The following is a 230,686-nucleotide window of genomic DNA, read 5'->3' on the forward strand; positions in this document are numbered from 1 at the left end:
AACCTTTAAAATTATTTCTGCAGTTTTAAAACAAAAAATCCGAAGATAAACTCCGGATTTTTTTTACTGATATCTTTTATGTTCTTTATCTTTTATAAAAAGTTTAGTAATCGGTTTAAAGAATACTTTATATTTTTCAGAATCAAATAACTGAGAATCTGTCAATGCTTTATAGGTCATCAAAACTCCGAAAGGAAACAAAATCATGTTGGGAAGCCAGGCTGCCAAATAAGGACTCATCTTTCCTGACCATGCAACGTTTTCAAAACCGACATTGATGACATAAAATATAATAAAAATAACGATTGCAACAATCACAGGAACACCCATTCCACCTTTTCTAATAATAGATCCCAAACTTGCACCAATCATAAAGAAGATAATACAGGTAAATGAATACGTAATCATTCTCTGCTGATAAATCACCACTTTATTGAAATATTTGATGCTGGGATTAAGTTCCTGGTTTTTACTATCCAGTGTAGTTTTCAAATTATCCAATCTGCTGTGAGCATTGTAAATCATTTCAAGCTTTTTATCAATCTTGATGGTATCTAATTTATACTGGGCTTTTACAGGAGCTTTTGATTTATTTTTATCCATGTAACTAACGACGGAACTTGTTTGAGATAAAACTTCATTTCCAATATTGGTGGTTAATTTTACATTATCTTTTTTTGTTCTATCGATGTCCGTAAACAATTCATTAAAATTCTGAAAGCGGTAATCTTCAGTGATTTTTTCTTGTTCGATGGCTTTATTAATGATTTCACTAATATCGAAATGGGTAACAAGTGTATCGAATTTTATGGCTTGATCTGGTTGTTTTAATCTTACATTTTCAGATTTTCCGGCATAACTGTCTTCAAAAATATAACCGTTATAAAGGATAAGCTGTTGATAATTTTTATTTTTAGCCAACGCAAATCTTCCTTTTTGCGCGGTTATCGTTTGTTGGTTTTCGAAGGTGCTTGCTTTTTTATGAATAAAAACTCCCTCCAGATCACGGCCTTCTTCACCTTCAATCTTATCAAATTTTACCATATATCCAGGTAATTGATCAATAAATTGTCCGGGTGTAAAATTCAGAGCAGGTTTTGTCTGTGCAATATTGAAAAGCATATTTTTTGCCTTCCTCTGAAAATCAGGAATAATGTTACTCGAAAAGAAATAGAGGAGAATTGCCATTACGGTAACGACTCCCAAAAGCGGGATCATTACTCTCGTTAATGAAATACCGGCAGCTTTCATGGCAGCTAATTCATAGCGTTCCCCAAATTCCCCGAAAGACATAATACTTGCTAGAAGTATCGTCAAAGGTAAAACCATACTCACTACATTCACTCCCAAATAAAAGAGAAGCTTCATGATCTGCATTGTAGTAAGACCTTTTCCCATAAACTGCCCAAGCTGAATCCAGACAATGTTTACAATAAAAATGAAAAACAATACACTGAATATAAAAAAGAACTGGACCAAAAAAGGTCTTAATGATATATCGGTCTAATATTTTAAACATTTGCCAAAATTAATGAAAAAGCCACAAAGTTTCCTTTGTGACTTTAAATTTTAATATATATTTAGAATTATAATTCTGTAACTAAATAATTTTTGAATTTATTCTTATCAAATACAAACATATTGGGGTCTAGTTGCTGGTTTTCTTTATATTCTTTTATCGAAATCACCGCAATATCTTTGTTGTTTCCGTGTTGCTCTAGTTTTAGCATCTGCTTTTTTGCACCATCAATATAAATATAGATAGATTTTAATCCGTTTGCTTTCACAGGAGTTAATGTGATGAAATCTGCGCTCACACCTTCAATAGTTTTTTTACCACTGTATGTAACGTTGTAATCATTTCTGTACGACGTCAGATAATTGATAGGAGAGAACATCGTAGAACTTCCGTTTGGTTTTGCTACAGTTACTTCCTTATCTTCAGTATTGATATTATAAATCTTACTGCCATCGAAAATCTGTTCTGTTTCCATGATTTTCAGTTTGTATTTGTCTCCGGCTGTGTAATAAATTCCGGGTTCGTTTTTACTAACTGTACCGTTTACACCAGTTCCAAAAGCAAATTTAAAATAAGAGTTCTTTTTAGATTTGTAATTAGCAGTTACATCGTCTAAAATTTTCTTCGCTTTGGCGTCAATTTTTTGAGCCTGAACAAAAGAAAGACTTCCTATTACAAAACTTCCGAAAACTATTTTTGAAATTATTTTTTTCATGTTTTTATTTCTAACATTTCTACTACTTAGACACTTTCAATGATCAAAAGTTAAAATTTAAAGTGTACTTGATTTTTAACTTCGTAAATCTTCCAAAAATTGTTCCAAAGAATGAAGATCACTGATCAGAACTTCTCTTGCCTTTGCTCCGTTAAATCCGCCAACGATACCGCTTGCTTCAAGCTGATCCATAATTCTTCCGGCTCTGTTATATCCCAATTTCAACTGTCTCTGAAGCATTGAAGTAGAACCTTGCTGAGTCGAAACGATTATTCTGGCAGCATCATCAAATAAAGCATCTTTTTCATTGGGATCAAAAGCTCCGACTGTACTTGTTGCCTCTTCATTCACATATTCAGGAAGCATAAATGCAGAAGCATATCCTTTTTGCTCGCCAATAAATTCTGCAAGTCTTTCAACTTCGGGCGTATCAATGAATGCACATTGCAATCTCAAAATTTCGTTCCCGTTAAAATACAACATATCTCCTTTTCCAATCAACTGATCCGCTCCCGGAGAATCAAGAATGGTTCTGGAATCGACACTTGAAATTACTCTGAATGCTGCTCTTGCAGGGAAATTGGCTTTAATCATACCCGTAATTACATTTACAGAAGGTCTTTGTGTGGCAACAATCAGGTGAATTCCCACCGCTCTTGCCAATTGTGCCAATCTTGCGATAGGAAGTTCAACTTCTTTTCCTGCGGTCATAATCAAATCTGCGAATTCATCGACTACTAAAACGATATAAGGCAAATAGCGGTGCCCGTTATCAGGATTTAATTTTCTTTCGCTGAATTTTTTATTATATTCTTTTAAATTTTTACAGAAAGCATTTTTCAGCAAATCATAACGCTGATCCATCTCTACACAAAGAGAGTTTAAAGTGTTGATTACTTTATGAGTATCGGTGATGATTGCATCATCAGAATCCGGAAGTTTCGCCAGATAATGTCTCTCGATTTTTGAATATAACGAAAGTTCTACTTTTTTAGGATCAACCATCACAAATTTCAATTCGCTCGGATGCTTCTTGTAGAGTAGGGAAGTTAAGATGGCATTAATACCAACCGATTTTCCCTGACCGGTAGAACCAGCCATCAAAAGGTGAGGCATTTTCGATAAATCTGCCATGAAGACTTCATTAGAAATTGTTTTCCCAAATACAACAGGAAGATCCATATCGGTAGTCTGGAATTTTTGTGAAGCAATCACCGAACGCATCGATACCATGGTAGGATTTTTTCTCGGAACTTCAATTCCAATCGTTCCTTTTCCCGGCATTGGCGCAATAATCCTGATTCCTAAAGCAGAAAGATTCAAAGCAATATCATCCTGCAGCTTTTTGATTGCAGAAACCCTGATTCCTGCTTCGGGTACAATTTCATACAAAGTAACTGTCGGTCCGATGGTCGCTTTGATCTCAGCAATACCAACGTTGAAGTTCTTCAGTAATCCAACAATCTTATTTTTATTTTCTTCTAACTCTTCTTTATTAACTGAAATTTCTTCATTTCCATAATCTTTCAGCAGATCTAACGTAGGCATCTGGAATTTTGCCAAATCCAAACGGTGATCATACAGACCATGCTTTTCGACCAAATCATTTGACTGCATTTCAGAATCCGTTAAAATCTCTACAGCCGGAGCTACTTCTACATTAAATTTAATTCCGTCAGTTGGCGTTGATGCAGGTTTTAGATCGAATGCATCTTCAGGTTTTGCAACAGGAATTACAGGTTTTTTATTTAAATCTAAATTCAAAGATTGAGAAAAATCCTTTTTTTCATCAAATGAAGTCTGATTAGGCGTTACAATAGTTTCCAGATTTAATGAAGTCTGGTTTTCATTGGAAACTTTTACAGCCTTTACTGTTTCTTTACTGTTTCCAGAAAGATCGGTTACTGTAACATTTGAAGCAGGATCTTTAACTTCTTTTTCCAGTTCTTCATCAGCTTCAAAATTTTCACTGGAATTTGGCATCATCGATTTTACTCTGCCAATTGTGTTTTCATTGATCTCCTCAAATTTTGCTTTGATCGAACTTGGTCTTAGATTAAATTCCAGAATAAAATACAACGCAATACTTACTACCAAAACTAACCAAAGACCCACACTTCCGATGATTGCGTTCAAAGAATCCATAATTTGGTAACCGTAAACTCCGCTTAAAACTCCGGCTTTTCCCTGGCCTTTAGTAATAGCTCCAAAAAGAACAGGAAGCCAACAGATAAAGAAAAGAGAATGCCCAAAAGTCATCCAGGGTTTAAAGATTTTTTTCTTCAGAATCATCGTCCCAAAAACCAGAAAAAGAAATGCTACAATGAATGATGCAACACCAATGCTTTCAAATATAAAAATATTGCCCAGCCAGTCACCCAGTTTTCCGAAAATATTGGAAGACTGTATGCTTTTATCGAGCATGGTTCCTGCCTGGCTTTGGTCTGATTTCCAATTCATTAAATATGAAATGAAAGATAAAGCCAGAACCCCGGAAAAAACGATGAACGTCAATCCGAAGAATATGCGTGGTTTTGATAAAAGATTGCCTTTTTCAGGCGAATTGGTTTGTGGTTTTTGTGTTTTCTTTTCCATAATGTCAATCTCGGCAAATTTAGTGTTTTTTTGATATTGTGGCTTTTTTTTTTCATCAAAACAGAGTCTTTACTTCTACACTGATTCACAGATATTTTAGATTTTCAACAATGAATTAAAAACTATTAAGAATCATTCAAAATAACAGTATTACGACGCTCAAATGACAAAAAACAGCTTTTTTTATCTGCCTTTCGTTTTATCATCCTTATTTTTGCATGTCAAGTAAAAAAAATCATGAAGAAGATCCAGGATATTCTTATTTCAACCAGAACAACGGCAGTTCTATTGCTGGTTTACGCATTTTCTATGGCGTATGCAACATTCTTAGAAAACGACTATGGAACGCCCACAGCGAAAGCATTAATCTATGAAGCTAAATGGTTTGAGCTAATTATGGTTCTTCTTATTTTAAACTTCATCGGAAACATTGCACGATATCGTCTTTGGAAAAGAGAAAAATGGCCGGTTTTGGTTTTCCACCTTTCTTTTATTTTAATTTTTATCGGTGGTGCCATTACAAGATATATCAGTTTTGAAGGTCAAATGGTCATAAGAGAAGGAGAAACTTCCAATGAAATTGTAACTGACAAACATTTCTTTAAAATCCAGATTGAAAATAAAGGTGATGTACTGAATTACCAGGATGTTCCTTATCTAATGTCTCCTTTGCACAAAAACTTTAATGCGACCTATGATTTCCATGGAAAAGACATTAAAGTGAAGACATTAGACTATGTTCAGAGAAAAAAAGACAGCTTAATTGCCGATCCAAACGGAGCAGAATATCTTCATTTAGTTTCTACGGCTGAGACGGGAAGACAAAATATTTATATCAAACCAGGCGAAACAAAATCTATCAACGGAACTTTGGTAACGTTCAACAGAGCTATTGACGGTGCAGTTGAATTTAAAAAAGAAAACGGACAGATTTTAATTAAAACTCCTGTTGATGCCAATTTTATGACGATGGCAACTCAGGCTACCGGAACCACTGTAAAAGATCAGTTCCAGCCTTTGGTTTTGAGAAGTTTATATACCATTAACGAATTAAAACTGGTGGTACCTGAAGGACTCAGAAAAGGTAAATTAATGGCTTTCGAAGGTGACAGAAAAAAAGACCAAAATGTTCCTGATGTAATGACCATCGAACTTCAGGGCCCAAAAACAAAACAAATCGTTGATTTATCGGTAGAAAGAGGAAATCCAAACGCTTACAAGCAAGTAACGATAGATGGTCTGAATATTATGGTAGGCTTTGGTCCGAAAATTTACAACACACCTTTTGCTATAAAACTAGATGATTTCGTGATGGAAACGTATCCTGGAAGTTCATCTCCGAGTGCTTACGAAAGTCATGTAAAAATCATAGATGAAGGAAAGCAGACTCCTTATAAAATTTATATGAATAACGTTCTAAATTACAAAGGTTACCGTTTTTTCCAGTCTAGTTTTTCACCGGACAGAATGGGAACTGTTTTATCTGTGAACCATGATTTCTGGGGAACTTTGATCTCTTATATAGGATACGCATTTTTATTCGGAGGAATGTTCGTCATGTTCTTCTGGAAAGGAACGCACTTCTGGAAATTAAATAAGATGCTGAAAGACGTCAACAAAAAAAGAGCAGCAGCTGTTTTATTGTTATTTTTAAGTTTTGGATTCAATGCTCAAAAAATAGAAACCCACGGAACTTCAGACGGAAGCAGAGAGCATGTACATGTAGAAGGCGATGGTCACACACATGACGCAGCTCCACAAGCAAGTCAGCCAGAAAAAAGTATACAGCAGAATTCAGTGGCTGCACCTTTGACGAAAATGAAAATGATTTCTCCAGACGAGATCATTGCAAGAAATAAAATCAGTAAAGAACACGCAGACAAATTTGGATACCTTTTGGTTCAGAATTATGAAGGTAGAATTGTTCCTATTAATACGCAGGCTTTAGACGTTTTAAGAAAGCTTTATAAAAAAGATGCTTTCCGAGGAACTGATGGGAAATATCTTACCGCTAATCAGTGGTTTTTATCAGTTAATACAGACACACCAAGCTGGACAATGGTTCCGTTGATTAAAATTGATTCAAAAGGAGGAAAAGATCTTTTGAAAAAAACAAAAGCTGACGAGGATGGTTATACTTCTTTAATGAATCTTTTCCCGGCAGATGCTAACGGTAACCTGACGTATATTTTAGATGAAGATTACAATACGGCTTTCCGAAAAAAACCGGCAGAACAGTCTGAATACGATAAACAAGTTATCAAAATAAACGAAAGAGTACAGATTTTTAATGAGTTTTTCAGCGGACAGTTTATGAGAATTGTTCCGGTAAAAAATGATCCAAACCATACTTGGCATTCTTGGCTTGACCAAAAAATGGAACCGGATATGGAATCTCAGCAAGTAATGGGGCCATATTTCGCAGAAGCGCTTCAGGCTGAGAAAACAGGAAACTGGTCTAAAGCAGATACAGAATTAGCAAAACTATCAGAATACCAGCAGAAATGGGGGAAAAGTGTTGTTCCTTCAGAAAGCAAAGTCAATCTTGAGGTTTTCATGAATGAAGTGAATCTTAATTTTAAGCTTTTAATTTTCTACACAATTGTAGGAAGTTTATTACTGATCTTGGGTTTTGTGGATTTATTTAAGCCTAGAAAAATGCTGAGTAAAATCATCAAAGCGATCATTATTATTGGTTCAATTGGTTATTTCTTTCACTTTTTGGGATTGGTTGCAAGATGGTATATTTCCGGTCACGCACCTTGGAGTAACGGTTATGAAGCAATTATCTTCATTTCCTGGGTCGGAATTTCAGCAGGTTTAGCTTTATACAGAAATTCGAATGCACTTATTCCTGCAGCAGGATTTATGGTTGCTGTAATTATGATGGGCTTTGCTCACGGTGGTTCGTCTCTTGATCCACAGATCACCCCATTGGTTCCTGTTTTAAAATCATATTGGCTGATTGTACACGTTGCCATTATTACCTCGAGTTATGGCTTCTTTGGTTTATCGATGATTATTGCGGTAATTTCACTGGTGTTTTATATCATTTCAGATAAAAATATTTTTAAAATTCATAACGATACAACGTTAAAAGAATTGGCAATTGTTTCTGAAATGTCTTTAACGATAGGTCTTTTTGCTCTTACCGTAGGAAACTTCTTAGGAGGAATATGGGCCAATGAATCTTGGGGAAGATACTGGAGCTGGGATCCAAAAGAAACCTGGGCATTCATCTCGATTATGGTGTACGCTTTTGTTTTACACATGAGATTGGTTCCTGGTTTGAGAAGCAGATGGGCATTCCACGTTGCAACAATGTTTGCGTTTTGCTCAATGGTGATGACGTATTTTGGAGTCAATTATTACTTAAGCGGACTGCATTCTTACGCAGCAGGTGATCCGGTTCCTGTTCCGGCCTGGGTTTATATCGGCCTGGCTTCAATGCTTATTCTATCTGTGGTTTCTTATATCAGATTTTCAGCTTTAAAGAAAAAATAGATATTAATATATAAATTACAAACTCCTGAAAATTAATTTTTCGGGAGTTTTTTTATTGTCAAATTTAATAACTCAGAGAAAAACATTATGAAAACTTATCATTCATAATTCAAAACTTATAAATATCTTTATGATATCAAATTAATATCACTTTAAAAATTAAAAAATCATGGAAAAAACTTTAAAACCTATGTCTGGTTATCTTGCTTTAGTGATCTGCCTTCTTTTGATGGGAGTTTCTGTTTACCTTTTTATCATTGGTGTGAATGACAGGATAGATAACAATATTACATTTCTTGTTATCTCGATTATCTGTTTTGTTCTTACGTGTTTCTTTATGAAAGGTCTAATGATTATTCAGCCAAATCATTCCAGGGTTTTGAATTTCTTTGGAAAATATGTTGGTTCGGTAAAAGATAACGGACTGTTTTTTATCAATCCTTTGTACTCTTCGCAGAAAATGTCACTTCGCTCAGAAAATCTTCAGGGACAAACTTTGAAAGTAAACGACAAAATGGGAAATCCCATTGAAATTGCTGTCGTAATGGTTTGGAAAGTAGGAGATACTTATAAAGCAGCATTTGATGTTGAAAGATATTCAGATTTTGTAAAAATGCAGAGTGAAGCGGCAGTCCGTCATTTGGCGATGAGTTTTCCTTATGATAATTTAGAGGATGATCATGCTCCGATTACGTTAAGAGAAGGAGGAGAAAAGATCAATTCTATCCTTGAGCAGGAATTGACAGACCGACTTTCAAAAGCCGGAATCATTATTCAGGAAGCAAGAATTTCCCATTTAGCATATGCATCAGAAATTGCGGGAGCAATGCTCCAAAGACAACAGGCAACAGCAATTGTAGCAGCAAGAACTAAAATCGTGGAAGGAGCTGTGGGAATGGTAGATTTAGCGTTGAAAAAACTTTCAGAAGAAAATATTGTAGAATTGGATGATGAAAGAAAAGCTGCAATGGTTAGCAATTTAATGGTCGTTCTTTGTGGTGAAAAAGCAGCACAACCAATTCTTAACGCAGGAACTTTGTATAATTAAGATATGAGATTGATAATTAGGGGGATTTTTTTAAATTTAATTATTGTTAATCTTTATACTTGAAAAATCCTTTGTTCTTCGCTAAGTGAAATGCCTTTTTGAACCTTAAAACAGTTAGAAGTTAAAAATAATCTTTGCGAACTTTGCGTTTAAATTAATTTCTACATTAAATCTGTAAAATCAGTTGGAAATAAAAAAATCAATAGAATAAGTTAAAAAAATGAAATCTCAGAACCCAAAAAATTCATCAGAAACTCCTGCAAAAGGCAAAAAATCTTTTGTCATCAGAATTGATGAGTCTACTTATAAATTACTGGAAAAATGGGCAAATGATGAGTTCAGAAGTGTAAACGGACAAATAGAATATTTGCTCAGTCAAAGCTTGGTCAGTTCGGGAAGGAAAAAGAAAGAATAAAATAATTTTAAATGAAAAGCAGAGATCGTTTCTTTGCTTTTTTTATTGAAAAATTCCGGAAAAATAGTTACTGATAATCGTCCAGAAATTTTTCCCAAGAAAATAAATCAGTGTAGAAGTGATAATTCCTTTCACTGTAAAAAAGATAATTCCGCCAATTCCAAATTTCTTCAGCATCTTTTTCCATTTTGATGTTTTCTCTTCTTCAGGTTCTTGCACAGATTTATTGATTTCCATTTCTGAAAGTTTGCAAATTATATCACAAAGGTAAATATATTTAGATTCATTCCAAATAAAAACAAGTTTAAATCATAAAAATTTCACCAGTACCATAATTATTTTTATCTTAGGCAAAACGAAAAGTAACATTTATGTCAAAAAAAATCAAAGATTTTGGAATTGAAAAATCTTTAAAAAATCTCGGAATAAAAGCTGAAAATAAAGGAACTTCTATGGGAGGTAAATTTTTCGCTTCCGGGAAAACTATTGAAAGTTATTCGCCGTCAGACGGAAGATTAATCGGAAAAATAAAGACTGCAGCAGAAAAAGATTACGACAAAGTAATAGAAACTGCACAGCAGGCTTTCAAAGAATTCAGAATGATTCCGGCTCCCAAAAGAGGAGAATTTGTAAGACAATTGGGTCAGAAATTAAGAGAATATAAAGATGATTTGGGTAAACTCGTTTCTTATGAAATGGGAAAATCTTTGCAGGAAGGTCTTGGTGAAGTTCAGGAAATGATCGACATCTGTGATTTTGCAGTCGGACTTTCAAGACAGCTTCACGGTTACACCATGCATTCAGAAAGACCGGGTCACAGAATGTACGAGCAATATCATCCGTTGGGAATTGTGGGTGTGATTACTGCTTTCAACTTTCCGGTTGCCGTTTGGGCCTGGAATACTGCTTTGGCTTGGATTTGCGGAAACGTTACGATCTGGAAACCGTCAGAAAAAACTCCTTTCTGCGCAATCGCCTGTCAGAATATCATGATGGAAGTTTTAAAAGAAAATAATCTTCCAGAAGGTATTTCAAGTGTTTTGGTAGCAGATCACGAGATCGGACAGTTATTGGTTGATGATAAAAGAGTATCATTAATATCATTTACAGGTTCAACCAAAGTGGGAAGAATGGTTTCTTCTAAAGTGGCGGAAAGATTCGGAAAATCTATTCTTGAATTGGGCGGAAACAATGCGATCATCATTTCTAAAGATGCAGATCTGGATATGTCTATCATCGGAGCGGTCTTCGGAGCGGTAGGAACTGCCGGACAAAGATGTACTTCCACCAGAAGACTGATTATTCATGAAGATGTATATGATGAAGTGAAAAACCGTTTGGTAAAAGCTTACGGACAATTAAAAATAGGAAATCCTTTAGACGAAAATATGCATGTAGGACCGCTTATCGACGTTCACGCTGTAAATCAATACGAATTGGCCATTGAAAACTGCATTCAGGAAGGCGGGAAATTTGTTGTAGAAGGCGGAGTTTTGAAAGGGAAAGACTATGAATCAGGATGCTACGTAAAACCTTGTATCGCTGAAGTTGAAAATTCTTTTGAAATCGTACAGCACGAGACTTTTGCTCCGATTTTATATTTAATTAAATACAAAACTTTAGAGGAAGCAATTGCAATTCAGAATGATGTTCCTCAGGGATTGTCATCAGCAATTATGACGCAGAACTTGAGAGAAGCAGAATTATTCCTTTCTCAGGCCGGATCAGATTGTGGAATTGCCAACGTCAATATCGGGACTTCGGGTGCTGAAATTGGCGGAGCTTTTGGTGGTGAAAAAGAAACCGGTGGTGGTAGAGAATCTGGCTCTGATGTTTGGAAATATTATATGAGAAGACAAACTAACACCATTAATTATACAGCAAGTCTTCCTTTAGCTCAGGGAATTAAATTTGATTTATAAACAAATCTAAGTAAAGTTTGATATTAAAATTAATCATTGCTTATTACCAATTACTCATTTAAAAATATGGAACACACACTAACAAAAATAAATAAAGTAAAGGAAATCGTAGGAAAACACGTTCTTGCAGACGGATTTGACTTTGTAATGGATATTGAAAATTCTCACGGCTCGTGGATTCATGATTCAATTACGGGTAAGAATTATCTTGATATGTTTTCGATGTTCGGTTCTGCTTCTATCGGTTACAATCATCCTTATCTTGTTGAAAGATCCGGATGGTTAGGTAAAATGGCTATCAATAAGCCTACTTTGGCAGACGTATATTCTAAAGAATATGCTCAGTTTTTAGAGACTTTTGAAAGAGTTGTAATGCCGGAAGAATTGCAGTATGCTTTTTTTATTGAAGGAGGAACAATGGGTGTTGAAAATGCAATGAAAGCCTGTTTCGATTGGAAAACAAGAAAGAATTTTGATAAAGGTCTTGATATTGAAGCAGGGATCTGCATCCATTTCAGACAGGCATTTCATGGTAGAAGTGGTTATACTTTGAGTTTGACCAACACTTCAGATCCGAGAAAGTATCAATATTTTCCGATGTTTGAATGGCCGAGAATTCTAAATCCGAAACTCACGTTCCCGATTACTGAAGAAAACCTTGAGGAAACGATTAACAATGAAAGATTAGCATTACTCAACATCGGCGAAGCCATTATATCACATCCTGATAAAGTTGCCTGCATTATCATTGAGCCAATTCAGGCTGAAGGTGGAGACAATCATTTCAGAGACGAATTTTTTGTAGAGTTAAGAAACCTTTGCGACGAACATGAGATTTTATTAATTTTCGACGAAGTACAAACCGGGATCGGAATTACAGGAAAAATGTGGTCTTTTGAACATTTCAGCGTAAGACCGGATATTATTGCATTCGGTAAAAAAACTCAGGTTTGCGGAGTATTGGCAAACAGAGAAAAGTTTGATGAAGTTCCTAATAATGTTTTCAGAGAAAGCTCAAGAATCAATTCTACTTTTGGCGGTAATTTTATTGATATGCTGCGTTTCCAATTGGTAATGGAAGTTATTGAAAATGAGAATTTAGTTGAAAATGCTAAAATCGTTGGTGAGTATTTATTAGAAGGTTTACAAAATTTAGCTCAAAAATATCCTGAAAAAATTTCTAATGCAAGAGGAAGAGGATTGATGTGTGCGATTGATTTGCCTACTCAGGAACAGAGAAATCAACTGAGAGAAATCTTATTTGATGACGGATTAATCATTTTATCATGTGGCGACCAGTCCATCCGATTCAGACCTCATTTGAATGTAACAAAAGAAGAAATACAGATTGCAATAGATAAAATCGAAAACAATATTAATAAAATTTAAAACTCCAAAATTTGGAATTCTTGAAAAAACGTCCTATATTTAGTTACTCAAAATGTATATTATATGGAACGCAACACAAGAGTATCAGTTTTTGAAAGCGATAAACCTTCAGAAATTCAATTGATCAAGTCTAAGTTAGAAGAAGCGCAGATTACCAATGATGTAGAGAATAGTTATCTTACTTTCACTACAACACCCACAGCAACTTCGTTGAAGGTGATGGTAAATTTAGAAGATGAGAAGAAAGCATTTGATGTGATTGATGCGTATCTTCAGCAAAACCAGAATCAATAAAAACAATTTCATAATTTTAAATTTTACTACTTCGAAACCGAAAATTAATACAATTAGTTTTCGGTTTTTTATGTCAAGTTTAAAAGCCATTTGACAGAATTTGAAATAAAAAATCATTTCAAATAAAATCATAAAATAGTTAAACTTCAAAATATCATAAAAATCAAACTTATGATTCAGGAAAATAAAACAGAATTCCGAAAGGCTGAAATTTCAGACAAGGAAAAAATCTGGGAAATCATACAGCAGTCAATCGAAAGAAGAAGAATAGACGGCAGTACACAATGGCAAAACGGTTATCCAAATGAGCAGACGATTGAACATGATATTTCAAAAAACTTTGGATATGTATTAACCGTCGATAATAAAATTGCGGTATATGTTGCATTGATTTTCAATGATGAACCTGCATACAGTACGATTGACGGAGCATGGTTAACCAATGGTGAATTTGTTGTAATTCATAGAGTTGCGGTATCAGAAAGCTTTGCAGGACAAGGTTTAGTAAAAAAACTTTTTGACAGTATTGAAGATTTTGTAAAGTCAGAAAATGTTTCAAGTATTAAAGTTGATACAAATTATGATAACCTGGCAATGCTAAAGATTCTTGAGACGAAAGGCTATATTTATTGTGGTGAAGTATTTCTTGCTGGTGGTATGAGAAAAGCTTTTGAGAAAATATTGATTGAGAAAGACAAAAAGGTTAAATCGGTTCCAATTGATTCTTTATGAAACTATATATTCATAAACTCTATTGAGTTTGTTCGTTTAGTTCCGAACTAAGTTCTATATTTGCCTAAAATTTTATATGATGAAAAAAAGTATAGAAATTGATGAGAAGATTTTTCAGAATTCTGTAAAGTTTTGCAGCACGATGTTTAATCTTCCTCCATTGGCTTCTAAAATCTATTCCTACCTTATTTTCGATTTTGAAAAGGTGGGAATTACTTTTGATGAATTTGTTGACGTTTTTGCGGCGAGTAAAAGTTCAGTTTCTACCAATATCAAATTGTTGCTTAATGCTCAACTCATTATTGATGTAAACAAAATTGATGAAAGAAAACGATATTTTTACACAAATAGCGAATACAAGAAGATTAGGTTTGAAAAAATTGTTCAAAAAATGCAGGATGAGCTCAACTTGATAGAAGATCTGCGAAAATTCAGAAAATTAAGGAAAGTAAATGACAAAGATTTTGAAGATAAAATGGCAGTCTACAAATCTCTTTTAAACAAAAATATCGTAAATATTCAGGAATCTCTTAATAAACTATAAAAATGACAAACAAGCTTATACTACTTTCTGTAGCTGCATTTTCTTTGACAGCCTGCAAAAAAGAAGCTCCCGTACAGGATGGTCCAAAAACATATCCCGTAATTTCGGTAGAAAATAAAAATATAGTAGGGTACGATACCTTCCCTGCGAGCATTGAAGGTAGAGTAAACAATGATGTGAGAGCAAAAATATCAGGTTATATCACACAGGTTTTAGTAGACGAAGGACAATACGTAACAAAAGGTCAGCCTTTATTTCGTCTGGAAACCAATACTTTAAATGAAACTGCAGCGGCAGCTAAAGCAGGAGTTGGTGCGGCACAATCAAATATTGCGGCAGCTCAGGCAGCAGTAAATGCAGCTCAGGTTGAAGTCAACAAGCTGAAACCTTTGGTTGCAAAAAATATCATCAGTAACATTCAGCTTCAGACAGCCCAGGCGAATCTTTCACAGGCTCAGGCTCAGGTGCAGCAGGCGATCGCAGCAAGACAACAGGCAAATGCCAATTACAAAGGAGCAGCTGCAAACGTTGATTATTCGATTATTCGTGCACCGATTTCTGGTGTAATCGGTAAATTACCTTTAAAAGTAGGAAGTTTAGTCGGTCCAACAGATCAGACGGCTTTAACTACAATTTCAGATACTTCAGAAGTTTTCGCCTATTTTTCAATGAATGAAAAGGAATATTTTGATTTTCTTGAAAAATCTGTCGGATCAACTCTTCCAGAAAAAATCAAAAATCTTCCGATGGTAGAGTTGCAATTGGCCAATGGAAGCTTATATCCTGAAAAAGGAAGAATAGAAACCATTACAGGTTCGATAGATGCTACAACAGGAACTATTCAGTTCAGAGTGGCTTTCAAAAATGCACAGAAACTGTTAAGCAACGGAAACAGCGGAACTATAAGATTTCCTAAGGCTTATGATAATGTTTTAGTCGTTCCTGAAAGCGCAACTTACGAACAACAAGGTATTGTTTATGTTTATAAGGTTGAAAAAGACACTGCCAGAAATACAGTTGTGGAAGTAATCGAAAGAATAGACAATTTAGCTTTGATAAAATCTGGCATCAAAAAAGGTGAAGTAATTATTGCCGCCGGAACCGGAAATATAAAACCAGGTACAGCCGTAAAGCCTAAAAAAATCAGCATGGATAGTTTAGTACAATCAGTAAAACCGAAATTCTAATGATAAAGAACTTTATTAACAGACCGGTTTTATCGACCGTAATCTCCATAATGATCCTTATTCTTGGGGTTTTGGGGCTTACAGCACTTCCGGTTACGCAATATCCGGACATTGCACCTGCAACGGTGAGTGTAAGAGCGAATTACTCTGGAGCCAACGCTGAAACCGTAATGAAGAGTGTCGTTATTCCTCTGGAAGAACAGATCAACGGGGTAGAAGGTATGGATTATATTACCTCCTCCGCTGGTAATGATGGTTCGGCTCAGATTCAGGTTTTCTTTAAACAGGGCGTTGATGCAGATATTGCAGCGGTAAACGTTCAGAATAGAGTTTCAAGAGCAAGTCCGTTGCTTCCGAGTGAAGTTACCCGTGCAGGAGTTGTAACGCAAAAACAGCAGACCAGTGCGTTGATGTATTTATCTTTTTATTCTGAAAACAAAAATATTGATGACGTTTATCTTCAGAACTTTTTGAATATCAATGTTATCCCAAATCTTCAGCGAATTAATGGAGTAGGTGAAGCTAATGTTTTTGGAGGTAAAAACTATTCCATGAGAGTTTGGCTGGATCCTGCTAAACTTGCAGCTTATGGAATTACTCCAACTGAAGTTACAGCCGCCATTAATGATCAGAGTAGAGAAGCTGCTGCTGGTTCTTTAGGACAGAACAGCGGAAGTTCGTTTGAATATATTATTAAATATGTCGGGAAATTCAGTGAGAAAGAGCAGTATGATGATATCATTATTAAATCTCTTCCTGACGGACAGAATTTAATGCTGAAAGATGTCGCAAAAGTTGAGTTAGGAGGTCTTTCTTATTCAGGAGTTGGTGAAAACGGAGATAATCCGTCAATCAGTATGGGGGTTTTTCAAACTCCGGGATCGAATGCTCAGGAGATTATTGAAAACATAAAGACACAGCTTAAAGAAAATGAAAGCTCATATCCTGAAGGTGTAAAATATACATTTAACTTTGATACCAACGAATTTTTGGATGCATCCATCGAAAAAGTAATTCATACTTTGATTGAAGCGTTTATACTGGTTTTTATTGTAGTGTATATTTTCTTACAGGATTTCAGATCAACCTTGATTCCTGCAATTGCGGTTCCTGTTTCTATTGTGGGTACTTTCTTTTTCCTCAATTTATTTGGATATTCATTAAACCTTTTAACACTTTTTGCATTGGTACTGGCAATTGGTATTGTGGTAGATGATGCAATCGTCGTCGTTGAAGCTGTACATGCCAAGATGGAAAACGGAATTTCAGATGCTAAAAAAGCAACTGTTGAAGCAATGGATGAGATCACGGGCGCAATTATCTCTATTACTTTGGTAATGGCAGCGGTATTTATTCCCGTAACTTTTATTACAGGTCCGACAGGAGTATTTTATCAGCAGTTTGGGATTACATTAATTATTGCGATCATCATTTCTGCGGTGAATGCATTAACGTTGAGTCCGGTTTTATGTTCATTATTCCTAAAACCACATGAAGATCATCACCAAGATTATAAGAACAAAAATTTCATTCAGAAATTCTTTTATAAATTCAATATCGGCTTCAAAACAGCAACAGACAGATATGGTAGAGGGTTTAATTTCTTGATTAAACATAAATGGGTGACTTTAGTAATTCTGATTGTCACGGGAGGAATCATCTATTGGGCAAACGGAAGTATGAAGAAAGGTTTTGTACCTACAGAAGATAGAGGTATCATCTTTACCGATGTACAGCTTCCGCCGGGAGCGTCAATGGAAAGAACGTACAATGTTCTTAAAACTTTGCAGAAAGACGCATTGAAAATCCCTGGAATTCAGAATGTGACCATTTCTACAGGCAGAGGATTATTGTCTGGTAATGGAAGTAATAACGGACTTGCTTTTGTTAAATTAAAACCTTTTGACGATAGAAAAGGGGACGGCTTATCGTCAGAAGAAATTACCAAAAGATTATTTGGTCTTGCAGGAAAAGTTCCGGATGCCAAAGTTGTATTCTTCCAGCCGCCAAGTGTACCGGGATTTGGTAACAGTGCAGGTTTTGAGATGGTACTTTTGGATAAATCGGGAGGAGATTTTGCTCAGCTTGATGCAAAAACCAATGAATTTATTGGGAACCTCATGCAGCGACCGGAAATTGAATTTGCTCAGACTTCATTCAATACAAAATATCCGCAATATATGATGGAAATCAATGTTCCGTTGGCAAAACAAAAAGGTGTCTCTGTGAACGACATTTTGGCAACGATGCAGGGATATATCGGTGGAATTTATGGTGCTGATTTTACAAAGTACGGAAAACAGTTCAGAGTAATGATTCAGTCACTCCCGGAAGACAGAGCGAGTGCAGAAAATCTAAATCAATACTACGTTAAAACAAGTTCTGGAGAAATGTCACCCATTTCACAGTTTGTGACCTTAACGAAAACATATGGTCCTCAATCTGTAGGTCGTTACAACTTATTTACTTCAGTGAAAATTACCGGAGCCAACAAAGCAGGTTTCAGTTCGGGTGATGCCATCACTGCTGTACAGCAAGTCGCAAAAGAAACACTGGATCAGAATTATGATGTTGAATTTACAGGTCTTACCAGAGAAGAATTAAGTTCAGGATCTCAGACTTTAATGATTTTCGCTTTGAGTTTGGTATTCGTTTATTTCATTCTTTCTGCCCAGTACGAAAGTTACATTCTGCCTTTAGTGGTAGTTATTTCACTTCCTTTGGGGGTGATGGGAGCTTATTTCGGACAGAAAATAATGGGACTGGAGAATAATATCTACTTCCAGATTGCATTAATTATGTTGGTAGGTTTATTAGCTAAAAATGCGATTTTAATTATCGAATTTGCTGTCCAGAGAAGACATCACGGCGAAACCATTGTAGAATCTGCCATTAACGCAGCCAAGGCCAGATTACGACCGATTTTGATGACTTCACTAGCCTTTATTTTCGGTTTATTACCTTTAGTGTTAGCCAGCGGAATTGGTGCAGTAGGTAACAGATCAATTGCGACAGGTGCTTCGATCGGATTATTGATAGGTACCATCTTAGGAGTATTTGTAATTCCTGTTTTGTATGTGGTTTTCCAGACTTTACAAGAGAAAATAAAACCGATCAAACCAAAAGACATCAATTTAGCTGAATAAGAAATTAAATAATGAAAAAATTATCAATAATAAAAGGAACGGCTTTTTCAGTACTTACCGCAGTTGTGATCTCATCGTGCCACGTAAGAAAAGAGTACGAAAGACCCACAACAGTTGTAGATGAAAAATTGTTCCGAACCGATATGCTTCCTCAAGATAGCATCAGCACGGCAAATGTTTCCTGGAAAGAAATATTTACCGATCCTATTCTTCAGAAACATATTTCTAAAGCTTTAGAAAATAATTTAGACATAAGAATTGCATTGCAGAACATTAATTCGGCAGAAGCCTATTTAAGACAGAGTAAAGCTGCCTATCAACCGACTTTAACGGTGGGTTCGGGTTACACTTTTCAGACTCAGTCATTAAATACGCAATTCGGACAGATCATTGGAGAAAGGAGATATGTCAATCAGTTTGATATTACCGGGAGTATAGTCTGGGAAGCCGATTTGTGGGGTAAATTAAAATCTCAGGAAAAAGCTCAGCTGGCAAATTACCTGGGAAATGTAGCTGCTCATCAGGCGGTAAAAAGTGATTTGGTATCTTCTATTGCTTCAAGTTATTATCAGTTATTAACTTTAGATGATCAAAAAAAGATCATTCAGGAAACGATAAAAATCCGTGAAAATAATCTTGAAACCACAAAGGCTTTAAAGGTTGCCGGAATTCTGACAGAAGTTGCAGTACAACAAAGTGAGGCGTTGGTTTACAATGCACAGTCTTTACTCATTGATATCGATACACAGATTCAGCAGTTAGAAAATACAATGAGTCTTCTAATGGGTGAGCCATCTCAAGCAATTGAGAGATCAACTTTAGACAGTCAAAAACTTCCTGAAAACTTTGCTTTAGGGTATCCTGCAAACTTACTGGCCAACCGACCGGACGTAATGCAGGCCGAATTTAATCTGATGAATGCTTTTGAACTGACAAATTCAGCGAAAGCACAATTCTATCCAACTCTAAGGCTTACTGGCAGCAGCGGAGTACAATCTGTCGATATCGACCACCTTTTCAGTGTTAATTCCCTATTTGCGAGTATCGTTGGAGGATTGGCTCAACCTATCTTAAACAGGAGACAGATCAAAACCAATTATGAGGTAAGTTTGGCGAATAAAGAAACGGCTTATTTAAACTTTAGAAAAACGGTTCTTACTGCAGGAAAAGAAGTTTCCGACGCAATCAGAGTATTTTCTGTTCAGGATTCTTTTATTGATTTAAAAACAAAAGAATTGAACGCCTACAAAAACTCGGTAGAATACTCTCAGGAATTGGTGAATTACGGTATGGCAAACTATCTTGAGGTGTTGAATGCCAATGTAAATTCATTGAATGCCGAACTGAATATTTCTAATGCACAATACAGTAAAATGAAAGCGGCAGTAGATTTATACAGAGCTTTAGGTGGGGGTTGGAAATAATTCAACTATCATAAATTATTAAGCGTATGCCATAACAGGATACGCTTTTTGTGTTTTTCTGAGCAATTTTCACCAATGGATGATAATTCTTCATATAATAATTATTCTTTAAATAAAATTTAACAAAATATTTGCAATTATCGTTTAATTACTTACTTTTGTACCGCTTCGTATGAAAAGTACAAAGATTAAGGGGAATTAGCTCATCTGGCTAGAGCGTTAGACTGGCAGTCTAAAGGTGGTGGGTTCGATCCCCATATTCTCCACAAAACAAAACTTTATCAAACCATATAAAAAGCTATGAAGAAACTTTTTTTACTTTTAGTGACAACTTTTTTATTAATTGGATGTACTGCTGATGACGAAACAATTTACGATTACATCGGAACTTGGTCAGGAACTTACAGCGGAAATGATAAAGGATCATGGAATTTTGTAGTAGCAAGCGATGGTAAGGTAACAGGAACAATGCATTCTGACGATAATAATGAAAATTATAATATCTCAGGGCGTTTAGATGCTTCTGGACAGCTTACTGCAGACTTGGGCTTGCCTGCTGACGGTCAATTTTTAGGAACCTTAGCTCGTGATAAAAAAGGAAGCGGAAACTGGACCAACGCAGTACCGACTCCACCAAGAAGTGGTGTTTGGATCGGAGAAAAAAATAAATAATATTTTAAATTATAAAATCTAAAAACCTGTAAGCTTTTGTTTACAGGTTTTTTTGTTTTCTAGACAAATCCCATTTGGATAATTTTACGGTCTTTCTTTAAAACTACAAAATGAATTTGCACTTCCTCAATAAATTGTTTTTGAAATACATATTCGTTTAGTGTTTTTTCTACGGATATAGTTTCACTTAAATGATTTGACTGATATTCCTCAAAATCAATATATAAAGTCTCTAATGTTATCTCATCAACATTGATGCTTTTATCCAAAACCAAACTGTAATCCCACAAACCAGTAAAAATAGACAAAGCATTTTCAAGATTTTGAATAGTTCCAAATTGAAAATTCTTCAGCATCTGTTTTCCTGGTTCAGAAATTATCCCATTTTTTACAGTTCTTTTTCCTTTTTCTGAAACCAGGTCCAAATCTTTAATTTCAGTCATCAGCTTGGCAAACTTCTGATAGAGTAGGGCATCGTCACATTCTCTAATGTAAATCTCGAGACATTGCCTGATAATTTTTCCGATTTTTGAGCAATGACCAAATTCTGAACTGTTTTGACGAACTTTTTCATAAGACGGACTTTTCTTAAAAGCATTTTTATTAAATCCGCTCTTTTTACGAACGACATTTTTGCCATTCAGATTATAAAAAACTAAATCTCCTACAGTTCCGTTAAGTTTTATGAAGCTTTCGTATGTTGCCATTCCCAAAAATAATTTTCAAATATACTAATAATTTTATAGACTTATAATTTTAACATATAATTATAGTATAGTTGTAGTATAGTTATTATATAATTAAAATTTATTATTTATATTTGTACTATTAATTACAGGGTTAATAAAATCTACAGGAATGAGTCCCAAATCAGTAAAATACAGATCGGTTTTAAAGCAAACTGCAATTTTGATAATTTTGACTTTTGTTATATCATGTGGAAGTTCAAAAAATGTAACAAATTCAAAGAATTCATCGGCGAAAGCAGTTTCAAAATCAGAAAATCTGAGGAAATTAGACTCTAAGTTTGACGGTAAAATTTCCGGCTCAATGAAAAGTATTTTAAAAGATGCTGAAAATTATCTGGGATCACCTTATAAATTCGGAGGAAATACGTCTTCCGGTTTTGACTGTTCAGGATTAACAACAAAAGTATTTGATGAAAATGGTTTAAAACTGCCAAGACGATCAGCTGATCAAGCCAATGCAGGTAATAATATTGATATAAAAGATGCTAAGCCGGGTGATCTTTTATTTTTTGCAACAGCTGGTGGAAGCAAAGTTTCTCATGTAGGAATTGTTCATACCATTGAAAACGATGGTGAAGTAAAATTCATTCACGCTTCCACATCAAAAGGTGTTATCATTTCATCACTCAACGAAAAATACTGGAACAAAGCTTACCTTCATGCCCAAAGAGTTTTGTAATAAAAATTCATCCTATTTTAAAATAAATTTGCTTTCAGAATCGCAACTTTCAAAGGCTTTTGCTCAACTTTTTGTATATTTGAAAACATATTTATTAAACTGATTTAAACTAAAAACATGTCGTTACAACAAACTATTGAAAATATCTGGGATCATAGAGAATTATTACAAAACGAAGACAGCAAAGCAACTATCAGAGAAGTTATTTCTCTTTTAGATTCAGGCAAGCTTCGTGTTGCTGAACCTACAGAAAACGGATGGCAGGTAAATGAATGGGTAAAAAAAGCAGTAGTAATGTACTTCCCGATTCAGAAAATGGAAACTATTGAAGTAGGTCACTTTTGAGTTTCATGATAAAATGCCGTTGAAGAGAAATTATGCTGAAAAAGGGGTAAGAGTTGTTCCTCATGCTGTTGCTAGAGAAGGTTCTTTCATCGCATCTGGCGTTATTTTGATGCCTTCTTATGTAAACATTGGTGCTTATGTAGATTCAGGAACGATGGTTGACACTTGGGCAACTGTTGGAAGTTGTGCACAGATTGGTAAAAACGTTCACTTAAGCGGTGGTGTAGGAATTGGTGGTGTTTTAGAACCCCTTCAGGCAGCCCCGGTTATCATTGAAGACGATTGTTTTATTGGTTCAAGATGTATCGTTGTAGAAGGCGTTCACGTTGAAAAAGAAGCAGTTTTGGGAGCAAATGTCGTATTAACGGCTTCAACTAAAATTATTGACGTTACCGGCGAAACTCCTATCGAAATAAAAGGTAGAGTTCCTGCACGTTCTGTTGTAATTCCTGGAAGTTATACAAAACAATATCCGGCAGGAGAATTTCAGGTTCCTTGTGCTTTGATCATTGGTCAGAGAAAAGAATCTACAGATAAAAAGACATCATTGAATGATGCTTTGAGAGAGAATAATGTTGCGGTTTAAATTGTAATAATGGCAATTCCAAAAAATATATTTCAAACATTTAAAACCTCTGATCTTCCTTGGATCACGAGGTTTTATATTGGGAGAATGAAAAAGAAAAACCCCGAGTGGATTTATCATTTTTATGATGATGAAAAAATCCTGGAGTTTTTTGAAAAAGAATACAGTCCAGAATATTTAAGAGCCTATAAAAGCTTGACCATTGGTGCTGCCAAAGCAGATTTTTTCCGATATGCTGTTTTATATAAATACGGGGGAATATATATAGATATAGATTCCTATGTAAAAACTCCGTTTAATAATTTCTTACGACATGATGATACCGCTGTGATAAGCCATGAAGGTAATCCTGGATTATATTGTCAATGGGCGCTTATATCAGATAAAAATCATCCTTTTTTAAAATTAACATTAGAGAAAGTTGTTGATAATATTAACACACACAGGTATCCAAACGATGTGCACAGTACTACGGGACCACGAGTTTTTACAGAAGCCATAAATGAGGTTTTAAAACAGGATCCCAATACACCTTACCGTCTTTTGGGAACAGATTTTAAAGGGCATCTTAAATTTAAGTATAAACTGGGACGAATTTTTCTTTATGGAAAAAAATCTGAACACTGGAAGAAAAAACAGCATTCTCAGGATATCATTAAGCCCAGTGAAGAGTCATGAAGATAGCATTTGATGCAAAGCGTTTCTTTCACAATACTTCGGGTTTAGGAAATTACTCGAGAGATTTGGTGAGAATTTTATCACAATATTTTCCGGAAAACGAATATCTTCTTCTCAATAAAAATAAATCTGATCGAGGAAAAGAAATTCTAGAAAAAAATAATGTTCATTTTATAGAATCTTCAAAAGGAAAATTCTCACGTCAGTTTAAAATGGGGAAAGATGCGCAATCGCAAAATGCCGATATTTTTCACGGATTATCTGGCGAATTACCTCTAAAATGGGACAAAACTCCCATCAAAAAAGTGGTGACCATTCATGATTTGATTTTCATGCGTTATCCACAATATTATTCTTTCTTTGACCGAAAAATTCACTTTTGGAAGTTTAAAAAAGCAGCTGAAACGGCTGATAAAATTATTGCCATTTCAGAACAGACCAAGCAGGATATCATTCATTATTTAAAAGTTCCTGAAACCAAGATTGAAGTTATTTTTCAAGGTTGTCATCATACATTTAAAGATAAACAATCACAGGAATTCATTCAAAAAACCAAAAAAAAATTCAATTTACCAGAAAGATTTATCCTGAATGTAGGAACAATTGAAGAGCGTAAAAACCTTTTAAACATTGTAAAAGCAATTGATAAAACTGAGATTCCTTTAGTTGTAGTTGGAAGAAAAACAAAATATTTCAAGAAAATTCAGGATTTCATCCAAAAAAATAAAATGGAAAAACAAGTTCATTTTTTAGAAGGGGTTTCTATGGATGAATTGGCGGCGATTTACAAGCTTGCCGATATTTTTGTCTACCCAAGTTTTTTTGAAGGCTTTGGAATTCCGGTAATTGAGGCATTATTTTCAAAAACTGTAACGATTACAAGTAACACAAGTTGTCTTTCTGAAGCAGGTGGAGCTGATTCTGTTTACATCGATCCTAAAAATTATTTAGATTTACAGTCAAAAATAAAATTTCTCTGGGAAAGCGAATCAGAAAGAAAACGGCGTTCTGATAAGGGTTTTGAGTTCGTTCAGAAGTTCAATGATGAACCAATTGCTCATAAACTGATGAATTTTTATCAAAAATTATTCTGAATTATTCTGAAATTATTTGGCAGTTTAAAAATTAGCCCTACATTTGTCACACAATATTTCAAAAATGAAACCGAATTTTTTAACACTTCATCATTATCATCATCTCTGCTAAGACGGAATTGATTGATATTTGTGTTAAAATAATATTATAAAAATTAAACCGTCTGAGTATACAGACGGTTTTTTTGTTTCCAGATTTCTCTTCAGAAATTTTACAATGATTCCAGTTAATACTCAGACACAACAAAAAGTGAAATGAGTACAATAAAAATTGCAATTCAAAAAAGCGGAAGACTGTATGAAGAATCTCTGCAGCTTATGAAAGATTGCGGGATTTCTATCAACAACGGAAAAGACCAGCTGAAAATATCGGTAGACAATTTTCCCATGGAAATTATGTTTCTCAGAAATTCAGATATCCCTCAGTATCTGGAAGATGGAGTGGTAGATATTGCCATCGTTGGTGAAAATCTTTTGGCAGAAAAGAAAAAAAACATTTCAGTAATCCACAAACTTGGTTTTTCCAAATGCCGGGTTTCTCTGGCTGTTCCAAAAGATGTCAGTACAGATCAGCTAGAATATTTTCAAGGTAAAAAAATAGCAACTTCTTATCCGAATACTTTAAAAGATTTTTTAGATAAAAATAAAGTCTCTGCAGAAATTCATGTGATTTCGGGTTCAGTAGAAATTGCTCCCAATATCGGATTGGCAGATGGAATTTGTGATATTGTGAGTTCAGGAAGCACGCTGTTTAAAAATGGTTTAAGAGAAACATTAACGATTCTTAAATCAGAAGCTGTTCTTGCCAAAAATCCTAAGCTGAATAATGAAAAGGAAATCATTCTCGAAAAATTTCTATTCAGAATTAAAGCTGTTTTGAAAGCTAAAAACTCCAAATATATTTTGATGAATGTTCCTAATGAAAAGATTAAAGCTGTTGCAAATGTACTTCCGGTTTTAAAAAGCCCGACGGTCATTCCTTTAGCTGAAGAAGGTTGGAGCAGCCTTCATTCCGTGATTGATGAAGAACGTTTTTGGGAAGTCATTGATGAATTGAGAGAAAACGGTGCACAGGATATACTCATAATTCCAATTGATAAAATGGTTATTTAATATGAATACTTACAAAAATCCAGAAAAAACAACTTGGTCTGAACTTACAAAAAGACCGGGTTTCAAAAAGCAGGAAATTTCAGAAATAATCAAAGAAATTTTCGAAGAAGTTGAAAGATTTGGAGATCAGGCTTTAATAAAATATGCAGAAAAGTTTGATTCGGCAAAGATTAATGAACTGTCGGTAAGTTTAAATGAAATAGACAAAGCTGCAGATTGTATTTCGGAAGATTTAAAACTAGCTATTCAGACTGCCAAAGAAAATATCACAAAATTTCACGCTTCTCAGGTAACTGAAATTCAGAAAATAGAAATTACAAAAGGCGTCATCTGCTGGAGAGAAAACCGTGCTATAGAAAAAGTAGGAATTTACATTCCCGGAGGAACTGCTCCTTTATTTTCAACAGTTTTAATGTTGGGAATTCCTGCAAAACTGGCTGGCTGCAAAGAAATAATTTTGTGTACACCACCGGATAAAAATGGAAACATTAATCCTTCGATTTTGTACACAGCAAAGCTTTGCGGAATTTCAAAAATATTTAAAATTGGTGGAGCTCAAGCTGTTGCAGCCATGACTTTGGGAACAGAGTCTGTTCCGAATGTATATAAAATTTTCGGTCCGGGAAATCAGTTTGTGGTTGCGGCAAAAGATTTTGCTCAAAGTTTTGGCGTTGCCATAGATATGCCTGCAGGACCGAGTGAAGTTCTGGTTATCGCTGATAAAAATGCAATTTCGGAATTTTGTGCAGCAGATCTTTTGTCTCAGGCTGAACATGGAAGTGACAGTCAGGTGATTTTTATTGCAACAGATTTGAAAGTTTTAAAGTATACCATTGAGGAAGTCAAAAAGCAAATCAAAGAACTTCCGAGAAATGAATTTGCTCAGGAATCTTTGAATAACAGCCACTTTATTTTGTTGAATTCAATTGATGAAGCGTTAGAATTCAGCAATTTGTATGCTCCGGAACATTTGATTTTAGCTATTAAAAATTTTGAAAACTATATTGATAAAATTCAAAATGCAGGTTCGGTTTTTCTCGGAAATTATTCTTGCGAAAGTGCAGGAGATTACGCTAGTGGAACCAATCATACACTGCCAACAAATGGTTTTGCCAAAAATTACAGTGGAGTGTCTTTAGACAGTTTTGTGAAGAAAATTACATTTCAGAATTTATCGAGAGAAGGATTACAGAATTTAGGAAAAACCATAGAACTCATGGCGGAAGCAGAAGGTCTTTTAGCACACAAGAATGCAGTATCCATTAGATTAAAACAATCAGTATGACCACAGAAGATATACAGAATTTAGTCCGAAAAAATATATTGGAGTTGAAACCTTACGTCAGTTTCAGAGATCAAAATCAGTTTGAAAATCCTTTATTAATGGATGCTAACGAAAGTCCGTTTGGTGAATTTAATCGATATCCGGATTCTACACACAAGAGCTTAAGAGAAAAAGTTGCGAATGTTAAAAAGATTTCAGCCAATCAGATTGCAGTGGGAAACGGCAGTGATGAATTGATTGATTTAATTATAAAAATTTTTTGTGAACCAAAGCGGGATTCTATTTTGGTGATGAATCCATCTTTTGCGATGTATGGATTTTATGCTTCGATTAATGAAAATAGAATTGTACAACTCTCTCTTAATGAAAATTTTGAAATCATGAAGGAAGAGTTTTTAAGCAGTATAAAAGAAAACCAACCTAAGATTTTATTTCTTTGTTCGCCCAATAATCCCACTGGAAATTCTATTGAAGATATTGAATTTTACATCAAAAATTTTAAAGGAATTGTAGTTGTCGATGAAGCCTACATTGAATTTTCACAGCAGAAATCTTGTTTAGAATTGATTAAGAATTATCCAAAGTTAATTGTATTGCAGACTTTTTCCAAAGCTTGGGGATTGGCAGGAGCAAGAGTTGGAATTGCATTTTCTTCAGAAGAAATTACCAATCTTATTTATACAGTAAAATCACCTTATAATGTGAATTTTCTGAGCCAGAATTTGGTTTTGCAAAAGCTGGAACAAATTGAAGATTTTCAAACCCGGTTAAATGAAATTTTAAAAGAAAGAGAATGGCTTAAATATCAGTTTGGAAATGTAGAATGCATCGCAAAAGTTTTTCCGACGGACGCCAATTTTTTTCTTATTGAATTTAAAGATGCTGAAAAAGTTTATAAAAAATTATTAGATCATGAAATTCTGACAAGCAAAAGATTTCCGCAAATTCCAAATTGTATCAGAATAAATGTCGGAAAACGAGATGAAAATGAACTGCTAATATATGCTCTAAAAAATATTTAAAAATGAAAAAAGTATTATTCATAGATCGCGACGGAACATTGATTATTGAGCCACCATTTGATTTTCAGGTTGATTCACTGGAAAAACTTGAATTTTATCCTGGGGTTTTTCAAAATTTATCCAAAATTGCGAAAGAATTTGACTACGAATTGGTCATGATTACCAATCAGGACGGTTTAGGAACTGAAAGTTTTCCTTTTGAAGATTTTAATAAGCCTCAAGAAAAAATGTTGAAAGCTTTTAAAAATGAAGGAATTATTTTCGATGATATTCTGATTGATCAAAGTTTTGAACATGAAAATTCACCGAACAGAAAGCCTGGAGTTGGAATGCTTGGAAAATATATTTATGGAAATTATGATCTGGAAAATTCTTACGTGATTGGAGACCGATTGACAGATATTCAATTAGCCCAAAATTTAGGTTCAAAAGCTATTTTTATCAATGAATTCAAAAATAAAAATGCTGAACTCACAACAAAAGATTGGAGCGAAATTTATCAATATTTAAAACAAATTCCAAGGAAAGCCAAAGTCTTCAGAAAAACAAATGAAACAGAAATTGAGGTCGAAATAAATCTTGATGGAAGCGGAAATTCTACAATTTCAACAGGTCTGCATTTTTTTGATCATATGCTGGAACAGATTTCAAAGCATGGAAATTTAGATCTGAACGTTATGGTAAATGGTGATTTGCAGGTTGACGAGCACCATACGATTGAAGATACAGGAATTGTTTTTGGAGAAGCGGTTTTACAGGCTTTAGGAAAGAAAAAAGGGATTGAAAGATATGGTTTTTTACTTCCGATGGACGATTGTCTTTCCCAAGTTGCCATTGACTTTGGAGGCAGGTCCTGGTTGGTTTGGGATACTGATTTTAAAAGAGAAAAAATTGGCGATGTGCCGACGGAAATGTTTCAGCATTTTTTCAAATCGTTTACAGATTCTGCGAAATGCAATTTGAATATAAAATCGGAAGGAGAAAATGAGCATCACAAGATAGAATCTATCTTCAAGGCATTTGCTAAAGCGATAAAAATGGCAGTCAATCAGAGCGATCAAAACTACAATTTACCATCTACAAAAGGAAGCTTATAAAATGATAGCCATTATAAAATACAACGGAGGAAACGTGAATTCTGTTCAGAATGCATTAGAAAGATTAGAAGCAAATTCTATTATTACCGATAATTTTGATGTGATAAAAAATGCTGAAAAAGTTATTTTTCCGGGAGTTGGTGAAGCTTCATCTACCATGAAACTCTTGCAGGAAAAAGGTTTAGATCAATTAATTCCAAGTTTGAAACAGCCTGTTTTGGGTATTTGTCTGGGAATGCAGCTGATGTGTAAAAATAATGAAGAAGGAAATACGGTCGGTATGGGAATTTTCGATATTGATGTAAAGAAATTTCCTGCAAAAAATATTGTTCCACATATGGGTTGGAATACAGTTTCAGATTTAAAATCACCATTATTTTTGGAAATTTCTGAAGAAAATGATTTGTATTTTGTTCACAGTTTTTATTGCGAATTATCAGAAAATACAACTTCTGTTTGTGATTATATTTTACCTTTCAGTGCATCATTACAGAAAGATAATTTCTTTGCAACTCAATTTCATCCAGAAAAATCAGGTAAAACAGGAAATAAAATACTTGAAAATTTTTTAAAAATTTAAAATAAACAATTAAAAATGAAAATAATTCCTGCCATAGATATCATCGACGGAAAATGTGTGAGACTTTCAAAAGGCGATTACAGTACAAAGAAAATTTACAATGAAAATCCTCTTGAAGTTGCCAAAGAATTTGAAGATAACGGAATTCAGTTTCTGCATTTGGTTGATTTGGATGGTGCAAAATCGAGACATATAGTGAATCAAAAAGTATTGGAAAGTATTGCAAAAGAAACTTCATTACACATTGATTTTGGTGGCGGTCTGAAAACTGAAGAAGATATTGAAACCGCTTTTAATTCTGGTGCACAACAGATTACAATCGGAAGTATCGCCGTTCAGAATCCTGAATTTTGTTATCAACTGATTGAAAAATATGGAGCTGATAAAATAATTCTCGGAGCAGATTGTGAAAATATGAAAATAAAAACTGCTGGCTGGCTGGAAGAAAGTGATAAAAATGTAATCGATTTTATTCTTGATTTTCAACAAAAAGGAATTCATAATGTGATTTGTACTGACATTTCAAAAGATGGAATGTTGCAAGGTGCATCAAAAGAATTATATCTGGAAATTCTAAATAAAACATCTATTCAATTAGTTGCAAGCGGCGGAATTTCCTGCATTGAAGATGTGTATCTGATGAAAGAAATTGGCTGTGCCGGAACAATCATCGGGAAAGCAATATACGAAGGAAAAATATCGTTGAATCAACTTGAAAATTTTATTCAGAATGCTTAAAAAAAGAATTATACCTTGCCTGGATATTAAGGACGGACAAACTGTAAAAGGAATCAACTTTGAAGATTTGATCAATGCCGGAAACCCTATTGAATTAGCAAAAAAATACGAAAATGAAGGTGCTGACGAATTGGTTTTTCTAGATATTACCGCTACGATTGAAGAACGCAAAACTTTTGCAGAACTGGTCAAAAATATTGCAAAAGAATTGAGTATTCCATTTACCGTTGGCGGCGGAATTTCTTCTGTTGATGATGTCAGAAAATTGCTGGAAGCGGGAGCAGATAAAATAAGTATCAATTCTTCTGCGGTAAAAAATCCGAATCTGATTTCTCAGTTGGCAAAAGAATTTGGCAGTCAGTGTATCGTTGTGGCAATTGACACAAAATTCATCGATGATTCTGATTGGGTTTTTGTGAAAGGCGGTAGAGAATTGACTCATTTACAAACTTTGGATTGGGCAAAAAAAACAGAAGAATTTGGTGCCGGAGAGATTCTTCTAACGTCAATGAACGGAGACGGAACTAAAAATGGTTTTGATTTGAGATTGACAAAACTCATTTCTGAAAATGTAAATATTCCGGTTATTGCTTCCGGTGGTGCAGGAAAAATTGAAGACTTTGAAGATGTTTTTAATCTCACTAAAGCCACCGGAGCTTTGGCAGCAAGCATTTTTCATTTTGGTGAAATAAGAATTGATGATTTAAAAAACGAATTAAAGAATAGAAATATAAACGTACGATGAAAATAGATTTTTATAAAACAGACGGATTGGTTCCTGTAATTATTCAGGATGACAGAACTTTACAGGTTTTAATGTTGGGTTATATGAATGAAGAAGCATTCAATAAAACAAAAAATGACGGAGTCGTTACTTTTTTCAGCCGTTCAAAAAACAGATTGTGGACAAAAGGTGAGGAGTCGGGAAATTTTCTTACCGTAAAAAATATTCAGATAGATTGTGATCAGGATACCATTTTAATTAAGGTGATTCCAAAAGAGACGGTTTGCCATACTGGAAGTTTCAGCTGCTTTGGTGAAAAGGATTTTAAAGGATTTCTGTATGAGCTCGAAGAAAAAATTTCACAGAGAATTGATGACAAAGTAGAAGAATCTTATACGTATTCTTTATTTGAAAAAGGCATCAATAAAATCGCCCAAAAAGTAGGAGAGGAAGCTGTAGAATTGGTGATAGAAGCTAAAGATAACAATGATGATTTGTTTAAAAATGAAGCTGCAGATTTGCTCTACCATTATTTAATCTTACTGAAAGCTAAAAACTTTTCACTCACTGAAATTGAGAAAATACTTCTTGAAAGAAATCAATAAAAAAAACCTGCAATTTGCAGGTTTTTAATCTTAAGATATTATTTGATCATCACTTTTCTTACAACGGTATGATGATCTGTTTTTATATGTCCCAAATAAACTCCTTTTACAATTCCGGAGATATTTATTTTAGTCTGATTATCCGTTTTCAAAACAGTATGACCGACTAAGTCTGTTAATTCGAAAGTAAAATCTTTTACACTCTTTGGTAATTCAAGGTGAATGAAATCTTTTGCAGGATTGGGATAAATCGTAAGATTTTCTAATTCATTTACAGAATTTTCATTTGTCGCTAAAATTGAGGTTGTGGCTACAGCGAAATGCTGAAGAGCTCCTACAGATGCTTTTCCGACATTATAAATATATACAGGATCTGTATTGGCAAAAGTATCGCTGGATGTGTGAGGATGATTGCTTCTTATTTTCTCAAAGTAACCTGTAATCACTTCACCTTTCAGTTCAAACGGAATATAATCTGTATTTTCTGCTTCGTCAATATCTGTCAATAAAGGTGAATAAAGACCTGTAAGTGTAACCAGCTCTTGAGTTACGGCAGCTGAAGCTAAAGTATTATTGGGGTTTCCGCCCATGTCTTCGTCACAAAAAATGGTGTTATTATTATTACCTACTTTACCACCTACCTGATCTAGATTGAAAACCAATTTTATATCCAGAATACGATTTGTTCCCTGATAAGCAACGGTATTTGCATAATGGCTGCTTCCTCTCAAACCTTGTTCCTCTCCTGAAAAATGAATAAATTTAATAGAATATTCTGTGGGTACATCTTTTAATATTCTTGCCGCTTCTAAAATTATAGATGTTCCGCTGCCGTTATCATTTACTCCATGGACCATTGATACTATCGAAATGCCCGCAGATAATCACAAATGTATTGGGATAAACTGTACCTGTTTTTGTAATTACTAAATTTTTTGAATTAATTGTATTACCTCCAGATGTATAAGAAAAAGGGTCTTCAACTATTTGGCTTGCAGAATATCCGTATGACAGATATTTATTTTTAAGCCAGTTTAAAGCGTTTGCATTATTTGCAGAACCTGTAGTTTTAACACCAAAATTAGAAAACTCCTGCAAATTTGTAGTGATATTGGTCTGCGTAACCAGATTCGCTCTGTTTTGATAAGCCTGAATAAAGCTTTGAGCGTAAGAAAAGTTTAATCCGAAAGATAAAATTAAAAAACCAAATATTTTTTTCATCAAAATTTTTTGCAAATATATCAATAAAATAATTCCAAACAAAAGCCTGGAATTATTATTTTAAATTTATTAAAAATAAATGTTTTATAAATAGTCTGTAATTAAAAAACAGAATTTTAGAAAATTTACTTTTTGACAACTATTTTTCTTGTTGTACTCTCTTTATCTGTTTTTACTACGCAAAAATAGGCTCCATTTTCTAACCCTGAAATATTTATTTCTGAACTGTTTTCTGATTTTAAAACTAATTTTCCACTTACATCTGTAATTTCAACCTTGAAATCTTTGATGGATGTCGGTACATCAATATTCAAAATATTTTTAGCAGGATTTGGATAAATTTTTACAGATTCTAGCTGATCGGTTTGAGTTTCATTTGTTCCTAAAATTGTAGTTGATGCGATGGCAAAATGCTGTAATGCACCCACTGCAGCTTTTCCTACATTGAAAACATAGGTAGGATCTACGTTTGCAAAGGTATCATTGACCGTGTGTTCGTTGAAGCTTCTTTGTGTTTCGTAAAAACCGGTGATGATATCACCTTTTGATTCGAAAGGAACATAATCTGAAGCAAAGGCATTTGCCATTGTCGTTTGCAGTGGAGAATATAATGTAGTGCAAGTTGCAAGCTGTTGGGTAAAAGCTAAAGATTGTGCATTATTAGCAGACTGTCCGGCTTGGTCACTCTCACATTTAACATTATTGTTGATATTTCCCAGCAGTCCGCCAACCTGGTCAATATTGAACACCACCCTAAGATTAAGTTGACGAACATTATTTTGAAAAACTACATTATTAACATAATGAGTGCTTCCTACAAGACCTTGCTCTTCGCCTGAAAAATGGATAAATTTCACCGAATATTCTGTTGGTACATCTTTTAAAATTCTTGCCGCTTCTAAAAGAATAGATGTTCCGCTTCCATTATCACTTACTCCGGCGCCTGCAATAGTATCGTAATGCCCGCAGATGATAACGTAAGTATTTGGATATAGGGTTCCTGTTTTTGTAATGATCAGGTTTTTTGAAGTAACGCTTCCAAATGTAAAAGTGTCTTCTGTTATTTGAGCGGCAGTGTAGCCATATGATTGATATTTGGCTTTGAGCCAGTTTAATGTATTGGTATTGGCGACTGATCCTGTAGTTTTCACACCAAGGTTTGCAAAATCCTGCAAAGCACCTGTAATATTTGTTTGAGAAACCTGATTAGCTCTTGTCTGATAAGCCTGAATAAAACTTTGTGCCTGAATTTGACAAACTGCTAAAGCAAGAAGAAGTAGAGTAGTTATTTTTTTCACTTTTAACGGGAATTTAAACTTTTAAAATTATTTAAGCAAATGTATATAATAAAAAAATCCCGAGCAAAAAACTCAGGATTTATATTGATAACAAAAAATTTTACATTATTTTACTTGATCTACAACTGCTTTGAATGCTTCAGGATAGTTCATTGCTAAATCAGCTAAAACTTTTCTGTTCAATTCAATGTTGTTCTTTTTAAGAGCTCCCATAAATTGAGAGTAAGACATTCCGTGTTCTCTAGCTCCTGCATTGATACGCATGATCCAAAGTGATCTGAAGTTTCTCTTTTTCTCTTTCTACCACGGTAAGCATATTGCATTGCTTTTTGTACCGCGTTTTTAGCAACAGTCCAAACGTTCTTTCTTCTACCGAAAAAACCTTTAGCTTGTTTCATTAATTTTTTTCTGCGAGCTCTAGAAGCTACGGCATTTACTGATCTTGGCATAATTTAAATTGTTTTTTTGAAAAGGGCGGAACTAAAAATAATTGATAAATGATAATTGAAAGATTTTCTCTACAATTCTCAAACTCGCAGACTTTATTTCTCTTTGGTGCACCGTTTCAGGGTTAAAATGTTGAATTGTTATTCTTATAAACCGAATAAAGGATTTATAAAAACTACTTAATTGCTAATTGACGTTTAACGCTTTTTTCGTCCACTTTTGCAACATAAGAAGTTTGCGTAAGATTTCTCTTCTGCTTAGTTTCCTTTTTTGTCAAGATGTGGCTTTTGAAAGCACCTTTTCTTTTAATCTTACCAGTTCCGGTAAGCTTAAAACGCTTCTTAGCACCTGATTTCGTTTTTAATTTTGGCATTGTTTGCTTTTTTATGTTTTGTTATCAATATTTTAGCTATCCCTAAAAGCTTTTGGCTATTGGCTTTCAGTTAATATCTATACAGATATTTGGTTTGCAAAATTACGAAAAATTATCATACAAAAAGAGACTTTCATTAGAAAATCTCTTTTATATGTTTATGAATAATAATGAGTATGAAAACCCATTATTACACTGTAATTATTTAGCCGGTTTTTTAGGACTCATCATCATAATCATTCTTTTTCCTTCAAGTTTAGGAAGCTGATCAACTTTCCCTACATGCTCAAGTTCCTGGGCAAGTTTAAGAAGTAAAATTTCACCCTGATCTTTAAAGATAATAGAACGTCCTTTGAAAAATACGTAGGTCTTTAATTTTGAACCTTCTTCCAAAAACTTTTCAGCATGTTTTTTCTTGAAATCATAATCATGCTCGTCAGTCTGATGGTCCAAAACGGATCTCCTTCACAACTACTTTGATTTGTTTTGCTTTAAGTTCTTTTGTTTTTTTCTTTTGCTCGTATAAGAACTTTTTATAGTCTAATATTCTCGCAATGAAAGGTTCAGCTTTGTCTGAAATCACGACCAAATCAAGTTCCTGTTCTTTGGCAATTTGTCTCGCTTTATCAATCGGGAAAATTCCCGCTTCTACGTTATCGCCCACTAAACGAAGTTCCCGTACACGGATCTTATCGTTTATCATGTGTAAGTCCTCCTGTGGTGGACGTCTCTGTGGGCCTCTGTTGTTAAATCGTTGTGCTATCGCTTTATAATTTTATTGGTTAATAACTATTTAATAATATAAAAGATTTTATAAGAACTTTTATACTGTTGCTTCTTTTTTGAAGTACGCTGCAAATTCATCCATGCTCATTACTCCAAGATCGCCTTCTCCACGTCTTCGTACAGAAATTGTGCCATCTCTTTCTTCATTTTCTCCTACTACAAGCATGAAAGGAATCTTTTTTAATTCTGCATCACGGATTTTTTTACCCGTTTTTTCATTTCGCTCGTCAATCAATCCGCTAATATCGTGATTTTCTAAAAATTGTGAAACTTTTTTAGCATAATCTACATATTTTTCACTGATTGGCAATATGGTAAACTGATCCGGACTCAACCATAATGGGAAATCTCCGGCAGTATTTTCTAATAATATAGCAATAAAACGTTCCATAGAACCGAATGGCGCTCTGTGGATCATGATCGGTCTGTGCTTTTCATTATCGCTTCCAATATAAGTAAGATCAAATCTTTCCGGTAAATTGTAATCTACCTGGATGGTTCCCAACTGCCATTTTCTTCCTAAAGCATCTTTCACCATGAAATCTAATTTAGGTCCGTAAAATGCCGCTTCACCATATTCTGTGACAGTGTTTAGCCCTTTTTCTTTTGCTGCAGTCACGATAGCATTTTCTGCCTTCTCCCAGTTTTCATCAGAACCGATATATTTTTCTTTATTGTCGGGATCTCTTAACGAAATCTGAGCAGTGAAGTCTGCAAATCCAAGTGAACCAAAAACATAAAGAACCAAATCAATTGTTTTTTTAAACTCATCCATCAACTGATCGGGAGTACAAAAAAGGTGAGCATCATCCTGAGTAAAACCACGAACTCTTGTCAAGCCGTGAAGTTCACCACTTTGCTCATACCGGTAAACCGTTCCGAATTCTGCATATCTTTTGGGCAAATCTCTGTAGCTCCATTGTGAAGTTTTGTAGATTTCACAGTGATGAGGACAGTTCATTGGTTTCAGCATAAATTCTTCTCCTTCATTTGGAGTTTTGATCGGCTGGAAACTGTCTGCACCATATTTATCCCAGTGACCGGAAGTCACATACAATTCTTTTGCACCGATATGGGGTGTCATTACGAATTCGTATCCTCCTTTTTTCTGAGCATCAGAAAGGAAATTTTCTAATTTTTTTCTTAAAGCAGTACCTTTTGGCAACCAAAGTGGTAAACCGGCACCTACTTTTTCTGAAAAAGCAAAAATCCCTAATTCTTTACCTAATTTTCTGTGATCTCTTCTTTTCGCTTCTTCTAATAACTCTAGATATTCAGTCAGTTCTTTCTGTTTTGGGAAAGAAATACCGTACACTCTTGTCAACTGAGGATTTTTCTCATTTCCTCTCCAATAAGCTCCTGCAGCATTCAAAATCTTTACTGCTTTTACAATTCCGGTATTTGGAATGTGACCGCCACGACAAAGATCTGTGAAATTATCATGTGTTACAAAAGTGATTTCACCATCATTAAGATTAGAGATCAATTCTACTTTATAAGGATTGTCTGCATATGTTTTTAAAGCTTCTTCTTTAGAAACAGGGTATAGTGAGAAGGTAGAAGCTTTTTTAGCATTTTCTAAAACTTTCTTTTCAATTTTCTCAAAATCTTTTTCAGACAAAACTTCGTCACCGAAATCTACGTCGTAATAAAATCCGCTTTCTATTGCGGGACCGATCGTTAATTGAGCATTCGGATAAAAATCAAGGATTGCCTGCGCCAAAAGGTGAGCAGAAGAATGCCAGAAGGCTTTCTTGCCAAGATCATCATTCCATGTCAAAAGCTGTACGGTAGAATCTGTAGTAATAGGCGTGGTAACTTCGACTTGTGTGCCGTTTACAACTGCGGAAATGGTATTTCTAGCCAATCCTTCGCTTATCGATTTTGCCACATCCAACGGAGTGACTTCTCCCTCAAATTCTCTGACGCTATTGTCTGGAAGTGTAATTTTTATCATTGTTTACTAAGAAATTTTAAGTTGCAAAAATACGCATTTTTTACATCTTTGAGAAATCGTAGCACGATAATTCACAAAAAATACAATTTATTTTAAATTTTGACGTTAGCGAAATTTTCAATTAATGATTTTCATTATTAATGAAACAAAAAAATACTAAGCTTTCACTTAGTATTATCTGTTTTTCCGGATTTGTTTTCTGAAGATTTTTTGATATCTTCTTTATCTACATCCGGTGGATTTTGTTTTTTTGAAGATGCCGGTAAATCACGGAAATCCTCATTTTGCTTTTTAGTTTCTGCAGAGTTTGCAGGCTCTTTCTTTTTATCTTCGTTTGAGTCCATTGTTTTGAATTTTAGAGTCCAAGAACACCGAGTTTTCCGGTTTTATCTTCTATGGTATAGTTCAAAGCCTTTGCCAAAACGAAAATATTATTCAAATTTTCCAATAATTGCTGTTTGCCTTCATTTCTCAGCTTATTTTGATCTACAGAATTAATAGCAGTTTGTTTTGCCTTTTGCTGCACATTTTTAATATCCTTTTCTGAAATCCTATTGATAAAAGAATCGTCTAACGATTGAATTTCTACACTTGGGGTAATTCTGATATCAGCGTTCGGGAGATCTGTAATAATCAGTTTTTTATTAACAGAATCTACCTCAATTTTCATTTTATTTAAATCATAGGAAACCTGCGCATTGGTTTTGGTGTAGGTAATAACGCTATTGCTTGTCATTTCTTTTCCTAGAAATTCATAACCGAATTTAGTTTTCTGCATTGCAGAAAAATCCTGTTCTAAGACGACCATTTTGTTCATCTTTGAGATTTGGTTGGTCAAAATATAGTAATCAGATTTTTCGGTTTTTTCAGTAATGCTTAAGCATGATCTGAAACTGAAAAACAGAATCAGCATCAGAAGAATTCCTGCAACAAATGGAATAACAAGTTTTAAATTTCTCAATTTTCTTTTTTAAATATTTCTTTAATTACCGATTTGTCATCTTTCTTTAAGATTTCCACAAGATCTCTTTCGATATATCCTGTAGTCGGCATTTCGATAATTCTTCCAATTTCCTTGCCATATTTTTCAACGATAATGGTCGGAACTTTTTGAATGTTATACTTAGATTCGTCGCCGGTAGGAGATTCTTTTTTACGGTTTACCGCAATGATTGTTAGTTTGCCTTCCGGATATTTTACTTCTTCTAAAATCTTCATTAATCGTGGAAAATCTCTGTGGCTGTCTTCACACCAGGTTCCCATGAAAACAATGAGATTATAAGAATTGATTTTGTTTTTCTTTAATTCTCCGACAGCTTTTTGATCCAAAGCATATTCATTGAATTCTTTTGTGTACCACTCAGCATAAGGTTCTTTTACAAACTGATCTTTAAGCTGATGTCCTAAAAGCATCTTGCCGTCATTGGTGGTTTCAACCTCACGATTGACAACAACTTTCTGTGCACTATATTCCTGAATTCCCAATACAATGATTGAAACCGCAAGTGTTTTGGTAATAAATTTTTTACAAATCATATTTCTACTATTTTTCATTGTATTTGTGAATCTTTGATCTCATCTTAATTTTCAATAATTGTTTTTAGGTCGGCAGGAGAGTAGTATTTGTTTTTTAAAACTTTATGATCTGCCTTTCTGTATACATTAAATTTTTCTCCGGATTTTTCGTAAAAAGATTCAACCTCTTTTTCTTTGTAAAATTCGACTGTTTCGTTTGCCTGAATTTCATTATCACAAGCTTTAGACATATTAGAACGCTGAACTTCATTGAATAATTCTACAAATTTATCACCCAACCCGAATTCTAAAACAGCTCCGCTTAAAACATACTGCAAATCACATAATGCATCAGCAATTTCTACCAAGTTTTTATCTTCAATTGCCTGTTTCAATTCATTTAATTCTTCCTGCAAAAGCTCAACTCTCAGATTACATCTTTCCTGAGAAGGAATTTGTGGAGTTTCCAAAATAGGAGCTTTGAAAGTGGTGTGGAATTCTGCTACTTGATTCAGACTGTCAATTTTGTCCATGAAATTTTAAATTTAAAGCAAATATAGTGATTTTGGGAAATTGTTGTTCGTTGTCGGTTTTTAGTTTTTAGTTTCAAAATTACTTATTACAGATTATTCATTACTCATAAAAAAAGACCGCCATTTCTGGCAGCCTTTTCAAGTTTAATTTTTCAATGGTTAATTTTTGATAAATCTTTTTGAGATTTCTCCAATCTGGATCGTGTAAGCTCCTGTTGTAAGTTCGCTTACATTCACTGTGCCTCTTTCGAGTTTTCCTGAGCTGATTAGTTTTCCACCCATATCGAAGATTCTATAATCTTCTGACTTCGTGTTTGATATATTTAAAATATCTCGTACAGGATTTGGATATAATTTAATGTCAGTCACTAAATTTTCGACATTAAAATCTTCACCTCTTCCTGATGACAGAATATTCAAAGTATAATCTTCAACCTGCCCGTAAGTATAAGATCCGCAAGATGATGAAGGAACAGAATTGTATTGCATCATTACTCTCATTCTTGTACTTCCAAGTGCTGCTGTTGCAGGAATTATGATTGACCCTGTAACCGGAGTTGTTTGCGAACCTGTTTTTGTCCAGGCTAATTCTCCGCTATCTGTAAAATCACCGTCTTTATTATAATCAATGTAGACTGCATAAGCTTCATTGTATTTAGTAGATGTCCAAACCGGTGTGATGGAGATTGCATTTGCTGTTCCTCTAGTTACATTGGTGGAAACAGAAGTGAAATTTTCGTACCCTGCAGTTCCTATTGAAGTATTGTTGATGCTACCAAATGTCACGTTTCCAATTCTTTCATCCGCAGTATTTGTTGCAGTTGCTGTACAATAAGTAACTGTACTTCCTGCAAGTGTTGTTACGCTTACCGAGTTACTTGAAGTAGAAATATTTCCGGCAGCATCTTTTGCTCTTACTGAAAAACTGTAGGTCGTAGATGGGCTTAAACTTGCAACTGTGTAATTTGTAGAAGCTGTATTCCCAATCAATGATGAACCCTGATAAACATCGTAACCTGTTACACCTACAGCATCTGTTGCACCAGACCAAGAAAGATTGGTGCTTGTAGAAGTAGTTCCTGATGCGGAAAGAGTAGGCGCTGTTGGAGCAACTGTATCTGTACTTCCAGAACCTGCATTCACAGAAATATTAGCATTATTCACATCAAAGAAGATATGATTGCTCCCTTTCACCATAATTCTTCCTGTTGTTGTTGTCACATTAGGAATAACCACAGCTTGAGATCCGTCATTAGGAGTTCCTGCTAACAAAGTAGTCCATGTGGTGCCGGAATTTGTTGACCAAAGAATATCAACATTGGCAGTATTGACACCATTTGCAGTTGTTCCGGCAACGTTCCATGTTACGTTTTGAGAACTTCCGCCTGTATATGTTGTTGAAGTACCTTGAGAAGTAATGATGAATGGTCCATGCAGTTGAGTTTACAGTTACTTTTGTATCATCAGAATTGTTTCCGGAACCTCCGGCTCTGTTATCACGTACTGTAAATCTGAAATTCAAAGATCTGGCAACAGAAGAAAGTGCTTCCACATTGATCTCAGCACCTGCTGTTGTTGTTGCGCCTGCTAAAAGAGAAGCCATTCTCGGAAAATATCTTACAGGAGTTGTGGTCGGCGTAAAAGATCTGAATGTAGGACCTGTAGCTTTCGTAGCAGTTGCAGCAGAACTTGCACCTGTTTGGGAAGATGAAGCGTTATCAACCTGTTCCCAGATGTAAGTTAAAGAATCTCCGTTAGCATCTGTTCCTGTACCAGTAAGCATAAAGGGTGTACTTTTCGGAATCGTGTAATCTAAACCGGCATCTGCAGTAGGAATTGAATTGCCAGTTGAAGTACTTACGGGACAGGTTTTAGCTTTGATATTATTTGTAATCTGCTGAATGCTTATTGCATGAAAGAAAGAATCTGAGTGAGCCTGGATGTCTTGTCCGGTAATCCCTGCATAACCCATGATTGTTGATCCTGAACCGGGCTCCATATTGACACCTGTGCCTTCATTGGCATGAGAGAATGTGTGATTTCCTCCAAACTGATGTCCTAGTTCATGAGCTACATAATCTATATCAAAATTGTCACCTGATGGAATTCCGTCTGATGGAGATGTGTAACCGCTGCCTTTGGAACCATTTACACAAACGCATCCGATACAACCGGCATTTCCGCCACCACCGGAAGCTCCAAATAAATGCCCGACATCATAATTGGCTTCACCGATTACTGAGGTTAAGGTAGATTGAAGCTGAGAATTCCAATTGTTCATCTGCGCAGCTGCAGAATAAGGATCTGATGAAGCACTTGTATAAATTACCGCATCATTATTGGCAATCAAAACCATTCTTGCTGCAAAATCTTTTTCAAAAACACCGTTTACACGAGTCATTGTGTTATTCATTGCTGCTAAAGCTAGAGCTTTTGTACCTCCGAAATAGGTTGTATATTCTCCAGTTGAAGAAAGCGCCAAACGGAACGTTCTTAATTTGGCATCATCTGCATTTGGTCTTGCAGCGAGAGTTGATGTAGTGATTCCTTTTTGAGCAACATCGATAACGGTACATTCAAAAGCACTTAGGTTATCTTTTTTGTCTGATTTTTTATACACAACATACGACGAAAGATCTTTTGCATAAGGCTCGATAAAAACAGCAGATTTATCTCCGTAAATTTCCATTGAAGATAATCCTAATGGTGAAATACTGAAATAAACTGTAGAATTGGGATCATCAAGACCTTCACCTACATAAGATTGAATATCAGGATATTTTGCTGCTAACTGAGGATCGAAGTTTGAATTTTCTCTTACCTTAAAGTTTTCTAATCTCCCTTCAGAATTAGGAAATGAAATGATGATCTCTGATTTTTCTCCTACAGACAATCTTTTAGGAGCTTTAGCAAGAACGCTTTTTAATCCGTTAAGATCTAGCTGATAGATTTTCGGATTGAGAATATTTGTTTTGTTTTCAAAAATTTCAGAATTGGTTTTTTTAGAACCTTCAGACCAAAGTCTATCAGTCTGAGCGAAAGAAATGCCTGATACCAGCATTCCAATCACCAATAGTTGTTTTTTCATATAAATAACATTTTGATTGTGGAATACCAAAGCTAATAAAAATTATATTATGAAAAACAAAATTTATTAAGAAATTTTTAGACAATTAATTTAAAATATTATGCAACACATTAAATAAATGATAAAACGTTCATTAATAAAACAAAAATAGCACTCACAAAAATGCAAGTGCTATCATATATTTGGATGTTAAAAAAAATTATTGAGTAATATCTCTTCCAATAACCAATCTCTGAATTTCAGAAGTTCCTTCTCCAATGGTACATAATTTTGAATCTCTGTAAAATTTCTCAGCAGGGAAGTCTTTTGTATAACCATAACCTCCAAAGATCTGTACTGCGTTGTTAGAAATTCTTACACAAGCTTCAGAAGCGTATAATTTTGCCATTGCACCTTCTTTGGTCATTTTTTGCTTGGCATTTTTCAATGTTGAAGCTCTTTGAATCAACAATTCTGCAGCATCAATTTCAGTTGCCATATCAGCTAACATAAAGTTGATCGCCTGGAAAGTAGCAATAGATTTTCCGAACTGGTGTCTTTCTTTAGCATATTTTAGAGCAGCTTTGTATGCACCTCTTGCAGTTCCTAAACTTAGAGCAGCAATAGAAATTCTACCACCATCTAATATTTTCATTGCCTGCTTGAAACCTTCACCTACTTCTCCTAAACGGTGAGAATCTGGTACACGAACATTATCAAAAATAAGCTCAGCAGTTTCTGAAGCACGCATTCCTAATTTATTTTCTTTTTTACCTGAAGTAAAACCAGCCATTCCTTTTTCAAGAACGAAAGCTGTAGAATTATTTTTAGCACCAATTTCTCCGGTTCTTGTCATTACCACAGCAATGTCTCCGGAAATTGCATGAGTAATAAAGTTTTTAGCTCCATTGATAACCCACTCATCACCATCTTTTACTGCAGTTGTAGACATTCCTCCAGAATCAGATCCTGTATTATGCTCTGTTAAACCCCAAGCTCCGATTACTTTTCCGGTTGCTAACTGAGGAAGCCACTTATTTCTCTGCTCTTCATTTCCGAATTCATAAATATGATTGGTACATAATGAATTGTGAGCTGCTACAGAAAGCCCGATTGAAGGATCAACCTGAGAAATCTCGTCCAAAATAGTCACATACTCATGATAACCCAAACCAGAACCACCATATTGCTCAGGAATAACAATTCCCATAAAACCCATATCACCTAATTGATGAAATAATTCTTTCGGAAAAGTCTGACTTTCGTCCCACTCCATAATATTGGGTCTGATATTTTTCTCAGCAAATTCTTTTGCTGTTTCAGCTATCATTTTGATGTTGTTGATCGTTTCTGTATTCATATTAGATAATAGTTAATGCCCAAAGATACTTAAATTGCGGAAATACTAAGAAAAATTAACATTTGCTTTATTTTTTTTTCTAATCTTTTATTTATCAGAATTTTACAATGCTAAACTTAATATATTATTAATAAAGTTATTCTCCTAAAATTACAAATAAATATTAATTTAGCAACCAATTTTAAAGTATGAAAAAACTCTTACTTCCTCTTTTACTGATTTCATCGTTTGCATTTTCTCAGATTCCTGTGGGATATTATAATGGAACGTCAGGACTTTCGGGTTATGCATTGAAATCTAAAGTACATGATATCATTGCTGAAAAAAATATCAATTGGAATTACGGTGATCTTACCAACTACTATAACCAGACAGATCTGGATAAATATTACGATCATGGTGCTTCAAACACTACGATTTTACTGGATATGTATTCTGAAATTCCTACAGGAGCGGATTCTTATGAATATACTTCAGCAAACATTATAGGCAGCGCTTCGGCAGAAGGACAGGGCTGGAACAGAGAACACATGATGCCGCAAAGTACATTTTACAGCAATTATCCGATGTACTCTGATTTGTTTTTCGTATTGCCTACTGATGCAAGAATCAATCAGTTGAGAAGTAACTATCCTTATGGAATCGTGGGTTCTACAATATTTCACACCTTCACAAATTCTTCAAAAATCGGGAATTGCGCAATTCCTGGGGTTACTTATACAGGACGTGTTTATGAACCCATCAATGAATTTAAAGGTGATGTAGCCAGAAGTATCCTTTATTTCGCAGTAAGATATGAAGGGAAACTGGGAACTTTTAATTTTAATAACAATATAAATCCTGCGTCTGACACGAATCCTTTAGACGGAACAGAGGAAAGAGGTTTTGATCCTGCTTATCTTACCATGCTTCTACAGTGGCACGCACAGGATCCTGTTTCTCAGAAAGAAATTGACAGGAACAATGCAGTTTATACCATTCAGAAAAACAGAAATCCTTTCGTTGATAATCCTTCCTGGGTTAATGCAATCTGGTCACAAATTTCTGATGCTGTTGGCCCGCAAACTCCGACAAACTTAACGGTGACTCAAAACAGTGCATATTTTGTGAACTTAAGCTGGTCTCCGAGTACAAGCACTGATGTCATAGGTTATAAAATTTATCAGAACGGAACTTTAGTTGCTTCCACAAAAGGAACTTCAATAAGTATTGATCATTTAACGCCATCAACTGCCTATCAGTTTACGGTTAAAGCTTATGATAACGGATATTTATTTTCTCCCGACAGTAATATAGTTACTACAACAACTTTAGCAAATGATATTTATGCAAAAGATTTATTTGTTTCAAAATATCTGGAAGGAACTGCAAATAATAAAGCCTTAGAAATTACCAATAAAACAGGACATCCGGTTAATTTGAGTGATTACAGACTGTCGATTCAGTTTTTCAGCGGATCAAATTATTATTTTGTAGATCCTTATGAATTGGAAGGAACAATTCAGAATAATGAAGTTTTTGCTGTTTTGAATCCTTCTGCCAATTTTTCATGTTACACAATCAATCAGGCAAAATTTGTAACGGCTGCTCCGCAAATGACTTTTACAGGAAGCAATTACATCGAATTGAGATATAAATTTGCAACTGTAGACGGAATCGGATTACCGGGACAATCAAATACTTCCACATTGTCAAACGTATCTTTATATAGAAAAGGTACAATCAACAATCCAACAACGATATTTAATATTTCAGAATGGGATTCTTATGCAAGCGATTATTGTCAGAATCTGGGAACACTTTCCACTTCGGATATTATTTTAGCCAATAAAGAATTTAAAATTTATCCAAATCCTGTCAATGAAAATATTTATGTAACCGGAAATACAGATCCAATTAAATCTGCAGAAATTTTAGATAGGTCCGGTAAACTAATTTATTCTGAGAAAAATCCTTTTAAAAACAAAAAAAATATATTTGTTCAGTATCTACAGACAGGAAATTATTTACTGAAATTAGATGACAAAATCTATCAATTTATAAAAAGATAATTTTGATATTCAATCAATATTGACATGAGCAGATTCATTAATAATTAATATCTATAAGTGGGTCTGCTTATAATTTTTACATATAAGTATTTATGCTTATATTTGCAGAATGATAGCGGTCATCACCGGTGATATTATTAATTCGCAACATGCAGACACTGAAGTTTGGATCACCAGACTAAAAAATCTTCTTGAAAAGTGGGGAAGTGCTCCACAAACATGGGAAATCTACAGAGGAGACGAATTTCAGTTCAAATGTAATATTGATGACGTTTTCTGGCGTTTTTTAGCCATCAAATCTCTTATCAGAAGTCAGGAAAATTTAGACGTAAGAATTGCAATTGGCATCGGAGAAGAAAATTTCTCATCGGAGAAAATCACAGAATCCAACGGTACAGCTTATGTGAATTCCGGGAGACTACTGAATGATCTTAAAAGTGATGGACATACTGTTTCTATCAAAACCTCAAACGATTCTTTAGATCGTGATCTCAACATTCTGCTTAAATGGTCTTCAAAAGATTTTGATAACTGGACGATGGCAACTGCCGAAATCATCCACGAAATGATCATGAATAACGACATAACTCAGGAAGATCTTGCCAAAAAATTTGCAATCTCACAGTCATCCATCAGCCAAAGACTGAAACGTGCCAACTACGAGCTTATTGTAGAAACCAACCAATACTTTAGAAAGAAAATCTCAGAACTGTAACATGATATTTACTCAACTCATATTGGCGCATCTACTCGGAGATTTTATTCTTCAGCCAAATTCTTGGGTTTCAGATAAAGAAAACAGAAAACTGAGGAGCAAATATTTGTACCTTCACATTCTGATTCACACCATTTTAAGTTTTATTTTTCTATGGAATCTTGAGTTGTGGTGGGTAGCCGTTTCTGTAGGAGTTTCACATTTTATCATTGATGCAGCAAAGCTTCAGTTTCAAAATATCAAAACAAAAAGAAGATGGTTTTTTATTGATCAGCTTTTGCATATTGCAGTGATTGCAGGCATTTCTTTTTATTTTAATGAATTTAATTTTGAGTTTTTAAAAGACCAGAACTTTTTAAAAATATTAATTGCAGTTTTATTTTTAACGGCTCCAGCGTCGATTATCATTAAAACTTTATTGTCCTCATGGACGCCGGTTGCAGAAGCTCAAAGTAAAATACAAACCGAATCTTTATCGAGTGCCGGAAAATATATCGGAATATTAGAACGCCTTTTAGTTTTTACTTTTATCATAGTCAATCACTGGGAAGGCGTAGGATTTATGGTTGCTGCAAAATCTGTTTTCAGATTCAGTGATCTAGCACAGGCAAAACAGAGAAAGCTGACAGAATATGTACTCATTGGCACATTGCTCAGCTTTGGAATAGCTGTTTTAACAGGAATTTTAATTAAATAATATAAATCTAATACAAAAACGGAAGCCGTAGATTCGCGATTTCCTTTTAAAAAAGTAAAAATTATGAGTCAAAAGAAAGAAATGTTGTATGAAGGTAAAGCAAAACAGGTATTTGCTACCGATAATCCTGATGAGGTAGTAGTACGTTTTAAGGACGATGCTACAGCATTTAATGCTCAAAAAAGAGGATCAGTTGATCTGAAAGGTGAGATGAATAACGCCATCACCACTTTGATTTTTGAATATTTAAATGAAAAAGGAATCAAAACTCATTTCATTAAGCAATTGGACGAAAGAGAGCAATTGGTAAAAAAAGTATCTATTATTCCTTTGGAAATGGTGGTAAGAAACTATTCTGCAGGAAGTATGGCACAAAGATTAGGAGTTGAAGAAGGAATCAAATCTCCGGTTACCATTTTTGATATCTGCTACAAAAAAGACGAATTAGGAGATCCGCTAATCAATGATCACCACGCAGTTTTCTTAGGAGCAGCGACTTACGAAGAATTGAAAGAAATGTATGCATTAACAGCAGATATCAACGAAATTCTGATCGATCTTTTTGATAAAATGAATATCATCCTGGTAGATTTCAAAATCGAATTGGGTAAAACTTCAACTGGTGAAATCATCCTAGCTGACGAAATTTCTCCTGATACTTGCAGACTTTGGGACAAAGACACGATGAAGAAACTGGATAAAGACAGATTCAGAAGAGATCTTGGCGAAGTGACAGAAGCTTACGTTGAGATCTACAACAGACTGAAAACTTTACTTAATAAGTAAGATTGAGAAGTTAGAAGTTAGATATTAGAGGTTAGTATGAAATCGCACAGAACAGAAGATCTTAAAGTTTGGAGTAAATCAATGGCTTTGGTTAAAGAAGTTTATATGGTTACTGCAGAATTAAAGAATAAAGAAAAATTTGGTTTGCTTTCTCAAATCAGAAGATGTGCAGTTTCAATACCTTAAAATATTGCAGAAGGAGCGAGAAGAAATAATAAAAATGAATTTTATCAATTTCTTGTAATTGTTTTTGGCTCACATATGAGCTACAAACTCAATTACAATTATTAATAGATTTAAATTTTATTTCTGAACTAAAATATTCCTTTAAAACAACTTTTAGCTGAGATACAGAAAATGATTTATTCATTGACAAGTTTAAAATTATAATTGAAGTTAACTTAGACTAATTTCTAACATCTAATATCTAACTTCTAATTTAGAAAAAATAAAAATGAAAAGTTTAGACATTCATAAAAGTGAATATTTAAAACAGTTTGAGACTCAAACCTACGGAAGAAATCTTTTCAGAACGAAGGAAGAAGAAAGACTGGATGCTCCCAATGAGGAGTGTGGTATCTTCGGAATGTATTCTGATAATGATCTTGATACGTTCTCACTTTCACAGTTCGGGCTTTTTGCTTTGCAGCACAGAGGTCAGGAAGCTTGTGGTATTTCTGTTCTTAAAGAAGGGAAAATCACCAACATGAAAGATGAAGGTTTGGTTTTGGATGTTTATAAAGAGATCAATGATCCTGAAACTTTTATGGGAAATTCTGCAATCGGGCACACTCGTTATACGACTGCAGGAGACAAAAAGAAATATAATTTTCAGCCATTTTTCGCCAAAAACGAATACGATCAGATTATTCTTTCTATCGCTCACAATGGTAATTTGACCAATGCGAGAGAACTAAAAAATGAATTGGAAGCTGAAGGTGTAGTTTTCAGAGCCACTTCAGATTCTGAAGTTATTTTAAGATTGATTCAAAAAAATCTTGATCTGGGGTTACGTGGTGCTATCAAAGCAACCATGGAAAAAATTGAAGGTGCATATTCTGTGGTCGGAATGACGAGAAATAAATTTTTCGCTTTCAGAGATTTCAACGGAATCAGACCTTTGGTTTTAGGAGCAGTAGATGAAAAAACATATGTTGTTGCTTCAGAATCTGTAGCATTAGACGCTGTTGGAGCACAATATGTACGTGATATTCTTCCGGGAGAAATCATTTATACCAATGAAAATGAGCCTGGAAAACTGAATTCTTACATGGTGAATGAAGAAAAAGGAAAACAAAGAATATGTTCGTTTGAATATATTTACTTTGCAAGACCCGATTCTACATTAGAAAATATTAATGTTTACGAAATCAGAGAAAAATCTGGGGAGAAAATCTGGGAACAGGCTCCTGTAGATGCAGATATCGTGATTGGTGTACCAGATTCCGGAGTTCCGGCTGCGATTGGTTTTTCTAAAGCTTCGGGAATACCTTTCCGTCCGGTTTTGATTAAAAACAGATACATCGGAAGAAGTTTCATTGTACCGACTCAGGAAATGAGAGAAAGGGTAGTGAACTTGAAACTCAACCCCATTATATCTGAAATTAAAGGTAAAAGAGTAGTAATTATCGACGATTCAATCGTTCGTGGAACGACTTCAAAAAGACTGGTTAAAATCTTGAAAGAAGCAGGAGTGAAGGAAATTCATTTCAGAAGTGTATCTCCACCAATTATTGCACCGTGTTATTTAGGAATTGACACACCATCAAAAGACGATTTGATCTCTGCCAATATGACCACTGAAGAATTGAGAGTTTATCTGGGAGTAGATTCTTTAGAATTTTTGAGTACAGATAATCTGAAAGCAATTTTAGGATCTTCAAATCATTGTTTCGGATGTTTTACAGAAGAATATCCTGTAGCGAAAGGAGAAGAAATAGAATTGTTTAATTAAAACAATAATTTAATATAAAAAGGTCAGACTTAAAATTAAGTCTGACCTTTTTTATTGAATAAGATTTATTTAAATTCTTAGAATTTGTAAGCTAAACCAACTTGGAAAGTATTGTTTCTTACAGCATCAGAACCGTTTGGTCTGTCTTTAACAACATCTGTTACACCAGCAACATATCTTGCAGTGATACCGATATTATCTGTGAAATAATAACCAGCACCTAAACCGATACCTAAGTTTACAGTATTCAGATTATCTTTGTTGATATCATCTGTATAACTAGCTGTACTTGTTGAAGTATTAGATCCACTTGTAACTGTAGTAGTTCTGTCACCTTTATTTTTAGCTGAAATCATAAATCCAAGTTCTGGACCTGTCTTCAACATAGAAATTTGGTACAAAGTTATATTGGAACATTACCGGTACAGTAATGTAATCAAAATTTGTTGAGTAAGATTCAACATTTCTAGTTGTTACACCAGCAACAGTAAATTCGTCTCTGCTTTCGATTTTAGCTCCATACTGGCTGTATAAAATCTCTGGTTGAATACTAAAAGATGCAGCAATTGGAATATTTGCAAAAACACCTGCGTTAAAACCGATTTTTGATTTTTGATCTTCAAGACCTGCATCTTCTGATAATGAAGATACGTTCATTCCTGCCTTAGCACCAAATCTAATGTCTGATGAAGATGTTTTTGTTGTCGTTGTCTGAGCGAATGCTAATGAACTTGCTGTAACAGCTAGTCCTAAAATTAACTTTTTCATAACTTTAAATTTTAATATTTATTATTTTTATTTCTAAATCTCTGTCAAAACTATTTTTCGAGTTTGACGAGTGGTATCTTTCAAATTGTTTGCCAAAACTACATTTTGCACCCTAAACCAGACATGATAGAAATCAGTAAAATAACAATAAAAAATTAAAACATTGATTTTCAGTAATTTAAAGAACAACAATAAACACTATGTATTAAATAGTATTTCTTTAAATTTCACTAAAATCCACTCCTTTTTTTATAAAAATTAATGGATGTCAGTATATTTTCTGTTGTACATTCATAGTCAAAAACGCAATGACCAATTTCAGAAAGTAACGAAAAATTGATTTTTGTATCTGTATTCTTTTTGTCATTAAGTAATACATTGAACAGATCATCATCTTTAAACTCATCCAAATTGATAAATGGAAAATATCTCTGAATGTTCTCAATAATTTTTTCAGAATCTTGTTCAGAAATTAAACTTTCAAGAAATGAAAGATAAGTTTCACAAATCATTCCTAAAGCTACAGCCTCACCATGAAGAATAGGATTTCCTTTCTCCAAGCATAAACTTTCTACCGCATGACCGATAGTATGACCGAAGTTCAGCGTTTTTCTTATATTTTTCTCGTGAAAATCTTTCTCTACAACTTCCTGTTTAATATCCATCGAAGTTTGAATATGTGGAAATAAACTTTCAGCATCTATTTTTTGAATGGTGACCAAATTATCCCAATGTATTTTGTCTGCAATCAATCCGTGTTTCAGCATTTCTGCAAAGCCACTTCGTAACTCTTTATAAGGAAGAGTTTCTAAAAATTGAGGAAAAACAAAAATCTGTTCCGGAAAACTGAAAGTTCCCACCATATTTTTATAATGCATTAAATCTATTCCTGTTTTTCCGCCAATGGATGCGTCACACATTGATAAAAGTGTCGTAGGAATATTAATGAACTTAATACCTCTCTTATAAGTAGAAGCCACGAAACCACCCATATCTGTAATAACACCACCACCAAGATTAATCATCAGTGCTTTCCGATCAGATTTCATTTCCGTTAAAATTTCCCACAAATGATTGGCTGTCTGAATGTTCTTCATTTCTTCACCCGCCTCAATTTCCAGAATTTCAAAGCTGATATCGGTTTCCAGATTGCCTAAAAGTTTAGGAAGACAATATTCATGAGTGTTTTCGTCTACGAGAATAAATATTTTCGTGAATGTATTTTCGGTAAGAAAATGGTTTAACTGAGAAAAATTATCGTCTAAAAAAGTAATCATTTTTTTAATTTTAATGACATTAATAAGCATACAATCGTACAAAGTTATGATTCTTAATTTCTAACTCGTAACTAAATTACTATCTTTGCAAAAATATTTAGAATGAGCAGAGACAATAATAATTCAGGAAGACCAAAAAAACCGAGATCTTCAACAAGAAATTCGGATAGTCCTCGCTCTCCTAAATCTGGAAATTCTTCAGATTCAAAATCTTTCAAAAAGCCATTTTCAAAAACGGGTGAGAAAAGTTTTGAATCAAAAGATAGAAATGAGAACGGCTCATCAAACTTTGAGAAAAAGCCCTTCAGCAGAAGTGACAGAGCGACAGACAGCTCTAGACCTTTTAAAAAACCTGATTCTAGGAGATCTGATACAAGCTATGAGAGTCGAATGGAAAAAAAATACTCAAAAACTGAAAAAGAACCATTTGTATCCAATAAAAGCGAAGAGAGAAAGTCTTTTGGCCAAACCAACTTCAAGAGAGGTGGTGAAGGAAGAAGCAGCTCAGATGTAAGAGGAAAATACGAAAGAGGAAGCTTAAAATACGGAAGAAAACCTGGCAGTGAAAATGACAGAGATGACGACAGAGCAAGATCTTTTGTACAGAAAAGAAGATTTAAGAAGGTTGAAAAGGACGTTCACAAAGATACAATCCGTCTTAACAAATATATCGCAAACTCGGGAATCTGCAGCAGAAGAGAAGCTGATGAGTTGATTACTCAAGGTTTGGTAGAAGTGAATGGAAAGGTAGTGAATGAAATGGGATACCAAGTCGAAAAAACTGATAAAGTGGTTTTTGACGGACAAAATATCACACCTGAAAAACCGGTTTATGTACTTCTTAACAAGCCAAAAGGTTATATTTCTACAACAAAAGATGACAAGGCAAGAAAAACAGTGATGGACCTTGTTGCTAACGCATCTCCCTATAGAGTTTTCCCGGTTGGAAGACTGGATCGTTCTACCACAGGAGTTATTCTTTTAACCAATGACGGACACATGACCAAGAAACTTACGCATCCATCTTTTGATGCTAAAAAAATCTATCATGTGACTTTGGATAAAAAACTGACCAATGAAGATATGAAGCTTATTGTGGAAGGTATTCGTTTGGAAGAAGGAATTGCAATGGTAGATCAAATTTCATTCATCGAAGGCAAGCCCAGAAATGAAATCGGAATGGAAATTCATATTGGCTGGAACCGTGTGATCAGAAGAATTTTCCAAAGATTAGGATACGAAGTGGAAGCTTTAGACAGAGTAATGTTTGCAGGATTAACCAAGAAAAACATCAAAAGAGGGCACTGGAGAATCCTTACGGATTTGGAAGTGAATACTCTGAAAATGCTTTAAAACCGATGAGTTTTGAATGATGAATTATAAGTTTAATTCATTCATGAAATCTAAAAATAAAAAGTCGCAGAATTGATTTCTGCGTCTTTTTGTGTTTTATAGTTTTAAAGTGAACAGACTCTTAACTTCATGAATTATCCTAAAACCGTCACCCCTTTCTGAATCATTTCAAAAATAGCATCTTTTCCATTATCCGGTTTTACGTTGACAGCTTTTGTTCCGTTAAAGTGCAGACAGGTTACATAACCATTGGCAACGGCATCCGTAGCTGTGAATTTCACACAGTAATCCATCGCTAAACCAACAATTTCTACCAACTGAATATCATGATACTTTAAGAAATCATCCAAACCGGTTTTCATAAAATGATTGTTATCCTGAAAACCACTGTAAGCATCTATCTCAGTATTTTTCCCTTTCTGTATGATATGAGTTACCTTTTCTCTGTTTAAATCTTTATGAAATTCTGCTCCGAAAGTTCCTTCCACACAATGATCCGGCCACATAAACTGCGGAACTCCGTTTAAAATAATGCTTTCACCAACCTTTTTCCCGTTGTTGCTGGCAAAACTTTTATGATTTGCAGGATGCCAGTCTTGAGTAAGTACAATTTGATCATATTCATTCTCTTCCATCAGAAGATTGATATAAGGAATTATTTCATTTGCTTCAGGTACAGCCAGAGCCCCACCTTCACAGAAATCATTTTGTACGTCAACTATTATTAATGCTTTTTTCATATTTAGCTATTTAGTTTTCTAAATTTAAACTATTCCACTCAAATAATTGTCCAAGTTCAGAATATCGGACAAAACGGCATTCGTCATCATAAAAATGAGTGAAAAACAATTTGATGACTATAACCCAATGGCAATAGCTTATCTTTGCATTAAATCAATATTTATGTCATTTGAATCTTTAGGATTATCCCACAATATCATTCATTCTGTTAACAAACTCGGCTATTTAAAGCCATTTCCCATTCAGGAGCAGGCGATTCCTGTTATTTTAAAAGGAAAAGATCTGATAGGAATTGCACAAACCGGTTCAGGAAAAACAGCTTCCTTTGTAATGCCGATTTTAGAAAAATTGCAGAATGCAGAAGTAAAAAAAGATCGGAATATTCAGGTTTTGATATTGGTTCCTACACGAGAATTAGCCATTCAGATTGATGAAGTTTTCAGAGCTTTTACAGAAAATCTAAAGCGTGAGATACGTACAATGGCAGTTTACGGCGGTGTTTCTATCAATCCACAAATGAAAGGAATGTTTGGAGTAGAAGTTCTTATTGCAACGCCTGGTCGTTTATTAGATTTGATTGATCACAATGCATTGAGTATTTCAGGAATTCAGCATTTGGTGATTGATGAAGCAGACAAAATGTTTCAGCTTGGTTTTGGTGAAGAGATGAATAAGCTTTTCGGGATGATGCCTGTTATGAAACAGACCACTTTATTTTCTGCAACTCTTGATGACAAAGTTTCTGAAATGAGACAGCGTTTATCAATGAATCCTGTATTGATTGAAATTAAAAAAGACGAGGTTGAAATCGAAAATATCGAGCAAGTCGCTTACCACGTTTCTCCTGAAAACAAAGGTCCTTTTTTGCGTTATTTAATTAAGGAAAAAAAAGTTGAAAAAGCTTTAATATTTGTTTCATCTACTAAATCAGCAGATAATCTGGTCGAAAAGCTGAAGAAAAACAAAATAAAAGCTGTTGCTATTCACAGTCAGAAATCACAGGGTGCCCGTAGAAATAATCTTGAAGAATTTAAAGTAAACGGAGCTCAGATTTTGGTGGCAACCGACTTAATTGGTCGTGGTATTCACATTGAATCTTTGCCTTGTGTGATTAATTACGAATTGCCACGTTCGCCTTTAGATTACATCCACCGTATCGGCAGAACAGGTAGAGCAGGGGAAAAAGGAATCGCAATCAATATTCTGACGGATGATGAATTGCAGCATTTCAGAGTGATTCAAAAGAAAATGGGTAAAAAAATCACCTTACAAAGAACAGAAGATATTGATTTACATGGTTATTAATAGTTTAACTTAAATAGAGCTGGAGCTTTTTTGCTCCTAAATTCTATGAGTAATATCTCTAAAAATTATACTTTTTACTCTATTAAATTCTTGAATTTTTGATAAATTTACAACAAACAAAACTGCAAGAATCATTGATAATTGCTGATTTAAATTAAATTTAAAAATGAATAATTTAGATATAAAGAAATTTCCAATCGGTGATTTTCAGCAAGGCGATACCAGTTGTGACATAGAACTGGAAAATCACATCAAAGTCATCAAAAATTTTCCTGAAAAATTAAAAAAACTTATTGAAGATTTTTCCGACGAACAACTGGACACACCATATCGAGAAGGCGGATGGACAGTAAGACAACTTGTCAATCATTTAGCAGACAGTCATGCAAACAGTTTTATCCGTTTTAAACTGGCTTTAACTGAAGATAATCCTATCATAAAACCGTATGAGGAAGCCAAATGGGCCGAACTACAGGACAGCATGAATATCCCGGTAAAACCAGCAATGAGAATGTTGAAAGGTATTCATCAAAGATGGTATGTTTTATTGAAAACATTGACCAATAGACAGTTTGAAAGAACTTTCCGTCATCCCGAAAAAGATCATGATTACAATTTAAGATATTATTTAGCACTTTATGCATGGCATTGCAACCACCACTATGCCCATATAGAAAATTTAAGGACAGAAAAAGGGTGGTAAAAAAAAGCCTGCACAATAGAAAAGATTTTGACGAAATTATAGAAAGAATTTCTCAGCTTTCAGAAAATTCTCAAAAAAAATGGGGGAGTATGAGCGCAGCGCAGATGCTGACGCATTGCGAGCTTATTTTAAAAATTCCTTTAAAAAAAATAGATATTCCCAAACCTAATTTTGTTATCCGGGCAATCGGAATTTTAACGAAAAAAGAAATTCAGATTTTCAATAACGGAATTCCTCCAAATATGCCGACTTTTCAAAAACTAATCGTTAATTTTGAATGTGAATTTGTGGTAGCAAAAAATAGCCTTCTGAAAATACTTCATGAATATAGTAAGGCTTACGAAAGTCACACTTTACCAGACGATCACGTACTATTCGGTAAGATGAAAGAAAAAGATTGGGGATTTTTGGAATATAAACATCTCAATCATCATTTAAAACAATTTAATGTATGAGCTTTTTAAATAAAATATTTGGCGGAAAACAGGAAGAGAATCAATCCAAATCTTTTTGGAATTTAATTGAATCTGAAAAAGATTTAGAAGAAGCAATAAAAAAATCTCATTCAGGAAAAATTGCAATTTTCAAACATTCTACAAGCTGTTTTATCAGTAAAACTGTTTTGAGAAACTTTGAAAAAGAAATTGAGGAAGCCGAAGAACATGGAGCAACTCTCTATTTTTTAGATCTTTTGGCTCACAGAAATATTTCAAATAAAATCGCTGAAGATTTTGGTATCAGACATGAAAGTCCACAATTGATTGTCATAGAAAACGGTAACGAAATCAACAACGAATCTCATCAGGATATCACTTTAAGCCAGATTGTCTCATGAGTAATATGACTACCTACTTAGCAAAAGTGCTTGAAGTGCCTGCGGAAAGGCTAAGTCTTTGCAGCATTCATTACGAAATCAAAAAATTTTCTAAAGGAGATCTTTTGTTACAGTACGGAGAAGTCTGCCGCAATACTTTTTTTGTAGAAAAAGGACTTTTAAGAATGTATTCGATTGATAAGAACGGCAAAGAACACATTATACAGTTTGCTCCGGAAAATTGGTTAATTGGTGACCGAAGCAGTCTTTACTTTAGTGAAAAATCAAATTACTATATTGAGGCAGTAGAAGATTCTGAAGTTTCGATTTTACCTCGTGATTTTTTTAATAAACTTCTGGAAGAATTTCCGAACAGCATCGAAAAAAATGATCTCGTACTTCAGAAACACGTAAAGAGTTTGCAGGACAGAATCAATTCTTTACTGGGAGAAACTGCTGAAGAAAGATACTTAAAATTCATCAAAATGTATCCTGATTTATTGCTCAGAGTTCCACAATGGATGGTGGCGTCTTACCTGGGAATTACTCCTGAAAGCCTGAGCAGAGTGAGAAAAGAACTGGCAAGAAAAAATTTTATGCCAGATTGATCATCACGTCAGTCATTCAGGATTAAGAATATTCACGAGTCTGTTCAGGTATTCCTGTTCTCGCATTACTTTTTCAAAAGACTTTTTTGCAGCTAATGGGCAGAGTCTTACGCTTTCATTTTGATGAGAATAGATATCATTTTCTACAAAACCATCAAAGTTCAATGCATATTCCTGTATAAAGTTGTTAATAGTATTCTTCTTTATCTCACACAGCGTACTGCTTTGAATTTTTTGCAAAGAGGTGAGAATAAAAGATTTATCACCAGTAAAATTGATGATATTGGTAATAAACTTTAAGTTTTCGTGTGGCATGCTGCCCAATTCCTGGTGAACAGCATGCGGTTGATCTTCAAAAATCATGGTTTATATTACTTTTTGACTTTAAACAGTTGCATTACCTTCCACACCATCAGAATTATCCGTCTTATTTCCGGTAACTGCTGCTGCAACAAAACTTAGCATACTCACCAGTTTTCCTGCTTTTGTATCCCAATAATAGCTTTCTTTTGGCTCAACTCTTATGATGGATACATTAGGATCATCTTTACCATCGAACCAGGCATTTGCCATTGCAGACCATTTTTCTTCGATTGTAGATTTATCTTTATAAATGGTAGCTTCACCATAGATTGAGAGATATTCAGAATTACTGTTGTTCATAAAGAATAGCTGAACTCTGCGGTCGTCTTTGATTTCAAAATTTTTGTTGCTTGCATCACTGCTTATGAACCAAAGATTTCCGGCTTCATCAGTTTCCTGTAGTGACATTGGTCTTGAAGTAATGGGTAAGGTTTCTAGATCAGTTGCGAACATACAAATTCTGGCTTTTTCTGAAAGCTCCTTAATTTTCTTGATAGCATCTGAATGCATAAGATTTTCTGTCGACATAATTAATATTTTAAGTGTTGGTTTAAATAAAAAAGAGAAAGTTGTAATTTCTCTGCGTTACAGAATTTGATCCTGTAAAGATTCAGCTTCAAAAATCTAACCAAATTATTCAAAAAAATCAAAATAATTACAATTATCTCAAAATAAGGTTTAAAACCAATATAATTTATCTGAAAAATCTTGCTTTATGATTCTAATCATAATCAATAATGTCTTAAATTTGATGAAATCAAAATCAGTTTAACTTTTTTTACTGATAGAACACAAATACGAAAAGGATATTATCAATGCATATCAATATAGAAATTTGGCATACATTTGTCTAGAAATACAACAAAAAAACTATTCTTAAAACAATGAAAACAATCAGCTGCACAAAGTTGGATGAAGACCTGTTAAAATCTTTTGGAGGCGAAATAAAATTTTACGAGGAAGGAGAGAAAATTTTTAATCAGGGAGATATTCCGATGAATTATTTCCAGATTGTGGAAGGTAAAGTGAAAGAAAATAATCAGGATGATGAAGGGAGAGAATTTATTCACAATATTTTAGGTGAAGGTCAGAGTTTCGGTGATTCTATGCTGTTCATCGATAAAAAATATCCGATAAATGCAGAAGCAATTACCGGATGTAAAGTAATTAAAGTTTCAAAACCAAATTTTTTGCATCTTATAGAAAAGCATCCCGAAGTTTCTGTTCAGATAAATTCTTGCATGTCTCAACGGATGTATTATCAATCTATTATGATGCAGAATTTAGCAGCAAATGATCCTGTGATAAGACTGACGGGACTATTGGAATATTTGAAAAGTTTTCACAGTGATGATATTCCTCTTTCTTTTCAGATACAATTAACACGACAACAAATTGCAAATCTTACAGGATTGCGTGTAGAAACAGTCATCAGAACTATCAAAAGAATGGAAAAAGATAGTTTTTTAAAAATAGACAAAAGGAAAATTTTCTTTTAGATCATAAAAAAAAATATAATTTATAAAGTTGAAATCATGCAGTTAGAAAACAAATCGGTACTGATCACAGGAGCAGGTTTTACATCCAAACGGAGAAATCATTGTGAATGGATAAATAATTCTAAATAAAACACCTTCTAAACATTCATGGTTTCTGTGATTTCGATCATAAAAAAATGGCATAAAATTCTAATATATTTGATTATTAATTTGATATAGCTCAGATAATTCTCATTTAAAAAAACTGAATCATTCAGTCAGAAAGAAATATTTAGTGTAATGATTATCAGATTAATGAAAATTTAATGTAATTATTATGAAGAATTTAGCAGAAGATGAAATTTTAAGATTAGCAAAAGAAAACTCTCCCCGTCTTTTAAGTAAATTTAAAGTTTTATATCCTGATTTTTTTGATAAACTAGCTTTGATACAGCCCAATCTTCAAAATTCGGAATTGAGTTTCTGCATTTATCTGAAACTTAACCTAAGTACAAAAGAAATTGCAAAGTACACGTATGTTACTCCTAAAGCAATTCAAAACAGAAAAAACAGAATCAGAAAAAAATTAAATATCGAATCATCTGTAGATATTTACAAATGGTTTGATGAACTTTAATATTATCTAAATTTCATAAATTTCAGAATCAGTAAAAACAAAATACATTCCTTTTTTAGGGATGTTTTTTGTATCTAATCCTGTAAATTCACTGAAGGCAGGCAATAATAATTGATTGGAAGTCTGAGCAAAACAAGGCAACTTAATCTTTTTCACCGGAGAATTAATCACAAATCCAGGATGAATATGTCCCGTAATCTGAAACTTCGGGTTTGAACGGTCGAAATCGTGAACAAAGGCAATGTCATCAATTTCCAGAGATTTACTTCTTACATCCAGACACAATTTCTTTTCCAGAGTTTTTGAAATTCTGTCGTGATTTCCTTCCACCAGACAAAATTTGATGTGTGAGTATTGATTTTTCCAGGTGCAAAATTCATCCACTTCAGAATTGTTTCCGGCATGAAGCAAATCGCCAACGATGATAAATTGTTCCGGCTGAAAAAATTCAATCAGTAAAGATAATCGGTCGAGATCATTTTTCATCATATGATTCGCCAAAGCAATTCCGTTCTTCCGAAAGTGAGCTGTTTTACCGATGTGAAGATCTGAAAAAATCAATGCTTTTTCTTTTTCCCAGTAGAGAGCACGTTGATTGGTAATTGTAAAAGTTTCGTTTAAGATGGATATATTTTTTGTCGCTATGTTCATAAATAAGTCGTCGGAAAAGGTTAAGTTTTTTACTCATCCTTAATGTTTCTTCCGGATTGTTTAATTAATTTTTGAATTCTCGCATCCAGATTTTCGCTGGTCAAAGTCTGTCGCAAACTATCCACTTTAATCGGAAAACTTAAAGGCGTAAATTTATTGGAATATTTTAGAATTATTTTAGATTTTTCAATTCTTTTAAAAGCTTCTACCAGACGTTGTTCCTGCAGCTGCATATTGAAAACCTCTGTGTAAGCCTGTCTCACAAGGAAATGATTCGGATCGTAATCTTCCAACACTTTGAAAATTAATCCGGCAGAACTTTGCAACGCTTTATTAGAACGCTGTTGCCCTGGAAAATTCTGTACGACCATTCCGGAAATTACGGCAATGTCTCTGAATTTTCGTCTTGCCATTTCCGCCGAGTTGATACTCGAAATTACATCGACCATCAGATTTTCTCTTGTTAAAATTTTCTCCAAATTATCTTCATTCAGCAGAATTTCTTTGTCGCTAAATAACTCAAAACCATAATCGTTCATCGCCATAGAAAAGGAAATCGGAGCCAGTTTTGAAATTCGGTAAGCAATCAGTGCAGCCATCACTTCGTGTACCAAACGCCCTTCAAAAGGATACATAAACAAATGATAGCCTTCACGGTTTTTAATCAATTCAACCAGAAACTCATCTTCTTTTGGAATGTGGGAACGTTCTTCTTGCCTGGATAAAAGTGGATGCAGAAATTTCAGTTCTTTCTCAGAAGCTTTTGGATTTAATGCGCCAGATAATTTTTCTCTTAAAAAACGCCCGAGATTTGAACTCAAAGGCAATCTTCCGCCCAGATAACTCGGAGCCTGCGCTTTTCCTTTGGAAGCACGCACAAAAACAGTCATATCTTTGATCATTGCAACCTCCAGCACCCTCCCGGCCAGAATAAATTTTTCTTCTTTTTTCAATCTTGAAATGAAATATTCTTCCACCATTCCGATGTAGCCGCCGGAAATAAATTTTACTTTCAGCATCGCATCGCTTACAATCGCGCCCATATTCATTCTATGGAGCATTGCTATTTTTCTGGAAGTTACTTTGTGCAAGCCGTCTTCCATCACGACAACCTTATGATATTCTTCGTAGTTTTTCAATGCGCTTCCGCCAATGGTGAGAAAATCAATCATTCCTTTCCATTCTTCATCTCTGATCTCCTGAAAAGTGTACACTTTTTTAATTCTTTCATACACTTCATCAGGAATAAAACCATCACCGACCGCCAAAGTCATCAGAAACTGAACCAAAACATCAAAGCATAAAACCAGCGGTTCACGAGGTTCAATCACTTTTTGTTTTACGGCTTCCTTCAGCGCAGCAACTTCAATTAATTCTAATGAATGGGTAGGAACACAGAAGATTTTTGAGGTTTCAAAAGGGGAGTGACCGCTTCGTCCGGCACGCTGCAGAAATCTTGCAACGCCTTTCGCAGAACCAATTTGAATTACCGTATCGACAGGTTTAAAGTCGATTCCCAAATCTAAAGACGATGTAGAAACTACGGCTTTTAGTTTTCCGTTGCTTAAATTTTCTTCTATCCAAATTCTCAAATGCGCATCAATCGAACTGTGATGGATGGCGATTTGTCCTGCAAAATCAGGATAAGCATTGAGCAAAAGCTGATACCACATTTCGCTTTGACTTCTAGTATTTGTAAAAACAATTGTCGATTTTGATTCCAGAATAATCGGCACTACTTTATCTGCTAATTTTTGTCCAAGATGTCCTGCCCAAGGTAAAAGTTCAACTTCATCCGGAAAAACCGATAATATTTCTATTTTTTTCTGCTCTTTAGCGGTAATTTTTGTTTTTTTAATATCGAAAGGAATCAGAACATGCATTGCTTCTTCCAAGTTTCCGATGGTTGCCGTAATTCCCCAAATCTTTATTTTTGGAACATAATGAACGAGTTGCGAAATGCCTAATTCGAGCATCACACCACGTTTTGAACCTAACAATTCGTGCCATTCGTCCACTGCAACACAATGCATATTGGTAAAGAACCGCTGATTACTTTTCTGTGCTAAAAGCAAATGTAAACTTTCAGGAGTAACGACTAAAATTTCAGGCATATTTTTGACCTGTTGCTGACGGACTTTCGGGTCTGTGTCACCATTTCTCACACCCACCGTCCAATCCAAACCAATCTCGTCAATCGCTTCCTGCATTGCTTTTGCGATATCTTTTGAAAGTGAACGGAGTGGTGTAATCCAGATCATTTTCAGACCTTTTTTATACTTGTCGGGATACGTAAGGAAATCTGAAATTAAAGCTAAAAATACCGAGAATGTTTTCCCGAAACCTGTCGGAGCAATGACCATACCGCTGTAGCCACTGCCAAATTTTTTCCAGGTATCTAACTGGAATTTGAATGGGGAATTGCCTTTTTCCATCATCCAGTTTTGAATGATTTTAAAGCCTTCGGTATTTTCGTAGTTGCTCAAATTGTTTCTTATTAAAAAAGTCTTCGACTCCGCTCAGACTGACATCTCTCAAAACAATTAGTATTTAGGATTGTCACGCTGAGCGGAGTCGAAGCGTTACTGTATCAGTTTCTTAATCTCTTCAATATCATCAATATCATTCACGGTTTTGTCTCTTCGCCATCTTAGAATTCTCGGGAAACGCAGTGCAACACCGCTTTTGTGGCGATTGCTGAAACCAATTCCTTCAAATGCAATTTCGAAAACCAACTCAGCTTTCACGGTACGAACCGGCCCAAATTTCTCGATCGCATTTTTATTGACAAACTTGCTGACTTCCATAATTTCTTTGTCGGTCAATCCGGAATACGCTTTGGCAATCGTAACCAGTTTATCACCACTTTTCACGGCAAAACTGTAATCGGTGTAATAGGCGCTTCGTCTTCCGCTTCCTTTTTGGGCATAGATTAAAACGGCATCAATCGTCAACGGACTGATTTTCCATTTCCACCAATCGCCCTTTTTTCTTCCGGAATGATAATGAGAATTTTTCTGTTTCAGCATCAGGCCTTCACTGTTGATTTCTCTTGAATTTTCTCTGATTAAATCTAATTTATTCCAGTCATCGAATTCAATTGCCTGAGAAATTTTAATATTTTCCGGAGCTTCATTCAGCAGTAACTCTTCCAGCATTGCTCTTCTGGCTGAAATGGGTTTTTCTCTTAAATCAGTTCCTTCCAATTCTAAAATATCATACGCAAAAACTTCAATCGGAATTTCACCCAACATTTTTTTGGTTAAAGTTTTACGGTTGAGACGTTTTTGCAATTCATTAAAATTTAAAACATCTCCATCTTTTACAGCTAATATTTCTCCGTCGATAACAAAATTCCCTTTCATATTTTGAACGGTTTCGGCAATTTCAGGAAACTGTTCGGTAACCAATTCTTCACCACGGGACCAAATAAAAACTTCATCATTTCGTCTGATGATTTGTCCACGGATTCCGTCCCATTTATATTCGATCAGCCATTCTTCAGGCTTGCCCAAATCCTCCAAATCTTTTTCCAAAGGGTAAGCCAGGCAAAAAGGGTAGGGTTTTGAATTGTCCGGGTTGATATTTTCTGCTGAAATAAGTTCATTAAAAGAAACTTCATCCGGCTGCCATTTTCCCATCAGACTGTGCATCAATGTACTTGCTTCCTGTCCGGAAAATTTGGTTAAAGAATTAATCAGTGTCTTTGATGAAACACCAATTCTGAAGCTTCCGCCTAATAATTTATTGAAAATCAAACGTTCTGTATAATCCAAACCATTCCAGGAATTGAGAACGAATTCTTTTTTCTCAGCTTCAGTTTTGGCTTTAAGTCCGATGATTTCCGTCATCCATTCTGACAATGTTTTTTCGATTTTTTCTGTTGGTGGAGGGAGAATCAAAGAAATCGTTTCCCCTAAATCTCCTACAGAAGAATAGCTTTCCTGAAACAACCAAAACGGCAATTGAATAATTTCCAATGCCCATTCTTTCATATAGTTGGTGTTGACATTTCGCTTAGGTCTTTTTCCCGTAAACAGGGCAATAAACCACAGTTTATCATCATCCGGCGCACGTTCAAGATAATCGACGATGGCATCTATTTTAGCATTCGTTTTATTGGTGCTTTCCAAAGCGTTGATGAGTTCTGCAAAATGTCTCATTTATTTAATTTTCAATTATATTGGCTGTTTTTTCGCCTACAGTTTTCAATTTTTGCCAGACGTTTCAGATTTAAATGGCTTTTAGTTTGCTAAAAATTCCGCTCAAAAGTAATTCGATGAATGAAAATAAGTGCCGCTCCTACGGAGCTCAAAGATATTATTACCTCATTGTTACAAACATTTCGCTCCTATGGAGCCCCAAACATATTATTACCTTATTGCTACAAATATTTCGCTCCTACGGAGCTCAAACTTATTGTTAACGTATTCCTACAAACATTTTGCTCCTACGGAACTCTCCAATCTAAAAGCTTTCAAAAACCTCGAAGATTTAATTTAGTAATCACTATTCCTCTTTTTTATCTGATATAACTTCCTTTTCAATGACTTCATCGTCATCATCTCCGTACAACGTTTCCACAACATCAGATTTAATACCAATTTCATTTAAATATTTTGAAAAAACTTCGGTTTGCCCGTGTGTGACGTGAACTATTTCTGCTTCGGTCGCTTTTATGGCTTGTAAAAGACCTTTCCAGTCGGCGTGGTCGCTCATGGGAAAACCTGCATCCATACTTCGCCATCTTCTTGCACCACGTACCTGCATCCAACCGGAACAAATCGCAGTTGCCGCATCCGGAATTTTTTTAATTACATTACTGTCTACCAAAGCAGGGGGAACAATAACGATATCGCCCGCAACGTGTTTGATGTTTTCTCTAAAATCCGGAACTTCATAATCTGGAAGGATGATACCTACTTCTTCAAAGGCTTTATTTAATTTTCCAATAGAGTAGTGAACGTGGATTTTTCCCATTCCTTCAACTGCCTTCATAATTCGTTGTGCTTTGCCCAAAGAATAGCCGATGAAAACGGAAGTTTTTTGATTTTCCTGATTTCTTAAAACCCAATTCTGAAGTCTTTTATTTAAATCCGGAACTTCGAGCCAATTGTAAATAGGAAGTCCAAAAGTACTTTCTGTAACAAATTCATTACATTTCACCAATTCAAATGGGGTACTCAAACCGTCATCCCGTACTTTATAATCACCGGAAACAACACTCACATAGCCTTTATATTCTAAACGAATTTGAGCCGAGCCAATGATATGTCCGGCGGGATGCATTGATAGTTTAACACCGTTAATATCTAAAACTTCGCCATATTGCAAAGTCTGACATTCGATATCCGGAGAAATTCTTTGATGTAAAATGGGTTTTGTAAAATGATGACAAAGATATTTTTTCATTCCCCAACGGGCGTGATCGGCGTGACCGTGCGTGATAACCGCAAAATCAACAGGTCGCCACGGGTCAATATAAAATTTCCCCTGCGGACAGTAAATACCTTTGTTTGTGAATGTGATGAGTTTCAAGAGTGCGATGATTAGTGTGTTTCTGAATATTCAAAAACCTAACCAAATTACTTTAAATCCAGACTTTTCTGCAAATCGCTCCAAGCACCGCCGTTGTAAACTCTTTTAAAGCCTTTTTCCTTTAAAATATGCTCAACCTTTACACTTCTCAAACCGTGGGAACAAACTGTAATGTAAGTTTTGTCAGGATCAAGTTCAATATATCTTTCACGAATTGTTCCTAAAGAAATATTCTGTGAACCAGCGATATGTCCGGTTTCAAATTCTTTTTCGGTTCTTACATCTAAAATTATTGCTCCGTTTTTAATCAATTTTCCTAAACCATCGTCTAAACTTTGATATTTATAAACTCTGTACACAATGTAAATCAACAAGATTACTCCGCAGAAAATCAAAATATTCTTCATAATTTGTTTAGTATTTTTTTATCAATATAAAATGTTCCGAACGGAATGATGCATGCCAAAAGTACTTTCCAGGTTGTTTCTTTGAATTTCCAGTTTTGTTCGACACCCACACTTAAGGTCATCAATAAAAACAGCAGAAATAACGAGCCGTGAATTGGCCCCAATATTTTTACAAAAGCAGGGTTATCAAATCCATATTTTAAAGGAACTGCGATGAATATTAATGTTAATAATGAAATTCCTTCGAGTATCCCAATGATTCTTAAGCGTCCGATTTTAGTTTTAAATAAATTAATCATAATTATCTGAAATAAGGTCTGTTAGCAAGAGGTGAAAATGGCCACGGAATGGCGATGAAAATAATCAGCAGAGCAATCGAAAAGTAAATCAGCATTGTTTTAAACTTCTCCTGATCCTCTGTTTTTCTTTTGGAAATTGCTGAACCAATTGTTATTAAAATAATTGAAATCAACATCAGAAAAATGTGAATCAACCCAAAAAAAAGTAAATCAAACGACTCTTTAGCATCATCAAAATTCTTCCAAAAGTATTTGATAATAGGACTTTGAGAATATAATGTAATTCCTAAAACCAATTGAATATGAGCAATTGTCGCCGTCCAGTGTCTTAAGGAATTATCTGTTTTTGAAAAAACTTTATTCGAAAAAGATCCTTTGTAAGCTCTGAAAATTGAGTACAATAAACTCAATAAAACCAACCATCGAAAAGTAGAATGCAGAAAAGTAAGCGTCTGATACATTGTTAAAAAATTCTATGAAGCAAAGATAAATCAAAAACATACTAATTAGTATGTTTTTAGTCAAAAAATTATTTTAATGCATCAAAATAATTCTTAAGTCCTTTTAAATAAATAAGATAAACTGATTTTGAATTCTCTAGTTTTCCTAAATTACGGACTCCCCAATAACCTGACATTAAGAAAACGGCGACTTCTTTGGCATTGACATCAACTTTAATTTTACCATTGAGTTTTCCTTTTTCTACAGCATCCATCATTGCCTTTTCCCATTCGAGAGAAAGTCTGTTTAAAACTTTTGTAAATTCACTATTCCATGGAGCCATTTCCTGAGTAAAATTGGAGGCAGGACAACCATATTCAACTTTTAAATCTTCATTTTCCATTAATAAATAATGGATGATCTTAAAAATGGTATCCAAAGGATTTTGATCACTTTGAAAAGGCTCAATAAAAGTACTTTTGAAACTCGGAATCATCAATTCATTGAGAATCGCCAAACCCATTTCGTCTTTCGTTTTGAAATGATAATAAAATGCACCTTTTGTCACCTGAGTGGTCGCAATGATTTCATCTACACTCGTTGTCTGATAACCATGACTGTAGATTAGTTCAAATGCTTTCTTAAGGATATTCTGACGGGTAAGTTCAGATTTTTTCATAAAATACTAATTGGTTTGTTTTCACAAAGGAACAAATTTTATCAATCAAAAAAAAGAGCTGCCTAAAACAACTCTTTTTAAGTTAAATATTTAAGGAATGATTTTTTCTTCTTTTAATTTTTCAAATAAATCAATAAAGGATTTTTCTGTGTTTTGATATTCCAAAAACCCTGCTTGTCTGCTGTTCGACATGTCTGTCATTACTTCGAGCGGTCTTCCCAAATCCAGATCTGTATGCCAAGCTGATGATAATCGGTTTAATTTCTCTTCTTTCAGCCCATACTTCTGAACAATTTTTTTCCAGATTTCTTCATCGTTCTGCATTTCTTTTTCGAGAGGTTTTATTTCTTTGTCAAAGCCTATAGCCTCAATACCAAACCAATCTGCCAATCTGTACCAGAGCCATTGCCATCGAAAAATATCTCCATTTGTGATATTAAATGCTTTGTTTTTTGCAGATTCAGTTGTTGCTGCCCAAATCAATTGTTTTGCTAAAACTCTAGCATCTGTGACATCAGAAATACCGTTCCACTGTGCAGCAGATCCCGGCCAGATAAATTTTCTGCCTGTTTCTTTACAAATACTTGCGTAAACTGCCAAAGTGGTTCCCATATTCATTGCGTTACCAACTGCATAACCAATCACGGTGTGCGGACGGTGAATACTCCATGTAAAATCATCTCTTTCTGAAGCACTATAAACCTCATCTTCCTGAGCATAATAAAAATTGGGCAATGGAAGTCTGGGCTGCTCTTCTCGTAAAGGAGTTTCGGGAAGTTTTCCTTCTTTTGCATACGTTTCGAATGGTCCCAAATAGTGTTTTAATCCGGTTACCAAAGCAACATGCTGAACTGATTTTTTCGGAGATAAAACATTTAGCAAATTTCTTACTAGTGCACTGTTAACCCGAATATTTTCTTCTTCTGTATCATTTCTCATCCAGGTTGTAAAAAAAACATGAGTCGGAGATATTTTTTCTAATGCAGCTTTCAAGCTTTCTATATCTAAAAGATCAGCTTTAATTGAAATTAATCCGTGAATGTTATCGTTTGTATTTCTGGATATTCCGTAAGTTATCCAGCCCTGAGCTATTAATTCGTTCACCAGATTGCTTCCTGTAATTCCGGTAGCTCCAACGACCAATGCTATATTTTGATTATTTTCCATATTGTAAAATTTCTCTTACAAAATTAGGAAGGAGAAAATCTAAAACGCTTGATCTATATCATGAGTTTAAATGATTCAGGGCAATCCAAAATCAGACACATGAGTTTTGAACTTTTTAATTAATCACTTTTTAATTCAGCCTTTCAACAAGATTTTCTTACGAATTCTACTCACTGTTTCAGGGGCTAAACCTAAATAAGAAGCGATGAGATTATGGGGAACCCTTTTTACAATTTCAGGATTGCTCTGCGCCAGCTGCAGATATTTTTCTTCGGCTGAATAACTGTTTGAAACTAATAATCTGTAATCTTTCGTTACAAGACTATTCTGATATAAAATTCTGAAATAACGATTCATTACAGGAATTTTCATCATTAAATTTTCATAATCTTCGTAGGTAATCATCAGCAATTCTGTGTCCTCAACAGCCTCAATATGCAATACTGCAGGTTCCTGATTGATAAAACTTTTAAAATCTGAGATCCACCATCCTTCCAATGCAAACATGTTGATATTCTCACCTCCTTTTTTATCTGCAAAATAAGATTTCAACAAACCTTTGGAGACAAAAGAGAGATATTGGCAAACATCTCCTTCTTCTAATAAAAACTGTTTTTTTCTAAGTTTTTTTATAGTGAAAAAAGACTGGAGACCAAATTTTTCCTCTTCAGTAAGATTTATTTTATTCTGAATATGGAGAAATAAGATATCAAACATGATAAAAATATTTTACAAAACTAAGGTAATACAAAAAATGAGAAATATATTCAAATTTATGATCTGAATAAGTATCCATCAAATTTAAACCGGAATTAAAAAAGCAGTTTCAAAACGAAACTGCTTTTACTAACTATTAAAATCAAAATTAATACAAAACGCCCAGACTTTCTGCTGAAAAATCAGAAATTTTCTCTGTACTTCCGTCTTTTATTTTTCTTACCCATTGGTGATCTGCCAGTAATGCTCGTCCTACAGCCACCAAATCAAAATCCTGACGCTCAAATCTGCGCATTAATTCTGTAAGATCAGATTTTTCACTTCCTTCACCGGCAAATGCACCCATAAAATCACCTTTTAAACCAACTGAACCAACTGTAATCGTTGGCTGACCTGTAATTTTTTTTGCCCAACCAGCAAAATTTAAGTCAGAACCTTCAAATTCTGGTTCCCAGAAACGACGCTGCGAACAATGAAATATATCCACACCTGCTTCCTTCAAAGGTAACAGCCATTCTTCCATTTCAGAGGGTGTATTCGCAAGTCTGCTTTTGTAATCCTGCTGCTTCCATTGAGAAAGACGGATAATAATAGTGAAATCTTCACCTACGGCGGCTCTGATTGCCTTAATTACATCTACAGCAAAACGGCTTCTTTCCTGAATATTTTTTCCGCCGTATTCATCTGTTCTCGTATTGGTAACTTCCCAGAAAAACTGATCAATCAGATATCCGTGAGCTCCATGAATTTCAAGACAATCAAATCCTAAATCTTTGGCAGACTTTGCAGAGGCAGCAAATTGAGCAATGGTATCCTGAATATCTTCTAAAGTCATTGTAGAAGCTTTTTCCATCGGGATTTCAGGATAAGACTCTGAACTTCTTGTGTCACCTACATGCCAAATCTGAGGTCCCATTTTACCTCCGTTATGATGTACGGCATCAATTACATTTTTCCATCCACCCAAAGCTTCAGTTCCATAAAAATCCGGAATGTTTTGAATGTTTTTTGAAGCAGGACGATTGATGACGGTACCTTCAGACAAAATCAAACCCACATCTGATGCTGCTCTTCTTGCATAATAATCTACTATATTCTCTGTAGGAACTCCATTATCAGATTGTGCTCTGGTCATGGGTGCCATTACCAATCTGTTTTTAAGGTTCAGATTTTTATAAGTAAACGGAGTGAATAATGTGTCTATATTCATTTTTTTAAATTATTTTAATGTTTAAATTCTTAATTGTTACACAAAGTAACTAATAATAGTTTACTTTTGTATCACCGGATTAAAAAACATATCAGCAAGTCAAAAAATACTGGTAACTTAGCAGTAACTAATGCCAGTAACCTAAAAGTAACCAATTATGAGACAACAGAAGATTAAGCACTGCAGTTGCCCGCTTGGTAAGGCAATGTCGACATTGGGTAGTAAATGGAAGCCCATTATTATTTTGGTCATTAAAAACAGGACATTAAGATTCGGGGAGATTGCTGCAAGAATTTCTGTAATATCGCGAAAAGTTCTTACAGATCAATTGAGAGAAATGGAAGAAGATAGTTTATTAACCCGTGAAGAATTCAAAGAATTGCCACCGAGAGTGGAGTACAGACTTACAGAAAAAGGACTTGCATTATTGCCTATCCTCGGCTTACTAGAAGAATGGGAAAATGATTTTGAATTGAAAGAAAAAAAATTAGAAGTAACCGTTTAACTTACTCTATACAAATTTTAATAAAATCATTCACTAGATTCTGAATTAAGTTTTGAACTTATTTGAATTAATTAAACAATAAAATATTATAATCAAAAAGAATCACAAAAGTTTTTCATTTGTGATTCTTTTTTCTGACTCAATGGAATCGGAATATCTCTTTTCTTTTCTAAATTCAGACTTACCAGTTATTCAATCCGTTTTCAAGAGCTTTTTTATAATTTTCTTCGTTGAAAGTGTATAAGTCTGGAGATTTGTGAGCTCCACCGCGACGCTGTTCATCAAGTTTTGTAAGAATTTCCAGATTTTTAATTTTTCTGTAAAAATTTCCCCTGTTCAGTTCTTTTCCTAAAATTGTTTCGTAAAGTTTTTGTAATTCTGAAAGAGTGAATTTTTCAGGTAAAAGATTATAACCAATAGGTTTATAAGCAATTCTTTCTCTCAAAGTCATCAAAGCTTTTTCAATAATCTCTCGATGATCCATTGCCAGTTCTATCTCCGGAAGCTGACTTAGATAAATCCATTCAGATTTATCACTGAACTCATCAACAATAAGATTGGCGTTATCCGGATTGTACAAAGCGTAGTATCCGATAGATACAAAACGCTGCTTGTGCCAAAGTGTATCATCAAAATCTTCAAAGTAAAACTCGCTTCTTTGATTTTTGCCGAAAACAGCAAACTCTTCAAGATAAACATCTGAAATTCCCACTCTTTCTTTCAAAACTCTTTTTGCTGCATCATCTACATCTTCATCTTTCTGCACATAACCACCAGGCAAAAGCCATTGTTTCCGATAAGTCATTTGTACAAGAAGAACTTTCAGCTCATTTTTATCAAAACCAAAAATTACCGTGTCAGTGGAAATGTGAGGAAGAAATAAATGTTTAAGTTCTTCAGATTTTTGTAAAAATTGTTGTTGTGAATCCATAAATGTTTGTGAATACCTGAGATCACAAATTTAATATTAAAAATTAAGAAATTATTAAAAATCAGTTTACAATCGAGTTTTGTAAAAAAAAGATCAGGAAAACTACTTGATTAAAATTTTTCAGATCTCTCTATTTTCAGATTTTCTGGAAGTGAAAAACATATACGCTAATCCTAATGTAACTCCTGCCACCATTGCCAATTTTGTTTTTTTGCTTGGAACAGGAAGAATCGTTTCACCATAAATCTGGTGAGGTTCAGATGAGGGATTCAGAATATTTCCTGAAGTTGGTTCGCCATTTTTCAGTTTCATCATCAGTCGCATTCCTGCGGAAGCTGTATTGATGACAGCTTTTGGGAATACACCATATACTGTTTTGAATGCTCTTGATGTAAAGTCGGGGAAAAGATCTTTTTTCGGATCCTTGGCAAGCTGTACAATTTTTGCAGCTGTATCACGAGGATCGGCTGCAAATGGAGGAACTTTAAAATCAAGACCAGAATACTTTGCAGAATGTGCATTTCCTGTTGAACGTTGAATTTGCGGGTAAATATTGGCAATGTGAATGTCTGTAAAATCTGAAATTTCACCCTGAAGACATTCCATCATTCCACGAATCCCAAATTTGGTAGATGAGTACACTGCGCTGTATGGTGCAGGCATAAATCCTCCGATGGACACGTTATTGATAAGAATTCCCGCATTTTGTTCCTTGAAAACCGGAAGCACGCTGTATGCACCATGCATATATCCGAAAAGATTGGTTTTGATAACCTGCTCGTGAAGTGACATCGGGATTTCTTCAAATTTTCCGCTTGCCATAACGCCTGCATTGTTTACCCAGATGTCGATTCTTCCAAATTCTAATATTGATTTTTTAACAAGATTGTCTACATCTTCAGCGATCGATACATCAGTAGGAACAGCAATAGCTTTCACTTCAAGTTCGTTGCAAAGATGTAAAGTTTCGTCTAAAGCTTGTTGTCCTCGTGCTGCAATTACGATATTACAGCCTTCCAGAGCAAATGCTTCTACAGTTGCTTTTCCTACTCCGCTACTTCCGCCGGTTACCACAACAGTTTTACCGCGAAGGCTTCTTTTTTCTAAAATGTTTTCTGATTTCATATCGTGATGATTTTGATTGAATGGGGTTGATGCCTGTAACCTATCTATTTTTACACCAAAGGGATATGAATGAGAATTTATTTTGAGAAATTATTTCACAGAATGATATAATCTTTAGTTCTAAAAAGAAAATTCCGCAAAGTTTTTAGCATTGCGGAATTATTTTTCCATTGATAAAGAATTCAATTAATTCATCTTAAATCCAAGCGGAGCCTGTAATTTTGCTTTGTCATACATATTCAGATAAATAATTACCGTATCTTTTTTGCCTTCATACGTTACCGCATACTTATCGAGAAGGCCCATTCCGAAAGGGCTGTTTTTAGATTTAAATTCGCAGCAGCTTCCACGTCTGTCAAAAGAAACTTTTTCGCCATTGGGACCTGTGAGAGAATTCAGATATTCTCTTTCATTGATAGGGCCATTTCCAACACCTCCAACCTTAACAGGATTTTTTTCTGTGAATCCATAGGTAGAATCTGTAGAAACCTCGGTAGTATTTTCAGTCATAGTTTTTGCTGTTCCGCATGATATTGCGATCATTAGCAGTGAGCTTAAAATTAGTTTTTTCATGGTTTTAAATGTTAATTTTTATGGTATTTTATTTATTTGTTTCAATATTCCATTCATGCTCGATATTGTTCATCAGTAAAGCATTATCAAATTTCACTGATCCTTTTGGAAATATGTTCTCATCTTCAAAAAAACTGGATTGTACATTGGAAACATAAAGCGGTTTAACTTCCCAATCATACACAGTAAGCCGAAGTCCTTCGAATTGTTCCTTGTTTGGAGAATATCCCAAATCACCTTTTTCAAAAAAATCAGATGCTTTTTCTAAAGTTTCAAAAATTGATTTTTTATTAAACAATTCCGTTTTGCGAGCATCAATCGAAATCTCCGTATTATCCGAACTTCTAAAATTGATATGATGATTTCCGTCCTGTTCATCTACATTAAATGTAGCCAGATAATGTTTTCCCGGGAAAATTTTCCCACCTACAAAAGCATTCAAATGGGAAGAAGTATCTCTTCTGGGAATATAAACTCCTGATTTTATTTTACCGTTCTCGTCCCATTCAACAGCAATTCTGTGTGCTCCGTTTTCAGAACTAATACCGATGAAATCAGGAAAACCTTTAGGTTTGATATTTTTTAGCCGAATTAGACAAATGCCTACAATTGCTTTACCCTTGTAAATCTTAGGACGAAAAGGGTAGGGTAGAATTTTTTCAACATCTTTGGGCTCAGCCGTAAAATTGATCAAAATTCTACGGTCGATATATCCGTGGATAACAGGAATTTTCATAGTCAAAACGTTTAACTATAAAGACGAATAAGCAGGCCTATTACTTTACATCAACAAAAACAATTATAAAAAAAAATGATTTTCTAGACAACCAAAGTGTTTTCTTTGTAATTGTATGTAATAAAATCGCTTTCTTTTTTTACAGTTTTGTGACAGTCTTTACATCAATTATTTTAAAATTTTTGCTATTGTAAATCTTCATTGTAATCGTAGTTCATCTAGAACTATTCTTTCTGCACTTTCAAAGAAATAAACTTTTATCTGATTTTTTTAAGAATAAAAATAATAAATAAATCACGATGAATTGATAAATAGATGTTAATATTTTAATAATTTTTAAGTAAGCCGGAATTGATAATTAAACATTTAGAATAAACCTTTGTTTTGGCTACAACAATCTTTGATTCGGTCACAATTTCTATTTCTACATTTCCCAACTTTGCATTGTAATCATTAATCAATCAAAACAATTAAAATGGAAACAAAAAAAGTATGGTTCGTGACAGGAGCGTCAAAAGGTTTAGGTTTAACTTTAGTAAAAAGATTATTGGCAGAAGGACATTCTGTGGCGGCAACATCCAGAAAAATTTCAGATCTTCAAAAAGCCATCAGTGAAGAAAACAGTCAGTTTCTTCCGCTTGAAGTTGATTTAGTGAATGAAAACTCTGTAGAAACTGCAGTTTCTGCAACGATACAAAAATTCGGAAAATTAGATGTAATAGTGAATAATGCAGGGTATGGGCAATTAGGAACTCTTGAGGAATTGACTGACCAAGAAAGCCGTCAGAATTTTGACGCAAATGTTTTCGGTTCACTGAATGTGATCAGAAAATCGATGCCTTATTTAAGAAAACAAAATAGCGGATTTATCATTAACATCGCTTCTATTGGCGGATTGACGGGAGATTTTGCAGGATGGGGTGTTTATTGTGCAACCAAGTTTGCTGTTGTAGGTTTTACAGAAGCTTTGGCAGCAGAAATCAAAGAATTCGGAATCAATGCAACGGTAGTCTATCCCGGATATTTCAGAACAGACTTTCTTACCGGCGGATCACTTCGCACACCAAAAAATGAAATTGATTCTTATACGGTAGCAAGACAACTTCAGGCTGCTCACGAAGACGATATCAACGGAAATCAGCCGGGTGATCCTGAAAAAGCAGCTTTGGCATTGATAGAACTTGCAGCAATGGAAAACCCACCGGTACATTTAGTTTTAGGCTCTGATGCGTTTCAAATTGCAGGGAATAAATTGAATGCCCTACAAAATGAAATTTCTGACTTTAAAACGCTAAGTACATCTACAGATTATTAAATTTGTAAAGGCAACAGTTTCTTGCTGTTGCCTTTAATTTTTAAAGTTATGAATAACAGAAAATTATACACCATCAATACAATCTCTGAATTACATAAAATTTCAGGATTGCCAAAACCACAGCATCCGTTAATCAGCCTTGTAGATTACGGTTTGGTAGAATACCAGATTGATGAGCCTGAAATCAGCTGGATTCAGGATCTCTATTTCATGGGTTTTAAAAGAAATATTCAGGGGAAACTTCACTATGGGCAGAGTCAGTACGATTTTGATGAAGGCTTAATGTGCTTTATTGCACCAAGGCAGGTAGTAAAAATGGTGATCAGTAAATATGATGTAAAACCATCCGGATTTTTGCTCGCTTTTCACCCTGATTTTATCTGGAATACACCCTTGGCAAAAACCATTCACAAGTACAAATTTTTCGGATATGATGTGAATGAAGCTTTATTTTTATCTGAAAAAGAAGAGGAAACTTTGATCTCACTTTTTAAAGGCATTGAAAAGGAATATCAATCAGGAATTGATCAGTTTACTCAGAATATCATCATCTCACAAATCGAAGTTATACTCAATTACTGCGAGCGTTTTTATCAAAGACAGTTTATTACAAGAAAAAAAGGGAATCACCAGATTTTAGAGAAAGTAGAAGTTATTTTGGAAGAATATTTCTCCAATCTCGTTGTAAGTAAAGGTCTTCCAACCGCTCAGTTTATTGCTGAAAAATTAAATATTTCTACCAATTATTTAGGAAGTTTATTAAAATCCTTAACCGGACAAACCACGCAGCAGCACATCCACGGAAAACTGATTGAAAAAGCAAAAGAAAAACTGTCAACAACTGCTCTTTCTGTGAGTGAGATTGCTTACGAACTCGGTTTTGAACATTCTCAGTCTTTCAGCAAATTATTTAAATCAAAAACTGAAATTTCTCCATTAGAATTTCGAAAGTCATTTAATTAATCTGCAATTTCAACACAAATAGAAGTTTGAATTTCTTAACTTTGCAAAATGAAAGAAAAGGTCGTAAGAGTTTTATCTGAGTTTAATAGTCAATTGAAACTTCAGGGTTTTAAGGCATTTCAAATTGAAGATGACAGCAAAGAAACACGTACCTACAGCAGAAAGGAGTTTTATAAAATCTGTCTTACAACAGGGAAAAGTAAAATTCATTATTCTGATAAAACGTACGAACAGGAAGGGACAATTCTATTTTTCGGAAATCCTCATATTCCTTATTCCTGGGAAACTATTTCGACAACTTATGTAGGTTATACCATTCTTTTCTCTGCAGAATTTTTTAAAAACTCTGAGCGTTCTGAGAGTCTGCAACAATCGTCATTTTTTAAGATTGGCGGAACTCCTGTTTTGAAAATTACTGAGAAGCAACGTGATTTTCTCAATACTATTTTTCAGAAAATGATTGCGGAACAGGAAAGCGATTATCTGTATAAAGATGAGCTGATTAGAAACTACATCAGTCTCATTATTCATGAATCTCTAAAGATGGAGCCTTCTGAAAATTTTGAGCAAAGTAAAAATGCATCTTCCAGATTATCATCCGTTTTTCTGGAATTACTGGAAAGACAATTTCCGATTGAAACCACACAAAATCCGCTTCAACTGAGAACTGCACAACATTATGCCCAACATTTGAATGTACATATCAATTATCTGAATCGAGCTGTAAAAGAAGTGACTGGAAAATCTACAACTTCACATATTACAGAGCGAATAATTACAGAGGCGAAAGCATTGTTGCAGCATACAGACTGGAGTATTTCGGAAATTGCTTATGCACTCGGGTTTGATTATCCTACTTATTTCAATAACTTTTTTAAAAAAATTACGGGTACCAATCCAAAATCATTTCGCTTGACAGAAGTTTGAATTTCTTAACCTTTGGTTTGATATTCGTTACTGCCTAGTCTTGAGGTCATACTATCTTTGTAATTGATTATAAAATCAATTCAAGATGTCAAATTCAAATTATATTTCCATACCTGATCAACCTCAAAAAGACATTTTTGAGCGATTGCTGAATGGCGAAACGGTACTTCCTGACGATGCACAAATCAGTCGATTACAAGAAGAAGCGGTCGCAATCAAAGAATTACTTATAAAGATGAATCATTCTTCAGATCCTGACGAGGTTTCGAAATTGCTGAGCATCATTTTAGACAAGGAAATTCACAATGTTTCCGTTTTCACACCGCTTTATATCAACTGCGGAAAGCACATCAACATCGGCAAAAATGTCTTTATCAACTTCGACTGTACATTTCTGGCATTGGGTGGAATTACCATCGAAGATGATGTTTTGATTGGTCCGAAAGTGAGTCTCATCACTGAAAATCATCCATTAAATCCGCACCAAAGAAAAGGAATAACCGGCAAATCAATTCACATTAAAAAAAATGCATGGATCGGAGCCAATGCCACCATTTTGCCAGGAGTTACCATAGGCGAAAATGCACTGGTTGCCGCTGGAGCGGTCGTTTCAAAAGACGTTCCGGACAATACGGTTGTAGGTGGAATTCCGGCAAAAATTATCAAAGAGATTGAATTTTAAAACATCATCATTATGAAAATTATCTGTGTTTTTTTCTTGAGTTTAATGTGTTTCCATCTTTGTGCCTGTAGTAAAAACGACGAAATGGAACACCCCGAAAATCAAACAACTATGAGCTTTTCAAAAATGAAAATAACAATCGGAACGGCTGTTTTTACAGCAACACTTTACGATAATTCAACAGCCAAGGTATTCAAAGCAATGCTTCCACTCACCATCAATATGAGTGACCTGAACGCCAATGAAAAATTCTACTATTTCCCGACAACATTCCCTACGAATTCTTCAAGTTTGGGAAATATTCAGTCGGGAGATCTGATGCTGTATGGTAACAATTGTCTGGTTCTGTTTTATGAAAGTTTCGATACTTCTTACACCTATTCCAAAATAGGAAAAATTGATAATGTTTCGGGACTGGCAACAGCTTTGGGAACGGGAAATGTAACGGTAAAATTTGAAAATAATTAAATGAATATACAATGAAAAATAATTTTAAAAAAACACTGCTGTTTGCATTTGTATTAACAGCAATCACATCGTGTAACAATAAAAATCAAGAAAATATGAAAACAGATCAAAACGAGTTAAATGCTATTTTTCCAAAAGGTGAAAAAGGCTCAAACGACTTATTTACAGGAAATGTTTATAATATTGGTTTGGTGGATAGCGATTCGGTTTTTACCACGGCGGTTGGAAATGTGTATTTTGAACCTGGAGCAAGAAGCAATTGGCACAGTCATCCTGCAGGACAGATTCTGATTATCACTGACGGTATTGGTTATCATCAGATCGAAGGAAAACCCATTGAAATCCTTAAAAAAGGAAGCATTGTAAAATGTCCGCCAAATATTCGTCATTGGCACGGAGCAAGTGCTGATGTAGGTTTACAACAATTATATATCGTTCCCAACACCGAAAAGGGAATTGTGAATTGGGACGAAGCGCTGACAGATCAGGAATATTCATTTGATAAAAAATAATCGAAAACATCATGAAAAAATTATTGGCAACTGCAATGTTGTTTCTAGTGATAGGACAATCATTTGCACAAAATGTAAAATCAAATTCAAAAACAATGAACACCTCAGAAAATTATAAATTTAAATTAAGCGATAAAGTTTTCCGACAAAAAGTAAGCTTTAAAAACCGCTACGGCATTACACTTTCTGGTGATTTATATCTTCCGAAAAATGCAGGAACTGAAAAATTATCGGCATTGGCAATCAGCGAACCTTTCGGAGCTGTGAAAGAGCAGTCTTCCGGATTGTATGCCAATCAAATGGCAGAACGAGGTTTTGCAGTAATTGCATTCGACCCATCTTATACAGGTGAAAGTGGAGGAGAACCGAGAAATTTGGCTTCACCGGAAATCAATACCGAAGATTTTAGTGCAGCAGTAGATTTTTTAGGGCTTCAAAAAAATGTGGATCGAAATAAAATTGGGATCATCGGAATTTGTGGATTTGGAGGTTTTGCATTGAACGCAACTGCCATTGATAAACGTGTAAAAGCTGTTGCCACAACAAGCTTATACGATATGACGAGAGTGATGTCAAAAGGTTATAATGATGCAACAACTTTGGAACAACGTACAAAAACATTGGAAGCTTTAGGACAACAACGCTGGAAAGATGCCGAGAACGGAAAACCTGAAAATGGTTCAAGAAACTTACCCGAAAAACTGAGTGGCGATGAACCTCAGTTTGTAAAAGAATATTTCGATTATTACAGAACGCCTCGTGGTTTTCATCCGAATTCTGTGAATTCTAACGGAGCCTGGTTGATGACCAATCCTTTATCATTCATGAATATGCCAATTTTGACATACGTAAAAGAAATTTCTCCAAGACCAATGCTTTTGATTGCAGGTGAAAATGCACATTCAAGATATTTTAGTGAAGATATTATTAAAGTCGCCAATGAGCCGAAAGAATTAGTGATTATTCCAAATGCTGTTCATGTGGATTTGTATGATAAAATTGATGTAATTCCTTTTAATAAATTAGAAGAATTTTTTAAAAAGAATTTGCATCAATAATTTTATTGTCAAATTATTTATAGTAAAAAAATATGAATTGAAAATGTTAATATGCATCTCAGGTACAGTGAACCCATGATTTTTAGAAAAAATCTCAAATGCAGAAAAAAACACTATTTAACATAATATAAATTATAGGACTTTTTGAAAACTTATTAATCTAGGTTTTGTAAGCTCTGATTTTTGTATAAACTCTTATTTAACATTATTAATTTTTTGATCAGCAGTAAATCTGTTCAGATAAATATCATCCATCAAAAGCTCAGCGAATAGAAAATGAAAATTATATAATTAAGAAGCAATAAAATTTAATATAAAGTAAAATTTGAAAAGCAAAATAATTTGTACATTCACGTTATTCTATTAAACTAGAATTGCTAAACATAACAGAGAATATTTATATTATGAAAAAATACATTTTATTAGGTTCGCTATCACTTATTTTGATGAACTGTAACAAAAAAGTTGAAACCCAAACGCCTGTGACCGATTCGGATACGACTGCAGATACCACAAAAACTGTGATCGACACTTTAGGACCAAAATCTTACTGTTATTTGGGAGTAACCGGAAAAGACAGTGTTTTCGTAAGTGTAGATGACAATCTGGGTACGGTAACCGGAAAAATGATGTATAAAAACAGTGAAAAAGACAGCTCTAAAGGCGATTTAACCGGCTTTAAATCTGGTGATACCCTGAAATTAACCTATGAGTTTGCTTCAGAAGGAACAACCAGTAAGAGAGATATTTTCTTTATTCAGAAAAACGGAAATTTAATTGAAGGTATTGGTAATCAAAAAGATGATAATGGTCAAATGAAATATGCTGATGAATCTAAAATTACTTATAAAGATGACCAAAAGCTAGAAACTGCAGACTGCAATGTCATCGCAAAAGCTTTGAAATAATATTTTTTAAACATAAAATGCAACTTGAAAGAGTTGCATTTTTTTTATTTATAAATGTTTATTAATAATTTTTATAAAATCATCTACAGCTTCGTCACTGGTATTCCAGGATGTGATTAATCTGATTGCCGAATAATTTTCATTAACATTTTTCCAGATATAAAACTCAAATTTTTCAGATAGAAGTTCAATCAACTTATGGTTTAGAATTGGGAAAATCTGATTGGTAAATGTTTGGGATAGAAATTCTATACCTTTATCTGACAAAGCTTTTTTAATTTTCATTGCCTGTTGATTTGCATGATTGGCCAAATTAAAATACAGATCGTTTTGCATCAACTCCATAAATTGAATTCCTAACAGTCGTCCTTTTGCCAGCAACGCACCTTTTTGCTTAATATTAAATGCAAAATCTTCCTGTAAAATTCGGTTATTAATGACAATCGCCTCTCCTATCAATGCACCGTTTTTTGTTCCTCCAAGATAAAAAACATCGGTAAGTTTTCCTAAATCATTAAAGTATAAATCATTAACCTCAGATGTCAAAGCATGTCCCAATCTTGCGCCATCCATAAAAAGATACAGATTATTTTTTTTGCAGAATTGAGAAAGTTCTTCAATTTCTCCTTTAGAATAAATGGTTCCAAGCTCTGTAGAATTTGAGATATAAACCAATTTCGGCATCACCTGGTGAGGAATATTTCTGTGATTGTCTAGAACAGGCTGAATATCTGATGGTTTTAATTTTCCGTCTTGCGTTTCAACATTTAAAATTTTATGTCCGGTTGCTTCAATAGCTCCTGTTTCATTATTTAGAATATGACCTGTAGATGCAGAAACTACACACTGATAAGGTTTTAAAATTGAAGAAATTACAATAAGATTTGCCTGTGTTCCTCCAGAAACAAAATAAACCACAGCATCAGGATTTTCTAATTTTTTTCTGATTAAATCTTTAGCCTTTAAAGAATATTCATCTTCTCCGTAACCGGCTTGCTGATCAAGATTATAGCGCATCAGAGATTCCAGAATTTTAGGATGGCAACCTTCAGAATAATCGTTTTTAAATGAAAATTTCATTCTGTAAAATTAAAAAAACTTAAAATAACAAGACTCAACTTTACATAATATTTTGTTAGATTTGTCATGAAAATCATCTAACATTTTGAAAACGACATTAACAGAAGAAAATTATCTGAAAGCATTATTTCATTTAGTTGACGATGAAGGCAAAGTAACCATCAATGAATTAAGCAAATTTCTGAATGTAAAAATGCCGAGTGTGAACAACATGATGAAAAAATTTTCAGAGAAAAACTGGGTTGTATACGAAAGCTATAAACCGTTGAAAGTTACTGAGAAAGGCAGAAGAGAAGCCGCTTTGGTTGTAAGAAAACACAGGCTGACCGAAATGTTTCTGGTTAAGAAAATGAATTTTGGCTGGGAAAATGTACACGAAATTGCAGAGCAGCTGGAACACGTGCATTCAAAAATATTTTTCGATAAAATGGACGAAATTCTGGATCATCCGAAATTTGATCCTCATGGGGAACCTATTCCCGATAAAGACGGAAATATTATTTCTCAGGATCTGCAGAAACTGAGCGACTGCAAAGTTGGAGAAAATGTAGTTTTTGCTTCTGTAACATTATCTGACGATGCTTTTCTAAACTATTTGACAGAAAGAAAACTTCTTCTGAACACAAAAATTAAAATCATCAAAATTGAAGATTTTGACAGATCTGTGACGATTGAGGTTGATGGGAAACGTGAAGTGCTCAGCAGAAAAGCTACCGATAAAATTCTAGTAAAAAAACAAGCTTAATACAACAAAAAATCCCGAAAACATTGAGTTTTCGGGATTTTTTATTTAGTTATTATCATTAATCTAAAACGCTCCAGCCTCTTTTCGGATTGGTATTGGAAGAAACTTCCTGCTCGTTGACGATGATATTTTCTTTTCGCTGACCGATATAATCCAGTTCGCTCAATTTAGAGAAAATAATTTCCAGACTTTTCAGCATCTGCTGAATATTAAGAAGCGGTTCGCCACAATTGTGATGATCGTAATTGATTTCTGCTACAGTAGATAACTGGTTGAGTAATGTATGAGGTGCAATTTCGCTCCATTCTAAGCTGTAATTCAACATTTCCTCCAGTTCTGCAGGTACAAGAACTTGTGTTGCGTTGTACATTCTTAAAGCCAGTTTCGCAAAAGATTCAATCAGAAAAACAGGCGGTTGATAAGGAATAACATTTCTGAACTGGAAATACATATCACCAAAAGTATTCACCAAAACCGTACACAGTGATTTGACGTTCAATGCCAACGCAGTATTCTGATTTTTATGAGAAGCTTTCTGAATAATTTTAAAAGCATACTGTTGAAGATTTCCAATTGATTTTGCATATCCGTTGTAATAATCTATCAAAGACGGATGACTTTGTACAGAGGTACATGGAGGAATAAAATGGGTGTTAACCTGAGTAATATTTCCTTTAAAATCAACTTTTCCTACCACCAGATAATTTCCACCGGAATAATTGCTGTTCAGTGAAGAGACAGGTAACAATTCGATATGATAATTGGCGTGGGCGTTCGGATGTCTTGGCGGAATTTCTTCCGGGTCAATATCCCCGAAAGGTACTTTGTCAAAAGGATTTACCGAAATCAAAATATAATATTCACCGTCTATGTTATCTTCCTCAAGGTTCATAGATTTGGCAAGAGATTTCACACTCACTCTCCTGTCTCTCAACTCAATTCTGTATCCGGCAAGAGTAACGGCACTGCAATGTTTGATAACCAGCTGTACATCGTTGGTTGCTGTATTATGAACATCAAAAACCGTTTTATCCGTAAATTCGTTCGGAATAGGCAGTAAACCGTAATTATATGATGTAATGGCCAAAGAATTGGCATCTCTGATGGTGTCTATTAAAAAATTATCCTGATCGTTAAGGTGTCTCTGAGAAACTTTCATCCCATCAACCCAGTTGATTGCAAAATGTTTGATTGGCTGTATCATAGTAATACTTTTTTAAAATTTGGTGTTATGATGATCTTCTTCCTTCTTCTTCATGCTGAATCACCCTTTTACAGATGACCACTTCGTTTTCTGAAATACTGTTGGTGCTAATATCCTGATCGAAATCAATATATTTTCTGAAGCTGAAAAAAGATTTCTTTGTATAAAATATCCAGTAATAAGATTCTCTTTCTGCATTCGATAAATGAATGACAGACTTTGGATTTTTATGGTTATAATCGTCTACCACGCGGAAAAACCAGTCACCGAAAGTAACTCCTGTCGGCAGAGTTTTAGCTTTAATTCTGAATCGGTTAGCATCTTCAAGATTTTTGCTCAGTTCAACATTTAAAACCATTAATCGGTCAAAATCAGCGCCTTCAAAATCAGGCGGCTTCTGATCCGGAGAATATCTCCATGTTTTGTAAATATCAACAGGAATACTGATAAACTGAATATAACAGTAGTGAAATACCATGGGAACAAAAAAGGTTAAAGCACTTGTAGCGGACATCACAGGATAACCCTGCCCTTTGCTGATCCAATCAAAAATCAAAACAAATAAATAGGATCCTAAAAGAACACAAGTGATTGAAAGAATAGATTCAAACAAAACACTCAAACCAAATGATTGAATATGTTTTCTGAAAAAACGATGCATCAGATTGACATGAATAATACCAAAACCTAAATAAACAGCCTGAGAAATCAAATACCAGTACGGATTAAAAAGATTTCCCGAAAAACCGAAAAATCCGGGAATTGCAAGACATAAGCTGCACAGCAATATATAAATGATGATTACTCTAATCTTAATTGCCGGCTGATTTCTTCTGAGAGCACCTAAAATACCCATCATAATCACTGCCAGCAATGGCACTAAAATATATCTTAAAAATACACCTTTTACTGATGAAAATTCCATTGAGTTCTATTAATATTGATTGTGATTGATGACTGTAAATATAATAAAATATTTTACAGAAAAGTTGAGAAACCAAGCCTGTTAGAATTTCTTTCGTCATCTTCAAGCATAAATGAGTATTCTTTCTTTTCGGTTACAAAATTTTCTTCAATATCTGCATTCACCGGCAGGCAATAATCATACAAAGCCTGAAGCACTTTTCTGAAAGGACTACCGGGAATATATTTTTTCATTTCGTCATAAGGAATGGGACCAATATTGACCACCCAATTTCTTTCGCCATCCATGTGCTTTCCGCTTGGAATATAGGTAACTCCCAATCTTGAATTCCCCAATAAAATAGAATCATCCTCCTCTTCTATTCTGTCTATGATATTTGGCGTAAAGGTGATTTCTACCGGAACCTTTAAAAATGAGGTCATACAACGTTCAAACCATTTTTTGTCTCCCTTTATCTGATGAAAAAATGGTAAAATATGAATGAAAATATATGCATTTTTTTTATCGAGCATCTTCACAACTGGGCCAAAGCTCTGAGAAAACTTTCAGGAGAGAATCTGTTTCGCTTGCCAGATCAAAATCAAATTCTTTCAGCAAAGCACCAATTTCTGTAAAGAAAATCTCAAGCTCAAAAGGTCTGAAAAATTTTCTAGCATCTTTCTTCTACCCTTTTTTGCTTTCTGATTTCATTAACTACACTTTCAACATTTTTTCTTGAAGCATTGAGTGAAGGAGGATGAAAAATTCCTTCAGGTAAATAGTCGTAAATCCCTTCCCTGTAAGTCTTTATGCTGAGAACTTCTTCGTCAAAACCAAGATACTGACTGGAAATACTTTTAATATCTTTCAGATAAGCACGGTCGTTGATGCCGATTCGGTCGATAAAAATATTGCTTACTGCTCTATGGTATTTCAGAAGATTCACTGCAACAGCTTCAGCTTTAAAATCGGTCTGAAGCTTATTATAATGCATATCTACAATGCTATTGTCGTACATATTCGTTTTCTGTGATGTGGTGATTAGTATAAAACAATAAATCTCTTAAAACTTGAAAAATAATTTTTTCTCAAATATTAAAATTTTATTAGTCCAATTTAGTAATAAAATTAAGATTTTATCGGTAAAAATTAAAATTTTTTTAATTTAAAATTGAAGATTAAATTTATTTAACAAACCGTGCATTTTATAATAAAAGATCCTGATTTTAATCAGATTTTGAAAAGTCTACTTATCTTTGCGCATCTAAAATTATTCATAAAAATGAAAAGTATTTATTCTAAAATGCTGCTATTATTAACGGTTGCAAGTTCTGTATACTCGTATGCATGGGGATTAACAGGTCACCGGGTAATTGCAGAAATTGCAGAAAACCATTTATCTGGTAAAGCAAAAAGAGAAATAAGAAAAATGATGGGTCAGGAGCGTCTTGCCTATTGGGCTAACTGGCCGGATTTTATTAAATCAGATACCACAGGAGTCTGGAAACAGACATCATCTTGGCATTATGTAAACATTGATCCGCAGACAGATTTAAAGGCATTTGAGCAAAATTTGAAAGCGCAGTCGGGAGCAAGTCTTTACAGCCAGATAAAAACATTATCTGCACAGATAAAAGACGAAAAAACTTCTGAAAAAGACAGAAAAATAGCTTTAATTTTTCTTATTCATATGATGGGAGATCTTTCTCAGCCTATGCACACCGGAAGATCTGAAGATCTAGGAGGAAACAAAATAAACGTTACGTATTTTGGAGAGAAAACAAATCTACACTCAGTCTGGGACGGAAAACTGGTTGATTCTCAAAAATACAGCTACACAGAGTATGCTAAACTTTTAGATATTAAAACGAAAGATGAAGTAAGTAAAATTCAATCAGGAACATTAGAAAACTGGTTATTTGATTCTCATCAGATTGCCAATAAAATTTATGCGCAGACACCAGACGGATCGAAACTGGGTTACGATTATCAGTATAAGTTCAACGATACGATGGAAAGACAACTTCTTTATGGAGGTTTGAGACTGGCAAAAATGCTGAATGACCTTTTTTAAAAGTCAATTTTTAATTCTAAATAGATAAAGTGAAACTTCGGTTTCACTTTTTTCATGCCTTTCTTTTGGAGTTTTTTCGCAGCAAAGTGGAGAAAAATGTATTGAGAGCCCATGAATTTCACACAGGCTTTAAATCACAAAATTCTCAGTATAAGTTTTTGTAAACTTTACCCAAACTGATGAGCGCTGTATTATCTGATAAAAATAAGAGCGATAATTTACAACTAAAAATCCGATCTGGTTTTAACGCAATAAAAAATATTTAAAACGAGTGTAACCTTTTTATAGTTTCAAACGTATAATATATAGTAACTCTATTTCTGAGATAAAATAAATGAGACAATTAAAAATAACCAAGCAGGTAACCAACAGGGAAACTGCTTCACTAGACAAGTATTTGCAGGAAATTGGTAAAGTAGAATTGATTACCGCAGACGAAGAGGTAGATTTGGCACAAAAAATCCGCGCCGGCGATAGAGTCGCATTGGAAAAATTGATCAAGGCCAACCTTCGTTTCGTAGTTTCAGTTTCTAAACAATACCAAAACCAAGGTCTTTCTCTTCCCGATTTGATCAACGAAGGGAATTTAGGATTGATGAAGGCTGCAAAAAGATATGATGAAACAAGAGGTTTTAAATTTATCTCTTACGCCGTATGGTGGATTCGTCAGTCGATTTTACAGGCTTTGGCTGAACAGTCGAGAATTGTAAGATTACCTTTGAACAAAATTGGTTCTATCAACAAAATCAATAAAGCATACGCTCACCTTGAGCAGGAAAACGAAAGACCACCTTCTCCGGAAGAATTGGCTGAAGTTCTTGACATGAGTGAAGAAGACATCAAAGAATCAATGAAGAACTCCGGAAGACACCTGTCGATGGATGCACCGTTGGTAGAAGGTGAAGATTCTAACTTGTATGACGTATTGCGTTCAGGTGAGTCTCCAAGTCCTGATAAAGACTTGATGCTTGAATCTCTTCAGATCGAAATTGAAAGAGCATTGAACACGTTGACACCGAGAGAGGCAGATTTGGTAAGATTATATTTCGGACTGAACGGTAAACATCCAATGACGTTGGAAGAAATCGGTGAAACTTTTGACCTTACGAGAGAAAGAGTTCGTCAGATTAAAGAAAAAGCGATCAAAAGACTAAAACACAATACCAGAAGTAAGATTTTGAAGTCTTATTTAGGTAAATAATTTTAGTTTAAATAATTATTATGCGGAGTTTGATTTTTCAGGCTCTGCTTTTTTATATTTGTATTATGGAAGAAAATAAATTTTATGAAATTATAAATAGTGATTCATTCACTTCAGTTTCAGATATAGCAGAAATATCATTAGATAGTTTTACAAATAATGATATTATAAAAGATATTCCTGTAGTTGGAACAATTTTAAGAGTACTCAATATTGGGAATACTATAAATGATAGAATTTTTACTGAAAAATTAATTCATTTTTTAAAAGAATTAGATGATTTAGACCAAGAATTTATTCTTAAAGAAATTAGATATATTGATGATTCTGGAGAATATAATCATAAAGTAGGTGAAAAAATATTAGAAATAATAAATAGAATTGATTCAGATGGAAAACCTAAAATCATAGGGCAATTATTTAGAAATTTTATTGCTAAAAAAATAAATTATTCAATGTTTTTAAAGTTGTGTCATATTGTGGAAAAAGTGTTCTATTATGATTTAATGTTGTTGAAAAATTGTATAAATGGTAAATTTTATATTCCGTTAGAGGAAGAATTATATAATTTAGGATTGCTCCAAGAGAAAGGAGTTGGTTTATTTAATCCGACAGACGAAGAAAAATTTGAATATAAGAAAATAACATATTTAATATCAAGTAGAGGAAAAATATTGTTAGAAAATGGGCTAATGTAAAATGATCACAATCTCATAATAAAAAACATAATTATGGACTTACGCATAAATAATCTAATTTATATTATCAGAAATCTTTTAGAGTAAATCAGAATAATTGAGAGATTACTTATTCCGGCAAAACTTTGTAGGTTGGATCTTCGTGAATATTCACTTCTATAAATCCACTTGCATTTTGCAGTAATATAATACAGTCTGCACTTAGATGTCTTAAAACGACCATTTTATTGTTACTTTCATATTTCTCAATGACTTTTTTCAAAGCTTCGATAGCAGACATATCTACAATTCTGGATTCTTTAAAATCAATAATAATTTTTTCCGGATCATTGATACTGTCAAATTTCTCAGTAAACACAGCTGTACTTCCGAAGAATAGCGGTCCGTAAATTTCGTAAATTTTATGACCATCAACGTCAATAGATTTTCTCGCTCTAATTCTTTTGGCACTATCCCAGGCAAAAACCAGAGCTGAAATAATGACTCCAATCAAAACTGCCAAAGCTAAGTTATGAAGTAAAACAGTAATCACAGCGACCGTTATTCCTACAAAAATATCAGACTTTGGCATTTTTGTAATAATCCTGAATGATGCCCATTGAAATGTTCCGATTGCCACCATCATCATAACGCCGACAAGTGCCGCCATGGGAATCTGCTCAATCACAGAACCTCCTACCAAAATGATGATAAGTATCGTGGATGCTCCCACAATTGCAGAAATTTTGGTTCTGGCTCCGGCATCAATATTGACTAAAGTCTGTGCTACCATTGCGCAGCCACCCATTCCACCAAAAAATCCGTTGGTAATATTAGCAACTCCCTGTGCCACAGCTTCTTTATTTGATTTTCCTTTCGTATTGGTAATTTCATCAACCATATTTAAAGTTAAAAGAGATTCTATCAAACCTACACCCGCCATAATTGCAGCATAAGGAAAAATAATTTGTAAGGTTTCTATCGAAAAAGGAATATTAGGAATATGGAATTTAGGTAAAGATCCGCTTACGGAAGCAATATCAATCACTTTTTTAGTCTCAATATTTAAAAAGTAAACCAAGGCAAACACAACAATGATCGCAACCAAAGAAGCGGGTACAGCCTTTGTGATTTTTGGAAATAAAACTACAATACCAATCGTTAAACCCGTCAAACCAAGCATTGTGTAAAGTGAAACGCCTTGCATTAAGGAAATTACTCCATTTTCTACTACTTCAAACTGGGCAACCTGCGCCATAAAAATAATAACTGCAAGACCATTTAGAAAACCGTACATTACAGGCTGAGGAATTAATCTAACGAATTTTCCTAGTTTTAATACACCAACCAGAATTTGAATCATTCCTGCCAAAACTACTGCAGCAAACAGATATTCTACACCATGAGTGGCTGCTAATGCAATCAAAACGACCACAGTTGCACCTGCTCCACCTGAAACCATTCCGGGACGGCCTCCTAAAAAAGCTGTTACAATTCCCATTAAAAAAGCTGCGTAAAGCCCTGTTAATGGTGGCAAACCTGCCAATATTGCAAAGGATAATGACTCAGGAATCATAGTCATTGCAACGGTGAGTCCTGCTAATATTTCATTTTTGAAGTTTATATTTTTTAATGATTGAAAACTCATTGTCATGTTTTCCATAAAGTAAAAGATATATAATATTCCACACTAAAGTGTTGTGAACAGATGATTAAAAGTTTTTTTAAAAGAAGATTATCCAAAAAAATGGATATGGGGAAATTATTAAACTAAAATCAAGGTGGTGTAATGTGCGATGCAGGATTAGATTTTTTCATAAGAATTAACAAAGGTATAAAAATTCTTATCAACCTTTAATTTTATATATCTCGCAGTAAATTTACGCTCATCTGAAACCAAAAAAAAAGAAACCCAATGAGTTTCTTTTCTAATGTATTTATCTTGATAAAATTATTTAATTTCAGACTTCACAGAACCGCAATCAAGCATCGATTTTCCGTAATAAGGATTGACAATCTGTTTTTCATTGCTTAGCCAACTACCTTTTGCCATCGGACAATACTGAACAAAAATGGTTTTGTCAGACAATTTATTTTCTTTTGCCAAAGCAATCATTACATCAGATAGATTATAAAATGATTTTCGTTGGGCATCAATACTTTTTGCCTGTGCGATTATTTTTGCATTTGATTGTAATACAATCAAATTCTTTTCTGCAATCATTTTTGAATTTACAGTTTTCGATGTTTTCAAAAATTCTCCAGCTGCAATGGATGTTTTTTTGATATCATCAGAAGCCAGGGCAGATTTTACTGAAATATAATTTTGGTATAGTTTTGTCAGTTGCGGACTTGATTTTGTTTGTGCATTTGCTGAAACAAAAGATACTAATGTCAACAGAAATACGATGATATGTTTTTTCATTATTTTTAATTCTAAATTTATTCTTATTTAATTTTGAATTCAAGCTTCACATTAAAGAATCTACCCGTTAAACGTACAGGAACAGGATACATCACACTGCTATTGGCATCTGTAATCCACTGATTGGCAACCGTATTATTGATATTAAAGGCATTGAAAACCTGAACTCCCAAGATAAGTTCTTCAAAATTACCCCAGAATCCGTATGTTTTTTTATTGTCTTTTCTGTCGATGAAAACTTTAGACAAACCAATATCTACTCTTTTGTATGAAGGTAAGGTTTTTTGATATTGATAAGGATCTGTAAAAACAGGCGCTCCGTTTGGTAATCCCATTGCATATGTCAATGTTAAATTCACACGCATGGATGGAAATTTAGGCATATAATCCTGATAAAACATGGCAAATCTGAATCTCTGATCGGTAGGTCTTGGAATATCTCCTCTCCCATCGATATTCTCATAAATTCTGGCATAACTTGCAGACAACCAAGAATCTACCCCAGGAACAAATTCACCAAACAATCTCGTATCAATTCCATACGCATATCCTGTAGCATTATTTTTTCCCGAATAGCGGATTCTCACATTATCCATGTAATAAGGAATGAGGTTATCCATTTTTTTGTAATATGCTTCTGTAGTCAATTTAAACGGACGATTATCGAATTCAAATTCAAAATCATTCGCAACAATTGCCTGAATTGAGCGCTGAGATTTTATATTAGAGTTAAAATTTCCATTTAAATCTTTAATTTCTTTGTAAAAAGGAGCCTGATAATAAATTCCCCCGGAAATTCTGAATAACATATCGGTATCCCAGTCGGGTTTTATCGCAAACTGAGCTCTTGGTGAGAATATAGTTTCATCATTAAAACTCCAGTGTGCAACTCTTGCTCCGGCATTAACAAACACTTTGCTTGCTCCCCAATAAAATTTCTGAGAATATTGTGCGTATGCAGATAATCTGGTTGGTTCTATCTGATTATTGCCCTGGATGCTGTAAAATAAATCTAATTCTGAAGCATCTGGAAATCTTGGGTCATCAATCGGCCTTGGAATGCTGTATCCTGAAGAATCTACTAATTTATACTCATTAGTAAGGTCGCTCAGGTTTTCTTTTTCAAATTTAAAACCCACTTCAATATCTGTATTCACATTTGGTGAAAAACGGGTTCTGAACTGCGTTCCGTAGGTTCTTACAAAAAGATCATTTCGTGCATGCTCAATCTGTCCTCCAATATCGTAAGAAGTAATCGGATTTCCGGTAATCGGATCAAAAGTTTGCAGAATATAACTTGATGCTATCGTGTAATACTCTCTTTCTCTATTCTGATAGGCAAAACTGTCTAAGGTAAATCTCCACTTATCAGATGGTTTGTAGTTCATAGAGAACGTTCCCATCATGTTTTTATACTGATCGTTTTCTTTACCATTATAAAAAACTGAAAGATTAATAGGTCTCTGCAAAGATCCAAAGTCTACACTTCGCTCTTTAGGAACCATATCGTAATCATTCTTTGAATAATATCCGATAAACGACATCGTAAATTTATCACTCACATGATAATTCAGATACGTCTGAAAGTCATAATAAGTCGGGTTAAAATCGGTATCTTCATTTAACGTATTCAATACGAGATTTGTATTTCTATATCTTCCGGAAAATAAAGCTGTCAGTTTTTGATTTTTTGAAGCTAAACCTGTGGTTAATCTCCCTCCGATTAAACTTGCCTCACCAGAAAGTTCAAATTTCTCAGGCTCACGGTAATAAATATTCAATGCTGAAGACATTTTATCACCATATCTCGGTTCAAAACCTCCGGCAGAAAAATTGACCGTAGAAACCATATCGGGATTAATGATACTTAAACCTTCCTGTTGAGAATTCCTAATCAAAAACGGTCTGTAAATCTCAATATCATTAATGTAAATAAGATTTTCATCATAGTTTCCACCACGTACCATATACTGCGAAGACAGCTCTGTATTTGAGTTTACAGAGGGAAGAGTTTTAATAATTCCTTCGATACCTCCGGAAATGCTTGCCACATTCTGAGCATCTTTTGCAGATATTTTTACAGTGGTAAGGTCATTCGTACTTCCCACTACCTTTTTCTGGAAAACGACTTCCTCAATATCTGTTGTTCTCGTTGTATCTCGCTTCTTGTTTTGAGAGAATACTAACATGGGAACCATGAGGCTCAGTGGTAAAACTATTTTTTTCAAAAGAAATTATTTAGAATTCTAAAATTAAGTATTTTTTAACAACTACAAAATGGATTCTCTCACTCTTGTTAATTTTTGTAACAAATCTTCCAATAAATCCAGTCGAAGCATGTTGGCACCATCAGATAAAGCAGTTTCCGGTGTAGGATGAGTTTCGATGAAGATTCCGTCTGCACCTACCGCAATTCCTGCTTTGGCAACGGTTTCTATTAAATCTGGTCTTCCTCCGGTAACACCTGAACTCTGATTCGGCTGTTGAAGAGAATGCGTCACATCTAAAATAACGGGAGCATATTCTCTCATCGTAGGAATTCCTCTGTAGTCAACGATCAGATCTGTATATCCGAAAGAATTTCCTCTTTCAATGATAGCAACTTTTTGATTGTCTGAATCTGTAACTTTCTGAACAGCAAATTTCATCGATTCCGGTGAAAGAAACTGTCCTTTTTTTAATGAAACACATTTTCCTGTTTTTGCTGCTGCAATCAATAAATCTGTCTGACGAACCAAAAATGCAGGAATCTGTAAAACATCCACGTACTGAGCCGCCAAAGCTGCATGGTCATTTTCGTGAATATCCGTCGTAGTTGGAATATTAAAGTTTTCGCCAACTTTTTTAAGAATTTCCAAAGATTTTTCTTCACCAATTGTTGTAAAAGAATCTACTCTGCTTCTGTTGGCTTTTTTAAAACTTCCTTTAAAAATATATGGAATATTATATTTATTGGTCAGTTCAATTACTTTTTCAGCAATTCTCAAAGCCATATCTTCACCTTCGATGATGCATGAACCTGCAATTAAAAAAAAGTTTTTTGAATCTTTGTGTTGTATGTTATCTAAGTACTGAATCATTTTTATTGTATTGTTTATTTTTTAACCTTTCAGGTTTGTTTTATCTCAGAAGATTTTGCAAATATATATATTTCAAAAGTCAATATTCTTTAAATTAAATTTTCACTTAAACTTAGCAATAATTTTCTCAAATGTATTGATATTTCTGCTTGTAAACTGATCTTTCATACTTTTCTTCCCTAAAATTTTCCCGAATGTTGAATCTAATGTATTTCCTTTCAATACTTGCCAATAGAAATTTCCGTTGATTATTTTTGTGTCTTCATTTTCAGACTTTACAGCGTTTTCAAATTCTTTCATCAAAACATTTTCAACATCTTTACTTCCTATAAAAGTATAAACGTGCACGTCTTCATTTTTATTAAACGGATTTGAATTCCAAAAATTTTCAATTTCTGCCTGAGATTTTACAAACAAAAAAGCTTCATAATTAAAATGTTCAGACATTGCTTTTTCGAGAATAACCTTCAAATCTTCAACCTTTTTATCAGATGAGAAAATAATGTTACCAGAGGCTAAAACAGACAGAACATCTTTCATTCCTGCGTTTTTAAAAACTTCGCAGACTTCCGCCATTTTCATGTTGGTTCCTTTTACATTGACGCCGCGGAGGAAAGCACAGTATTTCATGGTTTAGAGTTTTAGAGTTTTAGAGTAAAATTTAATCTTTAATCTTTAATCTTTAATCTTTAATCTTTAATCTTTAATCTTTAATCTTTAATCTTTAATCTTTAATCTTTTCATATAAATTATAATCAGTACCCGAAGGTTTCAGTTTATAGATTTTCTCCAGAATTTTATGATCACTTTGCAAGTGATTTTTTATTCTGAATTCATTCAACAATTTGTAATGAGTTTTGTAGTAAAGACCGTCTTTTCCTTCAAATAAACTTTTATAGGATAAAAGATATTTTGGTTTTCTTTTTTTAGCGGTATTCAGCCAATAATTCTGTTTGTCTTTTTTGATTTCTTCCTGAATTTGTTTGTCAACCAACCCAACTTCATCAATGGTTTTTAACCCTGAAAAATAAGGAACATAGCCCGCTGGTTCAAGAAGAATCCATTGTTTTTTGTCTTTTTCATAGTTGTTTAAAAATATTCCTATCGATCTTCTGTAATTCCATTCACCGTTTCCGGTTGCGACAGAATGTATCGTTTGGAAAGCCAGCATGGGTAAAATATAGAATACAATCAATGCTGAAAGCCACCAGTTTCTTTTTAGTTTTTGTTCTAAAACAAATATTAAAATCGGAACGAAAAGCAGAATCTGCGGAACCCAGTAATACCAGTCGAAAAGACTTTTTTGTGAAAGAAAAATAATTTGTTTAGCCCAAGCAAACAGGAAAATAATCCACAAAAAATAATTTCTTTTTTCTCTTTGTCTGATTAAGTAAATGAAACACAATAATTCAAAAATCACCATCACAATAGTCACCGGATTGAAGTCACCGGGAAGTTTCAGCATTCCCCAAAAGTTTCCGTAATTTAATCTGAAATATTCGAAATCCTGTTGTAAAGTGTACACCCTATCGTACGCTAACTTTTTAGCAACAATCGTATTATTTACAATTTCACCAAAGTAAAACCAGTTGAAAGCTAATGCAGCAGAAACTCCTAACATTCCACCTAAAACATAATTCCATTTTATTTTTTTATTCCAAAAAGTATCGACTAAAAAAACAATGCCCAGAAAAATTACGGTGTCAATTCTCGTGAATAAAATTAAGACAGGAAATACAATCAGTGCCCATTTTTTCTCTTTTTTAAAACCATAGTACAGTAAAGACATTTCGAGGAAAAATAGAATTCCGTACTCCATTCCGAGAATTGAAATTTTGATGGAAGGGGGTAAAAGTGCGAACAGAAAGATAAAAATTGCTTTATGCCAAGGAGTTTTCAATAATAAATGAGAAAGAAATAAACTTCCTATTGTAAAAAGAATCGTATTGAGAATCAAAAGCGGTTCTATGAAGTTTTCTTTTCCGAAAATCAAATTAAAAAAATAAGAAACAAAAACGTACAAATGCGTTGTAGAAGCTGAAATTTTTGTTTCACCATTGAAACCAATCACACCATAATCCAATAAATTTTGGGCAACCCGCCATGTGATAAATGCGTCTTCTTGAATGTGGTGCGTCAAGAGAAAATAAAGTTTTGCAATTACTGTAAAAATTACAGCATACAGGGGAAGATTCTTACTGGTATTTCCGGACATCGCGTTTTTTTGATGCACAAATATAATCCTATTATTCTTGAATATCAACAATAAAAAAAACGGAACCGAAGTTCCGTTTTAAAGTATAAAAAAATGATTTTTTACTGTGTTGCCTTTATGATTGCTGAAGTTATCTGATCTTCTTTTTCTTTCGAATAGGTAGAATCAAATGGTTCCATAACATCAAATAAATACTGATAGAAAGGCGTAATGTTCTGTACTTTTTCAGATTCTTTCATCGCTTTCTCTTTGCCCATTTGCTGAAGATCTTTCACAAAAGCATTGAACTTCTTATCAATTGGCTCAATAGATTTCACCAGATATGCGTAAGCTTTTTCGTTTTGCCCTATTTTTTTGTAAGCATCTGTAACGGCAGTTACCACAAGAGAATATTCCATAGGTTTTGATCTCATCTGTCTTCCTGCAAATGCTTGTTCAGACTTGGTCAGGCTTAAATAATAATCATATTCTTCGAAGATACCTTTCTTTAATATTTCGGCTAACTGTAAAGCTTTTTGCTCCTGTCCGGCAACGATGTAACCGTAAACCATCGAACTTAAAGAACGTGGATCATTGTACTTTTCTGCAGGGATTTCTTTAGCCGCTAAATCTAATATTTCTAAAGCTTTTGCTTTCTGTCCGGATAAAGCTAGTGCTGCTGCCGCTCTGCTAGCCGAACCTCTGTAACTGATAATATTTGAAGTAGCCGTTTCATCAAAATGAACATTCAGGTCTTTAAAATTACCCCATTTGAAATTTTTAACCACATTATATAAAGAGTTTGCATCTACTCTGCCCATTTCTCCGTCACTGCTTCTTGGCGTACGAATCGGAACCAATCTGTAACTGAATCCGTCAAACTGAAGATACTCATCTAAAAAGAAAATATTTTCACTGTCATAAACGCCGCCTGAGGAGAAGTTTATCGGACGTTTCCAGTCGAAATTTGCCAAAATATCAAACATCATCAGGTTATTTTTGTATAAAGTTCCCGATTTATAATTGATCGTAATTTGATCAACTGTATTTGAAATATCTGAAGCGTTAATGATTCCTGATTTTAAAGCGTTTTGCTTATTGACCGGCAAAATAAATTTGTTTACTGGAAGGAAATTGTATTTCTCAAAACGTTCTTCACCGAAGATCATTTTCAAAACTTCATCTTTTGCAGGAGATTTTATTTTAAGAAAATTCATCGCTTCCTTTAAAGTCATTGAATCCTGAACTACATATTTTTCAAAAGGTTTCAATAAATTATCAGGCATTCCTGATTCTTTAAGATTGGATAAAACATTTTTCCAGTCATCTTTTTTCATCAGATAAATCTGATCGTTCACACCGTCTCTGTAATCCTCGTGCGTCAACTGACTTGGAATTGCATTGGCATTGTAGGTTTTTCTTTTTACCTGATCGATATTCCAAGGTGTTGAAAGAAGGGTAAAGTTCACAACTTTCACATCATCACGGAATCTTTCGGTCTCCTGCATTGCCCAAACCGGATACGTGTCATTATCACCATACACAAAAAGAATATCATTTTTTGGTAAAGATTTCAGCATTGAATATGAATAATCATAAGCCGTATATCTTCCGCTTCTGTCATGAACATTATAATTCTGGAAGCCCATCATCAAAGGGATAGCCATTAAAATAACTCCAAAGCCAATATTGGCAGCGTTTGATTTTACTTTAGACTGCAAATACCAAAGAATTGCTCCGGCTCCGAGACCTATCCAAATGGCAAAAGCATAGAAAGATCCCACCAATGCATAATCTCTTTCTCGTGGCTCATAAGGTTTCATTCCGGTGTAGAAAACAATTCCGACACTCGTGAGTACAAACAAAGATAAAATGGCGTAAAACCTTCCAAAATCTCTCATAAACTGGAAGTAACATCCTGCAATTCCTAATAATAAAGGCAGGAAGAAAAATGCTACCGTACTTTCATTGTTAAATTTCGCAGGTAGCGCATCTTGGCTTCCTAAGATCATATTATCAATAAATGAAATCCCAGAAATCCAGTTTCCGTTGGTGTTTTCATTATGTCCTTCAAGATCATTCTGTCTTCCTACAAAATTCCACATCAAATATCTAAGGAAATAATACCCATTCTGGAATGTGATAAAATAATCCATATTCTGAGCCAATGAGGGTCTCTGAACGGTAATTAATTCATAAGGTTTTACCTTTAAATAGTCAGCTGCGGTAATGCTTCCGTCTTCATATTTACCTCTCAGTTCGTCAAAAATTTCTTTAGCCTGAGGATCATCTGCAATCTCTTCGTTTGCATAATTAAACTGAAAATCCGGAGCTCCGTACATTGAGACATAATTTGCCATTACGTCTTTGTCTTCGCTAAACATTCTCGGCATCAAACTTACATGATCCTTGCTGAAAACATAATTAAAACGGTCACTTGTCTTTAAATACGTACCTGTTTTCTCATCTTTTTCGTAAACTTCTCCAGTTTTATCTGTTTTAAAACTTCCGTCCTCATTTTTCTGAATTCCACTGTTATCCAGGAAAGCAGTATAGTTTTGACCATAGATTGTAGGCCAGTCACCGTACTGTTCTCTGTTGTAATAATCAAGCATACCAATCGCAGTATCAGGATCATTTAAGTTCATTGGTGGATTGGCATTCGCTCTTATCGGAATTACCATCCAGCAAGAGAAACCGATCATCATATACACAACCGACAAAGCAATCGTCTGATAAATATTTTTCTTCGCCTGTCTCGCATATTTTAAAATGAAATAGCAAATCGCAATCAAAATAACGAAACCAGCAATTGTTCCTGAATGGAATGGAAGACCTACTCCATTCACAAAGAATATTTCAAGTTTTCCGAATAATGACATGATTACCGGGAAAATAATTTTGAAAACAAGAATTAAAATTCCTAATGTGATGGCATTTGCCCACAGGAAATTCTTCCACGTAAATTCATAGTTTCTTGAATAATATACTAAGCAAACTGCCGGAATTGCCAACATACACATCATGTGAACACCCACAGAAAGACCGACAATAAAGAAGATTAAAATAATCCATCGTTCATTATCAGATTCTTTATATTCGTTTTCCCATTTGGTAATCAGCCAAACCAAAATTGCAATAAACAAAGACGCCATAGAATAAACCTCTCCTTCTACCGCTGAAAACCAAAAAGTATCTGACCAGGTAAAACATAGAGATCCTATTACTCCGGCAAACAGAATGGCAATTTCCTGATGTTTTGTAACTTCTTCAAAATCTTTGTTCAGAAGTCTTCTCACAAAATGAGTAATCGTCCAGAATAAAAACAGAATCGTCAATGCACTGAATAATGCAGACATTCCGTTAATTACCACAGAATAATTTTCACCATTTCCAAAAGCAAACATTGCAGCAACAGCACCCACAATCTGAAAAAGAGCTGCTCCCGGTGCGTGTGTTACTTCTAATTTTACTGCTGAAGAAATGTACTCACCACAATCCCAGAAACTAAAGTTGGGTTCTATCGTTGATAAGTACGTGAAAAATGCAATGACGAAAACCACCCATCCGATAAGAGTGTTCCATTGCCTAAAAGTCCAGTTTTTCATAGTATAAAATCAATTGGTGCGAAAATAAGGTTTTTACTTCATTTTATTTTGATTTTAACAAAATTTAAAAGATTGGCTTGCTTTTTGTGAACGTTTTGCGGCTGTTTATGAAACGCTTAAAACAGATAATTCTACTTTCAGGACTTATAATTTCTTAAAAGTTTAAAAATTATTTATTTTTTTGTATTTTTGCGGTCAGATTTTTATTTGAAAAATAACAAATAATGAGTAATGTTTACGATAATATTCTTGGCTTGATTGGGAACACCCCTTTAGTAAAACTAAATACAGTAACTAAAGAAATTCCTGCAAAAGTTTATGCCAAGTTAGAATCATATAATCCTGGACATTCCACAAAAGATAGAATCGCACTTCATATTATTGAAAGCGCTGAGAAAAAAGGTTTATTAAAGGAAGATTCTGTAATAGTAGAAACTACTTCCGGAAATACAGGTTTTTCACTTGCCATGGTTTGCATCATTAAAGGATACAAATGTATTCTTGCGGTAAGTGACAAAACAAAAGCTGAAAAAATTGCTTATCTGAAAGCTCTTGGTGCAACAGTATATATATGTCCTGCGAATGTACCTGCGAATGACCCGAGATCATATTATGAAGTAGCAAAAAGAGTTGCTGCCGAAACCCCCAATTCTGTATATATCAATCAATATTTTAACGAATTGAATATTGATGCTCATTACCAGACAACTGGTCCCGAAATATGGGAACAGACAGAAGGTAAAATTACTCATCTTTTTGCATGTACAGGAACTGGCGGAACATTATCCGGTTCTGCAAAATTTCTAAAAGAGAAAAATCCAAATATTAAAATCATTGGTGTAGATGCTGACGGATCTATTTTGAAAAGTTACCACGAAACCGGAGAAATTCATAAAGAAGATGTACATCCTTACCAAATTGAAGGAATGGGAAAAAATTTAATTCCTTCTGCCCTTCTTTTTGATAAAGTGGATGAATTTGTGAGAGTAAACGACGAAATGTCTGCATACAGAACCCGTGAGATTGCTTTAAAAGAAGCCATCATGGGTGGTTATACAACCGGAGCTGTTACTCAGGGATTAATTCAATATGCACAATCTCATGACTTAACAGAAAATGATTTCGTTGTGATGATCTATCCGGATCACGGATCACGTTATATCACTAAGGTTTACAGTGATCAGTGGATGGCTGAACAAGGTTTCATCAACAATTGTGTACACAACTATGATGAAGTATTCAAAACGGAATACATCAAATAAAAAAAATATATCAAACAGATCAAGCCTTTTTGTACAATACAAAAGGCTTTTTTACATAAAACTTACTCAATACAATGGTAGATATTTTTGAAAGAATAAAACAAAATCCTGGACCATTAGGTCAGTTTGCTGATTATGCAGAGGGATATTTTGTATTTCCAAAATTGGAAGGTCCGAATCGGTCCTAGAATGAAATTTCAAGGTAAAGATGTCATTTTCTGGAGCGCAAACGACTATTTGGGATTGTGTAATCATCCTGAAGTTTTGGAAGCTGATGCAAAAGCTGCTGCAGAATTCGGAATGTTCTATCCGATGGGTGCAAGAGCAATGTCCGGAGAAACTCAGCAACACCAGCAATTGGAAAAAGAATTGGCAGAATTTACACAAAAAGATGCTGCTTATCTTCTAAATTTCGGTTATCAGGGAATGGTTTCTTGTATCGATGCGTTGGTTACAAGACACGATGTTATTGTTTATGATGCAGATTCTCACGCCTGTATCGTAGATGGTGTTCGTCTTCATATGGGGAAAAGTTTTACCTTCAAGCATAATGACATTGAGAGTTTAGAAAAAAACCTTGCCAGAGCAACTAAAGTTGCTGAAGAAAACGGCGGCGGAATCTTAGTGATTACCGAAGGTGTTTTCGGAATGAGAGGAATGCAGGGTAAACTAAAAGAAATTTGTGATTTAAAATCTAAATTCAATTTCAGACTTTTAGTGGATGACGCACATGGTTTCGGAACTTTGGGTAAAACCGGAGCTGGAGCTGGAGAAGAACAAGGATGTCAGGATCAGATTGATGTTTATTTCTCAACTTTTGCTAAATCAATGGCTGGTTTCGGAGCTTTTCTTTCGGGAGATGCAACGATCATCAGATTTTTAAAATACAATCTTCGTTCTCAGATTTTCGCTAAATCTCTAACGATGCCAATGGTAATCGGAGGTCTGAAAAGATTGGAATTGCTAAGAACACGTCCCGAAATTAAAGATAAATTATGGGAAAATGTGTACAAACTTCAAAACGGATTGAAAGAAAGAGGTTTTAATCTTGGTAACACGAATACTTGTGTGACACCGGTTTTCATACAGGGAACAACAATTGAAGCAACACTTTTAGCTAAAGATTTAAGAGAAAATTATGGTGTATTTACATCAGTGGTGGTATATCCTGTAATTCCAAAAGGAATGATTTTGCTGAGATTAATTCCTACCGCTTCGCACACAGATTCAGAAATTAATGAAACTTTAGCTGCTTTTGATGGCATCAAAGAAAAATTAAAATCTGGAGCTTATACAGAAATGGAAAAACAAATGAATATCGAGTACAAACAAATGTAATTTGATTTTTATTTAAATATAATTATAACCGTTAGAATTATCTAGCGGTTTTTTTAGTTTTTTATCAGAAGAATAAGAGTAGAAACTTATTTTCTATTTGCACAATCTTCTCAACGATATATTTGTCATTCCGTAGGAATCTAAGTTTTGATTTTCATTGTTGAGATTCCTGCGGAATGACAAACTAGTTTAGAATATTATTATTCAAAAAAATATATTTTATTAAATCATATAAAAACTTTTCTTGCTTTTGGGCTTAAACTCTTAAATTTGCAAAAAATATCTTTTGAAAGATCTTCTTCTTATCACTCCGCCTTTTACGCAACTCAACACGCCATATCCTGCAACAGCTTATATTAAAGGTTTTTTAAATACCAAAAACATATCAAGCTATCAAATCGATTTGGGGATTGAAGTGATATTGCAGTTATTTTCAAAAGAAGGAATCCAAAGTATTTTTGCTAAAAATATAGATTTAAAAAGCACGTCTGAAAACTCTCAAAGAATTTTCGCTTTACGAGATGAATATATTAAAACCGTCGATCAGGTTATTCTTTTTTTACAAAATAAAAATCCAACTTTAGCAAGACAGATTTGTTCGATGAATTTTCTTCCTGAAGCTTCCCGTTTCAATCAACTTGATGATATGGAATTTGCATTCGGAAACATGGGTTTACAGGACAAAGCTAAACACTTGGCTACATTATATTTAGAAGATTTATCTGATTATATGGTTGAACAAACTGATTCTGATTTTGGTTTCAGTAGATATGCAGAAAGATTAGGAAAAAGTGCCAATTCTTTTGATGAATTATATGCTAAACTCAATGATCAGCCAACTTACATAGATCATATTACTTTAAAAATTCTGCACGAAAAACTCGAATTTGTTCAACCGAAACTGGTTTGTTTTTCTGTCCCATTTCCGGGAAATTTATATTCTGCTTTTAGATCAGCAAAATATATTAAAGAAAATTACCCGAACATTAAAATAGCCATGGGTGGCGGTTTTCCAAATACAGAACTTCGTGAAGTAAAAGACAAAAGGGTTTTTGAGTTTTTTGATTTTATTACTTTAGATGACGGAGAAGTTCCGCTTGAATTGGTTTACGAAAATGTCTGTCGTCCTCAATCAAGCGACAACTCTCAATTCAAACGTACTTTTTTAATTGAAAATGGAGAAGTTACCTATAAAAATAATACTGCTAAACACGATTATAAGCAGGCACAAGTAGGAACTCCGGATTATTCTGATTTACAACTAGATCAATACATTTCGGTCATTGAAATTGCCAACCCGATGCACAGTTTGTGGAGCGACGGAAGATGGAATAAACTGACAATGGCACACGGTTGCTATTGGGGGAAATGTACGTTCTGTGATATTTCTTTAGATTATATTAAAATTTATGAACCTATTTCAGCCAAAATATTGGTTGACCGAATGGAAGAACTCATCAAGACAACCGGAGAAACAGGATTTCACTTTGTGGATGAAGCTGCACCTCCTGCTTTGATGCGTGAAGTTGCATTGGAAATTTTGCGAAGAAATCTTGTGGTAACCTGGTGGACAAATATCAGATTCGAAAAAAGTTTCACCAAAGATTTGTGCTTTCTCTTAAAACTTTCAGGTTGTATTGCTGTTTCGGGCGGACTTGAAGTAGCGAGTGACCGATTATTAAAATTAATTGATAAAGGAATTTCTGTAGAACAGGTTGCGCAGGTGACAAGAAATTTCACAGAAGCCGGAGTCATGATTCATGCGTATCTGATGTATGGTTATCCTACTCAGACGATTCAGGAAACGGTAGATTCTTTAGAAATGGTTCGTCAGCTTTTTGAAATGGGAATTTTGCAAAGTGCATTTTGGCATCAGTTTGCAATGACCGCTCATTCACCCGTGGGATTGAATCCTGAAGAATTTGGAGTTACCCCTATCAAGCAGGAAATTTTATTTGCCAACAATGATATTGATTTTACAGACAAAACCGGAATTGATCACAATAAATTTAGTTTCGGTTTAAAAAAATCTTTATTCAACTATATGCACGGAATTAATTTTGAATTGTCGTTACAGGATTGGTTTGATTTTAAAATTCCTAAAACTACAATTCATCCATATTATATTCATGATTCGCTTCTGGAAGAAGAAAATTTCATATTTAAGCCTAATTCTAAAATTATTTTTCTGGAGAAAAACGTAATCGCTGAGAATTACATAAAAACAAAAAAACAAAACTCTTGGGCGTACACAAGAATGACATTCCATTTAAAAACCAATATTATCAAAGTAGATTTTGAACAGGATAAAGCAGAATGGTTGATTAAAGTTTTACAGGAAAACACTTTAGAAAATTCTAAACGCATTACATTGCAGCAATTGAAAACAGATTTTGAAAATAGTTTTGAAGATTTTGAATTATTTTGGTTTTCGAAACCAATGCAACAGTTGAAAGATAATGGGGTTATTTTAAGTCTGTAACCTGAACTCGATTAAAGCTTTATGCTTAAAATTCGGCAAAGGCAAAAGTTAATATATTTAATAACTTAACTAAATTATAGCTTATGATTTGTATTGATAAAAAAATTAGCATATGGTCTATTAATTGAAATCAGTTGATGAAAAATTTACAAACATATCTTTAAGAATCCTTCAGATATAAAAGTTTATCTTACCAAATAATAAAATGAGCGTAAAATAAAAAAACCCCGAAAAAATTGATTTCGGGATTTTTTTATTATTTAACAAACTAACTTATACTTCCAATTTCAGGATTAGATTGTGCATTCATTATATGTTATATTTGAGTTTTTTGTAAGCTTAGTTGGCAGCACGTATCTGCTCAATCTTCAGAAAAGCCTTTGTGTTAGTACAACTGCCTCCTGGACAGTTTGTTGCATTTGCAGGTCCAAAATTTGAAGCTCCCAGCATAAATGTTAATGAATACATGGTTTTATCTGTTGGGTCAGTATTGGTCCAAGTATATCTTCTGAATTCAGGAGAATTAAAATAAACATCAGGATCTCCCCATGCATTAGTAATACCTCCGGTCATAGCTGTACCATTTCCCCCGCTGTTTCCATACCAAACTCCTTGTGCCGGAAACGTCATTCCGTTATTACCATATACAATTTGACCGTTCGTTACATATTCAGACGCACCATTCCACATAATAGTTGGTGTACCCGAATTACTTCTTATCTGTAAATCTGATAAATCATAGCCACTTCCTGAGCCAATCACTACTCTCACTGAAAACTTCCCATCAGGTGAAGTCAGAGTTCTATCATAGCCAGCTGATGGATCGCTTGTTAATTTTAACGGACCTATAGTTGCTGCAACTTTAATTTCTGCAATATCCTCTCCTCCAACTGCAGCACTGCAGCTTCCCGTATAAAATGGTACTGTGGTACTATTGATAGGTACTGTAGTAGTTGTAGGAGAAGTAACGGTAGGTGTTCCTGATACATTAAATATGAGTTCTCCAGTTCCGGCAGATAATTTCCCTGCTTGTAATTGAAAACTTAATCCATTCACTGTAACAGAACTACCTCCGGGATAGTTTCCTTCATTTCCTCCAGCATATGAAATCTTCAGAATACCATTAAAAGGCACTCCAGTGGTATACACCGATGGACTTAATATTGCTGTCGTACAATCTATACTGGAAACAGCGGGAGCTACAGAAGTAGAATTATCTATATTTCTCCATTCCAATCCATTCCAGAAATAATATCCTTGAGGAAGAGTCGTCCCACTATTGTAAATCAATAAACCGGCAGCCTGTCCTGCTGCACCATCCAGATCCATTGTTGATGATGTAAGATTAATTCTTGGTGCTAAAAAGCCTTTTGTAGATGAAACTACATCCAATACAGAGGAGTTGTCCGGAGTTACAGTATTGATTCCTATTTGTGCAAAGATTGTATTAATTGTAAAAAATGTAGTTAAAATGTAAAATGCTTTTTTCATTATTTATGTTTTTATTTATGCTTATATTTAATTATAAAATCACCACAAAAACTTATAATAAAAAATGAATATCATAATTATCAAGAATAAAAAATTATTTAGTAGCGGATCTAACAATGAATATCAAACTATTATATTCTCCAACTTTTTTATTTTTTGAAATGATAACGAAAACATCAAATATTATATAATTACGAAAGTGATATTTATTAAAAAAACAACTAATTATCACCAAATATATAAAATATATGCCAAATAATATGAATAATTATTAATAAAATAGATAATTTACATATGAATACATAATAAAATATAAAACTTATTTTTTATTAATAAATTAATTATGTAAAAATTTCTTCAATTAATTTACATTATTTTAATTAATACTTTAAGATAATATTAAATTTTTTGATTTGAATATAGTCATACTATAGGCGAATATTCTTTAATAATTTAACCAAAAGTTAAATTTCAAAGAATAATAATTACTATTTGAAAGAAATAAAATTAAATGAATATTGCAAAAAAATTCAGAATTAAATGATTTGAAGTTTATTTTTTAATAAAATTAGGATCTAATATTGCCATTCTTTCTGCAATGGCTTTGTAGGTTGGAAATTTCAGAATGGAAGCTCTGCCGGACATTTCTCTGTATAATGTAAAAGATTTTCCGCCAGCAGTTTTTATCTGTTTTGTGGTAGTGATATACTTTCCGATATACTTACTTTTAGCATCATAAATCTCAATGTCGATAAAAGTTTTGTCGGTTATTCGATCATCTGAGCCAAAGCTTACAGGCAAATTAGTAAAATATCCCACCGGAATACCATTACTCAAAATTTCTCCAACGCTATTGACTTCTATATTTAATTTATCAATTTTTGTGCGGGTAGTATAAGCTTCTTTAGTTTTATTATCAAGTTTCCGTTTAGGCATATTTTTGAAAAGCTCGTCTAAATTTTTGATATTGATTCCTCTTTCATCAATAATTTTCAAACTTTTTATACAAGTGTACACTGCAGATTTTTCATCACCCGAAAATGCAGACGGTGATATGTAATCTGCATCTAATGTCTTCTCCCGATTGTATATCCTATTGATTTTCACATAACTGTCACGTACAGAATCTACAACGCTTTTATCAACAAATTCAACAGTGAAGATGGGTGTTTCCTTTAAATCCATAAAAGTGTATTCATTAGATTTATTAGAAATTTTTGCTACGTGAGTTCCGTCTAGAGTTACAATTCCTCTTTTTGTTTTGATAATCTGGGCATTGAATATACAGCTCAGAACTACAAAGAATATGATTAAACTTTTTTGCATAAATCAGATTTTCCAAGGCATAAAAAAAGTGTAACAAAGTTACACTTTCTTGAAAATATATTTAGCTTCTCATTTAATTATTCGCAAAGGATAATTCCTTTATCGTGATTAAATTCTATCACACCACTTTTGATAGCATAAGAAAAAACAGAGTCTTTTTCATTTTCTTTAGTAAAGTTCTTTGCGTACGATTCATTAATAGAATTCGCATACAATTTTACCTTACCTCCAACCAATGAAGAAACAATTCCTGCGTGATTTTTCATGATGTGGAATTCACCATTTTTACCAGGCAACAATACAGAGTTTACCTCTCCTTCAAAAACTACATATTCTGGTGTTAAAATTTTTATATTCATTTTTCTCAGATTAAAGAGTAAAGAGAAAAGAAAAAAGAGTAAGAATTTTCTTTTCTCTTTTTTCTTTATTCTATATTTCTAATTAAGCGTTATCAGCTAACATTTTTTGTCCGGCTTCGATCGCTTCTTCGATAGTTCCTTTCAGGTTGAAAGCAGCTTCCGGTAAGTGATCTAATTCTCCATCCATAATCATATTGAATCCTTTGATGGTATCTTTGATATCTACCAACGATCCTTTAAGACCTGTAAACTGTTCTGCAACGTGGAAAGGCTGAGACAAGAATCTCTGAACTTTTCTAGCACGGTACACTACAGATTTATCTTCTTCAGAAAGTTCTTCCATACCAAGAATTGCAATGATATCCTGAAGAGCTTTGTATCTCTGAAGAATTTCTTTTACTCTCTGAGCACAGTTATAATGTTCTTCACCGATAATTTCCGGAGCCAAGATTCTTGACGTAGAAGCCAATGGATCTACAGCAGGATAAATACCTAATGAAGCAATTTTTCTATCTAGTACAGTTGTTGCATCTAAGTGAGCAAACGTTGTAGCAGGAGCCGGGTCAGTTAAATCATCCGCAGGTACGTAAACCGCCTGTACTGAAGTAATTGAACCATTTTTAGTTGAAGTAATTCTTTCCTGCATCGCACCCATTTCTGATGCCAATGTTGGTTGGTAACCTACCGCAGATGGCATACGACCAAGAAGTGCAGATACCTCAGAACCAGCTTGTGTAAAACGGAAGATATTGTCTACGAAGAACAATACGTCTCTACCTTGTCCGCTTTCTCCACCGTCTCTGTAGTACTCAGCTAATGTAAGACCAGATAGTGCTACTCTAGCTCTTGCTCCTGGCGGCTCATTCATTTGTCCGAAAACGAAAGCAGCTTTAGATTCTTTCATTACCTCAAGGTCAACTTTTGAAAGATCCCAACCACCGTTTTCCATAGAGTGCATAAAATCATCACCGTATTTAATAATACCTGATTCTAGCATCTCTCTCAAAAGGTCATTTCCTTCTCTCGTTCTTTCACCTACTCCGGCAAAAACAGAAAGACCACCGTGTCCTTTTGCAATATTGTTAATCAACTCCTGAATCAGTACCGTTTTACCAACACCTGCACCACCGAACAAACCAATTTTACCTCCTTTTGCGTAAGGCTCAACTAAGTCGATTACTTTAATACCTGTAAATAAAACTTCTGCAGAAGTTGAAAGTTGATCAAATTTTGGAGCTGGTCTGTGAATTGGAAGACCACCTTCTTTAGAAATATTTTGAAGCCCGTCGATAGCATCCCCAACAACGTTGAATAGTCTTCCGTTTACAGCTTCACCAATTGGCATCATGATAGGATTTCCGTATCCGATTACTTCCTGCCCTCTTTGAAGACCGTCTGTAGCATCCATTGCGATACATCTTACGGTATCTTCACCAATATGTTGTTCTACCTCTAAGACTACTTTTTCACCGTTCCCTTTGATAATCTCTAACGCATCATAAATACTGGGAATTGCTTCCACATTATTAAAAACTACGTCGATTACAGGACCAATAATTTGAGAAATTTTTCCTTTAATTTGGTTTGCCATTGCTAAATTTTTTCTTGGTGCAAATATAATGAATCTTAACAAACCTGCAATTCCTAAAAAAAAGATTTTTATCATGCTTTTTCAATAATTTACCAATGTAACAGTTTACCAATCTACCAATCATTTTGCGGCTAAAAACATTGGTAGATTGTTATATCGATACATTGTTACATTATACTTATATTTGCTGTCAAAATTTTTCCGTTTTGAATATCTTCAAGAATTTTAAAGATTACTACTCCACAAAGCCTTTAGCATTGTCTTTGGGTATGTTTGACGGTGTACATCTTGGTCACAAATACATCATCAACGAGTTAAAAAAAGTGGGTTCTGAGAATGATTTAGAAACAGCAATACTTACTTTTTGGCCGCATCCGAGATTTGTTTTTAATCCCAATGAAGATTTAAAACTTCTTAATACCATTGAGGAAAAGAAAGTTTTAATGGAAAGATACGGCATCAATAATTTATTTGTAAAAGAATTTGATGACGAATTCAGAAATCTTACCGGAGAAGAATTTGTACGTCAGATCTTGATTGGTCAATTAAATGTAAAATATTTAATCATTGGCTACGATCATTCTTTCGGAAAAAATAAAAGCGGAAATTTTGAATTGCTTCAAAAATTATCTAAAGAATTAGATTTTGAGGTTGAGCAAATGGAAGCCATCAATATTCACGAGAATAATATCAGTTCTACCAAAGTTCGAAATGCTCTTTTAGCAGGAAAGATTACTGAAGCTAACGAAATGTTGGGTTACACTTACTCCATTTCGGGAACGGTTGTGCATGGGAAAAAATTAGGCCGAACAATCGGTTATCCTACTGCCAATATTGAAACCGATACTATTAAACTTTTACCTAAAAAAGGTGCTTACATTGTTGAAGTTTTTGTGAACGAAAAACAATACAAAGGGATGTTGAGCATCGGAACCAACCCAACTGTTAATGGTGAAAAATTAACCGTTGAAGTGTATATTCTTGATTTTGAAGGAGATATTTATGATGAAAATATCACGGTAAAATTCAGAAATTTCCTGCATGAGGAAATTAAATTTGAAGGTCTTGAAAAACTGATTGAAAGACTGGATGAGGATAAGAGACTCACCGAAGAATTTCAGTTTTAAGAATTCTCAACTTCCTCCTTAGCTTTTTTTGTTAATGATTTAAATACCAAATCATAAGAATGGTCTATCATTTTTAGAACTAATTCTTTTTTCAGACCATCTAAAGAAACAGAATTCCAGTGGATTTTATTCATATGAAATGCCCCTGTAATCTGCGGATATTGCTCACGAAGTTCTGCGCTCCATTCCGGATCTGTTTTTACTGCGATTGTTAAAGGCTGTTTTTCTAATGACATTAATAAAAACATTTTTGTTCCAACTTTCATCACAAGCGTTTCATTATCAAAAGGAAAAGTTTCCGTTACGCCTTTTTTGGACAAACAGTAATCTAAAATCTCGTTCGCATCCATTTTATGAGTAATATTTATTGTAGTAAAATAATTAATTTTAAACTTTGGTCTAAATTTAGTAAATTTAAGAAAGAAATCTCATGATTTTTTAACAACCATAAATCAAGATTTTTATGAAAGCTTTGGTCATTGGTGCGTCGGGCGCTACAGGAAAAGATTTGGTAAAACAATTACTGAATGATAATGATTTTGAGCAAGTAGATGTTTTTGTAAGAAAGCCTTTAAATATTCAGAACGAAAAACTAAAAACTCATGTTGTGAATTTTGAAAAACCTGAAGAATGGAAAAATGACGTGAAAGGTGATGTCGCATTTTCATGTTTGGGAACAACACTAAAAGATGCCGGAAGTAAAGAAGCCCAAAGAAAAGTCGATTACGATTATCAATTTCAGTTTGCCAAAGCCGCAAAAGAAAATAATGTAGAAGATTATATTTTAGTTTCTGCTTATGGAGCCAATCCATATTCTAAAATTTTTTATTCTAAAATGAAAGGAGAATTGGAAGTGGCAGTCAAAAATTTGCATTTCAATAAAATCACCATTTTTAAACCGGGAATGCTTGAAAGAAAAGATTCTGAAAGATCAGGCGAAGTTTTAGGAAGCAGAATCATCAAATTTGCGAATAAAATCGGACTTTTTGAAAGTCAGAAACCTTTACCTACAGAGATTTTGGCAAAAGCAATGATCAATTCATCAAAGATTAAAAGCAATGGATATTCGAGTGTAAAACTTGGGAATATTTTTGCATTTGCAGAAAAAAACAATGAATGATCTTCAGTTATTATGAATTCAAAACAAAAACTCCGCTTAGAACATTTTCTAAGCGGAGTTTTTTGTTTATTATTAGAACTATTTTTTACTTCAAATATTTTGTAATTGCCTCATCAGTAGGTTTCGTTGTACTTACAAAAGAATCAACCAACTTACCGTTTTCATCCACCAGAAACTTTGTGAAATTCCATTTAATATTGGTGTCTTTTACTCCGTTTAATTCCTTTTCAGTCAGATACTTAAAGATTGGAGCGGTATCATCACCTTTCACGGAAACTTTTGAAGCTAACGGAAAAGTTACTCCGAAATTCTTCTGACAAAAAGCTCCGATTTCAACATCTGATCCAGGTTCTTGTCCGCCAAAATTGTTTGCAGGAAATCCTATAACAACAAGTTTATCTTTGTACTCGTTTGATAACTGCTCAAGATCAGCATATTGTGGTGTAAAACCACATTCTGATGCAGTGTTGACGATCAGAATTTTCTTTCCTTTGAAATCGGCAAAATTAATTTCTTTACCTTCCTCAAGTGCTGCAACTTTGTAATCATAAATTGTTTTTCCCATGAGTTCTTTACTTTTAGCTTTTGACACCTCTGTTTTCTTCTGCGCACAGCTGTTGATAAAAGCAACAAAAGAAAGCATTATTAAAAAAATCTTTTTCATAATATAAATATCTATAATTTGTTAAAATCTAAAACTTAAAAATATTGGCTGGAAATACTTTATTAATCTCAACTTTATTTAAAAGAATAACGTAATCACCATCTTTTTTTGAACTTGAAGATTCTATTCTGAAAGGCATGATCAGATTACCTACTTTTTTATAATCTGAATAATTCAGAGTTTCATCTTTTTTGGTTTCTTTTAAAAGCATAAAAGATTTGGTATCAAAGTAATATAAATTTTTATTCACATTTTTTGTCAGTTCAACTTTGTGACAATAGATGTCTCCCACTTTTTCTTTGCCTAGATATTTTGCCTCAAAACCTTTATTTTCCCAATCGATAAAATCGTTATCAAAACTTTCAGAAACATATTCAGGATATACCTGAAGTTTATTGGTTGCATAATTCATTGCATAACCTCTATTGCCGTCATAACCTTCAATTGCGGTATCTTTTCCGTTAATTGTAAGAACAGTTTTGGTCAAATTTGGGCGTTGCTGATAAATTTTTATAGGATATTCATCTTTTATACCTAAAATTACTTTTCCCTGAAGTAATACTGAATTTAAAAGCTTCCAACTCGTTAATCCTCCGGACAATTCGATGTTTTTATCAATAATTTCTTTAGCCGTCTGAGCGAAAGACCATTGCGAAAATATAAGGACGAAAACCAAAAGTAATTTCTTCATTCAATCAATTTATAAATTCAAATATAAGCTTTTATTAATTTACCAATGCATCAGTTGAGCAGTTTACCAATTAATTGGATAGTAATTTTCTGGCTTTTTCAAGATCTTCAGGTGTATCGATTCCAACTCCTATGAAATTAGTTTCTAGCAGCTTGATTTTCATGCCATATTCCAAATAACGGATGCATTCTATTTTTTCTGAAATTTCTAAAGGCTTCATTTCTAATTTTGAAAACTGTAGCAAAGCATGTTTTCTGAAAGCGTAAACGCCAATATGCTTAAAATAATTAACATCATAAGAGGTTTCACGATGAAAGGGAATTACGGAGCGACTGAAATACAATGCAAAGCCATTATTATCGGTAATTACTTTTACATTATTCGGGTTTTCAATCTCCTCTTTTTCAGTCAATTGTATTTTTAACGAAGCTAAAGAAATTTCCTGATTTTCATCTTCTTTAAAAACTTCGATTAATTGCTTTAAAGGTTCTAATTTTAAAAATGGTTCGTCTCCCTGAACATTGATGACGATATCACAATCAATATTCTGAACGGCTTCTGCAATACGGTCACTTCCCGTTTCGTGTTGCCCTGTCATGACAGCTTTTCCGCCGTGATTTTGAATTTCACTGAAAATAATTTCAGAATCTGTTGCTACAAAAACTTCATCGAACAAACCTGTTTCTACAACATTTTGATACGTCGTTGCAATGACTGTTTTTTCTCCTAAAATCTGCATCAGCTTTCCGGGAAAACGGCTGGCTTCGTAACGTGCAGGGATGACAGCGATGATTTTCATAAGTTTTATTCTTAAAAAATGCTTCAAATCAATTCTGCACAACAATTCCAAAATCATATTATAAGAATCGTCTAGCTGAAAAAAGCTGAAGCATTTTTATTTTAAATTATTGCAAATTATTTAAAGCATTCTCCAATTTCGGCATCATCAGTTCAATTTCGCTGATATCTAAACCTCCTACTGAAGCTCTGAACCAAGGTTCGGTTTTATCCTCCCCAAATGCGGAAAAAGGAACTAAAGCAACTCCTGCATCATTGATTAAATAAAATACTAAATCAGATGAATTTTCAATAACAGAACCGTCGGGTTTTGTTTTTCCAATATAATTTAATTTGATGGTCAGATAAAGAGCTCCCATTGGCTCGATACTTTCTACCGCCAAGCCTTTGCCTTTCAAATTCTGAATTCCGTTGTGAAGGACTTTTAAACTCGCTTCAAGTTTACCTTTAAATTCTTCTACAAAAGTATCAACGTTTTCTGCATTTTCATAAAATTTCGCAGTGGCTTCCTGCTCCGGTTTTGGTGCCCAAGCTCCAACATGGGTAAGAAGTGCTTTCATTTTGTCGATGATATGCATCGGACCAAATCCCCAACCAACACGAACTCCCGTTGCAGCCAGACATTTAGAAATTCCGTCAATGTAAATGGTATATTCTTTCATTTCAGGGAAAAGTGATACAGGATCAACATGTTTTGCTCCGAAAGTCAGATTAGAGTATATCTGATCGTACATCAGGTACAATGGCTTTTCGTCTGCACCTCTATTTTTGTTTTCTTCCAATACCATTTCACAGATTTCTCTTAGTTGAGCTTCTGTAAACATCGTTCCGGTAGGGTTTAGAGGTGAACAAAGTGCTAATAAAACAGCACCATCCAAGTGAGGTCTAAGCTCGTCTGCAGTTGGAAGGAAATTATTTTCAGGCGTTGTTTTTACTTCAACAGCATCAGCAGAAGTTAAGTACGCATAATGATTGTTATTCCAGGATGGTGTCGGATAAATTACTTTATCACCTTCGTCAACGATTACTTTATAAACAGCATAAATCAATGGTCTGGAACCTGCTGTGATCAAAATATCATTCGCATCATAATCAAGATTCCATCTCCTTTTCAAGTCTTTAGAAACCTCTTTTCTTAAAGATAAAAGTCCGTTTGCCGGCGGATAATTGGTTAAATTATTTTGATATGCTTTCTGAATTTCTTCCTTCAACTGTGCAGGAATCGGATACAGATTAGAATTCAGGTCGCCAATGGTAAGGTTGGCTATTTCTGCTCCTTTTGCCTTTAAATCATTAACTTCATTACCAATTTTTACAATTTCAGAACCGATCAGGTTCGCCGCTAATTTTGAAACTTTCACTTTATTTATTATTAGATGTTAAATGTTATAAGTTATTAATTATGAATTATGAGTTTTTACTCTTTGTAGTTATAATAATACTTCTCAATATTCTTAAAATTTCTATCGCAGGATTTCTTAATTTTTCAAATTCTTCTTTTGAAATATATTGAGTTTCAAATAAAAGTTCTAGCCAATAAATTGTTTCGTCACATTCTTTTTGAGAGATGGATAATTTATGTATAAAATCTAATCTACTTTGTGCATTTAAAGCTTCACGAACATTTGCTCCTACTGAAGTTCCAGAGCGTAAAAGTTGTTTAGATAAAACATATTCTTTTTTATCAACTGTAAACTTTCTATAAAAATTGACAATAATTACAGCGAAATCAAAACTTTTTTTACCAACAATGCTTTCACTCATAATTTATAATTCAAAACTTATAACTAATTATATTAATTTAACTGAAGATCTTTTCTTACTTCTTCTATTTTTTCTTTCAAAGATTTTAGGGTTGATTCAAAATCTTCTTTTGAGTTTAAATTTTGTTTTACAGAAACATAGAACTTAATTTTCGGCTCTGTTCCTGAAGGTCTTACGCAAACTTTTGTTCCGTCTTGTGTATAATAAATCAAAACATTAGATTTTGGAATATCGTCCATCACATGTTTTTTATTTTCAGAAACTATATAATTCGTTTGCTCTTTAAAGTCTTTTACTTCTTCAACTGGCGAACCTGCCAATGATTTTGGCGGATTTTCACGGAAATTCTTCATCATATTCTGAATTTCCTCTGCACCGTCTCTGCCTTTTTTCGTCACATTGATTAATCCTTCATAGTACATTCCGGTTTCCTGATAAATCTCAATCAGGTATTCGTACATTGTTTTTCCGTTGGCTTTACACCACGCTGCAATTTCGCAGGCCAAAACAATACTTCCGCAAGAATCCTTATCGCGAACGAAGTCTCCGGTCATAAAACCGAAACTCTCTTCACCACCACAAACAAACTTTTCTTGACCTTCAAAATCACGAATCATTTTCCCGATCCATTTAAAGCCTGTTAAACCCACTTTACAGTCGACACCGAATTTTTCAGCAATATCAAAGAAGATGTCAGAAGTTACAATGGTAGAACCAATAAATTCTTTTCCGGTAATTCTACCCTGCTTTTTCCATTGGTCTAAAATATAGTATGTTAAAATCGTATTACATTGGTTTCCATTCAATAACTGAATTTCTCCCTCCAGATTTCTAACTGCAATACCCAATCTGTCACCATCCGGATCTGTTCCGATGACGATGTCTGCGTTGGTGATTTTAGCTAAGTCCATTGCCATTTCCAATGCTGCAGGTTCTTCCGGATTGGGAGAAGCTACCGTTGGGAAATTACCACTTGGAATCATTTGTTCCTTCACCAAATCGATTTTCTTGAAACCCGCTTTTTCTAAAGCCTGAGGAACTGTTGTGTAAGTTGTTCCGTGAATTGAAGTGAAAACGATATTCAAATTTCCTTTTTCAACATTCTGATACGATGAATTTTCGATACAAGCATCAATATAAACTTCATCCTGCTCCTCTCCGATCCATTCGATCAAATCATCATTTCCATCAAATTTGATTTCTTCAAACTTTACAGAATATACTTCATTAATAATCGCTTCATCATGTGGCGGAACGATTTGTGCACCGTCATTCCAATATACTTTATAACCGTTATATTCTGGCGGATTGTGAGAAGCCGTTAACACAATTCCTCCATTACATTTCTTGTCACGAACTGTGAAAGATAATTCCGGAGTCGGTCTGTGGTTTTTAAACAAAAGAACTTTGATTCCGTTTGCCGTTAAAACATCCGCAACCAGTTTTCCGAATTCTTTTGAGTTATTTCTTACATCATAAGCAATCGCAACACTGATGCTTTCACCTGGAAATTGCTGTAACATATAATTCGCAAGTCCCTGTGTAGCTTGACCTAACGTGTACTTATTTAAACGATTAGTTCCAACACCCATAATCCCACGCATTCCTCCTGTACCAAATTCTAATTCTCTGTAAAAAGAATCTTCTAAGTCTGGAGAATTGCTGTCGATTAATAGTTGAAGAGCGTCTCTCGTTTCTTTATCGAAGGTATCACTCAACCAAAGTTGTGCTTTTTCTAATGTTGTCATATTGTAGTTTGTAGCTTTATATTTTGTATTTTATCAATTATCTTTTATCAAATTTGGAAATCCAATTTCGACAGATTCAAAATCTTTTTTATTTGTGTCAAATTTATATTTTTTTGAAATCTGATATGTTGTTTTTTCAATAATATCTTCGTCAAAAATCAGATAATTTTTATCTAGATTATACTTTCCAAAATAATGACAAGTAACATGAGGTGAACTTGCAACAATCTGATAAGTTTTATTTTTATATAAATAAACTTTAAGTCTTCCGTGGATATTACTATCAACTAAAAATCTTTGCTCAGGTTCTTTTTCAGAATTAAAATAATTTAAAGAAATATGAACCGAAAAAATAAAAACCATAGCGAACAAAACATAATTGGTTATTTTATATTTTTTTCTTCTAAAATCAATACTATAAAGAATTATTATATTAATGATTATAAGAAATACAATACATGGAACAATAAACATATTATAAACAGTCGTGCAATAATCACCAGCATAAAATCTTGTGACAATTATTAATATCCAAAGCAGAATAACTAGAGTTGAATATTTGAGAATGTTTAAAATTATTTTATTCAATTTAAACAGTTAGCGTAATTTCTTGTTTTCTACCCTCGTTGTTTTATCAACCTTAAATGCTCTTATCGGATCATTATAATAGACGAACTTCGCAGTATTCTTTACTGTTCCTTTCAGCGAATCTTTTACATTGACTTCTGCATAATTGCCGTTCTGAGAATCCAAATTCAGATTGGTAATTTTCCAGTATGGAGCAATCAAACTTGCTGTATCAGAGATCTTTATCATTGCATCTTTGGTCGCACCTAAAAAATTAGCACGGCTTCTGTTCAGCATTTCCACTTCTGCTCTTCTTGTGTTCACTGAACCTATAAAAGTAGCATTATTTTTTAAATTGAGTCTAAAATTATCGGTTTTAATTTCGCTCGAAATATTCATTTCAACAGAATCTGAAAGAGAAACTTTTTCCAGATTATACTTAGAATAAATCGTCACATTATAGAAATCTACACCTTTTGTTCCTCTGCCTTCTCTGATAGAAAGTGTTTTATCATCTACGTCAACATCTAGATTATCAGCGATATTGGGATAAGTTTCAATCTCAACAAAATTCTTCAGTCCGCGCGCATAAAAGACACGGAATTTTCCGTCTAAATCTAAATTAACAAATTCTTCGACATCAATTTCCTTTTTTTCTAAATTGCCTTTCGGAGAAATGTTTCCGCACGAAACTAATGCGAAAAATGCTAATAGAAAAATAACTTTTTTCATTTTATATCACTTCATCAATATTATAATTCTTATGCTCTCTGTTGGTTCGGATAATCATTTCACCCAAAAATCCTGCAATAAACAGTAAAGTTCCCATCAGCATCATCGTCAATGCAATAAAAAACCACGGATTGTTGGTAATCAGATGTCCGTAAATTCCTCTTGCCACGTCAATTAATTTTGAAATACCCAACCAAAATGCTGAGAGAAAACCTACAATAAACATTAAAGTTCCTACAGCGCCAAAGAAATGCATCGGTCTGCCACCGAAACGACTTACAAACCAAAGGGTTACCAAATCTAAAAACCCACGAACAAATCTTTCGGTTCCGAATTTTGAAGTACCGTAAGGTCTTGCCTGATGCGGAACTTCTTTTTCTGTAATTCTTCTGAAACCCGCATTGGCAGCCAAAACAGGAATATAACGGTGCATATCTCCATATACATCGATCGATTTTACGACCTGTTTTTTATAGGCTTTCAAACCACAATTGAAGTCATGCAAATACACTCCGGAAACTTTTCTTGCCGCTGCATTGAATAGTTTTGAAGGAACATTTTTGGTCATTACATTATCAAAACGTTTCTTCTTCCAGCCGGAAACGATGTCATAATTGTCATCAACCACCATTCTGTACAGTTCAGGAATTTCTTCCGGAAAATCCTGTAAGTCGGCATCCATTGTGATAATGACATCACCGTTTGTTCTTTCAAAAGCCGCATGCAAGGCCTGAGATTTTCCATAATTTTTGGAAAATTTAATTCCGTGGATCTGTGGATGCTGAACTTTTAAATTCTCAATAATGCTCCACGATAAATCTGTACTTCCGTCGTCGATAAACCAAACTTCGTAAGATAAATTACTGGTTTTACATACATTATCAATTCTTGTAAAAAGCTCTTCGAGAGATTCTTCTTCGTTTAGCAACGGAATGACTATAGATAAATTCATTTAATTTTAATAAAAATTATTCTTCGATGATTTCTTCAGGCATTGTTTTCTTTCTGAAAAATGCCCCGAAAAATACTGACAAAACTACGTAAAATATAAGAATTGCCGCAAAATATCCTGAAAAATGACTTGCCGTTAACATATCTTTTCCCTTAATTCTTTTAGGATCAAATCTCTGAAGACCTTCCTGATATTTTTTCTCAAGTTCATCGATGTCTTTTTGATGTTTCAGAATTTTTTTTGCTGAAAGATATTCTTTATCCAATTCTGATTTCTGTCTCTGAACATATTGATAATTCAAAAGATCTTTTGCATCGGTATCAATGAAATTTAGGAAAGAAAAAATGCTTACAATTGATAATATTCCTCCTACAAACATCGGAACAAAAGCTCTTTTGAATGCTTCTTTAAAACCCATTCTGTATTTATTCCAACGGGATTTTACTGACCAAAAAGCAGCTAAGGCATAAAAAATTGGTAAAACGAAAGCATTGACTTTCAATGAAGTGTCAAAATATTCAACACCGGAAAAGAGAAAATAAACTACAAAAAAGATCAACATTGTAGCTGCATACAATAAAATTCCTAAGGTTACTGGACTTTTCGTCATAATTCAAATTTTTAGAAAAATTCTTAAAAAATATGACTCTAAATTTCAGCGATTTAGCTTTAATAAAGAGATTTTCTAGGATTTTTTCTTTAATAATATTTTTAAGTTTACAATTAATTCCTATATTTGCAACGGCAAGTCCTAAACAACCAGCTCCTGAGAACCCTCCAGGGTGGGAACGCAGCAAAGGTAATTGGTCGTAGCGGTGTGATTTAGGTAGCTTGCCATTTTTTATTTTTATAAATTAAGAGATTAAGATGATTTGATTTAAATTACTTAATCTCTTAATTTTTTTTGTTATATCTCGAAAATTTCGCCCAGTTTTGGAAGTATCAATTCCACATTTTTCTTTTTAAATTGATTCAAAGCATTCTCATGATCAATTTCGATTGCAGGAAAAGTATCAAAATGACATCCGATAACTTTTGGAGTTTTTAATAATTCTGAAGCTGCAAAAGCTGCTTTTCTGGAGCACATCGTATAATGACCGCCAATCGGAAGAATTGATAAGTCTAAATTTCCGTATAACTGCGGAAATAACTGCATATCTGCCATAACTCCGGTATCCCCTGCCAAATACACGTTTTTACCTTCCGGAAGTCTGAAAATATATCCTACAGGAACTCCACCATAACTTCCGTCCGGGAATGAGCTTGTGTGATGAGCAGGAACCATTGAGATTTTAAGATCATCAATTTTTGCAGATCCTCCTAAGTTTACATCATCCTTATTTTTTGCATTTTTATAGTAAGCACAGATTTCTGGCTGACCGATCACTGTAGCTTCAGGATAATGTTGCAAAACCTCTTCTACATCAGCAATATGATCGCCATGAGCATGAGTTATAAGAATATAATCGATTTTTTGAGCAGAAATATCAAATCCTGATTCTGCTTTTTTGTAATTGTAAAAAGGATCACAAAGTATTGTTTTGTCTTTGTATGTGAACAGGAAACAGTTTTGTCCTAAGTATTGTATTTTCATTTTATATTTGTTTAGAGTTTATTTAAAAAATCTGTATTGTTGTATTGATCCAAGAATATATTAACTAAAAAAATTGAGTCCAATAGCGGTAAAAACAGCCATCATAAAAGTGATAATTCCGACTTGTTTTAAGAAAGGATCAAGCTCTCTAGGTTCTTTTACTTCCATTATTTTTCTTCTCAGTTTTGCCATTGGAATAATCAGAATCATGACGATAAAAACATAATATTTCTGTGATTGGATAAAACCATTTATTCCCAAAAAGATAAGAATTAAGATCAACGGAAACTGCAACAAAATCATTTCGTAAATCATTGCATTTTTAATGCCCATTCTAAGCGCCAAACTTTTTTTACCTGATAACCTGTCGCTTTCGATATCGCGCATATTATTGAGGTTCAAAACTGCCATACTTAACATTCCAACAGCTGCTCCGGGTAAAAGTATGTCCCAACTGAACGTTTTGGTGAAAAGAAAATAACTTCCGCAAACAGAAACCAGTCCAAAGAAAATAAATACAAAAATATCTCCTAATCCCATGTAACCATAAGGTTTTTTGCCTACGGTATAACCAATTGCTGCCAAAATACTCGCAACACCCAAACCAATGAAAATATAAAATTCATTCATATGATCCGGAATGAAAGCCAAATATAAAAGTGCTACAGTTGCCACAAAAGATAAAACTGAAAAAAGAATGACTGCATTTTTCATCTGCTTTGCTGTTATTTTTCCTGATGCTACAGCTCTGGACTCTGCTTCATTCATTCTTTTTGCATCTGTTCCTTTCACACCATCACCGTAATCATTGGCGTAATTTGACAAAACCTGATAGAGTAAAGTGACCAATAATGCCAAAGCAAAAATTTTCCAGTCCCAGGTTCCACCTTCTCCCCAGAGTCTCCATTTTGCGATGAATGATCCCATGATTATCCCGCTCAGAGAAAGCGGTAACGTTCTAAGCCTTGCAGCTTTTATCCAATCTGACATTAAATTTTTTGTTTAATTATTCTTAGAATTTTCAATTTTATACACACAGTAATTCAACAGTTTTTTAAGTTTAAAAAAATCTAATGCGACAATTTTAAAACTTCCTGCAGACGTATAAAAAGTGATACTTCCCAAGTTTGTTTTCTTTTGCCAAAAATACTGAGAAATTTTCACAGTCTGAAGCTTTTCTATCTCAAAAGTTCGGTTATCAATGTCCCAAATTCCTGATTTAAGCCTGATCAATCTTTTGTTGTAAAACAATTTTAAATTTCTGAATGAAATCAAAATAATCAATTCTACCAAGACTACATATATTAGTACTAATAACCAATAGTTTAACAATAAATCTCTGTTAATGATGAATACCAAAATAAATGGCATTGCAATCCATACAAAAGTATTTACAATGACCAATCTGAAATTAGGCTTTAAACCCTCAGTAAAATTTGGGACTTCATGGTATATTGCTGAAATAAGTTTTGTTTTTTCATTTTTATTGATTCCCGGAACTGCAGAAACATTTTTTCCTTCTTCGTTTTTTCCAATCTGCAAAAATTTCACAAAAGAAACATTCATTTTTTTCTGAATCCAGTTTTGGGTCTCGGTAATCACCTGAACTTTAGATTTGCTTACAATTGAATTTCTGGTATTGAACAAACCGTATTCGAAAGAAAAACTTTTATCGTTTTCGGTAATTTTAAAATTGAAAAATTTAATGATCGTACGGATGGCGTTAATAAGAATTCCTAAAATAATGACGACTAAAATAATGCCTAAAATGACAGGAACAGAAAATGCCAAAAACTGAGATTCTACCGTATCATAATCTAGCTGTGTCTCAAATTCTGCCTTTTTGAGAAAATTGGTAAGCTCTGAGAAACCGTAAATAATCAAACTTATTAAAGCAAAAAAACTTTGAATATAATTAGCTGTAATTCCATATTTTAAGATACTTAATGTTGAAATTTTTAAAGAACGAATATCCTTCACTTCTTCATTTACAGAAGTTTCACCAAATTCTTCGCTTTTCTTTTCAAATTGTTTTTCCGACAAAAGATATTTCTTCAGATCTACAGCATTTTCTTTCGTTAAAGCAGAAATCTTCACTTCTTTATCAGAACTTCCCGGTGTATCAATTTCCAATTTATAAATATTGAAAAAACGATGGATAAAAGGTTGAGAAATATTTACTTCCTGAATATTTTCTTTTTTTATCTTAGTAACAGAAGTATTGATGATTCCTTCATGAATAACAAATTCATCATTTTGTTCGTCAATATAATATTTAAAATGATAATACTGTAATACTGCAGAAACGATTATAATTAAAAGTGCCAAACCTATTGTAGACAGAATAATCCAAGATTCCATCTTATCTTTTCTTACAAAAAAAAGGATAACAAAAACCCATAAGTTTTTGATCACCATTCCCACATTGTAAAGAAAAAGCAAAACGATCCCTGTTTTGGATTGTCTTTGGGGCTGAAAAAAAGAATTAAGATTCTCTTCCATCTTCTGTTTTTTCCTGCAAAATACTTTGACGAATCAAATTGTTGATTCCTTCTGCAATGTCTTCCGGTAAACCACTGATAGAAATATCTCCACCATTAACTCCGGCTGTGTATACCGTCACAGATTTTAATTTCAATATTTTGGAGAACCACCCTTGCTCCACTTTGATGTGCTGAATTCTGTTGAAAGGAATGATCATTAAAGTTCGCTTCAACCATCCGTGCTGATACACTAAATCTTTTTCACGGAGGGCATATTTTCTAAATTTAAAACCAATGATCGCATTCAGAAAAAGAAAGCTGATAAGAATAAAAACAACCGCAATGAATACCCAAATCTGAATTAAATTAAAACTAGAATAAAGGAAATAAAAAGCCACCGAAATTGCTCCGATGATAAAAATCGAGAATAAACCAAGATTCAATAAAACAATCTTCAGATATTTTGGTGAAACAGCCATTAATTTCAAATCGCTGAAATCAGGAATTTCCAGATCAAAAATCTGAGGATTCTGAAAGTTTTGTTCCATAATTTGTAAATATCTCGCAGATATTAGAAATATTAATATTTTTATCTTCTATGATCTGCGAGATGATATTTAAAGAAAATTTTGAGGACTGAATGATCACGAAATCCATTGATCTTTTCCGAAATCAGGTTTTCTTTTTTCTAAAAATGCGTTTCTGCCTTCTTTCGCTTCTTCTGTCATGTAAGCCAAACGTGTAGCCTCACCGGCAAAAATCTGTTGCCCAACCATTCCGTCATCTGTAAGATTCATGGCAAATTTCAGCATTCTGATCGAAGTCGGAGATTTAGCTAAAATTTCCTGAGCCCATTCGTAAGCGGTATCTTCTAGTTCTTCGTGAGGAATTACAGCATTGACCATTCCCATTTCCAGAGCTTCCTGCGCAGAATAATTCCTTCCTAAAAAGAAAATTTCACGCGCTTTTTTCTGTCCGACCATTTTTGCCAAATATGCAGAACCATAACCACCGTCAAAACTCGTCACATCAGCATCAGTTTGCTTAAAAATAGCGTGTTCTTTACTCGCTAAAGTTAAATCACACACCACATGAAGTGAATGACCACCACCAACTGCCCAACCCGGAACAACTGCTATCACGGCCTTTGGCATAAAACGAATCAAACGCTGAACTTCCAGTATATTCAATCGATGTCTACCATCTTCACCTACGTAACCTTGCTGACCTCTTGCGTTCTGGTCACCACCACTGCAAAAAGCCCAACCTCCATCTTTAGAACTTGGCCCTTCTCCGGAAAGCAAAACGACACCTATCGAAGAGTCTTCGTAAGCATCATAAAAAGCATCGTATAATTCTGAGGTTGTTTTTGGCCTGAAAGCATTGCGAACTTCAGGTCTGTTGAAGGCAATTCTTGCTACACCATTACATTTTTTATAGGTAATATCTTCGTATTCTTTGACGGTTTTCCACTCGATCATTCTGTAAAAATTTTTCTCAAATATACGGAATTACAGAGAAATTTAACATTGATTTGTTAGGATAATTCTGAAAATACGCTTTACATTATCTATATAAATTACTTATTAAAACTAATAGAATTTTATGGTTTTCAAAATTCATATTAATCATTACTAAGTTTAAATGATATCCAATAAAAAACCGAAACAAAATTGCTTCGGTTTAATATTTAAATAAAAACTTAATTATTGTTTTGGCTGCTTAGCTTCAAGCTCAGCTTGCTTCGCTTTCATTTCAGCAGCTTTTGCCTGGTTTTTTGTAATTACATAGATTTCTCTCAAAGTTGTAACAGAATCGATGTTTTCAGGATTTAACTGATACCATTTTTCTGCATAAGGCAATGCTTTGCTAAATCTTTCTTTTCGCGCTTCTATTAATCTTGTAGCTTCATCAGGGTTAGATTTTCTTGATACATTTATAAGCTCAACTGCCTTCGCATCATCACCTATTAAAGTAAACACTAAATTTTGGTTAGCATTATTGCTTAATGTAGGATTATTTGTTGCGAGACTTATTGCTTTTTGAAAAGAAGCAATTGCATCTGCTTCAGTTGCAGGGTTTTTTGATTGTAAAACCCCTAAATTATACCAATTTGTAGCATCATTAGGATTTTTGGCCAATTGTTCTTTTAGATTTACTAAAAATTTATCGGTGTTTCCTGTTGCATACAAGGCTGAACCTTGATATTCCTTTAATTTTGCATTATTAGGAAATTTTGCTAAACCTTTTTCTATTAATGCTAAAGCTTCATCGTTTTTCTTTGCATTTAGTAGCAGAGTAGATAAAGTTTCATAAATTTCAGGCTCAACACTTTTAGTTTGTTCAATCTTGAAATCTGTGTAATCTTTAGAACCTGTTTTCTTTAAACCTTCCCAAATTCCTTTGTTCAGTGCAGTGACTTCACCGGTTTTAGTTTCTTTTGCAGTATATTGAGTTTGAACGCCAGTAAATCCAGAATTAGCAAGTTCAGTGTAAATTTTTATTGCTTCATCTACATTATTAGCAAGAGCATAACTCAGTCCACTATAATACATATAAATCTTATCGTCCTGGCCACTGTTCTTCATCAAGTTGTACATTTCCAAAAACTTGGGTGCTGCTACTACATAATTTTTTGCGTTATACGCATCAAATGCTGCTTTATTAGAAGCCTGTAGTTGCGCATTTACATCTTTAGCATCCTGTTTTTGTCCAAAAACAAATGCTGAAGAAATGATTGCTATACTTAAAATTAGCTTTTTCATAATAAGAATTTTAATTATTTTATTTACTCTTCAGTTTCAGAACTTTCACTAGATTCTTCTGAATCTGGTTTTTCTGAATTATTTTCTATTTCCAAAGCATCTTCATCTTCAGAAATGATTGCAGTTTCTGTACCTTCTAAAAGTTCGTCTTCTTCCACTACATCTTTATCCATTTCTACCTTTGCGATGGCTGCAATTTCGTCATTCTTTTTCAGATTGATCATTTTTACACCCTGAGTATTTCTACCCATCACACGCATCTCATTCATATTCATTCTGATAGCGACACCAGATTTATTGATAATCATCAAACCATCATCGTCCGTAACATTCTGAATAGCAATAAGATTACCTGTTTTTTCGGTAATATTTAAAGTGATAACCCCTTTTCCGCCTCTGTTGGTAATTCTATAATCTTCTACCGCAGTTCTTTTACCATATCCTTTCTCAGATACGACAAGAACCGTATCATTTTCCAAATCGTTCACAACAATCATACCAATTGCCTCATCATTATCTTCCATGCTGATCCCGCGAACTCCGATAGAACCTCTGCCGACTTCTCTCACTTTTGCTTCAGGGAAACGGATACATTTACCGTTTTTTGTAGCAATCATGATTTCAGAAGTCCCGTTGGTTAAATATGCACCCAACAACATATCATTGTCTCTGATTTCAATTGCATTTACACCATTTATTCTAGGACGTGAATAAGCTTCCAAAGACGTTTTCTTAATCGTACCATTTTTGGTTACCATTACAACGCTCATTTGGTTTACATACTCAGTATCTTTTAAATTATTGGTTCTGATGTATGCTTTAATCTTATCATCAGGCTCGATGTTGATTAGGTTTTGTACCGCTCTTCCTTTTGCAGTTTTAGAGCCTTCAGGAATTTCAAATACTCTTAACCAATAACATTTACCTTTTTCGGTAAAGAACAACATATATTGGTGATTGGTCGCAGAAACAATATACTCTAAGAAATCTGAATCTCTTGTCGTAGCAGCTTTATTTCCTACACCACCTCTGCTTTGAATTTTGTATTCTGATAGCAACGTTCTCTTTACATATCCTGCATGAGAAATTGTAAGAACTACCGCTTCATTCGGAATAATATCTTCGATAGACATTTCACCTCCTGAATAATCGATTTCTGTTCTTCTTTCGTCGCCGTATTTTTCTTTAATTTCAATTAATTCATCTTTGATAATCTGGAATCTTCTTGGTTCGTTTGCCAGGATATCTTCCAAATTATTAATTTCTTTCATAATTGCTTCATATTCATCACGGATTTTGTCAAGCTCCATTCCTGTTAAACGAGCCAAACGAAGATCCAGAATTGCCTGTGCCTGAATTTCAGACAGATCAAATTCCTGAATAATTCCCTCTTTCGCAGCCTGTGGATTGGCACTGTGACGAATAATTGCAATTGCTTTATCTAAAGAATCCTGAGTTCCGATCACCTTCATGAAACCTTCAAGAATGTGTGCTCTTTCTTTAGCTTTTTTAAGCTCGTACTCGGTTCTTCTTACAATCACCACGTGTCTGTGCTCAACAAAATGGTGAATAATATCTTTTAAATTCAGCTGTTCGGGTCTTCCGTGTACCAATGCAATATTGTTGACACTGAAAGAAGTCTGTAGTGAGGTATATTTGTATAGTAAGTTTAAAACTACATTAGGAATTGCATCATTTTTCAATTCATAAACAATACGCATTCCGTTTCTGTCAGATTCATCTCTTATTTCATAGATTCCTGGGATTTTTTCATCCTTCACCAATTCAGCAGTTCTGGCAATCATTTCCGCTTTGTTTACCTGATAAGGAATCTCCGTTACAATGATTGCATTACGGTTATGCACTTCCTCAAAGCTCACTTTTGCTCTTAGAACAACTCTTCCTCTTCCTGTGTGGAAAGCATCTCTTACCCCATCGTAACCGTAGATAATCCCACCTGTAGGAAAATCGGGTGCGATGATGTGCTGCATTAATTCATCAATTGTAATTTCTCTATTGTCAATATATGCAGTAATTGCATCTACAGCTTCAGTTAAATTATGCGGCGCCATATTGGTCGCCATACCTACTGCGATACCAGAAGTACCATTAACCAAAAGATTTGGGATTTTTGTAGGCATTACGGTAGGTTCCGTTAAGCTGTCATCAAAGTTATTTTGAAAGTCTACTGTTTCCTTGTCAAGATCTGATAATATTTCGTCTGAAATTTTCTTTAATCTTGCCTCGGTATAACGCATTGCTGCAGGCGGATCTCCATCCATTGAACCAAAGTTACCCTGTCCGTCAACCTGTGGATATCGCAAACTCCATGTTTGAGCCATTCTTACCATAGCATCATATACAGAAGAATCTCCGTGTGGGTGATATTTACCTAAAACGTCCCCTACGATTCTTGCAGATTTTAAGTGTTTTCTATTTGAAAAAACGTTCAGACCATACATCCCGTAAAGTACTCTTCTATGAACAGGTTTCAAGCCATCTCTTACATCCGGTAAAGCTCTTGAAACAATAACGGACATTGAATAATCAATATAAGAGGACTTCATTTCATCAACAATGTTGATAGGAATCAATCTTTCTCCTTCTCTTTGCATATATAACTTTTATTGTAATGATAATCAGATGTTTAAAAAACGACCCGAAAACTATTTATTTTGAATATTTAATAACGGGCTAATTTACGAAATTTTTACCGATTTTTGTCGAACTATTTATCCAAATAATCTTAAAAAATCTAAAAATATGAGCGTATTGAGCATTACCTTCCATTGTACCAAAGACAATATCGGAGAATGGGAGAATTACGTGGATGATACTCTGATTCTGATGACCGAAAATCTCATGGATGTAGAAAAATATATCTTGTCTGAAGTGCACAGCGAGTATATTGAAGACGGCAAAAACTACAATCTTCTTTTAATTTTTGACAGCGAAGAAAAACGTGAAGAATTTATGGAAAGTGAGCTGAAAAACATCACTGAGATTATAGAAAAAAAATTCGGGCAGGAAGTAATGATTTTCAATACTTTTCTTAACCCTAAAAAGACAAGGTTTTAAAATTTGAAATAAAAAATCCCCAATTATTTTGGGGATTTTTTATTTTTTAACGCCTTCCGTGATGATGTCCTCTCTTTTTAACCTGTCCGGGAGCATAGTGTTTTGCACTCCCGCCATAAATCTTTTTAGCGTGTCCCGGCGGCATTGGTCTGCTTCTGGGATGAGGCGGTGCTATGCAGGATGCTAACATTGCTATTATTAAAAATATTCCTAAACCTTTCATTAAAATTTTCATATTCCTTTTTTTAGATTTACATTCAGAGACAGGCAATGATAATGCCAAGTTTGAATTGAAAGATAAAAGAGTTTTAGTATAAAAAAATAAAGCGAATAACTTAATAGACAACCAATATTCATCAAACTATCACTTCACTTCTTCTTTCAAGCATTACGAGATCCTTCCATTCACCATGAAGTTTACCCACTTTTTCTCTAACTCCTACGGTTCGGAAACCATTTTTTAAATGAAATTTTATTGAAGCTTCATTTTCAGGAAAAATATTTGATTGGAGAGTCCAAAATCCATGGTTTTCGCTGTCAGCAATCAGCTTTTTCAACAAAAGTGTCCCTAAACCTTTGCCAACATAATTTTGATCAAAATAAATGCTTACCTCAGCAACTCCTTTGAAACATTCTCTTTTGCTTACAGGCTTTAAAGCACACCACCCTATCAATTCGCTGCTTTCGTTTTCCAAAACCCATCGGCAATCGTTGATGAAGCTTGTATTCCAAACCTCAACATTGGGAAGCTCGGTATCGAAAGTTGCAATTCCGCTTTCTATTCCCTGCTGAAAAATTTCCATCACCCGAGTTTCATCTTCAGGAAGCATTTCTCTTATTTCGTAATTCATTTTTAATGATATTTTCTTTTATTTTTTCCTTTAATTCTGGAGTAATGTGTTTGTTTATCCTTTTCATCTTCAGATATAACACTGATATTTCCGTCGACTTCCAAAATTGAAAGTTTTACATTTTTAATATTTTCCACGCCGTGTTCTCTGATGGCTTCATTGAGTTCATCAAAACTAATCTTCACTTTTCTCAAAGCCGTGTGATCTGCAATACCGTCTTTAATCAAAACTACAGGATCAGCTTCCATAAAACTTGCAAAAGATTTGTTGGAAAACATGAATCTTTTCATTGTAAAATTGGCTGTAAAAAGTACCAAAGCCGCAATCAATCCGCCCTCAAGTGAAGTATTCTCACCCACCATTGCATTTTGACTGCATTGGAAATTAAAAGTAATAAAACAACATCTCCCGCGTTCAGCTGTGAGAGCTGGTTTTTCCCAAATAAACGAATTGCAGCTACCATAAAAAGATAAACGCAGATAGAACGGATGACCACATCAAGAATAGGATTCACGATCTGTAAAATTTAAAATCAAATGTATACAATAATAGTAAATAAAAAAACTGCTTTTTCAAGCAGTTTAAAGAAATTGGATATCGTTTGTTTTATCAATTATTGCTCATTATCTGTGCGTAATATCAACAGTTACCGGCATTACGTAAGAAGATGCAATCATATTTTCATTTAGCCTTCCTGTATCTATCTTATACTGAAGATGACTTAAAACATTTTCAATTTCTTTACTCACATTTTTACAATCACCTTTTGAACGTACATTCACGATTTTCCCGTTTTCGGAAACATCAAATTTCACCTCTGACTTTACAATTCCTTCTTTGTAGTCTGAATTTGTAAAATCAAACTGATCCATCAACAAGCTTCTGATCTCATTGAATGCATCATTTTTATTGATCTGAACTTCCTCAATCGTATTGTTTGAAGTTGTCTGAGCTTTTACATTTCCCATGATTGCTGTTAATCCTAATGCGAATAGTGAAGCAACAAATATTTGGATTTTATTTTTCATATGTCTTTGATTTTAAATTAGATATTAAACTTGTTATAATTTCTATATCAAAGATATGCAAAATATTAATACAAACTTCATATTGAGTTAACATTGAGTTAACATTGAAATATAAATTATTGTTATTCAAACAATTAAATTTTAAAATAACTGAATTGTTAACATTGGGGTTTACTATTTGTGTATAAAAAAGGCTAAACTTTGTCAGTCTAGCCTTTTTATATTGTTTAGATTCCTACGGAATGACAAATATGTTTTTAAATTTAGATTATTAATCACATCTCCTTCTTCAAATACTTCCCTGTCAAACTCTTCTTCGACTTAATAATCTCTTCTGGAGTTCCTTTGGCAATAATCTCTCCACCATATTTTCCACCTTCAGGACCAACATCAATGATGTGATCTGCTAACTTGATGACGTCCATATTGTGTTCGATGATAATGAATGAATTTCCTAATTCCACCAATTTATTAATGGCATCCATCAGAATTTTTACGTCTTCAAAATGAAGTCCGGTTGTGGGTTCGTCAAGAATATATAAAGTATTTCCGGTTTGTCTTTTTGCCAGTTCTGTTGCCAGTTTGATACGCTGCGCTTCGCCTCCGGAAAGTGTAGTCGACTGCTGTCCCATGGTGATATATCCTAAACCAACATCCTGTAAAGTTTTCACTCTTGCAAAAATTTTAGGAATCGGCTGGAAGAAATCTACCGCTTCATCAATCGTCATTTCCAATACATCGGAAATTGATTTTCCCTTGTAACGAACTTCTAAAGTTTCTCTGTTGAAACGTTTCCCGTTGCAGGTTTCACAATGCACGTAAACATCGGGTAAAAAGTTCATTTCGATAACCTTTAAACCGCCTCCTTGGCAAGTTTCGCATCTTCCACCTTTTACGTTGAAAGAAAATCTTCCCGGTTTGTAGCCACGGATTTTAGATTCCGGCAGTTCTGAAAATAAATTCCTGATATCGGTAAACATTCCGCTGTAGGTTGCAGGATTCGAACGTGGCGTTCTTCCGATCGGAGTCTGGTCAACATCTACGATTTTATCAATATGATCAAGACCTTCTATTTTCTTGTAAGGCAAAGGTTCCTGAACGGCTCTGTAAAAATGCTTGTTCAGGATTGGATACAAAGTTCCATTGATTAAAGAAGATTTTCCGCTTCCAGAAATTCCTGTGACAACTACCAGTTTTCCTAACGGAATATCAAGGGTTACATTTTTAAGATTGTTTCCCGTAGCACCTTTCAGTACGATACTTTTACCATTTCCTTCTCTTCGTACTTCCGGAATGGCAATTTTTCTTTTTCCGTTGATGTAATCTGCAGTAATAGTGTCTGCTTTCAGTAAATCTGCAGGTTTTCCCTGCCAAAGAATTTCTCCACCTAATTTTCCTGCTCTCGGACCAATATCCAGAACCTCATCGGCTTCCATGATCATGTCTTTGTCGTGTTCTACAACCAAAACAGAGTTTCCGATATCACGAAGATTTTTTAGTGATTTGATCAGTCTTTCATTGTCTCTCTGGTGCAAACCAATACTCGGTTCATCCAGAATATAAAGAACGTTGACCAATTGTGAACCAATCTGCGTTGCCAGACGAATTCTCTGAGACTCTCCTCCTGAAAGGGTTTTCGAACTTCTGCTCAGACTTAAATATTCTAAACCGACATCCAGTAAAAACTGAAGTCTGGTTTCTATTTCCTTTAAAATTTCATGAGCAATAATCGCATTTTTCGGCGAAAATTTATCTTTTACATCTCTCAGCCAATCTTTTAAATCTGATAAACTCAGACCATTGATTTCAGCAATATTTTTTCCGTCGATTTTAAAGCTTAAACTTCCCGGCTGAAGACGTGTTCCTTTACAATCCGGACAGGTTTCTTCGGTCGTGAAATGTCTTTCCAGCAAAACACCTTCATACGATTCTTTCTCATCAATGATTTCTTCCATGAAAGGAATCAAACCATCGAAACTGATCTTTATTTTCTTGGTAATTCCTGCATATTTCAGGTCTTTATTAAATTCTTTGTGACAACCGTTGTACATATAATCCAACGCTTCTGCCGGAATATCTTTAAACGGAGTCGTCATGCCTAAACCGAAAATTTCCAGAATACTTTTAATCTGTGCTAGAATCCATTTATTCGATTTAATATCTTCCAAAGGCAACAGACCTCCCTGGTTGATCGACAATTTAGGATTTTCAACAAAATAATCAGTGTTGATTTTCTTGATTGTTCCTAATCCTTTACAGCTTGGGCAGCTCCCTTTCGGAGAGTTGAAAGAAAATGTATTCGGTTCCGGTAAAGCTAATGAATGTCCTGTTTCAGCATCCATTAAATTTTTTGAAAAATATTCGATTTCTGTACTTCCCAGCTTTTGAATTCCGATTACCCCTTCACCCATTTCCATTGCGGTTCTCAGTGATTTTTCCATTCTGGTTTCAGAGGCAGATTCACCAATGATCCAACGGTCTATCACGATGTCGATATCGTGGGTTTTGTAACGATCGAGTTTTAAATCATATTCAATATCCTGCAATTCGCCATCAATTCTTGCCTGTCCGTATCCTTTTTTAGCCATCTGTACGAATAATTCGTGATAATGACCTTTTCTTGAACGGACAACCGGTGCCATTAACATCAGCTTTTCGCCTTTGTAATTTTCTTTGATGGTATCAAGAATCTGATCTTCCGTATAGCTCACCAATTTCTTTCCTGATGACAGTGAATACGCATCAGAAACTCTTGCAAACAATAGACGGAGATAGTCATAAAGCTCGGTTACGGTTCCAACCGTAGAACGTGGATTTTTGTTGGTCGTTTTCTGTTCGATTGCAATTACGGGAGACAATCCTTCAATTTTATCCACATCCGGACGTTCCAGACCTCCTAAAAACTGACGTGCATAAGCTGAAAATGTTTCGATGTAACGGCGTTGACCTTCGGCAAAAATCGTATCAAAAGCCAATGAAGATTTTCCGCTTCCGGAAAGCCCGGTAATTACGACCAGTTCGTTACGCGGAATTTTGACATCAATGTTTTTAAGATTGTGTTCTCTGGCTCCGTAAACTTCTATATATTCTTTGGGTTCGTTCATAATTTAGGGTGATCTTACATGAAAATCACGATTTGCAAAATTACGGAATTTTATGGAATTTCTTTAGTTAAAAATAGTCTTGATTTCTACCATAATGACATAACTATCTTCAAAATTTTAAATAGAAATCCAATTACAACATCCCATTTTATCTTCATCAAATTTATTTAAATTTACAGTGCATTAATTCATATTCATGAACAGATTACGAAAGCATATCGAAGAAATAACTCCCGTCAGTGATGAGGAATTTGATTATATAAAAACATTTTTCACATTGAAAAACGTCCGTAAAAACCAATTTCTGCTTCATGAAGGCGACAAAGTAGAATTTGAGTTTTTGGTTTTGGAAGGAATTTATAAAGTATTTTATCTTGATGAAAACGGAAAAGAACATATTGTACAGTTTGCAAAAAAAAATTGGTGGATGAGCGACTACCCAGGCTTTTTTAAAGAAAAGAATTCAACAATGTTTGTAGAATGCCTTACAGATGGAGAAGTTCTTTGTCTCACTTTGGTAGGCAGAGAAAAATTGTCCTCAGAATTTCACAAAATGGAACATTTTTTCAGAGTAAAACTCACCAACGGATATGTCGCTCTACAGGAAAGAATAAGAATTTTGTTATCAAGTACACCACAACAGCGATACGAAGAATTTTCAAAACAGTATCCTGATTTCATCCTTCAGATTCCTAAAAAATATGTTGCGGAATATCTTGGCGTGAGCAGAGAAACATTGAGCAGACTTTATTCGAATACCAAATAGTTTATTTAAATTATTATATATGTGTAATTTTTCATAATTCTTTATTTAACGCAAAGTCAAACAAAGAATTAGAGATTTTGACCGTTTTTAAGTTATACAAAGGCGTTAACTTAATAAAGAAATACAAAGTGTTTTCAATTATGATAAAGACAATCGTAAATGATTTAAATATTTAAAGATGAGTGTGATTTCGATCACACTTTTTTTGTGACTTCCCTCCTTCTCTTCCGCATTGCAACCGCCATACATTTGCTATAGAAATTTAAACAAAATAAAATCAATTAAAATTTTAAATATGAAAGCAAAAGTATTAATCATTGTATCGAACGCAAACGCAATAGGACCCAATAACAAAAGAACCGGTACTTTCTTGCCAGAAGTCGCACATCCTTACGCAGAATTCGAAAAAGCAGGTTATCAAATCGACTTTGCAAGTTTGACAGGTGAATCACCGTTTTTAGATGCATTAAATTTAGCCAATGATCCTGAAAATTTAAAATTCTTAACCGGTAAAGGTTGGGAAGATATGCACAAAGCGACTCAACTTTCAGAAATTGATGTCAACAATTATGATGCAGTATTCATCCCCGGAGGTTTGGCTCCAATGGTTGATATGCCTGAAAATACAGAATTAAAAAAAGTAATCGCTGAAGTGTATGAAAGAAATGGTGTAGTAGGAGCTGTTTGTCACGGTTCAGGTTTCCCTTTTAAATGTACAATTAAGTGACGGAACTTATCTGGTAAACGGTAAAAACATTACTTCTTTCACCACAGAAGAAGAAGATAACTATGCAAAACTTGATGTACCGTTTGATTTGCAGACTGCATTGACCGATCAAGGTGCAATTTTTCATGCTGCTAAAGCCTGGTCTGCAAACAGTATTGCAGACGGAAATCTTGTAACCGGACAAAATCCTGCTTCTGCAAAAGGTGTTGGTGAAAAAATAGTTTCTGTTTTAGAATCTAAAAATTCATAATTTAACTTTAAAATTAAAAAATGAGTAAACAAGCAGTGTACGTATATGCCAAATGGCAGGTAAAAGAAGGAAAACTAGATGCTGTATTGGGAATTTTGAAAGAAGCCGCCCAAAAAAGTTCTGAAGAAAAAGGAAATTTATTTTATAAAATTCATCAGAGCAAGACCGATCAGAATACGTTGATTTTATTTGAAGGTTATGAAAACGAATCGTCGATAGAATTTCATAAAAACTCAGAACATTACCAGAGTTTGGTTGTAGAGCAGATTGTTCCTTTACTGGAAAGCAGAGAAGTGATTTTAATGGATCAGATTATTTAATTTAAAATTCCGAAAAGCTTTAGTCATATATAAAGTTTTTCGGAATTTTTTCTTGAGATTAATTTAAATCAATTTTCAAAAAAATCTACGTCTTCATTATTTATTATGACTAAATATTCAATTCCGTCAATTGCTTTAGAAATAATTTGGTTGCGGAGAATGTTTGCCATGTTTTCCCAATAAACCCTTCCGTAGAAAGAATAATTTTGGGGAATAATTTCTACTTCAACGGTGCGCACAAAACCTTCTTTCGGTTTGTTGCTGATAATGGTTCCTCTTTTTACACGGACATCTTTCAGCTCGTCTTTCAGTACCATTCGGCAGTAATTTTTTACGTCTTCCAAAGAAATTATTTTATCCCTGGTCGTCAGCGCATATTTGTATGCCTGAATGCTGTCTGAACCTTTCTGTTCTTCAGCTCCACCGATGGTTTCCGTTAAAAGCACCAAAGACTGAGACTTCAGTTGATTTAAAAGTTCAGTTCCGGGACGCATATGATTGGCAAATGTACAGTGTGTGATCCAGAAAGAAGCATAAGTATGATCGGTTTTTTCCACAGGTTCCATGATGACGTAATTCAGTTCCTGCTTAATATTCCTTTTAGCATTATTAACTTTCTGCACCATCGATTTCATCTTGTCAGACATTTCGCTCAGCATTCCTTTTACATTATCACGGTTTAGCAGTGAAAAAGCTGCAATCTCGTCTCTGGTCAGTTCAAGCACATTGGAAATCATATCAACAGCATTTCTGTTGTTAAAGCGTTCCATTCCGCCTTTTCTTACGGTATAGAGTCCTTTCTTTAAATCATCTGAAGGTGTAAAAGGAATTTCTGTATATTTTCTGCCGTCTCCGTCCTGAACTTCATCTACGTAAAGAAAATGTTCGCCTTCTTCGGTAATCAGCGGAATATTGTTTCCCATGATGTCTAAACTGTATTCCGTCTTTTTCCAGCCACGGTTGTAAATAGGAAAAGCATTGAGAACAAAAGTGAAATTATCTAAAATTTCAGCAGAAAACTGTGGCGGAAACTCAAAAGTTAACCAAAGAAAAGATTTTCCGTCGATGTATTTTTCAATTTCTTCTTTTCCGTTTAGAAAATCCAAATCCTGCGGAAGTTTTCCACCGTCTGAAAATAAATCTCTGGAAAGTCCGGTTACCTCGATAAATTTATGATGATAAATACTTTTGATATCTTCAATAATTTTCGTCTGAATCGACTGTTCATGAAATAACTGCTCATATCCTTCCGCCTGTTCTTTTTTTAGATACGTTAAACCTTCTTTCACAAAAAGAGGATTTCCATTACTTGAAACCGAAATGTAAGGAAGTAGTTTGTAGACAAAATCCAAATGCTCAAAGGCCGGATTAGAACAAAATATTCCAAGAGATCTTGGGAATTTTTCATTCGTATATTTTGAGACATCAATTCCTATGGTCACTTTTCTGTAATCGGAGGGTCTTCCCTGAAATCTTGAAATCGGAATTTTATTTAAACGGTCATCAATGCTGTAGCAGGTATTTCCCACGAACATGATGGCAGTTTGTGCTTTGTTGGTTCTTATGCTTCCGACCGGAGTAAAAGGAATATTCAGTTGTTTGTCTGATTCAGTTTTCACCGTTGAATTCATCTGTTTTTTAAAGAAAAACTCGCTGTGTTCCATTAAAACCTCCGAAGATTCAAAAGGAGAAATGAAAGCAATTGCATGTGCAGGAATCGGATGTGTATAAATAGATGGTGTTAAAAGCTTTGCCAGTTTTTCTAAAATTCTCGCATTGACGGTCTGAATCTCATTATTAGCTTTAAAAACTTCGGTACTGAAAGCATCAATTAAGAGTTTAACAAAAGGATCCAATGACTGCGGACTTTTAAGACCCCAAATTTTGGTTGCATTTTGCAGCATTCTTGCTTTTACAGATTCTTTGGAATATATATTCTGGTCTAAATTCATTTTTTGTGATAAGGAAGGTGATTAATCAATTGACATCGGGCTGAGAAAAAGTTCGGTTGAAAAGCTGAAACGCTCTCCTGTAGTCTCCATTTTTGCATTGATGGCTATTCTTACTTTTTTCTTAATTTCCGTGTGTTCTTTGGTGTCGTAGCTATGCTCTACTACTTCGACATGAGCATCGACCTGCGGCTGAACAATTCTGGGCTCAAAATCCAGGATCTGCCTTTTGAGACTTTTAACAAAAACATTTTCCCATACGGCTGAAGTAACTCCGTTATCAAATTCCAGATTCCAAACATCGTTTCCGTAATTTTCGTCATATCTGTTTTCGCCTTTTTTTGTTGTGATAAGCAACATGATGTTGTGGGCAATACTTTCACCCATATCGCAGGTGTCTATGCTTGCTCCTTCAGACATCAGTGTAGATGGCACAAAAGGCATTCTGTAATTTGGTGTATCCATAGATTTTAATCTCTATTTAGTATTTTTGGTGTCATTATTTAAAATGAAATACCAAATTAATCATTTTTGGGAAATAATTTATGATAATCTGCTGAAACTTTAATTGGTTGTCTGTCTTAATGGCTAAAAATTAATTTAGTCGCAAAGTTCACAAAGATTTTTTGACTACTAACTGTCTTTAAGATATACAAAGGCGTTCCACTTATAAATGAGCACAAAGTTTTTAATTCTTAAGATAGTTTAGTTGAAAAAATGATGTTTTATTTACAATGCTTTTTTACATGATTTAAAGATTGCTTCGTCGCTGCGCTCCTCGCAATGACTATATTTTGATTTATATCGAATTTCTAGCCCCGATTGAACGGCGTGTTTGAGCTCTTTTCAGATTTTGTGCGGCGGCTTTGCCGCCGCACAAAATCTGAAAAAGCGAGTAGTGAAAGCGGGATTAAGCTTCTAAAAACTTATAGATCTGTACTCTTCCTGTTAATCATATAATAAACAGGAAGTCCTAATAAAACAATTAAAAATCCCGGCCAAGTGTATTGTTGTTTATAAATTAAAAGAAGAACACAAAAAACAGTTCCTATCAGCAGATAAATGATTGGAGTTACCGGATAAAGCCAGGTTTTGTAAGGTCTTTCGAGATGTGGCTGTTTGATTCTTAAATAAATAACTCCGAAAACGGTAATCATATAAAATAGAACGATAACGAATGAAATCATATCTAAAAGATTTCCGTACTGTCCGCTCAGACATAAAACAGAAGCCCAGATTCCCTGCATCCAGAGTGCATTTGAAGGGACATCATTTTTGTTATTCTTGATCGCAGATTTGAAAAACAAACCGTCTTTTGCCATGGTCTGGAAAACCCTTGAACCCGCTAAAATCAATCCGTTATTGCATCCAAAAGTGGAAACCATTACAAGGATGGCGATGATTACCGTACCTGCGCTTCCGAAAATGTTTTGCGATGCCGAAACCGCCACTCTGTCATTGGCTGCAAATGCGATGGAATCTCTGTCGATGGCATTTAAATAAACATAATTTACAGCAATGTATAAAAGCATTACGGCAGAAGTTCCCAAGATCATAGCTTTAACCACATTTTTCTTTGGATTTTCTATTTCTCCGGAAACGAATGTCACACTTTCCCAGGCAACAGAACTGAATACAGAACCTACCATTGCAGCAGCGATTCCGCCCATCAAAGTCATTCCGTCGATCGATTCCCAACCAGTTTTCAGGAAATTACCTTTTGCATCTTTATCTATATTATTAAAAGCATCAGTTCCGAGGCTGAAGTTTTCTGCTAAATGTGAAAAATCTACGAAAATAAAGCCTGCCGCAATTAAACCTAATAACGCTAATATTTTTGAACCTGTAAATACATTTTGAAGCAATTTTCCGCTTTCAACACCTCGTGTATTGATGTATGTGAGCAGTAAAATAATGGCTATCGCTAAAATTTGAATCCAGGTGATTTGAAATTCTCCACTCTGAAAAATTGGTGCAGCATCATTGAGCGACGGAACGAGATATGCTGTGAATTTCCCAAATGCCATCGCAACAGCAGCAATCGTTCCGGTCTGAATTACGGTAAATAATCCCCAACCGTAAAGGAAGCCCATTTTTTTACCGAAAATTTCTGTGAGATACGTGTATTGTCCGCCCGCTTTAGGAAACAGCGCAGAGAGTTCGCCATAGCTGATTGCTGCAGCTACGGTCATGATTCCTGTGATAATCCAGACTACAATCATCCAATATCCTGAACCGAGATTTCGCATCATGTCGGCACTTACGATAAAGATCCCGCTTCCGATCATTGAGCCCATCACGAGCATTGTTGCGTCCCAAAGTTTTAGTTTTTTTTGCATATCCAAATATTACCTTCAAATATAGATAAATATGCAATTGTTTTTCATATTTGTTTTGAAATTTGAAATGAAGTGTTTTTTATCAAGCCATTATTCATTATCAATTCAAATTTTATTATTACTTTTGGAAAAATATTAAAGAATGAAATTTAAATCCATCCTATTTTTAGTCGCTGTAACTGTTTCATCATTGACATTTGCACAGGAGCAGAAAAAATCTGGTCCACCGGCAGGTAATGCAATCGTGGGTGATACTTACGGCTCAGTGGTTTCTACAAAAGAATCTAAAGCAATAAGCGTAGATAAATTGTCTAAAAAACTAAACAAAGACAGCAAAAAAGTTGAGAACGTTGCTATTAAAGGTAAAGTAGTTGACGTTTGTGACAAAAAAGGTTGCTGGTTAACGATTCAGACTGAAGATGATACTCAGTTTTTTGTAAAAATGAAAGACTACGGATTTTTTGTACCGACAGCTTTAGAAGGCAAAAACGTGGTTTTGGAAGGAAGTGCCGAAAAAAAGGTTACCTCTGTTGATGAGCAAAAGCATTATGCTGAAGATGCTAAAAAACCACAGTCTGAGATTGATGCTATCACAAAGCCAAAAGAAGAAATCAGATTTGTAGCGAACGGAATTAAAGTAGTTAACTAATACTCGATAAAATTTAAAAGAAAAGCGGAACCAATTGTTCCGCTTTTTTTATTCTTCTATTTTAAAATTGACTTCTGCATCCAATTTAGGATATTTTGTTTCGCTCACAAATTTTTTCACCTCACAATCAATTTCCAGCCAACCTTTTCTTTTCTTAATATCTCCCACTTCTACTACAAAAGGAATAAATGAGATTTCGTCATTTCCTTCCTCTAAAATTTCTCTGTACTGAACGGCAATATCGAGAATACATTCATGATCGGTATTTAACTTTACATTTCTGTACACAATATCGTAATGTGTTTCCTGATTTTCCGGGATTTCCAGATATTTTTCCCAGCCTGTACTGTCAGATTTTAATTCACTGATTGCCTTCAAGGCGTAATACAGAGCAATTGTATAATATTTTCTCGTTTCTTTTCTTGCGTAATCATCAATAAAATGACCACCTTCAAATAAAATAGTCGGCATTCCGGCTTTGATGAAATTATCGCCGGTTGAAGTGGGATAAAATTCATCAGAATATCTTCCAATCTGATCAGGAATTAATTCTTTTAAATTTTCATATATCTGAGCAATTACCGCCATACATTTTTTTCTGTTCTCGGTAATCGTTCTTTCTTCGTTTTCAGAAGGAGCTAAAAAGGAAAGTGTGGCAGGATGCATTCCGTCTGTTGTAAAGATGGTACGCTGCTCGTGAAGGTTAAGCGCATAATCATAGTTTTTTTCAGAAACCAATTGCTTTAGGTATTTGATTTCTTTACTCGCTTCATTATGAAAATCTCTGTTTAAATCAATATCTGCAGCAGTCAATCTTGTCCATTTTTCTGAGCCATCTGGATTTAACATAAAAATGAAATCTAAATTGATTAAGCTTAGAAGATCATTCTTTAATTCTGGATGCTTATCCAAAGTCACCAAAAGATCCAGCATCGCATGAGTTGCATTCGATTCATTACCGTGCATCTGTGACCAGGCTAAAACTTTAATCTTCCCAGTTCCTACATTCAATTTGTAAATAGGTTGATCTAAATAGGATCGTCCTATCTCCTGAATATAATCGCTGAGATTGGTCTGTAGGTAATTAAATAATTTTTCAGGAGAAATATAACGATTTTGGAAATCGGGATTTTGGATATACAAATGTTCAAAATTCATTGAGAAGAAATTTACATGAGTCAAAAATAAGAATTTTTAAGGAGTAAATAAAATTAACATTTGTAATTTCATTAAACGATGTAAATTGACAAAAAGTCTGTTAGTTAAAATGTGGATTGCTAATAATTTAATTTATATATTTCAAATATTTGAAATTCAATAAGTTATAAAGTTTATTTAAATAATTAGATCATATATACTTTAAGTCTGTAAAACTACTTTTTTACCCATTTGAGTGTTATTTTGCTAAACATTTAAAATGTGGATTATGTGGGTAATTTAATACAATAAACAAATGTAAACAGTCTAAAATTATTTTAAATTCTTAAATATATATCGCTAAAAAAGTTTTAATTAATGAGTCTAAATGAATTTTAAAATATTAAAATATAATACCCGTAAGAAACCAAATTCTGCTGAAACTTAACGTTATTAATGTCTGTTGAATACTATCAACGATAAACATAGTTTCTAATTCTCCATATAATCAGCCTCGTAACATCTCTCCCACTCCACATGGTTTATTATCCAGAAAAATATTTTTAGCAAAGTGATCTAACAAATATCAATCTAAATCCAATGAATATTATGGAGAAAAATTTTTTTAAAGATCTTATCTATAGTTATACTTTAACTCATTATGTATTATAATGTATAAATTTATATTAATGAATAATAGGAATAAATTCATTATATATTTTATAAATAACTGAAATTTAGTGACATATGTTAATTTACTTTTGTATATAATTTAATTTCAGATAGTTTACTTTTGTATTTTGCAATTGTAAATTTTATATTTACATTTGTAATTGGTTTAATATCTTATTTTTATGAGTTTAAATGAAAGAATTTCAAAGGTTATAGAATATTCTAAACTAAGTTCCTCAGAATTTGCAGATGAAATAGATGTGCAGCGATCTTCCATTTCGCATATCACTTCCGGAAGAAACAAACCTTCTTTAGAATTTATCATTAAAATCAAATCAAGGTTTCCTGAGATTTTGTGGGATTGGCTGGTGAATGGCGATGGAGAAATGCTGAAATCTGAATTGCCTGAAACAGAAATTAATTCTGAAAATGAAGATTCTGAACAAAAAGCTAAACCTACTTCACTTCCAGATTTATTCACGATGATGAATGATGATGATGATTTTGGAAGCGAAGAAAATATAACAGAAGAAATTCTCTCTGGGCGAGAATCTGTTATTTCACATGAAAGTAAAGCATCAGAGAAAATATCCGATTCTCAGCCATTAGAAAAGTTGAATGAGAAAATCATTAATGAAGTCATTGAAAATCAAACTAATAAGATAAAACGTATTGTTTTGTTTTATGATAATGGAAAATTCGAAAGTTTTGAGCCATAAAAAATCTGATTATATTCAATAATCAGATTTCAAATTTTATTTTAAACGACTTACTTTTTAAGCAGCTTTGTAATCTTCGTAGATTGATTGCTGATAATTTTTAAAAAGTAATTTCCTTTTGGCAGGTCAGAAATATTATATTCTTCCGAAGCTTTTAAAATTTTTACCAATTTTCCTGAAGTATCCATAATTTCAATACTCGTAATTTTAATTTTTTCAGGATTGCTTATTCTAAATGATTCTTGGACAGGGTTTGGATATACCTGAATTCTGTTATCATATTGTATCACTTCATCTGTACCTAAAACAGATGTATAGGTTATTATAAAAGGTATATCTACTGGAACATCTGGTGCAGTAATCGGATTTCCATCGTCAATAATAGATACCCAGGATGTCGGAACTACAGCGTTAAACTGTTTTGCATTAAATGAGGCAAGACCTCTGCTTCCCGGGATGGTAACCGATGGTAAAAAGTTGGCAGTAGAAGTTGCATTTTGCAATTGAAACTTCACCCAGTAAGTACCCGGTGTAAGGGTTTTTGGAACGTTTGCAGTAACTTTCCATATCTTCCTTGTTGTACCCGGTAGCGATACAGTAGTAGGAACTAAACTGTTAAATATTCTGTACATATTAGAATCTACACTAGAAGAAAATCTGTTGGTTGTATCATCTCCAAAAACACTTACAGCTCCTGCAACGGACGGGTCTGAGCTGAAGATATTAACTCTCACCGTATTGAATGGACTTGTGGCACCTGTGTAGCCTGTCTGATAAGCAAAAAAATCGATTGTTGAAATTTGCCAGGCATTTGCACCAGGCGGAACAACAAAATCATCAGCTAAAAATAAGTTATTTGTTGCTGAAACATAACTTCCCGAAAATCCTGCACTTGTATTCGATTCGGTTGTGTTTCCTGTATTATTCTGAACTTCAGACCAAGTATAACCTGCAGGTGCTGCAGTTCCGCTGTTTGACGTCGCTCCGGTGCTTAAACCTCCATTGTTATAAGTTTGTGCAATTACCAGATTTGCTAATAAAAAAATAGCAATTTGTAGATTTTTTTTCATTTTATAAATTTTAAGTTCACAACGAATTTATAAAAAATATAACACATTACTAACAAATTAAAAATAATTTTACAGTATTATCATATAATTCAATAATAAATACAATTTCAATTAATTTTATAAATAATCCTAAAAAAGAAAAAAATCCATCAATGATGGAGTTTCTCTTATTTTTTTTAATATAAACTACTTCTTTCTTCTTTCTAATTCTTTTTTAATTAACCCTAGTTCTCTTCCGGTTTGTCCGGCAACAGAAGTATTTTCTCTTGCTCTTCTCGTAAGATACGGTACAACGTCTTTTACAGGTCCGTAAGGAAGGTATTTCGCAACATTATACCCTTTATCAGACAGATAAAAACTAATGTTATCACTCATGCCATAAAGCTGACCGAAATAGATATTAGGATGACCATTTTCAAGATTTTTAGCTTTCATTTTGTCCATAACCAGTTCAGATGATACTTCATTATGCGTTCCGAAAAACGCTGAAACTTTGTTCAAATGGTTCATCACAAAATCAATTCCTGCGTTATAATTCTTGTCTGAAGATTCTTTATTAGGCTGAATCGGATCTGGATATCCTTTTTCAGCTGCTCTCGCTCTTTCTTTCTCCATATAGGCACCACGAACAATTTTGTAGCCTATGAAATAGTTCTTTTCTATTGCCCGCTGAAGATTCGCTTCCATATACTCCAACCGGTGAGTTCTGTACATTTGAATGGTGTTCCAGACAATTGGTTTTTCCTGATTGTACTTTTCCATCATCTCTTCGCAAAGCTGATCTGCAGCTTTCTGCATCCAAGATTCTTCTGCATCAATCATTACTTTTTTATCATGCTCATGGCATAGCTTACAAACTTCATCAAATCTTTTTACCACTCTCGCCCATTCTTCTTTCTGGCTTGAGGTTAGTTTTGCATTGTTTCCAACAGCTTCATACAAATCAATTCTTCCGAAAGCAGTAGGCTTAAAAACAATAAAAGGAATTGCAGGATTTCCTACTGAAAATTTAATAATATCTTTGATTTCCTGACAAACTGCATCGAAAGTTTCCTCATCTTCTTTGCCTTCAATCGAATAATCAAAAATACTTCCTACACCTCTTTTGAAAAGCTGTTTTACTGCTTTCATACTTTCTTCACGCGTTTCACCACCTACGAACTGCTCAAACAATGTATTTTTTACAATTCCGTTGACGAAAGGAAAGTTATTGTGAACCGTGAAATTAAGAACAGAAGTTCCGATATTGGTCAAGGCAGGCTGCTCAATCATCTTAAACATCCAATATGCTTTTCTCAATTGAGCATCTGTTTTGTCGGCAAATGCGACTTTAGTATCGTTAAAAATGGACATTCTTATTTATAGATTTAATTTTGGCAAATGTAAGAATAACCTGAATGTTATTAAAATATATTTCTACAATTTACCCTCGATTCCGTTCAGCAACATAGAAATAATGCCTATAAAAACCCAGAAACGTAAAATATTGAGTGTGAAAAACTTAGACTTTTTCGAAGAATTTAAGAGTAAATAAATACATAGAATCAACACAAATAATCCGGAAGCAAAATAATATGCCATAAATCCTGAAATTCCGGTTTTTGCAATGAGTTTCATCGAAACAATGATTGTAATTATTAATAAAGAAACGATAATTGTTTTAGTCATTTTACTTTGAAAGTAATTGGGAATTGTAATGTAACCAAAAGTTTTGTCAACGCTTTTGGTTAAAGTATCTTTTACAATATCAATACATAAAAGAATCAGAAATAAAAAGATTGCCATCAGCAAGACCTTTTTCGAAAAAGTCTCGTAATAAACCATCATTCCGAAGAAAGGATATAATGTAAGACTGACGAATGTAAGGTTATTTAAGATTAGAATTCTACTCAGTTTGTGACTGTAAAACCACATAAAAAACTGATAAACAATGAAAAAAATAAGAACTCTGTATGAAATGAAACTTGCAACACCTAAAGAAATAATGCTTAAAGCCAGATACGCATACAAAAAATATTTTTGCTTGATAAACCTTTGAATTCGCATTCTGAAAGGCTTTACAATATAATCTTTTTCGAAATCGTAGAATTGATTGATTATCCCCCCGGAAAGTATGGAGAGAACGGTACAAAAAATAATCCCATGAACTTTAAAATCAAAGACAAAGTTGCTAAAAGATTCTTCCTGATTAAATAAGAAAAATGTAGAAACATATAATGCAAACGTGAGCAATAGAGCCACAAAAAATCTTGCTCCTAAAAGAAAACCGACAAATTGTGAAAGTCTGTAAAACAGAGATTTGGAAACAAAATTCTCTTCCTGGAAAGTTTCTTTTTCACAATTCATTTCCGGTGATTTTAAAATCTGTAGATCACTTCTTTTTGGAAACCTTCCAACATTTTTTCAGCTTTTTCGTAATCTTTGGTAAAACCTAAAATATAACCGCCACCTCCGCTTCCGCAAAGTTTGAGATAATATGCATTAGAATCGAGTCCTTTTTTCCACACATTAAAAATACTTTCAGGAATCATCGGACGGAAATGTTCATACGCCCAGTGAGACAATTTTTTAAGATTTCTAAAGAACGGATTCATATCTTTTTTCAGAAAAGAATCTATGCAGGCATTGTTGTAACGAATAAATTCTTCTTTCAAAGTTTTACGGAAACCTTCTGTTTTCATTTTTTCGAAGAAAATCTGAACCATCGGTCCGGTTTCGCCGATACTTCCGGAATCAATTAAGAAAATCGCCCCTTTTCCTGCTTCACTTTTTGGGATCGAAACTTTATCTACGTTTTCCTTATTTTCGATAAGAATAGGCAGATTCATATAGCAGATCAGAGGGTCAATACCGGAACTTTTTCCATGAAAATAACTTTCCATTAAACCGAAAACCTTTTTAAGATTTTTCAATTGATCTTTAGAAACAGATTCGGGAATATATTTTGTGATTGAATATCTTTCAAAAATTGCAGCTACCAAAGCTCCTGAACTACCTATACCGTAACCCTGAGGAATGTTACTGTCAAAGAACAGACCTTTTGAAATTTCTTTTTGAAATTCAACAACATTTAAATCAAAACCTTCGGGAAGTTCTAAATTTTGTAAGTATTCAGAATATTTGATCATGTGACCGTTAGACTTTTTTTCGAATTCTGAATCTAAAGATGAGAATTTTAAAGTCCCTTTATAAAAGCTGTAAGGGAGTGTTAAACCCTGAGAATCTTCTATTATTCCATATTCTCCGAAGAGAAGGATTTTTGCGTAAAATAGAGGGTTTGTCATTGTGTAATAAATCTTTTTTGCAAAGTTAATATATTCTGCTAACTAAAAGCAAAATCTACGCCGCAATTACAACTTATTTTAACAGAAAAATTAATTCCTAATATAATGATCAAGCCATATTGAATGTCAAATAATTATTCTATAAAGCCAAGCCTTTTTAGATTATTATTATTTTATTAGCTTTGTATAAATTTAAACACAATTATGATGAGAATTAAAAATTTATTATGTTTATCAGCTTTTTTCTTTATTAATTCAACTTTAATGGCTCAAACCTTTATTTTTGATCAAGAAATAAAAGAAGATAAATTAGACCGCAGTAAAAAACTGAAGCACGTTAATCACGGAATGTTCAGCAAATTAAAGTATTGCAAACAATTCCCTTTCGCACTGGATAAAGATCTTCAAATCTCTTTGTTTGATGGACAATCAATTAATATCAAATATGCTTCTAATCCAAAACTAGGGCTAGGTACTACTACTTACAAGTATACTATCGAAGGAGATAAAGAGGGAATCGCAGTTTTTACTGATTATAAAGGCTGGATTGATGGCTCCATTATTCTTGGTACAGGAGAAAAATTTCATATTGTAAAAACAGCTGACCATATTTTTTCAGTATCAAAAATTAATTCTAGCTATTTTAAAGATGAAGCTTGTAAAGCAGATGAAACCCATCTTAAGGAGCTAAAAGATAATAACTTGAATAAAAATCTACTAGTGCATCCAAATATTTGTGCTTCATCTCCATGCGCCAATTCAGTAGTTGATATTATGGTTTTATTTTCTAATCAGACCATAGCCAATATAAATGGAGGAGCACCTGCCGCAATAGCTGCTACAGCTAATCAGGTTGTGTTGCTTAATCAATCATTGGTAGATTCGGGCATAAATAATCTTCAGTATAATCTGGTTCATGCTCAGGCAATTAATCACAATGATCTCACTGATTTGAGCGACGATAAAGATGAGATAAAGTATGGAACTTTAAGTGCTTCTGTAAATGCTCTCAGAAATCAATACGGTGCAGATTTGGTGTCTATATTTTGTAATTACGGATCTGGAACAGGAGATATAAGTACAAATCCCACTAATTTTAGTTCAAATAACGCTTATTCAGCAATCAATTATGATTATGTAGTTGGAAGCTACTCATTATCTCATGAAATAGGACATAATATGGGAATAAGACACGATTGGTATGTTTATATAGACAGACCTGACCATACACGTGCGTGTGAACATTATCACGGTTATGTCAATAAGGTAGCTATCCAACAAGGTACTACAAGCCCTGCAAATAAAAGATGGAGAGATATAATGTCGTATGGGAGTGAATGTTCATCAGTGGGAATTACCTGCACTCGTCTTAACAGATGGTCTAATCCGGATCAATCTTATAATGGTGATGCTATGGGAGTGTCTATAGGTTCTGCAGATCCATCTGATTCCAGACATGCTCTTATGAGAACCGGATGCATAGTAGCTGCTTACAAAACAGCTCCTCTTTTGGGAGTTCAGAATACTCAAGATCAATCAAATAATTTTCCTTACTATCCTAACCCCGCAAAAAACAAACTTTTTTTGTCTAAAGAAATAAAAGGCTATACAATTTTTAATGCTGAAGGCAGATATATTGAAGGTACTAATAATAAAGTTAAAGAAATCAATATTTCATACTTACAAAAAGGAGTATATATAGTAAATACTACCCTTCCTGATAATAAAAAATACAGTTTTAAGTTTATAAAAGAATAGGAAAAGAAATCCCAGATGAATAAAAATTGCCACTCAGATTTAATTTGAGTGGCAATTTTTATAAAACATTTATGCTAATACGTTAGAAAAACATTTCCTTCTACCTAATATTTTATTTTGACTTTAAAAAACGGATTAATATCAACCCTGTAGCAAAGAATAATGTCATTGACAAAGCTGCAATACGCATATTATTAAAATGTTCGATTAAAGTTGCAAAAATAAATGTTCCTATAATAATCGCTATTTTCTCCAAAACATCATAAAAGCTGAAGAATGTCGTGTTTTCCATAGAATTTTCCGGCAAAAGTTTTGAATAGGTAGATCTTGACATCGCCTGAAGACCTCCCATTACCAAACCTACCACTGCAGCAACTCCGTAGAACTGATATTCTACCGTTGGGTTTTCTTTATTCAAGAAAAATGCCCACAAACAAGCTACGATCCATAAAACGATGGCAATTGAAATAACATTTCTATTTCCTATTTTTCTGGATAATCTCGAGAAAATAACAGCTCCGATAATCGCTTCAATCTGAATAATTAGAAGAGTTCCGATTAACTTATCCTGGGCCAGATTTATTTCACTCTTACCAAATAATGTTGCCATTAAGAAAATCGTTTGCATACCGACGCTGTAGAAAAAGAAACTTGACAGGAAAAATTTTAAATTTCTATCCTTAAACAATAAGTTTCCGGCTTTGAAAAGTTCATAAAAACTTTCTTTCGCAATGTCTTTATAAAAACTGATGTTATCTTTAAATACTTCAAAGAAGCCACCCTGCTCTTCATGTTTTTTGAAAAGATTCTTATAGTTTAATAAAACAAGATCTTTAGGTAATTTCTCTTTAACATCTCCAAATTGAGGTAAATGTTTGAAAGTATACTGAGAAAAGCCAAACCACCAGGCTGCCGTTAATAAGAAACTGATTCTTGTAAACAATAGCTGTTGTGCATCATCTTTCGCAAAAACTTTAATTAATACCAGGCATAAAATCACTAAGACTACAGAACCTATATACCCATAAACATAGCCTTTTGCAGAAAGAGCATCCTGTTTATCCCGTGACGCAATATCCGGCAAAAATGAGTTATAGAATACCAAACTTCCCCAGAATCCTACACTTGCTGTGATACTGAAAAGAAGTCCAAGAAAGACATTATGCATTCCTGTGAACATCGCCAATCCCATACAGGATGTAGCTCCCAAATAACAGAAAAACTGTAAAAATGATTTTTTATTGCCAATCGTATCTGCTAATGATGATAAGAACGGAGACAATAAAACCACGATAAAGAAAGATATCGTCAATGAATATCCATACACTGCATCCGGCTGATATTCTTTCCCGAAAATCGTTATCATGTGTCTTACCGGAACATCAATCCACGTTTTAGTTTCTGCTACATATTCCTTTTTTTCGTACGCCGTTGTAAGAATGGAGTAATAAATTGGAAATATGGTAGATGTTATCACCAAAGAATAAACAGAATTGGCCCAGTCGTACACTGCCCAGGCTTTCATAATCTTCGGATTGTTCTTTATGTTTTGAGTTTCAAGTTCCATGTTTCGGGTTTAATTGCACAAAAATAGAAAAACCATTAAGATTATGCTTAAAAAAAGAATAATTCTTAATGGTTTTAAATATTAATTTATGGTAATGTTTTTATTTATTTAAAAAGTCTTTGAATTTGGAATAGGTAAGAACTTTAAAAATAATTAGCAATATGCCTAAACTTTGAATGACAGACCCGATCGTTAAACATATATTTCCATTGAAGCGTCCTAACGAAATATGGGTAATTTTTAGCCAGGCACCTAATAAATTGATTAAAAAGCCTGTTAAAAATACAAAAATGGCATATTTAGCTTTCATAAAAACATCATTACATATTTTCAATAACTATAGCAGAAGCTCCTCCGCCACCGTTACAGATTGCTGCAGCACCGTATTTTCCGTTGTTTTGTTTTAAAACATTGATCAAAGTAACGATGATTCTAGAACCTGAGCTCCCAAGTGGATGTCCTAAAGCTACTGCACCACCATTTACGTTTACTTTAGCAGCATCTAATCCTAAGATTTTATTGTTTGCCAAACCAACTACAGAAAATGCTTCATTAAATTCAAAAAAATCAATATTTGAAATTTCTAAACCAGCTTTTTTCAGAGCGATAGGTAAAGCTTTTGAAGGTGCTGTTGTAAAATTTTCTGGTTCATGAGCGGCATCGGCATAAGAAATTATTTTCGCTAATGGCTTTAATCCTAATTCTTCCATTTTCTCTTTCGAAACAAGGATTAAAGCAGAAGCACCGTCATTTAAAGTAGATGCATTCGCTGCCGTAACTGTACCTTCTTCTTTTTTGAAAACAGTAGGAAGAGTTGGAAGTCTGTCAAAATTAACCGCTTTGTATTCTTCATCTTCAGCAAAAATTACAGGATCTCCTTTTCTTTGCGGAATTGAAACAGGAACTATTTCGTCAGCAAATTTTCCTTCGCTCCAAGCTTTTGCTGATCTTTTATAAGATTCTATAGCAAAATTGTCCTGGTCTTCTCTTGTAAAACTGTAATCTGTAGCACATTTCTCTGCACAAACACCCATATGAACTTTGTTGTAAACATCTGTAAGACCGTCTAAAACCATACCGTCCTGCATTTTTACATCTCCTAATTTGGTTGCATTTCTTGCATTGTAATAATGAGGCACCATAGACATATTCTCCATACCACCTGCAATAATAACATCTGCATCACCAGCTTTGATCGCCTGTGCAGCCATCGTTACAGCCTTCATCCCTGAAGCACAAACTTTATTGATCGTTGTAGATGGAGTTTCGTTTGAAAGTCCTGCACCCAAAGCAACCTGACGAGCCGGAGCCTGACCTTCACCTGCCTGTAAAACATTCCCCATGTAGATTTCCTGAACGTTTTTCGGGTCAAGATTAATTTTATCTAATGCGCCTTTTACTGCTGTTGCTCCCAATTTTGTAGCCGGAACTGTTGATAAGCTTCCCATAAAACTTCCCATAGGAGTTCTTACTGCGGAAACAATGAATACTTCTTTCATTATATAAATTTTAATTTTATTTTATTCTATTTTTTCAAGGACAAATTCATCTGTTTTATTATAATATTGAGATGAAATTTTAATAAACTGATGATCTGTTTCTATAATTTTATTGGTAATCACATCACCTATTCTGACAGGATTTTTAAGATCAGACTTCCCGGTTACTGTCATTGTATAGGTACAGTCATCACGGTATTCAATTTTATATTTGATGTAATCTTTACCGTTATTGGTATACTCTCGCTGTGTATCCTTTTTGATGACCCAATTCCATTTTTTGGCTGAATAACCCTCCCTTACAAATTTTCCCTCTTTCATCAAATGACATTTTGTGGGATTATCCGGCAAGAGGAAATGTTCCTGAGCTTTTATTTTAGATGTAAAAAAAAGCAATATCATTAGAACCATACAGGATGCTTTCATACTTTTTTCTTAGCTGCAAATAATAAAATGACGGCTCCCAAAAACTCGACAATCCAGCCCCATTGTAAGGTGACAGTAGATGCTAAAGTCTCTGTCCAAGATTTAAAAGGGAGAAAACTGAAGTAGCTAAATGCCTGATATTTTGTAGCGAAAATAGTAAAAAGAAATAGTAGGATCAATAAAATACTAAAAACCTTAACTATTTTTGGATGGCTGTTAAGAATTCCAAACAATGCAATGGCAGAGAAAACCCAACAGGCAATCGCCAGATAATGATCAACTTTCCAATAATTCCAGTTTCCAATAATCGGAACGTGAACGAGTGGCAGAAAACTTCCGACCACTACTAAAATCAATCCAATTAACTGTATATTTTTCATTTTTTTATATCATTCTTCTGTAGCCAAAGTACGAAAAAAAACACATTTATAAAAAGTGTGTTTTAAAATCAAATATTTGATTATTAGTATTTAAGATTAATAAAATATTTAATGAAAATTTAATAAATTATTAATAAAAATAAAATTTAGATGTATAATTAGAAATTTAGGTAAAGTAATTCTAAACCAATCTGAAAACCATATTTGTTATTTATTTTGACATCATCACCAAAAAACGGAGTAAAGTCTTTTTTTACAAAAACATTAAGCGCACCAAATCCTACAGATATTTTTCCTCCAAATAAAAAATTATTAACCATACCAGGTATATTTTCACGGTCAACCGTTCTGTGGTCATCAGCATTTTTATAAATAATCTGATTTTGGGTTAAAACACGTACACCTCCGTATATACCAGCTGTCACCCTCAAGTTTCCTTTGGTATTATCTAACATTTTCTCACCGTTTTCAACTATGTATTTAGGATTTAATACAAATACAAAATCCAACGGTGCAATTATATAGTGATTGGTAAAACGAGATTTCTTTAAATTACCTTTGGTGAAGTCTGTTAAAAAAATTTCATTGTTATTAAAATCAGCTATTTGAGAATTTTTTGGAACAAATGTATCACCTCTGTACCCGAAACCAAAACGATAAAACACTGGGGAAGTTAATGCTCCTAATTGTCTTGCGAATCTGAACTCTATTACGCCCGAAACTGATTTACCAAATTTCATCTGAGAAGATTTACTTCCTAATGCAAATGATGCTGCTGATTTTGTGAGATCTATATAACCCAACGCAATATTCATATCAGAAGTTTTTAAAAGCTCTTTTTTAGTCCGTTTAGGATCTTTCAAGCTAAATAGGGAGTTATTTTGTGCAAATCCAATCGCATTATTAGCTTTTCCCAGAACAGAATTTTTCACAATTTCTTTAGTTGCATTTTCAAGATCAGATTTCTGATTATCAACCTTGTCATTGATTATTCCTTCATATTTCAAAGCGATGTCTGCCTTTTGTTTTTGTTTCTCTTCAGAAGATATTTTTTTGTTTTTAAAACTTTCATCGAGATCATTAAGCTCGCTATTCATTTTAGATTTCTCAGACGTAATGATACTGTCTATCTTTTCTGAATAGATTTTCATTTGAGAATCCATAGATGGGTTTTCCTGAGCAAATCCAAAAGAGAAAAGCAGGACGGTGACAAGTGAGATGAATTTTGTTTTCATACCTAGTTGTTTATTATTTTGTTTTTAATATGTGATTTTTAAACAATACAAGAGTTCTGTTCGTTTTCCAGAACAGTTTTTTTATCTGCTAAAATTTTAAGTTTATCTAGTTTGAAGAGAATCTGAATAAACAGTAAATCCCAGAATTTTAAATGAATGTGGACCCTTAATTTTTCTAATATCTAATACACCAAATTTCCTTTGTTCATTTAGATTTTCTTCTCTGGTTTTATCTAATTCTCTTCCCAGCAACAGTTGTTCTGCATTGGTATAATTCACTTTTTTATGTTCGGCAATCGTTGGTTTTTGATTTAAAGAATTATCGATTTCTTGAGCAATTGAAATTTGAATATTTTCATTTTCTTTCAATTTTTCCTCAACAAAAATAGGTTCAGAAATATTTTGTGAGTTTGCTGAAATTGTTTGCTTTAAATTTTCTTCTTTGTTTATTGAATTTACACTAGAATCAACATTGTGAGTTTCTGCTTTTACTAAATTTTCAGCTATAGGAATAGATTCTCCATTGATACTATTCAATTTTTCAGCTTTATCTTTAATAACAGATTTCGTTAATTCTTTTTTATCATCAGCATCGTTATCAAAGTAAAAAACAGCACCGAAAGAAATTAAAAGAATCACCACAGCTGCATATTTCCACCACTGAAAAGTGGTTTTCTGAGCAGCAATTACTTTCCCATCAAGTTCTACTTCAATTCTAGACCAAAGATCTGCAGAAGGCTTTATTTCGAGGTCTTCGTAATCAGATTTTAATTGTTTCTGTATGTTTTTTTCCATTTTCTTTGGTTTTTAAATAATCGGCAATCCACTTTTTGGCTTTACTTAGCTGACTTTTGCTGGTACCTTCTGAAATATTCATCATTTCAGCAATTTCCTGATGCTTTTTTTCTTCGAATACGTAGAGATTGAAAATCAGTTTGTAACCTGTAGGCATATTCGAAAATATCTCTTCAATATTGATTTCAGATATGCCCTCATCACTTTCATCATCCGGAAAGTCATCTGCAATTTCAATATCCGAATACAAGATATTTTTATTTTTCCTGACGAAGGTTATTGAGTCATTAACAACAATTTTTCTCAGCCAAAACGGGAAACTTTTCCATTCTTTACAATCCCCTATTTTATTAAAACACTTCAGAAAAGCATTTAACAGAATATCTTCTGCATCATGAATGTTATTTGTATAAGAATTTGCAACCGAAAGCATTTTAGCTGAAAACAACTCGTAAAGAGCTTTCTGCGCTCTCCGATCCTGTTTTTTGGCAAGTTTAAAATTCTCTTCTAAATTCTTCATGTATCAGTTTCTATATATAAGACGGCAAATGTGTAAAATGGTTGCATTAAAAATAAAAAAAATTGCACCTTGGTTAAAAGTGCAATGATTAATATGTTTAAAAATACAAATAAAATTAATGATTAACGGTAGCTATTTCATTTGGATCATGCTTATGTTTGAAGAAAATTGCAAATAAAATGGTAATGATTAATGCATAAACGGCGAAAAGCAACCATATTTCCTGCCACATTTTATCACCGTTTTCTAAAGTGAAAAATTTTGAAATAATCCAGCCACTTCCGAAACTGCCTACAATAGCACCAAAACCATTGGTCATCATCATAAACAGACCCTGTGCAGAAGAACGAATCTTATAATCTGTAGTAGTCTCTACAAAAAGTGAACCTGAAACATTGAAAAAATCGAATGCCATTCCGTAAACAATGCACGAAAGAATAATCAAACCTAATCCAAATCCATAAGGATCACCATAAGCAAAGAATGCAAAACGTAAAACCCATGCAAACATAGAAATCAACATTACTTTCTTAATACCGAATTTTTTTAGGAAAAACGGAATAGCCAAAATAAATGCAGTCTCAGAAAACTGGGAGATCGACATAATGAGCGTAGATCTTTTCACAACAAAACTATCTGCATACGCCGGATTTTTACCAAAATCTGATAAAAAAACATCTCCATACATATTGGTTAACTGTAATGCAGCACCCAAAAACATAGAAAATACAAAGAATAAAGCCAATTTATAATTACCGAAAAGTTTAAAAGCATTCAATCCTAATTTTTCAGAAAGAGGTGCATCTTTAGGAATAAGACTCTGAGGTTTACAGGCAGGTAATGTGAAAGAATAAATTGCCAGAACTACCGCAAAAGCTGCTGCAATATAAAATTGGTTTGCGGATGCCTTATTGTCTGTCAAATTTGTAATCCACATAGCAGCAATGAAGCCTAAAGTCCCCCAAACTCTTATGGGTGGGAAAACTTTTACCACATCGAAATTATTATTTTTCAAAACATAATACGCAATAGAGTTGGATAGCGAAATGGTAGGCATATAAAATAGCATTGCAACCAGCATCACCCAAAAAAAGGTGGTGGGATTATCTACCAAAGGTAGGCACACCAAGGAAATAGCATATCCTAAATGTAAAATTCCGTATAGTTTTTCTGCATTCATCCATCGGTCAGCAATGATCCCTGTAATTGCAGGCATGATGATGGAAGCAATTCCTAACGTCATGAAAACAATGCCGAACTGATCTACTCCCCAATGCATTGTTCCGAACCAATAATTGGCAAATGTAATAAGCCAGGCTCCCCAAACGAAAAACTGCAGAAAGCTAAGGATGGTCAATCGTAATTTTAAATTCATCTTTTATGTAAAAATTTCTTAATCAATTTTCTTTTTTCTTCTTTTGATCTCTTCCTGAATTTCCAGAGCGGTATCAAAATCTTCTTCTTTTACAGCATCCTCCAACAATTTCTGCAGTTCTTCCATAGAAACATTCTTCAAATCGTCTTCTTCTTCTCCTCCAATAGTTTCGGAAAAAACATCTTCTTCTTTTGAAGTATCATCCAGCTCAAGTAAAATCCCGGCTTCATTTAATACCTGCTGGGTTGTAAAAATAGGTGCATCAAATCGTACTGCCATTGCAACGGCATCAGAAGTTCTTGCATCTAATATCAACTCTTCTTCAGTTGCCGAGTTTTTAAAATTGATGTTTGAAAAAAATACGCCGTCAACGATCTGATAAATGATCACTGATATCAATTCAAAATTGGCAGAAACTATAAATTTAGTAAATAAATCGTGCGTAAGAGGACGCGGCGGATGTATGTCTTTTTCTAAGCCTAACGAAATGGATTGTGCTTCAAAATTCCCTATAACTACGGGCAATTTAACGTTTGTTTCTTCATGTTCTAATAACAAAGCGTACGCTCCCGATTGGGTCTGGCTATACGATATTCCGCGAATGATTAGTTGCTTATAATCCATGGCTACAAATATAAATTAATTTTTTATTGTAGGTTTTAATTTTTAGACAAAAAATAAAAGCCCGGAAGCCGAGCTTTTATCTATATTGTTTATGCTTGTGAAAGGGCAATAGTGAATTTTGCTTCGCAAGTGAATTAATTTATTTAAATTGACAAGCAGCGTAGCAAATTGACTATTCACAATTCACTCTTTTATCCCTTAATTGCTTTAATTTTCTCTGTTAATGCAGGAATAATTTGGAAAGCATCTCCTACTACACCGTAATCAGCTGATTTGAAGAACGGAGCTTCAGCATCATTATTAATTACAACAATAGTCTTAGAAGAATTGACTCCAGCCAAATGCTGAATTGCCCCGGAAATACCGATTGCAATATATAAATTTGGTGAAATAGCTTTACCAGTCTGCCCAACGTGTTCTGAGTGTGATCTCCATCCGATGTCAGAAACAGGCTTAGAACAAGCAGTAGCAGCGCCTAAAACATTTGCCAATTCTTCTACCATTCCCCAGTTTTCCGGACCTTTCATTCCTCTACCTGCAGAAACTACTACTTCAGCTTCTTTAAGGTCTAGTTTTCCTGAACTTTGCTCATGAGAAATCACTTTAGTATCTTCATTAACCACTGAAAGATTTTTCACTTCTTCAGAACCAGAAACGGTATTTTCTTTAACACCGAAAGCATTTTGAGACACGGTAAGAATTACTCCGGTACCTTCTGCTTTTGCATGCATAAATCCTTTTCCTGAGAAAGCTTTTCTTTTTACCTGAAATGGAGACTGGCTTTCCGGTGCTTCCAAAACGTTTGTAATTAAAGAAAAATTCTTCATTACAGCCAACATTGGAGCTACTGAAGAAGCATCTGTAGTATGAGGAAAAACAAGAATATTTCCGTCTGCAATTTCATTTACAGCCTGTGCATATGCTTTTGCCGAGAAATTCTTAAGACCTTCGTCTTTGATGTTGATTACATTTGTCGCTCCATATTTATACAATAAATCTGAAGAATCTGTAGGGTTTACAGAGATTGCCGTAACGGTTTCTCCCGCTTGGTCTGCAACCGCTTTAGCATACGAAACTGCTTCAAAAGCTGCTTTTTTGTAAACTCCGTTTATATTTTCTGCGTATACGAATACTGCCATTTTAAAATAACTTTAAAGATTAAAAAATTTAATGATTATAAAGATTAGATAACCTTTGCCTCCTCGTGAAGAAGTCTTACCAACTCATCCAAATTATCTGCAGAAACTATTTTCACTGCTGCTCTTGGCGGAACACTGTCATAAGAAACTCCCTGTACTTTCACTTCAGACGAAGTAGGCTCAATAACCTGCAAAGGTTTTGTTCTTGCAGACATAATCCCTCTCATGTTTGGGATGATCAAATCTTTCTCGTCTACTAACCCTTTTTGTCCTGCGATTACTGCAGGCAATTTAACTGAAATAGTTTCTTTACCACCTTCAATTTCTCTTACAGCCGTAGCCTCACTTCCATTAACATCTAAACCAACAGAGGCATTCACGAAAGGCTGATTCAATAACTGAGCAACCATTCCCGGAACAGAACCACCGTTGTAATCAATAGATTCTTTACCACAAAGAATTAAGTCATAACCACCATTCTGAGCTACAGAAGCAATTTCTTTTGCTGTAGAATAGCTGTCTTTAGGATCAAGATTTACTCTTACTGCGTCATTCGCTCCAATTGCCAAAGCTTTTCTGATAACAGGCTCTGTAATAGCATCACCTACATTCATCACGGTTACTGTTGCACCTTGAGATTCTTGCAATTTAATCGCTTTTGTAAGTGCAAATTCATCCAGGGGATTGATCACCCATTGAATTCCGTTTTTGTCGAAAGCAGATTTATCTGCTGTAAAGTTAATTTTAGAAGTAGTATCAGGAACACTACTAATGCAAACTAATATTTTCATATGTTGTTTAAATTATTTTATTTGAGAGACATAAGCTTTCAGCTTTTATATGTCCGTATATATTTCTTAAGCTGAAAATATTGCCGAAGAAATTTTGTTTGTTAAGTTTTGTAAATATAAATAAAAAATATATTATGCATGCATAATACTTATATAATTATTATTCAGCGCATTATATGTTTTAAGATTTTGGTTTTGAAGCCCTAAACTCAATCTTACTTGGTAAAACCCTTGGATTCATTTTTAAAATATCAAGCACTAAATTCCCCATATCTTCCGGTTGAATTTTCCATTCATCTTTTTCCGAAGGCGTATTTCCGTTGAAATTTGTAGCCACCGAGCCCGGCATTATTACTGTTGATTTGATATTATACTTCCTTAAATCAATCATAGCTGCCTGTGTAAAGCCTAATACGCCAAATTTAGAAGCATTGTAACCCGTTCCGTTTTCAAAGAAATTGGCTCCTGCTAAACTTGAAATGGTGATGTAATAACCTTCGCTTTTTTTCAATTCACTGACTGTAGCTTTTAAAGTATGGAAAACACCTGTAAGATTGGTTTCAATCATAGAATTCCATTCTTCTGTAGTAAGTTCGTCCACAGGCTTAAAAATCCCTAAACCTGCATTAGCAATCACAAAATCTAGCCTTCCGAATTTCTCAATAATATCTTGAACTACTTTCTCTTCGTTTCCCAAATTTCTGACATCAGAAACTAGCCCTAAAACATTTTGAGAAAACTTTTGTAATTCAGTTTCAGTTTTTTTTACATCATCTTCATTTCTTCCTGAAAATGCAACTGAAATTCCATTTTTTAATAAAATTTCAGCGATACCGAAACCTATTCCTTTGGTTCCGCCTGTAATATATGCGACTTTATTTTCAATCATAATACTATAATTTTTTTTCTCTAAAATAACAAAAACGCCCCAATTGGAGCGTTTTAAATATACTAAGATTTGTCAGTATTTATTTCTTAATGAATTTCTCAGTAGAAATACCATCTTTAGTTTCAATATTGATTAAATAGTTTCCTACAGGAAGTTCTCTTACATCAACTTGATTCCCTTCTAATTTTACATTTACTTTTCTACCCGTCATATCTACAACAGAAACTGCGGTGATTTTAGAGTCTGTTTTAATGTTTAGGATGTCTGATGTTGGGTTGGGATAAACAGCTATCCCTACATTTCCGACTATTTTAGTGTCCTGCGTTCCTAATGTCGCAGCATTAGTATATATTAAATTAAAGTTATCTACCGATGCCTGATTAGCTACTGTATTTCCAGTCAAAGTTGAAGATACAAAATCATACTCTACAGGATCTAGCCCCGGAGATAGACTATATAATGTATTTGTAAAAGTAAATGCTCCTTCGGGAGTATACCAAGTATATGCACCTGTCGTTTTGTTATAAGTGAATGATACTGATACCCATGTATTTGCAGGATAAGTATTTAATTGAGTTAACGTAATTGTAAAATAAGAAGTAACACCTGTAGAAATTAATGTTAATCTTGCTTTACCAACAATCTTTTTTGTTGCATAATCATATCCTATTCCAACAATACCATTGGTTGCGTCATACAAATCCGCAGAAATTCTACCAGCACCAGTAGCTGGACCTGTATAAATTTCAACAGACCCCTTCAATATATTATTTCCAGTACTAGCGGTAACAGGTGTTATATCTTTAAACGCAAAACGATTAAATGTGTTTGCAGTTGAGCTAAATCCGCTCCCACTTGTAATTTGTAAAGAATTTGAATGTGCAGCATCAATTGTTGTAACCTGAAAGTCTGCTGGTGTTCCATTAAAAATCTTATAACCACTTTGACCTGCTGTAACACCTGTAACATCAGTTGCTAAATTACCAGAAGTAAGTGTACTGAAATTTTCACTTACTAAAACTTGCCCGAACATCATCATTGTTGCAGAAGTCAACAATAAAGAAGATAGAATTTTTTTCATATTTTTAAATTTAATTATTTTTGGTAAATATAATAACTTTAAGAGACATCTATGAAAAATAAAGTGTTAAAATTAACAAATCCTTAAGAAAAAATTCTTAAGGACTCATATTTGTTATTTTGAATAGTTTTCAAAGAATAAAGGTATACTTTCAATTCCTTTGTAGAAATTGAATAATCCGTAATGTTCATTAGGTGAATGTATTGCATCAGAATCAAGCCCAAAGCCCATTAATACTGATTTTGCTCCCAGAACCTGCTCAAACATTGAGGTGATAGGAATGCTTCCCCCACTTCTGTATGGTAAAACTTCTTTTCCAAAAGCAGTTTCCATGGCTTTTTTTGCAGCTAAAAATTCTTTTGTATCACTTGGTAAAACATAAGGCATACCGCCGTGATGGGGAGTTACTTTTACCTTAACGTTATCCGGAGCTATTTTTTCGAAATATTTGGTAAACTTTTCTGTAATCTCATTGGGAGTCTGGTAAGGAACCAAACGCATAGAAATTTTCGCAAAGGCTTTAGAAGGAATTACTGTTTTTGCACCTTCACCTGTATAACCACCCCAAATCCCGTTACAATCTAAGGTTGGGCGAATGGAAGTTCTTTCTAAAGTGGTGTAACCTGCTTCACCTTCTACTCCGTTTAAACCTATTGATTTTTTGAATTCTTCAGGATTATCTTTCAACTTATTCATTTCAGTTCTTTCTTCATCTGAAACATCTTCTACATTGTCATAAAAACCATCAATGGTGATTTGTCCGTCCTCATCAATCAATTTAGCAATCATTCTGGAAAGCACATGAATAGGATTTGGAACAGCTCCACCATACAATCCTGAATGCAAATCTCTGTTTGGTCCCTCTACTTCAACTTCTACATAACTTAAACCTCTTAAACCCGTAGTCACAGTAGGTTGTTCATTACTGTAAATATGGGTGTCAGAAATCAAAATACAGTCACAAGCCAGTTTATCAGTATTTTCTTTTACCCAATCACCTAAACTTACGGAACCAATTTCTTCCTCACCTTCAAAAATAAATTTAATATTACAAGGCAATGTATTAGTATGCATCATCGCCTCAAATGCTTTGATCTGCATAAAAAACTGTCCTTTGTCATCTGCAGAACCTCTTGCAAAAATTGCTCCATCCGGATGAATTTCGGTTTTCTCGATACAAGGTTCGAAAGGCGGCTTTCTCCATAATTCTAAAGGATCCGGCGGCTGTACATCATAATGACCGTACACTAAAATTGTGGGTAAATCTTTATTTATGATTTTTTCTCCGAAAACGATGGGATAGCCTTTTGTCTGGCAAACTTCAACTTCATCTGCACCTGCATTTTTAAGATGTTCTGCTACTTTGTCTGCACATAATAAAACTTCGCTTTTATAAGCCGGATCGGCAGAAATTGAAGCTATTCTTAATAATTCAAACAATTCATCCACGAAACGCTGTTTATTTTCGTTGATGTAATTTAAAGTCTCTTGCATTGTCTATTTAATTTTGATAAATTTAAAAAAATTGGGCTGTCTGAACAAACAAAAACAAGGTTTTATCTGTGAGGATCATTTAAAACAAAAAAATCCCACACAAGTGCAGGATTATTATATTTTTTAAGAGATAATTAGTGTTGTTCAACAGAAGGTTTTTCTAATCTTGAAGTGGTAACCTCCGGAGACTTTTGAGCTCTCGTACTGTCAGTTTTTAGAGTATCAACTTTATGTTCTTCATGAGCAGCATCAGTATGCTTATCAGCAAGATCTTCTTCACGCCCGCTTGTTTGCTCGTCGTCAGAATATCTTTCTACCCCTTCTTCCAACTTCAAAGTCGCTTTATTTCCTCCAGCCTGAATTTTTTTACAGCTTACTGCTACCGTAGCAATTGCTAAACATATAATTAGTTTTTTCATTTCTAAATTTTTGATTGCCCAAAAGTAAGAAATATTGCATTTTTCGGCAACATTTTCAGACTGATTTTAATATTAATTTTCCTTTTTTGGATTGTGTAAAAATAACATAGTCGTTTCCGCCATCTTTCAGACCATATTTTTTCTTAATTTCCTCTGGTTTCAAAGGATAATTTTTTGAAATAATGTTAAACTGGCTTTTCTTTTTAATTTGCTTACCTTCAACAACTTCCATCTCAAAAATTCTTCCCGGAAAATTTTCCATTCTAATATCTGAGGTGTAAATATGTGTATTCGGATGTAATTTTTTAAGACTTAATTTTTCTGAAATTAAATTAAAAATTCCGGCTTTTAAAACGGTATTATTGGGAATATAAATAAATTTTTCCGGTTCAGAATATTCTGCATTAGCATTTTCTTCACCTCCGAATTGAAATTGGAATTCTGATTCTTCACTTTCAAGATTAACGCAATGACAGTGAATAGCTTCTGAGTTTTCATAAAAAAGTGAAACAACAATTTCTTTCACATCATTTTTCACAGCAATAATATCAATTCTGGAAATGTTTTTCAGCACTGAAACGAGATATTTCAAATCAATCAAAGGTGAAAGTTTGATTACCACTTGTTGAGAAATAGAAAGCAGTGTATCCTGAATATCAAGAATATTGGGCGAGAGATCTTCTAATAAAAAAACTTTATTTTTCTGATTGTCCCTTCGCGCAGGATCAAGGTAAATGACATCAAAATTTTCTTTGTTGTCAAGAAGAAAATCTTCAAGTTTCTGATTGATAAATTGCGTTTTTTTATTTAAAATATTCCAGTTATGTTCTACGATTTGTAAAAGTTCAGGATTTTGTTCGACCAAAATAACTTCATCAAAATGTTTGGAAAGATAGTATGCATCAATTCCAAAACCGCTCGTCAGATCAATAAATTTCTTTCCTTTTAAAAGTTCAGATTTATAAACGGCTGTTTTTTCTGATGAAGATTGCTCTAAACTGAGCTGTGGCGGGAAAATAATTCCTTCTTTTAATAGAAACGGAAACTTTTTCTGTGCGACTTGTTTGCCTTTAATTTGCTGAACAATCTCTTGCATAGAAACTTCAGGAAAGGGTGATTTTTTTAATAATAAAGTATGCAGATCTGAATGTAGATTTGCATTGATATAATTTTGAATCTCTTTGTTTAAAATTGGAATTTTCACAGACTTACCTTTTGTAGAAAATATAATCTGTTAAAACAGGTTCAATTCCATTTTGCTTTAAGAGGGAATTAATTTGCCCGCGGTGATATGTTGAATGGTTGATTGCCTGAAATAGTATTTCGAAAATAGTATTTTCAAACTTGGTTCCTTTTGAATTTTGATATTCAATTCTTTGGTCAAAATCTGAGTTTTCAATAATTTGAATACTTGTTTGAAAATTTCGATTGTTTATTTCTTCTAATTTTTCAAACAAATTAATTTGCCAGACCTGAAAAGATTCTTCATTTAAAATCCTCGAATTCCAAACTTGTTGAGCGTTTAAAGTATGATTGATTAAACTGATTATTTTATCGTCAACTTTTGAAATATTTTCTGAAATAATTTTTATCATTTCATTATTGAAATGATGGGTATATTTAAACAAATCAACTAGTTTTTCTTTCATTTTATTTTTAAAATTTAAAGAATAAAATCATCAAATCTGCGGATGAAGCTTACTCAAACATTTCAGCCCAACGAACCGCTTTAATTTCTTTTACATCATAAAGCTCTTCTACAGATTTTTTAACATTCAATTTTGGATATAAATTGACTCCAATCAACTTTATTTTTCCTTCTTCAACCCATTTTTGCTCGTTAATAGCTTGATCATAGATTTTCTTCTGAAGAATTCCTTGCTTTAAAGATTCCAGATAACCGCCGTTTGCTTCTATTTCTAAAAAGAACTGCCATGATTTTTCTGCGATTTGCTGTGTGATGTCTTCAATATAATAACTTCCGTTTGATGCATCTTCGAACACGTTGATGATACTTTCGTAAGCAAGAACAATCTGTTGCTTGAATGAAATTTCTTCAGAATTTTCGGTGTTATTTCCTATTTGATAATTGGTACTAAAAACAGCATCTGCACCACCAATCATAGCCGAAGCCAATTCTAAAGTAGAACGGATCAAATTATTTTCACTATCTGAAACAGATTTATTTCTCGAAGAAGTTTCCGCAAATATGTATGGGATATCATCTAAATTATACTCTTTTGAAAGTTGATTAAAAACCAATTTAAAAGCACGGATTTTTGCCATTTCAAAGAAATAATTTCCTCCAACAGCTAATCTGAATAGAATTTTTTCTAGAATTTCTTCTCCATACACTTCCACCAATTCTTTTGTTTTTGACAAAGCAATACCTAATTGCTGAACGATAGAAGCACCACCGTTCTGATGAATTGAAACATCAACACCAATAGATCTTTTGAAATTTTTAGCTAATAATTCTTTCACCAACTGATCATCAATCGCCGCATTGTTTTCATCAAAAACATCAATCAGCGAAAAATACTGGTCGTTATCTTCTGGACTGATATGTTCTGCCAAAGCTTTGTTGTTGATAAAAATAGTTTTTTCTACCAGATTTTCAACATTCTCATTTAGTAGAAATGCAAAAACATCATCTTCTAAAGTTTCGTGATACGTTGCTACCAAATGTGTATTTTCTTCCACTTTCGGAAGATTGACCAATGGTTTTGCAACAGAATTATAAAAAGGTTTTACATCAATTCCTTCTAAATTTTCTTTTTTCAGAATGGTGTAGATATCTTCAGTTTTGAGTTGTTTTTTAACAAGATTTTCCCAGTTTTCAAATGTATCTTTTGACATAGGTAATAAGTAATAGATAATGAGTAATTGTGATTCGCAGATTATTTTAAAATTGACAGCAAGGCTAAATGATTATTCACAATCACTTTGATATTATTTCTTGGCGATATTGGTGCTGTCTACGACTAAGATGAAAATTTCTTCATTAGGTTTTTTCATGAAATAATTTTCTCTGGCGTATTTCTCTTTCTCAGATTTATTATTCATCAGTTTTTTGTAGAATTTATCATTCTTTTCATATTCTGTTTTATAATAATCGAGTTGCTCTTCGTATTTATTAATTTCCCCGTTGAGTTCGTTGATTACCAAAAACGAAGTCTTGTCGAAGAATACCATCCAGACCAGAAAAAGACATATCGCAATCACATATTTATTCAAAACATATTTCTGAAGAAATTTGATTGTTTCCGATTTGGGTTGAATTTCTTTAATTAATTCTTTTTCGGCCATTTTTCTAGTGTTTTCTCAGTGAATTTTTAATAACAGTCGTTAGAAAATCTATTGCCACAGAATTCTGTCTCATATTTGGAATAATCAAATCGGCTTCATTTTTTGAGGGTTCGATGAATTCCTGATGCATCGGCTTCAAAGTTGTCTGATAACGGTGCAAAACCTCGTTCAGATCTCTTCCTCTTTCCTGGGTATCTCTTCTGATTCTTCTGATCAGTCTTTCATCTGAATCTGCGTGCACAAAGACTTTTAAATCAAATTCTTTTATCAGTTCTTTATTCGTTAAAACCAAAATTCCTTCTACCACCAATACATTTTTTGGTTCAACTATAACATGATCACCCGTTCTGGAATGGGTTACAAAACTGTAAACAGGCTGATCAATCGCTTCATTGTTTTTTAATGCTTTTACGTGTTTCAGCATAAGTTCAAAATCTATTGACTTAGGATGATCGTAATTCAACGCTTCCCTTTCTGTCAGTGTAAGATTGTGATTATCGTGATAATAATTGTCCTGAGATAAAATATTCATCCCTTCAATGTCAAGCTGCTGAATGATTTTATCAACAACCGTAGTTTTGCCGGATCCTGTTCCTCCCGCAATTCCTATTACAAGCATTCTATATAGTTTGTACAAATATACTATTTTAGATGAAATGAGATGTCAGAAATAAGAATTTAGAATTGAGTTTAGATTCAATAAAAACTCCGACAAAATTGCCGGAGTTTTTATTATACGATTTCGCTTGTTAAGCTTCTTGAAATTAATTTCTCATGCATAGGTTTCAAAACATCCATTGATCCTGTTTTTACCGTGCATTTGCCTTTGTAATGAACAAGCATTGTGCACTGCTCGGCTTGTATGAGATCATGTTTGCAAATTTCTATTAATGCTTCTATCACATCATCAAAAGTATGGATATCATCGTTGTGCAAAATCAATTTGTACACTTCATCGGTCTCATCCAAAACCAGAACTTCTTCTTCGTACTGACGTTTTGGATCTTCGTAATCTTTTATGGTATTATAAAAAATCATTGTATTAAAATTTTAATCTTCTCCTAATTTGTCTAAAATATCATCAACGATATTGTTAGGTTCAATATAAATCAATTCTACCATTTCAACACTCTTGTTATTCATTTTTAAGATTTTGAAATGATAATTTTCCAAATCAAATTCCTCATTTTCTTCAGGAATATCTTCTAAAGCGTGCAAAATAAAGCCTGCTAAGGTATTGTATTCACTTTCTTCAGAAACAGTCAGTTTCTTAGGCAAAGATTCGTTAATTTCATCCAAAGGTTGCGTAGCTTTTACCCAAAAAGTGTTTGGTCCCACTTTGTCAACTAATTTTTCTTCATCATCTTCTTCATCCTGAATCTCACCTACCAACTCCTCTAAAATATCTTCTAGTGTAATAATTCCTTCAGTTCCCCCAAATTCATCAATAACGATCGCTAAATGTTGTTTTTTTTGCTGGAAAATCTTCAAAAGATCTGAAATTTTCTTGCTTCCGACCACAAAGAAAGATTCTCTCATCAATTCATTCAAGTCTTCATGACTGAGAACTCCTTTTCTTTTAACGAATTCCCGGATAATTTCTTTGGTGTAAAATACTCCAATAATATTATCGATTGAGTTTTCATATACCGGAATTCTTGAATATCCGCTATCCATGATCTTATTGATGATTTCATTTAAATCATCCGCAAAATCTATCGACGTAATATTCTGTCTCGGAACCATGATTTGTTTTGCAGAGTGATCTGTAAAATCAAATGCATTTTTAATAATTTCGTAGTTTTCTTCTTCAATTTCTCCGCTATCGGCACTTTGTTTTACCAAAAGCTGAAGTTCTTCTGTAGAGTGAATTTCCTGTTCGGAAGCAGGATGAATTTTCATTAATCTTAAAACTCCGTTTGACATCAAATTCATCAACCATATAAATGGTTTGAAAACTGTATAAAAGACTCTTAAAGGAACTGCTGTAGCCATTGTTGTAGCTTCAGCTTTTCTGATTGCGATAGATTTTGGAATCAATTCACCAAAAACAATGTGCATTACCGTAATAATCAAGAAACTGATGACAATAGAAATTGTTGTAACTGTAGATTCAGCAAAATTTATATTCAGAGAGTGAAACAAATTGTCTATCACATGATGCATTGCACTTTCACCAACCCAACCTAACGCCAGAGATGCCAATGTAATCCCCAACTGTGTTGCAGAGAGATACTCATCAAGATGCTTGATGATGTGCTCAGCTTGTTTTGCCATCGAATCGCCTTCGGCAGCTTTGATCTGGATTTGAGAATAACGAACTTTAACGATTGAAAATTCTGCGGCCACGAAAAAGCCATTTAATAAAACAAGAAATAAGGCTAGTAAAAGCCTGACTATGTCAGAGTCCATTTAGAAATTATAATTTATTATACAAAGATATACAAAATAATACTAACAAAAAAAGCACCGAAGATATCGATGCTTTAATATTTTTTGAATAATTTGTTACGAATTTTTCAAAGCTTCTGCTCCTGAAACGATTTCTAAGATCTCGTTTGTAATAGCTGCCTGTCTTGCTTTGTTGTAGAAAATAACCAAGTCATTCTTTAGCTCCTGTGCATTGTCTGTTGCTTTGTGCATGGCTGTCATTCTGGCTCCGTGTTCTGAAGCTACAGAATCTAACACTGCTTTGAAAACCTGAGTTTTGATTGATTTTGGAATCAAATTATCTAAAATCTCTGCTCTGTCCGGTTCAAAAATATAATCTGTTTCTGTTTGAGTTTCTGTAGAAGCTGTTTCTGTAGAAGCTGTTTCTGTTTCTACCATAGAAATCGGAAGAACTTTCTCTGTCATCACTTCTTGCGTAGCAGCATTGATGAATTTATTGTAAATTACATACACTTCATCAAATTTACCTTCTCTGAAACTACTCATCACAGATTCTGTAACATTTGAAACTACATCAAAACTTAATTTGTCAAAGACATTGCTTTCATTAGAAAAAACAGTTCGTCCTCTTCTCACAGCATCATATGCTTTTTTACCAATGGTAAGAACTTCAATTTCGTATTGAGCATTGTTTTGAAACTGAATATTCACTTCTTTCACAATATTTGAGTTAAAAGCACCTGCCAAACCTCTGTTTGAAGTTACAGCGATGAAAAGCACTCTTTTAACTTCTCTTTTTTGAGCATAAATAGAAACCTGATCAGGATCTGAGCTAGAATTTACATTCTGGATAATTTCCTGCAATTTTTCAGAATACGGTCTTAACATTACGATGGCGTCCTGTGCTTTTTTTAGTTTCGCTGCCGAAACCATTTTCATAGCACGTGTGATTTGCATCGTAGATGAAATTGAACTGATTCTTCCTCGTATTTCTTTTAAGTTTGCCATTTTGTAACAGTTTTTAGTGTTTAGCGTTTAGTGTTTAGCTTTAGAAAATTTTAAAACTAAACACTTAACACTAAAAACCAAATATTAATTATATTTAGAAGCTAAATCATTAGCAGCCTGCTTAAGAACACCTGTGATATCGTTATCGATTTTCCCGGCTTTAATAGCAGCCATCGTTTCAGGATGCTTAGATCTTAGGAAAGCGATATATTCAATCTGGAATTCTTTTACTTTTTTAACAGGAACGTTTCTCATCAAATTCTCTGTACCTGCATAAATCATCGCAACCTGAGTATCTACAGGAAGTGGTGAATTTACCGGCTGCTTCAATAACTCCACGTTTCTTTCACCTTTAGAGATCACCGCCAAAGTAGAAGCATCAAGGTCTGAACCGAATTTAGCAAACGCTTCTAATTCTTTATACTGAGCCTGGTCTAATTTAAGAGTACCAGAAACTTTCTTCATAGATTTAATCTGAGCATTACCTCCAACTCTGGATACCGAGATCCCTACGTTGATTGCAGGACGAACCCCTGAGTTGAACAAGTCTGTTTCCAAGAAAATCTGTCCGTCTGTAATAGAGATTACGTTTGTCGGGATATATGCAGAAACGTCACCCGCCTGAGTTTCAATAATTGGAAGTGCAGTTAATGAACCTCCACCTTTTACGATTGGTCTTAAAGACTCTGGTAAATCATTCATTTGACTTGCAATTGTATCATCAGCGATTACTTTTGCAGCTCTTTCCAATAATCTTGAGTGAAGATAAAAAACATCTCCAGGGTAAGCCTCACGTCCCGGTGGTCTTCTCAAAAGTAGAGAAAGCTCACGGTAAGCTACTGCTTGTTTAGACAAATCATCATAAATGATTAGTGCAGGTCTACCAGTATCTCTGAAGAACTCACCGATAGAAGCACCTGCCATTGCAGAATAAACCTGCATTGGAACCGGATCTGAAGCATTCGCAGCAACGATTACAGTATATGCTAAAGCTCCTTTATCAGCAAGAGTTTTAACAATTTGAGCTACTGTAGAAGCTTTCTGTCCGATTGCAACATATATACAATATACTGGATGACCAGCATCAAAAAATTCTTTTTGGTTGATGATTGTATCAATAGCAACAGTAGTTTTACCTGTTTGTCTGTCACCAATGATTAATTCTCTCTGACCTCTTCCTACAGGAATCATAGAGTCAATCGCAACGATACCTGTCTGTAAAGGCTCAGTTACCGGCTGTCTGTAGATAACACCAGGAGCTTTTCTTTCCAATGGCATCTCGTACAATTCACCGTCGATAGGTCCTTTACCGTCGATTGGGTTACCTAGAGTATCAACTACTCTACCCAACATTCCTTCTCCTACTTTGATAGAAGAGATTCTGTTTGTTCTTCTTACTGTATCTCCTTCTCTTACCAATTTACTTTCACCTAAAAGAGCCACCCCTACGTTGTCTTCTTCTAAGTTTAGTACGATACCTTCTACATCGCTAGCAAATTTTACCAACTCACCGTACTGTACATTTTCTAACCCGTATACACGAGCAATACCATCACCGATGGTCAAAACGGTACCTACTTCCTCAACATTTGATTGAGTGTCGAAGTTGGCCAACTGTTGTTTTAAGATCGCAGATACTTCTGCCGGATTTATTTCTGCCATTATATGGTTGTTTTTTTCTTAATTTAAATGAAAATCTTTTTTGATATTATTCAGTTTAGACTTTACAGATGCATCGATCTGCTGGTCACCTACTCTTAAAATATATCCTCCTAAAATATCAGGATTGATGGTAAGATTTAAGTCAAAGTTTGAACCTGCTTTTACTAAATCAGTAGATTTTAAAATCTGATCAATATTTTCTTTAGAAAGCTGAGTCGCTGTAGTAAGAGTAATTCTCTGTACTCCATTGATATCTTCAACCTTATTGATGAATTCCTGAGCAATATTTTTCAATTGATTTTCACGACCCTGTCTGATCACTAAAGTAATCAAATTCTGAGAAACCGGTGAAAAACCTTTGAAAATCTCTTTTGCAACGTCCTCTTTCTTTTTTGCATCAATGTAAGGTGTCTTGAAAAATTTGTTTAAATCCTCAGATTCAGACATCACTTTCTTAACATCTTTCATCTCAGAAAATACAGCAGCAGTCTGTCCGGATTCGTTTGTGAAATCCAGCAAACCTTGTGCGTATCTTTTAGCTACTTTAGATGTAAGCATTCTTAGTTAAGATTAGATTTGTTTAAATAATTTTGAACCAACTCGTCCTGAGCTTCAGTTTTCTCTAAATTTTTCTGCAAGATAGATTCTGCAATATTTACAGATAATGCACCAATCTGAGTTCTGATTTCTGACATTGCAGCATTCTTCTCAGTCTGGATGGTTTGCTTAGCAGATTCGATCATTTTATCACCTTCAGCTTTAGCAATATCTTTCGCTTCACCTACAATTCTGTCTTTAATTTCTCTAGCTTCTTTAAGGATAGAATCTCTTTCAATTTTAGCTTCACGAATAATTCTTTCGTTATCAGATTTAAGATCTTCCATTTCTTTTTTAGCCAATTTAGCCTGATTCAAAGCATCAACGATAGAAGCTTCTCTGTCATTTACTGCATTTACAATTGGTTTCCAGGCAAATTTAGCAAGGATAAATAACAGGATAACGAATGTAAGCGTCATCCAAAACAAAAGTCCAATTCCAGGTTCTATAATTCCCATATCTGTAATTCTTTTTTTAATGTAATAATTTATGGATATCTTTTTTTAAAAATTCTTAGCAGCAGCCAACCGCTTCACTGCTAAGAATATTTTTTCTGAGGATAATTACTTGATGAAAGCACCAAAGATAATCGCAATAAGACCAGCACCTTCAATAAGACCTGCAGCAATAAGCATTGCTCCTTGAATCTTACCAGCTTGTTCTGGTTGTCTAGCGATAGCATCCATAGCGTGCCCACCGATTTTACCAATACCAAGACCTACTCCTAATACTGCCAAACCGATACCTACGTAAATTAATCCTGTTCCAGTTGTGATGTCCATAATAAATAAATATTTAGTTAAAATTATTTTAGTTTAATTAAGCTACCATTGTGTCGTGACCTACACTGTCATCATCATTGTGTGCATGATCGTGATCGTGTTCTGCAACTGCAATACCAATAAACAATGCTGATAATACCGTGAAGATATAAGCCTGTAATGCAGCAACTAAAAGTTCCAATACAGAAACAAATAATGCCAATGGTACAGATGCAAATCCTAAGAATGGAGATTTAAAGATAAAGATCAAAGAGATAATCGCTAAGATCATAATGTGACCCGCAGTGATGTTAGCGAAAAGTCGCATCATCAAAGCAAAAGGTTTTGTGAAGATTCCGATGATTTCGATTGGAACCATGATCGGGTACAATAACAAAGGAACCGGTGGCATAAAGATGTGTTTCCAATAATCTTTGTTTGCACTGAATAAAGTAATCAATAAAGTAATGATCGCTAATACTGAAGTAATTGCAATATTCCCTGTTAAGTTAGCTCCACCCGGGAAGAAAGGAATCAATCCGAATAAGTTATTGAACCAGATAAAGAAAAATGCTGTTAATAAATAAGGCATATATCTTTTATATTTTACCGATCCGATATTTGGGATTGCTACTTCGTCTCTTATAAAAACGATTACCGGCTCTAATAATTTCCCTGCTCCTTTTGGTAGTTGAGATTTTTTATAATTTTTAGCCATTCCTAAGAAAATAACCAACATAAAAATCACTGATAAAAACATTGAAGCTGTATTCTTTGTGATTGACATATCAAAAAATACGTCGCTTGCTTTTTGTTTTCCTGAAATCACTGCAAAAAGAGTTGCTTTTTCTACCCCTTTAGTAGAAACTACTTGTCCTTCATGAAGTGTGTAACCATCGTGCTCATGCCCGTGAGCAATATCTTTTGATAAGAAAGTATGCCATCCTGCATTATCTTTAATAATGATCGGTAATGGGATAGAAACGTGATCTTCTTTTCCACTTTCATCCTTAGTAGTCCATAAATGCCATTCGTTTGAATCACTGATGTGTTCCATGATCATTTTTGTAGCATTAAAGGGCTTATCGCCTTCTGCATGCTCTACTTTTTCAGCTGATTTTTCACCCTCGGTTTCGTGCTGTGCAGATGCAAAACTGCTCAAAAACACAAATAAAAATGCGAAAAATAATGAAGAAACTTTTCTGTTCATATCTCTTTTTTAATCGTGTGCAAATATATTGATTTTATTAAACTCTACCAATATTAAAAATTGATATTTATCATCAAAAAAATCATGATTTGTTAATCTTCCTGATAACGGGTGCATATATAAAGACTGATGCAACAATAAAGCAAATTACTATCAATAAAAAATTATCTTTTGTCTTATCTATTATCAATAATGAAATAATGATCCAAAGTAAATCTTTTGAGATATTTATTGTCAAAAACTTCATCCCTGCATTTTCCTTCCCATAGAGATACTTTTTAAATATTATAAAGACAATAATATTTAAAATCACTATTAAAAATATGACAATAAAACTATCTGAAAAATTCATTTTGCAAAAATAAGATTATATTGATATTCAAAACAAATCTATTCACACTATATATTAATTATTAAAAATTCCTTATTTTTGCACACTATAATTTACAATCAATATGTTCAATAGTTTACAGGATAAATTAGACAAAGCACTTCATAATCTTTCCGGACGTGGAAAAATCACCGAAATCAATGTTGCGGAAACCGTAAAAGAAATCCGTAGAGCATTGGTAGATGCCGACGTTAATTACAAAGTTGCTAAAGATCTTACAAAAAGAGTTCAGGATAAAGCTTTAGGGGAAAACGTACTTACATCGCTTACTCCGGGACAGTTGATGACGAAGATTGTTCATGACGAGCTGGTAGATTTGATGGGTGGTTCTCAGGAAGGAATCAATCTTGCGGGAAAACCAAGTGTTATTCTGATTGCCGGTCTGCAAGGTTCTGGTAAAACCACTTTTTCGGGAAAGCTTGCTAATTATTTAAAAACTAAAAGAAGCAAAAAACCTTTGCTGGTAGCGTGTGATGTTTACCGTCCCGCTGCAATCGATCAATTGAAAGTTCTTGGCGGACAGATCGGTGTTCCGGTTTACACAGAGGAAGGCGCAACCAATCCTTCTACGATTGCCGAAAATGCAATTAGTTTTGCTAAATCAAACGGTCACGATGTAGTTATCGTCGATACGGCTGGTCGTTTGGCGATTGACGAGCAAATGATGAATGAGATTAAATCGGTTCATTATTTTATTAAACCAAGCGAAACTCTATTCGTTGTAGATTCAATGACAGGTCAGGATGCTGTGAATACGGCAAAAGCATTTAATGATGCTTTGAATTTTGACGGTGTTGTTTTAACCAAATTAGACGGTGATACTCGTGGTGGAGCGGCTTTAACGATTCGTTCTGTGGTTGAAAAGCCAATCAAATTTATCTCTACCGGAGAAAAAATGGAAGCTTTAGATCTTTTCTACCCGGAAAGGATGGCAGACAGAATCTTGGGAATGGGAGACGTTGTCTCTTTGGTAGAAAGAGCTCAGGAACAATTTGATGAAGAAGAAGCAAAAAAACTTCACAAGAAAATTGCTAAAAACGAATTTGGTTTTGATGATTTCTTAAAACAGATCAACCAAATCAAAAAGATGGGTAATATGAAAGACTTGATGGGAATGATTCCCGGAGTCGGAAAAGCTATTAAAGATGTGGAGATCAGTGATGATGCCTTTAAACACATCGAGGCGATTATTCACTCAATGACACCTGAAGAAAGAAGAAGACCTTCAATTATCAATACTCAAAGAAAGAACAGAATTGCAAAAGGTGCTGGAAGAAAAATTGAAGATGTGAACGCTCTGATGAAACAGTTTGACCAAATGGGAAAAATGATGAAGATGATGCAGGGCCCACAAGGAAAACAAATGATGCAGATGATGAGCAAAATGCCAAATATGCCTGGAATGGGCGGAATGTTCGGAAAATAGATTCAGAATTTCAAAAAATATATAAACTCTCAGAAATTTTCTGGGAGTTTTTTTATATATATGACCTAATTGTTTCAGTTTAGAACAAAAAAATCCTGAGAAAAATCTCAGGATTTATATCAATTATATTTTTACCAATTATTTAGCAAATACATATTTAACACCGATACCTACGTTAGCAAGGTTTAATCCGAAGTTAAAGTTGTTTACGTTCTGAGCACCTTCTACATCATATTTAGATGTATTGTAACCAAACTCTCCGATTGTAGCTTCGATAGTCCAGTTTTTGTTTAAGAAATAATCTAAACCTGGTTTTACAGAAACACCGAATGAATTGTATTTTACTTTTTCAGAGAATGAGTTGTTGTTTTCAGTTTCTTCATATTTCTCAGTACCAAACTGCATAGGAACTGATAATTGACCGAAGAAGTATAATTTATCTCCTAAAGTCCAGTATTTTCTTACGAAAGGCTCTACTACAAATGCAGATAAAGTTTCTTTATCGTAACCATTCTCATAAGTTGTTTTGTCAATAGTTGAAGCATAACCAACTCCTAAACCTACAGCTAAGTTTGGTGCAACAAAATAACCTACAGTTGGAACAACTGCAAAGTTGTCAACTTTATTATCATTATTATTATTTTCTACAGAAGAATAACCTACTACACCAGAAACATAAGTAGTTCCTTTAGCAATCTGAGCGTTTGATAAACCGAAAAGTGCAACAGCACTAGCGACTAATAATTTTTTCATTTTGAATAATTTTATACTTTCTTGGCTGCAAATTTAGAACGGTAAATTTTAATATTAAAATTTGTTAACATGATAAAAATCACCATCGATATTGACTTTTTTTGACTAAAATCGCAATTAAGAGAATTAATTATCTTTTTTTTAATGAATTGAAATAAAAAACTCCAATCTTTCAATCGGAGTTTAATATAACCTGTTTTAAATGTAATTTACTTCAAGAAGAAATTAACCCCGAAATTGATGGCTCCGAAATTATTTTCAATTCTTTCTCTGTCAAAATCACGTCTGCTTCCTATTGTTTGAAAACCTATGTATAATTCTGCTTTCGGCATTTGGTAGCCAAACTTCGGCTGAGCATACAAACCGCCATCTACTCCATCTTTCACGGAAACCGCATATCCTAAATCTAACGCCACAAAAATAGGAGCTTTAGCAAATCTGTATTTTCCTGCAACAGCAATCGGTATAAAACCGAAATCATCAGACTTATAACGATCTCCTTTAAACTCATAATCCTTTCCAACGAAGTGAGAATAACCTGTAGCTACCCCTAAATCGAAATTTTTAGCAATATTCCACATATAAGCTCCATCTACACCAAATGTAAAAGAAGAATATTTGCTTGCATCTCCCACTGGTACACCAATATGACCTCCCAGCTTAAGACCTTCCTGTGCCTGCACCGCTCCTCCAAAAAAAGCAAATGCTCCTAATAATAGTAGTTTTTTCATTTTTAATTTAATTAAAGTTTGATTATCGAAATTTCCACTTCTACAGCAAACGCAATGCCGCAAGATACCACATCATAAAAAAAGCAGGACAATATGCCCTGCTCTATATTAATTTTTAAAGTTTATATTCTAGTTTCCACCAAATTTAAAACCTACGCCAACTTGTAAAAAGCTATTTTTAGCAGTTTCATTAAATTCTGGATTTTTAGCCAGATTAGAAACTCCCAAGTTATATCTTGCATCAAAGAATAAACCATTTTCAAGCATATATTCTGCGCCGATAAAAGGAGCTATATTTAATGTGTTTGTCTGATTTTTGATATCTGTTTCATTATCTGCACCAATTTCCAAACCAGGAATATTAAAACCTGCATCAAATACGGTCTCTTGTTTAGCTGAAAGAATTACTCCAAAACTTGCACCTGCAGAAACAGATAGATTTTCAGTTATAAAATACTTTGCTGAAACAGGGATTAACAACGTACCTAATTTAGTTTTTGTTTTTAGATTAAAAAAAGTATCCGGATTATCTTCATCCTCTTCTTTCATTACATATTTTCCTCCTAGTGGTGAGTACAACACCTCCCCTTGAATACCAAATTTATCGCTGATTTTATATTCTACCAAACCTCCAACATAAAAAGTATGTACAGGATCACCACTTTCTGATCCTAAATCACTCTCATACTTAATAGTTGACATAGAATATCCGGCTTTTGCACCAAATCTAACTTCTTGAGCTTTCACAGTAATTCCCATTAAGATCACTGAAGCAACCAATAATAATTTTTTCATAGTTTAAAGTTTTAACAAATTTTAAGAGTCCAAATATATCACTTTTTATAGATTGACCAAATATTTTGAAAAAAAAACTAAACCAAAAAAAATTATTCTCTTGCCTTTTTGTCTTCTTCGTTGTACGCCAGGATGATTTTCTTTACAACCGGGTGTCTCACTACATCTTCCTCGGTTAAATAAACGAAACCAATTTCTTTCACATCTTTCAGAATTCTCATGGCTTCTTTTAAACCGGAATGCTGTTTTGGGGGCAAATCAATTTGTGTAGGATCTCCTGTGATAATAAATTTAGCATTCATTCCCATTCTTGTCAGAAACATTTTCATTTGGGCATGAGTGGTATTTTGAGCTTCATCCAAAATCACAAAAGCATCATCTAGCGTTCTTCCTCTCATAAATGCGAGTGGGGCAACTTCAATGATTTTCTTTTCCATAAAACCTTCCAGTTTCTCATGAGGAATCATATCACGAAGTGCATCATATAAGGGTTGTAAATACGGGTCAAGCTTTTCTTTAAGATCTCCCGGCAAAAACCCAAGACTTTCTCCTGCTTCCACAGCAGGTCTTGTTAACACAATTCTCTTAACTTCTTTATCTCTCAATGCTCTTGCAGCCAAGGCAACACTGGTATAAGTTTTCCCTGTTCCTGCAGTGACCGATGGCAAAAACCATGTCTTTTTTCTCGGTTTCTTTGACGAGTTTTTTGAGATTGGTTGTCTTTGCTTTAATTATTTTGCCGTTGACACCTTTCACAATAATGTCCTGATCAAACACAAAATGTTTTTCATTCTCATCTTTCAGGTTGAGGAAGTTTTCAACATCTTTAAGTCCTATAGAATTGTTTTTTGAAATAAATGAGACAATATCGTCCAGTTTTAGTTTAAATATATCAAGAGCCTCCTGATTACCCATCGCAAAAATATGATGATCTCTTCCTGTAATTTTAAGGGTTGGAAAGCTGGATTTTATTAAATTGAAATATTGGTTGTTAACTCCGTAAAAGTTTTTTGAATCAATACCTTCTAAATCATACGTTAATTCAAACATGCAAATATTTTTATTATTAGATTTTAAATTTAAAAGTTTTTTTTCAGATTTATATCAAATTCTTATCCACAATATTTAATTCTTTCCTTTTATTTTAGATAAATTTGCAGCTGTATTAGATTATTCATGTCAATTATTACCCTCACCTCAGATTTCGGACGTTTAGATTACAGAGTTTCGGCTATGAAAGGGAAAATCATGTCATTAAACCCTGAAGTCAACAGCATAGATATCAGCCATGATATTCAGGCATATAACCTTATTCAGACATCATATATTGTAAGAAATGCATATCGGTATTTTCCGAAAGGAACGATTCACATTGTAGCTGTTGACAGTTTTTATCACAAGTCTAGAAAAAATATTTTATATAAAGCAGATGGCTCGTATTTTTTAGCAGCCGATAATGGATTACTGAGTTTGGTTTTTTTTGACATTAAACCTGAAGCCATTTACGAAATCACCCTTAACAATAGATTCGATGATGTTGTCAATTTCACTTCGACTGATGTTTTTGTTCCCGTTGCAGTTCATTTGGCAAACGGTGGACTTCCGGAAGTAATTGGGAGAAAAATTGATGACGTAAAGCAGCTTTTATTTCCAAAACCAGTTTATAACGAGCCAGAAAAGATGATCATTGGCGAAGTAATGTACATTGATAATTTCGGAAACATAATCTCAAATATCAGTCAGGAATTCTTTGAAACTTTAGCAAAAGGTTTCGAAAAATTCACCATAAAGTTCAGAAATTTGAGTTTATCGAAAATCTACTCAAGCCATACCGAAGTAGTCGCAGATTGGGACAGAGAAACCGAATATCACGGGCAATCGGCAGCTATTTTCAACGACAGTCAACAACTGGAACTCACCATTTACAAGGGCAGTAAGAAGAACGGTGCAAAAACCCTTTTCGGATTAAATGTCGGTGAAAATATTTACATAGAATTTTTCTAAAATTATCTATTTCATAAAAAAACCGATTTTTTTTATATATTTGTCAAAATCTAAAATTAGAAAATGGCAGAATACAAATTATTGCTTCCTTCTATGGGTGAAGGCGTGATGGAAGCTACTATTATCACATGGTTATTCAATGAAGGTGATCATGTAAAAGAAGATGATTCGGTAGTAGAAATTGCAACAGACAAGGTAGATTCGGATGTACCAACACCGGTTTCGGGGAAAATTGTAAAAATCTTAAAACAGAAAGACGAAGTTGCAAAAATAGGTGAAGCCATCGCCATTTTAGAAATTGAAGGAGAAGGCGCAAGTACAGCATCTGAAGAAGTTACAACAGAAACTTCAGCTCCCGATGCAGATACCATTAAAGCGATTGAAGAGCCTTTAAATCCAACAGCAACCTCTCATGTAGAATTTTCTGGAGACCTTTATTTATCTCCACTTGTAAAATCTATTGCTCAGCAGGAAAACATTTCTGAAACTGAACTGAAAACCATTAAAGGTAGCGGTTTAGAAGGAAGAATTACGAAAGAAGATATTTTATCTCACGTTTCCAACAGAGGAAACCAGCCTCAGCAAGCCGTTCAGCAACAAGCAGCTCCTGTTCAGACAGCTACTGCTCCACCAGCTGCAACTTCAGCCCCGGCTTCTACAATTTCTGTAGCTGCAGGTGACGAAATCATTCCTATGGACAGAATGAGAAAAATCATCGCTGAAAACATGGTGAAAGCAAAACATATTGCTCCACACGTAACCTCTTTTATCGAAACAGACGTAACCAACGTTGTAAAATGGAGAGCTAAGAACAAAGATATGTTCGAAAAACGTGAAGGTGAAAAACTAACCTTCATGCCGATTTTCGTGAAAGCGATTGTAAAAGCTATTCAGGATTTCCCGATGATCAATGTTTCTATCAATGGTGACAATATCATCAAAAAGAAAAACATCAACATCGGTATGGCAACTGCTTTACCAGATGGAAATCTTATCGTTCCTGTAATCAAAAATGCTGACCAGTTATCACTTTCAGGTTTAGCAAAAGCGATCAACGATTTGGCTTACAGAGCGAGAAACAAAAAATTAAGACCAGAAGACACTCAGGGAGCAACTTATACAATTTCTAACGTAGGAAGTTTTGGAAACTTAATGGGAACTCCTATCATTCCTCAACCACAGGTTGCCATTATGGCAATTGGAGCGATCGTTAAAAAACCTGCAGTTCTTGAAACAAAAGACGGAGATGTAATTGCAATTCGTCAGTTGATGTTCATGTCTCACTCTTACGATCACAGAGTTGTAGACGGTTCTTTAGGTGGAATGATGCTTAAACACGTTCACGATTATCTTCAGAACTGGGATTTGAACACTGAGATATAAGCAATGAATAATTGGTAATGAGTAATTGCCAATACTTTTAAATATAACCTTCGATTTTTTTTTCGGGGGTTTTTTTGTGCATTTTCTTTCATTTAAACTTCATATTTAAAATTAATTCAGAAAATTTTAAACTGAAGTTATTATGAATTTCAAAATTAATTTATCAAAATCACTATTAAAATTTTAATATTCGTAAAAATTAAATTAAATTTGGAGTATGCGTAGAATAATCATCTACTTCCGAACAAGTCTTAAAAAATCTTTCGACAACATCCGAAACGAACATCTGAAACATAATCTGCTTCAGGCAATACCCTTTTGGATCGGTTCGGTGATTACAGGCTTTTTTGCAGTGATGTATGCGAAAATATTTGCCTGGGGTGAAAATTTATTGCATTTCATTCTCAACTGGCACGACTGGATGATTTTCATCATCGCTCCTATAGGTTTTGTTTTATCTTGGTGGCTGGTCAAAGAATTTGCACCGTACGCAAAAGGCAGCGGAATTCCTCAGGTGATGGCAGCAGTAGAACTGGCAAATCCGAAAGAGCATAAAAAAATACGCAGTCTTTTAAGCTTAAAAATCATTGTTTTTAAAATTATATCATCCGTAGTTTTAGTCATTGGCGGTGGCGCAGTGGGGCGTGAAGCTGCCTACGATACAAATTGCCGGTTCAATCTTCAGAAAGGTCAATGAGTATCTTCCGGAATGGTGGCCAAAAATTTCAAAGAAAAACATGATTATGACGGGTGCAGCAGCAGGATTGGCAGCAGCATTTAACACACCTCTCGGCGGAATTGTATTTGCCGTTGAAGAACTTTCAAAAACGCATATTAATTACTTTAAAACCGCACTTTTTACGGCGGTAATTATTGCAGGTTTAACGGCACAAACTTTAGCAGGTTCCTATTTATATTTAGGTTATCCGAAAACAAATGACGTTTCATTGATGGTCATGTTTCCGATTATTTTGGTTGGAGGAGTTGCAGGAATTCTAGCAAGCCAGCTTTCTGTAACCATGCTGAAAATGAATGACTGGAAAAAAAGAAAACTGAAAACCGATAAAGCTAACGTGTTATTTCTTATCGGTTGTGCTTTACTAATCGCTTGTATATCTTTTTTTATCAGTCGTGAAATATTAGGTTCAGGAAAAGAAATCATGGAGCGTGTACTTTTCACTCAGGATAAGCATGAAGATTGGTATGTTCCGATATTAAGAATGCTTGGTCCTGCATTATCGTTCACCTCTGGTGGTGCAGGTGGAATTTTCGCTCCGGCTTTAACGGCGGGAGCAAGTATTGGTTCGGTAATATCAGGAGCAATCCATTTAACACCAAACGAAACCAACGTCGTTATTCTTGCAGGAATGGTTGCTTTTTTAACCGGAATAACGAGAGCTCCGTTTACATCAGCAATTATTGTTCTGGAAATGACTGACAGACATTCTCTTATTTTTCATCTGATGTTGGCGGGTATGGTTTCTTCGATATTATCGATTTTGGTCAGTAGACATTCTTTGTACGATGTTTTGAAAATGAATTTTCTTACAGAAATCAGAAATAAGGAAGAGTAAAGAATATTTTGAATTTAATAAACTTCCGACAGATCTCTCAAATTTTCAAAAATAAAAATTGAAAATTAATTTACTTAAATTTATTACTATCACAATTACTAGAATTTAAAAGATCTGTGAAAATCTGTGTGATCTGCGGGGCAGAAAATCACTTTATAATTCATTTTATCTTCAGAACATGATTTCAAACGTATTTTTTTGGTCGTTTAAATCAAATTAAATTCATCATATAAACGCTGGCTTATTGTGTATTATAAATATAATTCATATTTTTGCACCTCGAAATAATTAACAAATTCATTTACATTATGAACAATTACGAAACTGTTTTCATTTTAACTCCCGTTCTATCTGATGCTCAGGTGGAGGAAGCAGTGAAAAAATTTGAAGATCTTATCAAAGAAAAAAACTGTGAGATTGTCACTAGAGAAAATTGGGGATTGAAGAAATTAGCTTATCCTATTCAATTAAAAAAGAATGGATTCTACACTTTAATCGAGTTTAAAGGTGAAGGAACTGTAGTTGCTGACTTAGAATTGGCATTCAAACGTGACGAAAGAGTAATTCGTTACCTTACTACAAAACTAGACAAGCATGCTGTAGAGTACGCTGTAACTAGAAGAACTAAACTTAAAGCTTCAAGAGCTTAATTACTAACCCAAATTTAAAAAAGACAAAGACATGGCAATAGATGATATGGCTAAACAAGCCTCTGCTGGAGGTGAATCTGAAGTAAAATTTCTTACTCCACTTGACATCAATACAAAAACTGATAAAAAGTACTGTAGATTCAAAAAATTCGGAATCAAGCATGTTGATTACAAAGACGCTGATTTCTTATTACAGTTCGTTAATGAGCAAGGTAAAATTTTACCAAGAAGATACACCGGTACTTCTTTAAAATACCAAAGAAAAGTTTCTTCGGCAATCAAAAGAGCAAGACACCTTGCAATGATGCCTTATGTAGCTGACTTATTAAAATAAGAAAAAGAAACAAGAGAAAAGAGAAAAGATTTTCCGTCTTTTTCTCTTTTTTTAAGTTGCTGAATAAATAATTAATTCTAACGATTTTTAGATTGAAGAAAAGAAATAATTTTTAAGACAAACGTCTTTCTTCTTTTTTCTTTTTTCTTTTCTCTAAAACTAAAAAACGGACAACAACAATGGAAATTATCCTTAAAAAAGACGTAGAAAATTTAGGTCTTGAATTCGATACAGTAAATGTAAAGCCAGGTTACGCAAGAAACTTCTTGTTACCTCAAGGTATTGCTCTTTTGGCTACACCTAAAAACAAAGCTACTTTGGAAGCTACTTTGGAAGCTAGAAAAGAAGAAGAAGCAAAATTGATCGCTGCTGCTAATGCAAAAGTAGATCAGTTGAAGAAAACTTCTATCACAATTCCTACAAAAGTAGGTTCTGGTGATAAATTATTCGGATCTATCAATAATGCAGATCTTTCTGCTGCTCTTGCTAAAGCAGGTGTTGAAGTAGATAAGAAATATATCAAAATCCCAGGAAACACGATTAAGAGAACTGGTAAAGTAACTGCAATTATCAGATTACACAGAAATGTTGAATACAATTTTGAATTTGACATTGTATCTGATGCACCTCCTGCACCTGCGGCTCCTAAACCGGCTCCAAAAGCTAAAGTAGAAGAAACTCCTGCTGAAGAAGCTTAAGACTTTCAGAGATTTTCTCTAATATACAGACCACTTCGTAAGGAGTGGTTTTTTTGTATATTGACTTTGGCATATTTTTTAGCACACTCTGTTACCAATAAATTATAAAGAATGAATCACCAAGATATACTCTACTCTCAAAGGGAATTTTTTAAAACTCAAAAAACCAAGAACATAAAATTCAGAACAATGTATCTTGAGAAACTAAGAGATTTAATTATTGAAAATGAAAATTTATTGTATGAAGCAATTGATAAAGATTTTAGAAAATCGCAATTTGAAACGTATGTTACAGAGATTTCATTTGTTTTAAAAGATATTGGTTATTATTTAAAAAATTTAAAGTCACTTTCAAGACCGAAGAAAGTTACCACCAATTTATCCAATCAGATTGCGACCAGTAAAATCTATCCTGAACCTCTTGGCTGCACTTTAGTCATTGGAGCATGGAATTACCCATATCAGTTATCGTTATCGCCTTTAATCGCATCAATAGCTGCCGGAAACTGCTGTATCTTAAAACCCAGTGAAATTGCCGAAAACACAATGAAAGCAATGGCAAAAATCATCAATGAAAATTTTCCTTCAGAATATATTCACGTTTTTGAAGGAGGAATTGATGAAACTACCGAAATTTTAAAATTAAAATTCGACAAAATATTTTTTACCGGAAGTACTAAAGTTGGTAAAATTGTTTACAAAGCAGCTGCAGAGCATTTGACACCTGTCACACTAGAACTCGGTGGAAAATCTCCTGTGATCGTTACAAAAGATGCAAATATTGAAGTTGCCGCTAAAAGAATCGTTTGGGGGAAATTTCTAAATGCCGGACAAACATGCGTTGCTCCAGATTATATTTTGGTTGAAGAATCTGTAAGAGAACAGTTTTTAGAAATGCTTAGAAAATATATCACAGAATTTAAATATGAGACAAATTCTGAGCAATACACAAGAATTATCAATAAGAAAAATTTCGAGAGATTGACACAATTAATCGACACGCAGAAAGTATATTTTGGAGGAAATTTCAATGAAGATCATCTTCATATTGAACCCACTATTTTAAATAATGTGAGCTGGGAAGATGATATCATGCAGGAAGAAATTTTGGGCCTATATTGCCAGTAATTTCATTTACCAGTTTCCATCACGCATTGAATTCAGTTTTAGAACTAGAAAAACCTTTATCAGCATATATTTTCACGAGCAATGATGAAGAAAAAAATCTTTTTACACAGAAATTATCATTTGGCGGAGGCTGTATCAATGATGTAGTGATGCATTTAGGAAACGACAATCTTCCGTTTGGAGGAGTCGGAAATTCAGGGATGGGAAGTTATCATGGGAAATTTGGCTTTGAAACTTTTTCGCATCAAAAAGCTGTTCTTGACCGGGCAACTTGGGGAGAACCAGATTTGAAATATCCACCTTATTCTGATAATAAAATAAAATGGATTAAGAAACTTTTATAAAAAATAAAAACCGAGAAATTTCTCGGTTTTTTTATTATGATTTTGTAGTCCAGGTATTGAAAAATTCTTTTACTTTTTCAAGGCTGTATCCTTTTCCTTCTTCCAAAACATCACTTTGCTGTACATGGATCATTTTTCCATTCTGATCTAAAACAATGAATACAGGATAACCAAATTTGTCACCGGGATTTCCATATTTCTCGAAAACTTTTTCGTTTTTATTATCCGGAGAATAATTTAAATGATAATAAACATAATTGTCATCCACCAATTTTTTCAACTCTGGAGTGGTCTGCACATATTGGTTGAATCTTAAACACCAGATGCACCAGTTTCCTCCGGCCTGGATCATGATGTTTTTCTTTTCTTTTTTAGCTTGTGAAACTAATTTTTCAATATCACTTTCTGCGTTCGCTTTGGGATCATAAGGTTTAGGCAATTTGGCTTTCTCCTCGGCAGATTTTTTCTTGGCTTCAAGTTCTGCATGTTCAGTTTTTACAATCAAAGCTTTACTGTCTGAGTTTTTAACCTCTGATGAAGCTTTTATATTTTGGGCAAATGCTAAGCTTCCGAAGGTAAAAAAAGCCAATATTGCTGTATTTTTTGAGATCTTTTTCATGTGTAGATTATAATTGTTTAAGGTAATATGTAACTGCGTAATATGAATTGATATTTGTACTTCAAATCATGGCGATTCCATCCTATAAAATTAAAAAAATAATACTTATTTGTAGCAAATATAAAACCATAATTTTATTATTCCTAAATTTGTAGACTTTATGAATTTTCTGATTAAAATACTTTACCTCATTTCAAAAATGCCGCTAAAAATATTATATATTTTTTCGGACATCATTTTCTTCTTAAACTATTATTTTGTCGGGTATCGAAAAAAAATCATCACTCAGAATCTTAAAAATTCTTTCCCAGAAAAGTCATTCGAAGAAATTGCAGAAATAAGAAAAAACTTTTACAGGAATTTTTCTGATTATCTGGTAGAAACTATAAAATCTTTCACCCTTTCAGAAACTGAGACTAAAGTGCGGATGCAGCATATCAACCAGCATTTATTTAAAGAAGCTAAAGATGAGGGCAAGAATATTATTTTGCTTGCGGGTCACGTTTTCAATTGGGAATGGATGAATACATTAGCCACTATAGTTCCTCAGACTCACTGTCATCCGGTTTACAGAAAAGTAAACAGCACTTTTTGGGAAGACCAGATGAAAAAGGTAAGAAGTAAATTTGGAAACACCGCTTTGGAAGCCAACGAGGTGATTATGAATATTTTGAGAAATAAAAACAATGGGGATGCTATTTATCTGTTTGTTGCTGATCAGACGCCCCATTCATCACACGTCAATTACGGATTAGAATTTCTGAATCAGAGAACACCGGCTTTTATAGGATATGATAAATTGGCAACAAGGATGGATCTGGTTTTTATTTATTCTGAAATGAAAAAAGTAAAACGAGGTCACTATCAGATCAATTATCATAGAATTCAACCTGAAGGCGAGAAATTTGTAACGAATGAAGTAGTCAAAAAATTCCACCAGTTATTAGAAAATACCATCAAAAAAAGACCTGATAATTATCTTTGGTCACACAGAAAATGGAAATATCAGGATTCTATCAAAACTTTTGATTCTGAAAAATTATAATTATCAATGTCAGAAAATTTAGCTATTGTCATCCTCAATTGGAACGGTAAAAACTGGTTGGAGAAATTTCTTCCATCGGTAATCAATCATTCTCAAAATGCTGAAATTTACGTCATAGATAATTTTTCTGATGATGATTCTGTAGATTTTATTAAAACTAAATTTCCTACAGTAAAAATCGTTGTAAATGATAAAAACTATGGTTTTGCAGGTGGGTACAACGAAGGTTTAAAAAAAATAAATGCAGAATATTATTGTCTGTTAAATTCTGATGTAGAAGTCACTGTAAATTGGATTGATCCTGTTTTAAATTTATTTAAATTGAATGGTCAGATTGCAGCTGTACAGCCAAAGATTTTATCCTATTCAAATAAGAATTATTTCGAATTTGCAGGAGCCGGAGGTGGTTTGATCGATAATTTAGGCTACCCATATTGCAGAGGAAGAATTTTTGACAGTGTAGAAAAAGATGAAGGACAGTATGATGATGAAGTTGAAATTTTCTGGGCTTCAGGATGCTGTTTTTTTATCAGATCTAAAGATTTTTGGGTGCAAAATGGCTTTGATGCAAGATTTTTTGCGCATCAGGAAGAAATAGATTTATGTTGGAGATTGATCAATTCTGGCAGAAAAATATATTACACCGGAAAATCGAAAATCTATCATGTTGGCGGCGGAACTTTAAATAAACAAAGTCCGCAAAAGACGTTCCTCAACATCAGAAATAATCTTTCGATGATGCTTAAAAATCTGCCTTTTCCCGAGCTAATCTGGATCTTATTTTCCAGAATGATTTTAGACGGAGCTGCTGCTTTTTATTTTGCTTATAAAAATGGTTTCTCTCATCTTTGGGCAGTTTTAAGAGGACATATGGGTTTTTATATGCAGATTCCGGGAACTCTGAAACTTCGTCAAAAAAATCAGTTCAAAAAGTATTATCAAACTGAATGGCTGATTTTTAAACATTTTTTAGGTGGTAAAAGAAATTAGATTTTCATTTTATTAGAATATTCAAGATTAAAACATTTAACAACAAACTTTAAGCATTTAAATGGATTTCTGCGCAATAGATTTTGAAACGGCTACTCACGAAAGACATTCAGCTTGCGAATTAGGAATTTGTGTTGTAGAAAATTCACAGATTGTTTCTACCAAAACATGGCTGATAAAACCTCCGAGTTTTCCTTATTTTAATCAGAGAAATATTGATGTACACGGTATTTTACCCAGTGATGTGAAAGATGCTCCTACTTTTGATGATATTTGGTACGAAGTACAGGAAATGATGTATGGCACTTTAATGATTGCTCATAATGCCAGTTTTGATGCGGGAGTTTTGAGAAGCTGTCTTGATTACTACGGAATGTTTAAACCAAATTTAAATTATCTCTGTAGTATTCAGGTTGCTAAAAAATCATGGAATTATCTGCCAAAATATGGTTTGAAAAACTTAGCCGAACATCATCAGATTAAATTTAACCACCACAGAGCCGGCGATGATGCAGAAGCCTGTGCAAAAATTGCTTTGTTAGGTTTTGAAAGATTATTGATTACAAGAAATGAAGAAATTCATGAAAGTTTTCAAGCAAAACTGAAAAAACTGTAATGACTTGCTTCAATTAAATTTATATATTTTCTAAATCAATTGATCAAAACTGCAGAAAGCAGATTAAATTTAGGAATATCAATTTCGAAATTATCATTTGTTTCTTCATTTCGAACGAGATATTTCCCGCTCATATTTCCAACTCCGGAACGCAGCATGACATTTGAAAAATAGGCAAACTGTTCATTGGGCTGTACATCCGGAGTAAGACCTATTACACCGTCTCCTACCACTTCAGTAAATCCGAACCCTACATCGAAGATGAGCCATTTTCTTTTAAGAATTTTTATTGTAAAATCTCCTTCATTTTCTATGACAATATTATACTTAAAAACAAATCTGTTTTCAGAGGGATAAGAATTTTTGCTATCATATTCAGGCGTTACAGAAACCTTAATATTCGAAGTAATTTTTGTATACATTTTTTGCATTTTATTGTCTTATACAAAAATCTCGCCTTTTTTTGGAAGGCGAGATTTTATATTTCTATTGATCTGATCAATTATAGTTCTAAACCTTTTTTCTCATCACCTCCAAGCAAGAACTCAACAGGATTGTCGATACCTTCTTTTACAGCAACCAAGAATCCTACAGATTCTTTTCCGTCAATAATTCTGTGGTCATAAGACATCGCAACATACATCATTGGACGAATTACAACTTGTCCGTCAACCGCAACTGGTCTTTGGATGATATTGTGCATTCCCAGGATTGCAGATTGTGGCGGGTTGATAATCGGTGTAGACAACATTGATCCGAAAGTACCACCGTTTGTAATCGTAAACGTACCACCCGTCATTTCGTCAACCGTAATTTTACCGTCTCTTACTTTTACTGCAAGATCTTTGATGTTAGCTTCCACACCTTTGAAAGACATGTTTTCAGCATTTCTCAATACGGGAACCATCAATCCTTTAGGACCTGAAACCGCAATTGAAATATCACAGAAATCGTAATTAATTTTGAAATCTCCGTCGATAGATGCATTTACATCCGGATATAATTTAAGCGCTCTGGTAACCGCTTTCGTAAAGAAAGACATGAAACCAAGTCCAACTCCGTGTTTCTGAGCAAATTCTTCTTTATACTGTTTTCTCAATCTGAAAATTTCAGACATATCAACTTCGTTGAAAGTCGTCAACATTGCAGTTTCGTTCTTTACAGAAACCAATCTCTGAGCGATCTTTCTTCTAAGAACTGAAAGTTTAGTCGTTGTAGTAGATCTTGCACCTGTAGCTGTTAATGAACTTCCGCCCATTGCAGGAACAGCAGCTAATTCAGCATCAGATTTAGAAATTCTTCCGTCTCTACCAGATCCTGAAACCTGAGCAGCATCAATTCCTTTTTCGTCAAGAATTTTTTTAGCAGCAGGAGATGGAGAACCAGTTGCATAAGATTGAGGAGCAGCAGGAGCAGGTTTTGGAGCTTCTTCTTTTACAGGTTCAGCAGCTTTCGGTGCTTCTTCCTGTTTTGGAGCTTCAGTTGCCGGCGCAGCACCACCTTCCGGTTTTGCAGCATCCACATCAATTAAACAAACTACCTGACCTACCTGTACCACATCACCTTCTTCAGCTTTCAAAGTAATGATTCCACTTTGTTCTGCAGGCAATTCAAGAGTTGCTTTGTCTGAATCTACTTCAGCAATAGGTTGATCTTTTTCTACGTAATCACCATCTTTTACAAGCCAAGTTGCAATTTCAACTTCTGTAATTGATTCGCCCGGTGAAGGAACTTTCATTTCTAAAATTGACATATTGAGTATTTTTTATTTTTTAATTGGATATTATTTTATATTAAGCAGTAACAGGTCTTTTAGCCGGAGCATCATCTCTGTCAAAAACTCTGTTGATCACCAGGTTTTGGTTTTTCTCAAACATTTTGTGACTTCCAGGAGCCGGAGCACCACTTGCAACCGGAGAAATTACCTGAATTCCTGTATCTCTGAAATTTCTTAAAATGTAAGACCAAGCTCCCATGTTTTCCGGTTCTTCCTGAGCCCAAACGATTGATTTTTTGTTTGCGTATTTTGCAAAAACAGCTTCGATAGCGTCATTTTGAAGAGGATATAACTGTTCAAATCTCACCAAAGCAACATTTTCACAATTCAATTCTTCTTTTTTAGATAATAATTCGAAATATAATTTACCTGAACACAATACTAATTTTTCCACTTTCGCAGGATCTGCAGTCGGATCATCTAAGATAGGCTGGAATCCTTTGTTTGAGAAATCTTCAAGCGGAGAAACCACTTTTGGATGTCTTAACAATGATTTCGGACTCATCACAATCAAAGGCTTTCTGAATGTCCATTTCAGCTGTCTTCTCAACAAGTGGAAATAGTTAGCTGGTGAAGTACAATTTGCAACCACCATATTTTCATTGGCGCAAAGTGTAAGGAATCTTTCTAATCTCGCTGAAGAATGTTCTGCTCCCTGTCCTTCCGAACCGTGAGGCAATAACATCACCAAACCATCCTGAATCTTCCATTTTTCTTCTGCAGCTGCTAAATATTGATCAACGATAATCTGAGCTCCATTTACAAAATCTCCGAACTGAGCTTCCCAAACCGTCAATGTATTTGGAGATGCCATCGCATAACCATAATCAAAGCCTAAAACTCCATATTCAGAAAGGTGAGAATTGTAAATGTCAAATCTGCTTTCTGAAACTTCTTTTAAAGGAACATATTCTTCTTCTGTATCTTCAGTTTTTACAACGGCGTGTCTGTGGGAGAAAGTTCCTCTTTCAACATCTTCACCAGAAATTCTGATGTTGTGACCTTCCACTAGAAGTGTAGCATAGGCCAACCACTCACCTAAAGCCCAATCAAGAGAATTTCCTTCAATAGCTTTGATTCTGTTTTCAAAGAGTCTCGTGATTTTATTTAAGAATTTTTTATCCGCAGGAAGTGTCGACATTTTGAGTGCCAATTCTTTCAGCTTATTTAAGTCGTATGAAGTATCAACAGCATTCTGAACAACTCCTCTTTTTGCGATAGGGAAATTCGTCCAGTCATCTGCCATGAAAATATCCATCACATTTTTCTCGATTTCCTTAGAAGCGTCAAAATCTTTATCTAAAAGTGCTTTGAATTCAGTTTCCATTTTTTTAAGAACATCATCAGAAACTACATTTTCCTGAATCAATTTCTCTTTATAAATTTCTCTTGGATTTTGATGCTTTGAAATTAATTTATACAAATTAGGCTGCGTAAATCGTGGCTCATCACCTTCGTTATGACCATACTTTCTGTATCCTAATAAATCAATATAAACATCTTTACCGAACTTAGCTCTGAAATCAGCAGCAAAATGAATCGCATGCACTACAGCTTCTGCGTCATCTGCATTTACATGCATTACTGGCGATTCTGTTACTTTAGCAATATCCGTACAATATGTAGAAGATCTTGCATCAGCATAGTTGGTAGTAAATGAAACCTGGTTGTTAACAACGATATGAACCGTTCCACCTGTTTTATAACCTTCTAAAGTCATCATCTGAGCTACTTCATAAGCAATACCCTGACCTGCCAACGCACCGTCACCGTGGATAACTATCGGTAAAATTTTAGTGTAATCTCCTTTATATTTGTCATCAATTTTAGCACGGCAAATACCTTCTACCAAAGCTGAAACGGTTTCTAAGTGTGACGGGTTCGGAGTAAGGTTAATTGCAACTTCTTCTCCAGACGCAGTTTTTATTTTTTTTGATGACCCTAAGTGATATTTTACATCACCTGAAAATACATCTTCTTCAAATTCTTTTCCTTCAAATTCTGAGAAAATCTGTTTGTAAGATTTTCCGAAAATATTGGTTAAAACATTCAATCTTCCTCTGTGAGCCATCCCCAGAACAACCTCATCAACTCCCAATTGTGAAGATCTTGAGATCAACTGATCCAAAGCAGGAATCAAAGATTCACCACCTTCTAATGAAAATCTTTTCTGACCTACAAATTTTGTGTGAAGGTAGTTTTCAAATGCTACTGCCTGATTTAATTTAAGTAAAATCTCAGTTTTTTCATTTGCAGAAAGACTTGGGTGGTTTTCGTTCACCTGAAGCCACTGCTTGATATAATCTTTTTCCTGAACGTTATTGATGTACGTATATTCTACACCAATGGAGTCACAGTAGATATTTTCAAGATGAGTAATCAACTCTTGAAGCGTTGCACGGACCTTTCATTCCTGTTTCAACAGCACAGTTGAATTTTGTATTCAGATCCGATTTGTCCAGACCAAAATTTTCTAGATCTAAAGTTGGCGTATAATGCCTTCTTTCGCGGACAGGGTTGGTTTTAGTAAATAAGTGGCCTCTCGTTCTGTAAGCTTCGATAAGATTTACCACCTTAAATTCTTTTTTGATGTGCTCCGGAACTTCACCATTGGCTGCTGCCTGAGAAATTTGCTGAACTGCAGGTGCAGAATTTACAGAATTCTGAACAACCTGAATGCTGTCGTCATCACTGTAGTTCTCCAACGCAAAATCAAAGCCTTGAAAAAAGGCTTTCCATGATGGTTCTAAAGAATCCGGATATTTTAAGTATTGTTGGTATAAATCCTCAATTAACTGAGAATGAGCTGCGTTTAGGAATGAAAATCTGTCCATTATTACAGTTTATCTTTTATTAAATTTTGTTAAACGTATTAATCTTCAAATTTAATAAAAAAAACCGACTTGGGACAGCCTCAAACTATTAAAAAAAACATAAACGAATGATTTGTATCATATTTATTTATAAACAGATAGAGAAAGCTTCATATTGACGTCCTGACCTTCCAGAGGCTGCTCTATGAAAGTCTGATAAATGTCTCCATATCGCATTTCGTCGGCTTTGGCTTTTTGCATCAGCTGTTGAATTGCTTTTACTCTTCCGGGATAAGTTCCTTTATAATAAATCACATAATTTTGAGTAGAACTCACCGATCTGAAGCTAAAATTATTATCATTAACTCCAATTTTTTTAGACAAAGGAATTCCAAAATAATAAGAAACTTCATTATCCTTAAAATTATCTGCATCGGTAATCAAAATAGGGTAACCCAATTCATCATCTTTTTTGCCTAGATCCATCGTGACAAAATTGTAGACTTTATTGTAATTCATCACAATATTTCTGTACAATGCATCTTTTTTATTAGACGTGCTTACGCTGATTCCCAAAAGCATTCTGGCCTCTTCTTTCTCAACCATCAGCGTGTCATATTTTATGGATGCCATCTGATTGTCTTTTGAAACTTTATTGCCAAGAACATTTTTGAGATTCACCATACTTTTATCAATATTGTCGGTAAATTTATCTTCGGTCCAGAAATTCTGAGCTCTTGTGAGAACAGATAATTTCGGAGTATGTACAAACCATGTGATCTTTGTCTTTTCTGCAGAAACCAGGGTAAATTTCACATCAATTAAAGTTGGGTTTTCATCTTCATCCTCAAAAAGCTGATATCTTAATGTTTTATTGGGATTTTCGTAGCGAATAAACATTTCACCGCCATCTTCACTTTTAGGATCATTGTAGCTGATTGCACTTCCCTGTCCTTCATACGGCGTATAATAATCAATCGTAATCGACTTTGATTGGGTGAAAAAATTATTCCATCTTGTGAAATTCTGCAGATTATTAAACTGATTAAAAACTTTTTCTAAAGGAAAATTTACTTCTTTTTCTATTTTAAAACTTTTGCTTTCATCCACAAAATAATACATAGAAGCTGCATAAGCTCCCACAAGCAAAGTGATAATAACGGCTAGAAATTTGAAAAAACGCATCATACAAAAGTAATACAAATAAAAAAAGTGACCAATATATTGATCACTCTTGTTGTTATGTTTTTGAATTACTATCCGATATGAGTTCCGGGTTGTAATACTGCTCCTTTTTTCACGCAGACAATTCCGTCCTGTACAGAATAGGTACCGTAATCTCCGTCTTTCAGATGTCTTCCTCCGATGATTCTTACGTTATCGCCAATGTAGCAGTTTTTATCTAAGATTGCTTTTTCAATATAACAGTATTTTCCGATTCCCATGTTGGGTTGTCCTTTGCTGTCATTGTGTACAATTTCTGTTGTTTTTTGATAAAAATCTGCTCCCATCACATAAGAATTGACGATGGTGCTTCCTTTATCGATTCTTGTTCTGTTTCCGATTACAGAATTTTCAATTTTATCTGCTAAAATGATACACCCATCGCCAAAAACAGCCTTACTCACGTAAGATCCGTTGATCTTTGAAGGGGGAAGCATTCTGGCTCTTGTATAAATCGGTGAAGATGAAAACAGATTAAACTGGGGGAAATCCTGACAAAGATCGATATTGGCTTCGTAGAAAGATTCTATGGTTCCGATATCTGTCCAGTAACCTTCATATTGATAACTTAGAGTACTGTACTTCCCTATTGAACTTGGGATAATGTCTTTTCCGAAATCGTCACCTGCACCATCTTCAAACATTTTTTTCAAGATCGTTTTAGTGAATATATAAATTCCCATTGATGCCAAATATTCTTTTCCTGCAGCTTTATTTTTCTCAGACACTTCAGACTGCAAACCATTTAACATCTCATAGCTTGGCTTTTCTATAAAAGAAGTGATATTTCCTTCTTCATCAGATTTTAAAATTCCGAAACCTGTAGCATCTTTTGCATTTACAGGAATTGTCGCTATAGTTACATCGCCGCCATTTTCTATATGGAAATCCAGCATCGCATTAAAATCCATCTGGTACAATTGATCTCCTGAAAGAATTAAGATATAGTCATAATCATATTTTTCTAAGTGTTTCATTGATTGGCGGACTGCATCTGCCGTACCCTGAAACCAGCTTTCGTTTTCCACGTTTTGCTCTGCAGCTAAAATATCTACAAATCCTTTGCTGAAAATATCAAAGTGATAGGAGTTTTTAATGTGTGAATTTAAAGATGCTGAATTAAACTGTGTTAAAACCAAGATTTTATTAAGTCCTGAATTTAAACAATTAGAAATAGGAATATCCACTAATCTGTACTTTCCGGCAATAGGAACTGCAGGTTTTGATCTCGAATAAGTTAACGGGAAAAGCCTTGTACCTCTTCCTCCTCCCAAAACGATTGAAATAACATTTGGATTCATAAATTTATTTGTGGTTTATCTTATTATTAGTAAATTTCTTTGACTTATTAATTTTTTCAGCTCTTATATAAAGCCAGGTATTTTTCTGCTGATTTCTCCCATGCAAAATCAAATTTCATATTGGAAAGCACCAAGTCATCCATAGCCTTTTTTTGATTGTAAATTGCAAGTCCACGAATCATAGCATGAATAATATCATCGACTCCTGGGTAAGTAAAATTCAAACCTGAACCGCCGGTAGAAATATCTTTTACAGTATCTCTCAATCCTCCGGTATAACTTACAACCGGAACCGTTCCGTAGCGCATTGCATACATTTGATTAAGACCACAAGGCTCTACTCTGGAAGGCATCAACAAAAAATCTGCCGAAGCGTATATTTTATGAGATAAATGTTCTTTATATCCAATATCTGTTGCAAAATTGGCATAAACGTAATTTAATTCTTTTAATTTATCTTCAATATAAGAATTTCCTGAACCTAAAACAATGATGTTTAAAGCCCCATACGTTTGCTTGATACTTCTCCAGACAACTTCGGGAAGTAAATCTGCTCCTTTTTCTGTAGCGAATCTTCCGATGAAAGCAAAAAGTGGCAAATCAGGATTCAGACCATATTCTTTACAAAGTTTTTCTTTGTTTTTCTTTTTGATCTTAAGTACATTTTTCTCATTATAATTAAAATCAAGCATAGGATCGATTTGGGGATTCCAGACGTCGGTATCAATTCCGTTGATGATTCCGTAGGCTTTTCCAAACTCGTCACGCACAAGACTTTCCAAACCTTTAAAACTTACAAACAGCTCTTCCAGATATCCTTCTGAAACTGTTGTGAAAGAGGTACAACACTTAATCATACTTGCCAGAGGATTGATAAACCCGTTCCAATCTAACAATCCCCATTTGTGATGGTCAAATACAGGCATAAAATGAATCATATCCCAACGCATCATTCCCTGATATTCACCATTGTGAATGGTTCCGATGGTTTTTGTACCTTTTAAAAACTCAAATTCAGGACAATGTTCTACCATAAAAGGAACCAGACCTGTATGATAGTCGTGGCAATGTAAAACATCCGGACGAATCTGCATAGCAGTCAGCCAATGCAAAACACCGTGCTGAAATGCTAAAAACTGAAAACTTTCATCCTGATATCCATAGGGATTTTCCCGATCCAACAGTCCGGGAATTTTAACCAAAAACAATTCAAACCCTAAAGTATTGGTTTTTTCTTTCATGACCTGAACCTGGAGCATATTTTGTCCCTGATGAATGAAGCCATCAAAAACAACATCAAACTCGTGGTCGTACACAAAAGATTTATTGTACCAAGGCATCACCACTTTGGCGTCAACATCTTTCATCTTGTTCTGATACTTCGGCAAAGCTCCCACAACATCAGCCAAACCTCCTACTTTGGCAACGGGATAACATTCTGTACTAAGGTGATAAATTGTCATTATTATTTTTTGTGTTGTTTTATTCTTAGAATTTTATATTTCTTATCTTTTTTCATTTTCAAAACTAAACCGGCAAGTGGCGGCAGCTTTAGGAAAATAGATTTCGGGCGGTTCATCCATTCTTCATTTTCTTCTTTAAATATGGTAGTTACTACCCCACTTCCGCCATATTGTTCGTCATCAGAATTGAAAATTACTTCCCATTCTGATCCGGCATTTACTCCTATTTTATAATCAAATGTATTGGGAGTAAGATTTAAAATAACCATCAATACATCATCTTTTTTCTTTCCTTTTCTTAAATAAATTAAAACAGAATTATCTGTATCATCAGCTTCTACCCATTCAAAACCATCTGAATTAAATTGATTTTCATAAAAAGCTTTCTGATCTTTATACAAAAAATTTAAATCTTTAACCAAATTCTGCAGACCTTTATGTACAGGAAAATCAAGCAAATGCCAGTTGATACTTTGTTTAAAATTCCATTCTGAGGTTTGCCCGAACTCATCACCCATAAAAAGCAATTTTGCACCCGGATGCGTATACATATATACAAATAGTGCTCTGAGATTGGCAAATTTTTGCCATTCGTCACCTTTCATTTTATAAATCAGGCTCGCTTTTCCGTGTACCACTTCATCATGAGACAGAGGCATCATATAGTTTTCATTAAACATATACATGGATGCAAACGTAAGTTTATGATGATGATACTTCCTGCTTTCGTGCTCTTCTTTAAAGTAATCTAATGTATCGTGCATCCAGCCCATCATCCACTTCATTCCGAAACCTACACCGCCGTCATGAACAGGTTTTGTAAGCAACGGAAAATCTGAACTTTCTTCTGCAATGGTGATGATACTGTTTCCAAATTCTTTATAAACGGCAGTATTAAATTCCTGTAAAAAAGCTTTCGCTTCAAGATTGACATTGTCACCGTAAATATTAGGTTCCCATTCGCCTTCATTTCTTGAATAATCTAAGTGAAGCATAGATGTTACCGCATCTACACGCAACCCATCCGCATGATATCGATCAAGCCAAAACATGGCATTGGAAATCAAGAAAGATTTAACTTCATTCCTTCCGTAATTGAAAATATAAGATTTCCAATCCGGGTGAAAACCTTTTCTAGGATCTTCATGCTCGTACAAGTAACTTCCGTCAAAACGGTGCAGACCATTGGCATCACCCGGAAAATGTGAAGGAACCCAATCCAGGATTACTCCGATGTCATTTTTGTGAAGTTCATTAATTAAAAACATTAAATCCTGTGGCGAACCAAATCGTGAAGTGGCAGCGAAGAAACCCGTAATCTGATATCCCCAGCTTGGATCATATGGATATTCCATCACGGGCATAAATTCCACATGGGTAAAACCCATATATTTGACATAAGGAATCAATTTGGCAGCAATCTCTCTGTAATTTAAAAAATCTTCAGGATGTTCTGAATCTCTATACCAGGAAGCTAAATGTATTTCATAAAGAGATAAAGGTGCTTCCAAACTGTTGTTTTTCCAGCGTTTTTCCAGCCATTCTTCGTCATCCCATTCATACCAATTGGTTGAAACTAATGATGCAGCCTGCAGATTCTGTTCCCAACTTAAAGCATAAGGATCGCTTTTTTCTAAAATTTTGCCTAAACTTTCTATAGCATATTTATACAGAGTTCCCCAAGTAAGCCCTGCAATAAAGCCTTCCCAAATCCCCGAACCGTCCCATCGTGGGAAAAGAATGTGATCTTGATGATTCCAGTTGTTGAAATTCCCAATCACTGAAACTTTTTTGGCATTAGGAGCCCAAACTGAAAAATACACGCCTTTCACTCCGTCTTTTTCCACAGAATGCGCCCCGAATTTTTCGTACAGCCGATAATGTTTACCTTCACGAAATAGGTAAATATCATGATCTGTGAAAAGAGAATAGGTTTTTACCGAGTTCATCATAATGTTTTTCAGTCAAAAGATCATAAATAATGATTGCTGAAAGCTGAATATCATTTTATTCAGACATTTTATACAAAACATATCGATGACTATCAAATATATAAATAATTCCTTTGTTAAAGAGCGTTTTTTATTAATTTTAATTCAAGTATATAAAAAGATTTTTTATACATTTATGAGTTAATATAATTACATACTTTTCAACACAAATATGAAGTTTACACTTTACACCGATGAGGCGGACGAAAGACCAATCTACATAACCGGAAATTTCAACACATGGAATCCTAAAGATTCTCGCTATCAATTGATACAGATAGACCAGAATAATTATTACATAGAAATATTTGATGATTTTCTTCCTGAAATTATTGAGTTTAAATTTACAAAAGGCGGATGGGAAAATGTAGAGCTTGATCTTTATGGAAGCATTACACCAAACAAAAAGGTGGCAAAATCTACAGGAGAATTTTCTCATAAAGTTGAAAAGTGGAGATACAATTGGGGACCTTTTAAAGAAGAATTTTATCCGATTGTTGAGATCATCTCTGACGAATTTTATATCCCACAATTAGACAGACATCGTAAGGTTTGGGCACTTTTGCCTTATGACTATTATGTTTCAGACAAAAATTATCCTGTACTCTATCTTCAGGATGCACAAAATTTGTTCAATGAAGGAAGTCCTTACGGCAACTGGGAAATTGACAAAAAACTTTCTATTCTGGCAGAATATGGTCGCGGAGATGTAATCATTATTGCTGTAGAACACGGTAGCGAAGAAAGAATTAAAGAATACATTTTCGATAATGATAATATTGCGAACGGTTCTGAAGGAAAAAAGTACATCCGTTTTATTACCGATACCTTAAAACCTTTTGTTGACGAACACTACCGCACCAAAAAAGATCGTGATAACACAGGAATTGGCGGGAGTTCTTTGGGTGCTTTAATCAGTATCTACAGCGGATTTTTATATCCTGAAGTATATTCAAAACTCTTAATTTTTTCTCCGTCACTTTGGGTAGAACCGAATAATAATTTCCCTATGATGAGTTTCAGAGTTCCTTTTAAAACTAAAATTTATCTTTACGGCGGAGAACAGGAAGGCTCTAAAATGGTCAAAAGAATACAGGTTTTCGAAAATTATCTGAAAAGATGGGGAAAGAAAAATCTTTTTGATTTTGAATTCAAAACCAACATCAATCCCGAAGGCTCTCACAACGAATTTTATTGGTCTCAGGAATTTCCGAGAGCCATAGAATGGCTTTTTTACAACAACACAGAAAATCCGGTGGAAGTTACACCGCATCAGGAAACAATTAAAAATTAAAAAATGAAGCTACTAAATAATATAAATAAAAACTACGCACAAATTTTCGAATTATTCACAGAAGAATCGTGGACAAAAAACAATAAAAATTACAATAAAAATATATCGCTTCTATTTTCAGGTAAGAAAAATGAAGTTTTCGTTGATGCAAAAGAAGATTCGATTACCTATTTTATAGGACTTGGAAAAGCCGATATTCAGAATTTTGAATTTCAACAGGTTGCTATGAAATTTTCTCAGGCTCAGAAAAAAAACCTTCAACCTGTTTCTACTTTAATTTTAGCTGATTTCATTAATGAAAAACAGTTTGAAGAATTTATAAAAGGGCTTTTTCTCGGAACTTATAACTATCCATTTGAAAAAAGCCACCCTTTCTGGAACGAAAAATTTGAATTTCATTTTAAAAATCTAAGCCAGAAAAAGCTGGATGTCATCAGAGACAAGACAGATGCTATCTGTGAAGGACAAACTGCATGTCAGGATTGGTTAAATAAACCTGCGAATTTTAAAAAACCCGATTTAATTAATTTATATCTTAAAAATTTAGCTAAAAAAAATAAGCTGAAATACACTGTTTTCAACAGAAAAAAATGTGAAGAATTGGGATTAGGAGCTTTCCTTTCTGTTAACCAGGGAAGTGCGCATGATGCAGCATTTACTATTTTAGAATATAAAACAACCGTAAAAAATGCAAAGACTTTCGGATTGGTGGGCAAATGTGTGTTGTTTGACACCGGCGGAATTTCCATCAAAGCCTCAGACAATATGCACTACATGAAATCTGACATGGGCGGAGCAACGGCAGTGATTGGAGCATTAATCTATGCCTCACAGATGAAATTACCGGTAAATATCGTTGCAATTTTACCAATTACAGATAATGCAGTTTCAGAAAATGCTTATTTACCGAGCGATGTCATCACCGCTTACAACGGAAAAACAATCGAAGTTTTAAATACCGATGCTGAAGGAAGAATGACTTTGGCAGACGGACTTTCTTATTTGTCTAGAAATTATAAAACAGATATTCTTATTGATTTGGCAACGCTCACGGGAAGTTCGGTAAGAATGTTTGGAGATACTTGTGGAGCTCTGTTTTCTAATAATGAAAGATTAAAAAATCTGTTGATAAAATCTGGAGATAAAACGAACCAGAGAGTCTGGAATTTACCACTATGGGACATTTGGAAAGATGATTTTACATCTGATGTTGCCGATTTTAAAAACATTTCTATGAAACCTATCGGCGACTGTATTGTTGCTGCAAAATTTTTAGAACAATTCATTGAGGCGCATCCCAACTGGGCACACCTCGATATTGCAGGAGTCGCTTTTGGAAATGTAGGATATGCTAAAGACAAGGCCGCAACAGGCTACGGCGTTCAATTATTAGCCGATTTAATTGAAAATTATCATTAAAAATTAGTTTATTTCGAAATTTCTCTGTATAATTGATTAGTGATTTTCAAATACGCATTAATAGTTGACTTTTAGCATTAAAACATCAACAATGAATAGCTTTTATTTTTGAATATTCATCAAAATTAAAAAAACATTATATGGAGGAGAAAACTATTGTATGCATTTCGTGCTATTACAAAGGCTACGACTTTATGGATGAGATGAAAAGACTCGGAAATAAAGTAATTTTGGTAACATCGGAAAACCTCAAAGAAAAGAACTGGCCGTGGAAAGCCATTGACGAAGTTTTTTATATGCCCGAGATGAAACCGTCTGTCTGGAATTTGGATCATCTTGTACAGGGATTTTCACACTTGATGAAAACCCGTAAGGTTGATGCTGTGATCGCATTAGATGATTATGATGTTGAAAAAGCTGCATTAATACGCGAGACATTCCGTATTCCCGGGATGGGACAAACCACTCACCGTTATTTCAGAGACAAACTGGCAATGCGCCAAAAGGCTAAAGATACCGGAATCAATGTTCCGGAATTCACCGCTGTTTTTAATGATCATGAAGTTGAAAATTTCATCAATAAAGTTCCTGCTCCTTGGGTTTTGAAACCACGCTCTGAAGCTTCGGCATCCGGAATCAAAAAGCTAAAAACTAAAGAAGAACTTTGGGATGCTTTAGAAAAATTGGGAGAAGAGCGTCATTTATTCCTGCTAGAAAGTTTTAAACCGGGCGATGTTTATCACGTTGACAGTTTAACTTTTAATAAACAAATCGTTTTCACTTCTGCCTCAAAGTATCTTGCACCACCAATGGAGGTTTCTCATGAAGGCGGAGTTTTCAGAACTAAAACTTTAGGAAGATATTCAGAAGAATTTAAAGCACTGGATGATGCGAATACAAAAGTTCTTATGAATTTTGGCTTACTCAACGGTGCAACTCACACAGAATTTATCCGTGGCAAAGAAGATGGAAAATGGTATTTCCTGGAGACATCTTCAAGAGTCGGAGGTGCGCATATTCCTGATTTGGTAGAAGCTTCCAGTAATATCAACATCTGGCGTGAATGGGCAAAAATAGAAGATGCACTTTTAAGGGGAAAGAAATATGAAGTTGCAAAACCTACAGGATATTATTCAGGATTAATTGTGGCTTTGATTAAAGATAAAGAACCCGATTATAATCAGTTTGAGTGTGACGAAGTGGTGAAATTTCTTCCCATTGATTATCATGTAGGAATTGTTTATAAATCAACAGATTCTGACAAAGTGATAGAAAGACTTGACGGTGCTGCTGAAAAAATTCATGCACATCTTCTCAATATAATTCCACCCAAAGAAAAACCGTCTGCGTAATGATTAGTTATGAATAATTTAATTGATATTCAAGAAATAATTAACCTTATAAAACTAAATTTACCACAAAATTTATATCTAACTAAAGATTTAAAAGCCGAAAACGGAAGTTGGGAAAGCAGGGCTTATTACATCTACAAACGCAAATAAGTTGGGAGCAGAATGGCAATTTCAGGAAAACGTAATTCTAGAACATAAAAAATTCGGAACAATTGTTCTGGACATTTTAAAAGATAAACGTGTTGGCGGAATCGAATTTATAAAGTTCATTTAGTTAAAAAAACTCAAAAATTAAATTAAAATGGCACATATAGAACATACAGATTATTACTCAAATATATTAGGAATAAGCCTTAAAGTAGAAATTACAGGACATTTCGGTTATCCTATTATTATGTTCCCTACTTCTCAAGGACAATATACTCAAAATCATGACTTTCATCTGAACAGCAGCATCAATTATTTTATTGAACAGGGAAAAGTTAAATTATACAACATTCAAACGATTGATGCGTGGAGTTTTTATGACGAAAATATTTCACCACAACAGAGAATCAGAAATTATGAAAAATATGTGCAGTTTCTTATTCAGGAGTTTGTGCCTTATATTCAAAAGCTTCACGGCACTCATCGAGTAGCAGTGGCAGGAGCTAGTTTTGGTGGCTATCATGCTGCTAATTTTGCATTCAGATTTCCAGATGTAGTTTCTCATTTATTCTGTCTTTCAGGAGCTTTCAGCATAAGAAATTTTATGGACGGAATCTCTGACGAACTTATTTACTTTAACTGCCCAAGAGAGTTTCTAAAAAATGATGAAGCATGGAAATACAAACACATGCACATTGTTTTGAGCACATCAGATGAAGATATTTGCAAAGATAAAAATGTAGAAATGGCGGGAATTCTCCGTTCAAAAGGAATTGATTTCTGGTATGATGAAAAAAAGTGGATCAATCACGACTGGCCACTCTGGAGAATGGCATTTCCTAATTATATAGGGACTTTCTTTTCTTAAAATTTAAATAATTATAAATAAATAATACACCACTAAAAAAGACAAATTATGGCAAAAAAAGTAGGAATTTTATTCGGAATGGAAGATACGTTTCCGTGGGCATTTATTGATAAAGTAAATGAGATGGGAAAAGGAGAAATCATAGCGGAAGCAGTGACCATAGATAAATTGGAACAAGGTGCAGATTATGGATATGCTGTAATTATTGACAGAATTTCTCAGGACGTTCCTTTTTACAGAGCTTATCTTAAAAATGCAGCATTAAACGGTACTTACGTTATCAATAATCCATTTTGGTGGAGTGCAGATGAAAAGTTTTTCAACAATGCTTTAATGTCTAAATTAGGTATTCCGTTACCAAATACAGTTTTGTTGCCTTCACACGAAAGACCGACTGATACTTCGGAAACATCATTTAGAAACCTGAAATTCCCTCACGATTGGGATTATATTTTCAACTATGTAGGATTTCCTGCCTACATGAAACCCCACGACGGTGGCGGCTGGAAAAGCGTTTACAGAGTAGAAAGTCCGGAAGATCTTTGGGATAAATTATCTGAAACCGAGCAGTTAGTCATGATGGTTCAGGAAGAAATTGTATTTCAGGATTATTACAGAGTGTACTGTTTGGGCAAAAAATATGTTCACATTATGCCTTACGAACCTAGAAATCCTCATCATTTAAGATATGCTACAACTCATCAGACAGAAGGTAAAGATCTGGAAAAACTGTTAAAAGTAATTCATGATTATACCATAAAAATGAATGAGGCTTTAGGATATGACTTTAATACGGTAGAATTTGCTGTGAGAGACGGAATTCCTTATGCAATCGACTTCTGTAATCCTGCACCGGATGCAGACAGAAACTCTGTGGGTGAAGAAAACTTTGCCTGGATTGTAGAGCATTCTGCAAAATTGGCAATCGAAAAAGCAAAAGAATATGTTCCGGGGAAACAGAATATTTCTTGGGGAACTTTTGTGAAAGATTCAGTAAAATAAACTAAAAAAAACACAGAAAAAAAATGCATCAGTTTACTATTGGTATAGAAGAAGAATATCAGATCATCGATTTAGAAAGCAGAGATTTGGTATCTCATGTTTCAAAAATTATTGAAGGTGGCAAAGCGGTTTTAAGTGAAAACTTAAAGCACGAAATGCACGAATCTATGATTGAAATGGAAACAGGAATTTGCCAGAACATTCAGGAGGCTCAAGCCGAATTAACCAATCTGAGAAGGCATCTCATCAATACCGCTCATGAGCAGGGACTACGTGTTTCCGGGGGAGGAACGCATCCCTTTTCAAACTGGGAACACAATACCATTACAAATGGTGAGCGCTATAACAAGATTGTAGATGATATGGGTGATGTTGCCCGTGGAAATCTTATTTTCGGACTGCACGTTCATATTGGTATTCCTAATCGTGAAGAAGGAGTAAGGATCCAGAATGTGATGAGGTATTTCCTTCCGCACGTTTATGCATTATCTGTGAATTCTCCTTTTTGGATTGGAAGAAATACTGGCTTCAGATCTTACAGACAGGAAATTTTCGTGAAATTTCCAAGAACAGGAATTCCTAGTTATTTCAATTCTCTGGCAGAATTTGACAGCTATGTCGATCTTCTTGTAAAAACAGGAACTATAGACAATGCTAAAAAAATATGGTGGGATTTGCGTGTACATCCCTTCTACCCTACAATTGAGTTCAGAATTTGTGATATGCCTTTGAGAATTGACGAAACTGTTTGTCTGGCTGCAATTATGCAAAGTTTGGTTGCTAAAATTTATAAACTTCACCAGCAGAATTTAAGTTTCAGAAGTTACAGAAGATTATTGCTTAATGAAAATAAATGGAGGGCTTCAAGAGACGGAATTCATTCTCAATTAATTGATTTCGGTAAAGAAGAATCGGTTCCTTATGCAGATTTGCTAAAAGAATTGCTTGAATTTATTGATGATGTAGTAGATGATTTAGGATGCAGAAAAGAGGTAGAATATGCATGGACAATATTAGAAAACGGAACGGGTGCAGACAGACAACTTGCAGTGTATAAAGAAACAGGTGATCTTAAGAAAGTCGTTGATTATATGATCTCTGAGACAGAATACGGCATTACCCACAGTCAGTCTGCTCTATAATATTTTTAATAACTTTGCATAAAATATGAAGTTATGAAAGATGTAAAAATTGCTTTGCTTGACATGAATAACAACAATGTTAACCAGGGATTTAAAAATATTAAAGAAATTTCTGAGGCATTCAAGCAGCAGTCTGAAGAAAATATAAGCATTGAAATTTTTGATGTAAGATTTAAAAATGAAATGCCCAACGTAGAAGATTTTGACATCTTCATTTCATCTGGAGGTCCGGGAAATCCGCATCGTGAGGGGTTTGAATGGGAAGAAAAATTTTCTCGTTTTTTGGATTCGGTTTACGAACATAATCAAAAAAATGAATCGAAAAAATATTTGTTTTTAATCTGCCATTCATTTCAGCTGGCGAGTATACACTGGAAACTGGGAAACATCTGCAAGAGAAATTCTTATTCTTTCGGTGTAATGCCGATGCATAAGACTGATGAAGGTAACAAAGAATTTTTATTTAAAAATCTTCCGGAGCCGTTTTATGCGGTAGATTCCAGAGCTTACCAGTTTATAGAACCTGATCTTGATCGTTTTGAAGAATTGGGGATGAAAATTGTGGCAATTGAAAAATTTCGTCCTCACATCAATTTTGAAAGAGCAGTAATGGCAATACGTTTTTCAGAGGAGATTTTTGGCACCCAGTTTCATCCGGAGGCCAATCCTGCAGGGATGATTGAAAATCTGAAAGACGAAAAGAATAAAGCAGCTATGATCGAAAATTTCGGCATGGAAAAATATCTGGAAACTATTGACAGAATGGATGATAAAGAAAAAATTCTTTTGACACAAGCTCAGATTTTGCCTAGATTTTTAAGGTTTGCAAAAAAAAACATTTTGAATGAAACTGAAGCTATGGCTTAAATTTTAATTCAGATAAACCAATTATAAGAATCGAGCATCAAATGCTCGATTTTTTAAAATCACAAAGAAAAAATTATGATTCCAAAATACAGAAAACAATTTAATCAGGAGTTTACACAGGAAAAATACAAGCATTTTAATAAAATTCTTGAGCAAAAAAGCGGTTTAACACCCGGATTCAGGCTTTCTGAAAGTCCGATGTTTCTTTCCAACGAATTCAAAAATAAACTGATTGATGCGAGTGAAAGTATAATTGACCAAATCAAAGCTTTACCTCCGGGAACTTTAGAAAAAGCCATTCCCGAAAATTGTAAAGTTCCCAATGATACAGCACAACCTCATTTCTTTACCATTGATTTTGGAATTTGCCGAAGCGAAAATGGTGAAATTGAACCTCAGCTTATAGAATTGCAGGCTTTTCCTTCTCTGTATGCTTTTCAGCAAGTTTATGAAGATACTTATTGTGAAGTCTATCCTTTTTTAAATGAAATAAGAAGCAAATTACCTCATGAAGAATTCCGTAGTTATATTAAAGATTTGATTGTTGGTGATGAAAATCCTGAAAATGTTATTCTCCTGGAAATTTTTCCTGAAAAACAAAAAACCTCAATTGATTTTGCTCTCACAGAAAAATTATTGGGAATAAAAACAGTATGTCTTACGAAAGTAAAAAAAGAAGGTAAAAAGTTATTCTACGAAAATAACGGTGAAAAAATTCAAATCAACAGAATTTACAACCGTGTGATTTTTGATGAGTTGGATCGAATTCCTAATCTTCAACTCGAATTTGATTTCCGTGAAGAGGCTGATGTAAAATGGATTACACACCCAAACTGGTTTTTTAAAATTTCTAAATTCCTGTTGCCAATGCTGAATCATCAGTTCGTTCCGAAAAGTTATTTCCTGCATGAATTTCCGGAAGGTGAAAATCTTGAAAATTTTGTTTTGAAACCTTTGTTTTCATTTGCCGGAAGCGGAGTCAATTTAAATCCTACAAAAGAAATTACTGATGCAATTGAGGATAAAGAAAATTATATTTTGCAAAGAAAAGTGACCTACGAACCTGTTTTTGAAGACATCAACGGAGAATTTTCAAAGGCTGAAATCCGTCTGCTTTATATTTGGAGAGATCAGGATGAGCGCCCGATTCTTCTGGAAAATTTGGGGAGAATGACAAAAGCAGCCATGGTGAATGTAGATTTTAATAAAAAAGATGCAATCTGGATTGGAAGTTCTAATGCGTTTTTTGTAGATTAATAAAAACAATAAAACCTTAGAGATCTCTAAGGTTTTATTGTTTTTATTTTCTGGGGCGGGCTAAAGCCCGCCCCAGAAATATTTTTAAATCTTACCATCCTCAAGCAACTCTCTCGCCTGATATTCCTGTACAAGATCAATTGCGTTCGAAATAACATCACTCAAAGCAGTAATGAAGGTTCCTTCTTCTGCCATTCCCATAGCATGTTTCAGGGCTTCAATTTCTTTAGGAATGGTCTCATAACTTACATCTCTTCCAGAAGTCTGCATTCCTTCGATAATCAAGCCGTTGATTTCTTCTTCAGTTCTTCCACGAAGATGTTTTTCGTTTCGGATAATAATATGATCAAACATTCTTCCGGCAATTTTTCCGCACAGTCTGATATCTTCATCTCTTCTATCTCCAACTCCAGAAATAATACCAATTTTTTTGGTTGATTCAACATTTTTAAGATAATCTTCAATCGCCTCGTATCCTGCAGGATTGTGAGCAAAATCTATTAAAACTTTAAAGTTTTTAAATTTAAAAATATTCAATCTTCCTGGTGTAAGTTGCGCACTCGGGATAAATGTTCTCAAAGAATTTGAAATATCTTCAATCCCGAAACCTTGAAGGTAACAAGCTAAGCTCGCTGCCAAAACATTATCGATCATGAATTTTGCCTTTCCTTCCATTGTGATCGGAAAATCTTTTGCCTTTCCGATTCTGATTTTCCAGTCGCCTTTCTTAATCGTTACAAAACCTTCTTCGTAAACGCAGGTTATTTTACCCTCTTTTGCGAACTTTTTGATGTATTCATTATTCTCATCCAAACTGAAAATAGCTACATTGCTTGGTAAATCATTAATGATTCGCATCGAATATTCATCCTGAGCATTTAAAACGCTCCATCCGTTTTTCTTTACGCTATCGAGAACTACCCTTTTTACTTTCGTTAAATCTTTAAGATTATGGATATCATTTAACCCTAAATGATCTTCTTTAATATTAGTCAAAACACCAATATCACATTGAGAAAATCCTAAACCGGAACGGAGAATTCCTCCTCTTGCCGTTTCCAGAACCGCAAATTCTACTGTTGGATCTTTTAAGATAAATTCTGCAGAAACAGGACCTGTAGTATCCCCTTTCGTCAACATTGTATTCTGAATATAAATACCGTCGGAAGTTGTAAAGCCTACTCTGTATCCATTATTTTTAACAATATGAGAAATCAATCTTGTTGTGGTTGTTTTACCATTCGTTCCTGTCACAGCAATGATCGGAATTGTAAAAGGTTTCCCTGGAGGATACAACATATCTACAACAGGTGCAGCTACGTTTCTCGGAAGACCTTCACTTGGAGCAAGATGCATTCTGAAACCAGGAGCAGCATTTACTTCGATAATGGCCCCACCACTTTCTTTTAAAGGCTGGGTAAGATTTTCTGCCATAATATCGATTCCGCAGACATCTAAGCCGATGATCTTAGAAATTCTTTCTGCCATCGTGATATTTTCCGGATGCACCATGTCGGTAACATCAATAGAAGTTCCGCCTGTAGAAAGATTTGCGGTTGATTTTAGATAAACAACTTCTCCTTTCTGCGGAATGGTTTCTAAGGTGTAATGCAGTTTATCAAGCAGTTCTGTAGTATCTTTGTCAATGCCTATTTCGGTAAGCACATTTTCGTGCCCATATCCTCTCCTGGTATCTTGATTTTCTTTATTAATTAATTGCTGAAGATTCATCTCACCATCACCAACCACATGAGCAGGAACTCTTCTTGCTGCGGCAACCATTTTATTGTTGATCACCAAAACTCTGAAATCATATCCTGTAATGTATTTTTCAACAATTACTTTATTAGAATATTTCTGAGCGTGTTCTAAACCAATTTTTGCAACCTCCCAATCATTCACATTAATAGAAGAACCTTTGCCATGATTACCATCCAGAGGTTTAATCACAACCGGATAGCCAATTTTATTGATAACACTTTGCAGCTGATCTTCATCTATCACTAAATCACCTGTAGGAACCGGAATTGCTGCGTCGTGGAGCATCCTTTTAGTCAATTCTTTATTGCAGGCAATATCTACAGCAATCGAGCTGGTATTTCCGGTAATTGTAGCCTGAAATCTCTGTTGATTGACTCCGTAACCTAATTGCACCAAAGAATTTGTGCCCAATCTGATCCACGGTATCTTTCTCGAAACTGCTTCTTGTACGATACTTCCGGTAGAAGGTCCCAGACGAACACGTTCCCTGATCTCTTTTAACCTTTGAATACACGCATTGATGTCATATTCCTCACCGTTTATTAGTGCATTGGCAATTTCTACAGCTTGTTCGGCTGCATATATTCCTGTATTTTCTTCAATATAATCAAATACAACATTATAAACACCCGGAGTTTTTGTTTCCCGTGTTCTTCCAAAGCCAGTTTCCATTCCTGCGAGAGTCTGAATTTCTAAAGCAATATGTTCAATCACATGACCCATCCAGGTTCCGGTTTCTACACGATGAAAAAAACCGCCATGTGTACCTTCAGAACATCGGTGAGTGATAAGTGAGGGAATGAGTTTTTCTATTCTTTCTCGAAAGCCTTCAATTTTATTGGTAGGAAAATTTTCCAACTCTTCAAGATCCAAACGCATTTGTATCAGCTTCTTTCTTCTAATACTCCAAATATTAGGACCCCTTAAAGCTTGTATTTTCTCAATTTTCATATTTTAATGACGTAATTTGTATTAATAAAAAATATCTTTTAAAATCAAAGATAATGTAAAAGCTTAAAAAAAACCACAGTCTGTTTAAAGATTTATTAAAAAAGTTTAAATTTCGTAATCAATTCAGAAGCAAAGCAAATACGATAAAAACCTCTTAATATTTCCGCAACAATTAATAATTTTCTAACTTTGCAAGCTATGAAACCTGTTGGAAAATTAATTATTATCGGTGGTGCTGTTAATAAAGGCAGTTTCTCCGAAACCGATTACGATCAGAACATTGAAAAAAATCTTAATTTTTTTGAGAGAGGAATTTTAAGAAAAATTATCACTGAGTCTAAAAACAAAGAAAATTCAATCATTGAAGTAATCACTACTGCATCACAGATCCCTCAAATTGTAGGTGCCGAATATAAAAAAGCTTTTGAATTTTTAGGAGCTAAAAATGTAAATATTCTTGATATTCATAACCGTGAAGAAGCTAATTCTGACGCTATTGTTGCACGAGCAAACGCTGCAGATGTAGTTATGTTCACAGGTGGCGATCAGCTGCGATTAACTTCTATTCTCGGAGGCACGAGATTTCACGATATTATTCTCCTTAAATATCTGGAGCAGGATTTTATCTACTCCGGAACTTCCGCAGGAGCTGCAGCAGCTTCTGAAAATATGATTTATCAGGGAAGCAGCTCTGAAGCTTTGTTGAAAGGTGAAATAAAAACGACACAAGGTTTAGGATTGATCGATAATGTTATCGTTGATACTCATTTTGTACAACGTGGAAGAATCGGACGTCTCTTTCAGGCTGTAGTCAACAATCCCAGGACTTTAGGAATCGGTTTAGGTGAAGATACCGGACTTTTCATCTACAACGATACCATGACTGCTGTCGGATCCGGACTTGTAATCATTGTTGATGGAAGATTTATTAAGGACACCAATCTTACGAATATCAATCTTGGTGAACCAATTTCTATTGATAATCTGACAGTTCATGTAATGTCGATGAATGACCATTATGATTTAACAACAAGAAAATTAACGATAGAAAATTCTCAATTTAATCCGATCCCGCAAACGTAAATTATGAGTAACAGTTGATGGTAATAAATGATTTTATTCTATTATAAATCATCAATTGTCTCTTATCAATTATATTTCATCAACCATCAATTATATTTTATGAAAATCATCATCCACGGAGGTTTTTTCTCTGAAAGCGACCAAAGCAATGAGGTAAAAACTGCCAAGCAAAATTCTTTAAAAGATATTGCTAAAAAATCATTTCAATATTTAGAATCTCATTCAGCTTTTGAAGCGGTTGCTTATGCTGTCTCACTTTTGGAAGATGATGAATTGTACAATGCCGGAATCGGCTCACAAATTCAAAGTGACGGTATTATACGAATGAGTGCAGCGATAATGGATGGTGCAACTCAAAAAATGAGTGGTGTTATCAATATTCAGGATGTGAAAAATCCGATTTTTGTGGCTAAAGATTTAATGAAAGAAGAGGATCGTGTTTTAGGTGGAAGCGGTGCCAAAAACTATGCTTCTGAACATGGTTTTAAAAACTTTTCAACTGAAATTCCTCAACGCAGAAAAGAGTACGAAGCAAAACTAAACAACGGCGGAAAAGGCACAGTTGGCTGCGTTGCCATGGATAAAGACGGTAAATTGGCAGTGGCAACTTCTACAGGTGGCAAAGGTTTTGAAATCCCCGGAAGAATTTCTGACTCTGCAACCGTAGCAGGTAATTATGCCAATGAGTTTTGTGCGGTTAGCTGTACAGGAGTTGGAGAAGATATTGTAAGTAACGCAACTGCAACAAAAATTGTAACCCGAGTTACTGACGGAATGGATATTAAAGAAGCGTTTGAGAAAACTTTTTCAGAACTAAAAACAATAGATGGTTTTGCAGGTGCGATTGCTATTGATAAAAAAGGAAATATTTATCATCAAGACTCTTACCCTACTATGGTTTTTGCAAGTTTTGACGGAGAAAATTTTGAAATGTTTAATTAAATTTTAACATTTATTTATCAATCCCAATAATTTTTTGGCACGTATTTTACATAGTAAGTTGTATAACAATTTAATATAACTTAAAATCAAAAATCATGGGAAATAAGACAAACGGTATTTTAGCTTTATTAGGATTAGGTGCTTTAGCTTATTGGAAATACAAAAAATCTACTCCGGAAGAGCAACAAGCTGTAAAGGACAAGATCAACAGTGCGAAAGACAACCTTAACAAATGGGGAAATGATTTGAAAACTAAAGCAAACGATGTTGCTTCACAGGCTCAAAATAAATTTGATGAAACGAAATCTAAAGTTGAAGATACAGCATCAAATATCTAATTTTAGATAACAAATTTTAATATTATTTACATTCATATAAAAGAAGTCATCATTACGATGACTTCTTTTTGCTTTTAATGCGTAAACTAACGGAATTTTGTTTCCGAATTTTTTGATTCTCCATTTGCCTTTTTCAAACTCTTCAACGTGCCTGAAACATGAATAGGGCGACCAGTCAAACTCGCTGAAGTTTTCCAGTATTAAATTTTTATTGATTAAATTTTGCAGGACATCAGACAAAGGATGATTCCATGAAATATAGTCCTGAACAATATCTGCGGAAGTATCTGCATATGTTCCTTCTGAGGTTTCTATCGGTTTTTCGTTAAAATAATTATAGGCCACTGCATTAAAATCATCATCGTACATCCAAACTACAGGATGAAATTCTGCCATGACAAATTCTCCTTCCGGCTTTAAAAAATGACTCACTACATTTGCCCATTTATCCAAATCCGGCAACCAGCCAATCGTTCCGTAACTTGTAAAAACGATGTCAAATTTTTCTTCTAAAATATTTGGAAGATTATACAAATCTGTGCAGATAAATTGGGTATCTGTTCTACACTGTTCTGCTAAATTTTTTGCCACATCAATGGCCTTATCAGACAAATCGATTCCGGTAACCTTAGCTCCCATTCTGGAAAGGGAAATAGAATCCTGACCAAAATGACACTGAAGATGCAAAATACTTTTACCTTTTAGGTCGCCTAAAAGTTCAAGTTCAATAGAATTAAGCGAAGTTCTTCCGTTCAGAAATTCATTGACAAAGTAGAAATCTGACTCCAGATGAGGTTCTACTCTAGCGTTCCATGAGTTTTTGTTAATTTCTAAATAATTTTTCATTGGTTTTTTTGTAAATATAAATTTTTTCAAATATTTACACAATAATATTTATCGAGTATAAATATCTTCAACAAAGCAACTATCTTTGAAAAAACGATAATGATGTGAAAAATCCGGCTCATAAGCCGGAATTTTAATATATTCATTATGAGAAATTTAATTCTTATTTTATTAACCGTTATCTTAAATCTGAACGGAATATCCATTAATAAATCTGATGTCTATCTCTGTGACAGTTCTGGAGGCAAGAAATATCACTACACAAAAAATTGCAGAGGTTTATCAAATTGCAAGCATGAAATCATCAAAGTGAGCCTCAAAAAAGCTCAGACTTTAGGGAAAACGCTTTGTGGCTGGGAAGATTAAAAATTACCATCAAGAAATTCTTCAAGAGAAACCGTTTTCTGTTCACCTGCTTCTAAATTTTTAAAAGTAACCGTTTTGTTTTTCATTTCTTCCTCGCCTAAGAAAACAAGATTTTTAATCCCTTTCTTTTCAGCATAAGTAAATTGCTTGTTGATTTTTGCACTTTCAGGATAAAGTTCAGCTGAAATTCCTTTTTCTCTTAATCGGATGATCAATTTTAAAGCTTCCAAAGTTTCTTCACCACCAAAATTGGCGAACAAATATTCTACGTTTGATGTGGCATCTTCAGGGAAAAGATTGAGTTCTTCCATCACAAGATAAATTCGATCAAGACCGAAAGAAATTCCGATTCCGGGAATATTTTTCACTCCAAAAACTTCCGTAAGATTATCATATCTCCCGCCACCGCCGATGGAACCCATTTGTGCTTCATCAGCTTTCACCTCGAAAATTGCTCCCGTGTAATAATCTAAACCACGAGCTAAAGTAATATCGAAAACCAAATTCTGAATATCGACTCCCAAATTTACAGACTGAGTGATGACAAATTCCAACTCTTCAACACCTTTTAATCCAATTTCGTTTCCTGCAAATTTTTCTTTTAACTGAAGAAGATTTTCTAAAGCATCATTCGACTGTGTGAAAAGGAAATCTAATTTATCAATCGATTCCTGGGAAATATTTTTTTCTAAAAGCTCCTTCACGACTCCATCCTTACCAATTTTGTCTAATTTATCTAAAGCGACTGTGAAATCAATCAACTTATTTGTAATTCCTGCATATTCTGCCAAACCAGAAAGTATTTTGCGGTTGTTGATGTGAATGGTAACCGAAACTTTTAATTCAGCAAAAGATTTCAAATACAATTGTACCAGATCAACTTCCTGCCAAAGACTTTCGCTTCCTACAACATCGGCATCACACTGATAAAACTCTCTGAATCTCCCTTTCTGTGGACGATCTGCTCTCCAAACCGGCTGAATTTGATAACGTTTGTATGGGAAAGTCAGTTTCCCGTGATTCATGGCTACAAATCTTGCAAAGGGAACAGTGAGGTCGTAACGAAGTGCTTTATCAGTAAGACTTTCTGAACTAAAAGGTTTATCTAAAGCCCTTTGAAAATCATTTTGCATCTGAATTTTCTTATCCTCTTTAGCCTCGTTGATGCTTGAATTCAAAATCTTAAAAATCAAACGATCCCCTTCTTCACCGTACTTCCCCGTCAAAGTGGAAAGATTTTCAAAACTCGGTGTTTCCAAAGGCTGAAACCCGAATAATTCAAAATTCTTCTGTAATATATTGATGATGTATTTTCTTCTTGATACTTCAATGGATGTAAAATCTCTTGTTCCTTTGGCTAAGCTTGGCTTCATATTTTATGGGTAATATGTAATAAATAATGAGTAATTGCCTGCAAAAATAAGGAATTGAAAGGACTTTTAAATGAATAAAAAGCCGGAGATCATATTTCTCCGACCTTTCATTTAATCATTTGTGTTTTATGTTTTTTAAATTTCAGACATTTTCTAAAATCTCTAAAATCTCTTCACCATAATTTTCAATCTTATGTTTTCCGAAACCTTTAATGTCTAGCAGTTCTTCTTTTTTTGCAGGTTTATATTTTGCTACAGAAATTAATTCTTTGTTGGTGGCAATAAAATAAGACGGAAGATTCTGTTCTTTTGCTTTTTCGGAGCGCCAGATTTTTAAGGCTTCCAAAATTATTATTTCGTCCGGGTTCAGTATTTCGTCTTCGGCTGAATATTTGACTTTTTTAGAATCTTTGACAACATTTTTGTTCGCCGTGTTTTGATATTCGTTGAAACATAAAACAACAGACCAAAAGTTTTCATCATGAACAAAAGCAGTTTCTACTTTCAATATTTCATGATTATTCAAAAAATCATCAATCATTTTCTGATCCTGCAGAAGATATTCGTCTGCAATTCTCACTTTTAAAACTTTTACTTGCATCATTTGTGATATTAGAATTCAACATCTATTTTCCTCCCAAAAGCAGAATTTCATCTACTCTTATTTCGGTAATATATCTCTTCACACCGTCTTTGTCGTCATACGATCTGTACGTAATTTTACCTTCAACAGCAATCTCCTTTCCTTTCGGAACATATTTCTGGAAGATTTCAGCAGTTTTCCCAAACGCTACCAAACTGTGCCATTGCGTTTCTTCCACTTTCTCACCTTTTGCGTTGGTGTAATGATCATTGGTTGCTAATGATACTGATGCTTTCATACCTCCATTTTCGAAGTTTACTGTTTCAACTTCTTTTCCTGTAAAACCGATTAAGGTAACTTTGTTTCTTAGTGACATAACTTTATATTTTTAAGATTAGTAATTTAGATAAGAGACGTTCACTGTTTTCTCAAATCTCTGTTGCAAAGATTCGTCAGATTTGAAAATATAATCGGTTTAAAACTATTTAAATTCGTTTGTAGTCGTTTGAAAATGAAATTAATCCTAATAATCATAACGTTACGTTATTAAAATAATTTTGATAAAACTATAGGTATTGCGTAAATTTGAGAGTTAACTACAAGCGTATCATGAAAACACACACACCATAAACAATGAACAGACAGATTTTGAGACATTATATAGACGAGTATAAACTCAATTTTGACAGAGTAAATCAAGAAGAAATTTACAAATGGAAAGCTGTAAAATGTTACCAAGACAATTGGAACATTGAAGCTGAAAATTTCTATGAAATGTTATTGTCTTCATTAAGTAGAACAAAAAATCTTTTAGACAGCGGATCGTATTTTCCATTACGAATGTTAGTTCAATATGCTGAACATAAACCCCATGAAGTTCAACAACTTTTTAGAAAGTTGTATGATGAAGAAGAAGATTTGTGTGAGCGAATTCAAAATTTTCAAATAAGCATTAACACAATAAATAATGAATTATTTGAGAACAAAAAATCATACCAAGACACAAGAGCAATAATTGTATATTTAGTTTTGCGTTATCCTGAACGATACTTTTTCTACAAGTTTGAAATGTTCAAACAGTTTTCTGAAAAATTAGAGTTAGTTTACAAACCAGTTAAGGGACATCTTGAAAACATCGGACACTTTAATAGCCAATGTGAACTAATAAGATTTGAACTTTCGCTCGATCAAGAGTTATTAAAACTTCATAAAAACCGAATAACTTCTGACTGTTATTATGATGAAAACATTAACATTCTAACACAAGATTTTATATATGCAGTTGCGAGACATTTGTTCCAAACGATTTTGGTTGATACGACAGAAAGAATAGAAATAATAGAAACCAATGTTTTATCAACTGACTTAGCAATTTATGATAACCAAATTAGTTTCCGTGGAAGAAATGTAAACTTTATTCAAAACGGAATTGAAAATAAAAGATTAGGCGATTTAGGCGAACTGTGGGTTATGAAATACGAAATTGAGAAGTTACAAAACGCCAAACTTTATAATCTAATTGACAAGATAAAGCATACATCAAAAGACGAAGGAGACGGAACAGGTTTTGACATACAATCATTTGATATTTACGGAAATAAAATTTTCATAGAAGTTAAAACTACAAAAGACGGACAGAACTCAACCTTTTTCGTAACAAGAAACGAACTTGAACGAAGTAAAATCGAAAAAGAGAACTATTATCTTTATCGTTTATACAATTACAGCGAACAAACAGACACAGCTCACTTACTAATAATTCAAGGCGACTTAACAAATATTTGCGAGTTCCCAACAATATATAAAATTAACTTAAACAATGACTAACGAAAACGCCAACAAGTAATAGCAGTTTGGCAAAATGCGGTGCTAAATCCAAGTTGAACTTTTTGTTAGATTTATCCGTTGTTATGGTTCCATTTCGCAAATAATTTATATTTTGTTGATAGTTTTAGCTTCTAATTTCTCGCAGTTTTAAGTCCAAAAAAGATATAATACATTTTGTGAACAAAACATAAAAAAGATGAATATAAAAATTGAAAATAAGGAAATAATTTATTTGGATAACTTTAGCTTAGGCTGGAGGTTCGATAAAATTCATAATCCTTTAATCTCAGAAAGTGAGAAAAGCGAAATTATACCTTTGTCAGAAACTGAATCAAAAAAATTAAATAAGATTATAGATTATTTTGAATCAGAATCAACCCTTTTTGAAAAATATAGTGAAACGGATTGGTTTTCTGCAAATTCTGAAAGTGAAGAAAAGATTGAAAAGTTTAGAAATAAAGTCGGGAATTTTCTAAAGCCGTTTAATGAAGACCTTATAATTTCCTGGGAACGAAAAATCACTTTGAAAACTACCAAAGAAATCTTCTTAAAATATTGGACAGATTTTCTTTATCCAGGTTCGGACAATGTGACAATAATCTCTGAAAAAACCAATTGGATATTATTTTATCAACATGTAGAGGTTGCGAATATGTGGATAAAAAAATAAAAAAAAGCATTTGTTGTAATAATTAAACTATTTCAAACTCCCTCCTAAAATTAGAATGCTGCGTCGCCGTAAAAAAATCACAAAAAATCTGATAAACTTCAGAATCAGTATGTGTCGCCCGAAGTCCTAATTGGAAATAAATTTCCAAAATCTGATGCGATAAGCTTTCTACCAAATCATTGGCAAAGCTGTGAATTTCTGATTGTTTTTCAGGACTTATTAATTGAAAATCATTCAGCAAAACTTCAATTTCGTTGGCAAAATGTATTACATTTTCTTTTTGCTCATCGATCTTTTGGTTGAATAAATTCAAATCTAAATGCGGACGAATTTTAACCGCTACTTCCGAAAAATGCTTCGCCATCCCAAGATAATTGACCAGTAATGTCAAATCTGCAAAAATCCTGAACGGAATTTTATCTAAAACATCATCTGTGAAAAATTCATCGTAAATAAAACTGTAATCTTCCGAAACTTTTGCGTTCTCAACTTTAAAAGAATACGTTCCCGTTGCTTTCATGCCCATCGATTTCCAGTTGGGAATAATTTCTGCATGATCTTTAAAAATAACAAATGACCGAATGATTTCAGAACCAGATTCATCCAGCAAAGGATTTCCGTTTTCAGTTAATGCAGCATTTAAAGTGAAATGACTTAGATGTGGAGCTCCCGTTGCAAAATGCCAAAGTCCGTTGATCAGAAAAGTTCCGTCATTTTGTTTCTCGGCAGTTCCGCCAATCATTCCACTCCCCCCGAAACAGGTTTTTGGGTCAGAGAATAATTCTTTTGCAATATTGGGTTTCAAATTCCGTGAGAAAAAATTGGCTCCCGAACATAAAGTGAGCATCCATCCCAAACTTCCGTCAATTTTTGACCAATCAAACAGAACAGATAGTCCTTCTTTCAAGCGATAACCTAATCCGCCATAGATCTTCGGAACCCAAATTTGCAGCAATCTTTCCTGATGAATTTGATCAATTATCGATGGAGAAACTTCCGTAGCTCCCAACATTTTATCTCTGATTTCTTCAAGCGTAAGCATCGACTCTTTTTTTAATGATTTTCCTCCACTCCATATATCCTGAAATTGCAACGATGAATAAGAAAGCCGTCAAAACTGCATACAGATACAGATCTTTGTGAATCAACAACGGAATTGCGATGATGTTACTGATATTGAGTAAAATCCAGTTTTCAATTTTTCTTCTTGCCATCAACCACATTCCTGCCCATGCAAAAGCACTGACTAATGAATCTAAAACCGGAACATCAGAATCGGTAAATTGCGTCAGAAAAAACCAGAAAAGACTAAATGTTCCAATCACAATTCCTGCTGTGATTAATTTTTCCTGATTGGTAGTTTCAGAAATCACCGTTTCCGATTTTCTCTTTCCAAACTTCCAATACATCCAGCCGTAAATGCTCATTACCAAATAGTAAAGATTGAGCGTAAACTCTGCGTAGAGTTTAGACTGAATCATCACATACAGTGTGAGTGAAATTCCGGCAATCCCAAAAAGATAATTGTTCGAATTGTTTTTTCGGGCCAAAAGGACCTGAAAAATTGAAAAGAAGACCCCAAACCATTCCGGCCAGGTTGTCTGTTGTAAAATTTCCTGCATCAAATTAACTTATATAAATTAAATGATGAGATGATAAATCAAATTCCCTACGCCGGCATTATCCGGATCAGGTGTGGAAGATTCCCGGGTATCATCTCAGCCGCAATTGTGCAGCACCCCATTGATAGCGCAAAATTGGAACTTTTTTCTGAGAATAAAAAATTAATTTAAGCTAAATTTATTTGTCAAATGAAATTGCCATTCGTTTTCAAATGGATATTTGTATCTTTAAATTTTAATATAAAAGCTGTGAAGAAAACGCTGAGAAGAACCTACCGTGTATCAAAATATGTGATCTATAAAGAAACCCTGGTTGATTATAAAGAACATTTCTGGTCTTTTCTAGGTGCTTTTTTCGGAATCGGAATTATTGCTTTTATGCAATCACACTATTTGTTGGAACAGGAAAATATTTTCTTAATTGGTTCATTCGGAGCCTCAAGTGTACTGATTTATGGTGCCATTCAAAGTCCGTTGGCTCAACCGAGAAATCTTATTGGTGGTCATGTACTTTCAGCTTTGACAGGAGTTACCATTTATCAGATTGTTCCGGATATCGTATGGCTTTCCGCACCTTTGGCAGTAGCTTTTTCTATCGTTTTAATGCAATATACTAAAACACTTCATCCTCCCGGTGGAGCAACCGCTTTGATAGCCGTAACTTCTCCCGGAAAAATTGCTGATTTAGGATATTGGTATGTACTTTCTCCGGTTTTATCGGGTTGTATAATTTTACTGTTGGTAGCCTTATTTTTTAACAATATCACGAAAAACAGAAGTTATCCTGCAAGCAATAAATGGAAAAAAATTCTACATAAAAAACACAATCAACGTTTGAAAAACTAATTATTATGGAATGCCTGGAATGTGGTGAAAAAATCATTGAAAGATCAGATAAAAAATTCTGCAATGACGCCTGTAGAAATGCTTACAACAACAAACAAAATAAAGATTCCAGCAATCTGATGCGGAATGTTAACAACAAACTCCGCCGTAATTATCGAATTTTGAGCGAAACCAATATTGAGGGAAAAACCAAAATCACAAAATCTAAACTCGATGGCTTAGGATTTGATTTTAATTATTTTACACAAATAAAAGTTTATAAAAACGGTTCGGAATATAAATTTGTGTACGATCAAGGCTATAAATTTTTGGATGATGATTATATTTTAATCGTTAAAAATTAAGTGATTCATTTTAATCAATTTCTACCCACCACTTTAAGGCATAAATTGTTTCAATATATATTTAATAAGACATAGGCAAATCAATACATGAAAGAAATCGTAGTCATCACAGGAGCGAGCGGATCTGTCGCAAAAGCTTTAGCAAAAAAACTTGAAAACGAGTATTCTCTCCGATTTTTAACCCGGACTAAAAAGCATGAAAATGAGTTTGAATGGAATATTCAAAAGGGAGAAATTGATGAGAAAGCTTTTGAAAATGTAAGCCATATCATTCATCTTGCCGGAGCCAATATTTCAGAAAAACGCTGGACTGATGAGCGAAAAAAAGAAATCATCTCAAGCAGAGTTGATTCTGCAGATTTAATTTTAAAAACTTTACAAAAGAAAAATATTCAACTGAAATCGTTTATTTCAGCTTCGGCTGTAGGAATTTACGGTGCAATAACTTCAGAAAAAATTTTCAAAGAAGATGACGAAAAAGCAAATGATTTTTTAAGTAAAGTCGTTATTCTTTGGGAAAAAGCTGCAGACAAATTTTTGGAAAATGGTGTTGCAGAAAGAGTGGTTAAAATAAGAACTTCTATAGTTTTGTCAGATAAAGAAGGTGCATTAAAAAAGATGTCGGAACCTGTAAAATTCGGAATCGGATCACCCATCGGAACCGGAAGACAGTATATTCCGTGGATTCATATTGATGATCTTTGTTCTGTTTATGAATTTGCATTAAAAAACCCAAATATGATCGGAGCTTACAATGCATCTGCACCTCAACATACCGATAATGAAAATTTCACGAAAGAAATTGCTGAAGTTTTAAATAAACCTCTATTTATGCCCAATATTCCGGCATTTATGATGAAGATAATCTTTGGTGAACTGGCTGTAGCTTTGCTTGAAGGCTCGAGAACCTCATCCGAAAAACTCCAAAATACAGGATTCCGATTTAAGTTTCCGAATTTGAAAAATGCGCTGGAAGATTTACTCAAAAAATAAATTAAACAAAATATAAAACAAGATTGTAAAATCTATGCAAAATACAAACATATCTATTGAAAATACAGAAATTTTATCCGATAATTGGTATACTTTAAAAAAGATCACTTTCAATATTCTAAAAAAAGACGGAACAACTGAAACTCAAAGCAGAGAAGCCTACGACAGAGGAAACGGAGCAGTGATTTTATTGTACAGTATAACCACAAAAAAGGTAATTTTGACGAGACAATTCCGTATGCCGACTTACATCAACGGAAATGCTGACGGGATGCTGATCGAGGCCTGTGCCGGTTTGCTGGATAACGACAATGCCGAAGAATGCATAAAAAGAGAAACTGAAGAAGAAACCGGTTATAAAATATCGAAGGTTGAAAAGGTTTTTGAAGCATATATGTCACCCGGATCTGTTACAGAAATTCTTCATTTTTTCATTGCTGAATATTCCAGCGAGATGAAAATCACAAACGGTGGTGGTCTGGAAGAAGAAGGTGAAGACATTGAAGTTTTGGAAATCGCTATTGACAAAGCTCTTGAAATGATTGATGCGGGTAAGATTAAAGATGCAAAAACCATCATGCTACTTCAATATTTACGCCTTAAAAATTTACTGTAGATTTATTTAAAAACATAAAACTATGAAACTGCAATTTTCTATTATACTTTATTTATTGTTTTCGGTCATTACTTTTGGTCAGAAAAAAGAAGTATTGAGTACAAAAGATCAACGTGCTGCTGAACATTTTAAATTTGAGTATAAAAATAAAAATTATAAAAAATTTGAAGATCAGATCACCGCAAAAGAAAATCAGGTTCTGTTTGATAATAAAGTAATTTTCTTTGATAATAAAGATCAAATAACTTTCTCAATTCTAAAGCAGGGATTAATCTATCCGCAACTTTTGACAGACTATCAAATGCAGAAGTTTCTGGATGAAACCACAGATAAAACTCAAAAAAGATTTTTAAAACTGCAGAAAGACCCAAAAGCTTCTTTCGATGTAAACAATATTACGGTAAATATTTCTGAACTTCCTTTTTTGAACATTAACGATAAGGTAAAAAGATTTAGAATGACTACCAAAAACAGAAATCTGCCGAATCCTATTATTTATTTTTTTGAATTGACGAATTCTAAAGCAGTTAAAAATATGAGTGTCGAGGAGTTTGTAAAAGATGCTAAACTTACTTATCTGGATCAGGAGTAAATAAAAAATAACCTTTTTGAAATAAATTAAAATCTCTGTTAGAATTTGTATTTCAAATTATCAACAGAGATTTTTTTTATTTTTAAGTTTAAACAAATCTTTGCAAAAAACTATTTTGAATCTCCTACCGGAACATCGTACTGATTTTTCGTAAGTACCGGAAACAATTCGTCGGCAACTTGAGAAGGCGGAATTCCGTTGTCTCCGCCAATTTGAGCAGAAAATTCTGTATTAACTAATAGTGAGTGGGTATACTTCGTCAATCTGAACATTTTCCTGCTCTTCGTAAGTTTTTTTTTAATGCTTCTGTATAGCCGTGTAAAGCTGCTTTAGATGGGGGGATTTTCTAAAATCTGACGAGAAAATAGCGACCAATATTCTGGCTTCACGTCTTTTAATGCTTGAAGGAAATGGCATTATCAGCAAACAAGATAATCCTGACAGCAAAGCAAAAGTTTTATATAAACTCACTGAAGAAGGGATTAATCTTCCTCCTTTGCTTATAGAAATTAATCTATGGGCTGAAAAATATTGTGAAATTCCTAGAAGCCAGAAGATGATTTTGGGTGTGATGAAAAAGGATAAAGCGGGGTTTATTGATGAGAAAATTGAGGAGTTGAAAAGGGAGGTTTAGTTATCTTCTTTTTTATATTGAATATTTTTAAAATAAAAATTATATTTTTGAGGACAAAATAAAAATATTCTTTATTATGGCAAATAAATATGTGGAATTTGTATCTGATGAACATTTATTACAGTGTGTGAAAAATCTTCACAATTCATATTTAAAAGCCAAAAATAATATTTCAAAAAAAAGTTTTTATTCAAATAAAGTTGACACTATCAAGCTAACTTTTGATTCAAAATTCAATGATATTACTGAGGAAGATTTGATTCAATCTGAAATACTTAGACAAATAGATAAATCCATCAACAATTCGATTGGAACCTTTCATGAGCAAGTTTTAGGAGGAATTACTGGATTTGAAGTTGGAAACTTGAGCGGTTTTGATGTGAAAGCGACAGATAATACATTGTTTGCAGATATCAAAAATAAACATAACACCATGAACAGTAGCTCTGCTGAAGCATTATTTCAAAAATTAGCACGTTACGCAGATGATTATAAAAAGGCAAAATGTTATTGGGTGCAAATTTTAGCGAAAGGTAGTTTTGAGGAAAGCTGGAAAGGCGATATTAATGGTAAAGAATACGGTCACAGCAGAGTATTTAAAATTTCTGGAGATCGCTTTTATTCACTTCTTTCTGGTTGTGATGATGCTTTATTGCAATTATATAAAGCTTTGCCTTTAGTAATTTCAGACCACTTAAACTCTATCGAGAAAGGAGATTTAGTAAAGGAAAATTCAGCTTTAGAAGAAATCACTTCTGAGACCGAAAAATCTAAAAAATCAATATTAGATCAGATAACTTTTGAAAATTACAGCTATTACTTAGGTTTTGATAAATTATAATAAGAATTTAAAAATTTAATAATAGAATATCCTACTTCACGTCCCAAATTCACAGGGACTGCATTTCCAATTTGTTTGTATTGCTGCGCCAAAGAACCTGCAAATTCCCAATTATCTGGAA

220 protein-coding genes, 1 tRNA gene, 1 other RNA gene, 11 pseudogenes and 1 riboswitch (1 of these 234 running past the window's edge) are annotated in these 230,686 nt (G+C 34.1%); of the genes and pseudogenes, 98 read left to right on the forward strand and 135 right to left on the reverse strand.

Annotated features, from left to right (window positions below; translation table 11 throughout):
* Positions 1-63 precede the first annotated feature (63 nt).
* The 3 genes and pseudogenes from ACZZZA_RS13245 to ACZZZA_RS13255 form a co-directional block, all read right to left on the reverse strand.
* A pseudogene (locus tag ACZZZA_RS13245) lies at positions 64-1,519 on the reverse strand (LptF/LptG family permease).
* 67 nt (positions 1,520-1,586) lie between these two features.
* Positions 1,587-2,234: an outer membrane lipoprotein periplasmic chaperone LolA1 gene (gene lolA1 / locus ACZZZA_RS13250; protein WP_463432481.1), complete on the reverse strand. Its 648-nt coding sequence runs from the start codon at positions 2,232-2,234 to the stop codon at positions 1,587-1,589.
* Between the two features lie 75 nt (positions 2,235-2,309).
* A complete protein-coding gene (locus ACZZZA_RS13255) occupies positions 2,310-4,829 on the reverse strand; it encodes an FtsK/SpoIIIE family DNA translocase (protein WP_463432483.1) in 2,520 nt (839 codons plus the stop codon).
* Between the two features lie 237 nt (positions 4,830-5,066).
* Between ACZZZA_RS13255 and ACZZZA_RS13260 the strand changes: the two genes are divergently transcribed.
* The 3 genes from ACZZZA_RS13260 to ACZZZA_RS13270 all read left to right on the forward strand — a co-directional run bounded on the left by ACZZZA_RS13260 (position 5,067) and on the right by ACZZZA_RS13270 (position 9,796).
* Positions 5,067-8,333 carry a cytochrome c biogenesis protein gene (locus ACZZZA_RS13260; RefSeq protein ID WP_463432485.1) on the forward strand — a complete coding sequence of 1,089 codons (3,267 nt, stop codon included), beginning with the start codon at positions 5,067-5,069 and terminating at the stop codon, positions 8,331-8,333.
* A gap of 169 nt (positions 8,334-8,502) precedes the next feature.
* Positions 8,503-9,381, forward strand: coding sequence for an SPFH domain-containing protein (locus tag ACZZZA_RS13265; RefSeq protein ID WP_463432487.1), 879 nt, complete (start codon positions 8,503-8,505; stop codon positions 9,379-9,381).
* A gap of 220 nt (positions 9,382-9,601) precedes the next feature.
* The gene (locus tag ACZZZA_RS13270; RefSeq protein ID WP_463432489.1) at positions 9,602-9,796 is read left to right on the forward strand and encodes a type II toxin-antitoxin system antitoxin; all 195 of its coding nucleotides are present in this window, start codon (positions 9,602-9,604) and stop codon (positions 9,794-9,796) included.
* 42 nt (positions 9,797-9,838) lie between these two features.
* On the opposite strand, the gene ACZZZA_RS13275 is transcribed toward ACZZZA_RS13270, so the two are convergent.
* On the reverse strand, positions 9,839-10,033 hold the full coding sequence (locus ACZZZA_RS13275; RefSeq protein WP_463432491.1) for a hypothetical protein: 195 nt from the start codon (positions 10,031-10,033) through the stop codon (positions 9,839-9,841).
* 134 nt (positions 10,034-10,167) lie between these two features.
* Between ACZZZA_RS13275 and amaB the strand changes: the two genes are divergently transcribed.
* The 10 genes from amaB (at position 10,168) to ACZZZA_RS13325 (ending at position 21,106) form a co-directional block, all read left to right on the forward strand.
* The gene (amaB, locus tag ACZZZA_RS13280; RefSeq protein WP_463432493.1) at positions 10,168-11,718 is read left to right on the forward strand and encodes an L-piperidine-6-carboxylate dehydrogenase; all 1,551 of its coding nucleotides are present in this window, start codon (positions 10,168-10,170) and stop codon (positions 11,716-11,718) included.
* 66 nt (positions 11,719-11,784) lie between these two features.
* Positions 11,785-13,107 carry an L-lysine 6-transaminase gene (gene lat, locus ACZZZA_RS13285; protein WP_463432495.1) on the forward strand — a complete coding sequence of 441 codons (1,323 nt, stop codon included), beginning with the start codon at positions 11,785-11,787 and terminating at the stop codon, positions 13,105-13,107.
* 63 nt (positions 13,108-13,170) lie between these two features.
* Positions 13,171-13,401: a DUF2007 domain-containing protein gene (locus tag ACZZZA_RS13290; protein ID WP_463432497.1), complete on the forward strand. Its 231-nt coding sequence runs from the start codon at positions 13,171-13,173 to the stop codon at positions 13,399-13,401.
* 171 nt (positions 13,402-13,572) lie between these two features.
* Positions 13,573-14,133: an N-acetyltransferase family protein gene (locus ACZZZA_RS13295; protein ID WP_463432498.1), complete on the forward strand. Its 561-nt coding sequence runs from the start codon at positions 13,573-13,575 to the stop codon at positions 14,131-14,133.
* A 79-nt stretch (positions 14,134-14,212) separates the two neighbouring features.
* On the forward strand, positions 14,213-14,677 hold the full coding sequence (locus ACZZZA_RS13300; protein WP_463432499.1) for a transcriptional regulator: 465 nt from the start codon (positions 14,213-14,215) through the stop codon (positions 14,675-14,677).
* A gap of 2 nt (positions 14,678-14,679) precedes the next feature.
* Entirely contained in the window at positions 14,680-15,864 is a 1,185-nt protein-coding gene (locus ACZZZA_RS13305; protein ID WP_463432500.1) for an efflux RND transporter periplasmic adaptor subunit, read from the forward strand.
* A complete protein-coding gene (locus tag ACZZZA_RS13310) occupies positions 15,864-19,010 on the forward strand; it encodes an efflux RND transporter permease subunit (protein WP_463432501.1) in 3,147 nt (1,048 codons plus the stop codon). Before ACZZZA_RS13305 ends, ACZZZA_RS13310 begins: the two co-directional genes overlap by 1 nt.
* A gap of 11 nt (positions 19,011-19,021) precedes the next feature.
* Positions 19,022-20,434, forward strand: a complete 1,413-nt coding sequence (locus tag ACZZZA_RS13315; protein ID WP_463432502.1) for an efflux transporter outer membrane subunit — start codon at positions 19,022-19,024, stop codon at positions 20,432-20,434.
* A gap of 192 nt (positions 20,435-20,626) precedes the next feature.
* A tRNA-Ala gene (locus tag ACZZZA_RS13320) sits at positions 20,627-20,700 on the forward strand.
* Positions 20,701-20,734: 34 nt separating this feature from the next.
* On the forward strand, positions 20,735-21,106 hold the full coding sequence (locus tag ACZZZA_RS13325; RefSeq protein ID WP_463432503.1) for a hypothetical protein: 372 nt from the start codon (positions 20,735-20,737) through the stop codon (positions 21,104-21,106).
* Between the two features lie 59 nt (positions 21,107-21,165).
* On the opposite strand, the gene ACZZZA_RS13330 is transcribed toward ACZZZA_RS13325, so the two are convergent.
* Positions 21,166-21,813 carry a hypothetical protein gene (locus tag ACZZZA_RS13330; RefSeq protein ID WP_463432504.1) on the reverse strand — a complete coding sequence of 216 codons (648 nt, stop codon included), beginning with the start codon at positions 21,811-21,813 and terminating at the stop codon, positions 21,166-21,168.
* Between the two features lie 151 nt (positions 21,814-21,964).
* Here ACZZZA_RS13330 and ACZZZA_RS13335 point away from each other — a divergent pair, with 151 nt between their 5' ends.
* From ACZZZA_RS13335 to hisIE, 12 genes and pseudogenes are all read left to right on the forward strand, one after another.
* A complete protein-coding gene (locus tag ACZZZA_RS13335; protein ID WP_463432506.1) occupies positions 21,965-22,534 on the forward strand; it encodes a C40 family peptidase in 570 nt (189 codons plus the stop codon).
* Positions 22,535-22,651: 117 nt separating this feature from the next.
* Positions 22,652-23,465: pseudogene (locus tag ACZZZA_RS13340) on the forward strand (2,3,4,5-tetrahydropyridine-2,6-dicarboxylate N-succinyltransferase).
* A gap of 9 nt (positions 23,466-23,474) precedes the next feature.
* Positions 23,475-24,143 (forward strand): glycosyltransferase family 32 protein, encoded by a 669-nt coding sequence (locus tag ACZZZA_RS13345; protein WP_463432508.1) that lies wholly within the window; start codon positions 23,475-23,477, stop codon positions 24,141-24,143.
* On the forward strand, positions 24,140-25,237 hold the full coding sequence (locus ACZZZA_RS13350; protein WP_463432510.1) for a glycosyltransferase family 4 protein: 1,098 nt from the start codon (positions 24,140-24,142) through the stop codon (positions 25,235-25,237). Before ACZZZA_RS13345 ends, ACZZZA_RS13350 begins: the two co-directional genes overlap by 4 nt.
* 255 nt (positions 25,238-25,492) lie before the next feature.
* Positions 25,493-26,350, forward strand: coding sequence for an ATP phosphoribosyltransferase (hisG, locus tag ACZZZA_RS13355; protein WP_463432511.1), 858 nt, complete (start codon positions 25,493-25,495; stop codon positions 26,348-26,350).
* Between the two features lies 1 nt (position 26,351).
* The gene (hisD, locus tag ACZZZA_RS13360) at positions 26,352-27,635 is read left to right on the forward strand and encodes a histidinol dehydrogenase (protein WP_463432513.1); all 1,284 of its coding nucleotides are present in this window, start codon (positions 26,352-26,354) and stop codon (positions 27,633-27,635) included.
* A complete protein-coding gene (gene hisC / locus ACZZZA_RS13365; RefSeq protein WP_463432515.1) occupies positions 27,632-28,657 on the forward strand; it encodes a histidinol-phosphate transaminase in 1,026 nt (341 codons plus the stop codon). The genes hisD and hisC overlap by 4 nt, the downstream gene beginning before the upstream one ends.
* Positions 28,658-28,659: 2 nt before the next feature.
* On the forward strand, positions 28,660-29,754 hold the full coding sequence (hisB, locus tag ACZZZA_RS13370) for a bifunctional histidinol-phosphatase/imidazoleglycerol-phosphate dehydratase HisB (protein ID WP_463432517.1): 1,095 nt from the start codon (positions 28,660-28,662) through the stop codon (positions 29,752-29,754).
* A 1-nt stretch (position 29,755) separates the two neighbouring features.
* Complete coding sequence (gene hisH, locus ACZZZA_RS13375; RefSeq protein WP_463432519.1) at positions 29,756-30,334, forward strand: imidazole glycerol phosphate synthase subunit HisH; 579 nt, start codon at positions 29,756-29,758, stop codon at positions 30,332-30,334.
* A gap of 15 nt (positions 30,335-30,349) precedes the next feature.
* Positions 30,350-31,072, forward strand: coding sequence for a 1-(5-phosphoribosyl)-5-[(5-phosphoribosylamino)methylideneamino]imidazole-4-carboxamide isomerase (gene hisA / locus ACZZZA_RS13380; protein WP_463432521.1), 723 nt, complete (start codon positions 30,350-30,352; stop codon positions 31,070-31,072).
* Positions 31,065-31,817 carry an imidazole glycerol phosphate synthase subunit HisF gene (hisF, locus tag ACZZZA_RS13385; protein ID WP_463432523.1) on the forward strand — a complete coding sequence of 251 codons (753 nt, stop codon included), beginning with the start codon at positions 31,065-31,067 and terminating at the stop codon, positions 31,815-31,817. The genes hisA and hisF overlap by 8 nt, the downstream gene beginning before the upstream one ends.
* Positions 31,814-32,401: a bifunctional phosphoribosyl-AMP cyclohydrolase/phosphoribosyl-ATP diphosphatase HisIE gene (gene hisIE, locus ACZZZA_RS13390; RefSeq protein ID WP_463432525.1), complete on the forward strand. Its 588-nt coding sequence runs from the start codon at positions 31,814-31,816 to the stop codon at positions 32,399-32,401. The genes hisF and hisIE overlap by 4 nt, the downstream gene beginning before the upstream one ends.
* Positions 32,402-32,439: 38 nt before the next feature.
* Here hisIE and ACZZZA_RS13395 read toward each other — a convergent pair whose 3' ends face one another.
* The 14 genes and pseudogenes from ACZZZA_RS13395 to ACZZZA_RS13460 all read right to left on the reverse strand — a co-directional run bounded on the left by ACZZZA_RS13395 (position 32,440) and on the right by ACZZZA_RS13460 (position 44,958).
* The gene (locus ACZZZA_RS13395; protein WP_463432527.1) at positions 32,440-33,258 is read right to left on the reverse strand and encodes a M28 family peptidase; all 819 of its coding nucleotides are present in this window, start codon (positions 33,256-33,258) and stop codon (positions 32,440-32,442) included.
* Positions 33,239-33,622 carry a hypothetical protein gene (locus ACZZZA_RS13400; protein WP_463432529.1) on the reverse strand — a complete coding sequence of 128 codons (384 nt, stop codon included), beginning with the start codon at positions 33,620-33,622 and terminating at the stop codon, positions 33,239-33,241. The genes ACZZZA_RS13395 and ACZZZA_RS13400 overlap by 20 nt, the downstream gene beginning before the upstream one ends.
* Before the next feature lie 125 nt (positions 33,623-33,747).
* Positions 33,748-34,920: a M28 family peptidase gene (locus ACZZZA_RS13405; protein ID WP_463432531.1), complete on the reverse strand. Its 1,173-nt coding sequence runs from the start codon at positions 34,918-34,920 to the stop codon at positions 33,748-33,750.
* Positions 34,921-35,025: 105 nt separating this feature from the next.
* Positions 35,026-35,369 (reverse strand): annotated as a pseudogene (gene rplT / locus ACZZZA_RS13410) (50S ribosomal protein L20).
* Between the two features lie 173 nt (positions 35,370-35,542).
* Positions 35,543-35,740, reverse strand: coding sequence for a 50S ribosomal protein L35 (gene rpmI / locus ACZZZA_RS13415; protein WP_034758008.1), 198 nt, complete (start codon positions 35,738-35,740; stop codon positions 35,543-35,545).
* Positions 35,741-35,941: 201 nt separating this feature from the next.
* Positions 35,942-36,443, reverse strand: a pseudogene (gene infC / locus ACZZZA_RS13420) (translation initiation factor IF-3).
* 120 nt (positions 36,444-36,563) lie between these two features.
* Positions 36,564-38,483, reverse strand: a complete 1,920-nt coding sequence (thrS, locus tag ACZZZA_RS13425) for a threonine--tRNA ligase (RefSeq protein ID WP_463432536.1) — start codon at positions 38,481-38,483, stop codon at positions 36,564-36,566.
* A 164-nt stretch (positions 38,484-38,647) separates the two neighbouring features.
* Entirely contained in the window at positions 38,648-38,827 is a 180-nt protein-coding gene (locus ACZZZA_RS13430; protein WP_463432538.1) for a hypothetical protein, read from the reverse strand.
* A gap of 11 nt (positions 38,828-38,838) precedes the next feature.
* Positions 38,839-39,444 carry a DUF4230 domain-containing protein gene (locus tag ACZZZA_RS13435; RefSeq protein ID WP_463432540.1) on the reverse strand — a complete coding sequence of 202 codons (606 nt, stop codon included), beginning with the start codon at positions 39,442-39,444 and terminating at the stop codon, positions 38,839-38,841.
* Positions 39,441-40,019: a TlpA family protein disulfide reductase gene (locus tag ACZZZA_RS13440; RefSeq protein WP_463432542.1), complete on the reverse strand. Its 579-nt coding sequence runs from the start codon at positions 40,017-40,019 to the stop codon at positions 39,441-39,443. Before ACZZZA_RS13440 ends, ACZZZA_RS13435 begins: the two co-directional genes overlap by 4 nt.
* A 44-nt stretch (positions 40,020-40,063) precedes the next feature.
* Entirely contained in the window at positions 40,064-40,531 is a 468-nt protein-coding gene (locus tag ACZZZA_RS13445) for a pyrophosphohydrolase domain-containing protein (RefSeq protein WP_463432544.1), read from the reverse strand.
* Positions 40,532-40,690: 159 nt separating this feature from the next.
* Positions 40,691-41,803, reverse strand: coding sequence for a GEVED domain-containing protein (locus ACZZZA_RS13450; protein WP_463432546.1), 1,113 nt, complete (start codon positions 41,801-41,803; stop codon positions 40,691-40,693).
* Between the two features lie 40 nt (positions 41,804-41,843).
* Positions 41,844-43,619, reverse strand: a complete 1,776-nt coding sequence (locus tag ACZZZA_RS13455) for a reprolysin-like metallopeptidase (RefSeq protein ID WP_463432548.1) — start codon at positions 43,617-43,619, stop codon at positions 41,844-41,846.
* A 199-nt stretch (positions 43,620-43,818) separates the two neighbouring features.
* Complete coding sequence (locus ACZZZA_RS13460; protein ID WP_463432550.1) at positions 43,819-44,958, reverse strand: acyl-CoA dehydrogenase family protein; 1,140 nt, start codon at positions 44,956-44,958, stop codon at positions 43,819-43,821.
* A 188-nt stretch (positions 44,959-45,146) separates the two neighbouring features.
* Here ACZZZA_RS13460 and ACZZZA_RS13465 point away from each other — a divergent pair, with 188 nt between their 5' ends.
* The 6 genes from ACZZZA_RS13465 (at position 45,147) to purF (ending at position 51,161) form a co-directional block, all read left to right on the forward strand.
* Entirely contained in the window at positions 45,147-47,009 is a 1,863-nt protein-coding gene (locus ACZZZA_RS13465; protein WP_463432552.1) for an endonuclease, read from the forward strand.
* A gap of 109 nt (positions 47,010-47,118) precedes the next feature.
* On the forward strand, positions 47,119-47,724 hold the full coding sequence (locus tag ACZZZA_RS13470; RefSeq protein WP_463432554.1) for a SatD family protein: 606 nt from the start codon (positions 47,119-47,121) through the stop codon (positions 47,722-47,724).
* A 1-nt stretch (position 47,725) separates the two neighbouring features.
* A complete protein-coding gene (locus tag ACZZZA_RS13475) occupies positions 47,726-48,421 on the forward strand; it encodes a DUF3307 domain-containing protein (protein ID WP_463432556.1) in 696 nt (231 codons plus the stop codon).
* Between the two features lie 63 nt (positions 48,422-48,484).
* Positions 48,485-49,207, forward strand: a complete 723-nt coding sequence (gene purC / locus ACZZZA_RS13480) for a phosphoribosylaminoimidazolesuccinocarboxamide synthase (RefSeq protein WP_463432558.1) — start codon at positions 48,485-48,487, stop codon at positions 49,205-49,207.
* A 36-nt stretch (positions 49,208-49,243) separates the two neighbouring features.
* Positions 49,244-49,393, forward strand: coding sequence for a four helix bundle protein (locus tag ACZZZA_RS13485; RefSeq protein WP_463432560.1), 150 nt, complete (start codon positions 49,244-49,246; stop codon positions 49,391-49,393).
* A gap of 268 nt (positions 49,394-49,661) precedes the next feature.
* Entirely contained in the window at positions 49,662-51,161 is a 1,500-nt protein-coding gene (gene purF / locus ACZZZA_RS13490; RefSeq protein ID WP_463432562.1) for an amidophosphoribosyltransferase, read from the forward strand.
* 77 nt (positions 51,162-51,238) lie between these two features.
* Here purF and ACZZZA_RS13495 read toward each other — a convergent pair.
* Positions 51,239-51,929 (reverse strand): annotated as a pseudogene (locus tag ACZZZA_RS13495) (porin family protein).
* 230 nt (positions 51,930-52,159) lie between these two features.
* Positions 52,160-53,206, reverse strand: coding sequence for a 3-dehydroquinate synthase (gene aroB, locus ACZZZA_RS13500; protein WP_463432564.1), 1,047 nt, complete (start codon positions 53,204-53,206; stop codon positions 52,160-52,162).
* A 390-nt stretch (positions 53,207-53,596) separates the two neighbouring features.
* Here aroB and ACZZZA_RS13505 point away from each other — a divergent pair, with 390 nt between their 5' ends.
* Positions 53,597-54,559 carry a pseudouridine synthase gene (locus ACZZZA_RS13505; RefSeq protein WP_463433782.1) on the forward strand — a complete coding sequence of 321 codons (963 nt, stop codon included), beginning with the start codon at positions 53,597-53,599 and terminating at the stop codon, positions 54,557-54,559.
* Positions 54,560-54,693: 134 nt separating this feature from the next.
* Here the strand turns inward: ACZZZA_RS13505 and pncA are convergent, their stop codons facing one another.
* Complete coding sequence (gene pncA / locus ACZZZA_RS13510) at positions 54,694-55,299, reverse strand: bifunctional nicotinamidase/pyrazinamidase (RefSeq protein ID WP_463432566.1); 606 nt, start codon at positions 55,297-55,299, stop codon at positions 54,694-54,696.
* A 94-nt stretch (positions 55,300-55,393) separates the two neighbouring features.
* On the opposite strand from pncA, the gene ACZZZA_RS13515 reads away from it, so the two are divergent.
* From ACZZZA_RS13515 to ACZZZA_RS13535, 5 genes are all read left to right on the forward strand, one after another.
* The gene (locus ACZZZA_RS13515) at positions 55,394-56,605 is read left to right on the forward strand and encodes a DEAD/DEAH box helicase (protein WP_463432568.1); all 1,212 of its coding nucleotides are present in this window, start codon (positions 55,394-55,396) and stop codon (positions 56,603-56,605) included.
* A 166-nt stretch (positions 56,606-56,771) separates the two neighbouring features.
* A complete protein-coding gene (locus tag ACZZZA_RS13520) occupies positions 56,772-57,308 on the forward strand; it encodes a YfiT family bacillithiol transferase (RefSeq protein WP_463432570.1) in 537 nt (178 codons plus the stop codon).
* Positions 57,302-57,763, forward strand: a complete 462-nt coding sequence (locus tag ACZZZA_RS13525; protein WP_463432572.1) for a DUF1569 domain-containing protein — start codon at positions 57,302-57,304, stop codon at positions 57,761-57,763. The genes ACZZZA_RS13520 and ACZZZA_RS13525 overlap by 7 nt, the downstream gene beginning before the upstream one ends.
* Positions 57,760-58,143, forward strand: a complete 384-nt coding sequence (ytxJ, locus tag ACZZZA_RS13530) for a bacillithiol system redox-active protein YtxJ (protein WP_463432574.1) — start codon at positions 57,760-57,762, stop codon at positions 58,141-58,143. Before ACZZZA_RS13525 ends, ytxJ begins: the two co-directional genes overlap by 4 nt.
* Positions 58,140-58,730, forward strand: coding sequence for a Crp/Fnr family transcriptional regulator (locus ACZZZA_RS13535; RefSeq protein WP_463432576.1), 591 nt, complete (start codon positions 58,140-58,142; stop codon positions 58,728-58,730). The genes ytxJ and ACZZZA_RS13535 overlap by 4 nt, the downstream gene beginning before the upstream one ends.
* 12 nt (positions 58,731-58,742) lie before the next feature.
* Here ACZZZA_RS13535 and ACZZZA_RS13540 read toward each other — a convergent pair whose 3' ends face one another.
* Both ACZZZA_RS13540 and ACZZZA_RS13545 read right to left on the reverse strand, forming a co-directional pair.
* Positions 58,743-59,093 carry a hypothetical protein gene (locus ACZZZA_RS13540; RefSeq protein ID WP_463432578.1) on the reverse strand — a complete coding sequence of 117 codons (351 nt, stop codon included), beginning with the start codon at positions 59,091-59,093 and terminating at the stop codon, positions 58,743-58,745.
* A 21-nt stretch (positions 59,094-59,114) separates the two neighbouring features.
* Positions 59,115-59,621, reverse strand: a complete 507-nt coding sequence (locus ACZZZA_RS13545; RefSeq protein WP_463432580.1) for a pyridoxamine 5'-phosphate oxidase family protein — start codon at positions 59,619-59,621, stop codon at positions 59,115-59,117.
* A gap of 356 nt (positions 59,622-59,977) precedes the next feature.
* Between ACZZZA_RS13545 and ACZZZA_RS13550 the strand changes: the two genes are divergently transcribed.
* On the forward strand, positions 59,978-60,592 hold the full coding sequence (locus ACZZZA_RS13550) for a Crp/Fnr family transcriptional regulator (protein WP_463432582.1): 615 nt from the start codon (positions 59,978-59,980) through the stop codon (positions 60,590-60,592).
* Positions 60,593-60,908: 316 nt separating this feature from the next.
* A complete protein-coding gene (locus ACZZZA_RS13555) occupies positions 60,909-61,208 on the forward strand; it encodes a helix-turn-helix transcriptional regulator (protein ID WP_463432584.1) in 300 nt (99 codons plus the stop codon).
* Between the two features lie 6 nt (positions 61,209-61,214).
* Here ACZZZA_RS13555 and pdeM read toward each other — a convergent pair whose 3' ends face one another.
* The 11 genes from pdeM to ACZZZA_RS13610 all read right to left on the reverse strand — a co-directional run bounded on the left by pdeM (position 61,215) and on the right by ACZZZA_RS13610 (position 72,317).
* The gene (pdeM, locus tag ACZZZA_RS13560; protein ID WP_463432586.1) at positions 61,215-61,859 is read right to left on the reverse strand and encodes a ligase-associated DNA damage response endonuclease PdeM; all 645 of its coding nucleotides are present in this window, start codon (positions 61,857-61,859) and stop codon (positions 61,215-61,217) included.
* A 29-nt stretch (positions 61,860-61,888) separates the two neighbouring features.
* On the reverse strand, positions 61,889-64,345 hold the full coding sequence (locus ACZZZA_RS13565) for a ligase-associated DNA damage response DEXH box helicase (protein WP_463432588.1): 2,457 nt from the start codon (positions 64,343-64,345) through the stop codon (positions 61,889-61,891).
* Between the two features lie 96 nt (positions 64,346-64,441).
* Positions 64,442-66,022, reverse strand: coding sequence for an ATP-dependent DNA ligase (locus ACZZZA_RS13570; RefSeq protein ID WP_463432590.1), 1,581 nt, complete (start codon positions 66,020-66,022; stop codon positions 64,442-64,444).
* A gap of 346 nt (positions 66,023-66,368) precedes the next feature.
* On the reverse strand, positions 66,369-67,397 hold the full coding sequence (locus ACZZZA_RS13575; protein WP_463432592.1) for a ligase-associated DNA damage response exonuclease: 1,029 nt from the start codon (positions 67,395-67,397) through the stop codon (positions 66,369-66,371).
* 47 nt (positions 67,398-67,444) lie between these two features.
* The gene (locus ACZZZA_RS13580; RefSeq protein ID WP_463432594.1) at positions 67,445-67,804 is read right to left on the reverse strand and encodes a rhodanese-like domain-containing protein; all 360 of its coding nucleotides are present in this window, start codon (positions 67,802-67,804) and stop codon (positions 67,445-67,447) included.
* Positions 67,801-68,103, reverse strand: coding sequence for a DUF3817 domain-containing protein (locus ACZZZA_RS13585; protein ID WP_463432596.1), 303 nt, complete (start codon positions 68,101-68,103; stop codon positions 67,801-67,803). Before ACZZZA_RS13585 ends, ACZZZA_RS13580 begins: the two co-directional genes overlap by 4 nt.
* Before the next feature lie 2 nt (positions 68,104-68,105).
* Positions 68,106-68,564 carry a hypothetical protein gene (locus ACZZZA_RS13590; RefSeq protein ID WP_463432598.1) on the reverse strand — a complete coding sequence of 153 codons (459 nt, stop codon included), beginning with the start codon at positions 68,562-68,564 and terminating at the stop codon, positions 68,106-68,108.
* 68 nt (positions 68,565-68,632) lie between these two features.
* Complete coding sequence (locus tag ACZZZA_RS13595) at positions 68,633-69,223, reverse strand: TetR/AcrR family transcriptional regulator (RefSeq protein ID WP_463432600.1); 591 nt, start codon at positions 69,221-69,223, stop codon at positions 68,633-68,635.
* Between the two features lie 90 nt (positions 69,224-69,313).
* Positions 69,314-70,390: an SDR family oxidoreductase gene (locus ACZZZA_RS13600; RefSeq protein WP_463432602.1), complete on the reverse strand. Its 1,077-nt coding sequence runs from the start codon at positions 70,388-70,390 to the stop codon at positions 69,314-69,316.
* Between the two features lie 135 nt (positions 70,391-70,525).
* Positions 70,526-71,107, reverse strand: a complete 582-nt coding sequence (locus ACZZZA_RS13605) for a Crp/Fnr family transcriptional regulator (RefSeq protein WP_463432604.1) — start codon at positions 71,105-71,107, stop codon at positions 70,526-70,528.
* 148 nt (positions 71,108-71,255) lie between these two features.
* Positions 71,256-72,317 (reverse strand): NADH:flavin oxidoreductase, encoded by a 1,062-nt coding sequence (locus tag ACZZZA_RS13610; protein ID WP_463432606.1) that lies wholly within the window; start codon positions 72,315-72,317, stop codon positions 71,256-71,258.
* Positions 72,318-72,474: 157 nt separating this feature from the next.
* On the opposite strand from ACZZZA_RS13610, the gene ACZZZA_RS13615 reads away from it, so the two are divergent.
* Positions 72,475-72,822: a winged helix-turn-helix transcriptional regulator gene (locus ACZZZA_RS13615; protein WP_463432608.1), complete on the forward strand. Its 348-nt coding sequence runs from the start codon at positions 72,475-72,477 to the stop codon at positions 72,820-72,822.
* Between the two features lie 181 nt (positions 72,823-73,003).
* On the opposite strand, the gene ACZZZA_RS13620 is transcribed toward ACZZZA_RS13615, so the two are convergent.
* From ACZZZA_RS13620 to ACZZZA_RS13635, 4 genes are all read right to left on the reverse strand, one after another.
* Positions 73,004-73,753, reverse strand: a complete 750-nt coding sequence (locus tag ACZZZA_RS13620; RefSeq protein WP_463432610.1) for an NUDIX hydrolase — start codon at positions 73,751-73,753, stop codon at positions 73,004-73,006.
* Between the two features lie 120 nt (positions 73,754-73,873).
* Positions 73,874-74,878 carry an SDR family NAD(P)-dependent oxidoreductase gene (locus tag ACZZZA_RS13625; RefSeq protein ID WP_463432612.1) on the reverse strand — a complete coding sequence of 335 codons (1,005 nt, stop codon included), beginning with the start codon at positions 74,876-74,878 and terminating at the stop codon, positions 73,874-73,876.
* Positions 74,879-75,064: 186 nt separating this feature from the next.
* Positions 75,065-75,451 carry a 2-dehydro-3-deoxyphosphooctonate aldolase gene (locus ACZZZA_RS13630; RefSeq protein ID WP_463432614.1) on the reverse strand — a complete coding sequence of 129 codons (387 nt, stop codon included), beginning with the start codon at positions 75,449-75,451 and terminating at the stop codon, positions 75,065-75,067.
* 28 nt (positions 75,452-75,479) lie between these two features.
* Positions 75,480-76,187, reverse strand: a complete 708-nt coding sequence (locus ACZZZA_RS13635; RefSeq protein ID WP_463432616.1) for a DUF2071 domain-containing protein — start codon at positions 76,185-76,187, stop codon at positions 75,480-75,482.
* A gap of 475 nt (positions 76,188-76,662) precedes the next feature.
* On the opposite strand from ACZZZA_RS13635, the gene ACZZZA_RS13640 reads away from it, so the two are divergent.
* From ACZZZA_RS13640 to ACZZZA_RS13675, 8 genes are all read left to right on the forward strand, one after another.
* Positions 76,663-77,502 carry an SDR family NAD(P)-dependent oxidoreductase gene (locus ACZZZA_RS13640; RefSeq protein WP_463432618.1) on the forward strand — a complete coding sequence of 280 codons (840 nt, stop codon included), beginning with the start codon at positions 76,663-76,665 and terminating at the stop codon, positions 77,500-77,502.
* A gap of 48 nt (positions 77,503-77,550) precedes the next feature.
* Positions 77,551-78,465: a helix-turn-helix domain-containing protein gene (locus ACZZZA_RS13645; RefSeq protein ID WP_463432619.1), complete on the forward strand. Its 915-nt coding sequence runs from the start codon at positions 77,551-77,553 to the stop codon at positions 78,463-78,465.
* Between the two features lie 48 nt (positions 78,466-78,513).
* On the forward strand, positions 78,514-79,392 hold the full coding sequence (locus ACZZZA_RS13650) for a helix-turn-helix domain-containing protein (RefSeq protein WP_463432620.1): 879 nt from the start codon (positions 78,514-78,516) through the stop codon (positions 79,390-79,392).
* Between the two features lie 85 nt (positions 79,393-79,477).
* Positions 79,478-80,074, forward strand: coding sequence for a sugar O-acetyltransferase (locus ACZZZA_RS13655; RefSeq protein WP_463432622.1), 597 nt, complete (start codon positions 79,478-79,480; stop codon positions 80,072-80,074).
* Positions 80,075-80,158: 84 nt separating this feature from the next.
* A complete protein-coding gene (locus ACZZZA_RS13660; protein WP_463432624.1) occupies positions 80,159-80,542 on the forward strand; it encodes a cyclophilin-like fold protein in 384 nt (127 codons plus the stop codon).
* A gap of 95 nt (positions 80,543-80,637) precedes the next feature.
* Positions 80,638-81,054 (forward strand): cupin domain-containing protein, encoded by a 417-nt coding sequence (locus ACZZZA_RS13665; protein WP_463432626.1) that lies wholly within the window; start codon positions 80,638-80,640, stop codon positions 81,052-81,054.
* Between the two features lie 11 nt (positions 81,055-81,065).
* A complete protein-coding gene (locus ACZZZA_RS13670; RefSeq protein WP_463432627.1) occupies positions 81,066-82,112 on the forward strand; it encodes an alpha/beta hydrolase in 1,047 nt (348 codons plus the stop codon).
* A 404-nt stretch (positions 82,113-82,516) separates the two neighbouring features.
* Positions 82,517-83,020, forward strand: coding sequence for a hypothetical protein (locus ACZZZA_RS13675; RefSeq protein ID WP_463432628.1), 504 nt, complete (start codon positions 82,517-82,519; stop codon positions 83,018-83,020).
* A gap of 48 nt (positions 83,021-83,068) precedes the next feature.
* Here ACZZZA_RS13675 and ACZZZA_RS13680 read toward each other — a convergent pair whose 3' ends face one another.
* Entirely contained in the window at positions 83,069-84,100 is a 1,032-nt protein-coding gene (locus ACZZZA_RS13680) for a threonine aldolase family protein (protein ID WP_463432629.1), read from the reverse strand.
* An 85-nt stretch (positions 84,101-84,185) separates the two neighbouring features.
* Here ACZZZA_RS13680 and ACZZZA_RS13685 point away from each other — a divergent pair, with 85 nt between their 5' ends.
* A complete protein-coding gene (locus ACZZZA_RS13685) occupies positions 84,186-84,845 on the forward strand; it encodes a metal-dependent transcriptional regulator (protein ID WP_463432632.1) in 660 nt (219 codons plus the stop codon).
* 58 nt (positions 84,846-84,903) lie between these two features.
* Here the strand turns inward: ACZZZA_RS13685 and ACZZZA_RS13690 are convergent, their stop codons facing one another.
* From ACZZZA_RS13690 to ACZZZA_RS13705, 4 genes are all read right to left on the reverse strand, one after another.
* Positions 84,904-86,049: a hypothetical protein gene (locus ACZZZA_RS13690; protein WP_463432634.1), complete on the reverse strand. Its 1,146-nt coding sequence runs from the start codon at positions 86,047-86,049 to the stop codon at positions 84,904-84,906.
* Between the two features lie 25 nt (positions 86,050-86,074).
* A complete protein-coding gene (locus ACZZZA_RS13695; protein ID WP_463432636.1) occupies positions 86,075-86,974 on the reverse strand; it encodes a TssN family type VI secretion system protein in 900 nt (299 codons plus the stop codon).
* A 53-nt stretch (positions 86,975-87,027) separates the two neighbouring features.
* The gene (locus ACZZZA_RS13700) at positions 87,028-87,396 is read right to left on the reverse strand and encodes a type VI secretion system baseplate subunit TssG (RefSeq protein ID WP_463432638.1); all 369 of its coding nucleotides are present in this window, start codon (positions 87,394-87,396) and stop codon (positions 87,028-87,030) included.
* A 227-nt stretch (positions 87,397-87,623) separates the two neighbouring features.
* A complete protein-coding gene (locus ACZZZA_RS13705) occupies positions 87,624-87,971 on the reverse strand; it encodes a hypothetical protein (RefSeq protein ID WP_463432640.1) in 348 nt (115 codons plus the stop codon).
* Between the two features lie 264 nt (positions 87,972-88,235).
* On the opposite strand from ACZZZA_RS13705, the gene ACZZZA_RS13710 reads away from it, so the two are divergent.
* The 3 genes from ACZZZA_RS13710 (at position 88,236) to ACZZZA_RS13720 (ending at position 90,926) form a co-directional block, all read left to right on the forward strand.
* Positions 88,236-89,027, forward strand: a complete 792-nt coding sequence (locus ACZZZA_RS13710; protein WP_463432642.1) for a S1/P1 nuclease — start codon at positions 88,236-88,238, stop codon at positions 89,025-89,027.
* Positions 89,028-89,361: 334 nt separating this feature from the next.
* Positions 89,362-90,228, forward strand: a complete 867-nt coding sequence (locus ACZZZA_RS13715; RefSeq protein WP_034757900.1) for a sigma-70 family RNA polymerase sigma factor — start codon at positions 89,362-89,364, stop codon at positions 90,226-90,228.
* Between the two features lie 65 nt (positions 90,229-90,293).
* A complete protein-coding gene (locus ACZZZA_RS13720) occupies positions 90,294-90,926 on the forward strand; it encodes a hypothetical protein (RefSeq protein WP_463432652.1) in 633 nt (210 codons plus the stop codon).
* A gap of 109 nt (positions 90,927-91,035) precedes the next feature.
* Here ACZZZA_RS13720 and ACZZZA_RS13725 read toward each other — a convergent pair whose 3' ends face one another.
* From ACZZZA_RS13725 to ACZZZA_RS13755, 7 genes are all read right to left on the reverse strand, one after another.
* Positions 91,036-92,553: a SulP family inorganic anion transporter gene (locus ACZZZA_RS13725; RefSeq protein ID WP_463432654.1), complete on the reverse strand. Its 1,518-nt coding sequence runs from the start codon at positions 92,551-92,553 to the stop codon at positions 91,036-91,038.
* Between the two features lie 303 nt (positions 92,554-92,856).
* Positions 92,857-93,330 (reverse strand): DUF3347 domain-containing protein, encoded by a 474-nt coding sequence (locus ACZZZA_RS13730; RefSeq protein WP_463432656.1) that lies wholly within the window; start codon positions 93,328-93,330, stop codon positions 92,857-92,859.
* A gap of 23 nt (positions 93,331-93,353) precedes the next feature.
* Complete coding sequence (locus ACZZZA_RS13735; protein ID WP_463432657.1) at positions 93,354-95,558, reverse strand: TonB-dependent receptor plug domain-containing protein; 2,205 nt, start codon at positions 95,556-95,558, stop codon at positions 93,354-93,356.
* A 42-nt stretch (positions 95,559-95,600) separates the two neighbouring features.
* Complete coding sequence (gene kdsA / locus ACZZZA_RS13740) at positions 95,601-96,410, reverse strand: 3-deoxy-8-phosphooctulonate synthase (RefSeq protein WP_463432658.1); 810 nt, start codon at positions 96,408-96,410, stop codon at positions 95,601-95,603.
* A gap of 102 nt (positions 96,411-96,512) precedes the next feature.
* A complete protein-coding gene (locus ACZZZA_RS13745; RefSeq protein ID WP_463432659.1) occupies positions 96,513-97,040 on the reverse strand; it encodes a DUF1697 domain-containing protein in 528 nt (175 codons plus the stop codon).
* A gap of 94 nt (positions 97,041-97,134) precedes the next feature.
* Positions 97,135-98,625: a hypothetical protein gene (locus ACZZZA_RS13750; protein ID WP_463432660.1), complete on the reverse strand. Its 1,491-nt coding sequence runs from the start codon at positions 98,623-98,625 to the stop codon at positions 97,135-97,137.
* A gap of 101 nt (positions 98,626-98,726) precedes the next feature.
* Positions 98,727-102,212, reverse strand: coding sequence for a glycosyltransferase family 117 protein (locus tag ACZZZA_RS13755; RefSeq protein WP_463432662.1), 3,486 nt, complete (start codon positions 102,210-102,212; stop codon positions 98,727-98,729).
* Positions 102,213-102,436: 224 nt separating this feature from the next.
* On the opposite strand from ACZZZA_RS13755, the gene ACZZZA_RS13760 reads away from it, so the two are divergent.
* The 3 genes and pseudogenes from ACZZZA_RS13760 (at position 102,437) to ACZZZA_RS13770 (ending at position 107,294) form a co-directional block, all read left to right on the forward strand.
* Positions 102,437-103,474, forward strand: a complete 1,038-nt coding sequence (locus ACZZZA_RS13760; protein ID WP_463432664.1) for a PLP-dependent cysteine synthase family protein — start codon at positions 102,437-102,439, stop codon at positions 103,472-103,474.
* 74 nt (positions 103,475-103,548) lie between these two features.
* Positions 103,549-104,812 (forward strand): annotated as a pseudogene (locus ACZZZA_RS13765) (aminotransferase class I/II-fold pyridoxal phosphate-dependent enzyme).
* Positions 104,813-105,098: 286 nt separating this feature from the next.
* Positions 105,099-107,294, forward strand: a complete 2,196-nt coding sequence (locus ACZZZA_RS13770; protein ID WP_463432666.1) for a B12-binding domain-containing radical SAM protein — start codon at positions 105,099-105,101, stop codon at positions 107,292-107,294.
* A gap of 339 nt (positions 107,295-107,633) precedes the next feature.
* Here ACZZZA_RS13770 and ACZZZA_RS13775 read toward each other — a convergent pair whose 3' ends face one another.
* From ACZZZA_RS13775 to atpD, 4 genes are all read right to left on the reverse strand, one after another.
* Positions 107,634-108,785, reverse strand: coding sequence for a hypothetical protein (locus ACZZZA_RS13775; RefSeq protein ID WP_463432668.1), 1,152 nt, complete (start codon positions 108,783-108,785; stop codon positions 107,634-107,636).
* Between the two features lie 552 nt (positions 108,786-109,337).
* On the reverse strand, positions 109,338-110,111 hold the full coding sequence (locus tag ACZZZA_RS13780) for a hypothetical protein (RefSeq protein ID WP_463432669.1): 774 nt from the start codon (positions 110,109-110,111) through the stop codon (positions 109,338-109,340).
* A gap of 77 nt (positions 110,112-110,188) precedes the next feature.
* A complete protein-coding gene (locus ACZZZA_RS13785) occupies positions 110,189-110,470 on the reverse strand; it encodes a FoF1 ATP synthase subunit delta/epsilon (protein ID WP_463432671.1) in 282 nt (93 codons plus the stop codon).
* 82 nt (positions 110,471-110,552) lie between these two features.
* Complete coding sequence (gene atpD, locus ACZZZA_RS13790; RefSeq protein WP_242802110.1) at positions 110,553-112,061, reverse strand: F0F1 ATP synthase subunit beta; 1,509 nt, start codon at positions 112,059-112,061, stop codon at positions 110,553-110,555.
* Positions 112,062-112,267: 206 nt separating this feature from the next.
* On the opposite strand from atpD, the gene ACZZZA_RS13795 reads away from it, so the two are divergent.
* On the forward strand, positions 112,268-113,188 hold the full coding sequence (locus ACZZZA_RS13795; RefSeq protein WP_463432673.1) for a bifunctional riboflavin kinase/FAD synthetase: 921 nt from the start codon (positions 112,268-112,270) through the stop codon (positions 113,186-113,188).
* Here ACZZZA_RS13795 and ACZZZA_RS13800 read toward each other — a convergent pair.
* A complete protein-coding gene (locus ACZZZA_RS13800; protein WP_463432675.1) occupies positions 113,185-113,538 on the reverse strand; it encodes an MmcQ/YjbR family DNA-binding protein in 354 nt (117 codons plus the stop codon). The genes ACZZZA_RS13795 and ACZZZA_RS13800 overlap by 4 nt on opposite strands.
* 113 nt (positions 113,539-113,651) lie before the next feature.
* On the opposite strand from ACZZZA_RS13800, the gene ACZZZA_RS13805 reads away from it, so the two are divergent.
* Complete coding sequence (locus ACZZZA_RS13805) at positions 113,652-114,308, forward strand: NAD(P)H-binding protein (RefSeq protein WP_463432677.1); 657 nt, start codon at positions 113,652-113,654, stop codon at positions 114,306-114,308.
* A gap of 85 nt (positions 114,309-114,393) precedes the next feature.
* Here ACZZZA_RS13805 and ACZZZA_RS13810 read toward each other — a convergent pair whose 3' ends face one another.
* The 10 genes from ACZZZA_RS13810 to ACZZZA_RS13855 form a co-directional block, all read right to left on the reverse strand.
* Positions 114,394-114,972, reverse strand: coding sequence for a glutathione peroxidase (locus tag ACZZZA_RS13810; RefSeq protein WP_463432679.1), 579 nt, complete (start codon positions 114,970-114,972; stop codon positions 114,394-114,396).
* Between the two features lie 28 nt (positions 114,973-115,000).
* On the reverse strand, positions 115,001-115,663 hold the full coding sequence (locus ACZZZA_RS13815; RefSeq protein WP_463432681.1) for a histidine kinase: 663 nt from the start codon (positions 115,661-115,663) through the stop codon (positions 115,001-115,003).
* A 70-nt stretch (positions 115,664-115,733) separates the two neighbouring features.
* Entirely contained in the window at positions 115,734-116,462 is a 729-nt protein-coding gene (kdsB, locus tag ACZZZA_RS13820) for a 3-deoxy-manno-octulosonate cytidylyltransferase (protein WP_463432683.1), read from the reverse strand.
* A 106-nt stretch (positions 116,463-116,568) separates the two neighbouring features.
* Positions 116,569-117,822 carry a pyridoxal phosphate-dependent aminotransferase gene (locus ACZZZA_RS13825; RefSeq protein WP_463432685.1) on the reverse strand — a complete coding sequence of 418 codons (1,254 nt, stop codon included), beginning with the start codon at positions 117,820-117,822 and terminating at the stop codon, positions 116,569-116,571.
* A 46-nt stretch (positions 117,823-117,868) separates the two neighbouring features.
* The gene (locus ACZZZA_RS13830) at positions 117,869-118,225 is read right to left on the reverse strand and encodes a four helix bundle protein (protein WP_463432687.1); all 357 of its coding nucleotides are present in this window, start codon (positions 118,223-118,225) and stop codon (positions 117,869-117,871) included.
* Positions 118,226-118,257: 32 nt separating this feature from the next.
* The gene (locus ACZZZA_RS13835; protein WP_463432689.1) at positions 118,258-119,973 is read right to left on the reverse strand and encodes a phospho-sugar mutase; all 1,716 of its coding nucleotides are present in this window, start codon (positions 119,971-119,973) and stop codon (positions 118,258-118,260) included.
* Positions 119,974-120,006: 33 nt separating this feature from the next.
* On the reverse strand, positions 120,007-120,561 hold the full coding sequence (locus tag ACZZZA_RS13840; protein ID WP_463432691.1) for a hypothetical protein: 555 nt from the start codon (positions 120,559-120,561) through the stop codon (positions 120,007-120,009).
* 9 nt (positions 120,562-120,570) lie between these two features.
* Complete coding sequence (locus tag ACZZZA_RS13845; RefSeq protein WP_463432693.1) at positions 120,571-121,272, reverse strand: GIN domain-containing protein; 702 nt, start codon at positions 121,270-121,272, stop codon at positions 120,571-120,573.
* Position 121,273: 1 nt separating this feature from the next.
* On the reverse strand, positions 121,274-122,224 hold the full coding sequence (locus ACZZZA_RS13850; RefSeq protein WP_463432695.1) for a glycosyltransferase family 2 protein: 951 nt from the start codon (positions 122,222-122,224) through the stop codon (positions 121,274-121,276).
* Between the two features lie 16 nt (positions 122,225-122,240).
* Positions 122,241-122,834, reverse strand: a complete 594-nt coding sequence (locus tag ACZZZA_RS13855) for a DUF4199 domain-containing protein (protein ID WP_463432697.1) — start codon at positions 122,832-122,834, stop codon at positions 122,241-122,243.
* Between the two features lie 132 nt (positions 122,835-122,966).
* Between ACZZZA_RS13855 and ffs the strand changes: the two genes are divergently transcribed.
* An RNA gene (gene ffs / locus ACZZZA_RS13860) (signal recognition particle sRNA small type) lies at positions 122,967-123,064 on the forward strand.
* A gap of 67 nt (positions 123,065-123,131) precedes the next feature.
* Here ffs and ACZZZA_RS13865 read toward each other — a convergent pair.
* From ACZZZA_RS13865 to gyrA, 7 genes are all read right to left on the reverse strand, one after another.
* Positions 123,132-123,818, reverse strand: a complete 687-nt coding sequence (locus ACZZZA_RS13865; protein ID WP_463432699.1) for a metal-dependent hydrolase — start codon at positions 123,816-123,818, stop codon at positions 123,132-123,134.
* Between the two features lie 60 nt (positions 123,819-123,878).
* Positions 123,879-124,808, reverse strand: coding sequence for a 1,4-dihydroxy-2-naphthoate octaprenyltransferase (gene menA, locus ACZZZA_RS13870; RefSeq protein ID WP_463432701.1), 930 nt, complete (start codon positions 124,806-124,808; stop codon positions 123,879-123,881).
* A gap of 12 nt (positions 124,809-124,820) precedes the next feature.
* Positions 124,821-126,320, reverse strand: a complete 1,500-nt coding sequence (locus tag ACZZZA_RS13875; RefSeq protein WP_463432703.1) for a PH domain-containing protein — start codon at positions 126,318-126,320, stop codon at positions 124,821-124,823.
* Positions 126,304-126,849 (reverse strand): PH domain-containing protein, encoded by a 546-nt coding sequence (locus ACZZZA_RS13880; protein WP_463432705.1) that lies wholly within the window; start codon positions 126,847-126,849, stop codon positions 126,304-126,306. Before ACZZZA_RS13880 ends, ACZZZA_RS13875 begins: the two co-directional genes overlap by 17 nt.
* A 96-nt stretch (positions 126,850-126,945) precedes the next feature.
* Positions 126,946-127,782, reverse strand: a complete 837-nt coding sequence (locus tag ACZZZA_RS13885; RefSeq protein WP_219969150.1) for a 1,4-dihydroxy-2-naphthoyl-CoA synthase — start codon at positions 127,780-127,782, stop codon at positions 126,946-126,948.
* Between the two features lie 225 nt (positions 127,783-128,007).
* Positions 128,008-129,066 (reverse strand): tetratricopeptide repeat protein, encoded by a 1,059-nt coding sequence (locus ACZZZA_RS13890; RefSeq protein WP_463432707.1) that lies wholly within the window; start codon positions 129,064-129,066, stop codon positions 128,008-128,010.
* 23 nt (positions 129,067-129,089) lie between these two features.
* Complete coding sequence (gene gyrA / locus ACZZZA_RS13895) at positions 129,090-131,681, reverse strand: DNA gyrase subunit A (RefSeq protein ID WP_463432709.1); 2,592 nt, start codon at positions 131,679-131,681, stop codon at positions 129,090-129,092.
* 148 nt (positions 131,682-131,829) lie between these two features.
* On the opposite strand from gyrA, the gene ACZZZA_RS13900 reads away from it, so the two are divergent.
* A complete protein-coding gene (locus ACZZZA_RS13900) occupies positions 131,830-132,144 on the forward strand; it encodes a DUF4286 family protein (protein ID WP_463432711.1) in 315 nt (104 codons plus the stop codon).
* A 46-nt stretch (positions 132,145-132,190) separates the two neighbouring features.
* On the opposite strand, the gene ACZZZA_RS13905 is transcribed toward ACZZZA_RS13900, so the two are convergent.
* From ACZZZA_RS13905 to uvrA, 5 genes and pseudogenes are all read right to left on the reverse strand, one after another.
* On the reverse strand, positions 132,191-132,379 hold the full coding sequence (locus ACZZZA_RS13905) for a quinol oxidase subunit 4 (protein WP_463432713.1): 189 nt from the start codon (positions 132,377-132,379) through the stop codon (positions 132,191-132,193).
* A 121-nt stretch (positions 132,380-132,500) separates the two neighbouring features.
* Positions 132,501-132,995, reverse strand: coding sequence for an N-acetyltransferase family protein (locus ACZZZA_RS13910; protein WP_463432715.1), 495 nt, complete (start codon positions 132,993-132,995; stop codon positions 132,501-132,503).
* 2 nt (positions 132,996-132,997) lie between these two features.
* Positions 132,998-133,509 (reverse strand): annotated as a pseudogene (locus ACZZZA_RS13915) (DUF421 domain-containing protein).
* A 109-nt stretch (positions 133,510-133,618) separates the two neighbouring features.
* Positions 133,619-134,023, reverse strand: coding sequence for a hypothetical protein (locus ACZZZA_RS13920; protein WP_463432717.1), 405 nt, complete (start codon positions 134,021-134,023; stop codon positions 133,619-133,621).
* Between the two features lie 275 nt (positions 134,024-134,298).
* Positions 134,299-137,127 (reverse strand): excinuclease ABC subunit UvrA, encoded by a 2,829-nt coding sequence (uvrA, locus tag ACZZZA_RS13925; RefSeq protein WP_463432719.1) that lies wholly within the window; start codon positions 137,125-137,127, stop codon positions 134,299-134,301.
* Between the two features lie 196 nt (positions 137,128-137,323).
* Between uvrA and ACZZZA_RS13930 the strand changes: the two genes are divergently transcribed.
* The 4 genes from ACZZZA_RS13930 (at position 137,324) to ACZZZA_RS13945 (ending at position 139,190) form a co-directional block, all read left to right on the forward strand.
* Positions 137,324-137,893, forward strand: a complete 570-nt coding sequence (locus ACZZZA_RS13930; RefSeq protein ID WP_463432721.1) for a Crp/Fnr family transcriptional regulator — start codon at positions 137,324-137,326, stop codon at positions 137,891-137,893.
* Between the two features lie 295 nt (positions 137,894-138,188).
* Complete coding sequence (locus ACZZZA_RS13935) at positions 138,189-138,620, forward strand: DJ-1/PfpI family protein (RefSeq protein WP_463432723.1); 432 nt, start codon at positions 138,189-138,191, stop codon at positions 138,618-138,620.
* 88 nt (positions 138,621-138,708) lie between these two features.
* Entirely contained in the window at positions 138,709-138,870 is a 162-nt protein-coding gene (locus ACZZZA_RS13940) for a hypothetical protein (protein ID WP_463432725.1), read from the forward strand.
* A 20-nt stretch (positions 138,871-138,890) separates the two neighbouring features.
* A complete protein-coding gene (locus tag ACZZZA_RS13945) occupies positions 138,891-139,190 on the forward strand; it encodes a putative quinol monooxygenase (RefSeq protein WP_463432727.1) in 300 nt (99 codons plus the stop codon).
* Between the two features lie 68 nt (positions 139,191-139,258).
* On the opposite strand, the gene ACZZZA_RS13950 is transcribed toward ACZZZA_RS13945, so the two are convergent.
* The 3 genes from ACZZZA_RS13950 to ACZZZA_RS13960 all read right to left on the reverse strand — a co-directional run bounded on the left by ACZZZA_RS13950 (position 139,259) and on the right by ACZZZA_RS13960 (position 143,478).
* Complete coding sequence (locus ACZZZA_RS13950; protein ID WP_463432729.1) at positions 139,259-141,142, reverse strand: type VI secretion system baseplate subunit TssF; 1,884 nt, start codon at positions 141,140-141,142, stop codon at positions 139,259-139,261.
* A gap of 21 nt (positions 141,143-141,163) precedes the next feature.
* Positions 141,164-141,604, reverse strand: coding sequence for a GPW/gp25 family protein (locus ACZZZA_RS13955; RefSeq protein ID WP_463432731.1), 441 nt, complete (start codon positions 141,602-141,604; stop codon positions 141,164-141,166).
* Between the two features lie 461 nt (positions 141,605-142,065).
* Positions 142,066-143,478 (reverse strand): APC family permease, encoded by a 1,413-nt coding sequence (locus ACZZZA_RS13960; RefSeq protein WP_463432733.1) that lies wholly within the window; start codon positions 143,476-143,478, stop codon positions 142,066-142,068.
* Between the two features lie 142 nt (positions 143,479-143,620).
* Here ACZZZA_RS13960 and ACZZZA_RS13965 point away from each other — a divergent pair, with 142 nt between their 5' ends.
* Positions 143,621-144,127 carry a DUF4920 domain-containing protein gene (locus ACZZZA_RS13965; protein WP_463432734.1) on the forward strand — a complete coding sequence of 169 codons (507 nt, stop codon included), beginning with the start codon at positions 143,621-143,623 and terminating at the stop codon, positions 144,125-144,127.
* Between the two features lie 48 nt (positions 144,128-144,175).
* On the opposite strand, the gene ACZZZA_RS13970 is transcribed toward ACZZZA_RS13965, so the two are convergent.
* Positions 144,176-145,285, reverse strand: a complete 1,110-nt coding sequence (locus ACZZZA_RS13970) for a M14 family zinc carboxypeptidase (RefSeq protein WP_463432736.1) — start codon at positions 145,283-145,285, stop codon at positions 144,176-144,178.
* Positions 145,286-146,118: 833 nt separating this feature from the next.
* Between ACZZZA_RS13970 and ACZZZA_RS13975 the strand changes: the two genes are divergently transcribed.
* Positions 146,119-146,655 (forward strand): helix-turn-helix domain-containing protein, encoded by a 537-nt coding sequence (locus ACZZZA_RS13975; protein ID WP_463432738.1) that lies wholly within the window; start codon positions 146,119-146,121, stop codon positions 146,653-146,655.
* A gap of 50 nt (positions 146,656-146,705) precedes the next feature.
* Here ACZZZA_RS13975 and ACZZZA_RS13980 read toward each other — a convergent pair whose 3' ends face one another.
* The 4 genes from ACZZZA_RS13980 to ACZZZA_RS13995 form a co-directional block, all read right to left on the reverse strand.
* On the reverse strand, positions 146,706-147,725 hold the full coding sequence (locus tag ACZZZA_RS13980) for a T9SS type A sorting domain-containing protein (protein ID WP_463432740.1): 1,020 nt from the start codon (positions 147,723-147,725) through the stop codon (positions 146,706-146,708).
* Positions 147,726-147,911: 186 nt separating this feature from the next.
* A complete protein-coding gene (locus tag ACZZZA_RS13985) occupies positions 147,912-149,078 on the reverse strand; it encodes a proline dehydrogenase family protein (RefSeq protein ID WP_463432742.1) in 1,167 nt (388 codons plus the stop codon).
* A 63-nt stretch (positions 149,079-149,141) separates the two neighbouring features.
* Positions 149,142-150,071, reverse strand: coding sequence for a UbiA family prenyltransferase (locus ACZZZA_RS13990; RefSeq protein ID WP_463432744.1), 930 nt, complete (start codon positions 150,069-150,071; stop codon positions 149,142-149,144).
* A gap of 11 nt (positions 150,072-150,082) precedes the next feature.
* Positions 150,083-151,009 (reverse strand): mevalonate kinase family protein, encoded by a 927-nt coding sequence (locus ACZZZA_RS13995; protein ID WP_463432746.1) that lies wholly within the window; start codon positions 151,007-151,009, stop codon positions 150,083-150,085.
* Between the two features lie 204 nt (positions 151,010-151,213).
* On the opposite strand from ACZZZA_RS13995, the gene ACZZZA_RS14000 reads away from it, so the two are divergent.
* Positions 151,214-152,767, forward strand: a complete 1,554-nt coding sequence (locus tag ACZZZA_RS14000; RefSeq protein ID WP_463432748.1) for a zinc-dependent metalloprotease — start codon at positions 151,214-151,216, stop codon at positions 152,765-152,767.
* A gap of 112 nt (positions 152,768-152,879) precedes the next feature.
* Here ACZZZA_RS14000 and ACZZZA_RS14005 read toward each other — a convergent pair whose 3' ends face one another.
* The 28 genes from ACZZZA_RS14005 to atpB all read right to left on the reverse strand — a co-directional run bounded on the left by ACZZZA_RS14005 (position 152,880) and on the right by atpB (position 177,939).
* Positions 152,880-154,334 (reverse strand): MFS transporter, encoded by a 1,455-nt coding sequence (locus ACZZZA_RS14005; protein ID WP_463432750.1) that lies wholly within the window; start codon positions 154,332-154,334, stop codon positions 152,880-152,882.
* A 320-nt stretch (positions 154,335-154,654) separates the two neighbouring features.
* Positions 154,655-155,833, reverse strand: a complete 1,179-nt coding sequence (locus tag ACZZZA_RS14010; protein WP_463432752.1) for an acetyl-CoA C-acyltransferase — start codon at positions 155,831-155,833, stop codon at positions 154,655-154,657.
* Positions 155,834-155,854: 21 nt separating this feature from the next.
* Positions 155,855-156,154: a hypothetical protein gene (locus ACZZZA_RS14015; RefSeq protein ID WP_463432754.1), complete on the reverse strand. Its 300-nt coding sequence runs from the start codon at positions 156,152-156,154 to the stop codon at positions 155,855-155,857.
* 101 nt (positions 156,155-156,255) lie between these two features.
* Complete coding sequence (locus tag ACZZZA_RS14020; RefSeq protein WP_463432756.1) at positions 156,256-156,639, reverse strand: hypothetical protein; 384 nt, start codon at positions 156,637-156,639, stop codon at positions 156,256-156,258.
* A gap of 158 nt (positions 156,640-156,797) precedes the next feature.
* Positions 156,798-157,874, reverse strand: a complete 1,077-nt coding sequence (locus tag ACZZZA_RS14025; protein WP_463432758.1) for a hypothetical protein — start codon at positions 157,872-157,874, stop codon at positions 156,798-156,800.
* Between the two features lie 102 nt (positions 157,875-157,976).
* A complete protein-coding gene (locus ACZZZA_RS14030) occupies positions 157,977-158,669 on the reverse strand; it encodes a hypothetical protein (protein WP_463432760.1) in 693 nt (230 codons plus the stop codon).
* Positions 158,635-159,189 (reverse strand): RNA polymerase sigma factor, encoded by a 555-nt coding sequence (locus ACZZZA_RS14035; RefSeq protein WP_463432762.1) that lies wholly within the window; start codon positions 159,187-159,189, stop codon positions 158,635-158,637. Before ACZZZA_RS14035 ends, ACZZZA_RS14030 begins: the two co-directional genes overlap by 35 nt.
* Before the next feature lie 115 nt (positions 159,190-159,304).
* Complete coding sequence (locus ACZZZA_RS14040; RefSeq protein ID WP_463432764.1) at positions 159,305-160,564, reverse strand: nucleoside permease; 1,260 nt, start codon at positions 160,562-160,564, stop codon at positions 159,305-159,307.
* 18 nt (positions 160,565-160,582) lie between these two features.
* The gene (locus tag ACZZZA_RS14045; protein WP_463432766.1) at positions 160,583-161,188 is read right to left on the reverse strand and encodes a bifunctional nuclease family protein; all 606 of its coding nucleotides are present in this window, start codon (positions 161,186-161,188) and stop codon (positions 160,583-160,585) included.
* 191 nt (positions 161,189-161,379) lie between these two features.
* Entirely contained in the window at positions 161,380-162,327 is a 948-nt protein-coding gene (locus ACZZZA_RS14050) for an electron transfer flavoprotein subunit alpha/FixB family protein (RefSeq protein ID WP_463432768.1), read from the reverse strand.
* A 44-nt stretch (positions 162,328-162,371) separates the two neighbouring features.
* Complete coding sequence (locus ACZZZA_RS14055) at positions 162,372-163,118, reverse strand: electron transfer flavoprotein subunit beta/FixA family protein (RefSeq protein WP_463432770.1); 747 nt, start codon at positions 163,116-163,118, stop codon at positions 162,372-162,374.
* A gap of 181 nt (positions 163,119-163,299) precedes the next feature.
* Positions 163,300-164,007: an SDR family oxidoreductase gene (locus ACZZZA_RS14060; protein ID WP_463432772.1), complete on the reverse strand. Its 708-nt coding sequence runs from the start codon at positions 164,005-164,007 to the stop codon at positions 163,300-163,302.
* Positions 164,008-164,086: 79 nt separating this feature from the next.
* Positions 164,087-165,088, reverse strand: coding sequence for a T9SS type A sorting domain-containing protein (locus ACZZZA_RS14065; RefSeq protein ID WP_463432774.1), 1,002 nt, complete (start codon positions 165,086-165,088; stop codon positions 164,087-164,089).
* Between the two features lie 114 nt (positions 165,089-165,202).
* Positions 165,203-166,582, reverse strand: coding sequence for a dipeptidase (locus ACZZZA_RS14070; protein ID WP_463432776.1), 1,380 nt, complete (start codon positions 166,580-166,582; stop codon positions 165,203-165,205).
* 134 nt (positions 166,583-166,716) lie between these two features.
* On the reverse strand, positions 166,717-167,001 hold the full coding sequence (locus ACZZZA_RS14075) for a hypothetical protein (protein ID WP_463432778.1): 285 nt from the start codon (positions 166,999-167,001) through the stop codon (positions 166,717-166,719).
* 55 nt (positions 167,002-167,056) lie between these two features.
* On the reverse strand, positions 167,057-168,205 hold the full coding sequence (locus ACZZZA_RS14080) for a class I SAM-dependent methyltransferase (protein ID WP_463432780.1): 1,149 nt from the start codon (positions 168,203-168,205) through the stop codon (positions 167,057-167,059).
* A 4-nt stretch (positions 168,206-168,209) separates the two neighbouring features.
* The gene (locus tag ACZZZA_RS14085) at positions 168,210-168,650 is read right to left on the reverse strand and encodes a DinB family protein (protein WP_463432782.1); all 441 of its coding nucleotides are present in this window, start codon (positions 168,648-168,650) and stop codon (positions 168,210-168,212) included.
* Between the two features lie 49 nt (positions 168,651-168,699).
* Positions 168,700-169,860 (reverse strand): methylmalonyl-CoA mutase family protein, encoded by a 1,161-nt coding sequence (locus ACZZZA_RS14090; RefSeq protein WP_463432784.1) that lies wholly within the window; start codon positions 169,858-169,860, stop codon positions 168,700-168,702.
* A 93-nt stretch (positions 169,861-169,953) separates the two neighbouring features.
* Positions 169,954-170,310 (reverse strand): FtsB family cell division protein, encoded by a 357-nt coding sequence (locus ACZZZA_RS14095; RefSeq protein ID WP_463432786.1) that lies wholly within the window; start codon positions 170,308-170,310, stop codon positions 169,954-169,956.
* Between the two features lie 4 nt (positions 170,311-170,314).
* Positions 170,315-170,929 (reverse strand): uridine kinase, encoded by a 615-nt coding sequence (gene udk / locus ACZZZA_RS14100; protein ID WP_463432788.1) that lies wholly within the window; start codon positions 170,927-170,929, stop codon positions 170,315-170,317.
* 113 nt (positions 170,930-171,042) lie between these two features.
* Positions 171,043-171,348 (reverse strand): ATP-dependent Clp protease adaptor ClpS, encoded by a 306-nt coding sequence (locus ACZZZA_RS14105; RefSeq protein ID WP_463432790.1) that lies wholly within the window; start codon positions 171,346-171,348, stop codon positions 171,043-171,045.
* A gap of 12 nt (positions 171,349-171,360) precedes the next feature.
* On the reverse strand, positions 171,361-172,722 hold the full coding sequence (locus tag ACZZZA_RS14110) for a hemolysin family protein (RefSeq protein ID WP_463432792.1): 1,362 nt from the start codon (positions 172,720-172,722) through the stop codon (positions 171,361-171,363).
* A gap of 96 nt (positions 172,723-172,818) precedes the next feature.
* On the reverse strand, positions 172,819-173,709 hold the full coding sequence (atpG, locus tag ACZZZA_RS14115) for an ATP synthase F1 subunit gamma (RefSeq protein WP_463432794.1): 891 nt from the start codon (positions 173,707-173,709) through the stop codon (positions 172,819-172,821).
* Positions 173,710-173,793: 84 nt separating this feature from the next.
* Positions 173,794-175,371 carry a F0F1 ATP synthase subunit alpha gene (gene atpA, locus ACZZZA_RS14120; protein WP_463432796.1) on the reverse strand — a complete coding sequence of 526 codons (1,578 nt, stop codon included), beginning with the start codon at positions 175,369-175,371 and terminating at the stop codon, positions 173,794-173,796.
* Positions 175,372-175,389: 18 nt separating this feature from the next.
* Positions 175,390-175,929: an ATP synthase F1 subunit delta gene (gene atpH / locus ACZZZA_RS14125; protein WP_463432798.1), complete on the reverse strand. Its 540-nt coding sequence runs from the start codon at positions 175,927-175,929 to the stop codon at positions 175,390-175,392.
* A gap of 2 nt (positions 175,930-175,931) precedes the next feature.
* Positions 175,932-176,426, reverse strand: coding sequence for a F0F1 ATP synthase subunit B (locus ACZZZA_RS14130; protein WP_463432800.1), 495 nt, complete (start codon positions 176,424-176,426; stop codon positions 175,932-175,934).
* Positions 176,427-176,531: 105 nt separating this feature from the next.
* Positions 176,532-176,750 (reverse strand): ATP synthase F0 subunit C, encoded by a 219-nt coding sequence (locus ACZZZA_RS14135; protein ID WP_056014715.1) that lies wholly within the window; start codon positions 176,748-176,750, stop codon positions 176,532-176,534.
* Between the two features lie 37 nt (positions 176,751-176,787).
* A complete protein-coding gene (gene atpB, locus ACZZZA_RS14140; protein WP_463432804.1) occupies positions 176,788-177,939 on the reverse strand; it encodes a F0F1 ATP synthase subunit A in 1,152 nt (383 codons plus the stop codon).
* A gap of 455 nt (positions 177,940-178,394) precedes the next feature.
* On the opposite strand from atpB, the gene ffh reads away from it, so the two are divergent.
* Positions 178,395-179,756, forward strand: a complete 1,362-nt coding sequence (ffh, locus tag ACZZZA_RS14145) for a signal recognition particle protein (RefSeq protein ID WP_463432806.1) — start codon at positions 178,395-178,397, stop codon at positions 179,754-179,756.
* 138 nt (positions 179,757-179,894) lie between these two features.
* Here ffh and ACZZZA_RS14150 read toward each other — a convergent pair whose 3' ends face one another.
* The 4 genes and pseudogenes from ACZZZA_RS14150 to ACZZZA_RS14165 form a co-directional block, all read right to left on the reverse strand.
* Positions 179,895-180,509 carry an outer membrane beta-barrel protein gene (locus ACZZZA_RS14150; protein WP_463432808.1) on the reverse strand — a complete coding sequence of 205 codons (615 nt, stop codon included), beginning with the start codon at positions 180,507-180,509 and terminating at the stop codon, positions 179,895-179,897.
* A 209-nt stretch (positions 180,510-180,718) separates the two neighbouring features.
* The gene (locus ACZZZA_RS14155) at positions 180,719-181,240 is read right to left on the reverse strand and encodes a hypothetical protein (protein WP_463432810.1); all 522 of its coding nucleotides are present in this window, start codon (positions 181,238-181,240) and stop codon (positions 180,719-180,721) included.
* A gap of 129 nt (positions 181,241-181,369) precedes the next feature.
* Complete coding sequence (locus ACZZZA_RS14160) at positions 181,370-182,035, reverse strand: porin family protein (RefSeq protein WP_463432812.1); 666 nt, start codon at positions 182,033-182,035, stop codon at positions 181,370-181,372.
* Positions 182,036-182,127: 92 nt separating this feature from the next.
* Positions 182,128-183,085, reverse strand: a pseudogene (locus ACZZZA_RS14165) (PhoH family protein).
* 126 nt (positions 183,086-183,211) lie between these two features.
* Between ACZZZA_RS14165 and ACZZZA_RS14170 the strand changes: the two are divergent.
* From ACZZZA_RS14170 to ACZZZA_RS14200, 7 genes and pseudogenes are all read left to right on the forward strand, one after another.
* Entirely contained in the window at positions 183,212-184,039 is an 828-nt protein-coding gene (locus ACZZZA_RS14170; RefSeq protein WP_463432814.1) for an SAM hydrolase/SAM-dependent halogenase family protein, read from the forward strand.
* Positions 184,040-184,102: 63 nt separating this feature from the next.
* Positions 184,103-185,422 (forward strand): dihydrolipoamide acetyltransferase family protein, encoded by a 1,320-nt coding sequence (locus ACZZZA_RS14175; protein ID WP_463432816.1) that lies wholly within the window; start codon positions 184,103-184,105, stop codon positions 185,420-185,422.
* Positions 185,423-185,639: 217 nt separating this feature from the next.
* Positions 185,640-186,996, forward strand: a pseudogene (locus ACZZZA_RS14180) (chloride channel protein).
* A gap of 308 nt (positions 186,997-187,304) precedes the next feature.
* Entirely contained in the window at positions 187,305-187,646 is a 342-nt protein-coding gene (gene rpsF, locus ACZZZA_RS14185) for a 30S ribosomal protein S6 (RefSeq protein WP_264750155.1), read from the forward strand.
* Positions 187,647-187,677: 31 nt separating this feature from the next.
* Positions 187,678-187,980: a 30S ribosomal protein S18 gene (rpsR, locus tag ACZZZA_RS14190; protein WP_034757623.1), complete on the forward strand. Its 303-nt coding sequence runs from the start codon at positions 187,678-187,680 to the stop codon at positions 187,978-187,980.
* A 179-nt stretch (positions 187,981-188,159) separates the two neighbouring features.
* Positions 188,160-188,678 carry a 50S ribosomal protein L9 gene (gene rplI / locus ACZZZA_RS14195; protein ID WP_463432821.1) on the forward strand — a complete coding sequence of 173 codons (519 nt, stop codon included), beginning with the start codon at positions 188,160-188,162 and terminating at the stop codon, positions 188,676-188,678.
* Between the two features lie 111 nt (positions 188,679-188,789).
* Positions 188,790-190,150 (forward strand): annotated as a pseudogene (locus ACZZZA_RS14200) (aldehyde dehydrogenase).
* A 34-nt stretch (positions 190,151-190,184) separates the two neighbouring features.
* Here ACZZZA_RS14200 and ACZZZA_RS14205 read toward each other — a convergent pair.
* Positions 190,185-190,769 (reverse strand): thioredoxin family protein, encoded by a 585-nt coding sequence (locus ACZZZA_RS14205; protein ID WP_463432823.1) that lies wholly within the window; start codon positions 190,767-190,769, stop codon positions 190,185-190,187.
* A 160-nt stretch (positions 190,770-190,929) separates the two neighbouring features.
* On the opposite strand from ACZZZA_RS14205, the gene ACZZZA_RS14210 reads away from it, so the two are divergent.
* The 3 genes from ACZZZA_RS14210 to ACZZZA_RS14220 all read left to right on the forward strand — a co-directional run bounded on the left by ACZZZA_RS14210 (position 190,930) and on the right by ACZZZA_RS14220 (position 193,420).
* On the forward strand, positions 190,930-191,814 hold the full coding sequence (locus ACZZZA_RS14210) for a lysophospholipid acyltransferase family protein (protein WP_463432825.1): 885 nt from the start codon (positions 190,930-190,932) through the stop codon (positions 191,812-191,814).
* Positions 191,815-191,820: 6 nt separating this feature from the next.
* Complete coding sequence (locus ACZZZA_RS14215; protein WP_463432827.1) at positions 191,821-192,804, forward strand: glycosyltransferase family 2 protein; 984 nt, start codon at positions 191,821-191,823, stop codon at positions 192,802-192,804.
* A 61-nt stretch (positions 192,805-192,865) separates the two neighbouring features.
* The gene (locus ACZZZA_RS14220; RefSeq protein ID WP_463432829.1) at positions 192,866-193,420 is read left to right on the forward strand and encodes a 3'-5' exonuclease; all 555 of its coding nucleotides are present in this window, start codon (positions 192,866-192,868) and stop codon (positions 193,418-193,420) included.
* 35 nt (positions 193,421-193,455) lie between these two features.
* Here ACZZZA_RS14220 and apaG read toward each other — a convergent pair whose 3' ends face one another.
* From apaG to glgB, 7 genes and pseudogenes are all read right to left on the reverse strand, one after another.
* Complete coding sequence (apaG, locus tag ACZZZA_RS14225; RefSeq protein WP_463432831.1) at positions 193,456-193,842, reverse strand: Co2+/Mg2+ efflux protein ApaG; 387 nt, start codon at positions 193,840-193,842, stop codon at positions 193,456-193,458.
* Between the two features lie 80 nt (positions 193,843-193,922).
* Positions 193,923-195,173, reverse strand: a complete 1,251-nt coding sequence (gene odhB, locus ACZZZA_RS14230; protein ID WP_463432833.1) for a 2-oxoglutarate dehydrogenase complex dihydrolipoyllysine-residue succinyltransferase — start codon at positions 195,171-195,173, stop codon at positions 193,923-193,925.
* A 40-nt stretch (positions 195,174-195,213) separates the two neighbouring features.
* Positions 195,214-198,031, reverse strand: a pseudogene (locus tag ACZZZA_RS14235) (2-oxoglutarate dehydrogenase E1 component).
* A 123-nt stretch (positions 198,032-198,154) separates the two neighbouring features.
* Positions 198,155-199,198: an SRPBCC family protein gene (locus ACZZZA_RS14240; RefSeq protein ID WP_463432835.1), complete on the reverse strand. Its 1,044-nt coding sequence runs from the start codon at positions 199,196-199,198 to the stop codon at positions 198,155-198,157.
* A 68-nt stretch (positions 199,199-199,266) separates the two neighbouring features.
* Positions 199,267-200,535, reverse strand: a complete 1,269-nt coding sequence (locus ACZZZA_RS14245; RefSeq protein ID WP_463432837.1) for a glucose-1-phosphate adenylyltransferase — start codon at positions 200,533-200,535, stop codon at positions 199,267-199,269.
* A 56-nt stretch (positions 200,536-200,591) separates the two neighbouring features.
* Positions 200,592-201,998, reverse strand: coding sequence for a glycogen synthase (locus tag ACZZZA_RS14250; protein WP_463432839.1), 1,407 nt, complete (start codon positions 201,996-201,998; stop codon positions 200,592-200,594).
* A 2-nt stretch (positions 201,999-202,000) separates the two neighbouring features.
* Positions 202,001-203,947, reverse strand: coding sequence for a 1,4-alpha-glucan branching protein GlgB (glgB, locus tag ACZZZA_RS14255; protein ID WP_463432841.1), 1,947 nt, complete (start codon positions 203,945-203,947; stop codon positions 202,001-202,003).
* A gap of 214 nt (positions 203,948-204,161) precedes the next feature.
* On the opposite strand from glgB, the gene ACZZZA_RS14260 reads away from it, so the two are divergent.
* The 8 genes from ACZZZA_RS14260 to ACZZZA_RS14295 all read left to right on the forward strand — a co-directional run bounded on the left by ACZZZA_RS14260 (position 204,162) and on the right by ACZZZA_RS14295 (position 213,337).
* Positions 204,162-205,283: an alpha/beta hydrolase gene (locus ACZZZA_RS14260; protein ID WP_463432843.1), complete on the forward strand. Its 1,122-nt coding sequence runs from the start codon at positions 204,162-204,164 to the stop codon at positions 205,281-205,283.
* A 3-nt stretch (positions 205,284-205,286) separates the two neighbouring features.
* The gene (locus ACZZZA_RS14265; protein ID WP_463432845.1) at positions 205,287-206,702 is read left to right on the forward strand and encodes a M17 family metallopeptidase; all 1,416 of its coding nucleotides are present in this window, start codon (positions 205,287-205,289) and stop codon (positions 206,700-206,702) included.
* A 140-nt stretch (positions 206,703-206,842) separates the two neighbouring features.
* Positions 206,843-208,054 (forward strand): ATP-grasp domain-containing protein, encoded by a 1,212-nt coding sequence (locus ACZZZA_RS14270; protein ID WP_463432847.1) that lies wholly within the window; start codon positions 206,843-206,845, stop codon positions 208,052-208,054.
* Between the two features lie 301 nt (positions 208,055-208,355).
* Entirely contained in the window at positions 208,356-209,069 is a 714-nt protein-coding gene (locus tag ACZZZA_RS14275) for an alpha/beta hydrolase-fold protein (RefSeq protein ID WP_463432849.1), read from the forward strand.
* Between the two features lie 48 nt (positions 209,070-209,117).
* Positions 209,118-210,071 (forward strand): ATP-grasp domain-containing protein, encoded by a 954-nt coding sequence (locus ACZZZA_RS14280; RefSeq protein WP_463432851.1) that lies wholly within the window; start codon positions 209,118-209,120, stop codon positions 210,069-210,071.
* Between the two features lie 23 nt (positions 210,072-210,094).
* Entirely contained in the window at positions 210,095-211,213 is a 1,119-nt protein-coding gene (locus ACZZZA_RS14285) for a carboxylate-amine ligase (RefSeq protein WP_463432853.1), read from the forward strand.
* A gap of 33 nt (positions 211,214-211,246) precedes the next feature.
* Entirely contained in the window at positions 211,247-212,080 is an 834-nt protein-coding gene (locus ACZZZA_RS14290; RefSeq protein WP_463432855.1) for a type 1 glutamine amidotransferase, read from the forward strand.
* A 75-nt stretch (positions 212,081-212,155) separates the two neighbouring features.
* Entirely contained in the window at positions 212,156-213,337 is a 1,182-nt protein-coding gene (locus tag ACZZZA_RS14295; RefSeq protein WP_463432857.1) for a hypothetical protein, read from the forward strand.
* Positions 213,338-213,421: 84 nt separating this feature from the next.
* Here ACZZZA_RS14295 and cphA read toward each other — a convergent pair whose 3' ends face one another.
* Positions 213,422-216,049: a cyanophycin synthetase gene (cphA, locus tag ACZZZA_RS14300; protein ID WP_463432859.1), complete on the reverse strand. Its 2,628-nt coding sequence runs from the start codon at positions 216,047-216,049 to the stop codon at positions 213,422-213,424.
* Positions 216,050-216,247: 198 nt separating this feature from the next.
* Between cphA and ACZZZA_RS14305 the strand changes: the two genes are divergently transcribed.
* The 3 genes from ACZZZA_RS14305 (at position 216,248) to ACZZZA_RS14315 (ending at position 218,412) form a co-directional block, all read left to right on the forward strand.
* The gene (locus tag ACZZZA_RS14305) at positions 216,248-217,132 is read left to right on the forward strand and encodes a cyanophycinase (protein ID WP_463432861.1); all 885 of its coding nucleotides are present in this window, start codon (positions 216,248-216,250) and stop codon (positions 217,130-217,132) included.
* Between the two features lie 99 nt (positions 217,133-217,231).
* Positions 217,232-218,074, forward strand: coding sequence for an isoaspartyl peptidase/L-asparaginase (locus ACZZZA_RS14310; RefSeq protein ID WP_463432863.1), 843 nt, complete (start codon positions 217,232-217,234; stop codon positions 218,072-218,074).
* 95 nt (positions 218,075-218,169) lie between these two features.
* Entirely contained in the window at positions 218,170-218,412 is a 243-nt protein-coding gene (locus tag ACZZZA_RS14315) for a YtxH domain-containing protein (RefSeq protein WP_463432865.1), read from the forward strand.
* Here ACZZZA_RS14315 and ACZZZA_RS14320 read toward each other — a convergent pair.
* Complete coding sequence (locus ACZZZA_RS14320; protein ID WP_463432867.1) at positions 218,401-219,258, reverse strand: class I SAM-dependent methyltransferase; 858 nt, start codon at positions 219,256-219,258, stop codon at positions 218,401-218,403. The two genes, ACZZZA_RS14315 and ACZZZA_RS14320, sit on opposite strands and share 12 nt — an antisense overlap.
* Positions 219,259-219,405: 147 nt before the next feature.
* Between ACZZZA_RS14320 and ACZZZA_RS14325 the strand changes: the two genes are divergently transcribed.
* A complete protein-coding gene (locus tag ACZZZA_RS14325; protein ID WP_463432869.1) occupies positions 219,406-219,624 on the forward strand; it encodes a hypothetical protein in 219 nt (72 codons plus the stop codon).
* On the opposite strand, the gene hisS is transcribed toward ACZZZA_RS14325, so the two are convergent.
* The 3 genes from hisS to ACZZZA_RS14340 form a co-directional block, all read right to left on the reverse strand.
* Positions 219,621-220,997, reverse strand: coding sequence for a histidine--tRNA ligase (gene hisS / locus ACZZZA_RS14330; protein ID WP_463432871.1), 1,377 nt, complete (start codon positions 220,995-220,997; stop codon positions 219,621-219,623). The two genes, ACZZZA_RS14325 and hisS, sit on opposite strands and share 4 nt — an antisense overlap.
* 142 nt (positions 220,998-221,139) lie before the next feature.
* Positions 221,140-221,601 (reverse strand): HRDC domain-containing protein, encoded by a 462-nt coding sequence (locus ACZZZA_RS14335; protein WP_463432873.1) that lies wholly within the window; start codon positions 221,599-221,601, stop codon positions 221,140-221,142.
* 22 nt (positions 221,602-221,623) lie between these two features.
* A complete protein-coding gene (locus ACZZZA_RS14340) occupies positions 221,624-221,956 on the reverse strand; it encodes a single-stranded DNA-binding protein (protein ID WP_463432875.1) in 333 nt (110 codons plus the stop codon).
* A 257-nt stretch (positions 221,957-222,213) separates the two neighbouring features.
* On the opposite strand from ACZZZA_RS14340, the gene ACZZZA_RS14345 reads away from it, so the two are divergent.
* Together ACZZZA_RS14345 and ACZZZA_RS14350 are read left to right on the forward strand one after the other, a co-directional pair.
* Positions 222,214-223,407: a protein NO VEIN domain-containing protein gene (locus tag ACZZZA_RS14345; protein WP_463432877.1), complete on the forward strand. Its 1,194-nt coding sequence runs from the start codon at positions 222,214-222,216 to the stop codon at positions 223,405-223,407.
* 196 nt (positions 223,408-223,603) lie between these two features.
* Positions 223,604-224,077 carry a DUF2947 family protein gene (locus ACZZZA_RS14350; RefSeq protein WP_463432879.1) on the forward strand — a complete coding sequence of 158 codons (474 nt, stop codon included), beginning with the start codon at positions 223,604-223,606 and terminating at the stop codon, positions 224,075-224,077.
* 22 nt (positions 224,078-224,099) lie between these two features.
* Here the strand turns inward: ACZZZA_RS14350 and ACZZZA_RS14355 are convergent, their stop codons facing one another.
* A complete protein-coding gene (locus tag ACZZZA_RS14355) occupies positions 224,100-225,119 on the reverse strand; it encodes an acyl-CoA dehydrogenase family protein (protein ID WP_463432881.1) in 1,020 nt (339 codons plus the stop codon).
* The gene (gene pnuC / locus ACZZZA_RS14360; RefSeq protein WP_463432883.1) at positions 225,106-225,702 is read right to left on the reverse strand and encodes a nicotinamide riboside transporter PnuC; all 597 of its coding nucleotides are present in this window, start codon (positions 225,700-225,702) and stop codon (positions 225,106-225,108) included. Before pnuC ends, ACZZZA_RS14355 begins: the two co-directional genes overlap by 14 nt.
* 22 nt (positions 225,703-225,724) lie before the next feature.
* Positions 225,725-225,830, reverse strand: a riboswitch (TPP riboswitch).
* 118 nt (positions 225,831-225,948) lie between these two features.
* On the opposite strand from pnuC, the gene ACZZZA_RS14365 reads away from it, so the two are divergent.
* From ACZZZA_RS14365 to ACZZZA_RS14385, 5 genes are all read left to right on the forward strand, one after another.
* Positions 225,949-226,545 carry an HPP family protein gene (locus ACZZZA_RS14365; protein ID WP_463433786.1) on the forward strand — a complete coding sequence of 199 codons (597 nt, stop codon included), beginning with the start codon at positions 225,949-225,951 and terminating at the stop codon, positions 226,543-226,545.
* Positions 226,546-226,550: 5 nt separating this feature from the next.
* Positions 226,551-226,889 carry a hypothetical protein gene (locus tag ACZZZA_RS14370; RefSeq protein ID WP_463432885.1) on the forward strand — a complete coding sequence of 113 codons (339 nt, stop codon included), beginning with the start codon at positions 226,551-226,553 and terminating at the stop codon, positions 226,887-226,889.
* 87 nt (positions 226,890-226,976) lie between these two features.
* Positions 226,977-227,882, forward strand: coding sequence for a TIGR01777 family oxidoreductase (locus ACZZZA_RS14375; RefSeq protein ID WP_463432887.1), 906 nt, complete (start codon positions 226,977-226,979; stop codon positions 227,880-227,882).
* Positions 227,883-227,916: 34 nt separating this feature from the next.
* A complete protein-coding gene (gene nudK, locus ACZZZA_RS14380; RefSeq protein ID WP_463432889.1) occupies positions 227,917-228,498 on the forward strand; it encodes a GDP-mannose pyrophosphatase NudK in 582 nt (193 codons plus the stop codon).
* Positions 228,499-228,520: 22 nt separating this feature from the next.
* Entirely contained in the window at positions 228,521-229,090 is a 570-nt protein-coding gene (locus ACZZZA_RS14385; RefSeq protein WP_463432891.1) for a hypothetical protein, read from the forward strand.
* Positions 229,091-229,200: 110 nt separating this feature from the next.
* On the opposite strand, the gene ACZZZA_RS14390 is transcribed toward ACZZZA_RS14385, so the two are convergent.
* A complete protein-coding gene (locus ACZZZA_RS14390) occupies positions 229,201-229,353 on the reverse strand; it encodes a hypothetical protein (RefSeq protein ID WP_463432893.1) in 153 nt (50 codons plus the stop codon).
* A gap of 116 nt (positions 229,354-229,469) precedes the next feature.
* Between ACZZZA_RS14390 and ACZZZA_RS14395 the strand changes: the two genes are divergently transcribed.
* Both ACZZZA_RS14395 and ACZZZA_RS14400 read left to right on the forward strand, forming a co-directional pair.
* Positions 229,470-229,724, forward strand: a complete 255-nt coding sequence (locus ACZZZA_RS14395) for a winged helix-turn-helix transcriptional regulator (RefSeq protein WP_463433788.1) — start codon at positions 229,470-229,472, stop codon at positions 229,722-229,724.
* A gap of 76 nt (positions 229,725-229,800) precedes the next feature.
* The gene (locus ACZZZA_RS14400; RefSeq protein ID WP_463432895.1) at positions 229,801-230,565 is read left to right on the forward strand and encodes an Eco47II family restriction endonuclease; all 765 of its coding nucleotides are present in this window, start codon (positions 229,801-229,803) and stop codon (positions 230,563-230,565) included.
* Here the strand turns inward: ACZZZA_RS14400 and dcm are convergent.
* A protein-coding gene (dcm, locus tag ACZZZA_RS14405) for a DNA (cytosine-5-)-methyltransferase (protein WP_463433790.1) crosses the window boundary here: on the reverse strand, positions 230,541-230,686 show its 3' end. It continues 1,096 nt past the right edge of the window; the window shows 146 of its 1,242 coding nt (coding positions 1,097-1,242); its start codon lies off the right edge, out of view — the gene reads right to left on this strand; the stop codon is at positions 230,541-230,543. The genes ACZZZA_RS14400 and dcm overlap by 25 nt on opposite strands.

It is taken from the genome of Chryseobacterium sp. AC405b, assembly GCF_979258685.1.

Coding starts and splice junctions, on each gene's coding strand:
- ACZZZA_RS14110 (WP_463432792.1), bottom strand. CDS start 172,722: ATGGACTCTGACATAGTCAGGCTTTTACTAGCCTTATTTCTTGTTTTA.
- ACZZZA_RS13725 (WP_463432654.1), bottom strand. CDS start 92,553: ATGAGTTTTCAATCATTAAAAAATATAAACTTCAAAAATGAAATATTA.
- ACZZZA_RS13690 (WP_463432634.1), bottom strand. CDS start 86,049: ATGATACAGCCAATCAAACATTTTGCAATCAACTGGGTTGATGGGATG.
- uvrA (WP_463432719.1), bottom strand. CDS start 137,127: ATGAACGAACCCAAAGAATATATAGAAGTTTACGGAGCCAGAGAACAC.
- ACZZZA_RS14240 (WP_463432835.1), bottom strand. CDS start 199,198: ATGATGCGTTTTTTCAAATTTCTAGCCGTTATTATCACTTTGCTTGTG.
- hisS (WP_463432871.1), bottom strand. CDS start 220,997: ATGAAGCCAAGCTTAGCCAAAGGAACAAGAGATTTTACATCCATTGAA.
- ACZZZA_RS14340 (WP_463432875.1), bottom strand. CDS start 221,956: ATGTCACTAAGAAACAAAGTTACCTTAATCGGTTTTACAGGAAAAGAA.
- ACZZZA_RS14055 (WP_463432770.1), bottom strand. CDS start 163,118: ATGAAAATATTAGTTTGCATTAGTAGTGTTCCTGATACTACTTCTAAA.
- odhB (WP_463432833.1), bottom strand. CDS start 195,173: ATGTCAATTTTAGAAATGAAAGTTCCTTCACCGGGCGAATCAATTACA.
- atpG (WP_463432794.1), bottom strand. CDS start 173,709: ATGGCAAACTTAAAAGAAATACGAGGAAGAATCAGTTCAATTTCATCT.
- aroB (WP_463432564.1), bottom strand. CDS start 53,206: ATGATTACTTTTTTAGACGATAATTTTTCTCAGTTAAACCATTTTCTT.
- ACZZZA_RS14095 (WP_463432786.1), bottom strand. CDS start 170,310: ATGGCCGAAAAAGAATTAATTAAAGAAATTCAACCCAAATCGGAAACA.
- ACZZZA_RS14290 (WP_463432855.1), top strand. CDS start 211,247: ATGAAAGATGTAAAAATTGCTTTGCTTGACATGAATAACAACAATGTT.
- ffh (WP_463432806.1), top strand. CDS start 178,395: ATGTTCAATAGTTTACAGGATAAATTAGACAAAGCACTTCATAATCTT.
- ACZZZA_RS14030 (WP_463432760.1), bottom strand. CDS start 158,669: ATGGAAAAAAACATACAGAAACAATTAAAATCTGATTACGAAGACCTC.
- ACZZZA_RS13965 (WP_463432734.1), top strand. CDS start 143,621: ATGAAATTTAAATCCATCCTATTTTTAGTCGCTGTAACTGTTTCATCA.
- ACZZZA_RS13335 (WP_463432506.1), top strand. CDS start 21,965: ATGAGTCCCAAATCAGTAAAATACAGATCGGTTTTAAAGCAAACTGCA.
- ACZZZA_RS13780 (WP_463432669.1), bottom strand. CDS start 110,111: ATGCAAAAAAGTTTAATCATATTCTTTGTAGTTCTGAGCTGTATATTC.
- hisH (WP_463432519.1), top strand. CDS start 29,756: ATGATAGCCATTATAAAATACAACGGAGGAAACGTGAATTCTGTTCAG.
- ACZZZA_RS13605 (WP_463432604.1), bottom strand. CDS start 71,107: ATGTTTGATATCTTATTTCTCCATATTCAGAATAAAATAAATCTTACT.
- ACZZZA_RS14265 (WP_463432845.1), top strand. CDS start 205,287: ATGAAGCTACTAAATAATATAAATAAAAACTACGCACAAATTTTCGAA.
- ACZZZA_RS13350 (WP_463432510.1), top strand. CDS start 24,140: ATGAAGATAGCATTTGATGCAAAGCGTTTCTTTCACAATACTTCGGGT.
- ACZZZA_RS13985 (WP_463432742.1), bottom strand. CDS start 149,078: ATGTCCATTTTTAACGATACTAAAGTCGCATTTGCCGACAAAACAGAT.
- ACZZZA_RS13615 (WP_463432608.1), top strand. CDS start 72,475: ATGAGACAACAGAAGATTAAGCACTGCAGTTGCCCGCTTGGTAAGGCA.
- ACZZZA_RS13995 (WP_463432746.1), bottom strand. CDS start 151,009: ATGACAAACCCTCTATTTTACGCAAAAATCCTTCTCTTCGGAGAATAT.
- ACZZZA_RS13430 (WP_463432538.1), bottom strand. CDS start 38,827: ATGGACTCAAACGAAGATAAAAAGAAAGAGCCTGCAAACTCTGCAGAA.
- ACZZZA_RS13845 (WP_463432693.1), bottom strand. CDS start 121,272: ATGAAAAAAGTTATTTTTCTATTAGCATTTTTCGCATTAGTTTCGTGC.
- ACZZZA_RS13755 (WP_463432662.1), bottom strand. CDS start 102,212: ATGAAAAACTGGACTTTTAGGCAATGGAACACTCTTATCGGATGGGTG.
- ACZZZA_RS13815 (WP_463432681.1), bottom strand. CDS start 115,663: ATGAAGAAATTACTTTTGGTTTTCGTCCTTATATTTTCGCAATGGTCT.
- ACZZZA_RS13785 (WP_463432671.1), bottom strand. CDS start 110,470: ATGAATATAAAAATTTTAACACCAGAATATGTAGTTTTTGAAGGAGAG.
- rpsF (WP_264750155.1), top strand. CDS start 187,305: ATGAACAATTACGAAACTGTTTTCATTTTAACTCCCGTTCTATCTGAT.
- ACZZZA_RS13470 (WP_463432554.1), top strand. CDS start 47,119: ATGATAGCGGTCATCACCGGTGATATTATTAATTCGCAACATGCAGAC.
- ACZZZA_RS13455 (WP_463432548.1), bottom strand. CDS start 43,619: ATGAAAAAACAACTATTGGTGATTGGAATGCTGGTATCAGGCATTTCT.
- rpsR (WP_034757623.1), top strand. CDS start 187,678: ATGGCAATAGATGATATGGCTAAACAAGCCTCTGCTGGAGGTGAATCT.
- ACZZZA_RS13635 (WP_463432616.1), bottom strand. CDS start 76,187: ATGAAAATTCCTGTTATCCACGGATATATCGACCGTAGAATTTTGATC.
- ACZZZA_RS14355 (WP_463432881.1), bottom strand. CDS start 225,119: ATGCTTACGCTTGAAGAAATCAGAGATAAAATGTTGGGAGCTACGGAA.
- ACZZZA_RS13505 (WP_463433782.1), top strand. CDS start 53,597: ATGGAAAAAAAATACTCAAAAACTGAAAAAGAACCATTTGTATCCAAT.
- ACZZZA_RS14325 (WP_463432869.1), top strand. CDS start 219,406: ATGAGAAATTTAATTCTTATTTTATTAACCGTTATCTTAAATCTGAAC.
- purF (WP_463432562.1), top strand. CDS start 49,662: ATGAAAAGTTTAGACATTCATAAAAGTGAATATTTAAAACAGTTTGAG.
- ACZZZA_RS14270 (WP_463432847.1), top strand. CDS start 206,843: ATGGAGGAGAAAACTATTGTATGCATTTCGTGCTATTACAAAGGCTAC.
- hisG (WP_463432511.1), top strand. CDS start 25,493: ATGAGTACAATAAAAATTGCAATTCAAAAAAGCGGAAGACTGTATGAA.
- ACZZZA_RS13595 (WP_463432600.1), bottom strand. CDS start 69,223: ATGAAAAAATCTGAACTTACCCGTCAGAATATCCTTAAGAAAGCATTT.
- ACZZZA_RS13535 (WP_463432576.1), top strand. CDS start 58,140: ATGAGTAATATGACTACCTACTTAGCAAAAGTGCTTGAAGTGCCTGCG.
- ACZZZA_RS13660 (WP_463432624.1), top strand. CDS start 80,159: ATGGAACACCCCGAAAATCAAACAACTATGAGCTTTTCAAAAATGAAA.
- pdeM (WP_463432586.1), bottom strand. CDS start 61,859: ATGAACATAGCGACAAAAAATATATCCATCTTAAACGAAACTTTTACA.
- ACZZZA_RS13810 (WP_463432679.1), bottom strand. CDS start 114,972: ATGAAAAAGATTTTTTTAATAATGCTTTCTTTTGTTGCTTTTATCAAC.
- ACZZZA_RS14035 (WP_463432762.1), bottom strand. CDS start 159,189: ATGAAGAATTTAGAAGAGAATTTTAAACTTGCCAAAAAACAGGATCGG.
- ACZZZA_RS13970 (WP_463432736.1), bottom strand. CDS start 145,285: ATGAATTTTGAACATTTGTATATCCAAAATCCCGATTTCCAAAATCGT.
- ACZZZA_RS13935 (WP_463432723.1), top strand. CDS start 138,189: ATGAAAGCAAAAGTATTAATCATTGTATCGAACGCAAACGCAATAGGA.
- ACZZZA_RS13515 (WP_463432568.1), top strand. CDS start 55,394: ATGAGTGAAAAACAATTTGATGACTATAACCCAATGGCAATAGCTTAT.
- ACZZZA_RS13960 (WP_463432733.1), bottom strand. CDS start 143,478: ATGCAAAAAAAACTAAAACTTTGGGACGCAACAATGCTCGTGATGGGC.
- ACZZZA_RS14310 (WP_463432863.1), top strand. CDS start 217,232: ATGAAAATCATCATCCACGGAGGTTTTTTCTCTGAAAGCGACCAAAGC.
- ACZZZA_RS14135 (WP_056014715.1), bottom strand. CDS start 176,750: ATGGACATCACAACTGGAACAGGATTAATTTACGTAGGTATCGGTTTG.
- ACZZZA_RS13905 (WP_463432713.1), bottom strand. CDS start 132,379: ATGAAAATTTTAATGAAAGGTTTAGGAATATTTTTAATAATAGCAATG.
- ACZZZA_RS13955 (WP_463432731.1), bottom strand. CDS start 141,604: ATGGATACACCAAATTACAGAATGCCTTTTGTGCCATCTACACTGATG.
- ACZZZA_RS13875 (WP_463432703.1), bottom strand. CDS start 126,320: ATGGAAGAGAATCTTAATTCTTTTTTTCAGCCCCAAAGACAATCCAAA.
- ACZZZA_RS13930 (WP_463432721.1), top strand. CDS start 137,324: ATGAACAGATTACGAAAGCATATCGAAGAAATAACTCCCGTCAGTGAT.
- ACZZZA_RS14385 (WP_463432891.1), top strand. CDS start 228,521: ATGAAACTGCAATTTTCTATTATACTTTATTTATTGTTTTCGGTCATT.
- ACZZZA_RS14130 (WP_463432800.1), bottom strand. CDS start 176,426: ATGGGAATTATAGAACCTGGAATTGGACTTTTGTTTTGGATGACGCTT.
- apaG (WP_463432831.1), bottom strand. CDS start 193,842: ATGTATACAAAAATTACTTCGAATATTAAGGTTTCTGTAACGCCTGAA.
- ACZZZA_RS13610 (WP_463432606.1), bottom strand. CDS start 72,317: ATGAATATAGACACATTATTCACTCCGTTTACTTATAAAAATCTGAAC.
- ACZZZA_RS14375 (WP_463432887.1), top strand. CDS start 226,977: ATGAAAGAAATCGTAGTCATCACAGGAGCGAGCGGATCTGTCGCAAAA.
- ACZZZA_RS13645 (WP_463432619.1), top strand. CDS start 77,551: ATGAATAACAGAAAATTATACACCATCAATACAATCTCTGAATTACAT.
- ACZZZA_RS13540 (WP_463432578.1), bottom strand. CDS start 59,093: ATGATTTTTGAAGATCAACCGCATGCTGTTCACCAGGAATTGGGCAGC.
- atpA (WP_463432796.1), bottom strand. CDS start 175,371: ATGGCAGAAATAAATCCGGCAGAAGTATCTGCGATCTTAAAACAACAG.
- gyrA (WP_463432709.1), bottom strand. CDS start 131,681: ATGCAAAGAGAAGGAGAAAGATTGATTCCTATCAACATTGTTGATGAA.
- hisA (WP_463432521.1), top strand. CDS start 30,350: ATGAAAATAATTCCTGCCATAGATATCATCGACGGAAAATGTGTGAGA.
- ACZZZA_RS13475 (WP_463432556.1), top strand. CDS start 47,726: ATGATATTTACTCAACTCATATTGGCGCATCTACTCGGAGATTTTATT.
- ACZZZA_RS13665 (WP_463432626.1), top strand. CDS start 80,638: ATGAAAACAGATCAAAACGAGTTAAATGCTATTTTTCCAAAAGGTGAA.
- rpmI (WP_034758008.1), bottom strand. CDS start 35,740: ATGCCAAAATTAAAAACGAAATCAGGTGCTAAGAAGCGTTTTAAGCTT.
- ACZZZA_RS14220 (WP_463432829.1), top strand. CDS start 192,866: ATGGATTTCTGCGCAATAGATTTTGAAACGGCTACTCACGAAAGACAT.
- ACZZZA_RS13520 (WP_463432570.1), top strand. CDS start 56,772: ATGAATAATTTAGATATAAAGAAATTTCCAATCGGTGATTTTCAGCAA.
- ACZZZA_RS14075 (WP_463432778.1), bottom strand. CDS start 167,001: ATGAAAAAACTAATTATATGTTTAGCAATTGCTACGGTAGCAGTAAGC.
- ACZZZA_RS14105 (WP_463432790.1), bottom strand. CDS start 171,348: ATGATTTTTTATAATACCATAAAAGATTACGAAGATCCAAAACGTCAG.
- ACZZZA_RS13260 (WP_463432485.1), top strand. CDS start 5,067: ATGAAGAAGATCCAGGATATTCTTATTTCAACCAGAACAACGGCAGTT.
- ACZZZA_RS14315 (WP_463432865.1), top strand. CDS start 218,170: ATGGGAAATAAGACAAACGGTATTTTAGCTTTATTAGGATTAGGTGCT.
- hisF (WP_463432523.1), top strand. CDS start 31,065: ATGCTTAAAAAAAGAATTATACCTTGCCTGGATATTAAGGACGGACAA.
- ACZZZA_RS14170 (WP_463432814.1), top strand. CDS start 183,212: ATGTCAATTATTACCCTCACCTCAGATTTCGGACGTTTAGATTACAGA.
- ACZZZA_RS14400 (WP_463432895.1), top strand. CDS start 229,801: ATGGCAAATAAATATGTGGAATTTGTATCTGATGAACATTTATTACAG.
- ACZZZA_RS13730 (WP_463432656.1), bottom strand. CDS start 93,330: ATGAAAAAACATATCATCGTATTTCTGTTGACATTAGTATCTTTTGTT.
- ACZZZA_RS13290 (WP_463432497.1), top strand. CDS start 13,171: ATGGAACGCAACACAAGAGTATCAGTTTTTGAAAGCGATAAACCTTCA.
- ACZZZA_RS14085 (WP_463432782.1), bottom strand. CDS start 168,650: ATGAAAGAAAAACTAGTTGATTTGTTTAAATATACCCATCATTTCAAT.
- ACZZZA_RS14210 (WP_463432825.1), top strand. CDS start 190,930: ATGAATTTTCTGATTAAAATACTTTACCTCATTTCAAAAATGCCGCTA.
- ACZZZA_RS14020 (WP_463432756.1), bottom strand. CDS start 156,639: ATGAAAAATATACAGTTAATTGGATTGATTTTAGTAGTGGTCGGAAGT.
- ACZZZA_RS14025 (WP_463432758.1), bottom strand. CDS start 157,874: ATGAAAACAAAATTCATCTCACTTGTCACCGTCCTGCTTTTCTCTTTT.
- ACZZZA_RS13680 (WP_463432629.1), bottom strand. CDS start 84,100: ATGAAATTTTCATTTAAAAACGATTATTCTGAAGGTTGCCATCCTAAA.
- ACZZZA_RS14215 (WP_463432827.1), top strand. CDS start 191,821: ATGTCAGAAAATTTAGCTATTGTCATCCTCAATTGGAACGGTAAAAAC.
- hisB (WP_463432517.1), top strand. CDS start 28,660: ATGAAAAAAGTATTATTCATAGATCGCGACGGAACATTGATTATTGAG.
- ACZZZA_RS14070 (WP_463432776.1), bottom strand. CDS start 166,582: ATGCAAGAGACTTTAAATTACATCAACGAAAATAAACAGCGTTTCGTG.
- ACZZZA_RS13590 (WP_463432598.1), bottom strand. CDS start 68,564: ATGTATCAGACGCTTACTTTTCTGCATTCTACTTTTCGATGGTTGGTT.
- ACZZZA_RS13265 (WP_463432487.1), top strand. CDS start 8,503: ATGGAAAAAACTTTAAAACCTATGTCTGGTTATCTTGCTTTAGTGATC.
- ACZZZA_RS13850 (WP_463432695.1), bottom strand. CDS start 122,224: ATGAATTTATCTATAGTCATTCCGTTGCTAAACGAAGAAGAATCTCTC.
- ACZZZA_RS13325 (WP_463432503.1), top strand. CDS start 20,735: ATGAAGAAACTTTTTTTACTTTTAGTGACAACTTTTTTATTAATTGGA.
- ACZZZA_RS13400 (WP_463432529.1), bottom strand. CDS start 33,622: ATGAAAAAAATATTTGGTTTTTTAATTTTATCTTTCGGATTAAACTTT.
- ACZZZA_RS14305 (WP_463432861.1), top strand. CDS start 216,248: ATGAAACCTGTTGGAAAATTAATTATTATCGGTGGTGCTGTTAATAAA.
- ACZZZA_RS13800 (WP_463432675.1), bottom strand. CDS start 113,538: ATGGATGCGAACGAGATTTTAGATTACTGTTTGTCCAAAAAAGGCGTA.
- ACZZZA_RS13485 (WP_463432560.1), top strand. CDS start 49,244: ATGAAATCGCACAGAACAGAAGATCTTAAAGTTTGGAGTAAATCAATG.
- pncA (WP_463432566.1), bottom strand. CDS start 55,299: ATGAAAAAAGCATTAATAATAGTTGACGTACAAAATGATTTCTGTGAA.
- nudK (WP_463432889.1), top strand. CDS start 227,917: ATGCAAAATACAAACATATCTATTGAAAATACAGAAATTTTATCCGAT.
- atpH (WP_463432798.1), bottom strand. CDS start 175,929: ATGCTTACATCTAAAGTAGCTAAAAGATACGCACAAGGTTTGCTGGAT.
- ACZZZA_RS13670 (WP_463432627.1), top strand. CDS start 81,066: ATGAAAAAATTATTGGCAACTGCAATGTTGTTTCTAGTGATAGGACAA.
- ACZZZA_RS13720 (WP_463432652.1), top strand. CDS start 90,294: ATGGAAGAAAATAAATTTTATGAAATTATAAATAGTGATTCATTCACT.
- ACZZZA_RS13545 (WP_463432580.1), bottom strand. CDS start 59,621: ATGTCGACAGAAAATCTTATGCATTCAGATGCTATCAAGAAAATTAAG.
- ACZZZA_RS14275 (WP_463432849.1), top strand. CDS start 208,356: ATGGCACATATAGAACATACAGATTATTACTCAAATATATTAGGAATA.
- rplI (WP_463432821.1), top strand. CDS start 188,160: ATGGAAATTATCCTTAAAAAAGACGTAGAAAATTTAGGTCTTGAATTC.
- ACZZZA_RS13295 (WP_463432498.1), top strand. CDS start 13,573: ATGATTCAGGAAAATAAAACAGAATTCCGAAAGGCTGAAATTTCAGAC.
- ACZZZA_RS13465 (WP_463432552.1), top strand. CDS start 45,147: ATGAAAAAACTCTTACTTCCTCTTTTACTGATTTCATCGTTTGCATTT.
- ACZZZA_RS13715 (WP_034757900.1), top strand. CDS start 89,362: ATGAGACAATTAAAAATAACCAAGCAGGTAACCAACAGGGAAACTGCT.
- ACZZZA_RS13620 (WP_463432610.1), bottom strand. CDS start 73,753: ATGGATTCACAACAACAATTTTTACAAAAATCTGAAGAACTTAAACAT.
- ACZZZA_RS14285 (WP_463432853.1), top strand. CDS start 210,095: ATGCATCAGTTTACTATTGGTATAGAAGAAGAATATCAGATCATCGAT.
- ACZZZA_RS13270 (WP_463432489.1), top strand. CDS start 9,602: ATGAAATCTCAGAACCCAAAAAATTCATCAGAAACTCCTGCAAAAGGC.
- ACZZZA_RS14350 (WP_463432879.1), top strand. CDS start 223,604: ATGAATATAAAAATTGAAAATAAGGAAATAATTTATTTGGATAACTTT.
- ACZZZA_RS14260 (WP_463432843.1), top strand. CDS start 204,162: ATGAAGTTTACACTTTACACCGATGAGGCGGACGAAAGACCAATCTAC.
- ACZZZA_RS13750 (WP_463432660.1), bottom strand. CDS start 98,625: ATGTCCGGAAATACCAGTAAGAATCTTCCCCTGTATGCTGTAATTTTT.
- ACZZZA_RS14160 (WP_463432812.1), bottom strand. CDS start 182,035: ATGAAAAAATTATTATTGGTTGCTTCAGTGATCTTAATGGGAATTACT.
- ACZZZA_RS14010 (WP_463432752.1), bottom strand. CDS start 155,833: ATGAAAGAAGTATTCATTGTTTCCGCAGTAAGAACTCCTATGGGAAGT.
- ACZZZA_RS13650 (WP_463432620.1), top strand. CDS start 78,514: ATGAAAGAAAAGGTCGTAAGAGTTTTATCTGAGTTTAATAGTCAATTG.
- ACZZZA_RS14060 (WP_463432772.1), bottom strand. CDS start 164,007: ATGATTGAAAATAAAGTCGCATATATTACAGGCGGAACCAAAGGAATA.
- ACZZZA_RS14370 (WP_463432885.1), top strand. CDS start 226,551: ATGGAATGCCTGGAATGTGGTGAAAAAATCATTGAAAGATCAGATAAA.
- cphA (WP_463432859.1), bottom strand. CDS start 216,049: ATGAAAATTGAGAAAATACAAGCTTTAAGGGGTCCTAATATTTGGAGT.
- ACZZZA_RS13305 (WP_463432500.1), top strand. CDS start 14,680: ATGACAAACAAGCTTATACTACTTTCTGTAGCTGCATTTTCTTTGACA.
- ACZZZA_RS13585 (WP_463432596.1), bottom strand. CDS start 68,103: ATGATTAATTTATTTAAAACTAAAATCGGACGCTTAAGAATCATTGGG.
- ACZZZA_RS13830 (WP_463432687.1), bottom strand. CDS start 118,225: ATGAGTGAAAGCATTGTTGGTAAAAAAAGTTTTGATTTCGCTGTAATT.
- ACZZZA_RS14335 (WP_463432873.1), bottom strand. CDS start 221,601: ATGATGCAAGTAAAAGTTTTAAAAGTGAGAATTGCAGACGAATATCTT.
- ACZZZA_RS13310 (WP_463432501.1), top strand. CDS start 15,864: ATGATAAAGAACTTTATTAACAGACCGGTTTTATCGACCGTAATCTCC.
- lolA1 (WP_463432481.1), bottom strand. CDS start 2,234: ATGAAAAAAATAATTTCAAAAATAGTTTTCGGAAGTTTTGTAATAGGA.
- ACZZZA_RS14150 (WP_463432808.1), bottom strand. CDS start 180,509: ATGAAAAAATTATTAGTCGCTAGTGCTGTTGCACTTTTCGGTTTATCA.
- ACZZZA_RS13275 (WP_463432491.1), bottom strand. CDS start 10,033: ATGGAAATCAATAAATCTGTGCAAGAACCTGAAGAAGAGAAAACATCA.
- ACZZZA_RS14280 (WP_463432851.1), top strand. CDS start 209,118: ATGGCAAAAAAAGTAGGAATTTTATTCGGAATGGAAGATACGTTTCCG.
- ACZZZA_RS13600 (WP_463432602.1), bottom strand. CDS start 70,390: ATGGAAAATAATCAAAATATAGCATTGGTCGTTGGAGCTACCGGAATT.
- hisIE (WP_463432525.1), top strand. CDS start 31,814: ATGAAAATAGATTTTTATAAAACAGACGGATTGGTTCCTGTAATTATT.
- ACZZZA_RS14050 (WP_463432768.1), bottom strand. CDS start 162,327: ATGGCAGTATTCGTATACGCAGAAAATATAAACGGAGTTTACAAAAAA.
- ACZZZA_RS13550 (WP_463432582.1), top strand. CDS start 59,978: ATGAAAACAATCAGCTGCACAAAGTTGGATGAAGACCTGTTAAAATCT.
- ACZZZA_RS14320 (WP_463432867.1), bottom strand. CDS start 219,258: ATGAAAAATTATTTAGAAATTAACAAAAACTCATGGAACGCTAGAGTA.
- ACZZZA_RS14250 (WP_463432839.1), bottom strand. CDS start 201,998: ATGACAATTTATCACCTTAGTACAGAATGTTATCCCGTTGCCAAAGTA.
- ACZZZA_RS13890 (WP_463432707.1), bottom strand. CDS start 129,066: ATGAAAAAGCTAATTTTAAGTATAGCAATCATTTCTTCAGCATTTGTT.
- menA (WP_463432701.1), bottom strand. CDS start 124,808: ATGTCAGATTGGATAAAAGCTGCAAGGCTTAGAACGTTACCGCTTTCT.
- ACZZZA_RS14205 (WP_463432823.1), bottom strand. CDS start 190,769: ATGAAAAAGATCTCAAAAAATACAGCAATATTGGCTTTTTTTACCTTC.
- kdsB (WP_463432683.1), bottom strand. CDS start 116,462: ATGAAAATCATCGCTGTCATCCCTGCACGTTACGAAGCCAGCCGTTTT.
- ACZZZA_RS13580 (WP_463432594.1), bottom strand. CDS start 67,804: ATGAAGAATATTTTGATTTTCTGCGGAGTAATCTTGTTGATTTACATT.
- purC (WP_463432558.1), top strand. CDS start 48,485: ATGAGTCAAAAGAAAGAAATGTTGTATGAAGGTAAAGCAAAACAGGTA.
- ACZZZA_RS14090 (WP_463432784.1), bottom strand. CDS start 169,860: ATGTCAAAAGATACATTTGAAAACTGGGAAAATCTTGTTAAAAAACAA.
- ACZZZA_RS13975 (WP_463432738.1), top strand. CDS start 146,119: ATGAGTTTAAATGAAAGAATTTCAAAGGTTATAGAATATTCTAAACTA.
- ACZZZA_RS13710 (WP_463432642.1), top strand. CDS start 88,236: ATGAAAAGTATTTATTCTAAAATGCTGCTATTATTAACGGTTGCAAGT.
- ACZZZA_RS13910 (WP_463432715.1), bottom strand. CDS start 132,995: ATGAATTACGAAATAAGAGAAATGCTTCCTGAAGATGAAACTCGGGTG.
- ACZZZA_RS13760 (WP_463432664.1), top strand. CDS start 102,437: ATGAGTAATGTTTACGATAATATTCTTGGCTTGATTGGGAACACCCCT.
- ACZZZA_RS13675 (WP_463432628.1), top strand. CDS start 82,517: ATGAAAAAATACATTTTATTAGGTTCGCTATCACTTATTTTGATGAAC.
- ACZZZA_RS14045 (WP_463432766.1), bottom strand. CDS start 161,188: ATGGATTATAAGCAACTAATCATTCGCGGAATATCGTATAGCCAGACC.
- ACZZZA_RS14015 (WP_463432754.1), bottom strand. CDS start 156,154: ATGAAAGAGGGAAAATTTGTAAGGGAGGGTTATTCAGCCAAAAAATGG.
- glgB (WP_463432841.1), bottom strand. CDS start 203,947: ATGAACTCGGTAAAAACCTATTCTCTTTTCACAGATCATGATATTTAC.
- ACZZZA_RS14065 (WP_463432774.1), bottom strand. CDS start 165,088: ATGAAAAAAATTCTATCTTCTTTATTGTTGACTTCTGCAACAATGATG.
- ACZZZA_RS13440 (WP_463432542.1), bottom strand. CDS start 40,019: ATGATTTGTAAAAAATTTATTACCAAAACACTTGCGGTTTCAATCATT.
- udk (WP_463432788.1), bottom strand. CDS start 170,929: ATGCTTGTAATAGGAATTGCGGGAGGAACAGGATCCGGCAAAACTACG.
- ACZZZA_RS13445 (WP_463432544.1), bottom strand. CDS start 40,531: ATGGACAAAATTGACAGTCTGAATCAAGTAGCAGAATTCCACACCACT.
- kdsA (WP_463432658.1), bottom strand. CDS start 96,410: ATGATTCAGTACTTAGATAACATACAACACAAAGATTCAAAAAACTTT.
- ACZZZA_RS13570 (WP_463432590.1), bottom strand. CDS start 66,022: ATGAGACATTTTGCAGAACTCATCAACGCTTTGGAAAGCACCAATAAA.
- ACZZZA_RS14155 (WP_463432810.1), bottom strand. CDS start 181,240: ATGAAAAAACTACTATTATTAGGAGCATTTGCTTTTTTTGGAGGAGCG.
- ACZZZA_RS14175 (WP_463432816.1), top strand. CDS start 184,103: ATGGCAGAATACAAATTATTGCTTCCTTCTATGGGTGAAGGCGTGATG.
- ACZZZA_RS13300 (WP_463432499.1), top strand. CDS start 14,213: ATGAAAAAAAGTATAGAAATTGATGAGAAGATTTTTCAGAATTCTGTA.
- amaB (WP_463432493.1), top strand. CDS start 10,168: ATGTCAAAAAAAATCAAAGATTTTGGAATTGAAAAATCTTTAAAAAAT.
- ACZZZA_RS13805 (WP_463432677.1), top strand. CDS start 113,652: ATGAAAGCTTTGGTCATTGGTGCGTCGGGCGCTACAGGAAAAGATTTG.
- ACZZZA_RS13990 (WP_463432744.1), bottom strand. CDS start 150,071: ATGAATTGTGAAAAAGAAACTTTCCAGGAAGAGAATTTTGTTTCCAAA.
- ACZZZA_RS13900 (WP_463432711.1), top strand. CDS start 131,830: ATGAGCGTATTGAGCATTACCTTCCATTGTACCAAAGACAATATCGGA.
- ACZZZA_RS13775 (WP_463432668.1), bottom strand. CDS start 108,785: ATGAAAAAAGCATTTTACATTTTAACTACATTTTTTACAATTAATACA.
- ACZZZA_RS13705 (WP_463432640.1), bottom strand. CDS start 87,971: ATGTACGACAATAGCATTGTAGATATGCATTATAATAAGCTTCAGACC.
- ACZZZA_RS13880 (WP_463432705.1), bottom strand. CDS start 126,849: ATGGAACAAAACTTTCAGAATCCTCAGATTTTTGATCTGGAAATTCCT.
- ACZZZA_RS13640 (WP_463432618.1), top strand. CDS start 76,663: ATGGAAACAAAAAAAGTATGGTTCGTGACAGGAGCGTCAAAAGGTTTA.
- ACZZZA_RS13395 (WP_463432527.1), bottom strand. CDS start 33,258: ATGGTCCATGGAGTAAATGATAACGGCAGCGGAACATCTATAATTTTA.
- lat (WP_463432495.1), top strand. CDS start 11,785: ATGGAACACACACTAACAAAAATAAATAAAGTAAAGGAAATCGTAGGA.
- ACZZZA_RS13315 (WP_463432502.1), top strand. CDS start 19,022: ATGAAAAAATTATCAATAATAAAAGGAACGGCTTTTTCAGTACTTACC.
- ACZZZA_RS13255 (WP_463432483.1), bottom strand. CDS start 4,829: ATGGAAAAGAAAACACAAAAACCACAAACCAATTCGCCTGAAAAAGGC.
- ACZZZA_RS13865 (WP_463432699.1), bottom strand. CDS start 123,818: ATGAAAATACAATACTTAGGACAAAACTGTTTCCTGTTCACATACAAA.
- ACZZZA_RS14295 (WP_463432857.1), top strand. CDS start 212,156: ATGATTCCAAAATACAGAAAACAATTTAATCAGGAGTTTACACAGGAA.
- ACZZZA_RS14040 (WP_463432764.1), bottom strand. CDS start 160,564: ATGAATTTAAAATTACGATTGACCATCCTTAGCTTTCTGCAGTTTTTC.
- ACZZZA_RS13460 (WP_463432550.1), bottom strand. CDS start 44,958: ATGAATACAGAAACGATCAACAACATCAAAATGATAGCTGAAACAGCA.
- ACZZZA_RS14000 (WP_463432748.1), top strand. CDS start 151,214: ATGATGAGAATTAAAAATTTATTATGTTTATCAGCTTTTTTCTTTATT.
- ACZZZA_RS13695 (WP_463432636.1), bottom strand. CDS start 86,974: ATGGAATTTTCATCAGTAAAAGGTGTATTTTTAAGATATATTTTAGTG.
- ACZZZA_RS13330 (WP_463432504.1), bottom strand. CDS start 21,813: ATGGCAACATACGAAAGCTTCATAAAACTTAACGGAACTGTAGGAGAT.
- hisC (WP_463432515.1), top strand. CDS start 27,632: ATGACCACAGAAGATATACAGAATTTAGTCCGAAAAAATATATTGGAG.
- ytxJ (WP_463432574.1), top strand. CDS start 57,760: ATGAGCTTTTTAAATAAAATATTTGGCGGAAAACAGGAAGAGAATCAA.
- ACZZZA_RS13655 (WP_463432622.1), top strand. CDS start 79,478: ATGTCAAATTCAAATTATATTTCCATACCTGATCAACCTCAAAAAGAC.
- ACZZZA_RS13700 (WP_463432638.1), bottom strand. CDS start 87,396: ATGACCTCATTTTTAAAGGTTCCGGTAGAAATCACCTTTACGCCAAAT.
- ACZZZA_RS13745 (WP_463432659.1), bottom strand. CDS start 97,040: ATGAAATACTGTGCTTTCCTCCGCGGCGTCAATGTAAAAGGAACCAAC.
- thrS (WP_463432536.1), bottom strand. CDS start 38,483: ATGATAAAAATTACACTTCCAGACAATAGCGTCAGAGAATTTGAGGGA.
- ACZZZA_RS13980 (WP_463432740.1), bottom strand. CDS start 147,725: ATGAAAAAAAATCTACAAATTGCTATTTTTTTATTAGCAAATCTGGTA.
- atpB (WP_463432804.1), bottom strand. CDS start 177,939: ATGAACAGAAAAGTTTCTTCATTATTTTTCGCATTTTTATTTGTGTTT.
- ACZZZA_RS13835 (WP_463432689.1), bottom strand. CDS start 119,973: ATGACAACATTAGAAAAAGCACAACTTTGGTTGAGTGATACCTTCGAT.
- ACZZZA_RS13345 (WP_463432508.1), top strand. CDS start 23,475: ATGGCAATTCCAAAAAATATATTTCAAACATTTAAAACCTCTGATCTT.
- ACZZZA_RS13855 (WP_463432697.1), bottom strand. CDS start 122,834: ATGACGAAAAGTCCAGTAACCTTAGGAATTTTATTGTATGCAGCTACA.
- ACZZZA_RS14345 (WP_463432877.1), top strand. CDS start 222,214: ATGAACAGACAGATTTTGAGACATTATATAGACGAGTATAAACTCAAT.
- ACZZZA_RS13950 (WP_463432729.1), bottom strand. CDS start 141,142: ATGAATTTAGACCAGAATATATATTCCAAAGAATCTGTAAAAGCAAGA.
- ACZZZA_RS14005 (WP_463432750.1), bottom strand. CDS start 154,334: ATGGAACTTGAAACTCAAAACATAAAGAACAATCCGAAGATTATGAAA.
- hisD (WP_463432513.1), top strand. CDS start 26,352: ATGAATACTTACAAAAATCCAGAAAAAACAACTTGGTCTGAACTTACA.
- ACZZZA_RS13945 (WP_463432727.1), top strand. CDS start 138,891: ATGAGTAAACAAGCAGTGTACGTATATGCCAAATGGCAGGTAAAAGAA.
- ACZZZA_RS13885 (WP_219969150.1), bottom strand. CDS start 127,782: ATGATCGAGTGGAAAACCGTCAAAGAATACGAAGATATTACCTATAAA.
- ACZZZA_RS13630 (WP_463432614.1), bottom strand. CDS start 75,451: ATGAAAAAACTAATTTTAAGCTCACTGCTAATGATCGCAATATCATGC.
- ACZZZA_RS14245 (WP_463432837.1), bottom strand. CDS start 200,535: ATGAATCCAAATGTTATTTCAATCGTTTTGGGAGGAGGAAGAGGTACA.
- ACZZZA_RS13920 (WP_463432717.1), bottom strand. CDS start 134,023: ATGAAAAATAAAATCCAAATATTTGTTGCTTCACTATTCGCATTAGGA.
- ACZZZA_RS13555 (WP_463432584.1), top strand. CDS start 60,909: ATGAAGAATTTAGCAGAAGATGAAATTTTAAGATTAGCAAAAGAAAAC.
- atpD (WP_242802110.1), bottom strand. CDS start 112,061: ATGGCAAACCAAATTAAAGGAAAAATTTCTCAAATTATTGGTCCTGTA.
- ACZZZA_RS13625 (WP_463432612.1), bottom strand. CDS start 74,878: ATGAAATCAGAAAACATTTTAGAAAAAAGAAGCCTTCGCGGTAAAACT.